The organism is Alistipes sp. Marseille-P2263 (assembly GCF_018101075.1).
Taxonomy (GTDB): Bacteria; Bacteroidota; Bacteroidia; order Bacteroidales; family Rikenellaceae; genus Alistipes; species Alistipes dispar.
In genome coordinates this window covers 114263-341763 of record NZ_JAGQEJ010000002.1, presented here as the reverse complement: position 1 = coordinate 341763, position 227501 = coordinate 114263, and the positions used below count along the sequence as shown (strand labels likewise).

Below are 227501 nucleotides of genomic sequence, written 5' to 3'. Positions count from 1 at the left end.
CTCCGGGGCGCCGGGCGGACGGCGGCTCCGGCGGGACATTCCCGGCGGGCGGGGGCGAGGGCGTTCCGGAAATAATTCGTAATTTTGCCGCCGAGAAAAACCGATTCCGATGGAAGAACTGACGCTTACCACTCCGGCACTGCTGTTTTCGGCCGTGTCGCTGATCCTTCTGGCCTACACCAACCGTTTCCTCTCCTATGCGCAACTGGTGCGCACCCTCAAGGAACAGCACCTGGAACACCCTTCGAACGTGACGCGGGCGCAGATCGACAACCTGCGCCGCCGGCTGCACCTCACGCGCACGATGCAGGCGCTGGGGGTGTCGAGCCTTTTCCTGTGCGTCGTGACGATGTTTCTGATCTATGTGGGTCTGCTCGTGCTTTCGGCCTATGTTTTCGGCGCTGCGCTGCTGTTGCTGATCGGGTCGCTCGGGGTGTCGATCCGGGAGATTCAGATTTCGGTCCGGGCCCTCGAAATCCACCTGAAGGACATGGAACGGTAGGCCGGCCGGAGCGCCGCAAAAAAACGAAGATGCGGCAACCTCGCGTCGCGGCATCTTCCCACCAACTTATGTAACCTAAAACCAACTCGGTGAATCCCCGTTTCCGGGTTTCACGCTGCAAATATACGGGACCGTCGTTTCATCCGGATGACGGTCCCGTTGCGTTTCCGTGTCGTGTGCCGTTTCCGGTGCGGGCTGCCCCCGCCCGCCCGTGCTTTCCTAAAGGAGCGCGGACGGAAAAGCCCTCCTTTCCGTCGCACGGAAAGGAGGGCTCGCGTTGTCGCGGCGGGAAGCCGCGGGATCATTTCTGTCCGGCGACGTCGAGGAAATAACGCTGCGATTTGAGCAGGTTGCGAGCCTGGAGCACCATCGTCTTCGTCTCGTTGAGGATCGTCAGGTAGAGTACGCTGGCACGCGTGCTGCCCGATGGGTCCTCGTGGATGCGGCGCAACTGGTTCTTGATCGCCCCGACGATGGTGTCGAAGAGCCTGTCGCGCATTTCGAGCACCAGATCCAGGTCGGCGAAGTTCTCGGAGGAGAGCATGTCGTTGATCTTGTCGAAGATGGCCTCCACCTCGTCGTTCACGCGCATCAGGTCCACGATCTGCTCCTTCGACAGTCCCTTGTGGTTGTTGTCGATGTGCTCGAAGGCCGGGCGCGTGATGTGGATGAGCGCCTTGGTCACCTCCGAAAGGTAGTCGGTCACCTGCACGTAGAAATGGCCCGTGTTGATGTCGCACTCCTGCAGGCGGCGCAGCGTCGTCACGATGCCGTACTTGCGGTCGCGGGCTTCGGTGAAGAGTTTGTCCGAGGTCTGCACCATCTCCTTGAGCACCTTGCGGTTCTCCTTGAAGACGGCGACCAGCGTGCGGTTGTAGATGCGCGTCACCTCCTGCATCGTCGTGCACACCTCGCCGATGCAGGCGTGCATCACTTCGTCGGGCGTTCCGGCGTCGTCGAGCGGCTGCCGGGCCGCTTCGGCTTCCTTCTCTTCCGGGGTCTTGCGGTGGCTGCGGACGAGCAGCCAGGCGCAGAGGACCGTGAGCGCGGCGACGGCGATCCATCCGCCCCAGAGCAGCAGGGCCGTCGTGGCCAGGGCGATGAGAAAGCCTCCGAGCGCGGTGATGAACCAGCCCGATATGACGGCCATGACGCCCGTGATGCGGTAAACGGCGCTGTCGCGTCCCCACGAACGGTCGGCCAGCGACGAACCCATCGCCACCATGAAGACCACGTAGGTCGTCGAGAGGGGCAGTTTGTAGGAGGTTCCGATCGCGATGAGGATCGATGCGGCGGTGAGGTTCACCACGGCGCGGATCATGTCGTACTGGGCCGTGGTGCGCTCTTCGGCGGGCAGCGGCTCGAAGCGGCGGTCGATGGCCTTCTGAACGCGTGCGGGAATCATGCCCGACCAGAGGTTGTTGAGCAGCAGCGTGGCGCGCACGAGGCTGCGCGACACGTAGGTCGAGCCGAAGCGCTCCGACTCCTCGTGCTGCGAGGCGAGCGAAAGCTCGGTTTCGGCGACGTGGCGCGACTTTTTCGAGAAGAAGAGCGTCAGCACCATGATCAGACCCGAGGCGAGCAGAATGAGGAAGTTCGCGCGGGCGGGATGGGCCAGTCCGTCCATCATGATCGACTCGCTGCCTGCGTCGCGGGCGATTTGCAGGGCGTCGTAGCTGGCCATCGGCACGCCGATGAAGTTCACCAGGTCGTTGCCGGCGAAGGCCAGCGCCAGGGCGAAGGTTCCCGAGAGGATCGTGATCCGCATGATGTTGAACCGCATCCGCTGGAGTATCCACAGGATGAGCGACGCCGCGGCCCAGAAGGCGAAGAGCGTCAGCAGGACGTGCTCGCCGACATACTGCGTGATGTCGGAGGGGATCAGTCCCGAACTCTTGAGACCCTTGAAAAGGGCGAAGTAGAGGATGCCCGAGAGCGATATGCCGCACCAGAACGCGCCCCAGCGGCGGAATGCGGGGTGGTAGCGGAACGAGAAGATGAGCCGCGAGATGTACATGAACAGCGTGCCGGCCGCGAAGGCGAAGACCACGGAGACCAGAATGGCGGCGATGATGACCATGGCCTTGCCCGTGTTGATGAACTGCGAGAGGTCGTGCAGCGAGAAGGAGGGGTCGGCCGCGATGCGGAACAGCGCGGTGGCCACGGCGGCGCCCAGCAGCCCGAATACCATCGACACGGTGGTCGAGGTCGGAAGTCCCAGCGTGTTGTAGAGGTCGAGCAGCAGCACGTTGCCCAGCATCATGCCCAGGAAGAGCATCATGATTTCGGAGAAGGAGAACTGCCCGGGATAGAAGACTCCGCTGCGGGCGACCTCCATCATGCCGCTCGAGGTGAGCGTGCCGATCAGGATGCCGGCGGCGGCGATCCAGAGGATCACGCGGCGCGGGGCGACCTTCGAGCCGATGGCCGAGTTGAGGAAGTTGATGGCGTCGTTGGCGACGCCCACGACGATGCCCAGAATGGCCAGAACGGCCATGATGACGACGATCGCGATGAAGAGAGGGGACATAGGGGAACCGTATTTTTACGTTTGTACGGTGCAAAGTTCCGAAACGGATGTTACAATTCCGTTACGGGGACGTTGCTCTCCTATGAAACTTTGCGCAGGGTGAAGCGGAATTCCAGTCCGCCTTCGTCGCGGTTGCGGACCGAGATCGTGCCGCCGTGGAACGCCACGGCGTTGCGGACGATCGCCAGCCCGAGCCCCGTGCCGCCGAGTTTGCGCGAGCGTCCCTTGTCCACGCGGTAGAAGCGCTCGAACAGGTGCGGGAGGTGCTCTTCGTCCACGCCGATTCCGTTGTCGGCGAAGAGCACCGTGCACTCCTCGGGCGTGTCCTCCGCGAGGCGGATGAAGATGTCGCGCCCGCCCGAGTAGGCGGCGGCGTTGTCCGCGAGGTTGCGGAAGACGGAGGCGAGCAGCGAGGGGTTGCCGAAGACCTCGACCCGCCGCGGGAAATCGACGTGGACGCGGAGCCGCTGGTCGGCCGGGCGCAGCTCCATGTCGGCGGCCGTTTCGGCTATCAGGTCGTTCAGCACGACCGGTTCCTTCCGGATCAGCTGGCTCGCCTCGTCCATGCGCGTCACGGTCGATACGTCGGAGAGCAGGCGGCGCAGCCGTTCGGTCTGCGCGAGGCTCTTCTCGAGGAAGGCCGTGCGGCGTTCGGGCGCGATCCGCGGGGAGGCGAGCAGGGTCTCCAGATACCCTTGGATCGCCGCCACGGGGGTTTTCAGTTCGTGGTTGATGTTGTTCGTGAGCTGTTTCTTGATGCGGATCTTCTCCTGCTCCTCGTGCAGCGCCAGCGCATGTTCCCGGTCGCGGTCGGCGGCCGTGCGCTGGAGGTCGGCGTAGAGTTGCACGATGTGGCGCGAGATGTCGCCCAGCTCGTCGTGCGGGAAACTGGCGGTCTGGTCGATCCGTTCGCCCCGTTCGGCGCGGCGGGCGAAGTCGCTCAGCCGCGTGATGTTCTGCCCCAGCCGCCGGGTGGCGAAGTAGCCCGCCACGCTCATCAGCAGCGTCATGCCCAGCATGAACCACAGATAGGCCGGATCGGCCGAGAGGATTTCGGCGAGCGGCACGGAATAGGGTACGGCCGTGCGGACGATCCAGCGGTCGTCGGCCATGGCGGAGTAGAAGTAGTTGCGGTGCGTGCTCTCCGAGTGGCGGCGGATGGTGTAACCCGTGCCGTCGCGCAGGGCGGCGGCCACTTCGGGGCGGCCGAGGTGGTTCTCGTCCGGCAGCGTGTCGAGCGAGTTGTCGAACAATACGCGTCCCGAGCGGTCGATGAGCGTGATGCGGAGGTCGTCGAACGGCCCCCCGCAGCGGGCCGCGATCCGTTCGGGGGCCTCTCCGGCGGCGTAGGCGTCGAGCACCCGCAGATTGACGAGTTGCAGGCGGTCGTCGAGCCGTTCGACCTTGAACCGTTTTTCGCGGCCGTACTGGAACAGCACGAAACTCCCCACGAGCGTCCAGAGGAAGAGGAGCAGCCCGAGGAAGAGGCGGCGGTGGTAGGAGAGCCTAACCCTTGAACCCGTAGCCATAGCCCTGACGGGTTACGATGTATTCGCCGTAAGGTCCTATCTTGCGGCGCAGGCGCGTGATATTGACGTCGATGGTGCGGTCCAGCACGACCACCTCGTCGCTCCAGATGCGGTGCAGGATCTCCTCGCGCGAGAAGATCGTGCCCCGGTGGGCGATGAGCAGCGCCAGGATCTCGAACTCCTTCTTGGTGAGCGGGATCTCCTCGCCGCCGAGCGTGCAGACCTTGCGCCGGAGGTCCATCTCCAGCTCTTCGAACCCGATGCGGTCTTCGGCCGGCTGCGCCGCGGTGGTGCGTCGCAGCACGCTGCGCACGCGGGCCAGCACCTCGCGCACGGAGAAGGGTTTGGCTATGTAGTCGTCGGCCCCGAGGTTGAGCCCCGCCACGGTGTCGTCTTCGTTGTCCCGGGCCGTGCAGAAGATCACCGGGATATTCGCCGTCTCGGGGTTCGTCTTGAGCATCTGCGCCATCCGGAATCCGCTGATTTCGCCCATCATCACGTCGAGCAGGATGAGCGAATAGCGTTCGGGGTGCATCCCGAGGGCCTGTTCGGCGCTGTACGCCACATCCACTTCGTAACCCTCGACCTCGAGATTGAATTGCAGGATTTCGCACAGCGACTCTTCGTCGTCCACCACCAGAATCTTGTGTTTTGCCATAGCTGTCGGAGTTTGCGGATCGGATTTCGCCCCAAAATTACGCAACATTCGCCGATGTTGCATGCCGTGCGCCGATTTTTAACGGAAATGTAACCCGCACCCGGCGTCATTTCCCGAGCACCTGCATTTGCTGCCGGACGGACTCCTCGTGGATGGCCTGCATCACCGTGCGCATGAATTCGCGGTCCATGCCCATCTCGACGGCCTGTGCGGCGCGGCGTGCGAGCAGCTCCTCGTAGCGCTGCGCCTGCAGGATGGGCATGTCGTGCTCTTTCTTGTACTGCCCGATTTCGTGCGAGACGCGCATCCGCCGCGCCAGCAGTTCGAGCAGCTCGTCGTCGAGCTTGTCGATCTGCGCCCGCAGTTCGTTGAGGTTCTCGGTCGTGGAGGTCTGTTCGCGGATCGTCAGGTTGCGGACGATGTAGGCCAGCGCTTCGGGCGTCACCTGCTGCGCCTTGTCGCTCCAGGCGCAGTCGGGCGAGCAGTGCGCCTCGACGATCAGGCCGCCGAAGCCGAGGTCCATGGCCTGCTGCGAAAGGGGGGCGATCAGTTCGCGCTTGCCGCCGATGTGGCTCGGGTCGCAGAAGATGGGCAGCGACGGCAGACGGCGGTGCAGCTCGATCGGAATGGCCCACATGGGGTGGTTGCGGTAGAGGCTCTTGTCGATCGAGGTGAAGCCGCGGTGGATGGCTCCGATGCGGCGGATGCCGGCGTTGCGGATGCGTTCGATGGCGCCGATCCACAGCTCGAGGTCGGGGCTGACGGGGTTTTTCACCAGTACGGGGATGTCCTGTCCCCGGAGCGCGTCGGCGATCTCCTGCATGGCGAAGGGGTTGGCGGCCGTGCGGGCGCCGATCCACAGCAGGTCGATGCCGCCCGCCAGCGCCGCGGCGACGTGCTCGCGCGTGGCGACCTCCGTTGAGACGTACATGCCCGTTTCGCGCCTGACGCGTTGCAGCCACGGGATGCCCGCCGCGCCGACGCCCTCGAATCCGCCCGGCTTGGTGCGGGGTTTCCACAGCCCCGCGCGGTAGATGCGGAAGCCTTCGGCGGCCAGCAGGCGGGCCGTTTCGATCACCTGTTCTTCGGTTTCGGCGCTGCAGGGGCCTGCGATGACCAGCGGCCGCCGGGGATCCACTCCGGGGAGTGCGATGGGTTGAATGTCGTTCATGGTCTGAAGTATGTTTTTCGTTTTGTCGTTTCGTGATTCAGAGGGCCGGATCCGTGCATTCGGCGTATTCGCCCAGGATGCGGAAGCCGCTCGTGAGCGGGCGGACCGCGCCGACGGCCTGGCGGAAGCGCCGGCGACGGCCGAAGGTGACGTCCGCGTAGAAGCGGTACTCCCATTCGCGGCCGACGATCGGCAGCGACTGGATTTTCGTCAGGTTGATGTCGTAGAACGAGAGTACGGTGAGTACCTTCGACAGACTGCCCTGCGTGTGGGGAAGGGTGAAGAGCAGCGATGCCTTGTCGATGCGTTCCGGTTCGGAAAAGGCTTCGGCGCGGCTTTCGTCGGCGAGCAGCAGGAAGCGGGTGAAGTTGTGTTTCGTGGTCTCGATCTCCCGTTCGAGTATCTCCAGTCCGTACAGTTCGGCTGCGTCGGCGCCGCAGATGGCCGCCGTGCCGCACAGGCGGCCTTCGGCGATTTCGCGGGCGCTGCCCGCCGTGTCGTCCCGCTCGACGACCTTCAGCGCCGGATGGGCTTTCAGGAAGTCGCCGCACTGCATCAGGGCGATCGGATGCGAGCGCACCTCACTCACGGCGTCGAGTCCCTGTCCGGGCAGCGCCGCAGCGACGTGCGAAATGCGGAGTTTCTGCTCGCCGACGATCCGCGCGCGGCTTTGCCGCAGCAGTTCGTGGTTGGGAAGCAGGCTGCCCGCGATGGTGTTCTCGATGGCGGCGATGCCCAGCAGCGCGGGGTCGCCGGCCATCCGGGCGAACAGTTCGCCGAAACTCCGGCAGGGGACGACCTCTATCGCCTCGTCCCGGAAATAACGGCGCGCCGCCGTTTCGTGGAAACATCCTGCGATGCCCTGTATCGCTACTCGTTTCATGTCGGGTGTGTAAAAATCGGAAAATCCCGCTCTTTCGGGAGCGGGATTTTCGTGTCTCATTCGTCTTATGCTTTTCGCCTCGTCGGATCAAACGCATACGGTCCCGCTTTTTCTCTTGCGATAAAAGAAAAAGTAATGGAAATAATATGCAAAGCCGTATGAACGCATCGTCCGGATCGTTTTATCGAAGGACAAATGTAGCGAATTATTCCGGGAATCCAAATTTTCGGCGTGTTTTTCCGTTCCGGCGGGCCGAGATCCGCTGCCGGAAGCGTTTGCGCAATGCGCGGCGACGGCCGAACACGAGCCGGAAGAAAGTGCCCCGCAGGAGGGTGTCGTCCCCGTTCCAGCCGCGCGCCTCGGCGTAACGGTCCAGGATGAAGAGGAACGCCGCGGCCGGGCAGGCCAGGCGTCGCAGGTTTATCATGCACCGGCGCGGACGCAATGCCCGCGCCGAGAAGCGCATCCGGTTGATGTCGATGAGCTGGAACCGGAACCGGTCCGTGGCGGGGTCGCGCTGCCAGAGGATGTTGCCGTGATTGAAATCCTCGTGTTCGATTCCTTTCGCGTGCAGCTCGGCTGCGAAGCGGGCGAAGGCCTCCAGCACGGGAAGCGTGTCGGGAGCCGGGAACCGGGTCGTGGCCTGCGAGAGCGGGGCGTAGTCGGAACGGCGGCAGACGTAGTAGCTGTCGCACAGCAGGCCGTGGCGGCGGTATTCGCTCCAGGCGACCGGTTCCGGGGAGTCGATGCCCAGGGCGCGCAGCCGCTCGGCGTGTTCGTAGGAGCGGCGCGCCTTGCTGCGGCGGAAGAAGGTGTAGATCACGGCCCGCAGCGGGTCGGGGCGCTGAAATCGCTTGACGGCCAGCTTGTTCCCGTCTGCTTCGAATGCCTTGATCGTGTTGCGTCCTTCATGGAGCGTCTCTCCGCTTCGGTCGAAGGATCCGGGAAGCCCTTCCGCGAATGCCCGCAGGGCCTCCGAAGCGGGATTGAGGTGAATGCGCATGGTTCGGGTTCGTTTCCGGCAAAGGTATCCCTTTCGCGCCGTTCGCGTAAGACTTTTTCGGGCGCAATGTTGGCGGATTGGACGGAAAACGACCTCCTCTCCCAATATATATATAAGGTCATCCCGGCTGCGGACGGCCGCGGCCGGGATGGCTCTGTCGGGAAGTGCCTCCGGACGCTTCCGGTCCGCGGAGCCGGGAGCCTCCTTCCGGCGAATGCTTTTCGGTGAAGCCGCCGGGACCGCCGGGAATCACTCCCCGTCCGGTTCCGTGTCCGGCTCCTCGCCGGTCGCGCCGGTGATCTCGTCGGGAATCGAGGCGCAGCGTTCGTAGATCGAGATGTCCGACGGATCGTCCTGTGCCGTCCAGGTCATTGTGTCGGCGTCGAGGTCCGACACGATGTACCGGTGCTCCCAGTCGCCCGTGCCGTAGTCGTATTGTCCTATGATGATCGCCCCCAGCTCGACGTCGGTCGCGATGTCGTAGCGTCCCGTCAGTTTGCGCGTGCCGAAACTGTCGAGATTCTGGTACATGGTGAAGAGTTTGTCCTTGCGCGTGAATTCGATGTAAACGAAACTGCCTTCGGCCAGCGGCGCGCCGTTCCATTCGGCGAGCTGCCACGTTCCCGCGATGTTGTGCGGGGTCACCTCCAGCCCGGGGTCTTCGTAACTTTTGTCGTCGTCGCAGGCGCAGAGGCAGAGGACGGCCAGCGAGAGAACGGTGGATTTCAGAAAGTTTTTCATGGTATTCTTTTTTGTTTTTCTGTCTGTTTCATGTATTCGGTCTCCGGCCGCGGCCTTTCGCCGAAGAGGATGCGCACCGTGCTTTGCACGGGCGGAAGCCCCAGTCCCCGCAGGATCACGGGAACCTGTTCGGGCAGGCGTTCCGGAGCCTTCGCGGGATCGAAGCGGAAGATCAGGTCGCAGGTCGCGCCTGGCTCCAGCGTCGCGGCTTCGCACTCGAAGCGCACATAGGGCGGCAGCAGCAGGCTGTCGGCCGAGATGCGCAGCGGTTGCCGCCCGGCGTTGAGACACGCGATCCGTTCGGTCCGGCGCTGCGTTCCGTCCATGCGAACCTCCCGCTGCTTGAGCCGCAGTCCGTTCATCGCGTAGGGGTAGTCCGCCGCGGGCAGGGCCGACGAGGGCGTGACATGTCCCGTGAGGTCCAGGATCGCCGTGGGCCGTTGTGCGGAGAGCTGCGTGAAGACGAAAATCCGGCGGTGGAAGTTCCCCGGGTGTCGCCTGGGGTGGTAGGTGACCGTCACCGATCCCTCGCCGCCCCGGAGTACGGGTTGCCGGTCGAAGGACGGAACCGCGCATCCGCAGGTGGTCTCCACGCGGGTGATGACGAGCGGGGCGTCGCCGTCGTTCGTCCAGCGGAACGTGTAGCTCGGCGGCAGGTCGTCCTCGCCGATCCGTCCGGTGTCGATGTGCGTTTCGAGGAAACGCATCGCACCGCTCCCCTGCGCTTTCGGGGGATTGGCCACGCTGTCCCGCAGCGCCTGCGGAACGGGCGGAACCTGCGCCCGGAGCGGTGCGGCGGCCGATGCCGCGCACAAGGCTCCGAGGCAAAGTGCCGTGGTTTTCCAGCCGGGTCTCATCCGTCGGAATCCGTCAGAGCCAGCCGTCGCCGCTCGCCGACTTGCGGACGGTGATGTTGAACGTCTGGGTCTCGTTGTTGCTGGCGGTGATCGACGCCTTCGTGACGCCCGATTTCAGTCCGCGGACCGTCAGACGGGAACCGTCCATCGAGGCCGAGGCGACCGACTCGTCGTCGATCTTCACGGTGTAGGAGAGCGTCTCTCCGCCGAGGAAGTAGTTGGCGGGGATGGCCGTCACCTCGCCTTCGAGCGGAATGTAGAGGTTCGGGAAGGTCATCTGCCGGCCGTTCTGTCCGATCGCGTCGAGCAGCCGGGCGGCGTTCACCTGTCCCGCGCCCATCCTGTTCCCGGCATAGTCGGAGAGCAGGAGGTGCGTGGGGTGGGTGAGCCCCATTTCATAGGCGTAGCGGTAGTACAGCTTGGAGCCCTTCATGCGGTCGTCGATCGGGGTCGTCGTTTCGTAGAGCAGCGCCTTGAATTCGTCGGCCGTGAAGTGGCGGCGCAGCTGTGCGGCGTAGGAGAGGCCCAGCGCCGCGACGCCCGAGACGTGCGGGCAGGCCATCGAGGTGCCCTCCATGTAGCCGTATCCCGTTTCGCTGACATTGAACGGCAGCGTCGAGAGCACACAGCCCGTTTCGCCGCGCGTGGCGTTGTCGCCTTCCGTCCAATAGTCCCAGTAGTAGTCCCGGTCTCCTCCCGGGGCCGCGATCTTCGTGCCCGGCCCGTAGTTGGTGTATGTGGCGGGCGTGAAGTCGGCCGCCGTGGCGGATACCGAAACGCACATTTCGGCCGCACCGGGGAAGCCTGCCGAGTTGGCGTACTCGTTGCCCGAGGCGAAGACGGCGATACCGCCATCGATCGGGCCGTTGGGCGATCCGGCGTTGTGGATGAAGTAGTCCAGCGCCTCCTTCTGGAGCGGATCCATCGTCTCCCATTCCTCCTCGGTCGCGTAGCCCGGCGTGCCCCATTCGTAGCTGTTGGCCGTGCCGGAGACATATCCCCAACTGCACTGGAGGACGACGGCGCCGTTGTCCGCCGCGTATTTGATCGCCTTCACCGAGGTCATCGAGTTGCCGCCCTTGTCGCCCGAGAAGATCTGGCACGACATGATCTTCACGCCCGGCTGCGAGGACGTGCCGCCGGCGATCGAGGAGATGCCTTCGCCGTTGTCGTTCTGGGCCGCTATCACGCCGGCCACGTGCGTGCCGTGGCCCGTGTCGGAGATGTCGTCCCAGGAGATGACGCCCGTGTCGGTCACGAAATTATAGCCGTGGACGTCGCCCGCATAGCCGTTGCCGTCGTTGTCTTCCCGCGAGCCGTCCACCTCGTCCTCGTTCGTCCAGATATTCGCCTGCAGGTCGGGGTGGGTCAGGCAGACGCCTTCGTCGAGCACCGCGACGATGATCGACGGGTCGCCCGTCGAGAGTTTCCACGCCTCCTCGCACTGCACGTCGGCGCCGACGACGGATTTCGTCTCCCCGCAGGCCTCCGTGCCGGTGAACATCGTCCCGCGATTGACCAGGTGCCACTGCTGGGGCAGCAGCGCGTCGTTGAAGCCGTATTCCGCGGCTGCGGCGCGGGTCTGCCGCGTGAGCGCGCTGAGTCGCTCCCTGGTGAGGGGTACGGCCTTCTTTTGGGGGTTGTAGGCGCGTTTGATCGTCCGGTTGGGGTTGGCGTACTGCACCTCGCCCAGTTGCGAGAGCCGCTCGACGACCTCCTCCACGGTATATTCCTTGTCGAACCGCACCACGTACCAGAGATTCAGCCCCGCTTCGCGGGTCCGGGCCTCCGTGCGGGGGTCCACCGGGAAGACGCGCTCGATCTCGTAGCCGCCCACCAGGTCGAGCACCTCGTCCACGGAGAGGATGCCCGAGCGGGTCGCGGGTCCGCCGCTGCGGGTCCGTGCCGCGGTCTGGTCGAGGATGTCGCTGACATAGCTCTTGAATTTCACGAGCACCTCGCCCGAGACGGGCTTCGTCTGCTCCGTCCCGTCGGGCTGCGTTTTGTCGGGCGCAGGGAGTTCGTCGGTCGTACAGGCACCGAGGGCGAGCAGCGCCGCGGTGCAAATGCCGTATATGGATCTTTTCATTTTCCTGTCGTGTTTGTTAGGTGTCGGGGTATTCCGTTACTCCTCCGTTTTGTTCGGATCGAGGTATTTCTTTCCTTCGTAGAACCGATAGTATTCGTCCAGATTGACCGGCTCGTTGGTGAAGCCTGCCAGCTTGCCGTCTTGGTCCTTGCCCTCCTGCGTGAAGACCAGCGTGAAGGGATCCATCCAGTCGAGCGCCGGGTGGTGGAGCAGCCATTCGGGCAACTCGCCCGTGAGCCGGTTCAGGTTGATCGAAAACCTCTTTATGTTCGGCAGCACCTTGGGCGTTCCGACGAGCGCCTGCGGCAGCGAGTCGGCGGCGCTGATGTCCGCCTGCGTGTATTTTTGGGCGTAGTCCTTCATGTCGGGAATGCGTCCCTGCAGGTAGTTCACCGAGAGCGTCAGCGTGTCGAGGTTGTCCCACTCCAGCAGACGGCGCGGGAACTCGCGCGTCTGGTCGGTCTCCTCGAACAGACCGCCGAAATGGGTCGTCGTGGTGTTGGACAGATCGTAGATGACCCCTCTCTGGCAGGTGTTCAGGTAGAGGGCATGCAACTTGGGGAAGTTCTCCTTGGTGAGCACTTCGGGGATTTTCTCGAAGTTATTGACGGAGATGTCCAGCGACTCGAGGTTCTTCAGGTTCTTGAAGTCCGGGTCGAGGTCCACCAGTCCGTAGCCGCTGATGGTCAGACGCCGCAACTGTCCGAGTTTGGTGATGTACTCGCCCGTGGAGAGGTCGAAGGTCGTCCAGTTGGTGTTCGAGAAGAAGACCAGTTCGTCGGCGGCGGTGAGGTACTGCACTTCGAAAGGCAGGCCCTCTTTGGTCCCGAACGTGGAGAATCTGGCGAACTTCACGCGTCCGGCCTTTTCGGGCGTGTATCCGTCCATGCCTTCCTCCCAGAGGACGACGTTGTCCCAGTTGTCCATCTTTTCGTTGGTCTCCCACGACTCCCACATGTTGAGCGAGCGGGCGATGGCCAGCAGGGCCACCGAGTCGCCGGCGCGGGTGTCCTCTTCGATCGGTTCCGCGGCGTTCTGGTTTACGGAGAGTTCGTCCTGACGGGCCAGCGTCACTTCGTCCTTCGGCCTGAACTTCACTACGGCGTTCCGTTCGATGTCGCGCGAATTGATGCCCCAATTGAAGCGGACGGTCACTTCGCGCGGACGGAGGCCCCGGTCGAGTTCCACTTTGTAGTCGCCGGCGGTGAGCCATGCCTGGGCCTCTTCGGGGATTTCGATGTCGAAGTCCACGTTGGTCTTCACCCGCACGTCGAACGAACGGTCGTCGTAGGCCGCGTAGTTCGAGACGTTGATCTCCTTGTCGTCGAGCGTGATGGCGTAATCGTATCCGTCCTGCGAGACGGTGATATCCCGGCGCTCCTCCCAGTCGTTCTGGTTCTGGATGCGCACGATGCCCTGCCGGGGTTCGTTGCGCAGCGCCGAGTCGATGATGATCCGGCACTGGGCCGATCCGCGGCCGTTGGCCGGAGAAATGGTGATCCAGGGATCGTTGGTCGTGGCGATCCAGGCGTCGTCGGCCGTCACCTTGATATTCCGCGTTCCTCCTTCGGCGCCGATTTCGATCGCGTCGCCATCGACCGTAACGCCGATCTTCCTGTCGTCGTCGGAGCAGCCGGCGAGTGCGAAGGCGCAGAGGGATACGGCTATGTAGCTTTTCAGTTTCATGATTCCTTCGTGTTCTTAATGGTTATTCAAGCATCGCGTCGCAATTGACGATATTCTGCGTCTTGTCGTAGATGAGCACGTAGGCTCCGCTCTGCCAGGCGCTGCATACGCCCGACGCATCGAACGTGATGTTGGGGTTGTCGCTGATGTCGAGCGTCCAGATCGCCGTCGAGATCGTGTCGTCGATCTTGCGCAGGTCGTTCGAGCCGATGTAGAAGCCGCGCAGTCCCACATGGTTGTAAAGCCCCGTGGGCCACTCCCGCAGGCAGCGTTCGCCGTCGGCGTCGCGCTGACCGCGGATGCCGAGGATGGTCAGGCCCTTGCAGGTCAGCGGACCGGTGGGGAATTTCGAGAAGGCGTTCTGCGAGATGTCCAGTCCGTAGAGGTTGGGCAACTGGAGGGCGTTGAACTCGTCGGGCAGTTTCGACAGCCGGTTGTAGGTCAGGTCCAGCGAGACGAACTGGTTCGAATACTTGCCCTTGAAGCTGCCTTCGGGGATTTCCGTGATACCGCAGCCCCGGAGGATGATGTAGGCCACCTGCGATTCGCTGTCGGCCAGCCATTTGGGGAACTTCGTGATGCCGGTGTTGCCGGTCAGCGTCAGCGTTTCGACGAAGACGCCGTGAAAAGCCGCGGTCTCCTCTTCGGTGAAGTTCGCTATCTGGTTGTACGATAAGTCGATGTTGGCGATGGCGCTTTTCGCTTCCTTGAAGATGTTGGGGAACTTTCGGAGCTTGTTGTAGCTCGCCGAGAGGTCGGTCATGTCGGCTATGTTGCAGAATATGCCGTTTTCGTCGGTCGGAATCTCTTCGAGCCGGTTGTTGTCGAGAAACAACTGCACGAGCGCCACCTCACTACCCAGCGGATGAAGTACGCGCAGCCGGTTCTGGGTGAGGTCGAGCATGCTCAGTCTCTTCATGTTCCTGAACTCCGCCGGCAGTTCCTCGAGGCTGTTGTTCACCAGGTAAAGCAACTGGATGTACTCCTTCGACGGTCCTTCGGCCAACGCCTTGAGTCCGTCGTGGAGGTCCTGTGCCTGCCACTGCCTGTTGTTCGAGAGATTCGCGGCCACGAGGCGCGGCATCTTGGTTATGGCTATCGGGAACTTCTCCATCTTCGGGCAGTTATAGACTTCGAAGTCCGTGCAGGATTCCAGCCCCTGCATGCCCTCCTTGCCTTCGCCCTCGTAGTCGGGCAGCGATTCGATCGCGCTGTTGGCGATGTAGAGGTATTCGAGTTTCTTCAGGTTGCCGATCTCCGCGGGCAGCGATTTGAGGCCGTTGCAGAGTTTGCCGTGCGAGGTGTCCAGCGGGCGGATGTCGCGCTGGCGGCCCGTCGCCGCTTCGAATATCTCATCCTCGGTGTAGCCCTGATCGTAAAGCTCCGTGGCGCGGATGTGGATGTTGTGTTCGCGCAGCGCGAAGGCGCACGGCCACGACATTTGCTGCGCCGGATGCAGCAGGTGCAGGTATTTCTTGTGATTCTCGAGCCGGTTGCGCGTGCGCTCCGCGATACTTTGGTTCGGGTCCAGCGTCGGGTCCTCGAAACCTTGCGTCACGTCGTTGTGCGTGCCGAGGTACAGCTCCACGAGCTCCGTGAGCTGGCCGATCTCCTTGGGCATGTCGCCGTAGAATCCGAAGCCGCTGAGGTCGATTTTGGCCACGCGTCCGTTGGTGTGGACTTCGACGCCGGGCTGGTAGCTCCACAGGTCCGGATCCTTGTTGAAGTCCCAGTTCGAACCGATGGGGTAGTTCTCTCCCTGATAGGACCATTCCTCGCCGTGCAGCGCTTTCCAGATGGCATAGAGGGCATAGTGATCCTTCATGTACTCGTCTGCTTCGTAGAGCGTTACGGCCACGTCGGCTTCGGTCGTGCGGTTGTCTTCGACGGTGAAGGGCGATTCGACCGGACTGTTGTTCGTCTCGAGCAGGATGCCGTCGCTGTCGTAGGTCAGGTATCTGAGCACGACGTAGTTGCCGGCGGGCAGCGAGAGGAGCGAGTCGCAGGCGCAGGTCGAGGTCTGGTATCCGGGAGGGGTTTCCGCGTTCTCTTCGTCGTCGAAGTGGATCGAGAAGGTGACGGGCAGTTGCTCGAACGTCACCAGGTTGTTGGTCTCGGTGTTCTTCACCGTGACGTCGAACTTCCCGATCTCTTCGAAGATGTACTGGCGCGGAATGTCGCTGCGGGTTCTGGCGGGCGGGTTGAATCCCGACATGTCCTTGGTCAGCGTGAAGCGCACCGAGCCGCGCGGGAGGACGTTCACCGTCAGGTCGTGCGTCGTGAGACCGCCCGACACGACCGTCAGGCGGGTGTCGGCGGCGTTGCCGTTGTAGAGCTCCTCGTCGTTGCTGTCGAAGAGCGTGAAACGGGCGATTTCGTATTCGCCGGTCAGCAGTTTGAGCTTGTCGCTGCGCATCCCGTATTCGGCGCTCTCCTTGTCGGCCGCCGAAAGGGTGAGGGTCTGGATGATGGTCTGCTCGCCGCAGGTGAGGGTCACCTGCACCTTGCTGGCTTCGGCGAGGTAGTCGAGCTGCGGTTTGACGGCCCGGGTCCCGGCCGTCCGGAACGCGTCCGCCTGCGGCTCGTCCGTTCGGGAAGAGTCGTAGGACGCCTCCTTGTATAATCTGAACTGTACGTACCCGTAATCCCGGTCCCGGTTGTCGATCCCGTCATCGTCGGAGCATCCGGCGAGAAATCCCATCGCCAGCCCGGCGGTCAGCATTACGGCGGATTTGAATAGTTTCATGTAAACGTTGTTTTCGGTAATTGGTTTGCCCGCGGCGGGCCCCGCATGCCGCGGGGCTGCCGGACGGGTTCGGTGGTTGTCTGTTAGAATGCGGGATTGCAGTAGATGATACATGCGGTTTCGCCCGAGGCGTCCATGAAATTGACCATGCCCGTTGCGGGGTCTTCGGCTCCGGGACGGCTCATCGTAATGTCGATTCCCGTGTCGCCCGTCGGCTCGGCGCTCAGCCAGGCGATGCCCCACGGCATGCACATCACGTTCGAGTAGGCCGATACGGTCAGTTCCGTGTTCTTCGGGGCGGCCGAGGTGTAGGTCAGGGCGTAGATCGTCTGTCCCATGCCGAGGGCCTCCGCGAAAGTGCTCGTCCAGGACTCCGCCGTTCCGTCTTTCTCGGCGAATTCGCCGGCGATCCGGTTCATGTTCTCCTCGGTGATCCGTTCCAGCGTGGCGCCCTCCGTCAGATCGGGATTCGTGAAGGCCGCTTCGAAACCGCCGCTCTGGCCGCCGTTGTCGGGATCGACTTCGCAGCAGATGGCCGCATAGGGCGTCTGGTTCGTGTCGTAGAAGACGAGGAAGCAGCTTTTGGCGCTCTCCGCCGAGCCCATCGAGATTCGGAAGGCGGGAGCCGTCATGGGTTCGCCGTCACCGCCGGAAACGGCCTCGATGGCCTCGACGGATGCCCACGGGTCGTCCATCGGATGTCCGATGCCCTCGCTGGTGAAGGCCCTGACGCACTTCGGAAGGTTCTCCTTCGTGAAGCACGACTCGTAAGACGGATCGTAGTTCAGTTCGACATTCGACCACTCGGTCGTGTAGGTCATGCGGTAGAGGTACCGGATCGTACCGTCCGGATCAATGGCGTCCATGGCCGTCTGATCCTCCGGGTTCGAATATTCCATTGTCCGGAACGCATCGCCGTTCTTGGCCGCCGATGCCAGGTCGCGTGCCGAGAAGACGCCGCTCGGGGCGTCCTGGTTCACCGTCGCCGTGATGTAATCCCGGTATTCGGCCTTCAGGTCCGCCGCGCCGAACGAACCCTCCTCGAACAGGTCGTCCACGGACGAGACGCCGTGCGCGATGTCGGCCGGGAGAATGAGAATTTCGGCCGTTCGCGCACCGGACCGCAGGCCGCTGTCCGGGTTGCTTCCGGCCTTCAGGGTGTACTCGGTCTCCACCAGCACGTTCTCGCCCGATATGACGTTACCGTCGAGCGTCAGCCAGTCGCAGGCGCCGTACATGTACATGCCGCTGCCCGGAGCGAGTTCGGACTTCTCCACGACGTAGACCTTGCTGCCGTTGCGGGTGCCGTCCTCGAACGGGATTTCGGGAGCCACGACGTCGAACTCGGGACCCATGTAGGTCCAGGTCGTCGTGCCGGAGGCCGGATTGCCGTACTCGCCGGCGGCGTTGAAGGTATAGACCGTGCCCTTGTCGATGCCGACCGAACCCTTGTCGCGGCAGCCCGGAATCGACATTTTGTAGGTGTATTTCTCTGCCGTGTTATTGTAGTCGCAGAATACGAGCTCCCCCTCTTCGTCGTCGAGCGGATAGGCCGTCGGATCGCCCGTGAGCAGGATATCCACCGTCTCGCCGGCCTTGCCTTCCGAGGGCGACAGCTCCGATACCCACGCGGGCTTCGAGTCGAGGCGCCACTGGAAATTGGCCGCGATCCTGACGGGATAGCGCAGGCCGCTCTGTCCCTCGGCCGGCCATTTGAGGTCGATGACGGCCGTCGCGGCGTCGGCCGCCGTCTCCTCGTAGGCGAACTTGCCGTCGCTGTCGGGCGTGAAGTCGCCGCTTTCGTTCTTCTTGCCCAGGTAGAGGTCGAACGTGCGCTCCACCTTGCCGCGGGTCACCGTGGCGATCACCTGGGTTTGGCCGCCCATCGTCATCGAGACGTCGATGCTGCGGTCCGTGTCGTTCTCCTCCTTGTCGGAGACGCGGATGACGACTTCGTGTTTGCCGGCCTTGCCGCGCACGGTGTAGGCGGTCATGCCGTCGTCGTCGATCCAGAACCATTCGCCGGCCTCGTTCTGGTCTATGCTTACCGACCAGTCCTGATTCGGCTCTATGGGAATCGAACAAGTCCCTCCGACTTCGATGCCGAGAGCGGTCTTTTCCGGAAAGTTCGGAGCCGGAACCTTTTCCCCCGTTTCCTCGTCGGAACACGAACTCGACGCAAGCCCCGCACCTGCTAAGGCCACCGTAAGGAGATTGAGTAAATACCGTTTCATAGTCGTTTGTTTTTTACTTGTTTGTCAGGTCGGTTATTCGTATTTTTTCATGCCCTCCTCCCTCTCGAGGCGGTCGGCTTCCTCGTCGCTGATCCACTCCATGATATTGTAGTAGGAACCCACCGTGCCGACCATCGTGCCCATGTTCTTGACATAGACCTGCGTCCAGAGCTTGACGTTCCCCGCGCACGCGTCGTAGAAGGAGTAGTAGTTGGCGTTGTCGGTGACCAGTATCTTGTTGTCGCCGTTGATCTTGCCGAACACGGACATCTCGTCGCTCATCACCTGGTCCTCGGGCATCGTCGTCAGCGGTTTGGCCGGATCGCTCGTGTCGAACCGTATTCGGACGTCGTATCCCGAGAAGAGCCAGTTGTGCATGATGACCGTGTTCGGGTCGTTCGGATCCCGCTCCGTGCGGATCAGGCGCTGGATGCTGGTGTTCTCCACGCCGGGATAGTCCTGCAGGAAGGTCGAGGTCACGACGCACCAGCCGGTGAAGTCTTCGACATGGAACGTGCATCCTTTCAGCATCCGGACGCGGGTCCGGTCCTTGTAGAGGTCCCATTCGAGCTGTTCGGGCATGACCAGCCGGAGCGAGAACTGCAACGTGTCCGAAGGTTCGATGCGGTCGTAATAGCCGTGCACCTGCACGTCGGCGGTCCGTTTGCCGGCCGGAATGGTCACCGTGTTGGAAGCCAGCCGGTAGTGCACGCCTTCGATGGCCGTGCTGCCCTGATCTACGATCTCGACGCCGAACGTGCGGTCGTAGTCGCATGCCGTGGTCGAGGCGACGGGAACCGTGAAATAGTCCTGGTTCTCCAGCACCATGTTGAGCGATACGGAGTCGGAGAACATGACGTATTCCGCATCGGAATAGGTCGTGTATTCCTCCTGGCAACCCGTCGCGAGGAAGGCGCAAAGTCCCGTCGCTAAAATGAACGTTATGATTCGTTTCATGGTTTGTCTGCTATGAGGTTACTATTTGTTGCTTTCGTTGGGGGTGATCTCCGAACCCGGAGCCTCCAGTTCGTGCTGGGGAATCGGCCATACGAAGAGCGGGTCGCCGGCTTCGATCTTCAGGTCGTTGCCCTCGTCCTGGGTGCAGGACTGCGGCGTGCGCTCGAAGCCCAGCCCCCAGCGCTTGAGATCCTGCAGGCGGAAGCCTTCCATGTAGAGTTCGCGGACGCGCTCCTCGGAGAAGGTCTTCACGTCGGTGGCCCAGTCGCCCGTGAGGGAAATCGTGCCGCCGGATGCGAAACGGGTCTTGCGCAGCGCCTCCAGATCCTTCTGGGCCCGCGCCGGGTCGGGCGAAGCCTTCCGGCAGTAGGCTTCGGCGCGGATTAAGTATTGCTCGGCCAGGCGCAGCGGCTTGGGCATGGAAACCTGGAAGATGCGCTGCGGGATGAAGATCGCGCGGTTGCCGTAGTACTTCACCAGCAGCGGCCAGTCCAGTCCGTTGGCATAGCCGATCGTGATGCCGGATTCCGAATCCGCGAAGTAGCTGGCCGAACGCAGGTCGCTCTCCTCGTAGGCGTCGAGCACCCACTGCGCCGGCACGTAGTCGGGATAGAAGTAGGTGTAGTCGCGGTTGAAGTTGAGAAACACGGTTCCCAGCGCGCCGCCGTAGGAGGTGCTGGTGAAGCCGATGCGCCAGATCACCTCCGGTCCTTCGTCGTAAGCCCACATGTAGTCGAACGTGCTGGCCCCGTCGGCCGCGGTCTCCTGGAACGAGGCGAGGTGGAACGTGTCTTTCTTGTCGTCGAGCAGGATGCTCGAGTACTCGATGGCGGCGTCCCAGTCCTGCATGTAGAGGGCCACGCGGGCACGGATGGCCTGCACGGCGGCTTCGGACATGTAGTAGTTGTTGGGCGTGTCCTCCGCGTCGTCGAGCAGCTCGTCGGCGCGCGTCAGGTCGTCGAGCACGAACTTGTAGGAATCGTAGAGGGAGGCGCGGCGTACGGGCTCCTTCTCGAAATACTTCGTGCGGAGCACGACGCCCTGCTGCTGTTCGGCCGTGGCGGGATCGTACGCCTCGCAGAAGCATTTGAGCAGCTCCGAATAGCAGAGCGCGCGGATGGCGTAAACCTCGCCCGTGTACTGGTCGAGCGTTTCGAGGTTGGCGTCGCTGGTCTCGCGGGCCATCACCGCATCGATCCGGTCGAGGTAGAAGTTGCAGGCGCCGATCACGGCGTAGAGCTGGGCGTAAACGTCCTGAATGAGCAGGTCCGTGGGACGGATCTTCCAGAGCCAGAAATCGCCGTAGGTGTTCGAGTTGCCTTCGACGGCATAGGCCAGGTCGCACTGGATGTCGGGCAGCAGCGTGAGGTAGCCGCTGTAGAGAGCGCTGTTCATCAGGTGTCCGTAGATGCCGATCAGGTGCTGTTCGGCGTCGGCGAACGTCTGCATGGCATCTTTTTCGGGAATGGCGCTGTCGGGGTATTTGTCCAGACACGAGGTCGCGCCGACGAGCGCCGTCAGGGCGACGAGGCCGAGTTTTATGTGTCGTAATAACATATTGCGTGGATTTTCTTTAGAAGGTTAAGTCGAGACCGAAGGTGAACTGGCGCGTCATCGGGTACTCCGCCGCGTAAGTGTTTCCGTTGCCCTCGGGGTCGAGCCCGGAGAAGTTGGTGAAGGTCAGCAGGTTCTGCGCCTGTGCATAGATTCTGACTCCGCTGATGAAACGCGTCTTGCGCAACAGCTCCCGGGGGAAGGTGTAGCTGAGCATGAGGTTTTTCAGACGCAGGAACGAGGCGTCTTCGAGCAGCCGCGTGTCGAATTCGGTGTAAACGCCGTGGCGCGGAATGTCGGTGACGTCGCCCGGCTGTTTCCAGCGGTGGAGCAGCCGTTTCGACTGGTTGTAGGAGGCGAAGCGGCCGTTCGACTCGTCGAAGTAGCGGTCGTTGTTCATCACCCAGCGGTCGGCGATCCAGGAGAACTGGGCCGAGAGCGCGATGCCCTTCCAGCTCAGGTTCGTGCCGAAGCCGCCCTGCCAGGGTGCGATGAAACTCTTGCCGATCATCACCTTGTCCTCGTCGCGGAGCTCGTTCGTCAGCTTGCCGTCCTTCGTGTACCAGAGGGCGTCGCCGTTGGCGGGGTTCACGCCGGCGTAGCGGTTCATGTAGAACTCGCCGATGCTGTGGCCGACGACGTACTTCAGGTCGGACGAGGCGATCTCGTATTCGCGGACGCCGTTGTAAAGTTCGGTGATTTCGTTGTGGTTGTAGGAGACGTTCGCATTGAGCGACCAGGCGAAGTCGCGGGTCGAAATGACCGTGCCCGTCAGGTTCAGCTCGACGCCGCGGTTCACCATCGCGCCGATGTTGTCCCAGCGGAATCCGAAGCCGCCGTTCGTGTACGACTGCGGGACGGACATGAGCATGTCGCTCGTCTTCTTGTGGTAGAACTCCAGATCGGCGGTGAGGCGGTTCCAGAATCCGAAGTGCAGGCCGAGGTTCGTGGTCCACGTGGTTTCCCAGCTCAGCTCCTCGTTGCCCTGCGTGTAGGGGGCTATGCCGGCGGTCCCCACGTATTCCAGACCGCCCTTGACCAGCGCGAGGTGCTCGTAGTTGGGGATCGAGGAGTTGCCCGACGTACCGGTCGAAATCGTGATCTGGGCGTTGGTCAGCCATTCGCGGGCGTTCTCCAGGAAACGCTCGTTGCGCATGTTCCACATGAAGCCCGCCGACCAGAATACGCCCCAGCGGTTCGAGGCTCCGAAGCGCGACGAGGCGTCGGCGCGGAGCGAGAAGTCGGCGTAGTAGCGGTCCGCGAAGTTGTATTCGCCGCGGCCGAAGAAGGAGAGGAAGCCGTAGTCGTCGTCCGGCTCGTCCTCCCACGTCGTGGCGCGGGTTCCGGTCGTGATGCTGGTCAGCTTGTCGTTGTTCTGTCCCTGCGTGGTCACGCCGAACGATTCGTAGTGGTAGTCGATGCCTTCCTGTCCGACGAGGAAGTTGAACGAATGGTCCTCATGGACGCGGAAGCGGTAGTTCACCGTATTGGTGACCGAGAGCGTCAGGCCGTCGGAGGTGTTCCGGGCGGCGGTTCCGATGCCCAGGTTGGGATAGTATTCGGGGTAGGAGATTCCGAAGCCCGTGGAGTGGGAGTAGTCCGCGCTGAACTGCGATTTGATCGTCAGTCCTTCGATTGGCGTGGCCTCGGCGAAGAGCGAGGAGATGACCTTGTACTTCTTGTAGTGCACGGGGTTGTTCTCGATCCACTCCAGCGGGTTCTGGCCTTCGCCTTTCCAACTGCCGTCCTCCATCGAGGCGATCGAACCGTCCGGACGGCGGGGATTCCAGTAGGGCATCATGAAGCGGGCGGCCGAAATCGGCGTCACGACCGTGTATTCGCCCGACTGCGCCAGTTCGATCTGCTGGTAGTTGAGCAGGGTGTTGGTCCCCACCTTGAGCCACTTGGCGGCGCGCTGTTCGATGTTGGCGCGGAGCGAATAGCGGCTGAAGTCCGAACCGGGGGCGATGCCTTCCTGGTCGTAGTAGCCTCCCGAAACGTAGTAGTTCGTCTTTTCGGTGGCTCCCGAGACCGAGAGTTCGTAGTTCTGGAGCAGGGCGTTGTCGCTGAAAACCTCGTCGAGCCAGTTCACGTCGGTCTGGCTCAGCAGGGAGTAGTTCTTGCCTTCGGTCAGCCCGATCTCCTTTTCGTACTGGATGCGCTCGGCGGTGTTCATCAGGTCCCAGTTGCCGTGGGCGAGCTGCGAGATGCCGAGCTGCATGCGGTAGTTGATGACCGGACGGTCGGCCATGCGCCCGCGTTTGGTCGTGATGACCACCACGCCGTTGGCGGCGCGTGCGCCGTAGATCGAGGTCGAGGAGGCGTCCTTGAGGACGGAGAGGCTTTCGATGTCGGCCGGATTGATCGCATTGAAATCCGACGCCGAGATCACGATGCCGTCGAGGACGAAGAGCGGGTCCGTGCCGGCGTTGATCGAGTTCGTGCCGCGGATGGTCAGCTCCGCCGACTTGCTCGGCTCGCCCGAGCTGGAGAGTACCGTGAGGCCCGGAACCTGCCCTTGCAGCGCCTGGTCGAAGGCGGCCGTGGGCGTGGTCTCGATCTTTTCCGCCTTTACGGTCGAGACCGATCCGGCGATGGTTCCCTTTTTACGCACGCCGTAGGCGATGACCACCACGTCCTCGAGCGCCTGCGTATCGCTCTGCATTTCGAGGTTGCAGGTCACCTGCGTCCGTCCGTCGGGGACCGTGTACTCCACGGCCTTGTAACCGATGTACTGGAAGGTCAGCGTGGTCCCGGGTGCGACCTGAATGGAATAGCTTCCGTCCGCGAGGGTCGAGACGCCGCTCGCCGAGCCGGAAATCACGTTTACCCCGATCAGGGGTTGCTTGTCTTCTGCGGAGGTTACGACACCGCTAACGGTGACCAGATTCCCCCCCCCTTAGACGGGGCCGCGACAGACAGCGCGCACATGGAGAGTGCGAGAAGAGTGAGTAGAATAGTTTTTTGCATAAGGAAACTGACTTTCTTACGCCGCAAACGTACGAAATTAATTTTTACGAACAAAATGTTTTTTAATATCGGATTGTAAGTAAAATCATTGAAAAACCGTCTTTTTGATAGTGCGGTGCGGGCAGACGCCGAGGGTATTCTTCTGAAAATAATCTGAAAATAAGGTGTGTTATATCCTGTTTCGGATCGACATGCAATTTTAATGAATTGTCTGCCGTGCGTTTTATCGGATTCTGCCGGAAGCAGTGTCTCGTTTTTATTTATTTGTAAAATAAATACGGTAATCGCGGTTTGTTTTTATGTAAATTTAAATTTTGTACAGGCGTATTTGTGAAATGGCGGGGCGGTATATTCGTAAAATTATTTAATAATCTGAATTTACTGTAAAAGTGCCCGAAACCCTGTTTTTTTGTCGCGCCGGAGGCGTTTTTCGGGCCGGATCGCTCGTGATTCGATAAATCGTAATTAAAAACGGCTTATCGGCTAATATTTTGTATTATATTGTATAGTAGTTATTTAGTGATATTATATGCTTCTTGATCCGGTCTGTATCGAGTTTTTTCGGGGCGTTTTCGGCCGTTTGTAGGTAAAATGGAGTCTGATCGTAAGCAAAATGCGCGTCTTTTATTTTATCATGTTATTTGCGGCTTTGCGACGTGCATTTCCGGACTTTTCCGTTGCCGGAAGCGATACTCCGGATGCCGGAAATCGTAACCTGCCGGCGGCCTCTCCTCATTCCGTTCCCGAGGACAGGCAAGACTGCATACAAAAAAGAGGGAGGGAAGAAATCCTCTTCCCTCCCTCTTGTCGCCGAGCTGTCTATGAGACTTGAACTCACGACCTCTTCCTTACCAAGGAAGTGCTCTACCACTGAGCTAAGACAGCCTTTTGCTCTTTCGAGTGGTGCAAAAGTACGCAAGAAAAATGAAAAGACCAAAAAAATGTGCGATTTTCCCGATTATTTTCTATCTTTACTGACGAATTACAACCAAAAACAGATGAAACGTATTCTGATAGTAGGCGCCGGAGGCCAGATCGGTTCCGAGCTGACAGTTTATCTGCGCAAAATCTACGGCGGGCACAATGTGGTGGCCACCGACATGCGCGAGTGCAAGTCCCTGGGCGAGGACGGTCCCTTCGAGGTGCTGAATGCCCTCGATGCCACGGCGATGGCGTCGGTGGTGGCCCGTCACCGGATCGACACGATCTTCAACCTCGTGGCGCTGCTTTCGGCCGTGGGAGAGCGGAATCCCCAAATGGCCTGGAACGTCAATATGGGTGCGCTGAACAACTCGCTCGAGGTGGCGCGGCAGCACCACTGCGCGCTCTTCACCCCCTCGTCGATCGGCGCTTTCGGCCCCTCGTCGCCCAAGGACAAGACCCCGCAGGATACGATCATGCAGCCGACGACGATCTACGGGGTCTGCAAGGTCACGGGCGAGCTGCTGGGCAACTATTACCACCACAAGTACGGGGTCGATACCCGTTCGGTCCGCTTCCCGGGCATCATTTCGAACGTCACGCTGCCCGGCGGCGGCACGACCGACTACGCCGTGGAGATCTACTACGAGGCGATCCGCAGCGGCCGTTTCACTTGTCCCGTTCCCGCGGACGTCTATATGGACATGATCTACATGCCCGACGCCCTGCGCGCCTGCGTCGAGCTGATGGAGGCCGATCCCTCGAAACTCGTGCACCGCAACAGCTTCAATATCGCCTCGATGAGCTTTACGCCCGAGATCATCTGCGCCGAGATCCGGAAGCGGATGCCCGCGTTCGAGATGACCTACGACATCGACCCCGTGAAGCGGGAGATCGCCGAGAGCTGGCCCAATTCGCTGGACGACACCTGCGCCCGCGAGGAGTGGGGGTGGAAACCCGAGTGGGACCTTTCGCGCATGACCGACGACATGCTGGCGCATATCCGCGCCAAGCTGGCGAAATAGCCGGGGCCGTGTCGGACGGAAAGGGACCGACGGCGGAGCGCATCGCCGCATCGTCGTCGAGCTGGAACGGGGAGCCGTTGCCCGCCTACCCGGCGGGACGGCCCCTCGTGTCGCTTCTGCGCATCCTGATTCCGCCGCATGCGCGGCTGGAGGAGCATTTCCATCCGGTCGTCAATGCGGGGGTGGTGCTGCGGGGCGAGCTGACCGTGGTCGCCGGGAACGGGACGGAGCGGACGTTCCGCCCCGGGGAGGGGATCGTCGAAATGGTAGGGACTTTGCATTACGGCGAGAACCGGGGCGACGACGAGGTCGAACTGGTGATGTTTTATGCCGGGGCGGAGGGCGTGCCGCTGTCGGTGAAATCCGAACCCTGACGTATGAAAAAGAGTCTGAAAAAGAGTATCGGGATCGTGCTCGCTGCGCTGGTCGCGGTCGGCGGCCTCCTTGCGGGAGGCAGTTTCTACATGCTCTCCTACGCCCTGCGTCCCGACGCGGTGATGGCCGAGAAGAATGCCTCCTCCTATGAATATATGTATGCCGAATATCCGTTTCTGGCGGAATGGGCCGACAGCCTCCGCAGTTCGGGGGCGCTGCGTGACACGGTGATCGTCGGCGACGGAGGCGAGCGGCTCCATGCCGTTTACGCCGCGGCGCCCGAACCGACCGACCGGACGGCGGTCATCGTCCACGGCTACACGGACAACGCCGTGCGGATGCTGATGATCGGCTACCTTTACAATCACGACCTGGGCTACAATATCCTGCTGCCCGATCTCCATTACCACGGCGAGAGCGAGGGGCGGGCCATCCGCATGGGGTGGAAGGACCGTCTCGACGTGCTGCGGTGGATGGATGTCGCCAACGGGCTTTTCGGAGGCTGTACACGGATGGTCGTGCACGGCATCTCGATGGGGGCCGCGACGACGATGATGGTCTCGGGCGAGCCGCAGCGGCCCTATGTGAAGTGTTTCGTGGAGGACTGCGGTTATACGAGCGTCTGGGACGAGTTCCGCAAGGAGCTCCGGGAGCAGTTCTCGCTGCCCGCCTTCCCGCTGCTCTACACGGCCAGTTGGTTGTGCGACCTGAAGTACGGCTGGTCGTTCCGCGAGGCTTCGGCGCTCCGGCAGGTGGCCAAATGCGAACTGCCGATGCTCTTCATCCACGGCGATGCGGACGACTTCGTGCCGACGCGGATGGTCTATCCGCTCTACGAGGCCAAGCCGGGCGAGAAGGAGCTGTGGGTGGTTCCCGGTGCGGCGCACGCCATGTCCTACCGGGACAACCGCGCGGAATATACGCGGCGTGTCGCGGAGTTCGTCGGACGGTATGTCGGGGACGGTTCCGCACAGCCCGTGCGAACGGATTGACCGTACCCGTCATGGAATCGAAAAAGAAAAACGGGCCGGATGCGGCCGAACTGCTGCGGGTGCGGGAGTTCTGCCGGACGCTGGAGGGGGCCGCGGCGAACCTTCCGGACGACGTGCGTGCGGCCCTCTACCGGCCGTGTGCCGAGGCGTGCGTGAAAGGATCCGTGCTGGAGGAGCAGCGACGGCAGTTCCTGGAGTGCGGCGGCGACCTCGACCGGCAGTACGCCCGGTACGGTCGTTCGGCGTATTTCTTCGCGGACGTCGTGGAGCCGGGCCGGGTTTACGAAATGGGCTACCCGCGCTGCCTGTGTCCGCAGGTCACGGCGGGATTCGTGGAGACGCCGGCGCATTGCGAATGCTCCCGCCAGAGCATTCTGTACGTCCTGCGGGAGTTGTTGCCCGGGAGGCGGATCCGGGTGGAGACGCTGCGGACCGTGCTTTCGGGCGGCGGTGAGTGCCGTTTCCGGGTGACTGTCGGATGATTCCGGAGGAATCCGTCGCCGGGACGGCCGCGCCGGCGACGGGCTGCGACGTTCCGGGCGAGAGCTCCCGGGAGGCTGGGTTCCGGGTTGCGACATTCCGGGTGAGAGCTCCCGGGAGGCGGGGGCCCGGCGGACAACGGCATCCCGGCCGGAGGCCGTTCGGGTCGGCGTCCGGAGCGGAGGAGATGAAAAAAACGGAGGCGTGAGCCTCCGTTTTTCTTTCGGTGTCCGGGGATCGCTCCCCGGATGCGGATGTCTTACTCGGCCTTGCCGTCCGAGCCGAGAACCTCCTTGATCTTGTGGATGTAGAGCTTCTTCATGTTGTCGCGGGCCGGACCCAGGTACTTGCGGGGGTCGAACTCCGCGGGCTTCGTGGCGAAGACCTCGCGGATGGCGGCCGTCATGGCCAGACGCGAGTCGGAGTCGATGTTGATCTTGCAGACTGCGCTCTTGGCGGCCTGGCGGAGCTCCTCTTCGGGAATGCCCACGGCAGCCTTCAGCGCACCGCCGTACTTGTTGATCGTATCGACCTCCTCCTGGGGAACCGACGACGATCCGTGGAGCACGATGGGGAAGCCCGGAAGCTCCTTCTCGATAGCTGCCAGCACGTCGAATGCCAGGGGGGGCGGAACCAGACGGCCCGTCTTGGGATCCACGGTGCACTGCTCGGGGGTGAACTTGTAGGCGCCGTGCGACGTGCCGATCGAGATGGCCAGCGAATCCACGCCCGTCTTGGTCACGAAGTCCACGACCTCCTCGGGCTTGGTGTAGTGGCTCTCCTCGGCTACGACCTCGTCCTCGACGCCGGCCAGCACGCCCAGCTCGCCCTCTACCGTCACGTCGAACTGGTGGGCGTACTCTACGACCTTCTTCGTCAGGGCGACGTTCTCATCGTAGGGAAGCGCCGAGCCGTCGATCATCACTGACGAGAAGCCCATGTCCACGCAGCTCTTGCAGAGCTCGAACGAGTCGCCGTGGTCGAGGTGCAGCACGATCTGGGGCTTTGCCCAGCCCAGCTCCTTGGCGTACTCCACGGCACCTTCGGCCATGTAGCGCAGCAGGGTCTGGTTGGCGTAGTTGCGCGCGCCCTTCGACACCTGCAGGATGACGGGCGACTTGGTCTCGGCGGCAGCCTGGATGATGGCCTGGAGCTGCTCCATGTTATTGAAGTTGAATGCCGGTACGGCGTAACCGCCCTTGATGGCCTTGGCGAACATTTCGCGGGTGTTCACGAGGCCCAGATCTTTGTACGATACCATACTATTAGAGTTTAAGTGAAATTACTGGCTGTTTTTGACCTTGCAAATTTACTAAAAAAACTAAATAAAGATTTCATTTTGTGAGAAAAATAACAGAGCGCGGAAAATAGTTGCGCAATCCGGATTGTTTTTTGTAAATTTGCAGGGGCTTTCCCGAAGGGAAACCGCAGGCGGGCCGGGGTTTCCCTCCGGAGTTTCAGCGGTTGGTCCTGCCGGCGGACCGGGAGGGCGGAACGTCCCGCCGGGCGCTTCGGGGCCGTCTCCGGCGCGGGCCGGCGGAGACTCCGGCCGGTGGCTTTCGGCTACCGGAAACAGAGACGGACAACACAAACATTACTATAAGGATTATGGCAGACTTCATCTATCAGGAGCCGTTCCCCGTCGGGGAGGACAAAACCGAGTACCGTCTTTTGACGAAGGATTACGTGAAGGTCGTCGAGTGCGACGGGCGTAAAATCTTGAAAGTGGACCCCGCGGGCCTCGAGCTGCTGTCGAAGGCGGCCTATTCGGACGTGTCGTTCTATCTGCGTGCGGCGCATCTGCAAAAGCTGCGCGACATCCTCGACGATGCGGAGGCCACCGACAACGACAAGTTCGTGGCCTACACGATGCTGCTCAACCAGTGCGTGGCCGCCGAGGGCGAGCTGCCGACCTGCCAGGACACCGGCACGGCCATCTGCATCGGGCACAAGGGCGAGGACGTCTGGACGGGAGCCGACGACGCCGAGTGCATCGCCAGGGGAGTTTACGAGACCTACAAGGAGCGCAACCTCCGCTATTCGCAGGTCGTGCCCTTCACGATGACCGACGAGAAGAACTCGGGCACGAACCTTCCGGCGCAGATCGACATCTACGGCGGCAAGCCCGGCATGGAGTACGAGTTCCTCTTCATCACCAAGGGCGGCGGCTCGGCCAACAAGACCTTCCTCTACCAGCAGACCAAGGCGCTGCTGAACGAGGAGTCGCTCACGAAATTCATCCGACAGCATATCTTCGACCTCGGCACGTCGGCCTGCCCGCCGTACCACCTGGCCCTCTGCATCGGCGGCACGTCGGCCGAGATGTGCCTCTCGACGGTGAAGAAGGCTTCGGCCGGCTACCTCGACGAGCTTCCCACTTCGGGCAACGAGGGCGGCCGCTGCTTCCGCGATCTGGAATGGGAGGAGAAGGTGCTGAAAATCTGCCGCGAGAGCGGCGTCGGCGCCCAGTTCGGCGGCAAGTATCTCGTGCACGACGTGCGCGTGATCCGCGCTCCGCGCCATGCGGCCTCGTGCCCCGTGGCCATCGGCGTAAGCTGCTCGGCGGACCGCAACATCAGGGCGAAGATCACCCCCGAGGGCATCTTCCTCGAGAAGCTGGAGAAGAACCCCGCGCGGTTCCTGCCTGCGGAGGCGCCGGCCATGTCGCCCGCCGTGGACATCGACCTCGACGAGGGCATGGACAAGGTGCGCGCCATCCTGACGAAATACCCGATCAAGACGCGCCTGAACCTCCGCGGTACGCTCATCGTGGCCCGCGACATCGCCCATGCCCGCATCAAGCAGATGCTCGACGAGGGCAAGCCCATGCCCGAATACTTCAGGAAGCATCCGGTGTATTACGCCGGTCCGGCCAAGACGCCGCAGGGCATGGCTTCGGGTTCGTTCGGCCCGACGACGGCCGGACGTATGGACCCCTACGTGGACCTGTTCCAGAAGCACGGCGGTTCGATGGTGATGGTGGCCAAGGGCAACCGCTCGCAGGCCGTGACGGACGCCTGCAAGGCCAACGGCGGTTTCTACCTCGGTTCGATCGGCGGCCCGGCGGCCATTCTGGCCAAGAACTCCATCAAGTCGGTCGAGGTCGTGGACTTCCCCGAGCTGGGCATGGAGGCCGTGCGCAAGATCTACGTCGAGAACTTCCCCGCCTTCATCATCGTCGATGACAAGGGGAACGACTTTTTCGCCGATTTCAAACATTAATTTCCATCCCGCCCGGATACTAACCGGGCGGGATGGCACGTTGTAGAACTGATGAAAGGTTTTATTGCGAGAATAACGGGAACGGCGCTTCTCCTGCTGTCGGCTTTCCGGGCGTTCGCCGCCGGGGAGGTCACCTTCGAGGCCAGTTCGCCGCTGACGGTGGCCGTCGGCGAGGCGTTCCGCGTGGAGTTCGCGCTCAACGCCGATCCCGACGAAGGGAGTTTTCAGGCTCCGTCGTTCGAGGGGTTCGACGTGATAGCCGGTCCGGCGGAGTCGCGCGGACATTCGGTGCAGATCGTGGGCAACTCGATGACCAAGAGCATCAACTACACGATCACCTATGTCCTGCTGCCGCAGAGCGCGGGCAACGTCACGATCGGCCCGGCACGGATCGACGTGGAGGGCAAGACCTACCGCACCGAGCCGCTGCCGATCGAGATCGTGAACGAGGGCGACGCTTCGCGGGCGCAGCAGCGTCCGCAGAGGGGCGGACCCGGCGGACCCGACGGCGGCGGACAGCGCGACGTGCAGCAGCAGATCGGCAAGGACGACATCCTGCTGCGGGCCGTCGTGTCGAAGTCGTCGGTCTATAAGAACGAGCCGCTGCACGTGGCCTTCAAGCTCTACACGCGCGTTCCCTATGTGAACATCGTCCCCGAATCGGCCCCCTCGTTCAACGGCTTCTGGTCGCAGGACCTTTCGGCCCCGGGATCGGCCCGCATCGGCCGGGAGAGCTACAACGGCAAGGTGTACGAGACGCGGGTGCTGTTCGACTACCTGCTCTATCCGCAGCAGGTGGGCACGCTCTCGATCGACCCGGTGGAGATGACCGTCGTGGCGCAGGTGATGGTGCAGAGCCGCCACGTGGACCCCTTCTTCGGAGGCGGTCACGAGGTTTTCAACGTTCCGCGCAAGGTGAAGAGCCAGCGGGCGGCGATCGAGGTCCGGCCGCTGCCCGAGGGTGCGCCCTCGAGCTTCAGCGGAGCCGTCGGGTCGTTCCGCATGGATACCGACCTGCCGTCGGACCGCTTCGCGGCCAACTCGGGCGCGACGTGCACGGTGAAGATTTCCGGTACGGGCAACCTGACCTTCGTGCAGGCGCCCAAACTGGCGCTGCCCGCGTCGTTCGAACAGTACAACGTCAAGACGACCGAGTCGATCAACACCTCGGCCTCGGGCATCTCGGGATACCGGCAGTTCGAGTACCCCTTCATCGCCCGCGCCGAGGGAACCTATGAGGTCGATCCGATCGAGTTCACCTATTTCGACCTCGAACGCAGACAGTACGTCACGTTGCAGTCGAAGCCCATGACGCTCGAGGTCACGCCCGACGTCCGCGGAGGCGGAGGCGACGCGGTGGTGATGCAGGGCCGCGGCATGTCGAAGGAGGAGGTGAAGATGCTCGGGCAGGACATCCGCTTCATCAAGCTGGGGGCTCCGCAGTTGCGTGCGACGGGCGCTCCGTTCCTTTTCGGGGCGGCCTACTGGGGCGTGCTGTGCGCCGTGCTGGCGCTGTTCGCTGCGGTCTATGTCGCGCTGCGCCGGCAGATCCGCGAGTCGCAGAACGCCGCGCTGGTCCGCGGCAAGCGGGCCAACAAGGTCGCCGTGCAGCGTTTCCGCGCCGCCCGCCGCTACATGGAGGAACAGAACCGCCACGCCTTCTACGAGGAGATGCTCCGCGCGTTGTGGGGCTACATGAGCGACAAGTTCAACATTCCGGTGGCCAACCTCACGAAGGAGAACGTCCGCGAGGAGCTGCACAAGCGGGGCGTGTCGGCCGAGGAGTCGCAGCGCTTTACGGCCATCATCACGCAGTGCGACGAGGCGCAGTATTCGCCCGCGGCGTCGGCGCAGATGAGCGACGTCTATTCGGAGGGCGTGGATCTGATCTCCCGCATCGAGGCGGTCATAAAACGATAGTGTCATGAAGCGATTGATAATCACTCTTGTCCTGCTGTTCGGCCTTTCGGCCCTGTCCGCGCAGGAGGGGGCCGCACCGGCCGGGGAGCCGCGGACGGATTCCGTCGCGGCGTCCGGCGATGCGGCGACGGCCGCCGGGGAACGGGCGGACGACTCCGGGGCCGAATCCTCCGCCGGGTCGCTCTGGGACCGGGCCAATACGGCCTATATCAACGGCGATTACCACGCCGCGCTGGAGATGTACGAGCGGATCCTCGCCGGCGGGATGGGGTCGGCGAAACTCTACTACAACCTGGCCAACGCCTGCTTCAAGGAGGGCCAGACCGGTCGTGCGATTCTCTTTTACCACCGCGCCCTGCGGCTGGCTCCCGGCAGCGACGACATCCGTTACAACCTCTCGGTGGCCGAGGCGCGGACGAAGGACCGCATCGAGGAGATTCCCGCGTTTTTCCTCACGGAGTGGGCGCGCGCCGTGCGCCGCACGATGAGCTGTACGGCCTGGAGCGTGCTGTCGCTCGCCGCGCTGGCCTTCGCGCTGGGGCTGTTTCTCCTCTACCTGCTCGCGCCGCGCCTGTCGCTGCGCAAGGCGGGGTTCTACGGCACGGCGGTCGCTGCGGCGCTGTTCGTCCTGACGACGTGGTTCGCCGCGGGCGAACGCCGCGAGATGCTCGACGACTCGCAGGCCGTGGTGATGGCCGCCTCGACGGCCGTGAAGAGTTCGCCCGACAAGTCGGCGACGGACCTCTTCGTGCTGCACGAAGGGACGCTCGTGAAGATTTCCGACCGGCTCGAGGGGTGGTGCGAAATCACCATCGCCGACGGCAAGAAGGGGTGGCTGGAGTGTAGGACGATCGAGAGGATCTGATGTCGAGGCTTTTGCAGGACGTTGTCGGGGAGTTGTCGAAACTTCCGGGCGTGGGACGCCGCACGGCGCTCCGGCTGGCCATCCACATCCTGCGCATGGAGCGGGAGTCGGTGGCCGACATGACGCGCAGCATCGACCGGTTCCGCAACGAGATCCGGTATTGCTCGCAGTGCAACAACCTCTCCGACGAGGAGGTATGCCCGATCTGCGCCGACCGGGAGCGGGACCACTCGACGATCTGCGTCGTGGAGCAGGTGGCCGACGTGCTTTCGATCGAGAACACGCACCAGTACAGGGGGCTGTATCATGTGCTGGGTGGCGTCATTTCGCCCATGCAGGGCATTTCGCCCTCGGACCTGAAGATCGACCTGCTGTGCGAGCGCATCGCGCGGGGCGGCGTCCGGGAGGTCATCATCGCCATTTCGACCTCGGTCGAGGGCGAAACGACGCTGTTCTACCTGATGAACCGTCTCAGGCAGTTCCCCGGATTGAAAATCACCTCCATCGCCCGGGGGATCGGATTCGGCGACGAGCTGGAGTACGTCGATGAGCTGACGATCACCCACGCGCTGCTGAACCGGCGGGAGATAGAATGAACAAGACCTTTTAAACGATAAAGTCATGGATTTCGTAACAACTGAAAAGCTTACCATTGTGGGTGCGGCCGGCATGATCGGCTCGAACATGGCCCAGACGGCGCTGATGATGCGCCTGACGCCCAACATCTGCCTTTACGACCCGTTCGGTCCGGCGCTCGAAGGCGTGGCCGAAGAGTTGTACCACTGCGGTTTCGAAGGGGTGAACATCACGTGGACCACCGACGTCGGGGAGGCGCTGAGGGGCGCTTCGTACGTCGTATCGTCGGGCGGCGCCGCCCGCAAGGCCGGCATGACGCGCGAGGACCTGCTCAAAGGCAACACCGAGATCGCCGCGGAGTTCGGCAAGAACCTCCGGACCTACTGTCCCGACGTGAAGCACGTGGTGGTGATCTTCAACCCGGCCGACATCACGGGGCTGGTGACGCTGATCTATTCGGGGCTGAAACCCTCGCAGGTCTCGACCCTCGCGGCCCTCGACTCCACGCGTCTGCGTTCGGAGCTGGCCAGATATTTCGGAATTTCGCCCGACGAGGTGAAGAACTGCCGCACCTACGGCGGCCACGGGGAGCAGATGGCCGTCTTCGCTTCGACGACGCTCGTGGACGGCAAGCCCCTCTCGGAGCTGATCGGTACGAAGATGCCCGTCGAGGACTGGCATGCGCTGCAACAGCGGGTCATCCAGGGCGGCAAGCACATCATCGACCTGCGCGGCCGTTCGTCGTTCCAGAGCCCGGCTTACGTGTCGATCTGCATGATCGCTGCGGCCATGGGCGGCAAGCCGTTCGAGTACCCCGCCGGCGTGTATGTGCATAACGGCGAGTTCGACCATATCCTGATGGCGATGGAGACCGAGATCACGAAGGACGGCGTGACCTGCAAGGACGTACAGGGAACCCCCGAGGAGCACAAGACGCTCCGGGAGAGCTATGAGCATCTCTGCAAGCTGCGCGACGAGGTGATCTCGATGGGCATTATCCCGCCCGTTTCGGAGTGGGGCGGGCTCAATCCGAACCTGAAGTAGCCTCCGGACAGCGGTCCGGAACGATTTCACCCCTGCTGCAACGGAGTTTGCGGCAGGGGTGATTCTTTTCGGGAACTCCGGACCGTCTTGCGTCGGATCCCCGGCCGGAGTTCGGACGGCGGGCTATCGTTCCGTCTCCGGTTTGGCCTGGAACACGGCCCGCAGTTCGCCGTTCGAGAGCAGCAGGAGCATCGGACCGTCCATGTCGTAGTGGGTCGTGGCTTCGAGCGCTTCGGTGAATTCGCGTTCGGTCTTCATGTCCGGGCAGGCCATCATCGTGGAGGCCAGCGGGCCGATCCGGAGGGCGCGCTTCTCGCCCTCTTCGAAGGGGCCGAACACCCGGTTGCAGGCTCCGACGCCCGTTATGCGGCCCTCTTCGCTCTGGAAGGTGATGTGGAACCGGTCCGCCTGTGGCTGTACGCTCCGTCCGCCGAGCTGGACGAGCTGCCACTCGGTTCCCACGAGGGGCCGGCGGGTCTTTTTCTGGTAGGACCGGCAGGGGCAGCAGGATGCGGCGAGTATCGCTGCGGCCGCGACGGCCGCGATCTTCGGGATCATTCTCATCGGTTTTCCGTTTTTGTCGTTTCGCAAATATACGAATAAATCGTATCTTTGTATCGCGCTCCGGGGCGGACTTTCGCCGCTTCCGGGACGGGACGCTTCACGTTCAGCCGTTTCGGCGGCGTCCGGCGCCGCGGGGCGGAGGAGGAAGGACCGGAGTGCGCATGTATGGCAAAAGTACCGAATGTCCGAAAAACAGAGATTATGAAAAAGATCATCGCATCGCCCGGGGCTCCGAAGGCCGTGGGACCTTATTCGCAGGCCGTGGAGGCCGGCGGAACGCTGTATGTTTCGGGGCAGTTGCCCATCGACGCCTCGACGGGCCGGATGGCCGAGGGCATCGAGGCCCAGACGCGTCAGTCGCTGGTGAATCTGGGGCATATCCTCCGCGAGGCGGGATACGGCTACGGCGATGTGGCGAAAACCACCGTGCTGTTGCAGTCGATCGGCGATTTCGCGGCCATGAACGCCGTCTATGCGGAGTTCTTCACCGCCGACATGCCGGCCCGCATGTGCTACGAGGTGGCTGCGCTGCCGATGGGGGCGCTGGTCGAAATCGACGCCGTCGCGGTGAAGTGACGCGCACGGACGGGACCCGGGGCGCGTTCCGATGCTGCGGGACGCGCCTTTCGGCGCTGTTGTAGATAATTTGTGGATAAGTTTGGTTCGCGGAATTGGTTTTTCCGGAGGAAAAGCACCAATTTTGTAGAACGGGCTTCGGTCTGTCCGAATACGTAAAAATCTGAAAAATAGATAGGATATGTCAAAAAACACCCAGGAAAAGGCACCGAGCAAGGTCGAGTACAACGATGCGGTCGCCGAATCGAAGAGGTATTTCGACGGGGACGAACTGGCCGCTACGGTGTGGGTCAGCAAGTACGCCCTGAAGGACTCTTTCGGCAATATCTACGAGAAGTCGCCCCGGGAGATGCACGAGCGCATCGCCGCCGAGATCGAGCGTATCGAGCGCAAGTATCCCTCCCCGATGTCGAAGGAGGAGGCGTTCGCCCTGCTCGACCATTTCCGCTACGTCATTCCGCAGGGCGGCCCGATGACGGGCATCGGCAACAATTTCCAGGTGGCCTCGCTCTCGAACTGCTTCGTCATCGGCCACAAGCATCCGGCAGACTCGTACGGCGGCATTTTCCGCATGGACGAGGAGCAGGTGCAGTTGATGAAACGGCGCGGCGGCGTGGGACACGACCTCTCGCACATCCGTCCCACGGGCAGTCCGGTGCTCAACTCGGCGCTCACCTCGACCGGCATCGTGCCCTTCATGGAGCGGTATTCGAACTCGACGCGCGAGGTGGCGCAGGACGGCCGCCGCGGCGCGCTGATGCTCTCGCTCTCGATCAAGCACCCCGATGCCGAGCGGTTCATCGACGCCAAGGTGGACACGGGCAAGGTGACGGGCGCCAACGTCTCGATCAAGATCGACGACGAATTCATGCGTGCGGCGCTGTCCGGCAAGAAATACCACCAGCAGTTCCCGATCGGCGCGGACCATCCGAAATACGCGCAGGACATCGACGCGAAGAAACTCTGGGAGAAGATCATCCACAACGCCTGGAAGTCGGCCGAGCCGGGCGTGCTGTTCTGGGATACGATCCTGCGCGAGAGCGTACCCGACTGCTATGCCGACGAGGGCTTCCGCACGGTTTCGACCAATCCCTGCGGCGAGATTCCGCTCTGTCCCTACGATTCGTGCCGCCTGCTGGCGCTCAATCTGTTCAGCTACGTGAACAACCCCTTCCGGGCCGATGCGAAGTTCGACTTCGACCTGTTCCGCGACCACGTGGGCAAGGCGATGCACATGATGGACGACATTATCGACCTGGAGCTGGAGAAGGTCGAGCAGATCATCGGCAAGATCGCCGCCGATCCCGAGGACGAGGACGTGCGCAGCGTGGAGCTGGAGCTGTGGAAGAAGATCCGCACGATGGCGCAGAAGGGCCGCCGCACGGGGCTCGGCATCACGGCCGAAGGCGACATGCTCGCCGCGCTGGGGCTGCGTTACGGTACGCAGGAGGCGATCGACTTCGCCGTCGAGGTGCAGAAGACGCTGGCCGTGGAGGCTTACCGGGCCTCGGTGAAGATGGCCGCCGAACGCGGGGCGTTCCCGATCTACGACGCGGCGAAGGAGGCCGCGAACCCGATGATCGCCCGCATCCGCGAGGCCGATCCGGCGCTCTACGAGGAGATGTGCCGGGTGGGACGCCGCAATATCGCCATGCTGACGATCGCTCCGACGGGTACGACGTCGCTCATGTCGCAGACCACGTCGGGCATCGAGCCGGTCTTCCGCACGGTCTATAAGCGCCGCCGCAAGATCAACCCCTCGGACCACGACACGCATGTGGACTTCGAGGACGAAACGGGCGAGAAGTTCCAGGAGTACAACGTTTACCACCACAATTTCGTCAAATGGCTGGAGGCGAACGGCTACGACACGTCGAAGCTGGCGACGATCTCCGACGCCGAGCTGGACGGATGGGTCAAGGCGTCGCCCTACTACAAGGCCACGGCCAACGACATCGACTGGGTGGCCAAGGTCAAGATGCAGGGGGCGATCCAGAAGTGGGTCGATCATTCGATTTCGGTGACGGTGAACCTGCCGAACAACGTCTCGGAGGCGCTCGTGGCCGACGTCTATCGTACGGCGTGGGAGTGCGGCTGCAAGGGCGTCACGGTCTATCGCGACGGCTGCCGCGACGGCGTGCTGCTGGAGAAGAGCTCCAAAAAGAGGAAGTGCGAGGAGCATCCCGGACAGGTTCCGAAGCGTCCGAAGTCGATTCCCGCCGACATCGTGCGTTTCAAGAACGGTTCGGAGGACTGGATCGCCTTCGTCGGCCTGCAGGAGGGACGGCCTTACGAGGTCTTCACCGGCAAGATCGAGGAGGACGCCATGTATATTCCGCGCAAGATCACCAAGGGATTCATCATCAAGGTCCGCGAGGAGGACGGCACGAAGCGCTACGACTTCCAGTACACGGACCGCTACGGCTATACGAACACCATCGGCGGCATCTCGCGCCTGTTCAACGAGGAGTTCTGGAACTACGCGAAGCTCATCTCGGGCGTGCTGCGCTACGGAATGCCGATCGAGAAGACCGTGTCGCTCATCGAGTCGCTGCATCTGGACAGCGAGTCGATCAACACGTGGAAGACGGGTGTCTGCCGGGCGCTGAAACAGTATATCGTCGATGGCACGCAGGCCAAGGGCAAGTGTCCGAGCTGCGGCCAGGAGAACATGGCCTACCAGAACGGCTGCCTTACGTGCATGTCGTGCGGCTATTCCAAGTGCGGATGATCCCCGCGCGCAGCGATGTTTTCGTAAAAAGGCCCGAAATGTTCGTTTCGGGCCTTTTTTGACGGCGATTCGCCGCTTTGCGCGTTTTCGGGCAAATGAGAACGGAATTTGCAGAGAGCAGGATAACGTATTTTATTATAAACCGATTATGAAAAAAATTTATTCTACGATCCTGCTCCTGGCGCTCGTATCCGCCGCCTGGGCGCAAGAAACCCCGAAGAGGCCGAGCTGGTCCGGCTTCGTTTCCAACGGATTCTGGGACAACTGGGAAATCTCGGTCGGAGCCGGAGCCGGCACGGCCCTTTCGAACGGCACGAACCACGGCAAGTTCGGCGACCGCATCGGATTCGAGGGCAACTTCTCGCTGTTGAAATGGGTGCATCCCGTGGCCGGTGTCCGCGCGCAGTTGCAGGGCGGCTGGTTCAACAACTACGATGCGCTCGACGCCAAGAAGACCTGGCCCTATATGTTCGCGCATATCGACTTCATGCTGAACGCCTCCAACTGGTTCGGCGGCTATCGTGACGACCGCGCCTGGTACGGCGTGCCGTTCGTGGGCTTCGGCTACGTGGCCTCGAACTTCACGGACAAGAGCCAGAAGGACAACGGCACGGGTTCGCGCCAGAACTTCGGATTCACCTACGGTCTGTTGAACAAGTTCCGCCTCTCCCCGTCGTTCGACTTCAATATCGAGCTGAAGGGCATGCTGGCCAAATCGACCCTCTCGCCGTCGCCGATGGACGGCAGCTACCTCTTCGGGTTCAGCGCCACGGCCGGATTCTCGTACCGCTTCAACAACCGCGGCTGGGTTCGCGGGCTGCCGGGTTATACCGCCGAGGACATCGAGGCGTTTCAGGAGATGGTGGCTGCGAGTGCCGCAGCCGTGGCAGCCGTCGAAGCCGACAACGACATGCTGGAGAACCAGTTGCAGACTGCCCGCGCCGAGGCGAAGGCCGCCAGGGCCGCCGCTGCGGACGCTGCCGCGAAGGCTGCCGCCGCACAGCGTGCCGAGGTGCGCGAGGAGGCCGCCATCGTCTCCAACTCGATCATCCTCTACAATTACAGCATGTCCACGCTGACGCCGCAGGAGAAGACCCGTCTCGACCTGATCGCCGAGCAGATCAAGGCCGGCCCGCGGGACCGCGTCTATACCATTCAGGGCCATGCCGACCAGCAGACGGGTTCGAAGGCCGGGAACAGACGCGTCGCCGAAAACCGCGCCAAGCGGGTTTACGACTACCTCGTGAAACAGGGTGTGCGTCCCGAGCAACTGACCTACAAGGGCCTGGGCGACGAGAAGGACATCTTCAACGTCCAGAAGGCCAACCGCGCCGCGATCATCAAGTGATCCGTGCGGACTCCGACGAAGAGCCGGGAGCGTTTCGGAACGCTCCCGGCTCTTTTCGTGTGCGGACGGCGTGTCACCGGATGATGACCGCATGGACCAGCCTGAGGCCCGAGCGGCGGTTGATCTCCTCGCAGAGCAGGTCGCGCTGGTAGAAGAGTTCGGAGCGCAGCACGCTCGATTGGATGCGCACGTGGAGAATATGCCGTTCGAGCCGCAACTCGGTGGTGGCGTCCGCGGCACGGTCGCCGACGATTTCGCGCCACGTGTCGGGCAGCTTTCCTTCGGCGACCTTGGCGGCGACGTAGGGGCGTTTGAAGAACTCCTCCAGCAGGTCGCCCATCAGCATCGTTTTCGTGCGTCTCATCGCCGGGCCTTTCCGTTTTCGACGGTGTAGAGCAGATACTCCCCGCCGGCCTTGTCGAGTATCGTTCTCAGACGGGTGGGGTTGCAGTCCGTGATGAGGATCTGCCCGAACGTCTCGTCCGAAACCAGCCGGATGAGCTGTTCGACGCGGCCGGCGTCGAGTTTGTCGAACAGATCGTCGAGCAGCAGCAGCGGCCGTTCGCCCTTGCTGCGGGCCACGATGGCGTACTGCGCCAGCTTGAGGGCGATCAGGAAGGATTTCTGCTGTCCCTGCGAGCCGTATTTGCGCAGGGGGTAGCCGCCGATGCGGAGCACCAGGTCGTCGCGGTGAATGCCCGCGGTGGTGAACTCGTTGGCCAGGTCCTTTTGCCGCGCGGCGAGCAGGATCTCGCCGAACGGCCGCTCGTTCAGCTCCGAGCGGTAGTGCAGCCCGACCTGCTCGCGGTCGCCCGAGAGCGTGCGGTAATAGGCTTCGACGACGGGCTGCAACAGTTCCGCCGCCTCGCGCCGCCGGGCGTGGATCGCCTCGCCGTGTTCGACGAGCTGGCGGTCGTAGATTTGCAGCATCACCTCGTCGGGCTGCATCTTCAGCAGCCGGTTCCGTTCGGCCAGGACGGCGTTGTAGCGCATGACCGAGCTGAGGTAGGCCCGGTCGAGCTGCGAGATGAAGGCGTTGAGGTAGCGGCGCCGCTCGTCGGCCGCGTCGGAGATCAGGGCCCCGTCGGCCGGCGACACGATCACGGCGGGGATCAGTCCCACGTGGTCCGAAAGCCGGTCGTACTCCTTGCCGTTGCGTTTGAGCACCTTGCCGCCCTTGCGCGAGAAGGAGCAGACGACGTTCTCGCTCTTGCCGCCGTCGGTCGCGTACTGCCCTTCGACGAGGAAGAAATCCGCCCCGTGGCGGATGCTCTGCCCGTCGGTCATCTGAAGCGACGACTTGCACATGGAGAGGTAGTGGACCGCATCCACGATGTTGGTTTTGCCCGCGCCGTTGTCGCCCACCAGACAGTTGATACCGGGGCAAAACGTCAGCTCCTCCTGTTCGATGTTTTTGAAATTCAGCAGTGCGATTTTCTTCAGATACATGGAACAAAGTTACTACAAAAAAGTGAAATGCGGAAAGTTATAGTGATAGAATTGAGTTACAAGGGTTTTAGTTGAAGTGGCGATAATTCGTGAAGCCATTACAATCCCTGCCGAAGCCAAATCCTGACGCCGCAACGTTACTTGTTCGTAACCATGCCCGAAAATGCGACAAACGGGTACGGATAGCGAAACAATACGTTAAGGAATAGTGAGTTACCGATAACTCACGCAAAAATTTCGGTTACGGAAAAAGATTGCTCCGTTCCTCCCCGTTTTGCGTACCGACACCGGACTCTTCACCAACTAATTTTGAAACCAAAAAATTAAGGACGATGAAGAGTACATTTTCAGTAATCTATTACCTCAAGCGTCAGGTAGTGAAAAAGGACGGGACAGTACCCGTCATGGGACGCATCACGGTGGACGGCAGCCAGACGCAGTTCAGCTGCAAGCTGACAGTCGATCCGAAACTGTGGGACACCAAAGGTGGACGTGTCACAGGCAGAAGCGCGGCGGCACTCGAAACGAACCGTATGCTTGACAAGATGCGGGTGCGCATCAATAGGCACTATCAGGAAATCATGGAACGTGACAACTTCGTCACGGCTGAGAAGGTGAAGAACGCTTTTCTCGGACTGGAACACCGCTACCACACGCTGATGCAGGTGTACCGTCGTCACAATGAGGACTATGAGAAACAGGTGGAAGCAGGCATGAAAGCAAAAGGTACACTGGAAAAGTACCGTATCGTTTACAAGCACCTGCAAGAGTTCCTCGACATCCGCTACCATGTGAAGGACATCGCACTGAAAGAGCTTACCCCCGCTTTCATCTCCGACTTCGAGATGTTCCTGCGCACGGACAAACACTGCTGCACCAATACCGTGTGGCTGTACGTCTGCCCGCTACGGACGATGGTGTTCATCGCCATCAACAACGAGTGGCTGACACGCGACCCGTTCCGCGAGTATGAAATCAAGAAGGAGGAAACAACACGCAGTTTTCTGACCAAAGAGGAAATACGCCTGCTGATGGACGGGAAACTGAAAAACGCCAAACAGGAACTGTACCGTGACCTCTACCTGTTCTGCGCTTTCACCGGGTTGTCGTTCTCGGATATGCGCAACCTCACGGAAGAGAATATCCGCACCTACTTCGACGAACACGAGTGGATAAACATCAACCGCCAGAAAACGGGCGTGGTGTCCAACATCCGCCTGCTTGACATCGCCAACCGCATAATCGGCAAATACCGTGGGCTGTGCGAGAACGGCAAGATATTCCCCGTCCCGCATTATAACACGTGCCTTGCCGGTATCCGTGCCGTCGCCAAGCGTTGCGGCATCACCAAGCATATCACGTGGCATCAGAGCCGCCACACGGCAGCCACGACGGTATTTCTCTCTAATGGCGTACCTATCGAAACCGTCAGCTCCATGCTCGGACACAAGAGCATAAAGACGACGCAGATTTACGCGAAGATAACCAAAGAAAAACTCAATCAGGACATGAAGAACCTTGCCGCAAGGTTGAACAGTGTTGAGGAATTTGCAGGTTGCACCATCTAAAAAAGAGAAGCCATGAAACGTGACATAATCATCATAGAGGACAAGGCGGTCAGCGTAACCGGTAACGACGTGTGGATGACCGCCACCGAAATCGCCGGACTGTTCCATACGACCGTCCCGGCAGTGAACGCCGCCATCAAAGCCATCCGCAAGTCGGACGTGCTTAACGACTACGAGGTGTGCCGCTACATGCAACTTGAAAACGGACTGTACGCAGATGTGTACGCGCTTGAAATCATCATCCCCGTCGCCTTCCGGCTGAACACCTACAACACCCACCTGTTCCGCACATGGCTGGTGGGAAAAGCTCTCGCCAAAGAGAAACGGCAGGCATACGTGATGTTCATACAGAACGGAAAAGCCGGGTACTGCTGATTGCGCATACCACATAAGACAAGGAAACGGGCAGCACCACAAAAAGTGTCGCCCGTTTCCTTTTTTCTTGCCAACCGCGCTCACTCCAGCGGCTTGCGGTAATTTGCTTCCAGCACTTCACGCAGCCCCGTTTCCGGGTAAAGCACCTTCCCTCCCAAAAGTATGAAGGGCAACACGCGGTTGTTGCGGTATTCCTGCAATGTGCGTCGGCTTACGCGGAGCAGTTCCGCCACCTCGCCGTCCGTCAGGTAACGTTCCCCGTCCAGCAGAGGACGGTAACTTTCCAGAAAGGCGGACAGCCATTTCGAGCCTTTGCGCATATCCTGCACCACAGAGGCTATCGGCTCGTCTTCCATCGTAAAAACATCGTTGTTCTCGTTCATCATAACTTCGGATTCAGTGGGTGAATAAATCAAATCATCTGCCGTGCGGATAGAGCGTGCCGATAAGCGGTATCAGCCGCTTCACCTCCTCCGGCTTGTAATAAAACCTGCGGTTTATCTGCGAGTAGCCGATAAGCCGCCTGTCGCGCAGCGTCTGCAACGTGCGCGAACTTATTCTCAACTGCCTACAGACTTCCTCGCCCGTGAGCCATCTTTCCATGCGCCTCGTGTCGCTTTTGCGCCTCAGGGCGGCGACCTTCTCCGAGAGTGCGCCGAATGCCGCCACCATCATCTCGAAAGTCTTTTTCTCGATAGATACTATTTCCATATTCATGCAATTATCGGTTTGCCCGCAAAGGTAACGGTACGGTCCTGAACACGTGCCGTTTTCCGCTGAAAGGCTGCCTGTTGCGCCGTTTGACCGGGTTACGGAGCCATCTTCCGTAAAAATCTTACGTGAGTCACGTAGTGAGTTGTTAAAGCCCCTTTTGTTTATTGCCGATTTTTGCTGCAGAAACAAAAAGAAAGGACTGAATATGAAAGTGATAACGATGGAAAGTTCCGCCTTCCGGTCATTGACGGAACAGATAGCGGAGATTGCGGCACACGTCCGTGCCGCCTCCGGCGACAAGAAAGCGGCATCGCCCGACAGGTTGCTCACCACACGCGAGGCGGCGCACCTGCTTAACGTGAGTACCCGCACCCTCCAGCGTATGCGCAGCGAGCAACGCATCGGTTATGTCGTGCTTCGCGGTAAATGCCGCTACCGGCAGTCGGAAATAGACCGCCTGCTTGAAGCGTGTGCCGTCAACGAGGACGCGGCGACACCGCAGGAATTGAAACGCAACCACACGCTGCGCACTGGCGGCAAACCAAAAGGAAGGAGGACATAGGTCATGGAACTGCTCACACGAAACAACTTCGAGGGCTGGATGCAGAAGCTGATGGAACGGCTCGACCGTCAGGACGAACTGCTGCTGGCGATGAAGGCTGAGGGGAAACAGCCTACTATCACGGAAAGCATCCGCCTTTTCGACAATCAGGATTTGTGCATGCTGCTCCAGATAAGCAAGCGCACACTGCAACGCTACCGCAGTGTCGGCGCATTGCCCTACAAGACACTGGGCAAGAAAACCTATTACAGCGAGGAGGATGTGCTGACATTCCTTTCCAACCATATCAAGGACTTCAAAAAAGAAGATATAGCCTTCTACAAGGCTCGTATCCATAATTTCTTTCATAAATAACCCATTAAAACATTTTTCAAATGGCAAAGAAAAAAGACGAAAAGGACGTGCTGGTAGTCCGTGATGAGAAGACGGGCGAGATCAGCGTGGTAGCCGGGCTGAATGCAGACGGCACACCCAAGCGTACCCCTGCGAAAGCTGAGAACGCGCAGAGTTTCCTGCAATTCGACCGACAAGGCGACGTGCTGGACAACTTCTTCAAGAACTTCTTCCGGCAGTGCAAGGAACCCAGCCGCTTCGGTTTCTACCGCATCGCGGCAGACCAAGTGGATTCCATGCTTGGCGTGATGAAAGACCTGCTTCAGCATCCGTACCAGAACAAACAAATCCTTGCACCGCACAAAATCGACACCTTCCCTTATCAACAGCAGGTGCAGGAAGAGATGGCGGCACAAAAGACAGAGAAACAAGAACCTCAAAAACAGGAAAACATGGAACAACAGAAAGAACAGCAGGAAAGCCCGCAACAGACGCAGGGCAGACAGGGCTACCAACCCATCAACGAGAGCAAAATCAACTGGCAGGAGCTGGAGGACAGATGGGGCGTGAAGCGTGACGACCTTGAAAAGTCCGGAGACCTTACGAAGATGCTCCACTACGGCAAGTCCGACTTGGTAAAGGTCAAGCCCACCTTCGGCGGCGAATCATTCGAGCTGGACGCCCGCCTCTCCTTCAAGAAGGACGGTGAGGGAAATGTCAGCCTCGTGCCGCACTTCATCCGCAAGGAGCAGAAGTTAGATGAGTACAAGGAACACAAATTCTCCGACGATGACCGGAAGAACCTGCGCGAAACGGGCAACCTCGGCAGGGTCGTGGACATTGAGGACAGGGAAACGGGCGAAATCATCCCCTCCTACATCAGCATCGACCGCAAGACGAATGAAATCACGGACATTCCGGCAAACAAGGTGCGCATCCCGGAGCGCATCGGCAAGACGGAAATCACCAAACAGGAGCAGGACATGCTCCGCGCCGGACTGCCCGTGCGCGACAAGCTCATCGAGCGCAACGACGGCAGGAAGTTCGTCACCACCCTTCAAGTGAACGTGGAGCAGCGCGGCGTGGAGTTCGTGCCGGGAACCGGAAGGTCGCCCCGTACCGCACAGACGCAGGAAGCCAAAGGTGACACCTCGAAAAGTCAGGCGCAAGGCGGGGAAAATGCCGCACAGACCAAGAAGGAGCAACGCCGCAACACGTGGATGAACGAGGACGGCAGCATCCGCCCCATCAGCAAATGGAGCGGCGTGAACTTCACCGACAAGCAGAAAGCCGACTACGTGGCGGGTAAAGCCGTGAAACTGGAGAACGTGACCGACAAGCAGGGCTTCCATGCCACGATGTATATCAAGTTCAACCCGGAGAAGGGCCGCCCGTACCGCTACGAAACGAACCCCGACAACGCCCAGCAGGTCGCCCCGTCCAACGAGAGCCGCACACAGGTGGCGGTGAACAACGAGGGCAAAACCAACGAGGCGACAAAGAACCTGAAAGAGCCTTTGCAGAAAGGTCAGACCGCCCCGAAGGACGACCGCCAGCAACAGCAGCAGGAGAAGCCGAAAAAGAAGAACAACAAAGGCATGAAAATGTAATCCCGTGTCCGCCACTGAATCCAAAATAAAATCCAAAGTATCAACAAAAAAGCAAGAAAACATGAAGACAATCATTGCAGAAAAGCCCTCCGTGGCACGTGAAATCGCCCGCATCGTGGGCGCGACAAAGAGAGAGGAAGGATATTTCGAGGGAGGCGGCTATGCCGTGACATGGGCATTCGGACACCTCGTTCAGCTTGCCATGCCCGACGGCTACGGCGTGCGCGGATTTGTCCGTGACAACCTCCCGATTATTCCCGACACATTCACGCTCGTCCCCCGTCAGGTCAGGACGGAGAAAGGTTACAAGCCCGACAGCGGCGTGGTGTCGCAGATAAAAGTCATCAAAAGACTGTTCGACACAAGCGAACATATCATCGTGGCGACCGATGCCGGACGCGAGGGAGAGCTTATCTTCCGCTACCTCTACCACTATACGGGTTGCACCACTCCTTTCGTGCGCCTGTGGATCAGCTCTCTCACCGACAAAGCTATCCGTGAGGGACTGCGGAAACTCGAAGACGGCAGCAAATACGACAACCTCTACCTCGCCGCCAAAGCGCGGAGCGAATCCGACTGGCTCGTGGGCATCAACGGCACACAGGCGTTATCCATCGCCGCCGGACACGGCACGTATTCCGTGGGGCGGGTGCAGACACCAACGTTGGCTATGGTATGTGAACGCTACTGGGAGAACCGCCGCTTTACGTCCGAAGCATTCTGGCTGCTCCATATCGCAACGGACGGTTGCGACGGCGAAGTCGTGAAATTCTCATCCTCCGAGAAATGGAAAGAGAAAGAACCGGCGATGGAACTATATAATAAGGTAAAGGCGGCAGGTTGCGCCACTGTCACGAAAGCCGAGCGCAAGGAGAAGACGGAGGAAACTCCCTTGCTCTACGACCTGACCACGCTCCAGAAAGAAGCCAACGCCAAGCACGGCTTCACGGCGGAACAGACGCTTGAAATCGCGCAGAAACTCTACGAAAAGAAGTTGATAACCTATCCGAGAACGGGAAGCCGCTACATCCCCGAAGACGTGTTTGCCGAAATTCCCAAACTGCTCGCTTTCATCGGCACACAGCCCGAATGGAAAGACAAGGTGCGGGCAAAAGCCGCCCCGACACGCCGCAGCGTGGACGACGGCAAGGTGACAGACCACCATGCCCTGCTCGTCACGGGTGAGAAACCGCTCTTCCTCTCCAAAGAGGACAATACCATCTATCAGATGATTGCCGGGCGCATGGTCGAGGCATTCTCTGAGAAATGCGTCAAGGATGTGACCACTGTCACGGCGGAATGTGCCGGAGTGGAGTTTACCGTAAAAGGCAGCGTCGTGAAGCAAACCGGATGGCGTGCCGTCTATGGCGAGGAAAAAGAGGAAATTACCATCCCCGGCTGGCAGGAAGGCGACACGCTGACACCGAAAGGCTCGTCCATTACCGAAGGAAAGACCAAACCCAAGCCGCTGCATACCGAAGCCACCCTGCTCTCGGCAATGGAAACGGCGGGCAAGGAAATTGAGGACGACGCACTGCGGCAGGCGATGAAGGACTGTGGCATCGGTACTCCCGCCACACGCGCCTCCATCATCGAAACGCTTTTCAAGCGCGGTTACATGGAACGCTGCAAGAAGTCGCTTGTTCCCACCGAAAAAGGACTTGCCCTCAATTCCGTCGTCAAGACGATGCGCATCGCCGATGTTGCCATGACGGGCGAATGGGAAAAGGAGCTGGCGCGTATCGAGCGCGGGGAACTGTCCGCCGACACCTTCCGCAAGGAGATAGAGGCGTACACACGTGAGATAACCTCCGAACTGCTCTCGTGCGACAAGCTCTTCGGCAGCCGTGACTCCGGCTGCGCGTGTCCCAAGTGTGGCACGGGCAGGATGCGGTTCTACGGCAAGGTGGTACGCTGCGACAACACGGAGTGCGGACTGCCCGTGTTCCGGCTGAAAGCGGGACGCACCCTGTCCGACGATGAAATCAAAGACCTGCTCACCGAAGGGCATACCAAGCTGCTCAAAGGGTTCAAGAGCAAACAGGGCAAGAGTTTCGATGCTGTTGTCGCCTTTGACGGGGAATATAACACGACTTTTGTGTTCCCGGAGGCTAAAAAGGGCAAGAAATTTTCAGGACGGAAGAAATAGTATTAACTTTGCCACTTGTTCAGAGTAATGAATTGTTCTTCGATACCGGATTACACTCATACTTTGGATTTAGTGGTGGCACTCGGAGGGATACCGAGTGCCTTTTTCTTCCTTTTTCCAACCGATTATCCCGTTAATTATCAATCCGCTAAATCCAAAGTAATGAACAACAAGAAGAAAAACGAGGGTCAGACCGACTTTTCCTATTACGGTCTGTACCTGCTGGACTATCTCCGCACGAACAAGTTTGAACAGGCTGACGACACCGCTTTCATACGGGAACGGGCCGACCGTGCCGCCGAAACGTATGAGAGGGCACGGCTTGAAGGCTATCCCGCCGATGGTGCGCAGGAACTGGCGATGGACACGCTGCTGCGCGGGCTGCATTATTCCCGTTACGCCATCCTCCGCGAAGTCGTGGAAAACGAGTTTGCCGATGAAGTGCCGGAAGAGAAGCGTGAAGCCTTTGTCCTGAAACTGCTGCCGCTTGTCGGCAACGTGTTCTCCGTCTATGACCTCTCGGATGACAATTTCGCCCTGTCTTCCGATTACGACCTGCTCTACACGGAGCTGACGGGAGCAACCGTCCTTTACTTAGACGAATATGGCGTTTAACCGCAAACAGAAACTGCGGGACAACATCGAGGCGATACGGACGGCATTCATCCTTGACAGGGAAAACAGGACAGCGACAACCGAAGAGCGTGCCATACTTCAAAGGTACTGCGGTTTCGGCGGTCTGAAATGTATCCTCAACCCTGCAAAGGAACTGACGGATGCCGTCCGGTGGGCGAAATCCGACCTCGAACTGTTCGCCCCGACGGTGGAGCTGCACAGGCTTATCCGTGAGAACAGCAAGGACGAAACAGAGTACAAGCGGTTTGTGGATTCGCTGAAAGCGTCCGTGCTGACCGCTTTCTACACCCCCAAAGAGATAACCGACACCATCGCGGACGTGCTGGCAGATTACAGCGTCCGCCCCGCCCGTATGCTCGAACCGTCGGCAGGTGTCGGCGTGTTCGTGGATTCCATGCTACGGCACAGCCCCAATGCGGATGTGATGGCTTTCGAGAAGGATCTGCTCACGGGTACAATCTTGAGGCATCTCTATCCCGACCAGAAAATGCGCACCTGCGGTTTTGAGAAAATCGAAAGACCGTTCAACAATTATTTCGACTTGGCGGTGTCCAACATTCCGTTCGGTGACATTGCCGTGTTCGACGCGGAGTTTCAGCGGAGCGACTCTTTCGGCAGACGCTCCGCCCAGAAAACCATCCACAACTATTTCTTTCTCAAAGGACTGGATGCCGTGCGTGACGGCGGTATCGTGGCGTTCATCACCTCGCAAGGGGTATTGAATAGCACCAAGACCTCCGTGCGTAACGAGCTGTTCAGTCAGGCCAATCTGGTATCCGCGATACGCCTGCCCAACAACCTGTTCACGGACAACGCGGGGACGGAGGTGGGCAGCGACCTGATTGTCCTGCAAAAGAACCTCAGCAAGAAGGAAATGTCGCAGGACGAGCGGCTGATGACCGTGATACAGACGGACACGAAAACCGACCTGACCGACAACGCCTATTTCATCCACCACCCGGAACGCATCGTGCATACGACGTCGAAACTTGACACTGACCCCTACGGGAAGCCCGCTATGGTTTATCTGCACGAGGGCAAGACCGCAGGTATCGCCGGGGACTTGCGCCGGATGCTCAACGAGGATTTCCATTACAGGCTCGCCATGCGTCTGTATTCGGGAACAATCTGGCAGTCGGGAACGGAAGAAAAGGTTACCGTTCAAAAGGAGGCGGAGCGTCCTGCTATAAAATTGGAAACGGTATCTTCGGCGCAGACGGTGGAAACTCCGACGGAAAAACCGCAACCCGTTGAGGAAAAACCGGAGATAGAGCCACGTCCGAAATATTCTGACGGGGTGCAGCTCTCCTTGCTCAACCTCTGGGGGATGACGGAAGAGGTCAGCCAACCGAAAACCTCCAAAAAGAAAAAGACGGTGAAAAAGGCAGTTACGGCAAAGTCCACTCCGCCCAAACCGAAAGTCACGGTTACACCGACAGCTCCAACTGCAAAACCCGCTATGGAGAATAAGGAGGTGAAAGCGGAGAACACCGCCAAGCCTGCCGACCCGGACGACATCTATGCAAAGCTGGACTGGGAAACCAATCCTCCCATCAACGGCTTCTACGAGATGATGATGGAACTCACGCCGGAGCGCAGGAAGGAACTTCGGGAGCTGGCAAGGCAGCATAATGAAAAACATGAAAACAGAACGGTTGCGACGATCACGCCGGAAGTACCACGTGAACAACCCCGGCAGGAGGAAACACAGCCGGAAGCAGTCGCCGCACCTGCTGTTACCGATGCTCCACCGGAAACGGTGGCTACTTCCCTTTTTCCCGACATCGAACCGGAAAAGCCGAAGGAGGAAGTCGCGGACCTTACGCCGCGTGCCTACCATCGCACGCCGGAGATGCACCTGCGCGAAGGCTCGCTGGTGGCTGACCGGGGGCGTCATAACATCGGCTATCTGAAGGACATCACGCCATACGGGGCTACATTCCAGCCGCTCGACCTGAAAGGATACCAGAAGGAAAAGGCGTTGTTGTATGTGTCGCTGCGTGACGCCTACGAGCGTCTGTACCGTTATGAATCGCTCCGGCGCGAGGCAAATGTTCCGTGGCGAGAGCATCTGAATACCTGTTACGATGAGTTTGTCATGCGCTACGGCAACCTCAACGCCAAGCAGAACGTGAAGTTAGTGATGATGGACGCGGGCGGGCGTGACATCCTTTCGCTGGAACGGGTGGAGAACGGAAAGTTCGTCAAGGCGGACATCTTCGAGCATCCCGTTTCCTTCTCCGTGGAGAGCCATGCCAACGTAGGCTCTCCCGAAGAAGCCCTGTCCGCGTCGCTCAACAAATATGGCACGGTCAATCTCGACTATATGCGGGAGATAACCGACAGCACGGCGGAGGAGTTGCTCACAGCCCTGCAAGGACGCATCTATTACAATCCGCTCGTGACCGGTTACGAAATCAAAGACCGCTTCATAGCCGGGAACGTGATAGAGAAGGCGGAACGCATAGAGGCTTGGATGGGCGAAAACCCCGAAAGTGAGCGTATGCCGGAAGTGAAACAGGCGTTGGAGGCTCTGAAAGATGCCGAACCGCCGCGTATCGCCTTCGAGGATCTGGACTTCAATTTCGGGGAACGCTGGATTCCGACGGGTGTCTATGCCGCCTACATGAGCCGGCTGTTCGACACGGAGGTGAAAATCGCCTATTCCGCAAGCATGGACGAGTTTTCGGTTGCGTGCGGCTACCGCACCATGAAAATCACGGACGAGTTTCTGGTAAAGGGGTATTACCGGAACTATGACGGTATGCACCTCTTGAAACACGCCCTGCACAACACCTGCCCCGACATGATGAAGTCCATCGGCAAGGACGAGCATGGCAACGACATCAAGGTGCGCGACAGCGAGGGCATACAGCTCGCCAACGCCAAGATTGATGAAATCCGCAACGGTTTCTCCGAATGGCTCGAAGAACAGTCGCCGCAGTTCAAGGAACGGCTGACGACAATGTATAACCGCAAGTTCAACTGTTTCGTGCGCCCGAAGTATGACGGCTCGCACCAGACCTTCCCCGACCTCAATCTGAAAGGCTTGGCAAGCCGGGGTATCAAGAGCGTCTATCCCTCGCAGATGGATTGCGTCTGGATGCTGAAACAGAACGGCGGCGGAATTTGCGACCACGAGGTGGGAACCGGCAAGACGCTGATAATGTGCATCGCCGCGCATGAGATGAAGCGTCTGAAATTGGCACATAAGCCGATGATTATCGGGCTGAAAGCCAACGTTGCGGAGATTGCCGCCACCTATCAGGCGGCATATCCCAACGCACGTATTCTGTACGCTTCGGAGAAGGACTTTTCGACCGCCAACCGTGTGCGCTTCTTCAATAATATAAAGAACAACGACTACGATTGTGTCATCATGTCGCACGACCAGTTCGGCAAGATACCGCAGTCGCCGGAGTTGCAGCAGCGCATCCTGCAAGCGGAGCTTGACACGGTGGAGGAAAACCTCGAAGTGCTGCGGCAGCAGGGAAAGAACGTGTCGCGGGCTATGCTGAAAGGTCTGGAGAAGCGCAAACACAACCTTGAAGCGAAGCTGGAGAAGGTGGAACATGCCATAAAGTCACGCACGGACGACGTGGTGGATTTCAAGCAGATGGGCATCGACCACATCTTCATAGATGAGAGCCACCAGTTCAAAAATCTGACGTTCAACACGCGCCATGACCGTGTGGCGGGACTGGGCAACAGCGAGGGAAGCCAGAAGGCACTGAACATGCTCTTTGCCATACGCACCATACAGGAGCGCACGGGCAGAGACTTGGGAGCGACCTTCCTTTCGGGTACTACCATCAGCAACTCGCTGACGGAGTTGTATCTGCTGTTCAAGTATTTGCGTCCGAAGGAGCTGGAACGGCAGGACATCCGATGTTTCGACGCTTGGGCGGCGATATTCGCCAAGAAGACGACGGATTTTGAATTTAACGTGACGAACAACGTGGTTCAAAAGGAGCGTTTCCGCTACTTCATCAAGGTGCCGGAACTTGCCGCCTTCTATAATGAAATCACGGACTACCGCACGGCAGAGGACGTGGGCGTAGATCGTCCCAACAAGAATGAGATACTGCACCACATACCGCCCACGCCGGAGCAGGAGGACTTCATACAGAAGCTGATGCAGTTCGCCAAGACTGGCGATGCCACACTTCTGGGCAGGCTGCCGCTTTCGGAAACGGAGGAAAAGGCGAAGATGCTTATCGCCACCGACTACGCCCGCAAGATGGCACTCGACATGCGCATGATAGACCCGCATTATGAAGACCACCCCGATAACAAGGCGAGCCACTGTGCCAAGATGATCGCGGAGTATTACCAAAAATACGACGCGCAGAAAGGCACGCAGTTCGTTTTCTCGGACTTGGGGACATATCAGCCGGGCGACGGGTGGAACGTCTATTCGGAAATCAAGCGCAAGCTGACGGAGGATTACGGCATACCGCCAAGCGAGGTGCGCTTCATTCAGGAGTGCAAGACCGACAAGGCTCGGAAGGCGGTGATAGACGCCATGAATGCCGGAACGGTGCGTGTTCTGTTCGGCTCCACCTCCATGCTCGGAACGGGTGTGAACGCACAGAAAAGGTGTGTGGCAATTCATCATCTCGATACGCCGTGGCGACCGTCCGACCTGCAACAGCGTGACGGACGCGGAGTTAGAGCCGGAAACGAAATTGCCAAGCATTTCGCCGGGAACAACGTGGACGTAATCATCTACGCGGTGGAGAAGTCACTGGACAGCTACAAGTTCAACCTCCTGCACTGCAAGCAGACTTTCATCAGCCAGCTCAAAAGCGGTGCTATGGGGGCGCGTACCATCGACGAGGGGGCAGTGGACGAGAAATCGGGCATGAACTTTTCGGAATATATGGCGTTGCTATCCGGCAACACCGACCTGCTGGACAAGGCGAAACTTGAAAAGCGCATCGCCTCGCTCGAAGGGGAACGCAAGTCGTTTAACAAGGGCAAGCGTGATTCGGAGTTCAAGTTAGAGTCGAAGACGGGCGAGTTGCGTAACAACACGGCTTTCATAGATGCCATGACGGAGGACTGGAACCGCTTCCTTTCGGTGGCGCAGACCGACAGGGAGGGCAACCGCCTTAATATAATAAAGGTGGACGGTGTGGATTCCGCCGATGAGAAGGTTATCGGAAAGCGTTTGCAGGAGATAGCGAAAAACGCCACTACGGGCGGGCTTTACACACAGGTCGGAGAACTGTACGGTTTTCCGATAAAGGTGGTGAGCGAGAGGATACTCAAAGAGGGATTGGAGTTTACCGACAACCGCTTCGTGGTAGAGGGGAACTACAAGTACACCTATAACAACGGACATCTGGCAATGGCTGATCCGATGGCTGCCGCCCGAAACTTCCTGAACGCGATGGAGAGGATACCCTCCATTATCGACCAGTACAAGGCGAAGAACGAGGTGCTGGAGAGGGAGATACCGCAGTTGCAGGAGATAGCGGGCAAGGTGTGGAAGAAGGAGGACGAGCTGAAGCAGCTGAAATCCGAACTTGCCGCCCTTGACCGAAAAATACAGCTGGAACTTGCGCCGCCCACGCCCGAAGTCGCCGAAAAGGAGAAAGAAGGGCAACAGGTCAAGCCGGAAGCGGAAGATGTGAGGAACAGGCAGGCGCAATATCCCGAAAATGCACCGCCGCAGATACGCAGTCCGGCGGATAGTATCGTTGCCAACCATGTCATAATCGGGCGTCCGGGACTGTATGCCAAGGAGGAAACCCGGTTCAAAGGATTGAAAATATAACCTTAGGAATTTTATCTGAAGTATTAATAAGGGCTATCCCAAAAGGTCTAAAAGTAAATTTTATCCTTTCTGCAAGTATCTGTAGGATGGCAACTGCATTTTTTTCTTTTTGGGCAGCCCTTATTAAAATTTATTCTTATTTTAGGTTATATACATTCATGTCCATTTATGTAAAAAATCCTGCTGACCTTGTTTATGTCTTGTCAGTCACCATTTGCAAAACCATATTTGACCCTCAAAGAGGCTGAATTTGATAAGCAACTTGCTACATACTCATAATAAGGAGCTAAATAGAACACGAATGGGAAATACTCAAATGCCAAACTAAAGAAGATATTGGCCAAAATAAACGCTATACCGAGAGAGAAACTTGATTTTTCAACTTCCTAAAACAGTGTTGTTCAAACATTTCTACTTATTTGTACTTGCCAGTTGAACCTACGTTTCCCTAATAAAATGTCTATGGTAAAAAGTTAAAAAATCCTCCTACTTTTGTTAGATATATTTTTTTGTGTAATTTTGTAATCGTTATGCGGCAGTAATAATATACATATTAATACGAGTTAGGAATCCTGTAGTTCTCATATGCTACGAGGAGGTATTAAAAGGTGCGTTTCGACAATGCATCTATTGTAGTATATTATTGCTTAATCCAAATGAATATTATAAATTTAGGAATTCTTGCTCACATTGATGCAGGAAAAACTTCCGTAACCGAGAATCTGCTGTTTGCCAGTGGAGCAACGGAAAAGTGCGGCTGTGTGGATAATGGTGACACCATAACGGACTCTATGGATATAGAGAAACGTAGAGGAATTACTGTTCGGGCTTCTACGACATCTATTATCTGGAATGGTGTGAAATGCAATATCATTGACACTCCGGGACACATGGATTTTATTGCGGAAGTGGAGCGGACATTCAAAATGCTTGATGGAGCAGTCCTCATCTTATCCGCAAAGGAAGGCATACAAGCGCAGACAAAGTTGCTGTTCAATACTTTACAGAAGCTGCAAATCCCGACAATTATATTTATCAATAAGATTGACCGAGCCGGTGTGAATTTGGAGCGTTTGTATCTGGATATAAAAGCAAATCTGTCTCAAGATGTCCTGTTTATGCAAAATGTTGTCGATGGATCGGTTTATCCGGTTTGCTCCCAAACATATATAAAGGAAGAATACAAAGAATTTGTATGCAACCATGACGACAATATATTGGAACGATATTTGGCGGATAGCGAAATTTCACCGGCTGATTATTGGAATACGATAATCGCTCTTGTGGCAAAAGCCAAAGTCTATCCGGTGCTACATGGATCAGCAATGTTCAATATCGGTATCAATGAGTTGTTGGACGCCATCACTTCTTTTATACTTCCTCCGGCATCGGTCTCAAACAGACTTTCATCTTATCTTTATAAGATAGAGCATGACCCCAAAGGACATAAAAGAAGTTTTCTAAAAATAATTGACGGAAGTCTGAGACTTCGAGACGTTGTAAGAATCAACGATTCGGAAAAATTCATCAAGATTAAAAATCTAAAAACTATCAATCAGGGCAGAGAGATAAATGTTGATGAAGTGGGCGCCAATGATATCGCGATTGTAGAGGATATGGATGATTTTCGAATCGGAAATTATTTAGGTGCTGAACCTTGTTTGATTCAAGGATTATCGCATCAGCATCCCGCTCTCAAATCCTCCGTCCGGCCAGACAGGCCCGAAGAGAGAAGCAAGGTGATATCCGCTCTGAATACATTGTGGATTGAAGACCCGTCTTTGTCCTTTTCCATAAACTCATATAGTGATGAATTGGAAATCTCGTTATATGGTTTAACCCAAAAGGAAATCATACAGACATTGCTGGAAGAACGATTTTCCGTAAAGGTCCATTTTGATGAGATCAAGACTATATACAAAGAACGACCTGTAAAAAAGGTCAATAAGATTATTCAGATCGAAGTGCCGCCCAACCCTTATTGGGCCACAATAGGGCTGACTCTTGAACCCTTACCGTTAGGGACAGGGTTGCAAATCGAAAGTGACATCTCCTATGGTTATCTGAACCATTCTTTTCAAAATGCCGTTTTTGAAGGGATTCGTATGTCTTGCCAATCCGGGTTACATGGATGGGAAGTGACTGATCTGAAAGTAACTTTTACTCAAGCCGAGTATTATAGCCCGGTAAGTACACCTGCTGATTTCAGACAGCTGACCCCTTATGTCTTCAGGCTGGCCTTGCAACAGTCAGGTGTGGACATTCTCGAACCGATGCTCTATTTTGAGTTGCAGATACCCCAAGCGGCAAGTTCCAAAGCTATTACAGATTTGCAAAAAATGATGTCTGAGATTGAAGACATCAGTTGCAATAATGAGTGGTGTCATATTAAAGGGAAAGTTCCATTAAATACAAGTAAAGACTATGCATCAGAAGTAAGTTCATACACTAAGGGCTTAGGCATTTTTATGGTTAAGCCATGCGGGTATCAAATAACAAAAGGCGGTTATTCTGATAATATCCGCATGAACGAAAAAGATAAACTTTTATTCATGTTCCAAAAATCAATGTCATCAAAATAATGGAGCGGTCAGGAAATTTCTATAAGGCAATACAGTTGGGATATATACTTATCTCCATTCTTATCGGATGTATGGCATATAATAGCCTCTATGAATGGCAGGAGATAGAAGCATTAGAACTTGGCAATAAAAAAATAGACGAGCTCCGAAAAGAAATAAACAATATCAATATTCAAATGATAAAATTTTCTCTATTGGGTGAAACAATACTGGAATGGAACGATAAAGATATCGAGCATTACCATGCACGGCGTATGGCAATGGACAGTATGCTTTGCCGTTTCAAGGCCACCTATCCAGCAGAGCGCATCGATAGTGTGCGCAGTCTTTTAGAGGATAAGGAACGACAGATGTTCCAGATAGTCCGGTTAATGGATGAACAACAATCTATTAACAAGAAGATAGCCAATCAAATTCCGGTTATTGTGCAGAAAAGTGTGCAGGAACAGTCCAAAAAGCCAAAACGAAAAGGTTTCTTGAGCATCTTCGGCAAAAAAGAGGGAACGAAGCCAACGACAACAACGACTACGCTCCGTTCATCCAATAGAAACATGGTCAACGAACAGAATGCGCAGAGCCGTCGATTGTCAGAACAAGCCGATAGTCTTGCTGCCCGTAATGCAGAACTTAACAGACAACTGCAAGGATTGATTTGCCAAATCGAAAAGAAGGTGCAATCTGATTTACAAAATAGAGAAAGCGAGATAACAGCCATGCGTAAAAAATCATTTATGCAGATAGGCGGCTTGATGGGATTTGTTCTTTTGCTGTTGGTCATTTCCTATATCATCATACACCGTGATGCAAAGAACATTAAACGATACAAACGCAAGACAACGGATTTGATCGAGCAATTGGAACAGTCCGTGCAACAAAATGAGATACTCATAACCTCCCGAAAGAAAGCGGTATATACTATTACCCATGAGTTGCGTACACCACTGACGGCAATAACCGGCTATACCGAACTTTTGCGGAAAGAATGCAATAGCGGTAATAATGGGCAATATATCCAAAATATACTGCAATCCTCCGACCGTATGCGGGATATGCTCAACACTTTGCTTGACTTCTTCCGCCTGGACAACGGCAAGGAACAGCCCCGTCTGTCACCCTGCCGGATTTCTGCAATCACGCACACACTTGAAACGGAGTTCATGCCTGTTGCCGTGAACAAAGGGTTGTCCTTGTCCGTGAAGACTGGACACGATGCCATTGTATTGACCGACAAAGAGCGAATAATACAAATCGGGAATAACCTGCTGTCAAACGCTGTCAAGTTCACAGAAGAAGGCGGTGTTTCTTTGATTACTGAATATGATAATGGAGTTCTGACACTGGTCATTGAAGATACAGGTACAGGCATGACAGAAGAGGAACAGAAACAAGCGTTCGGTGCGTTTGAACGTCTATCAAATGCCGCTGCAAAGGAGGGTTTCGGGCTTGGGCTTGCCATAATGCGTAATATTGTGTCGATGCTTGGCGGAACAATCCGTTTGGACAGCAAGAAAGGGAAAGGCAGTCGTTTCACAGTTGAAATTTCTATGCAGGAAGCTGAAGAACAGCTTGGATATACAAGCAATACACCTGTTTATCATAACAATAAATTCCATGATGTTGTCGCCATTGACAATGATGAGGTATTACTTCTAATGCTGAAAGAGATGTATTCCCAAGAAGGAATACACTGCGACACTTGCACCGATGCTGCGGCACTGATGGAAATGATACGCCAGAAAGAATACAGCCTGTTGCTGACAGACTTGAATATGCCTGGTATAAACGGTTTCGAATTGCTGGAACTGTTGCGTTCGTCCAACGTGGGCAATTCACCAACAATCCCGGTGGTTGTGGCAACCGCTTCGGGCAGTTGTAACAAAGGGGAACTATTGGCAAAAGGCTTTGCCGGATGCCTGTTCAAGCCGTTCTCCATATCGGAACTGATGGAGGTTTCCGACAGGTGTGCCATAAAAGCGACACCGGACGGGAAACCGGACTTTTCCGCCTTATTGTCCTATGGCAATGAAGCCGTCATGCTGGAAAAGTTGATAACTGAAACAGAAAAGGAAATGCAGGCGGTACGGGATGCAGCAAAAGAAAAAGACCTGCAAAAGCTGGATTCCCTGATCCACCACCTGCGCAGTTCGTGGGAGGTGCTCCGTGCCGACCAACCGCTGAATGTACTTTACGGATTGCTTCGTGGCGATGCTCTCCCGGATGGTGAAGCGTTAAGCCATGCCGTGACTGCTGTGCTGGATAAGGGAGTGGAAATAATACGGTTGGCAGAAGAGGAAAGGAGAAAATACGAAGATGGATAAGACAAAAATAATTGTGGTGGAAGACAACATCGTGTATTGCGAATATGTCTGCAATATGCTGTCACGGGAGGGCTACCGCAATATGAAGGCTTACCACCTCTCAACCGCGAAGAAACATCTGCAACAGGCAACAGATAATGATATCGTGGTTGCCGACCTGCGTCTGCCTGACGGCAGTGGCATAGACCTTTTGTGCTGGATGCGAAAGGAGGGAAAGATGCAGCCCTTCATCATTATGACCGACTACGCCGAAGTTAATACCGCCGTGGAAAGCATGAAACTCGGCTCGATAGACTATATTCCCAAACAGCTTGTGGAGGATAAACTTGTCCCCCTGATCCGTTCCATACTGAAAGAACGTCAGGCAGGACAACGCCGTATGCCTGTATTCGCCCGTGAAGGTTCCGCTTTTCAGAAAATCATGCACCGGATAAGGCTGGTAGCCGCCACCGACATGAGCGTGATGATATTTGGTGAGAACGGCACGGGTAAGGAGCATATTGCCCATCTGTTGCATGACAAGAGCAAACGTGCAGGCAAGCCATTTGTGGCGGTGGACTGCGGTTCACTCTCCAAAGAGCTTGCACCGTCGGCTTTCTTCGGACACGTCAAGGGAGCGTTTACAGGTGCGGACAATGCCAAGAAAGGATATTTCCATGAGGCGGAAGGCGGCACGCTTTTTCTGGACGAGGTAGGAAACCTCGCGTTGGAAACCCAACAGATGTTGCTCCGCGCCATACAGGAGAGGCGGTATCGCCCGGTCGGAGACAAGGCAGACCGGAATTTCAATGTCCGCATCATCGCTGCTACCAATGAAGATTTGGAAGTAGCGGTGAATGAAAAGCGTTTTCGGCAGGATCTTCTGTACCGCCTGCACGACTTCGGGATAACCGTTCCTCCGTTGCGTGACTGTCAGGAAGACATCATGCCGCTGGCAGAGTTCTTCCGTGATATGGCAAACAGAGAGCTGGAGTGTAGCGTGAGCGGGTTCAGTTCCGAAGCACGTAAAGCGTTGCTGACACACGCATGGCCGGGCAACGTGCGGGAACTTCGGCAGAAAGTTATGGGTGCTGTATTGCAGGCGCAGGAAGGTGTTGTCATGAAAGAGCATCTGGAACTTGCCGTGACGAAACCGACCTCTACTGTCAGCTTCGCCTTGCGCAATGACGCGGAGGATAAGGAGCGGATATTGCGTGCGTTGAAACAGGCAAACGGCAACCGGAGTGTCGCCGCAGAACTGCTCGGCATAGGCAGGACAACACTATACAGCAAACTTGAAGAGTATGGACTTAAATATAAATTCAAGCAATCATAGCCCGTAATTCACTGAATTTGGCTATCTTTGCATAACATTTGAGAAAAACGGCGATTGGCAGGAGCTTTTCGCCGCCAACATATAGGATAAGACCGCAAGGCGTTTCAAGCGAAAATCTGGTAAATTGGAACTACGGAGACGATTGCGTGATGCTTATGCTATGCTTACGCATAGCGTGCATTCACGTACTCTCCGTAAAGGCTTTACCAGAGCCATCGCTTGAAGGTAGTGTGAATTGCACGCTACTTTTTTACCCTTGCCTAACGAAAGGAAACGATTATGGGTAAAGTTCAGATTCTCGCCGTACTGACGATGGACGGATGTCTTTCTTCAGAGTTATATGATAAAGCACATCAGGATTTGTGCCTTGACCGTTGCGGTCTTGATGAAATCAGGAAGAAAGCCCTTTACCGTGTGACACCGGACTATTCCATTTCAATGCTGCACGAATGGAGAAAAGACGGCACAAACATCCGTTACCTCGCGGAAGCCACACTGGATACGGCAGATTATATAAACGGACTACTGCGTATGCACGCTGTGGATGAAATCATACTATACACCGTTCCTTTCATATCCGGAAGCGGACGACATTTTTTTAAGTCGGCTCTGCCAGAGCAACACTGGACGCTTTCCTCCTTGAAAAGCTATTCCAACGGTGTATGTCGCATTATCTATATCCTTGATAAAAAAGCAAGATAGCCAAAATGTGCGGCAAGCATACATTTCTATTTTCAGGAATAGAATAAATGTTCTGATTACAAACAATTTAAGTCGGAGATAATTTGTCCTTGTGAAAAAATATTGAATTTTATACCTCTGAAATCCAGTACTTTGTAAAATTGAGTGTTGGATTTTTTATTTTCTGCCGCGTTTTTTGCCAATTATATTCATGTGCGCACGCAGAAAACAAAGTGTAATTTTCAAAATTGACAGAACCATGAATTATTTCTTGCTGGCGGAAACCGACTTTTTCCGCCTGATAAACGAAGCCGGTGACTGCAATATGGAAACGGCATACACGGCTTTTGCCACCCAAGTGATCGAACTGTGTAACGGTAGCATGGACGCGAACCTTACCGTCATCGCGCTTGCCTACATCGAAATCGAGTTGCAGCACCATCCCGTGCGCAACCTGTCAGAAGAAAAGAGAGAGATTGCCGCCTATGTCAGCAAGGCCCTGTCTTTCGTGAGGAAGATGCAGAAATTCCTTGCCACGCCCCAAGTGCCGCCACTGATATCCGCCAACAACACAACAGAAACCGCCACCAGCCTCCTGCAATGGACGGGCAATGCCATCGACCTCGTGGAACTTATCTACGGCATCGACGAGATGGGCTGCATCAACAACGGCAACATGCCGCTCAAACAGCTTGCCCCGCTCCTTTACAAGATATTCGGGGTTGAGTCGAAGGACTGCTACCGTTTCTACACCGATATCAAACGCCGGAAGAACGAAAGCCGCACCTACTTCCTTGACAGAATGCAGGAGAAATTGAACGAGAGGATGCTGCGCGATGATGAGTTGGATCGTATGAGGAGATAAAAAACAAATTCATTAGAATAAATCACATCAATTCAATTCATTATTTTGTTATATTAGAAAAAGATATTAACTTTGCATTGAAATTGATATAGTCATAATTCAGATGAACTCAATACACGATATAACAGACTACATTATCTTACGAGTAAAATCGGAAGATAGATTTGCGTCTTTAATAAATTTAAAGTTGCAGAAGTTATTGTATTATGTTCAAGCATGGTCTTATGGTATCAATAAAAAACCTATGTTTGACGGCGAGTTTGAAGCATGGATTCATGGTCCGGTAAATCGAGAAATCTACAATCGATTTAATTCTACAAAATATCTCTATTCAGAAATCAATATTGATGATTGCATGAATCACAATGTGAGTTTATCATCAGAAGACGCTGAATTCATTGACTTTATATTGGAGAATTATCTTAAATATAGCGGTGCTGAATTAGAACGATTGTCCCACAATGAGATGCCTTGGATTGAAACACGTGGAGATTTAAATGTAAATGAGCGTTGTGACAAGGTTATTACTCCAGAACTAATGATTGAGTATTATGGGAAAAAATGGGAAACTATTAAATCTTAATTCAGATTCTCCTAAATACGGAAACAAATCATTAGTTACCAAAGAACAAGAAAATGAGTTAAAGAGAAGGAAGATAACTTTTTCCTTCTCTTACTTTAAGCAGATACCTAATTTTCAGATTGGAGAGTGTTCTAAGGGATGGCATATTGGGCTTCTTGAAAGATTAGGTGCTTTGGGTACTATGACACCGCAAGAAGTATTAGAAGAAAATAGAGGTAGTATTGCATTAAGATGTCATCCAATAGATTGGAGTGCTAAAAACATTCCTATTCAACGAAAAGATTTAGATTGGCTACCAAAAGAAATATTGGACAATGAGACAGATTTTCCAATAATGCAATTTTCGATAACAAAAAGTACGGGGCGTATTGTAGGTTATTTTGATCGGGATTCTTCTATATTTCACATAGTATTATTAGATCCTGAACATAATATACAACCGGCAAAGAAAACTAATTATCAAATACAACCAACTACAAAAGGGTTATCTCAATATGATGATTTATTAAATAAGTTGGAACGAATTAAAAGTATCGTATCAGATTGTTCTGATAAAAAGTGCAAATTGCATTCACATATTAGTGTTATAGAAGAATTACATGACAATATTGTTTATATAGGACTTGATAATGACTTCTATAGCACTTATCAAGAAATCTTAAAGAAAATTCCATTGCAAAAAATTTTGGAAAACGGAATCTTAGTAAGTATGGATAATGCTTAAGTTCTAAAAAAATGAAGAAAGGTTTATGGTAAGCCTTTCTTCATTTTTTTATTTACTTCTGCTGCAACAGATATTTCAGGTTATCATCGCCCGCGATGCGCTCCAGTTCCTCCTGCACAATCTGCTTCACCTCTTCCTTGATACGCCGGTAGTTCGCCTGCACCGTTTCTTTCATGCGGTCGTTGCCGTCCTCGTCCGTGAAATCGGTAATGACCGGAATTTTCTTGTAGGCACGTTCCTCCCGCTTCACCTTCTCGGCATCCACCACAATCTCGCAGTGAAAAATTTTCTGTTCGATACGTTCGTTGAAGTTGTCGGACACCGAACCGACAAACATTCCCTGCGTCAGACCGGAAATCTTGCTCGGCGGAATGAGCGCATCCATCTGCGTGTTGATGGAGGTGGAAACATCCTGCCGGTTGATGGAGATAGACTGCCGTTTCTGCAACACCTTACCGAACCGTTCCGATAGTGTCTTTGCCGTTTCACCTACCACCTGCCCGGAGAAAATGTTACCGACCGTATTCATCACCACTTTCGCCTCCTTATCACCGTAGTCGCGCACCAGCTGGCTGAAATCCTGAAATCCCAGACACACGGCAACCTTGTTGCTTCGGGCGGTGGCTATAAGGTTGTCCAACCCCTTGAAGTATATCGTGGGCAGCTCGTCGATGATGACCGATGACTTCAGCATTCCCTTCTTGTTGATGAGTTTCACGATACGGGAGTTATACAATCCGAGAGCCGCCCCGTAGATGTTCTGACGGTCGGGATTGTTGCCCACGCATAGGATTTTCGGCTCTTCGGGATTGTTGATGTCCAGCGTAAACTCGCTGTCCGACATCACCCAATAGAGCTGCGGGGAAATCATCCTCGAAAGCGGGATTTTCGCCGACGCTATCTGCCCCATGAGCTGCTCCGCAGCCCCTCCGAGCCAAGCATCCATGAACGGGGAAAGGTAGTTTTCCAGCTCCGGGTAAGAGGTCAGTATCGGGAAAATATCCTCGTAGCGGCGGTTCAAAAACTCGATGGCATGGGGAAACGTGCAATACTTCCCGTTCTGATAGATTTTGAGATACCAGATAATGCTGGCAAACAAAATGATAGGTGACTCCACGAAGAAGTCGCCCTGCTTTTGCACATCGGGTAAGTCAAGGGCATTGCTGCCCCCTTCTCCCCTAAGAACCGTACGTGAGAGTTTCCCCTCATACGGCTCAAGCAACTCAATATTTCTATTTGTTGTTAGAAATCGGCTCATACTTTCAACATTTTCGTTTATTTCGCTTGTAGCAGTTGTTGTGGACAAGTTGCCGTACAATCGAACCACCAACAGATATTTCGTTGACGTTCCATGCTTTTGTACAGTCTATTTCCTTGCCACATAACGGACAAATCCGGTTCTGCTTGTTCCATAAATATAAGAGAGACTTACGTCCTTTGAGAGATTCCAGCATTTGTTGCTCCTTACGCTGAGAGAAATAATCATCGTATTCCGGGTCAAAAGGATTTGCCTCTCCCTTGACTTGCTTGTACGGAGTATAATGTATATCCGACAATCTTTTAAGGGTCAGGTAGTTCACTTTCATACTTTTCGTTTCATATTTCCACGCAAACGTCCATTTGCGTCCCCGAATTTCATGCCAATACCTGTCTGCGACCCAAGACTTGCGTTTCTTAGGGTGACGACGTAAGGCCCATTTCTTCGTGAGATTATAAATGTGGTAGTCGCAACCATGAAAAGCATCGGTCGATGCACCATATCGGTAATAGTTACCCCATCCTGTGATTACAGGATTGAGCATTCGTATCAGCGATTCCTGCTTACACATCTTATGTCCTTTGACTATGTCACTGATTTTTGCCCTAAAGCGTTTCTGTGCGTCTTTGGACGGAGATGTGTATAGCTTTTTGCCGAACTTCCTTACATTGAAACCCAAGAAATCAAATCCGTCATATATGTTCGTAATAGTAGTTTTCTCTTCGGATAAGGTAAGACCTCTTTCTTTGAGAAATTCTATCACTATTGGTTTGACTTCGTTTTCCAATAGTTCCTTATCTCGGCCTGTGATTATAAAGTCGTCAGCATAGCGAATAAGATTTACCTTGTAATGGAATGTCTTGTTGTTACGCCATAGTCTTTTGAATCTTTTAGCCAAGAGCGGCTGAAGCCCGTCAAGTACCATGTTTGCAAGTGTCGGTGATATGATACCTCCTTGTGGCGTACCCTCTTCTGTCGGGAATAGTTTTCCGTTGAACACAGCTCCACATTTCAACCATTTTCTGAGTATTGTCTTATCCATAGGGATATTCTCAATGAGCCAGTCGTGGCTGATGTGGTCGAAACAGCCTTTTATATCTCCCTCCAAAATCCATTCGGGAGAATGTTGGCGGTTTAAAACCGTATCAATCTGACGGATTGCGTCCATTGTCCTGCGCTTCTTTCGGAAGCCGTAGGAGAAACGGTCGCCTGTCGTTTCGGCTATCGGTTCCAATGCCATGAGATATAAAGCCTGCATCGCCCTGTCTTTCATGGTCGGTATTCCCAACGGTCGGAGTTTACCGTTCGTTTTCTTGATGTGAACCCTACGGAGTGGCTGCGGATTGTAGCCACGGCGTTTCAGTTCACTGATTGCTTTGTACTTGCGCTTGGGAGAGTCCCAAAGCTGTTTATCTACTCCAGACGTTTTCTTCCCTTTGTTGGAAGTAACCCTCTTTACAGCCAATGCCTTGGCGTAAAAAGAGTGAGTGAGCATCCATTGCAAGGCTTTCACCTTGTTATGTCTGCCTTCTTTCTGAGCCTTTACAATACGCGCTTGAAGCTTTCGGACATAGGCTTCGCACTTGGACCAGTTCATACCGTCCCAAGTCAGATTCCTGTTGTCAGCAGGCGCACACGATGTCTTAGTTTCGTTCATTTGCTTTCCTCCTTTTGAAAGTTCTAAAAGTTATCTTGTAAAGAGTTACCATATACGGAAGTCTGCCCACTTTCGTGTCGGATGATGTTATCCACAATCAGCCCGTGATGTCGATTCAATCCGTATCCTCCCCATTACAGGGAGGCGTTCGCTTTCTCCGTTATCTCATACCTGCACCCCTTTCGGCTTGCCTTGCGGTTCGCTTACTCGCGTTGTTACGAGAGAGATACAGGCTTGCCCTGTTCCACGTAATTGACAAAAGGATAGTTTAGGTTCTGTCAAGTCCACCGGCAGTGCCATGTCCGTGTAACCCCAACATGGGCAGGGGTTATCCGACTGCTTACCTTTTGGTGAGAGCTAAAGTATCTTCCGCTCCTTCAAACCTCACGATGGCTAAAGACAGTTCACTTATGTTAACCATGCTATCCAGCCTCGCCACTCGGCAGTATGATACTAACCGCCCTTGACGTTCCCTCACGGTTCAGTCTTGTCCTTTCGGAGAGTGTACTTTGTCCTATAAGCTTGGCACAACCCATCACTGGAGATGCACCTTATAGTAGGCTACCGCTGACGGAACAGCGGGTTAAATCATGCAACTAATATCACTGTTTAACAATCAATTACGCGACTTTACAGGTCACACCCAAGTTTTATTGAGGTTAAGCATTATCGTGTAGGCACTCTCGTAAGCGTCCGTAATATCCTCCATGAAATCCGGGTGTATGGGATTGCAACGGTGTGAGCGTCGCGGGTCGTCGAAATTGATCACATAGAATTTCGGCTTCACCTTGTAGCCCTCCGGGTGGTTCAGCAAATGGTTGTAGGCTATGGTGGACAAGTCACTGAATTTGAAGTCATATACATACATCGAGAAGCCCTTTTCAATCTGTTGCTTGATAAAATTGTTTACCACGGCGTATGACTTGCCGCTGCCCGGCGTACCCAACACGATGGACGCACGGAAGGGATTCACCACATTGATCCAGCCATTGTTCCAACGCTTTTTGTAATAGAAGCGTGTGGGCAGATTGACCGAATACTCGCTTTCGATGAGCCTCGTTTCCTGCATGAAACTCTCATTCTCGTTGTTGAAAACATCCTCCATCAGATTGTGTTTCAACAGGCGGCTCATCCACAGCCCGCCCATCAAAAGACAGACATAGCCCGTGCCGATGGTAAGGATATACAAGCCCGTCACCGCTTCAACCGGCAGCGGCAGAGCCAGTATCCACCAGTTGAGGAAAAACAGCACGAATCCGGCGGCGAGTGCCGTCCATATTCTTCCCCAAGTGATTTTCTCGCCCTTGACCCCTTTCGTACCCAGACAGGACAGGGCAAGCAGCAGGACGGCAAACAGTTTCGTGTACAGAATGGAATGGAACAGCCCCGCCGTGCGGTCGAAGTTCAGAAGGATTTTGTCCACCACACCGATGTTCACGCCCCATAGCCGGATGGCTTCGTAGCAGAACCAGTACACGTTCATGACCACTAAAATGATACTCACGGCACGCAGAAAATCCATGATTTTCGCCAATGCCCTCAAATCGTCTTCTTGTTGTGACATACATTGATTTTTTAATTGTTGATACTCCGATTACAAACCCAAGCCCTTGCGCTTTTTCTTCTTTTTGCGCTTCATCGCCCGGATGAAAGCCTCTTCCTCGGCATCTACCGCCGGACCTTCGGGAGTGAGCAAGCCCATTCCGCCCGATACGTCTTCACGGTCGTATGCGGTCTGTCCGTGTGCCTTGTCCGCAGCATCCATAGGGATGGATAACGGTATCGGCGGTTGTCCGGCGTATGGCAGGGTGAAGTGTTCCTGCAAGGCATTCGCCGAAAGCTCCTTGCCCATGCGCGAACCGTTCAGCACACTCCCCGTGCGGTGGTCGATGAAGGTAGCCCCGTAGATGCGCCCTTCCTCCGTGTAGCGCAGTACGGTGTCGATGCCCTTCTCTTTAAGTTGGGAAACAAACCTATCCTTGTCATAAGTGCCTTGCAGCACGGAAAGAACGGTACGTTTCGTCATGTCTGCCAGTTTCCTGTCCTTAATCTCCGATCTGGAACGTACAAACTTCTTCTGCATGGCTTCATAGCCTGCGGACTTCCCGAAGAGCGAGGACTTGAACGGGTTGCCCACCTTGTTGCCCCTGCCGTCCGTGACGGAATAGACCAGCCCGTGATATTCCCGTCCGCGCACGTTACCCCTCGCTTCCTCCACCGTCAGGTTATAGATGGAAAGGAGCGCACGGTATTCGCCCATCGTCTGGAAACGGTACTGCCCGTTCAGAGCTTTCACGGTGTTGCCTACCTGTTTCTTCACATCGCCTGCCGATGCGTCCACCTTGCTTAGCGGCGTGTCAAGACGGCGGTTCCTGCGCTCCGCATCGTGCAGCCCGTATTTCTTCTCCAGCTCACGGGTGATTTGTTTGCTACGATAGTAGTTGTTCTTGTCGCTGATACATTTCCCGTTCTCGTCCACCCGAACCGTCACGATGTGCAGGTGGTGGCGGTCGATGTCCTCGTGCTTGAAAACAAGATAAGGCTGGTTGCCGAAACCGAGTTTTTCCAGATACTCGCGGGCTATATCCTGCAATTCCGCATCGGTCAACGCATCCTCCGGATGCGGGTTGAGCGAAATATGCACCACCGGCTTCTCCACCTTCATCTGTGGCGGCATGAAGGTGAGAAAACCCTCCATCGCCTTGTTGATGTCCACCTTTCCCGAACCGTCATTGTAGATGCGGTTGGTCGTAAGCAACCGCCCCTGCGCCTCGTTAATCTTCTCCCCGTTATAGGCAATCGCGCCGTACAACGAGTTTCCTACACTGATTTTTGCGACCATTTCGCCTCCATTTCCCTTGAAAGTTCCACAATCCGGCGGCTCAGTTTCACGAGTTCGACGGTGTGTTGCTCTAATTTGTAGAGCAACGCCATCGCCTTTTTCTCTGAAAAATGCAGCCTCAGTTCCTTCACGACTTGGTTGTAATTCGTACCCACGGCACGGAACTGTGCATGAAAATCCGACAGTTTGGTGTAATAGTCCACCAGCGTCTTGTCCACCTTAAGCACCTTGAACGGCTGTCCGAAGAAGTGCGCCTTGAGGAAAACCGACCGTGCATAGACACCCGATTTTCCGAACATGGCGAGGAAACGGTTGTGTTCCTCCTCATTGAAACGGACGGTGTAACGGTACACCGCCGGATCAAGTTTGGGATTTCTCCCTGATTTGCTTTTCCTTTTCTCTTTCATATTACTTTGGATTTAGCGGATTGACGGCATAAGCCGCCGCTTCGGATTACAGCACCGCAGTTTTGAAAGGCTTCCCGACTTCGGAGGGAAAGCCCGCCCCCTGCAAGGGCAAGGCGTTTTCCGGGATGCTCAAAATATTTTGAGCGGCTGAAAACATACCTTGCTATGTTCAGGTGAACATAAAAATCCGTCAGGGGACGGATGGGAAGATACCTTTCAGGACTCCGGCTGTGCCACCATCGGCGAACCCTGCTGTCCGGGGGCAAAGTTACGTCCTTAAAGCGGTATCGGACAGACGCTTGACCCGGTCAATGACTGCCAACCGGCGCAACGTGCTGCCAATTGCTTGGGAAGTGATACAAGTTCCAAAATATACTTGTTTATTTGCAGCATGATTCAAGGAACCAACGATTTGAAGATATGAGAAACGGAACATTCAAATACCCGGAAAACCGCTTCTTCGGACACTTGCCGAAGCGGATACCCGAACCGTCGGAACCCCGGTTATCCGACAATCCGGTGAAGTACGGATTCAATGACTTCATGACGCAGTGTCGTCATTCATCACTTGTTCGCCGCACCGCTTCACCACAGAACCGGATACGCGATGACCCGCCCGTGTGTCTGTTCACTGAAGCGGATAATGTAGCAACCAAATCCGCATATAAATAGAAAAAGAAATCTTCAACAATTAAAATAAATGGAACTATGAGTAAGGAAATCTTCGTTGCATTCGCAACACAGAAAGGTGGCATCGGCAAATCCACTGTCACGGCACTTGCCGCCAGCTACCTGCACAACGTGAAAGGCTACAATGTCGCCGTCGTGGACTGCGACGACCCGCAGCACAGCATCCACGGGCTGCGCGAACACGAAATGGGGCTTATCGACAGCAGCACCTACTTCAAGGCTCTCGCTTGCGACCATTTCCGCCGGATCAAAAAGAACGCCTACACCATCGTCAAGAGCAATGCGGTGAACGCCCTCGACGATGCCGAGAGGATGATTGCCACTGAGGACATGAAACCCGACGTGGTGTTCTTCGACATGCCCGGCACGCTCCGTAGTAACGGCGTGATAAAGACGCTCTCGCAGATGGACTACATCTTCACTCCGCTGAGTGCCGACCGCTTTGTCGTGGAGAGTACCCTGAAATTCGTCACGATGTTCCGCGACAGGCTGATGACTACCGGACAGGCGAAAACAAAGGGGCTGCATCTGTTCTGGACGATGGTGGACGGCAGGGAGAGGAACGACTTGTACGGCATCTACGAGGAAGTGATAGCCGAAATGGGCTTTCCGGTACTTTCCACCCGCTTGCCCGACAGCAAGAAGTTCCGCCGTGACCTTTCGGAAGAGCGCAAGAGCGTTTTCCGCTCCACCATCTTCCCGATGGACACGGCACTGCTGAAAGGGAGTGGCATCCGGGAGTTTTCCGAAGAGATAAGCGACATCATCAGACCGCAGTGAGCATGGGCAGCAGGAAAGTGAACACGGAAGGCATCGACGAGGAACTGCTGTTAGCCTCCATCGGGCGGCGCACACAGGACGGGACACTGCGCCCCGCACAGGAAGTACCCGCAGCTGCACCGACCGAAGAGGACACCGCCGCACCGGAACCATCTCCTGTGCAACCCGTAACACGGGAAAAAGCGCAGAGGGAAAGTGGACGCCGGAAAAGGCAGGACGAGGACTACAACGAGCTGTTCCTGCGCCGCAACGAGATAAAGACCCGCCAATGTGTCTATATCAGCCGTGACGTCCACGGCAAGATCCTCAGAATCGTGAACGACATCGCCGGAGGGGAAATCTCAGTAGGCGGATATGTGGATACCGTGCTGCGCCAGCATCTGGAACAGCACAAGGAGAGAATCAACGAACTGTACAAGAAACAACGTGAAGATCTGATTTGAAAATGGAAAAAGAAATGACACCGAATGAAAAAAGACCACAGCAAGACTGCGGAGGTATGTTTGCTCAAGTGCAGGCGAGTGTGGAAATACTGTCGCCTGTCCCGGTAACCGACAAATGCTGCGAGAAGGACTATGAACGTCTGTTCATCCGCGACCCGGAAGTAAAGGCACGTGAGGGGAAAATGGCGTATGTGCGCCCGGAGTACCACGAGCGTATCATGCGCATCACCCGTGTAATCGGGCATGACCGGCTTACGCTGTCCGCCTATATCGACCATGTGCTGACGTACCATTTCAACCAGTGCGAGGATGCGATAAAGAGCCTTTATGCCCGAAATTACAATTCAGTATTCTAACCAAAACGGAAGGATATGAATTACACAATCAGCATGACAGACATTCTGCTGGCGGTATCGGTCGGCTGCAACCTCTGGTTCCTGTTCCTGCTCCTTTACGAGCGCATCATGGACACGCGGATTGTCCGCTTCTTCAAGGGCATTGCCGGATTATGGCGGTCACTGGACGGGAATGAGGCTAAACGCATAGCGGCACACGAGGAAGTCCCTGCGGAAAAGGCGGACATCATCGGCGAGAGCCGTTTCAGGATGGCATCCACCCGGACAACCGCTGCCATACCGACGCAAGAAGCCGCCACTTCGGAAAAAGGCATTGAGCTGTCGGAGGAAGAGGCTACTTTTGACGACGGAAAAACGGGAAACGCATCCCGCCCGGCACAAGTCCCGGAGGAAAAACTCGATGAGACCTTCACGAGCATACCGCCGGAGGAACTGGGATACGGGGACGACGAACCGGAAGAGGACGCCTCGGACACGCCACGGGCTTCGGGCAGCAGCTTTGACGAGATTGACGACGCCTGCAAGACCGCCAAAAACCCGGACGCGACACAGGCGGAACGTGAAAAGGCGGCGAAGGTGTTCACCGACATGGAGGGCACGGAGTTGTACGAGAAAATGATGGAAGGCTCTTCGGAGATAGGCATCCGCATCAAGGGGCTTATCGAGATTCGGCTGAAGAAATCTGAAAAGGAGTTCGTCGTGCCGGACAACATCGAGGAGTTCGACATTCGCAACTATGTATGACAACAATAAAAGAAATGAACATGAAAGAATGACATCAACCCACGCGGCGAGGAAACGCAAGGCGCATCCCCATCCGCAACGGACACGCCCACGTCCGTGGAAACAAACGGGCATCCACTAAAACCAAAGTAAAGAAACAAAGTATCAACCGCCCGACAAAGGACCATCCACCCTTTTGACGGCAAAAAACAAGAACAGTTTATGAACAAGAACATCTTGAAAAACAGAAAAGCAATCCTCTCCGCGGCACTTGTCATCGCCGCAACCGCCTCCGCTTTCGCGCAGGGAAACGGCATCGCGGGCATCAACGAAGCCACCTCTATGGTGAGTTCTTATTTCGACCCCGGAACTAAACTGATATACGCCATCGGTGCAGTCGTCGGGCTTATCGGGGGCGTAAAAGTGTACGGCAAGTTTTCATCGGGCGACCCCGACACCAGCAAGACAGCCGCCTCGTGGTTCGGCGCGTGCATCTTCCTGATTGTTGCCGCCACCATCCTGCGCTCATTCTTCCTTTAATAAATAATGTATGGCTGAATACCCAATCAACAAGGGTATCGGCCGTCCGGTAGAGTTCAAGGGCTTGAAGGCACAGTACCTCTTCATCTTCTGCGGAGGTCTGCTGGCTCTCTTCGTCCTGTTCGTCATCCTCTACATGGTCGGTATCGACCAGTGGATATGTATCGGCTTCGGCGCGGCATCGTCCTCCCTCCTTGTATGGCAGACCTTCGCGCTGAACGCCCGGTACGGCGAACACGGGCTGATGAAATTAGGAGCGGCACGGAGCCATCCCCGATACCTTATCAACCGGCGGCGGATAACCCGTCTGTTCAAACGACAACGAAAGGAAGAAAGACAATGAGGAATACATCGAAAATGACAACACTGGAAAACAGGTTCCCACTTTTAGCGGTGGAGCATGGCTGCATCATCTCAAAGGACGCCGACATCACGGTGGCTTTCGAGGTGGAACTACCGGAACTTTACACCGTGACGGGTGCGGAGTACGAGGCGATACACAGTTGCTGGTGCAAGGCTATCAAGGTGCTGCCGGACTACTCCGTCGTACACAAACAGGACTGGTTCATCAAGGAACGCTACAAACCGGAGCTTCAGAAGGACGACATGAGCTTTTTAAGCCGCTCTTTCGAGCGTCACTTCAACGAGCGTCCGTACCTGAAACACACCTGCTACCTCTACCTGACCAAGACAACAAAGGAGCGTAACCGGATGCAGAGCAATTTCAGCACGCTGTGCCGGGGACATATCATCCCGATGGAGCTGGACAGGGAAACCACGACCAAGTTCTTGGAAACCTGCGAACAGTTCGAGCGTATCATGAACGACAGCGGGCTTGTCAGGCTGCGCCGCTTCTCCACCGACGAGATCGTGGGGACGGAGGGTAAGGCGGGACTTATTGAACGCTACTTCTCGCTCATGCCAGAAGGTGACACCACCTTGCAGGACATCGAGCTTTCGGCAAGGGAGATGCGCATCGGCGACAACCGCCTGTGTCTGCACACCCTCTCCGACGCGGAAGACCTGCCGGGCAAGGTGGCTACCGACACCCGTTACGAGAAGCTCTCCACCGACCGGAGTGACTGCCGACTGTCATTCGCCTCCCCGGTGGGGCTTCTGCTCTCCTGCAACCATATCTACAACCAGTATGTGCTGATAGACAACAGTGAGGAAACCTTGCAGAAGTTCGAGAAGTCCGCCCGTAACATGCAGTCGCTATCTCGCTATTCAAGGAGCAACAGCATCAACCGCGAGTGGATAGACCAATACCTGAACGAAGCCCATTCCTACGGACTGACCTCGGTACGGGCACACTTCAACGTCATGGCGTGGAGCGACGATGCGGAGGAACTGAAGCATATCAAGAACGACGTGGGCAGCCAGTTGGCAAGCATGGAATGCGTGCCGCGCCACAACACCATCGACTGCCCGACACTCTACTGGGCGGCGATACCCGGCAATGCGGCGGACTTCCCGGCGGAAGAGAGTTTCCACACCTTCATCGAACAGGCGGTGTGCCTGTTCACAGAGGAAACCAACTACCGCAGCTCGCTCTCGCCCTTCGGCATCAAGATGGTGGACAGGCTCACGGGGAAACCGCTGCACCTCGACATCAGCGACCTTCCGATGAAGCGGGGTATCACGACCAACCGCAACAAGTTCGTGCTGGGTCCTTCGGGCAGCGGCAAGTCTTTCTTCATGAACCACCTCGTGCGCCAATATTATGAGCAAGGCGCACATGTGGTATTGGTGGACACGGGAAACTCCTATCAGGGCTTGTGCGGCATGATCCGACGCAAGACAGGCGGAGCGGACGGTGTGTATTTCACCTACACGGAAGATAAGCCCATCAGCTTCAACCCGTTCTACACCGACGATTACATCTTCGACGTGGAGAAGAAGGACAGCATCAAGACCCTGCTGCTGACGCTCTGGAAGTCGGAGGACGACAAGGTGACAAAGACGGAGAGCGGCGAGCTGGGCAGTGCCGTGAGTGCCTATATTGAGCGCATCCAATCCGACCGTAGCATCGTGCCGTCGTTCAACACCTTCTACGAGTATATGCGTGACGACTACCGCAAGGAACTGGCACAGCGTGACATCAAGGTGGAGAAGTCCGACTTCAACATCGACAACATGCTCACCACCATGCGGCAGTATTACCGGGGCGGACGCTACGACTTCCTGCTCAACTCCACGGAGAACATCGACCTGCTCGGCAAGCGGTTCATTGTCTTCGAGATAGATTCGATTAAGGAAAACCGCGAACTGTTCCCCGTCGTGACCATCATCATCATGGAAGCCTTCATCAACAAGATGCGGCGACTGAAAGGGGTACGGAAACAGCTTATTGTGGAAGAGGCTTGGAAGGCTCTCTCTTCAGCGAACATGGCTGAATATCTGCGCTATATGTACAAGACAGTCAGAAAATATTACGGCGAGGCAATCGTGGTGACGCAGGAGGTGGACGACATCATCAGTTCTCCGGTGGTCAAAGAGAGCATCATCAACAACTCGGATTGTAAAATCCTGCTTGACCAAAGGAAATATATGAACAAGTTCGACCAGATACAGGCGTTGCTCGGACTGACGGAAAAGGAGAAGTCGCAGATACTCTCCATCAACATGGCGAACAACCCTTCACGGCTCTACAAAGAGGTGTGGATAGGCTTGGGTGGCACACAATCGGCGGTCTATGCCACCGAGGTCAGTGCAGAAGAGTATCTGGCGTACACCACCGAGGAAACGGAGAAAGTGGAGGTTTACCATCTGGCGGAGAAGTTGGGCGGCGACATCGAAGCCGCCATCCGGCAACTTGCCGAGAAGCGGAGAAACAAGGAAACAACCAACAATTAAAAATGAATTTATCAACGAAAAAAGAAAAATGCGTATGAATTTACAGACAGTGAAAATGCTGCAAGTCAGCAAGTGTCTGATCGGATTGGCGGTCATGATGCTGCAATCCTGCGACGTGGCCGACAACCTCCGTGATATGCTGTGCGGGAACTGGGAGAGCGTGGAGGGGAAGCCCGATGTGCTTATCTACAAGGAGGGCGAAGCCTACAAGGTGACGGTGTTCCGCCGGAGCGGTCTGCGCCGCAAGCTGAAACCGGAAACCTATCTCTTGCAGGAGGAAAACGGCAACCTGTTCATGAACACCGGCTTCCGCATCGACGTGTCCTACAACGAGGCCACGGACGTGCTGACCTTCTCGCCGGGCGGCGACTATGTGCGGGTGAAACCGCAGCCGGGACACCCGACAGAAGAATAACAACCACTAAAATCCAAAGTAACATGAGAACAAGAATAACAATGATTATCTGCCTGTGCCTGCTTTTCGCAGGCAGGGCAAGCGCACAGTGGGTCGTAAGCGATCCGGGCAATCTGGCGCAGGGTATCATCAATGCCTCCAAAAACATCATCCATACCTCCAAGACTGCCACGAACATGGTGAGCAACTTTCAGGAAACGGTGAAAATCTATCAGCAGGGCAAAAAGTATTACGATGCCCTCAAATCGGTGAACAATCTCGTCAAGGACGCCCGCAAGGTGCAGCAGACCATCCTGATGGTAGGCGACATCACCGACATTTATGTAAACAGTTTCCAAAGGATGCTCCGTGATGGAAATTTCAGACCAGAAGAGCTGTCGGCAATCGCTTTCGGTTACACGAAACTGCTGGAAGAGAGCAACGAAGTGTTGACGGAACTGAAGAATGTGGTGAACATCACCACGCTCTCCATGACCGACAAGGAGCGCATGGACGTGGTGGAACGCTGCTACTCCAAAATGAAGCGTTACCGCAACCTTGTGAGCTATTACACCAACAAGAACATCTCCGTGAGTTATCTGCGTGCAAAGAAAAAGAACGACCTCGACCGCATCATGGGGCTGTACGGGAACATGAACGAAAGATACTGGTAAGCCTATGGAGTTCGATAACCTTCATCAGATTTTACGCTCACTTTATGAGCAGATGATGCCGCTATGTGGGGACATGGCGGGTGTGGCGAAAGGCATCGCCGGGCTGGGTGCGCTGTTCTACGTCGCCTACCGGGTATGGCAGTCGCTGGCGAGAGCCGAACCGATAGACGTATTCCCGATGCTCCGTCCTTTTGCCATCGGTCTGTGCATCATGTTCTTCCCGACTGTGGTGCTGGGCACGATAAACAGCATCCTCTCACCCGTTGTACAGGGCACGGCAAAGATGCTGGAGGCGGAAACGCTGGACATGAACCGATACAGGGAGCAGAAGGACAAGCTGGAATACGAGGCGATGGTGCGCAACCCCGAAACCGCCTACCTCGTGTCCAACGAGGAATTTGACAAGCAACTGGAGGAACTCGGCTGGTCGCCCTCCGACATGGTGACGATGGCGGGAATGTATATCGACCGGGGAATGTACAATATGAAGAAGAGCATCCGCGACTTCTTCCGCGAGATACTGGAACTGCTGTTCCAAGCCGCCGCCCTCGTGATAGACACCGTCCGCACCTTCTTTCTCGTGGTGCTGGCGATACTCGGTCCGATAGCCTTCGCCCTGTCGGTATGGGACGGTTTCCAAAGCACGCTCACGCAGTGGATATGCCGCTACATACAGGTCTATCTGTGGCTTCCGGTGTCGGACATGTTCAGCACCATACTGGCGAAGATACAGGTGCTGATGCTGCAAAGCGACATCGAGCGGATGCAGGCAGACCCGAACTTCTCGCTGGATTCGAGCGACGGGGTGTATATCGTGTTCCTCTGCATCGGCATCATCGGCTACTTCACCATTCCCACCGTTGCCGGCTGGATTATCCAAGCCGGAGGCATGGGCGGTTACGGTCGCAACGTGAACCAGATGGCGGGACGAGCCGGAAGCATGGCGGGCAGCGTGGCGGGTGCAGCCGCAGGAAACGTGGTCGGACGTGCCGGGAAACTGCTGAAATAATCAACTGACAATTAAAAACGAATAAACAACAATGGAATTTAAGTCACTTAAAAACATCGAATCATCGTTCAGGCAGATACGCCTGTTCGGTATCGTCTTCCTCTCGCTGTGCGCCGTGGTGACGGTGTGGAGCGTGTGGAACTCCTACCGTTTCGCGGAGAAGCAACGGGAGAAAATCTATGTGTTGGACAACGGCAAATCGCTGATGCTTGCGCTGTCGCAGGATCTGTCGCAGAACCGTCCAGCGGAGGCACGGGAGCATGTGCGCCGCTTCCACGAGCTTTTCTTCACGCTGTCACCTGAAAAAAGCGCGATTGAACACAACGTAAAACGTGCCTTGCTGCTGGCAGACAAGAGCGTGTACCACTATTATTCGGACTTCGCCGAGAAGGGGTACTACAACCGCATCATCGCCGGGAACATCAACCAAGTGTTGAAGGTGGACAGCGTGGTGTGTGACTTCAACGCCTATCCCTACCGTGCCGTGACTTACGCCACGCAGAAAATCATCCGGCAGAGCAACGTCACCGAGCGCAGCCTCGTGACTACCTGCCGCCTGCTGAACGCATCGCGGTCGGACGACAACCCCAATGGCTTCACCATCGAGGGCTTCACCATCATCGAGAACAAGGATTTACAGACAATCAAACGGTAACGGATTATGAAACGGAAAGTAAAAAGTATCAGAAAAACAATGTGGGGCGCATACTGGAAGCTCCACGACAAACGGAAACGGCTGGTGGCAAGGCTCAAAGGGTATTTGGACGGTTTGCCGCCGGAAACACGCCGCCGCATCATGCTGGGGATGCTCGCCGCCTTCGCGGTGCTTGCCCTCTATACCTTCGGCAGAGCCGTCTATGACATCGGCAGAAACGACGGCTCACGCATGGAAACGGGACACGCCGGACGGGTGGAACTGCCGACCCCGGTGGAAACAGACAATCACTTAACACCTTATTCATATGGAACAGACGAAGAATGAACCGACGAAAGAGAACAAAGCCGCTCCCGACACGGGAAAGCCGAAAAAGGGGCGCGAACCGCTGACAGAGGCTCAGCGGCTGAAACGGCAGAAGATGATCGTGTTGCCCGCTATGGTGCTGGTCTTCATTGGGGCGATGTGGCTGATATTCGCCCCGTCCTCCGGCAAGGAACAACCGCCGGGAACGGACGGATACAACACCGAAATGCCCGACGCTGACAAGGCGAACAAGCAGATTATCGGCGACAAGTTGAAAGCCTACGAGCATGGGGAGATGGAAGAGCGTCAGGAGAGCCGCAACCGTACCATCGGGCAGTTGAGCGACATGTTCGACCGCGAGATAGCGGGAACGGAGGACGGAACGAACTTCGACCTCGCCAATCCGGGCGGCAAGGAGGAAAAGGCACAGCCTGCCGCACCGCAGACTATCCAATCCTCCGCTGCCGCCTACCGTGACCTGAACGCCACCCTCGGCAACTTCTACGAACAGCCGAAGAACGACAATGCCGAGATGGATGAGCTGTTGGAGCGCATCGCCTCGCTGGAATCGGAACTGGAAAGCGAAAAAGGCAGGACTTCATCTATGGACGAACAGGTGGCACTTATGGAGAAGTCCTATGAGCTGGCGGCAAAGTACATGGGCGGTCAGAACGGAGGAAAGCCGGAACAGGCGGCAGAGCCTTCCACCGTGCAGAAGGGAAAGAAGAACACGGCGACACCCGTAAGGCAAGTGACCCGCCAAATCGTTTCCTTCCTTGCACAGCCCATGAGCAACGCGGAGTTTGTCGCCACCTTCTCGCAGGAACGCAACCGGGGGTTCAACACGGCTGTCGGCACTACAGAGGTATCGGACCGGAACACCATACCGGCGTGTGTGCATGGGGCGCAGAGCGTGACGGATGGGCAGACAGTAAGGCTTCGCCTGCTGGAGCCTATGGCGGTGGCGGGCAGGACAATCCCCCGCAATGCGGTGGTGGTCGGCACGGGCAAGATACAGGGGGAACGGCTCGACATCGAGATTACCTCGCTGGAATATGACGGTACGATTATCCCCGTGGAGCTTGCGGTCTATGACACGGACGGACAGCCCGGCATCTTCATCCCGAACTCGATGGAGATGAACGCCGTCAGGGAGGTCGCCGCCAACATGGGAGGTTCGTTGGGTAGCAGCATCAACATCTCCACCAATGCCGGGGCGCAGCTCGCCTCCGACTTGGGCAAGGGGCTGATACAAGGCACAAGCCAGTACATAGCCAAGAAAATGCGAACCGTAAAGGTGCATCTGAAAGCCGGGTACAGGGTTATGCTCTATCAGGAAAAGGACTGAAAACAATAATCAATCAAAAAAACATTTACCACTAAAAATCCAAAAGTAATGAGAAAAGTAATCATCATGTTTGCCCTCGCTATGGGCATCGCATCTGCCCACGCGCAGGAGAATGTAACCGTTGAAACAACCAACGGAAGTAATGAACAGCCGACCTTGACAAAGGAGGTCTATCCGCAGAAGGAGGCGGACGGCGACCTGTATCACGGGCTGTCACGCAAGCTGACCTTCGACCGCATGATACCGCCGCACGGTCTGGAAGTGACCTACGACAAGACTGTCCACGTCATCTTTCCGGCGGAGGTGCGCTATGTCGATTTAGGCTCGCCCGACCTGATTGCCGGGAAAGCCGACGGAGCGGAGAACGTCATCCGCGTGAAGGCTACCGTGAGAAATTTTCCCAACGAAACGAATATGTCCGTCATCACGGAAGACGGCAGTTTCTACACCTTCAACGTGAAGTACGCCGCCGAACCGCTGTTGCTCAACGTGGAGATGTGCGACTTCATCCATGACGGCAGCACGGTGAACCGCCCGAACAACGCGCAGGAAATCTATCTGAAAGAGCTGGGCAGCGAAAGCCCGATGCTGGTGCGCCTTATCATGAAGTCCATCCACAAACAGAACAAACGGGAGGTGAAGCATATCGGCTGCAAGCGTTTCGGCATCCAGTATCTTCTCAAAGGCATCTACACGCATAACGGATTGCTCTATTTCCACACGGAGATAAAGAACCAGAGCAACGTGCCTTTCGATGTGGACTATATCACATGGAAAATCGTGGACAAGAAGGTGGCGAAGCGTACCGCCATGCAGGAGCAGATCATCCTGCCGCTCCGAGCGCAGAACTACGCCACCCTCGTGCCGGGCAAGAAAAGTGAACGCACGGTCTTCACGATGGCTAAGTTCACCATCCCCGACGACAAATGCCTTGTGGTGGAACTGAACGAGAAGAACGGCGGCCGTCACCAGTCCTTCGTGATTGAGAACGAGGATTTGGTACGCGCGGGTACCATCAACGAACTTCAAGTACGCTGACCATGAGAAAGTACATCGCAATAATCATCGCGTCGCTTGCCCTTTTCACGGGGCAGGCGCACGCCCAGCGATGCCTGCCGAAAATGCAGGGTATCGAGGTGAGGGCGGATATGGCGGATGGCTTTAATCCCGGCGGCAAGGATGGCGGGTACAGTTTCGGGGCGGCACTCTCCACTTACACGAAGAAGGGGAACAAGTGGGTGTTCGGTGGCGAATACCTCCTGAAGAACAACCCCTATAAGGACACCAAGATACCCGTGGCGCAGTTCACGGCGGATGGCGGATATTACTTCAAGATACTGTCGGACGCCCGAAAAATCGTGTTCGTCTATGCTGGGGCTTCGGCTCTCGCCGGATATGAGTCTGTGAATTGGGGGAAGAAAATGCTGCATGACGGCTCCACGCTGCACGACCGGGACGCCTTCATCTACGGCGGCGCGCTGACGCTCGATGTGGAATGCTACGTGGCAGACCGTATAGCCCTGCTTGCCAATCTGCGGGAGCGTTGCCTTTGGGGTGGCGACACGCGGAAGTTTCACACGCAGTTCGGGGTCGGTATCAAGTTCATCATCAACTGACACGGGCATGGAAAGGACGGAAATAGATGCTGTCAGAAGGATGCCGCTTGCGGATTTTCTCGCACGGCTGGGGCATGAGCCTGTTAGAAGGAGCGGTAACGAGCTGTGGTATCTTGCCCCGTACAGGGGCGAGCGCACACCCTCTTTCCGTGTGAACGTGGCGAAACAGCTCTGGTACGACTTCGGTTTGGGCAAGGGCGGCGACATCTTCACGCTTGCCGGGGAGTTTCTGCAAAGCGATGACTTTAGGACGCAGGCGAAGTTCATAGCGGAAGCCGCCAACATGACGGTGACCGGATGGGAAAAACCCGCCTATCTCCCGAAGCCGATTGAACCCGTCTTTGAGGATGTGGAGGCAGTTCCGTTGTTTCGTTCACCGCTGACGGAGTATCTGGCAGAACGGGGCATCCCTTACGCCATCGCATCCCGTCACTGTTGCCGTCTTAACTACGGCGTTCGTGGGAAACGGTATTTTGCCGTCGGCTTCCCGAACATGGCAGGTGGCTATGAAGTCAGAAGCCGATATTTCAAGGGTTGCATCCCGCCAAAAGATATGTCTTTGGTAATGGCTAAAGAAATTCCGGCTGACGAATGCCTCGTGTTCGAGGGCTTCATGGACTTCCTTTCTGCGGTGACGCTTGGCGTAACCGGTAACGCTGACTGCCTTGTGCTGAACTCCGTCGCCAACGTGGAGAAGGCGGCGGGATTGCTGGACGGCTACGGGCGCATCGACTGTTTCCTTGACCGTGACGAAGCCGGACGGCGGACGCTTGCCGCACTTGTGGGGCGATACGGGGAGCGTGTCACCGACCGTTCCTCCCTCTATGACGGTTGCAAGGACTTGAACAAGTACCTGCAACTGACAACGAAAAATTAAAAAACAACCATCTAAAAATCGAAGAACAATGAACATACTGAACAACAGAAACAAGAGAACATCCATCTTCAAGGCGGTGGCGTTATGCCTGATAGCCGCCGTGTCATTCACCCTCGTATCGTGCGACGACGACATGGACATTCAACAGTCCTATCCCTTCACGGTGGAGGTCATGCCCGTGCCGAACAAGGTGACAAAGGGGCAGACGGTGGAAATCCGCTGTGAGCTGAAAAAGAAGGGCGACTTCGCTAACACGCTTTACACTATCCGCTATTTTCAGTTTGAGGGAGAAGGAAAGTTGAAAATGGACAACGGCATCACCTTCCTGCCCAACGACCGCTACCTGCTGGAGAACGGGAAGTTCCGTCTGTACTACACGGCGGAGGGTGAAGAAGCACACAACTTCATCGTGGTGGTGGAGGACAACTTCGGCAACTCCTTCGAGTTGGAATTTGACTTCAACAACCGGAATGTAAAGGATGACGGTTTGACCATCGTTCCCATCGGCAACTTCAGCCCCTTGTTGAAATGATGCGTGTATTCATGATAATGCTCTGTTCGCTTCTGGCGGTCTGTTCCGTATCTGCACGGACCAGCCGCCAAGAGGAAACGGACGGGCAGGCGGCAATCTACCGTCTGCCACTTATGGAACGGGCTTTTTTATGCTGTCGCTATTTTGAGGGCTGGCACTCAGAAAAACACCATCCATACGTGGGTTGGGGTCACAAACTTTTGCCAAACGAGAAGTATTCAGCACGAACCATGACAAAATGGGACGCGGATGAACTTTTGCGGAAAGACCTGCGCAAATTTGTCGCCATGTTCCGTAAATTCGGAGTTGATTCGACTTTGCTTGGCACGTTAGCTTACAATGTGGGACCGGCGAAGCTGTTAGGCAGCAAGACACTCCCCAAAAGTACCTTAATCAAGAAATTGGAAGCTGGCGACAGGAACATTTACCGTGAGTATATCGCCTTCTGCAACTACAAGGGTAAACGCCACGCCATGCTGCTCAAACGGAGAAAAGCGGAGTTTGCGCTGTTGTATATCCCATAAATGTAAATAGACAAAAGAACCTCCGATGAAACCACAACTTCATCGGAGGTTTTCCGGTTTGTTAAAATTGAATTTTTACTTCTTTCTCTTTAATATGTATCACATCTCCCATAATCGTCATAGGGCACATTTTCCCATTCCAAGGTTCATCATAACATTCATCTTTATCATACTTTTCTTTTTCACAAAACGAATGCAATGGGCATACATAACCATATTTGTGCAATCTCGTTAAATATGAAAATAATGCATTATGCCCTATTAGTGCCAACATATCATCAGATAATTTTTCGGAATCTATTGAGGATGAAGGTGTGGATTAAAATCGCCACTGTCTGTATAGCTATAAGGCATTCCTAAAAAATCTATTAACGTTTTAATTCGTTCCTTAGATAAGGGTTGGTAATCAGTAATCAAAGTTAAGATAGGAACAAATCCTTTGGCAGGACGAATTCGTTCCAAAACTTCGCCAATATAATCGATTCCGACTCGGACACTTTTAAAAAAGACTTGTTTGAATGTGTCTATAAGAGTATCAAAAAAGTCACAAACTGACATTGCTTTTCCCTTGATGTATATTTTATCTTCATTGACGAACCGTTCAAACAATTCTATTGCAGATAAATCCGGATTTTCATTCGCGTATGCTAAGTTATCTATTAGAACTTCAGCAGGAGAAAGGCTAAACAAAGATATATAGCAAATAGTTATCAGTTTTATATTATCAGATGCTATTGCAGAAAAATGTTGTTCTGCAATAATCTTAATTAAATTATATGGGAGGTCAAATTCTTCATGAGTTGCAGTTTCATCTATGAGCATTTGATACAATGCTGCCATACTCTCCTTAATAATGTTAGCACCCAAAACAATGGTTTGTTTTGAACCATCCGTAAAACTGATATCTAATGTTATTATTGGTAAATTTCTATTATTTACCTTTTTATAGTTTCTATGGATGCAAATCCGTTCACTTACATCTATTTTAAAATTATTTCTCCGTGTATCTGAAAGTGGGCAATATCCTGTTCCACATTCTACAATATCCATTTTATTCTTCAATCCTTGAGAATAATCAATATTTAATGGGAGAGTGATAGTAGATGTAGCATTTTCTACAAAAGCATATGTTTCCGCCATTATATTATATCGAACCATACTATCATATAGTCCCCACGGAGTTGATACATTTTGAAGAAAGTGGATGTATTCATGAACAAGAGTTCCTAATGTTGGGACATCAAGTTCATCGATGTTTCCATCAAAAGAATTGTGAATACGAATCTGCATAAACGCCGGCTGATATTCACCTTTACTATTATTTCGTTCTGTTATGATGTGCTTTTGACTTATTGTTAATTCACACATAATATTACTATGATTATGAGTATCAATACTTTTACAAAGATACTCATAATATTTTATATATCGCTAACAAGCGATTGAAACAAAGGTTTCTTTGCTACTTTCTTTGTCCGCCATCATGCTCACTGAAAGAAAGTAGGGCGGCTCTCGCCGCCCCTCCACTCAAAAGCGTGTGTAAAGTCCCGTCACCATCGTGAACATTTCCTCCAACATATCAAAATAGATGCCCTCGTGTATGGCAATGTCCTTTGTTCTGCTCTCGAATGTCTTTTTGCTGAATGTCCTGCGGTAGAAACGCATATTGTAGAGGTCTGCCCCTGCATCATAGATGATGTCAAGGCGGTTGGCACTTGTCTTGTTCCTTGCAAGGCTCATCCGTAAGCCGTTGCCCATATCTATGAAGTCACGGCTTCCCGTCATGGCGGTGAAGCGTCTTCCGCCTATCTGCTGTAATATCGTCTGTGCTATCATATCCGTTGTTTTAGGGTTTTAAGTGTTGGCGGTGCGGACACCGCCAACTTGTTCAAAATTCTCGCATCTCGGCAATGGGTGTCTGTCGTTGCAGCCACTCTTTCACACACTCCATATTATACTCGCTCGTGATGACTGCCGTATGGCTGTCGGTGGCGGTGAAACGTGTGCTTTCGTAATCATCTATCCACCCTTTGAGGGTGTTCGTTCCCCACGCTTGGGCTTCGTCAAAGATACCGTCCAATGCCGTGATAGGTTCGCTGAATTTGACTATCAGCGTTTGATAGGTCGTGTTCATCGGTTGCCCTCCTTTCCCTGCTTTGCGTTCAGCCACTTGTTCCTTGCGGTTCGGCACTCGTCCAATGTGGGTTTGACACAAGCGAACAGTTCTCCGTCCGTATGGCGGTAGTCGTACTGCACAAGTGTCCGCTTGCGTCTGCCGATACCCGATTGGAAACGCTCATATTTCTCCGTACCTGCTTCCGTACAGGTGCTTACTCCGTTGATGGTCATTCGTGTTGCCATAATGTTGCTTTTTAGATGATTAAAAATGTACTGACAGAACTCTGTCCTTCATCACCATTTCGGGGTTGCTCGTGTAGCGTTGATGCAGGTAGAAATGGTGTGAGCCGAAGCCGTAAAGGAAAAACTTGTCAAGTTCGTGCTTCTCGGCAAACTCCTTCACACTCCTTCTCAATCCCTCCTCACTCGTTGTGAGAGTGAGGAGATTTACAAATTCAATGAACATCGTGGGAATTGCATCATCCCACACACAAATCATGCTTTCGATTCTTACTTCCATATCAATGTTGTTTTAGGGTTTATGCTATGCCGCTTTCATCCGCTCACGGATAAGGTTGGCGTTCTTGTTCACAAGGTCTATGATGCGTTCGTGGTATTCGGTGTCTTGGTTGTACTTGCCGTGGCACTGCACCACCTTGAGTGTCCGCAAATCCACCTCTACGGTTTCAATTATCTCACCGCCAATCCTTGCCGAGAGTATGAGGGTGTCGGCTTTCTTGTAGTATTCACTGCCGAACACGCAGATGTTCTGTGCCTTGCCCTCGCTGTAATACTCGTCTATGCTTTCAAGCACCTTGATGATTATTTCCTCGTCCGTGATTACCAATCCGAAGAATTTGGATTTGTTGGCGATGAAATCCTCCGCATCTTTTTCCCTTTGCAGTTGCCGCTGTTGCTCACGCTCACGCCTTTCAATCTCCCAGCGGCGGCGTTGCTCTGCTCATTCCTTCTCGTGTATGGTTTCAATCTTTCGGGTTGCGTTGTCGTGTGCCGCCATGAAATCTTCGGGGCAGATGTTCTTCGGGTTGCGGAGGTCTTGACCGAGTTTGTTGAGCATACGCAAATAGTCGCACCACATGGAGAAGTTGTCTATCAGATACTTGTGACGCTTGGCAATCAGATATGATGCCCAGCATTCATCGGCAGTACGGGCATTGAAAATAAAGTGTTTCATAACCTCAATCTCACCGCCTTTCATAAGGGTTTCAATTCTTGGGTCAGAAAGCAAGGCTTTGAAAAGACGCACGGGGGAAATGCCGTGGAAATCGCCCTTGAAGCCGTTACGTCTGAGTTGAGGTAATACCCTCATTTTGGGATATGCACAGCTTCTTGCCACAACATCATCGTATAGGCTGTTGTGCGGTCTTATCTCCATCGCGCTGCACAATGCCCATACATCGCAGTAATAGAATGTGAAGCCACGGAGCAACGCCATGTCTGTAACCTTACCGTCGGGTGAAATCCAACGCTGCACAACCTCGTGGCAGTAGAATTGCATCGGCTCGCCTTTCCTGCTTTCGCATCTGACCTGCGCCACACGGATTACCTGATAGCCTTTGCAGATGGTTATCACGCTGAAATATTGCGTTTCCTTGTAGATACGTTTGCGTGTGTCCTGCACTTTGAGTTTGGCATGGCATTGGGAACAGGTGCAACCTTCAAGGGTGTCGCATAGTCCACTGTCACTGTGCCACTCGTGACCGCAGTCGGAGCAGGTAATGTTCCCTTTCTTGGTGCGGTAGCCGATATGTTCAACGCAGTGGCGGTATGCCCATTCAATTTGTGTCGTTGATATGGGGCGGAGGTTGGCTGAAAGTCTTGCCACCTCTTTCTGTATCTTGGTCTTCGGTTTCATAAGCCTAAATCAAATAATGAGGGTTGGGGGTGGTTTTCTTTTCTCGCTGACGGTCTGTTGCGGTTCTGCAACTTGCGGAGTTCCTCCTCTTGGTATCTGCGGACTGCATTCTGACGTGCCTCCGCCTTTTCCTCTTCCGTGAGTTCCACAACATGGTTCACCACCACTTGGCAGTTCATAGGTTTGCCCACCTCTATCTCGTTTTCCTCATAGTAGTGGATGGCTTGCCCGAATATCTCTCCGTCCGTGAAGCCGTTGCAACCACTTTTCTGCACATGGTTCAGAATGTGGGTCACGCACTCGTCTATGTTCTTGGCAGGGTTGCGGTACTTCTTCGCAAAGAGCGTATCTTCCTCCGCCCGCTGTTCCAGATACATTTGTATCGTTCTTTTGAAATGGTCTGTTCCTTTCATATCGCTGTCGTTTTTAGATTGTCTGTTTAAGTATCTCTCTCCAATAGGTCGGCTCTACCTCGCTGAGAAGGAAGTCCATGAAGTCCCTCCGTGCGTCTTTGTTTAGTTCGTGGTACAATCTTCGGAACGTTTCAAAATTGCCGTTGATGTACGTTTCCACCATATACACGAAGATGTTGTCCACCTCGTAATATCTGCACTGCTGCGCTACCGTCTTGCTGTTTCTCTTTGTCATGTCGGTAAGGGTTAAAGAGTTAATGACCAAAGGATGAAGCCGAAGTAGGCAATGGTGGAAAGGATAGCCACGATTACACCTATCGCCACTCGGAACACTCCGTTTACAATCTCTCTGATGATGCCCCAAAGGATGCCGAACACCCCGAAGGCGGTGCGCATCATCAAGCCGCATATCGCCAACCCGATGTATTGCGCCACTTGTCTGAAATTTGCCGTTGCTGTCATATCTTCGCTGTTTTTAATTTTTTTGTTTTTTATGCGGATTCAAGAGCTGAGGGAGTTGAGTTTCAAACTATCTTATCTGCCTCTCGTTTATCCGACATTTTTTTTATGCGTCTTTCTGTCGCATCGGTCGTTTTCGTTTCGGGTGCTTGAAAAGGTAGGGATTAGGGAATGCAAGGTTTTTCGGGGAAATACTACCCGAAGGGCTGGAGATTTCCGCAGAAAACAGGAGGCTTGACCTTGCTTTCCCGTCCAATCCCGGAATTACCTTTGCGCCCAGAACGAAAATGACTGACTGATGCGGCTTACTGAAAGGCGCAAAATGGAGGTAAACGAAAACAGAGGCAGATTAGGTAGAAAAAACTTTAGGGGAAAATCCGTAAAAAGAGGAAACCGTCTGAAAGAAAAAGACATCACCGGAAGCGTGAAAAGGGCAAACCACGACAAAGGAAGTATGATTGTTTCCGTTCCGACGGAACTTGTCCAGCCGGGCGGCAACAATCATTCTTCCCGGTTTGTCCGGCTGTGTGTGACCGCCTGTTTCATTCATGAGGCAGGCTGACACACTCTGCATTCACTTTCCGCTTCCGGCAAAAGGGACAGCAAAAAAAGAAAAATCATCTGGTAGCCCGTAAAAGCACCTCTTGGCATAGACGCAAAAGAAAGGGGCATTGCGTCATCAGTCTAAACATCGTTTAGGCGTGAGGCAATGCCCTTTTCTCCGGCTATGCGGTAGTCGGCACACGATTGTTCAAAACTCGTTTTTGGCAATGGTGTTCCGACAAACAAAACCGCTTTTACGGAAAAATCTTATGAATGAGGGGATAAAAAACGGGAGTTTATATCAAAATCTCGAATTAAATAGCTACTTTTGCATAGGAAGAGTTCTTTGAAGGTTACGCAATGCGCAGAAAGATAATGCAGTAGATAACTAACTAAATCGTAACCTATTACTATCAAGAGCAATTAACCTACGCTCATTTCCAATAAATTACACTCTTTTCGTAACTTCTAGGTACAAAAGTACAAAAAATCCGGACACGACATTGCACATTGTGAATAGTTTTGTATCTTTGCTGCCTACCGTGCAAATTATAAACTAAAAAATACGTTTGGATCTATGACGAAGCAGAACGTCGCCGAGCCGGAAAGCCTCGGCGAGGCAATGAACAGAACGGAACTCTTTTTCGAAAAGAACGGGCGCAAGCTCACCTACGTTTTTCTGGGGCTGCTGGTTCTCGCCGCGTTGGTTTACGGCTACCGGGCGCTGATCGTGGCGCCGCGCGCCGAGAAGGCCGCGGAGATGATCGCCGAGGCGCAGTCGCGTTTCGAGGCGGAGAATCCCGACTTCGAGTTGGCGTTGCAGGGCGATGCCAACGGCGCCGGGTTCCTCGACGTGATCGAGCAGTACGGTTCGACCCCCTCGGGCAATCTGGCCAGGCACTACGCCGGCATCTGCTACCTGCGTACGGGCGATCTGGAGAATGCCGCCGCCTGTCTGGCGAAGTATTCGCCTGTCAAGGGACTGCCCGGTGCGCTCATCAATGCCCAGAACTACGGGTTGCAGGGCGATGTGGCCGTCGAGCGGCAGGACTACGCCAAGGCCGTGGATTTCTACCGCAAGGCCGTGAAGGCCGCCGACAACAACCTGACCGCCCCGATGTACCTGCGTAAGGCCGGACTGGCGGCGCAGGCTCAGGGCGACGCTGCGGCCGCCGCCGGATTCTACCAGCAGATTCTCGACACGTATCCCGCTTCGATGGAGGCCCGCGAGGCCGAGAAGCTGCTCGGAAGCGCTAAATAAGGAGTGCGGCGAGATGGCGACCAGAAACCATAACCTTTCCAAATTCGATTCGCCGCTGCCGTCGGCTGCGGACATGCGGTTCGGAATCGTCGTGGCCGAGTGGAACCGGGAGGTGACGGAGGCGTTGCTGGAAGGTGCCGTGCGCACGCTGCGCGCCGCCGGATGCCCCGACATGAACATTCAGATCAAGTATGTCCCCGGTACGTTCGAGCTGTCGCTCGGTGCGCAGTTCTTCGCGGAATATACCGACGTGGACGCCGTGATCGCGCTCGGATGCGTCATTCAGGGCGATACGCGGCACTTCGACTTCATCTGTCAGGGCGTGACGCAGGGCATCACGCAACTGCAGATCCAGTGGAACATGCCGATCGCGTTCGGCGTGCTGACCGTGAACGACATGCAGCAGGCACTGGACCGCTGCGGCGGCCGCCACGGCAACAAGGGCGACGAGGCGGCGGCGACGGCCATCAACATGGTCAAGTTGCAGATCGACATGGAGGCGGCTTCGCCCGACCACGAACCCGACCGGCGGAACATCAACTGACGCTGCGGGAGGAGAAGAAAAAGGTACGGCTTTTCGGGGCCGTACCTTTTTTTTGTGCCTTTCCGGGAGTGTTCTGTGTCCCCGCCGCGTCTGCCGCGGGGACTGTTCCCCGCTTTAGAAGACACCCAGGTTGTCGAGGAAGACGAGCAGCAGGATCACCGGGCAGAAGTAGCGCAGCAACACCAGAAAGAGCCGGTAGATGCGGAAGGGCAGGACACCGTCGTTGGTGAGCTGCGCGCGGAGCACCTGCCGGTCGAGCCGCCAGCCCACGAACAGGCAGGTGAGCAGTCCGCCCACGGGGAGCATGATGTTGGCCGTGAGGTAGTCGAGCGAGTCGAAGATATTCAGACCGCAGATCGTCCAGCCGCCCAGCACCCCCATCGAGAGCGAAGCCACGGCTCCTAACGCCCCGGTCGAGAGGGTGGTGGTCCACGCCGCCGCGCGGCGGCTCAGGTGCCACTCTTCGTGCAGGTAGGCCGTGACGACCTCGTGCAGCGAGATGGTCGAGGTGAGGGCCGCCACGATGAGCAGCAGGAAGAACACCGACGACCAGACCATGCTCAGCGGCATGCCGTTGAAGATGCCCGGCAGGGTGATGAAGACCAGCGAAGGTCCCGACGAGGGGGCGATTCCGACGCTGAAGACCGCCGGGAAGATCACCACGCCGGCCAGCACGGCGACCAGCGTGTCGAGGATCGTGACGTTCAGCGCCGTGTGGCGCAGGTCGGTGTCGGGTTTGAAGTAGGAGGCGTAGGTGACCATCGTGCCGATGCTGATCGAGAGCGAGAAGAAGGCCTGTCCCAGGGCCACGAGCACGGTCGAGGGGGTGACCTGCGAGAAGTCGGGCCGGAAGAAGAAACGCAGCCCTTCGCCGCCGCCCGGCAGCAGCAGCGAGTGGACGGAGAGGGCGATGAGGACGACGAACAGCAGCGGCATGAGCACCTTGGCCGAGCGTTCGATGCCCTTCCGGACGCCCAGCGCGATCACGGAGTGGGTGGCCAGCGCGATCAGTCCGGTGTAAACGAGCGGCCGCCACGGGTCGCGGATGAACTCCGCGAACAGCGCTTCGTACTCCGCGGCGGAGGAGAGGCGTGCGAGTTCGCCCGTGAGGGAGCGGACCATGTAGCCGGCCGTCCAGCCCGAGACCACGAGGTAAAAGCCGAGGATCAGGAACGCCGCCAGCACGCCGTTGTATCCCAGGAAGCTCCAGCGGGAATCGAGCGCCCGGAAGGCCCCCACGGCGTTGCGGTGCGAGGCGCGTCCCACGGTGAATTCGGCCAGCATGAGCGGCAGTCCCAGCAGCAGGACGCAGAGGATGTAGATCGCCAGAAAGGCCCCTCCGCCGTTGTCGCCGGCCACATAGGGAAACCGCCAGATGTTGCCCAGCCCCACCGAACTTCCGGCGGCGACCAGTACGGCGCTCAGTTTTCCGCCCAGCGTGACCCGGGCGTGCGAATGGTGTTTCATGTCCGTTGCTTTGAGTGTGAAACCGGCGGGCAGGCCGCAGCCTGTCCGCCGGTCGTATCCGTTACCTCTCCAGCGTGACGCTCACGCGGTCGAGTTTTCCGCCCAGCGGCGGCGCCAGCTTCGAGACGGTGCATTTCACGTGCCGCAGTTGCGGAAAGGCGGCGTACAGCGCCTCGATGATGTTCAGGGCCACGCGTTCGATGGTCCGCTGCGTCTGTCCCATCCGTTCCCGGACGATCTGATAGACGGTGAGGTAATTGACCGTCTTCTCCACGTCGTCCTCCGCGGCCGCTTCGCCCAGCAGGGCCGTAAGTTCCAGATCGACCGTGAAGCGGTTGCCCACCTTCCGTTCCAGCTCGTAGCAGCCGTGCAGCGCCCGGAACTCCATGCGATCGAGTGCGATGCGGTACTCCATGGCCTATTCGGCGATTACGAGGTAGTAGTTCTTCTTGCCGCGCTGCACGAGGAGGTATTTGCCGGCGATGAGGTCTGCGTCGGTCACCTCGCGCATCGGATCGGTCACCTTCTCCTTGTTGAGGGACACGCCGCCGCCCTGCACCAGCTTGCGGCACTCGCCCTTCGAGGGGAACACCTGCGTCTTTTCGGCCGCCAGCTCCACGAACGGCAGGCCCAGTCCGGCGCGGGCGATGCGGAACTGCGGCACGCCCTCGAAGACCTGCAGCAGCGTCTGCTCGTCTATCCGGCGCAGCGCCTCGGAGGTCGTGCCGCCGAAGAGGATGGCCGAGGCCTCGACGGCCTTCTCGTACTCTTCCCGGGAGTGGATCATCGTGGTGATCTCCTGCGCCAGGCGCTTCTGCAACACGCGCAGGTGCGGGGCGGCGTCGTGCTCGGCGATGAGCGCGCCGATCGTTTCCCGGTCGAGCAGCGTGAAGATCTTGATGTAGCGTTTGGCGTCCTCGTCGCTCACGTTGAGCCAGAACTGGTAGAACTTGTAGGGCGACGTGTAGCGCGGGTCGAGCCAGACGTTGCCGCTCTCGGTCTTGCCGAACTTCGTACCGTCGGCCTTGGTGATGAGCGGGCAGGTGATGGCGAAGGCTTCGGCTTCGGGGCCCAGCTTGCGGCGGATCAGCTCCGTGCCGGTGGTGATGTTGCCCCACTGGTCGGCGCCGCCGAGCTGGATCTTGCAGCCCATCGTCTGGTAGAGGTGCAGGAAGTCGTAGCCCTGCACGAGCTGGTAGGTGAATTCGGTGAACGACATGCCGTCGCCTTCGCCGTTGAAGCGCTTCTTGACCGAATCCTTGGCCATCATGTAATTGACGGTGATGCACTTGCCGATGTCGCGGATGAAATCGAGGAACGTGAAGTCCTTCATCCAGTCGTAGTTGTTCACCATGCGCGCGGCGTTCGGGGCGTCGGAGTCGAAGTCGAGCAGTTTGGCCAGTTGCCGCTTGATCGCCTCCTGGTTGTGCCGGAGGGTCCGCTCGTCGAGCAGGTTGCGCTCCTGCGACTTGCCCGAGGGGTCGCCGATCATGCCCGTCGCGCCGCCCACGAGGGCCAGCGGACGGTGGCCGCACATCTGGAAATGCTTGAGAATCATCACGCCTACCAGGTGGCCGATATGCAGCGAGTCGGCCGTGGGGTCGATGCCCAGGTAGGCCGTCGTCATCTCCTTTTCGAGTTGTTCCTTCGCGCCGGGCATGATCGTGTGGATCATGCCGCGCCATTCGAGTTCTTCGATGAAATTCTTGATTGCCATTTTATTTCTTTGGTGCTTTTCTTCGTTTTATTCCACCTCCAGGTCCAGGGCTTTCCGGAGTTCCGCCACCAGCGGGTTTTTCTCCGTGATGTACTTCACCCGGTCCTCGAGTCTGATCGGGCGCGCGGCCCGTATCTGTTCATTGACCGTGATCTCCAGCTCGATCCGTCCCGTCACTCCGGCCAGCTCGGCGATCCGCATGAGCATTCCGGTCTTGCTGCGCAGGATTTCGTCGCGCAGCTCCGTCGTCGGGACGCTCACCGCGATCGTGTCGCCGCGGAAGAGCATCTGCTCGAAGGCCGGGACGAAGCGCGGCCGCCGTTCGCGGATCAGCGCCAGGATGCGTTCCCGCGTCCGTTCCAGTTTCGCCGCGCACTCCGGATCGACCGTTGCGGCGGCCGGTTCGGGGTCCTGCGTCTTTTCGGACTGCGTCGCCGGATTGCCGGCCGAGGCCAGCAGGTCCGAGAGCGACGTTCCGGAGATCAGCGGCCGCCGGGCCGTCCCTGCGGGCCTTGCCTCGGGTTGCGGGACCGGTTGCGGAGCTGCCGCGGGACGGGTGTCCGCCGCCGGAACCTCCGTGCCGATCGGTGCGGCCGGGCCAGGGCGTGTCGCCGGGGCCGTTCCGGATGCCGTCGCGGGAGCTGCCGCGGGCGGAACGTTTCCGTCCGGACGCATTCCGGATGCCGCAGCCGGTTCCGGGGACGGCGCCGCACGGCCCGAAGGTTCGGGATGCGGGCCTTCCGCCGCCGGGGCGGGTTCCGGCCGGAGCCTTGCGGCGTTAGCCGCGCCTTCCGTGCCGGAGGCAGGGGGCGGGGGCGCGGGTTGCGTTTCCGCGCGGGCCGCCGGGGCTGCCGTGCGGGGCGTCAGTTCGGGGAGCGGATACTCCCCGGATGGGGTCAGGAGATCATTTTTTTTTTGGCCGAGACCGGCGATCTTCATCAGTCCCAGCTCCACGAGCAGCCGTTGGTTGGACGACTGCCGGATTTTCCCGTCGAGCTCCGTCAGCACGGAGATCGCACCGAACAGGAACTCGACACTGCAGGCGCCCGCCTGCGTCCGGTATCGTTCCAGCAGCGTGCCGGTCATTTCGATCAGCCGCAGCGTTTCGGGGCGTTCGGCCATCAGCAGGTCGCGCATGTGGCGGTTCAGGCCGGCCATGAAGGTCTGGCCCGAGAAGCCTTTCGAAAGCACCGCGTCGAAGGTGACGAGCGCCTCGGCGTAGTCGCCCCGCAGAAGCATCTCCGTCACGCCGAAATAGGTGTCGTAGTCGAGCACGTTCAGCGTTTGGGCCACGTTGCGGTAGTCGAGCGTCGTGCCGCAGAACGACACGGCCTTGTCGAACATGGAGAGGGCGTCGCGCATGCCGCCGTCGGCTTTCTGCGCGATGAGGTTGAGCGACTCCTCGTCGGCGGCGACGCCCTCCTCGGATGCGATGTAGCGGAGGTATTCCACCGAATCCTCGACACGGATGCGGTTGAAGTCGTAAATCTGGCAGCGCGAGAGGATCGTGGGGATGATCTTGTGTTTCTCGGTGGTGGCGAGGATGAAGATCGCGTGTGCGGGCGGCTCTTCGAGCGTCTTGAGGAAGGCGTTGAAGGCCGCGGCCGAGAGCATGTGGACCTCGTCGATGATGAACACCGAGTAGCGGCCCACCTGCGGGATGATGCGCACCTGCTCGATGAGCGTGCGGATATCCTCCACGGAGTTGTTCGACGCGGCGTCCAGCTCGTGGATGTTGAGCGACCTTCCCTCGTTGAACGAGCGGCACGATTCGCACTCGTTGCACGCCTCGGCGCCGTGGGGCGCGAGGCAGTTGATCGCCTTGGCGAAGATGCGGGCGCAGGTGGTCTTGCCTACGCCGCGGGGGCCGCAGAAGAGGTAGGCGTGGGCCAGCTGACCGCGCTCGATGGCGTTCTGGAGCGTCGAGGTGATATGCTTCTGCCCGACGACCGAACGGAACGTCGCCGGGCGGTATTTGCGTGCGCTGACGATGAAATCACTCATGATTTTGCAAAGGTAGGAAATAATTATAATATTCCGGAGCGGAGGAGGACTCCTTTTTTCGCCAATTTGGCGGTTCCGTGTCAGACGGCCGTGCCATTGGGTGACAAAACATGACACGATGGCCGACGGCGGAGGTTGGCAGGCGTTTTGCTGAACGAAGGAATGAAACACGAAACGAATAAACACAAACGGATATGAACATCAACACATTAACCATCAAGGCGCAGGAGGCGCTGCAAGCGGCGCTTGCCCTGGCCCGGGAGCGCGGACAGCAGGCTGTCGAGCCGCTCCATCTGCTGAGCGTCCTCGTCCGCGAGGACGATTCGCTCGGGGCGTTCCTTCTGGGACGCGTCGGCGTGAACGTGCGCGGCCTGCGCGAGGAGGCCGCCCGTGCCGTGGCGTCGCTGCCGCGGGTCGAAGGGGGCGGCGAGCAGTTCTTCTCGCAGGACGCTTCGCGCGTCGTGCAGCGCGCCGTGGATTTCACGAAGACCTTCGGCGACAAGTATGCCTCGGTCGAGCACCTGTTGCTGGGCCTGGTGGCCGAGCGCGGTGCGGCCGCCGACCTGCTCAAGCGGGCCGGAGCGACGGAGAAGGAGCTCGTCGAGGCGATCCGCACCTTCCGCAAGGGGGCCACGGTCGATTCGCAGACCTCGTCGCAGGAGTTCGACGCGCTGGGCAAGTATGCCATCAACCTGAACGAGCAGGCGCGCTCGGGAAAACTCGACCCGGTCATCGGGCGCGACGAGGAGATCCGCCGCGTGCTGCAAATCCTTTCGCGGCGCACGAAGAACAACCCGATCCTCGTGGGCGAGGCGGGCGTCGGCAAGACGGCCATCGCCGAAGGCATCGCCCGGCGGATCATCGACGGCGACGTGCCCGAGAACCTGAAATCGAAGGTCATCTACTCGCTCGACATGGGCGCGCTGATCGCAGGCGCCAAGTATCAGGGCGAGTTCGAGGAGCGGCTGAAGGCCGTGGTGCAGGAGGTTACGGCCAGCGACGGCGAGATCCTGCTCTTCATCGACGAGATACATACGCTGGTCGGCGCCGGCAAGTCGTCGGGGGCGATGGATGCCGCGAACATCCTCAAGCCGGCCCTCGCGCGCGGCGAGCTGCGGACCATCGGCGCCACGACGCTCGACGAGTTCCAGAAGTACTTCGAGCAGGACAAGGCCCTCGAACGCCGTTTCCAGAAGGTGATGGTCGATGAGCCGACGCAGGAGGACGCCATATCGATCCTCCGCGGCCTGAAGGAGCGCTACGAGAACCACCACCAGGTGCGGATCAAGGACGAGGCGATCGTAGCCGCCGTGGAGCTTTCGACGCGCTACATCACCTCGCGCTTCCTGCCCGACAAGGCCATCGACCTGGTGGACGAGGCCGCTTCGCGGCTGCGTCTGGAGATGAACTCCGTGCCCGAGGAGATCGACACGCTGGACCGCCGCGTGCGGCAGCTCGAGATCGAGCGCGAGGCGATCCGCCGCGAGAAGGACGAGGAGCGCATCGGACAACTGACCAGGGAGATCGAGGAGCTGAAGGCCAGGGACGCCGAAATGCGCGCCAAATGGCAGGGGCAGCGCGATCTGCTGAAGAAGATACAGACCAACAAGGACCGGATCGAACGGCTGAAGGTCGAGGCGCAGCAGGCCGAGCGGCAGGGCGACTACGGCAGGGTGGCCGAAATCCGCTACGGCAAGATTCAGGAGGCCGAGAAGGAGATCGCCGCCTTTCAGGAGGAGTACCGCCTCGCATCGGCCGGCGGGTCGATGATCAAGGAGGAGGTCGATGCGCAGGACGTGGCCGAGGTCGTATCGCGCTGGACGGGGATTCCCGTGCAGCGGATGCTCGCCTCGGAGCGCGAGAAGCTCCTGCACATGGAGGAGGAGCTGCACAAGCGCGTCGTCGGGCAGGAACAGGCCATAGCGGCCATTTCGGATGCCGTGCGCCGTTCGCGCGCCGGGCTGAACGATCCCCGCAAGCCGATCGGATCGTTCATCTTCCTCGGTACGACGGGCGTGGGCAAGACCGAACTGGCGAAGGCGCTCGCGGAATTCCTCTTCAACGACGACCAGATGATGACGCGTATCGACATGAGCGAGTATCAGGAGCGGCACAGCGTCTCGCGGCTGGTCGGCGCGCCTCCGGGATACGTCGGATACGACGAGGGCGGCCAGCTCACCGAGGCCGTGCGCCGCAAGCCCTACTCGGTCGTGCTGCTCGACGAGATCGAGAAGGCGCATCCCGACGTGTTCAACATCCTGTTGCAGGTGCTCGACGACGGGCGTCTGACGGACAACAAGGGCCGCACGGTGGATTTCCGCAATACGATCATCATCATGACCTCGAACATGGGGTCGCAGGTGATTCAGGAGAACTTCGCCGAGGCGTTCGACGGCAAAAAGCTGCCGTCGGAGGTGGTGGAGCGGACACGCCGCGAGGTGATCGACCTGCTGAAACAACAACTGAAACCCGAGTTCCTGAACCGTATCGACGAGATCGTGATGTTCGAGCCGCTGACCCGCAGGGAGATCGAACGCATCGTGGACATCCAGTTGGGAATCGTGCGACGGATGCTCGCCGAGAACGGCATCCGGCTGGAGTACAGCGACAAGGCGCGCGAGTGGATCGCCTCGGCGGGTTACGATCCGCTCTACGGCGCACGTCCCGTGAAGCGGACGATCCAGCGTTACGTGGTGAACGACCTGTCGAAGCGGATTCTGGCGGGCGACGTGGACCGGTCGAAACCGATCGCGATCGACGCCACGGACGAGGGACTGACTTTCGCCAACTGACGCGGACCCGTTGGGGAGCGGAGTGCCGTGTCCGGTGTCCGCCTTTCTCGGACGGCGCTGTACCCGAAAAGGGTACAGCGCCGTTTTTTTTGAGTGAGGCTATGATCCGGATTGCCGATGTCGTTCCCCGCACCGCCCTGGGAGGCAGGATTCTTTTTCGGGAGGCGGCTCCGCCGCATGCCCGCCGAAACGCTGCGGCCGGGCGGCCCGCGAATGGCTGCCGGAGGAGCCGGCGACAGGCTGTCCTCCGGACGGCTTCGCGCGAGGCGTTGCCGGAAGAGTGCCGGATCGATCCGGCACTCTTTTTCGCGGCTGTTTTATTTGAGGCGGTATTTTCCGTCCGAGAAGTCGATTTCGTCGAGCGTCAGTGTCCGGGGATCGTCGTAGATCCGCCGGACGGCCGTCTCGGACGGGAGGCTGTCGGTTTTCTGGCTGTTGATGAAATAGCCCCATACCATAAACCAGGACCAGTTGGGCTGACTGTGGTAGGAGTCCGGATCCGGCAACTGCCCGACTTCGCCCAGCGCAAGCAGCTTATCGCCCGCCAGGGCTTGCAGATCGTCATGATGCGACTGTTTGTAATCGCGGTGATAGACATCGGCGGCCAGCACATCGACATACTCCGGACCGGGATAGAAGTCGGCATAGGGCCCGGCTTCGTCCCCTTTCTTGTCGCGCGGGGCGTTGGTGTTCCAAACCCACAGCAGGTTGTTGAGCTTGTGGACTTTGGTGAAATAATTGTAGGTCATGATCCACAATTTCTTGAAGCCGTTCTCGCCCGGCTTGTTGCACCACCAGAACCAGACGCCGTTCATTTCGTGATACGGGCGCCAAAGGATCGGGATGCCTGCATCACGCAGTTGTTCGAGATAGGGTATAACGGTGTCCATCTGTTTTTTCCACTGCGTATTGAGTCGTGTCCCTTCGGTCGTGAGTTCTTTCCAAACCTCGTTCGACGGGCGGTTCTGCCAAGTCCAGATCGAAGCCCCGTCGCAGTCGTTGCATTCTGACGGGAAGCAGCAGTGCCACATCAGCGTGATGATGCGCCCTTCGGCATGGCGTTGCTTGATTTCATCGACCAGGTTCTGTCGCAAAGTTTCGGTCGAGAGGCCGTTGATCCGGCACTCGCCCCAGGGCGAGGTCAGGTTCATCGGTCCGCAGTGGTGATAATCCGCGATGTTCCCGCCGAGCGCGTTGAAGCTGAAATCGCTGCCCCAGACAACGGGCCGTTTGCCCGTGACGGAATAGACCACGGAATCGTAGCGGCAGGGATCGCTGATGAAATTGTGCTGTCCGGCGAGCGTGTATTTGCCGCGGATCGAGTAGAGGAATTCGAGAAGCTGGCGCGCTTCGGGCGAGGCTTCCGGATTGACCGGAGCGATGGTTCGGCGTCCCGATGTGCAGCCGTACAGCAGGGCGGCCGTCATCAGGGCGGTTATCAGACGTTTCATGGCCGGTTATTTTACGGTGACGTTCTTGGGCATGGAATACATGTCGGGCAGATCGCGCTCCAAAAGGGTCCACTCGTCGGCATCGAACAGTTTGAAGTCTTCGGCCGACGCATCCGACGGATAGGGGCCGTAGGCGTGCCGGGGATTGTCGTTGCGCCATGCCACGACCATCGCGCATGGTTCGCCGCGCAGCACGCGCAGCACATCCTGTGTCCAATAGTCGGCTTTGTGGTCGTTTTCGAGCCCCGTTTCGGTGATGCCGACGGGTTTGTGCCTGAGTCCGCGCACTTCGACCATTGCCTGCACGTTCGACTCGAAGGCCGCGGTGTTGCGGCCGTGATAGCAATCCATGCCGATGAAATCGACCCATTGGTCGCCCGGCCAGCGGAACAGGATGCGTCCGACGGGATCGTCATAGACGGCATCCATCTGCGGCGAGATGGCGTAGATGACGTTATGCACGTTCTTCGTATCTCGCAGGTAGCTGACGATGAAGCGCCAGAAGGCGATGAACTCCCTGTCCGTCGTAGCGGAACGTCCCCACCAGTTCCAGGTCTGGGTATGTTCGTGCAGCGGGCGGAAGATGACGGGAATGGGGCGGCCCTTTTCATCGACCATCTTGCGGAACGCTTCGGCTACATCGTCCAGCCGGGCCTTGTATTTGAGGTTCATGGGCGAACCCTCCCGGAGAATCCGATCGACGACCTTGGTGTTGTCCCAGGCCGTACCGACGGGATATTTCTTTCCCGGACCTTCCGTCAGCGGATTGCTTTGGTGCCAGACGAGCATGCAGACGCCGCCCCGCTTGTAGGCCTCCTGGATATGGCGGATCTTGGTGTCGTCGATTCCGGCCATGTCCAGGCTGTAAACGGCCGGATGCGATCCGACGATATCCTTGACATCGGAGCGGTCCTTGTCGCCCTTCCAGCCGATACCGTACGACGGGTAGTCGTGGTGGCCGAACATGATGCCGTCCAGTCCGATACACCACAGATTGGCGTAGAGCGCTTTGGTTTCGGGGGTCGCATCGGGATCGACCATCTTCAGAATTGTCTTTTCGGGAGCTTTGAGGCGTTTCCCTTTGCCGGAAGCGTATCCGGTCGGACAGAGCAGGAGGCAAAGCCCCAACAGCAGAAGTCTTTTCATAAGCAAGTAGTTTTATTGATGGTTGTTTCGGAACAGCCGTTGTGCGAAATCGTGGAGCTGGAGGCGCCAGAATTGCCACTCGTGTCCCCACGGGGCATCGTGGAACTCGCACCGCACACCCCGCCGGTGCAGCTCTTCTACCGTATCGAGGTGGCCGGCATGACGCGGATCTTTCGTTCCGCAGGCGATCCACAGCAGGGCCAGTTCGCGGTTGATTCGTTCCGGATCCTCCATTACCCCCGGGATATAGCGTTCGTAGTCGAAAGTCCCGTCGCTCAGGATCCCTGCGCTGAACTGGCCGATTGCCGAGAACAGATCCAGATTGCGCAAACCGATGACGAAAGCCTGACCGCCTCCCATCGAGAGCCCGGCGATCGCCCGGCAGCGCTTGTCTCTATGCACCGGATAACGGTTTTCGACAAGCGGGATGACATCCCCGATCAGTTCCCTTTCGAGCAGTCGTATGCCCTCGGGGGTGCTGCCTCCGGCCCATGAACCGTCCGTAAGACCGTTCGTCATGACGACGTACATCGGCACGGCGGCCTTCTCGGCGATCAGATTGTCCATGATTGCGGCCACGCGGCCTTCGCGCACCCAACTGCCTTCGAAGTCGCCGCCACCGTGGCGCAGATAGAGAACCGGAAGACGGCGTGCGGGGTGCTCGACAGCCTCACGCGGAACATAGATCCACGCCGTACGCAACTGCCCGAGCGATGAAGAGCGGTAGGGGAGCAGGTGCACCTCGCCGCCGACACGGCGACGTTCGTCGAAGCGGGGCTCCTCGCCGCCGCGAACCTCGACGACACTGCCGTAGATCGTGGTCCCGGCCTTTACGTCGGGATTGACCGGATCGACGGTCTCGAGTCCGTCGATCCGGAATTTGTACTGATAGATTCGCGGCTCGACCGGGCCGATCGTCAGGCTCCATATTCCACCCGTATCGCGCTGCATCGTCTGCGGAACGACATCCCATTCGTCGAAAAGCAGCTCGACCCGTTCCGCCTGCGGGGCCCGGAGGCGGAACGTAATCGTCCGGTCGTCGTGCACCTCCGGGGAGAATTTCGGCCCGGCGGGTTTCCACCATCCTTCGGTCGAAAAGGTATTCCGTGTCCGCTCCGGATGCCGCACGGTATCCTGGGCCTGTGTCCGGACGCTGCCCGCCGCCAGCGACAGACAGCAGACGATGCTCGCTATTCGTCCCATACGAAGGTCCCCGTGGCGCCGGGAGCGAGGTTCAACTCTGCATACCGGCCGTTGTACTGTACGGATATGGAGCGGCGCGACCACGAGTCATTGGCCACGATCAACACGATCTTTCCGTCGGGCGTGCGGAAGGCCGCATTGGGCGCCACGTCGGCGTGTTCGGTGATCTGTGCCCGATAGACCTTCGGCCGTTGTTCGTCCTCGCCGAGCGTTACCGTCCGGTCGCCCGGCGCTGTCGAGGCGATGCGTACCGAACCGGGACGAACGAACTGCGAGGCGTGCGCAATGACATAATAGGCCAGGTTGCGGGTCGCCGAATCGCCGTCGATGGTCAGCGCTCCCTGGCAGGAAGGACATCCGCCGTTGTCGGTGTGGGGATCGTTCAGGGGATCGGCCGCCAGGTTCCACAGCACGACGGTGCGGCTCCAGTTGCGCATGGGGCCGACAATGAGTCGTTTGGTCGATGCGGCGATGTCGATGCGGGAGGTCCCGGGGCGTTCGGTGGTCATCTGCTCGGTGAAGAGAATGTCCTTGTCGGGGCGGGCTTCGTGCACGTAGGTCATGGCGCTCATGTCGCCGGCATAGTGATGGAACGCCGCTCCGGACACGTATTGTGCCGCTTCGGGGTCGTCGTAGATGGCCAAGGCGTAGTCGGGGCGGTCGCAGTTGTGGTCGAAAACGATGATTTCCGTATCGAGCCCCGCCTTGCGGAATTTCGGTCCGAGGTGGTTTTTGACGAAGTCGGCCTGCTCCCAGGCGAACCAGAACATGCTGGGTGTATTGGTCGAACGCAGCGGCTCGTTCTGGACTGTCAGGGCATTGACCGTGATGCCGTGGACCTCCATCTCCTGCACATAGCGCACCAGGTAGTCGGCATAGACTCCATAACACTCTTTGCGCAGTTGTCCGCCGCGCACGTCATAGACGGTCTTCATCCACGACGGAGCCGACCAGGGAGATGCCAGCACGCAGATGTCGGGATTGATCTCCAGAATCTCGTTCATGACCGGAATTACGTCCCGGAGATCCTGCGAGAGCGAGAAGTGTTCCAGCCTGAAATCCTCCTGGCCTTCGGGCATGTCGTCGTAGAAGAAAACGAAACGGTTCAGGTCGGAGGCCCCGACCGTCAGACGCACGCAGCTCACACCGGCGCCTTTCACTGGATCGAATACGTCGCGGAGAGTCGCTGCACGGGCTTCGGGCGACATTCGCATGAGCATCTCGGCGCTGCCGCCCGTCAGGGCGAAGCCGAAACCATCGACCGGCTGGAAACTTTGCCGCGGGTCGATGACGATATAGGAACTGCGACCGCCGCGGTCGTCGCGCACGTCGGAAAACTCGTACTCTTCGGATTCGGAGTAAAGCGCGGAGCGGTCGGGAAGCGTAACGTAGGAACGGACGGTCTGTGCGGATGCCGTGACGGCCATGCCCGACAGAGCGCCGGCCAGAAGTAACAGTTTGCGGTTCATGATTCGGTTGGGTTTATAGTGTTCTGCTTTGTCGATCAATCCCCGAAGGCCCGACGGGCCTCCCGATCGGGATCTTCCGCCGTTCGACAGCGGTCGTCGAGGATCATCACCTCTCCTTTGCGGGGCGTGTAGCGGGGCCATGAGGGCAACGACGGACAATTGGGGTCGCCCGTGCGCATGAAGGCGAGCAATGCGTCGGCCATGCGGTACGAGAGGTCCCGCGGGGCCTTGCCGCCTCCCGTATGGGTCACCATGCGGTCGGTGTTCAGAAACCAGAAACAGATGTCGAGACAGTGGAAGGCGCGGTGGCGTCCGTCGAAGAGCGGGGATTCCCAGCCGAACCACGCCATATAGACGGGCGATTGCTGCTCCCGGCACTTTACGTCGGCCGTGTGGACGACGCCCCGGCGGTTCGAGACGATGACGCTCCACAGTTCGATGGGACGCAGTTCGGGAAAACTCTTCGCATAGGCTTCGACAATGGCGCCGGCCCGCTCTCCGAAGACGGGTGTCAGATGCCCGACCACGTCTTCCGTTGTGACCGATTCCAGTTCGGGGTCGTCGCGGTCGGGATTCCACTCGTGAAATGTCGAACAGAGCAGCATCGGCACATCTGTACCCCACGTGCTGTAGCGCCCCGTGTAGAACTCTCCGTCGGGCAGGTCGCGGCCGTCGCCGACGGGGGCGAAGCCGCCCCGCTGCCCGACACCCGGAATCCCGTTCAGATGCTGTGCGGCACGCTCGGCGAGAAGCATATACTCCTCCCAGGGCATGTGTTGCAGCGAATCGATCTGCGAGGCATCGAGACCCGCCTCGCGGAGAATGGCGGAGCCGAGCGCTTCGGCGTACTGTTTCGAATTGGCCCGGGTCGCATTCCCGCTCAGGGCCACGGCCTTGTGGAAAAGCCCTTTGGCCGCCGGCATGGCGCAGAGGTTGCACACTTTCGCACCGCCGCCCGACTGGCCCATGATCGTGACATTCTGCGGGTCGCCGCCGAAAGCTTCGATATTGTCGCGCACCCACTCGAGGGCTGCCACGATGTCGAGCATCCCTGCGTTGCCCGATGAGACGTACTTTTTTCCGCCGACCCCGGCGAAATCCGAGAAGCCCAGCGGACCGAGGCGATGATTGACCGAACAGAAGACGATGTCTCCGTAGCGGGCGATATTCTCGCCGTCGTAGCCGTCCTGTTCGATGCCGTTGCCCCGTGCGAAGCCGCCGCCGTGCAGCCAGACGAGGACCGGGCGGCGTTTGCCGTCGAGTCCCGGTGTCCAGACGTTCAGGCGCAGGCAGTCCTCGCTCATGCCGTCGTAGTTCCAATGATCGACGAACATCGAGTAGGACTCCGGACGGCGGTCGTAGAAACTCTGGGGAGCCGAATCGCCGAAGGCCACGGCAGGGCGGACGCCTTTCCACGGTCGGGGCGGCTGAGGCGGCATGAAGCGGTTTTCTCCCGAAGCAGGCGCGCCGTAGGGAATGCCCCGGAAATTGTAGATTCCGCGCAGGATGAAACCGCGCACCTTGCCGTAGCGGGTCGGAGCGACGGCGATCTGTTCGCCGATGAAGAGTTGCTGGTCGTCGGATTGGGGGGAGGGAGATGCGGCCGCAGCGGGATGCGTGCCCGCAAGTAGCAGAAAGAACCCTTGCAAAAGGAGCGAACGTCGTTTCATGGTTAAAAAAATATCAGTTTCAAGTCCGTTTAGTATCAATTCCGGAGAATCGTTTCGTTCGTAACAAAAATAATACGCCGGGTCGGTTTTCAATCATACTTTTTTGCCATAATCCAATCCTTTTACGACCGTCCGGTCCGAAAGCGTTCCCGTCGTGGGTCGGGAATACGGCGGATAGGCGCATGTGCCCCGGGACTTTCTTTCAGGGTGTTGAATACCGGCCATCGTATTGCGCCGGCCTTATTGCAGGCGAAATGAGGGGAAGCGTATTTCGGTATTATTTTGTTTCGTCGGATATTTTTTATAATTTTGTTCTGACGCCTCTGTCAGATGACGCAAAATACCTTATTATAATATGGCGATGAAGATCTTCTGCGAAAATACGCCGCTGACCGACAACGATTGCTTCGTGATCTTTTCCCGTGAAAAAAGTTGTTTCGACTTCCCGCTCCATACCCATAAGGAGCTGGAGCTGAACTTGGTGCTCAACGGGGCGGGGGCATCTCGCGTAATAGGCAACCACATGGGTACGATCGGCGACGCGGAACTGGTCTTCGTCAACGGAGAAACGCCTCACGCCTGGTTCACGGATGGTTGCCGCTCCCAGCGCATCCAGGAGGTGACGCTTCAGTTCGCCCCCGATCTGATCGACGACAAATTATTGAACCGCAACTCGCTGACGGCCCTTAAACGGCTTTTCGAGGAGTCGCGGCGCGGAGTGCTCTTTACGGAACAGACAGCTCTCGAAGTGGCTCCCGCTCTTCGGCGTATCTACGAGCGGGGATCGGCCGGAGGCATGCAGCCGTTGCTCGATGTGCTTGCCGTTTTCAATACCCTCTCGTTCGCCTCCGAACGGAAACTGCTCTCCGATCTGACCTTTGTCCAGGAGAAGGACATGTCCTATTCGCAGCGTCTCGAGACCGTTTTCGCCTACATGAACCGCAACTTCAGCCGGCAGATCTCCCTGCGTGACGTCGCCGAAACGGTCAACATGTCCGAAGTTTCGTTCAGCCGCTTCATCAAGAAGGCTACCGGGCAGAATTTCATCGACACGTTGGCCGAAATCCGCCTGGGGCATGTCTCGCGGATGCTCATTGATACGGACATGACCATTGCCGAGATCGCTTTCTGCTGCGGATTCAACAACATGGCCAACTTCAATCGCATTTTCAAACGCAAGAAGGGAATGCCTCCTCACCGGTTCCGTACATTGTACATCAACAAAAAAATATACGTCTGACCTGCGGCCGCTCCTGCAATCGGAGCAGGATTGTTTTGCATTGTATTTTGTTAAAAAAATATTAATCGCAATAGTCGGTTTTTGAGTAAGTTTGTACAACGGTAAGATGCAAGCTGTCCGATGGCCTGATCGCCGGGAGAACAGGTCGGTGCGGCTGTCTTGTCTGAAATTGTAAACTAACCCAAATCAACCAACTCTATGCAAAAAATCGTCTCTTATGTTTTGTCGTGCCTGCTGGGTTTGCTTTTGACCGGTTGTTACGAAAACGACTCGTCGGCACCGGACATGGTGGACCCCTGGCTGCGTGAACGGACCCCTGTCAGTTTCCGGCTGGAGTCCCAGATCGGAGCGGCGGTCATTACCGATGACTGGCGCCACGACGATTCCGGCGCCATTTCCGTGCAGCTCGTTCTTGGCAGTATCGCCGACATGAGCCGCGTGCAGGTCACCGAAATCGAATTTGCCTACAACGCGACCGCTTCGGTCCGGCCTGGCAGCACGCTCGATCTTTCGTCGGGCGGGGATTCGTTCGTCGTGACGGCCGAGAACGGCGAGCAGCGCACCTATACGGTTACCTATACCGTTTTCAAAGAGCCTTTCGAGGGGGTTTATGTCCACGATCCGATCGCCGGTATTCTCGACGGCACCGCCCCCAAGAGTTCGATGGTCGTTTTCGGCGGCTGGGACGGCGGTGAAATCATCTCGACGGCTATGGACAAGTCGTGGCACTGGGGCGACGGATACACGCCTGCCGATGAGGAGGACAACATTGTCAGTATCCGGCTTTCGCGCGTTGACGAGACTTCGGGCACGAGCTACGGCACCTGCCTCAATCTGGCGGGCGACGACGGCAAGTGGGCCAACTACCTCTTCCAGAACAACGCCGAGAAGGATGTCAATGGCTACTATCGCATCGTTCCCAAAGGCAAAAGCCGGTGGTCGAAAGATTCTTCGGGGACCGTCTCCTTCTATGAATGGGAGGACGCGGAGTACGCCGAGCCGCTCTATACGATGACGGTCTTGGAAGCCGGTACGCACGGTCTCGCGGGCGGTAAAACCTTTACCGTGAACGATACGGCTTTCGGCCGCGGTTTTCCCGGTCCCTACGACTGGGAGGTGAATACCAACTGGGATGATGATCGTTGGCTCGTTCACAATATCCGAAATACGTTCTGGACCATGCTCAAGAGTTCTGATTCGGCGCTTGAAAATCACACCGAACTGCTTGAAGCGGAGTATTGATCTTCCCTTTTTCACACACGAACACGGATATTGTCATGACAACTGCATGTATTGCTCGCATTCTGCGGGTGTCCTTCCTTTTTGCCGGGTGGACCGGATTTCTGCTGACGGCCGTCTCGTGCGGTGGCAGCGATATAGATATTCCCGACTCGTACGGACAGACGGCTCCCGACCGGAATCCGGGTTCCGGCTCCGATCCGGACCCGGACCCGGATCCGGAGCAGGTCACGCTGACGATGGTCGATCCTGCCGCGACGGCCGAAACGCAGGCGCTTTATTCGAATCTGTGGACCATTGCCTCCAGAGGCTTTATGTTCGGCCACCACGACGACCTTTGGTACGGCCGTTACTGGTACGACGAGCCGGGAGGCTCCGATACGAAGGCCGTTTGCGGCGACTATCCTGCCGTATTCAGCGTCGATTTCGGCCCGTTGATGGACGACCGGTTCGACCGTGAGGCGGACATGCGTGAAAACGAAATCCGTCGCCGGGTGATCCTCGAGGCCTACGAACGGGGTGAAGTCGTCACGGCCTGCTGCCACTTGAACAACCCGCTGACGGGCGGAGACTCGTGGGACAACAGCCATGCGGGGGTGGTGAAGGCCATTCTCGACGAATCGACCGCCGCACATGCGAAGTATATGGAGTGGCTCGATCGCGTGGCCGACTTCGCCGACAATCTTCGCGGGTCGGACGGCAGGCTGATTCCCGTCATCTTCCGTCCTTATCACGAACATACGCAGGAGTGGTCCTGGTGGGGGTCGAAGTGTACGACCGAAGAGGAGTTCGTCGGGTTCTGGCGTATGACCGTTCGTTACCTGCGCGATACGAAAGGCGTGCACAACTTCATTTACGCCATTTCGCCGCAGATGGATGCCGTCTATGGCAACACGCGGGACAGGCTGCTGTTCCGCTGGCCCGGAGACGAATGGGTCGATTTCATCGGGATGGACTGCTATCACGGTCTGAATACGGAAGCCTTCACTTCCAACCTCCGTACCTTGAGTGCTCTCTCGCAGGAAAAGCTCAAACCCTGCGGCGTCACTGAAACCGGCCAGGAGTCTTTCGAGAAGGCCGATTACTGGACCGGTTGCATCCTTGCTCCTCTGATGGGACAGCGGGTGTCGATGGTGGTCATGTGGCGCAACAAGTATGTGGCCGGCAACGAATCGGACAGACATTTCTATTCGGTCTATCCCGGGCATGTTTCGGCGGATGACTTCAACATCATGTATGGGCGTTCCCGCTCGCTTTTCAGCGGCGACCTGCCCGATATGTACACGATGGCCGAGCATGTCACGGTCCGGTGATCGAGAACTGAACGAAAACCTTTAAGAATACGAAACCTATGGTGAAAAGCTTTAAAACGTCATTGCTGTATGCGCTGGTAATGGTGTTGGGTTGCGTCGCTCCCCCCCCCTCGTGGCGAGCGCTCAGACTCACACGGTTACGGGCGTCGTGAAAGATGAGAAAGGGGCTGCTCTGCCGGGTGTGACCATCATGGTGAAGGGCACGACTACCGGTACGACCTCCATGGCCGACGGCCGATACTCCGTCGAAGTCTCACCGGGAAACGAGCTCGAGTTCTCATTCCTCGGTTATACCTCCCAAACGGTCCGGATCGCTTCGCAGACCGTGATTGACATTGTCCTGAAAGAGTCCTCGCTGCTGGCCGAGGAGGTGGTCGTCACAGCCTACGCGGTGCAGAAGAAGGTCAATGTCACGGGCGCCATCTCGCAGGTCAAGGGTACGGATCTGGTCGCCACGCCCGTGGCCAACATCTCGAATGCCCTGCTCGGCAATACGCCGGGTGTAAGCGGTCTTCAGACTTCGGGCGAGCCCGGACACAACGATGCATCAATACGTATCCGCGGTATTTCGACTTACGGCTCGGCCAACCCGCTGATTGTCATCGACGGCGTTGAGCAGCCCTCGGAACAGGCCATGGCCGAACTGAATGCCATGGATGCCAATGAAATCCAGGGTATCAGCGTCCTGAAGGACGCTTCATCGACCGCCGTCTATGGTATTCGCGGCGCCAACGGTGTAATCATCGTCACGACCCGCCGGGGCCAGACCGGGGCGCCGAAGGTCAATCTCTCGATGAATTACGGCTTTACGTCGGCGTCGAGCTTGCAGAAGGGTACTTCGGCTTACGAATACGCCCTGATGCGTAATGAGGCCATCCGCCACGACCAGCGGAGCTTCTCCGGTACGGAGAGCCTTTCGACCTACATCTACGACGACTACGATCTGTGGAAATTCAGGAACAACCGTGACTATACGCCCGTCGAGCTGGATGCCCGCGGCGACTTGACGGCCGCGCAGAAGGAGCTGTTGAAGAACCAGCCCGCTCTTTATTATGCCAGCCGCGATCTTTACAAGGAAATGTTCGATAGGGTGGCTCCGCAGATGCAGATCAACCTGAATGTCTCGGGAGGTACGGAGCGCGTGAAGTATTTTGTTTCTTTCGGCTATTTCTCACAGCAGGGCATCACGACGGACATCCGGTATTACGATGCCGATACGGGTTCGAACTTCAATCGCTACAACTTCCGTTCGAATTTCGACATTCAGGTGGCCAAGAATTTTAAGGTGTCGGTCAATGTGGCCGGCCAGTTCGGCAAATCGCAGGGTTTGGGCAGCGGCAGCGACCCCTACGATCTTTCGTCGCGATACAAGGGCATCATGCAGTATATCTACGATGCCAATCCGTTCATCTCGCCCGGTATGATTGACGGCCATTTGATCGAAGGTTTCGCCGGTGTCGCCGGAACCGAGCAGAACCCGCTGGCCAATAAGACCGCCAGTACGATCGGCAACCAGAATGCCATCGTCAGTTTGTTGAGGGCCGGTACGAACAGCATTTTCAACTCGCTGCTGGACAACACGATCAAACTCGAGCATACGATGGATTACCTGCTCGAGGGCCTGCGTGTTTACGGTACGGTCAATTACCAGGACAACTACAACCGGATTGTGAAGTACACGCCGTCGATTCCGACCTACACGGTACAGCGCAATCCGACCGACCCGACCCGCCTCGACTTCTTCGGCGGCGGCATGGGGGCCGGAACTTTCGAATCGTGGGGTTACAGCAACTGGAACAAGCTCTATCTGGACGCCGGTATCGACTGGCACGACAGCTTCAACGGTCACAACGTCTCGGCGCTCGTGCTGGGCAAGGCTTCGCGTTATACGATGCCGGGAGACTCGTACAACGTGCCTTCGGGCGTGATGGGCTTCGTCGGTCGCGTGACCTACAACTACGAGGACCGCTACATGGCCGAAGTGAACGTCGGTTACAACGGTACCGAGCAATTCGCCGAGGGCCGGCGTTTCGGCTGGTTCCCGGCCTATTCGATCGGGTGGGTGCCGACGGCCGAGGACTTCTTTCCCGAGAACGACATCCTGACATTCCTGAAAATCCGCGCCTCTTACGGTGAGGTGGGCAACGATCAGTTGGGCGGCAACCGCCGCTTCTATTACCTGCCCAACACCTATAACCTCGATCAGGGCGGATATTGGCTCGGCAACTCCGACGGCTCCTCGCCCAATCCCTATTGGACCGGCGCCACGGAGGGAACGCTCGGTAATCCGGACATCACGTGGGAGCGGGCCAAGAAGTATGACGTGGGTATTGAGGCCCGTATGTTCCGCGATAGGCTCTCGATTACGGCCGATTGGTTCCGTGAAGACCGCCGCAACATCCTTACCACGCTCGGTACGATTCCGGGTATTTACGGCGTGGCAACCAGCTCGGTGCCGCCGGTCAATGTGGGCGTGACCAAGAACCAGGGCTATGAGCTGCTGGTTTCGTGGGCCGATCAGGTCGGAGATTGGCGCTACTCGTTGAGCGGCGATATCAGCTATGCCCGCAACAAGGTCGTTTACAAGGCAGAGGCTCCGAATCCCTACTATTGGATGAATGAGACGGGCTTTTCCATCGGCCAGCGCCTCGGTCTGGTGAGCGACGGGCTCTACAATACGAACGAAGAGCTGGCCAACAGGCCGTACAACACCTATACGGCCAACCGGGCTTCGCTGGGTGATATCCGCTATGTGGATCTCAACGGCGACGGCTTGATTGACAACAAGGATGTGGCGCCCATCGGTTTCCCGAACTATCCCGAGTACCACTTCAATGTGAAAGCCTCGGTAGGCTGGAAAGGCCTCGATCTGCGCGTGCTGTTCATGGGTACGGCCAACGGGTCCTACTACCTGACGCCCGGTATGGTCATGCCGTTCTACAAGAAGGCGGGCAATGCCTGGAAGTGGATGTACGACAACCGCTGGACTGCCGAGCGTTATGCCGCCGGCGAGAAGATCACTTTTCCGCGCGCGACGTTCGATCCGACCTCTTCGGACAACAACTACCTGACGAGCGACTATTGGATGAAGTCGAGCAATTATTTTAAAATCAAGAATATCGAGCTCGGCTATACGTTCGATATGACCCGTGGGGCTCTGGCCCGCAGCCGGATCAGCGCCATCCGGATATACTTCAATGCGAACAATGTGTATACTTTCAAGAACGAACTTACCGATATCGGCATCGATCCCGAGACGGTGGACGGAAGCACCTATATCTATCCGCTGACCCGCGTATTCAGTTTCGGTGTGAACCTGACTTTCTAATGCTCAATACTGGAATCACAATGAAAAAAACACTCATAACATTGCTCGTGACCGTGTCGTTGGGGATGACCGGCTGTCAGGATACCTTCCTGCAGATGCCCGACACGACCGGAACCGTCGATCTGAACGAAGTTTACGGGTCGGCCAAGAATGCGAAAAGTGCCCTGATGACCTGTTACCGCGAGATTCTGCTCCACGGTCTGCCGGGCGGATGGGGCGTAAGCCACGGTACGCTCGGAGCCATCAGCGGCGAGGTCGCGCGCGGATACTCCTGGCACGGGACCTACATGATTGTCAATTCCGGTCTGAATGTCAACGGAACCGACGGTTCCGATGCCGGGGCGGACCACTTCGGCAACAACTGGGCCTACATCCGTCATTGCTGGACCGTGTACGAGAATATCGACAGGGTGCCCGACATGACTCCCGAGGAGAAGAACTACGTCAAGGCCGAGGCTTTGGCGCTGATAGCCTATCGCTACATGGGCATGTTCTACCGCTACGGCGGTTTGCCCATCGTCCGCAAGTCGTTCACCTCGCCGGCCGATCCCGAAGTCTCGATGGGCCGTTCGTCGCTCTCCGAGACGCTCGATTATATCCTCGAACTGTGCCAGAAAGCCTATGACGGGCTGCCCGAAGGCGACTGGAGCGCTGCCGACCAGGGCCGCATGACGCGCGGCGCCGTACTGGCCATCAAAGCCCGGACGCTGCTCTTCGCCGCCCGTCCGCTCTTCAATTCCGCGACGCCTTATATCGAGAGCGCCCATAACGACCTGGTATGCTTCGGCTCGTCCGATCCTGAACGTTGGAATACGGCCATCGAGGCCAACGAGGATGTGCTGGAGTGGGCCCTTGAGTACAATTACCGGCTGCTCAATACGGGCGGAGCCGGTGTCGGCCAGCCCAACCCCAACGCCTTCGCCGACTACGCCACGGCGACCTCCACGCCGGCCAACCGCGAGGTGCTGCTGGCTTACAAGTGCAACGAGACCGACCAGTGGACGTGGCCCGGCAGTGCGATCTTCTACTACAACAATTATTCGAATTACTGGACCAACAACCGGTACGATACGGATATGAGCGGTCTGTTGAGCAATTTCCTCGAACTCTACTACGACGAGAAGGGCGACGACATCGACTGGCCGAAAGTCGGGGATTCCGCTCCGCGCGATGCTTCGGACTGGCTGGAAAAGATCAACGGCATTGAGCCTCGTGCCAAAGCCGACAATATCTTCATCGGTTTCGACGCCTTCAACAATCCGGGCAACTCGAACTGGACGGCCAACAGTTGGGGCCGTCAGACAGGCAATGCCGCCAAGACGGGCGAATTCCCCGAAGTGCTCGGCACGGACAAGGGTTGCGCGGCTCCGACCAAGTTCTACTATAATGCGGGCTCGCGCGTCTGGTTCGAGTTCCCGCTGTTCCGCATGGCCGAAATCTACCTCAATCTGGCCGAAGCCTACAACGAGTATGGAAACCCCACCAAGGCACTCGAAAACCTCAATATGGTGCACAACCGTGCCGGTCTGCCGGCCGTCACGGAAACGGACCGGGATGCGTTGCGTGAGATTATCCACCGCGAACGCGCCGTCGAGTTCTATCGGGAGAATCTGCGTTACTACGACGTGAAGCACTGGAAGGATGAGAATATAGATAAGGGGATCATCGGCGGCGACATGCGCGAGCTCCAGTTCAAGGTCAAGGCCGACGCTTCGGGCAGTCTGAACCTGCCGGAAGGTCTCGAATCCTATTGGAATGCGGTCACCTATACGTCCTACTGGAACCCCCGCATGTATCTGGAGCCGCTGCCCCAGTCGGAGATCAATAAGGGTACGCTGGTACAGAATCCCGGATATTAATATTGGCAACCCCTGCCGTAAAACATTTCGATTATGAACAGACATATCATTATACCGCTGCTTTTCATTGCGGGGTTCTTCTCGACCGCTGTCGCGGCGGCCTCCGGGCGGGAACCTGCGGTCACGGCCGATTCGACACAGGCGAAGGGCCGGGTGACGCCCGGGCTCCTTTTCGAAACCTCGCAGCTTCGCTCCACGGCGGCCGTATCCACGGCCGACGGGCCGGCGCTGGCCAAAAACCGACAGACGAACCTGACCAACTCCTTCGCCGGACAGTTCACGGGCCTGACCCTTTTCCAGGGTTCCGGAGAGCCGGGCAACGATATGGCCAGTTGGCTCGTTCGCGGCATTGGATCCTACGGGAAACCCGGTTATAACACAGCCAAGATCTTCGTGGACGGTTTCGAGGTCAATGCCGACTATATCGCCTACCTTTCTCCCGCGGAGATCGACAAGGTCTCCGTTCTGAAAGACGGTGCCGCCCTCTCGATCTTCGGCGACCGCGGTGCCAACGGCGTCATTTGGATCGAGACCAAGCGCGGCGAGATCGGACCCGCCTCGGTCTCTGCCTCGGTACACTACGGTATCCAGCAGGCTACGACCTATGCCAAGCCGCTCGATTCATACGGTTATGCCTCCCTCTATAATCAGGCTGTCAGCAACGACAACGGCAGTTGGTCGCCCGCCTACGATGCCGCCGCACTCGAAGCCTACCAGAACGGTTCCGCGACGAATGTCGATTGGTATGACGAGGTGCTGCGCGATTCGGGCTATGTGATTGACGGCGACGTCACGTTCCGCGGCGGTACGCAGACGGCCCGTTACAACGTCGTGCTGAACTACCTCAACCAGCAGGGGCTGTTCGACGTCAGCAACAGCGATTCGCGCTCGAACCGCACCTACGAGCGCTATGGACTGCGCGCCAATCTCGACTTCACGATGTTCAAGTTCATCGAGGCCCGGGTCGATCTGGGCGGACGCATCGAACGGGGCAAACGCCCGAACATCACGATCGACGATCTCTTCTATAACATGGCTCGCTATCCGTCGAACATCTACGAGATATGGGACGACGAGGCCCATACCCATTATTCCGGTACGTCAACCTACAACAGCAATCCGGTCGCTTCGATCAATGCCCTTGGGTGGCGTCAGGCGCAGTCTCGGGTGTTGCAGGGTAATTTCCAGCTCGTCGAGCGACTCGACTTCATCACCGAAGGACTCTATTTGCGCGAGGCCTTCTCGTTCAATACATATACGACGAGCGGCTATTCGAAGACCCGTAACTATGCCCGTTACCACAACGGGGTGCGTACCACTACCGACGAAGATACGTCGCTACAGGCCAGCGGTTACGGTTCGGACGGCATGGAGGACTGGAAGCAGGGGCATATCTCGCTGGGCTATGACCGCCAGTTCGGCCGGCATGCCGTCGATGCCGCGGTCAATCTCCACATCTCGGCTTACAACGGCGACGGTATTTTCTCCTATCAGTACCACTACCTGAACTATAACGGCCGGGTCAATTACAGTTATGACGATCGTTATGTGGCCGAATTCGGATTCTCCTACTTCGGCAACGACGCTTTTGCTCCCGGCAACCGCTGGTCGTTCTATCCTTCGATCTCCGCAGCGTGGGTTCTCTCCAACGAGTCTTTCCTCAGGGATTCGAAAGTGATCGACCTGCTGAAGCTCCGCCTTTCCTACGGACGTAGCGGGTTCGCCGATTCGGACGCGACCAGCGTATTGTCCGGCTATTCGTCCAACGGACGCTTCCTCTTCAAGGACTACTATACCAACTCCTACATCGGGTCCTTCTACACGGGGGCTACCGAGGGGGTATGGCAGAGTTCGCTGGTCAATATGTTCGTGCCCAACAGCGCCATCCACTCCGAGCGCAGCAACAAATACAATATCGGTGTCGATGCTTCGCTCTGGGGCAAGCTCTTTGTGACGGCCGACGCTTTTCTGGACAAGCGGACCGGCATCCTGACGCTCGACAATTCGATCATGGGCTACTACGGCAAGAACAACTATTTCAACAACATCGGCAAAATGACCAACCGCGGTTTCGAGATTTCGGCCCTATGGTCCGACCAGCGCAGGGATTGGGGCTATTCGGTCAATGCCGCTGTTTCGTTCAACCGCAATACGATCGACTACATGGCCGAGGTGGCTCCTGCTTACGATTACAACGCCGAAACCGGTCGTCCCTACGGCACGCTGATCGGGCTGGTGGCTGACGGATTCTACGACGTGAGCGACTTCAACGACGACGGTTCGCTCAGGGACGGATTGCCGCAGCCGATGTTCGGCAGCGTACAGCCGGGAGACATCAGGTATCTCGATCTGGACAACAGCGGCTATGTCGATCAGAACGACGTGACCAAGATCGGCAAGTCTCCCTATCCGGAGTGGACCTACTCCGTTGGCGCGATGTTCCGCTACAAGGGGTTCGATTTCAGCTTCCTGCTTGACGGCATCGCCGGAGCTTCGTACAATCTGCTCGACAATTCGGTGCAGACGATGGCGTTCGTGGACAACGGCAATGTTTACCCGCTGGCGCGTGGTGCATGGGCCTATTATCCCGAACAAGGGATCGACACCCGCCGGACGGCGACCTATCCGCGTTTGACGACCCAAAGTAATGAAAACAATTACCGGCTGAGCTCTTTCTGGGTGAAGGACCGCGATTTTCTGCGTGTGCGGAATATCGAACTCGGTTACAGTTTCAAGGACCATCCCAAGTTCCGCGAGGCGGGCATCGGCGAGTTCAGGATCTATCTGAACGTGATCAACCCCTTCACGATCAGCAAGCTGATGTCGGACTACGATCTCGATCCCGAACTGCTGTCGTACCGTTATCCGGTTCTCAAGTCGTACAATATCGGAGTCAGCATCACTTTCTAATCAATCATGGAGCATATTATGAAAAACTTGATATTCAGAGCCATTCTCGCAATACTGTGCGTCGGCACGATGGAGGGGTGCGACGATTTCCTCGATACGAGTCTCGATCAGAATGAAACGGGAGAGTCTATCGAGACGACCCTCGGAACGCTGTGGAAGTTCGGCAATGCTTTCTATACGCCCATCACGGACGGATATACGGTGCTCGATTCGAACCTTTTTGCCGCGGCGTCGGACGAGGCGCAACAGACCAAGGCGCTGTGCGATGCCAGCTATTTCAACCAGGGGGTCATCAACGCCAACCTGAATCCGATCTCCAACCTCTATACCGACTGTTACGAGGGAATTCGCGCTGCCAATTTTTTCCTGGATTATACGGCCGACGGCAAAGGCGAGTATATGATCGGCATGAACCGCGATACGATCAATGATCGTCCCAACTATGAACGGGATCTGGCTTCGCTGCATTACTACCAGGCTGAAGCGCACGTCGCCCGGGCTTACTATTACAGCGAGTTGATCAAGCAGTACGGCGGGGTTCCCATCGTGGAGAGCCCGTATGCGGACGGTCAGTTCGTGAGTCGGTCGTCGTATGACGAGGTGGTCGATTACATCGTCTCGGAGATTGATAACTGCAAGGACCGGTTGGCGGTCGATTGGAACGACTACACCGAGCGTAACGGCCGCTTCACGCTGGGCGCCGCATTGGCCATCAAATCGCGGACGCTGCTGTATGCCGCCTCGTTGCGGAACAATCCGGATGGCGACCTGGCGAAGTGGGAGGCGGCTGCGGCGGCTGCCTACGATTTGATCAGCAACAGCGAGCTGAACTATTCGCTGGACAGCGATTACGGCTCCTATTTCGTCGGCAACCGCAGCCTGAGCAGTCCGGAAACGATCTACGTGGTCCGCCGCGGGATGTCGAACGACATGGAGAAGAACAACTATCCCATTGCGACGCAGGGCGGCGCTTCGGGAGTGACTCCGACGCATAATCTGGTCAAGGCTTACGAGTGGATTGGAGAGGTGGATCCCGCGAATCCCTATGCCAACCGCGATCCCCGTCTGGAGGCGAGCATCGTGACCAACAGCAGCACGTGGAACGGCCGGACGATCGATCAGTCGGCGGGGGCCATGGACGACATGGCGCAGCCCAATGCGAGCCGGACCGGCTACTATCTCAAGAAATTCCTGACCGACAACCTGAATCTGACGCAGGGCGCTACGGCCCAGCACAACTGGGTGGTGTTCCGCTACGCGGAGATTCTTCTCAACTATGCCGAGGCGATGAACGAGGCCTACGGCCCCGACGACAACAACGGATACACGCTGACCGCACGCGAGGCCCTGCAAATAGTCCGTGACCGTGCCAGCATGCTGCTGCCCGAAGTAACGGCGGAGAATAAGGATGACTTCCGCGAGGCCGTCAGGCACGAGCGCCGGATCGAACTGGCTTTCGAGGATCACCGCTATTGGGACCTGCTGCGCTGGAAAGATGCGATGGAGGTCCTCAATGAGCCGGTTTACGGCGTGAAGGTCGCCAAAACGGATGGGAACGGCTGGTCGTACGAAGAGGTGGAGGTGGCGAAGCGCACTTTCCTCGAACGGAACTATTACATGCCTTTCTCCCGTTCGGAGGTCGAGAATTCGAATCACACGCTGGAGCAGAACCCCGGTTATTAATATCATCAGTCGATGAGCAAATCTTAAATTAAAAGAGAAAACTATTATGAATATGGGAAAGAAATTTGTGCTGTTCCTGGCGTCCGTCTGCATGATGGGGTTTGCCGCCTGTGACGGAGACGGGGATGCCGATTACGGATTCGGCAAGATATACATGCCCCAGGCCATGCAGTCGGGAGGGTTGAACAACTCCTATGCGGTGCCCTCCGGCGACGGTGAATACACCTATAATTTCCGGGTGACCGCGGGCTATGTGAAGGCCGTTCTGGGCGTGACGCGATCGGGAAAACTGTCCGATGCAAGGGGATTTTCGGTGTCGGTTTACACGTCGGAAGAGGAGACGGCGGCCGCGGTGTCGCAGTTCGGCGGCGAACCGATGCCCTCCGACTTCTACGAGCCGCTTCCCCGGTCGGTCACGGTTCCGTCCGGCAAGTCGGGGGAAGTCTTCTACCTGGAGATTCCTCGGAGCGGGCTTTCCGATCCGGCCAATGCCGGCAAAAAGTATGTGCTGGCAGTGGGCATTTCCGATCCCACGGCCTATGAACTCGCCGAAACCGGTACGGTGACCGCGGTGATTGTCGATGTCGATGCCCTGAACGATGCGGTCGAGGCGCTTTAGTATCATCTTGAATAATTAACCCGATGGAAACGGTGTGTCCCCGGGTCGGGCATGCCGTTTCCCTGAATCAGACTTGCGCGTATGAGATTCCTGTCAATTTTTTTCAGCCTGTTGCTGTCGGGCGGTTGCAGCGGCCGCTTCCATTCGATCGAACCATCCACTCGCACTCCGAAATTGTATGAACGCACGGATTTTACGGTGCTGCTGACCGCCGATTACCGGAATGCCTACCTGCAGGAAGAGGTGGCGCTGGACATGCTGATCGAAACTCCTTCGGGCGAGGAGCGCCTGTTGCCGTGCTTCTGGGTCGAGGGCAAATCCGGAGCGGAGTCGCGCTGGGAGGCCCGTTTCACGCCCCAGGAGCCCGGCCGTTATTTTTGCCGGTTCCGATTGAGCGAGCAGGGCGAGGAGGTCGCACGCTCCAGGGCGGTCGAACTCAGCGTACAGCCTGCCGCAGAGGGCGAGCGGGGCATTCTCCATGTCCGTGACAACTGGACGCTGGTTTACGACGACGGAACGCCTTTCCGGGGTGTGGCCGAAAATATTTGCTGGGAATCGCGTGCGAATGACGATTCGAAGTTTTTCAAGGAGCTGCACGAGCAGCACGACCGTTACAACTACGACCGCATGCTGCCGCTTTTCGCCGAAAACGGAGGCAATTTCATCCGCGTATGGATGTGTTCGTTCAATTTCCCGATCGATCAGCACGACCATTTTAACAATTTGCGCTATACGCCCTCCGACGAATATTATAATCCGAGCGCCGTGGAGCGCTTGGACTGTTTTGTGGATTTGTGCGAGCGGTTGGGTATCCACGTTATGCTCTGCATGGGCCAGGGGGCCGTGCCTGCTGACCGGGAGTTCTTCAACGGAGAGCCGCAGGCGCGGCGCTACATGAACCGGTTGCGTTACATCGTAGCCCGTTGGGGATACAGTCCGGCAATTGGCATGTGGGAGTTCTTCAACGAGATCGACAACATACAACACCGAAATCCGGGCGGGCCGATCCCGGCCGAAGAGATTGTGGCGTGGCACGCCCGCATGGGCAAATACCTGAAGGAGATCGATCCGTTCGGACATCCCGTCACGACCTCGATTTCGCATCGTGATCTGGCCGGGTTGAACGAAGTGCCCTCGTTGGATATCAATCAGAAGCATATCTACCGCAATACGGCGATCATCCCTTCGACCATCCGCGACTATGAGGAGCGTTTCGGAAAGCCCTACGTCATCGGAGAGTTCGGCTACGAGTGGGATTGGTCGCTGAATTTCGACGATTTCGCCGATGACATGGATCGTGATTTTCGGCGCGGACTCTGGTACGGGCTCTTTTCGCCGACGCCTGTCACTCCGATGAGCTGGTGGTGGGAGTATTTCGAGAACCGTGGCATGATGACCTATTTCCGGGGTGTGCGTGAAATTTCGGACCGGATGCTGGCTGCCGGCAACGGAGCCTTTGAGACGGTGAAGGCCGACTGCACGCCGCTCGAAGCCATGAGCGTCAAATGCGACCGGACGCTTTTCGTCTATCTGTACAACAACTCGGACAGGCGGATCGAGGGTGCCGAGCTGACGGTCGGGGCGGACATCGGCGGCGTTTATGCGGTCGAATGCCTCGATCCGCAGAAATATGCGTGGATGGATCCCGTTGGGGGCCGTTCCGGCGAACTGCGGGTCGATGATATCGAGATAGAGCCTTACGGCGAACGGATTTATGTATTTACTCCTGAAAAACAATAAGTCATGCGTTTGAACATCGGACTTGCCATGCTTTCCCTGTCGTTGCTGTCCTTTGCCGAGGATGCGGAGGCGCAGAAGACGGCGCAGCCGTTGCCTCCTACCAATTTCGGACTGGTCGTTCCGCAACCCGAGTCGGAGCTTCCGAAATCCGAGACGCCGCCCCAACAGGCGGTTCCCAAAGCCAAGCGGCCTGTTGAAGTGCGTCTCGAAAAGTCGGATGACGCCACCTGGACATTGGCCGGCGGTTGGGAAATGACCGATGCCGATCGGGTCGTGGCCGAGGGAGGCTCGCTTTTCAGCCCTGCATACGATACTTCCGGGTGGTATAATGCGGTGGTGCCGGGAACGGTGCTGACCACACTGGTCGATGCCGGCGTCTATCCCGATCCTTACTACGGGCTGAACAACATGGCCATTCCCGAAAGCCTCTGTCGCACGGAGTGGTGGTACCGGATCCGTTTCGACAAGCCTGCCGATGTCGCCGGGCGTCGTGTGTGGCTGAATTTCGAAGGCATTAACTATCGGGCGGACGTATGGCTCAACGGCCGGAAACTCGGCGATATCCGCGGAGCCTTCGTCGAAGGACTGTTCGACGTGACGGAATGTTTCTCCGACCATAACGTGTTGGCCGTGAAGATCTATCCGCCCTATAATCCGGGTATTCCGCACGAGCAGTCGAAAGCCGCCGGGCGGGGCCCCAACGGCGGGCAGTTGTGTCTGGACGGTCCTACCTTTATCAGTTCTGAGGGGTGGGACTGGATTCCCGGCATCCGCGACCGCAACATCGGCATCTGGCAGGACGTGACCCTCGCATATACGGGCGACGTTACGTTGGCCTACCCGCAGGTGGTGACCGACCTGCCTCTGCCCGACACGTCGTCGGCCGACGTGACGGTCCGCATGGAGATGACCAACCATGCCGCCGTCGGGCGGCATGTCGTGCTGTGTGGCCGGATCGACGGCGTGACCGAATTCGAGTATCCGGTCGAACTGGCGGCCGGCGAGTCCCGCACGGTGAGCGTCTCGCCCGCTGAGATTCCGGGACTGCATCTGGAAAATCCGCGGTTGTGGTGGCCGAACGGTTATGGCGATCAGGCGATGTACGACCTCGATCTGCGGGTGAAGTGCGGCGGCGCGGAGTCCGACGTCCGGCGGGTTCGCTTCGGCGTCCGGGAGTTTTCCTACGAACTGACGGCCGATACGCCCCGGGGCGAAGAGATTCGTTTCGAGTTTCAGCCCACGAACGACGTACGCGATGGTGAACCGTTGTTCGATACGTTTCATCGGCGTGTCGTGCAGCAGGATGTCGTGGTTCCGGCCCTCCGCGAGGGGGTTGATGTCTCTCGTCTGCGACGTATCGGGAAGGATGCGACGTCGCCCTATCTGGTACTCCGCTGCAACGGAGTGCGGATCTTCTGCCGCGGCGGCAACTGGGGCATGGACGACGGCATGAAGCGGGTGTCGCGGGAACGGCTCGAACCGGCTTTCCGGCTGCACCGCGAAGAGGGTTTCAACATGGTGCGCAACTGGACCGGCGAATCGACGGAGGAGATCTTCTATACGCTGTGCGACGAGTACGGCATGCTGGTGTGGAACGACTTCTGGATCTCGACCGAGGGCAGCAATCTGAACGTCAATGACGAGGACCTTTTCATCGAGAATGCCCGGCAGACCGTTAAGCGCTTCCGTAACCACCCCTCGATTGCGGTCTGGTGCCCGCGCAATGAAGGTTACGCTACCCCGACGATGGCGCCGAGACTCGAGCGGTTGATTGCCGGGGAGGACGGGACTCGCTTTTACAGCCCCAATTCGCGTTATATGAATCTCCGCACAAGCGGTCCGTGGCATTATATCGACGAGAAGGAGTACTTCGCCGTCCAGGCCTGCGGATTCACGACCGAACTGGGATCGCCGTCGGTTCCTACGGCCGAGTCGATGCGCAAGTTTATTCCCGAATCGGAACGGTGGCCTATCAGCGATACGTGGTATTATCACGATTTGCATTTCGGATTGCCGGAGTACTGTCAGGCCGTGGACGATCTGTACGGTAAAGCCGAATCGCTCGACGATTTCTGCCGCAAGGCCCAGTTGATCAACTACGACAGTCACCGGGCGATGCTCGAGGCGTGGAACAGCCGCATGTGGAATTCCGCGTCGGGTGTCCTGCTGTGGATGAGCCATCCGGCCTGGCCGAGCCTCGAGTGGCAGACCTATTCGTGGGATTTCGAGACCCACGGTTCGTTCTATGGTTGCCGTAAGGCTTGCGAGAAGCTTCACGTGCAGGCCAATCCTCACGATGGACAGGTCTTGGTGGTCAATACCACGCGCAACGACTGTCGCCGGGCGCGGGTCGTGGTCTCGAGATATACGTTCGACGGGAAGCGGCTGGACGGACTGTCGGAAAACGTCGCCGTGATCGCTGCCAACGGTGTGACGCCGGTTACCGTTTTGCAGCCGCTTCCGGGCGATCCGTGCCATCTGCTGCGTCTGGAGCTCTTTGTCGAGGGGAAACGGGTATCGGTCAATGACTACTTGCGCAGCGCGGACCGGAATTTCACCGCGTTGAACGGAGTGGCGGCTCCGGAGCTGAAAGCCCGGCTGCTCGAATCGCATGACGAGGCCGGCAGCCGTTGCGTACGGGTCGAGGTGGCCAATACGGCTTCGACTACGGCCGTCGCCGTCAAGTTCAATATCCGGAAGGCGGAGAGCGGAGAGGCTGTGCTGCCGGCTTATATCTCGGAAGGATACATCCACCTGCTGCCCGGCGAAAGGCGGATCGTGGAGGCCGAATTCCCGGCTGCGGATGATACGGTCTTCTCGGCTGAAGGATACAATTTCGATAGGAAAACGCTGTTGTCCCTGTAAGGCCTTTGCGTCCCGGTGACCGCGGGATCGGCTCCTGCCGGGCCGGAACCGAACAAGCGCTGGATCAGACATGCCGGCGGGAAAACGCGAGCCGAGGGGAGATCATCCCCTCGGCTCGCGTATGACCGGTGTCCGTACGGTCCCTATCCTGCGGGCGTCCCTTTCGTGCGTTTCATCCGATCGGCGTCGCCCGGTGCGGCGGACGGCCGTCCTCCCTTTCGATGAGAGTTGTGACCTCCATGCACATACGTGCGTTGTGGTAGGGGCATTTCCAAAATCCGGCCTTGTCGTTGCGCCGATTGACCGTACCGTCCGGAAGAATGCTCCACCACCATTCGCCGCCTTCACGGTCGATCAGGTGCGTTCGGATGTATTTCCATGTTCGCATCGAGTCTTCGATCGCTTCGGCCCGCCCGAAGTAACGGTAGAGGTAATAGAGCCCGATGACCGTTTCGGCCTGCACCCACCAATGGCGCTCGCCGTCGATCGAGCCGTCGGCATGACGTTCGTAGATCATGCTGCCGTCGGGCCGGTAGCCTTCGAGTGCCGCTTCGGCGATCCGTGCGCAGCAACTCCGCGCGCGTCCGAGCAGTTCGTCGTCGCCCAGTGTTTGAGCCGTTCGGAAAAGGAGCCACGATGCTTCGATGTCGTGACCGAACGATATGTCGCCCGGACGGCGGTCGTGCCATGTTTCGTCGAAAAAGAGCCCGAGATGCCCGTCCGGAGTCACGATGCGCGTGAAGAAGAGTTCGAGCAGATGACGTGTCTGACTGCGCAGCCGCTCCTCCGAGGGGTAAAGCCGCAGCAGATTGGCATACCCTTCGAGGATATGCAGATGCGTGTTCATCGTTTTGTGCTCGTTGGCGTCCTTGTCGCTCAGGCGGACATCCTCCAGGGGGGACCAGTCGCGGGCCGCCGCCTCGAGGTAGCCGTCGTTCTGCAGATCGAACGAATGGGCCTCAATGGTTTCGAAGAGCCGCCATGCCTCCTTCGCCGCACGCGCGTCATCCGTCGCGCGTGCGTATTCGCTCAATCCGTAAATGGCGAATCCCAACGCATAGAATTGCTTGCGCGTATCGGCCGGCGTGCCGTCGGCACGTACCGACCAATAGACTCCGCCGAATTCCGGGTCGATGAAGTGGTCGAGGAGGTAGTTGCGCGCGCAGGTCGCTGGCAGGAGCAGCTCCCGGCGTCCTGTCATCCGATAGGCGGCCGAGAAGGTCCATATCAGGCGGCCGTAAAGTACGGCGCTCTGATCGGCGTCGGGATAGAGCGTGCCGTCGCCGGCTATGCGTCCGTAGAAACGGCGTTCGGCGGGAGCCATCACCCGTTCGGTCCAAAAGGGCAGGATATCGTGCTCTAACTCATCGAGCAGTTCCTGCCGGAAGGTTTTCAGTAAGTCATTCATGATCCTCGGTTTTTCTGCGTATCGACAGCTCGCCGGCAATATGCTTCATGCGGCGGTCGGTCAGTGGATAAAAGACCAGCAGCAGGGAGGCCAGTGCACACCCTGCGGCGGGCAGATAGCTCATGAGCAGTCGCAGTCCGAAGAGCGTCTGCCCGGACTGCACGGCATCGGCCTCCGTATTGTATCCGTAGGCCGCCAGCAGCCAAAGGATGAGGGCGCTGCCAAATGCACCGCCGAACTTTTGGGCCATTGACGATGAGGAAAAGATCAGTCCTGTTGAACTGTGCCCGTGCTTCAGTTCGGAGTAGTCGGCCACGTCGGCGAACATGCTCCACAGCAGCGGGAAGGTCATCCCCGCGAAGGCTGAAATGAGCACTTGCAGTACGACGATTGCCCAGCAGCCCGCCACCGAGAGGGGCATGTGGAAGAATACGACGCTCAGGACTCCTGAGCCGATGAGCGCCAGCATGTAGGTCTGCTTCTTCCCGATACGGCGGGCGACGGGCGACGCGAGAGTCACGCCCAGCATGTTGGCGACCTCGCCGATGGCCAGGAAAGCGCCGCATGAGAGCAGCAGGTTGCCGCCGAGCGAATTGTCCTCGCCCAGATAGTCCTTGAAATAGTAGGCCGCCACGCCGCCGCGTATCGAATTGAAAAGCAGTACGCAGATGGCCACGCCGAGCAGTATCCACCACGGGCCGTTGGTCATCAGCGAACGAATGTCGCCGGCTACGCTGTGATGCGTGCTTTTCGTCTCGGAGGAGGCCTTCACGCGCTCCCGCGTCATGCGGAAGCAAAGGAAGAAGAGCACGGCGCAGAGCACTCCGATGACGGCCGTGGCCGTTTGCCAGCCCCGGGCTTCGGCTGCGATCCTCGCCGCACCGTCGGTCCCGACGAACGGCGGGGTGAAGAGCGTGCAGAGGGGCTCGAAGAGGGCCAAAGCCAGAAAAGATCCGCCGTAGGCGAAGAACATGCGGTAGGAGGAGAAGACCGTACGCTCCTGGGAGTCGGCGGTCACTACGCCGAGCATGGCGCCATAGGGGACGTTGATGGCCGTGTAAACGATCATCATCAGCATGTAGGTCGCATAGGCCCATATCAGTTTGCCCGTATAACCTAAATCGGGCGTCGTGAAGGTCAGCACACCCGCGGCCGCGAACGGCATGGCGATCCAGAGCAGATAGGGGCGATAACGTCCCCAACGCGAGGTAGTGCGGTCGCAAACGATCCCCATGACCGGGTCGATGACCGCATCGGCCAGTTTCGTGATGAGCAGCATCATGGCGGCATGCTCGAGCGACAGGCCGAAAATGTTCGAATAGAAAAAGGGCAGGTAGTAGGAGAAAATCTTCCAGAACATGCTCGATGACATGTCACCGAGTCCGTAGCCGATCTTTTCGGAAAGCGGGGCAGCCATATCGTCAGCGTTTGAGGTTTTTGCCGATCAGCTTTTTGAGCGTTTCGACGCTGTGGCCCGTAGTCAGTCCGTCGGCCGGCGTGTGCAGGCAGTAGTCCACCAGCCGATCGACGGTCGAGGTGGCCACGTGCATACGGGTATCGCTCGAGGCGTAGTAGATGAACACGCGCCCGTCGGGATCGGCAATCCATCCGTTCGAAAAGAGCACGTTCGAAACGTCGCCCACCCGCTCTTCTCCTGCCGGACCCATCAGCAGACCGCCCGGCTCGGCGATCGGTATCCAGGGACGTTCCAGTTCGGTCATGTAAAGATAGAGTACGTAGCGCAGGCCTGCGGCACACCCCCGGACGCCGTGAGCCAGGTGCAGCCATCCCTGCGGTGTTCGGATCGGATGAGGGCCTTCGCCGTTCTTGACCTCCTTGATGGTGTGGTAGTAGCGGCAGTTGATGATACGCTCCTCGCGTACCTCGGCATGCGTAATGTCGTCGATGAGCGCCCAGCCGATTCCGCCGCCGTTGCCGGCCTCGATGAAACCCTCCTGCGGACGGGTATAGAACGCGTACTTGCCGTCGATGAATTCGGGGTGCAGCACCGCGTTGCGCTGTTGGTGGCGGCTTTTCAGGTCCGGCAGGCGTTCCCAGTTCACGAGGTCTTTCGTACGGGCTATGCCGGCCGAAGCCACGGCCGACGAGAGATCGCCCGGACGGGCTGCGGGGTCCTTGCGCTCGACGCAGAAAACACCGTAGATCCAGCCGTCTTCGTGAGCCGTCAGACGCATGTCGTAAACATTGGTCGCCGGTTCGCCGTACTCGGGCATCGTCACGGGGTAGTCCCAGAAACGGAAGTTGTCGATGCCGTTCGGCGATTCGGCCACGGCGAAAAACGATTTGCGGTCGGCGCCCTCCACTCGTGCCATGATCAGATAGCGGCCGTTGAACTTGATGGCGCCGGAGTTCATCACGGCATTGACGCCGATCCGTTCCATGCAGTAGGGATTGCTCCGCGGGTCGAGGTCATAGCGCCAGAAGAGCGGCGCGTGAGCGGCTGTCAGGATCGGATAACGGTAGCGGGTATAGATGCCGTTATAGGCCGGATCGGGTACATTGGGACGGGTAACGAGGGCTTCGTAGCCGGCTTCCAGCTCGGCTATGCGTTTCTGAAACGATTCCATGTCGATCTTGTTGCGTTTTCGGTTTCGTTATGAGTTGTCTTCTGAATCATCGTTGTCGGGAGTGCGCCGGCTTACCTGCTCTCCTCCGCAGGGAGTCCGTCCCGGAGAAAGAGAGTCCGGGCGTCGGCGTGAAAGCGCAGGAAATCCTCTTCGGAGGCTTGTCCGGGCCAGGGCGCATAGAAATGGCCGGGTTTTGCGTCGTCCGGAGCATTGCGCCATACCAAGACATAGGACGGGGTGTATGTTCCGATGCCGCGTAGCAGACTGCCGCTCCACCATTTTGCTTCAGGAATCCCCTCGCGTCCTGTTTCCGACACCGCGTAGGGCTTACCCGTATCCCGCGAAAGGGAGTCCATCACGGCCAGCGACCGGTTCAGGCCGGAGACGAAACGCTCCGAACCGTCTCCGTCGTAGGCATCCAGGCCGAGTACATCGACCCATGCGTCGCCGGGCCAGCGTTCGAGGTATTCTGAGGAGGACATACAGGGATTCGGCGAATAGACGGTCACGATTTGCGCTCCCCGCATACGGAGCCGATCCACGGTCATTCGCCACAACTCCTTGTACTCGTCGGAAGTGCATAGATCCTCTCCCCACCAGAACCAGCTTCCGGTGTGCTCGTGCCAGGGCCGGAAAAGGACCGGAATGGTTTCGCCTTCTGCCGTGCGGAGCGAGGTGATGAATGCCGCGACATCGTCGAGCCATCCCATAAAGCGGTCGTGACAGCTTCCGCCCGGCAGCACTTCGTGCACGACATTCCGTTGTGAGACATCCCACGCATCGCCTCCGGTCAGCGGATTCCGCGGATGCCAGCTCAGCGTGACCAGCCCTTCGTGCCGGTGGTGATCGACGATCATGCGCCGCATCGTTTCGAAGGGTACGCCGTCGAGATTGCGTCCCTTTGCCAGTTCCAGTTCGCCCAGGTCGCAACCCAGTACGGCCGGACGGTCGCCGCAGACATCGCTCACGTCGCTGCGTTCCGGCTCGTAAGACCAGGATACGCCGTAGAAGGGGTAGTCCTGCTGACCGAAAAAGAAGCGCCCCGAAGCGGCTGCGGCGCGCAGCGTGCGGAGTACTTCCGCAGGATTCCGGTTTCCGCTGCCGCATGCCGATGAAGCGGCGTGAAGCTGCAATGTGCGGTTTGCCTGCGCGATCTCGCGCAACGTTGTCGTATCGGATGCGAAAACCGAGTTGAGCCCCTGCTCCTCCTGTGCCGGGTCGCCGCAATAGTCGTCTCCCTGCTGCCAGCGCAGATGCGCCGGTTTGGCGTAGCCGCCCCAGCCCCAGAAGTTGCAACCGGCGATGATTCCTCCCCTCGCGGCGTCGCGCAGCAGGCGGGAGAAGATCGTGCGATAGAAACGGTCGCGGGAAAGGGTCGGAGAGCCGGGGGCGAAGCTGAATCCGTCGCGGGGATAGCCGAATTCCTCGATAACCAGCGGTTTGCCCATACGCTGTGCCACGGCGGCGTGGCGGTCGATGTAGTCGAGTGCATTGCGGCAGGCCGTATCGCATGCCCCGGCGACGCTTTCGCGCTGGATCCATCCCCAGTTATAGGGCCAGATATGGATGTTGGCATAATCTATTTCGGGAATGGCATGGATACGCTCCCAAAGTCCCAGATCGCCTTCGCAGCCGTTTGCGCCTTCGCTGCCTGTCGAGACCATGTGGTTGGGGTCCAACTCTTTCAACAGCCGTGCCGTGGCTTCGATCCATTCGAAGAAACGCTCTTTGTTGTCTTCCGTGAAGGCGCGGGGTTCGTTGGCGATCTGCCACGAGAAGATGGCCGGATCCTCGGCGTAGGGCCGGCCCGTATAGCGGTTCGTGCGGGTTACGATGCGGCGCACGTGATCGAAGAAAAGTTGCTTGCATCTGTCTGTCAGTTCTCTTTGATGGTATTGGGACACGTATTCGAGGAAGGTTTCCCAGCCGTCGCGTCCCGGAACGGGATAGGTGCCGCAGCCGCTCCATTCGAGGTATTGTGAATAGCCGCCGCTCCACTCCCATGAGTTGGTCAGGTAAAGTACGGCGTACATCCGCCGTTTCCCGAGTTCGGCCAGTAGGAAATCCAAACCGTCGAGCGCTTTTTCGTTGTAGATGCCCGGTGCGGTTTGCAGGATGGGCTCGACTTTCGAAACGACGCCTTCGCTGCCTTCGGATCCCACCAGGATCCGGAGGTTCGTGATACCGGACCGTTTCATCCGGTCGAGTTCCCGGCACAGGCGGTCGCGGTCCGCATTGGGGCCTTCGGCGGCCAGCAGGGCTCCGTACCAGAAATTTGCCCCCACGAAATAGGAGGAGGCGTAGGGGATGACGAATCGGGCGTTTTCGACGCGGGCGAATTCGGCCGTGTTCGCTCCGGAGGAGCAACCGCCGAGGCCGAACAGCGCCAAGGCGGCGAATGCGGGCAAACGGTTCATAATGCGGATTGATTTTCAGACAAAGGTAGCTGTTTGGACGAGATAAGAAATATGATATTCCGACAGAAGATAGTACTTTTTTATTCTCGTCGGTCCCTCTTCGGAACAGGGGGTCCGAAGAAGATCGGTTTTCGGCGGAATAATATTATTCGGGACTGAGGTTCATTTCCTAAATTCGAAGGCGCTCTGAAATTCCGATAGTATGGAAAATGCGATGAACCTTTGTCTTTGTCGGTTGTGGTGGCTGTCCGTTTTGCTGTCGCTGCCTGCGACATGTGCGAATTCCGGTGCTTCTCCGTCGCCGCGGCCTTCCGTTCCGGTCCGGCAAGGCACGCTGATACTTGGCAGCCGGATTCTCGACGACGCTTATATGGGGTGCGGGGTGCAATGGGATCCCTATGACGTCCACGGCGACGGCGGCCGTCTTTCGGCCGCGGACCGGATTCGGCTGGAAAAACGCCTCGATTACCTTTCGCCGCGGATCATCCGCGTTATGGTGAGTATTGGCCCGTATCTGACCGATGGCAGGTTTGATCCCGCGTCGGACATGGAGGACCTGCACATGATTTTGGGTTATTGTACGGGGCGCTCCATCCCGGTGGTCTTCGGTGATTGGGGCGGCGGCTTCGTGGATGTGGCGGCGAAGACGGTGGACGAGAACCGCATGGAGCAGAGTGCGAAGCTGGTCCGCTATTTGCTGGAGGATTGCGGTTATACCTGCATCCGCTATTTCAATATGGTAAATGAACCCAACGGGTCCTGGTCCTCCACGCAGGGCGACTGCGATCTGTGGGTCCGGGCGGCCCGGGCGATGCACGCTTCGCTCCGGCGATGCGGGTTGGGCGATCGGGTGACGTTGGTCGGCCCCGACGCGGCGGTCTGGACGACGGCCGAGACGCATTGGGTGAGCCGGACGGCTGATGAGCTGGGCGATGCCGTCGGCCTGTACGATATACATACCTATCCTTCCAAGGCGGAAATCAACGCCGGCGAATACGGTGAAATGATTGCGGCCTATCGGGCGGCGGCTCCGGCGGAGCGCCGGATGATCATGGGTGAGATCGGCATCAAGTTTATCGACGAACGCGATGCGGCTTACGCTGCCGAGAACGAGCGCCGTGCGGCGCGATGCCCGTATGCTTCGCCTGCCGATTCGCAGATGTCGGTCTTCGATCACATGTACGGAACGGATATGGCCGATGCGATCATGCAGACGGCGGCCAATGGCTATTCGGGCTGTATCGTCTGGATGCTCGACGATGCCATGCATGTCAATGAACCCGGCCGACTCAAGATATGGGGCTTTTGGAATATTCTCGGCGAGGAGCGTTACGGAGCATCCGCAGAGCGGATTCGTCCGTGGTATTATGCCGTTGCACTGTTGAGCCGTTATTTCCCGGCCGGATCGCAGATTCTGGAGAGCACGGTTCGCGGTGTGCCGGGGGTTCGGACCATGTGGGGACGTTCTGACGGCAAGCCTACGTTGGCGATCGTCAACACGAATCGGGACCGGGCCGTCGAGCTGACTCTGGAAGGGGCGGATTCGTCGCTGGCCGGCCTGGATCGTTATCTCTATGCCGAAGGAGGACTGAAGCTGGATGAAGAACGTCTGCTTCCTGTGGATGAGCGGATTGCGCTGCGTTCCGGCGACCGGATCCGCATAGATCCCGGGTCGATGGTCGTCTATACGGCGTTGGAGTAGTCCTGTCCGCCGGGCGGCGGGGCGCATCCTCGCGGCGGCGTGCCGGGACCGCTCAGAGACCCCGGCGGGCCAGCCGCCAGGCCAGCGCGTCGTAGAGTCCGAGTAAGGGGCTCCGCCATGCGACGGGCAGGGCGTTCAGCACCTGAACTTTGCGCAGCGTGCGGCGGTAGGTTTTCGTGTAGGAGAACGCGCGTGCGGCGCGCGCCGCGGCCTCCGTATCGCCCTTGGCCGAGAGGATCAGCGCCTTGCCCAGCGCGGCGCGGGCGATGAATTCGCGTTTCTCGGCGGGAGCCGAAGGGTCGTACAGCTCCTCGAACGAATGGCGGGTCCGTTCGGGGGTGTAGCCGGCCGCGGAGCGGTTCGACGCCACCTTCGAGTAGCATGCCAGCCGTTCGGGCGAGAAGCAGACCGGATAGCGCGAGGCGATCCGGATCCACATGTGGAGGTCCTCGGCGATCTTCATGCCCTCGGGAAAGCCGCCTACGGCGCCGAACACCGCTTTGGGGATGCACACGGCCGAGGGGATGGCGATGTAGCGGTGGGCCGAGTCGCGGAAGAAATTCTCCACGACGCCCCGCGTCCGGAGTGTCGGCGCCGGGAACAGGCCGTCGCGGCTTAGGATGTCGAAGGCCGTGCAGTACATTCCGCAGCCGGGAAATTCGCGGATCATGGCGGCGATCTCTTCGAGGAATCCCGGGCGCCACGCGTCGTCGGCGTCGAGCAGGGCGACGTATTCGCCCCGTGCCTCGGCGATGCCGCGGTTCCGGGCGGCGGAAACCCCCGCGTTGGACTGCCGGACGAGACGTATGAGCGGCGATCCGACCGCTTCGGCCCGCTCGGCGCCGCGGTCCGTCGAACCGTCGTCCACGACGATGATTTCGGCCGGAAGGCACGTCTGCGCGAGCACGGAACGCAAGGCCGCTTCGATTTCGCGCTCCTTGTCGTAGAGGGGGATGACCACCGAGATGAGGGGTTCCGGCATGTGTTGGGCGGTTTTATTGCGAAGATACCGATCTTTTGCTATTTTTGCAAATAAAACGCGCGCATGACCCTTTCCGAGAAGATAATCCGTCTGATCCGCAATACGTTCGACACGGTGCTGTATTTTGCCGTGATGGCCGTGAAGGAGGATTTCCGCAACTACGTCGGGCGGGCGGGACGGACACCCGGGGCGGACGCCGGGCAGGTCGGGCCGGGTCGGTCCGGGAGCGTGAAGGACGGCGGTCCGGCCGCGGAGGATTCCGGCGGCGTTCCGGGCGGCGTCCAGACCGGACGGCCGCGGGAGACGATGGCCGTTCTGGGCAACGGCCCGTCGCTCACCCGCGAATTGCCCGGCCTGCTGGAGCGGACCGGGGACCGCGACTTCATGGCGGTCAATTTTTTCGCGCTCGATGAGCGTTTCACCCTCCTGCGTCCGGCCTACTACGTGCTTTCGGACCCGATGTTCTTCCGCGAGAGTGCCTTCCGCGACCGTGTGGCCGGGCTTTACCGGGCGATGAACGAGCGGGTCTCCTGGCCGATGACGCTCTACGTGCAGTATTACAACCCCGAGCGGTTCGACTATCGGGCCGTGCTGCCCAATCCGCTCATCCGCATCGTGCCGTTCCATACCTACATGTACCGCGGATTCCGCAGCGTGGAGTTCTGGCTCTTCCGCCGCGGGCTGGGAAGCGCCAATTTCGGGACGGTGGTGCAGGTCGGGGAGTATGTCGCGCTGTTGCTGGGGTACAGGCGCGTGGAGCTGTACGGCGTGGACCATACGCTGCTCGAAGGGCTGTGCGTGGACGGACGGAACCGTCTTTGCCGTGCCGACCGGCACTATTACGATGCGGGAGCGCCCGCGGCGCCGCAGCCGGTTCTCCGGAAGGTTCCGCCCGTACCCTATACGATGGCGTCGTATCTGGCCGAGGTGGCCGAACTGTTCCGCGGCCACGAGGTGCTGCGCGACTACGCCGCCTCGCTCGGGGCGCGGATCGTGAACTGCACCCGGGGGTCGATGATCGACGCCTACGAACGGGCCGCGGAGTGATGCCGGCCGTTGCGGGACGGCGGGCGGATGCGGGGAAAAGCCGCCCGAGATGTTTCCGCGAACGAAAATCGCCCCCGTCGGAGATCGCTCCGACGGGGGCGATTCGTAAGGCTCCGATTCGTCGGAAGGCCTCTTTGGCCGCTACCGGGGCAGGGTCCGGCTGGCGGCGATGATCTCGGCCATCGTGAAATCCTCGGGATAATCGATGTCCATGCCCTCGATCCGGTCCACGACGGCCATGTAGGGTCGGTCGCCGATGCGGCGGTGGCGTTCGCGCCATAACGCGCGCGGGAAGATGAAGAAGGCGCTGGTCTCGATGTAGATCGGTTCGATCGTCTGCGTGCGGGGAATCGCGTCGGGCGAGTAGTTCAGCGGCCGGCCCCCGTACCAGGCGAAGGTCTGGATCCGTTCGGCGCTGAAGGCCGAGTCGTACGCTCCCGAGCGGACCTTGCCGAGCGCCGCGGCGACGGTCTCCGCGCGGATGAAGGGCGAGGTGGCGTGCGCGAGCACGTAAAGGTCGGCATCGACCTCGGAGGTGAAGCTGTCGTAGATCTCGCGGCCCAGCGTGGTGTCGCGGTCCAGCTCCTCGCTGCGCCGCCGGAAGCGGACGCCCTCGGGCAGCAGCGGACGGATGCTCTCGTCGCTGCAGTAAACCCACACTTCGTCGATGCCCTCCGTGCGGGTCAGCGTCCGGAGGATGTGGCACATGAGCGGCTCGCCGCCCAGCAGGCGCAGGTTCTTGCCCGCGACGCGCTGGCTGTTGAGCCGGATCGGTACGAAAGCTACGGTTTTCATGCGTTGGTTCGGTTGTTCGGTTATTCCTGCACCAGCAGGTTGCAGCCCCGGATGTCCGCGCGGTCGATGCGCCCCTCGACGACGAACGAGCCGTCGGCTCCGACATGTCCGACGTCCTCGGTCTGGATGAAGGCGCACGACCAGCGGTTCGCCAGGTCCGTGATGTTCAGTCCGCCGCGCGCGCCTGCCGGAAGCGTGCAGAACGGGTCATTGACGTCGCGCGCCGCCACGCGCATCCAGGCCGGGCAGCGGAAGCGGTTGCCGCCTGCGGAGTAGGCCTGCGAGGTCAGTTCCGCCATGCCGTATTCCGAGTGGATCGCCCCGACGCCGAATGCCCGGCAGAGGATCCGGTGGAACTCCTCTTTGGGAATCTCTTCGCGGTAGCCCTTCATGCCGCCCGTCTCCATTACGACCGTATTCTCCAGCTTCGGGGCGTAACGCTCCGCGAGGTCCCAAAGCGCATAGCTCACTCCCAGCAGGATCTTCGGCTTCGGGTCCGCGCGCATCGCCGCCAGCAGCGCGTCGTAGTCGTCGAGGTAGAAGCCGCCCGAACCGCAGTCGCCGATCAGGCGGTCGGCCATGTAGATCAGCGACGAGCCTTTGCGGCGCAGGTAGTTGGGCAGCAGGGCGTAGAGGCTCCACCGGGCCGGGTCGCCGTAGAAGGTGCGGAATGCGCGGCGGAACGTCTCCTCGTAGAGCGCCAGCGACCGCATCGGGTGGCGCGAGGAGGTCATGCCCGTCGTGGCGCTCGACGTGAAGACGGCTTCGGGCTCCGCGTCGCCGCAGTAGATCTCGTGCGTTTTGAAAAGCCCGATCGGCAGACAGGGAATCTCCGCGGCGCGCCGCACCCGGGCGGGGTCCGCACCGATGAGCGCGAGGTACTCGCGGTAGGGGGCGCACTCCGCGGCCTGCCGCCGGAACAGCGCCAGGGCTGCCCGTTCGAAAGCCGCGTCGTCCGCGATACGGAATATGTCGTCGGAGGGAATCATCGTCTGCAAAGATAGTGCAAACCGGGCGCACGACCAAGTCCTGCCGCCGGGTTTTGCATCCGCGGGGAAGGACATCGGCCACAGAGCCGCGGCGGGCGGGACGTTCCGCCGTTCCGGCAGAGGCCCTGCCGCAGGGGCGGGTTTCGGAAATTCGGTCCGGGCCTGCGTCTGCGGAAAGCGAAACGGCGGCTGCGGTCCGGATCGTTCCGTTCCGTAGCCGCCGTTTCCGTGCGTCGTACAGGCCCTTGTGCGGTGCGGCGCAGGTTCTGCCGCGTGCTGCACCCGCTGCCGGGAATCCTTACTTCTTGCTCTTGGGAGCCAGCATCATGTTCATCTTCTTGCCGTCGAGCTTGGGCATCATCTCCACCTTGGCCACCTCCTCGAGGTCGGTGGCGAAGCGCAGCAGCAGGATCTCGCCCTGCTCCTTGAAGACGATCGAGCGGCCGCGGAAGAAGACGTAGGCCTTCACCTTCGAACCCTCCTTGAGGAAGTTCATGGCGTGCTTGAGCTTGAAGTTGTAGTCGTGGTCGTCGGTCTGGGGTCCGAACCGGATCTCCTTGACGGTCACTTTCACCTGGTTGGCCTTCAGCTCCTTGGCCTTTTTCTTCTGCTGGTAGAGGAACTTCTGGTAGTCGGCGATGCGGCAGACGGGGGGATCGGCCTTGGGCGAAATTTCGATCAGGTCGAGCTCCATCTCGTCCGCCAGACGCAGGGCGTCGCGGATCGGCATGACCTGCGGCTGCTCCACGTTGTCGCCCACCACGCGCACCTCGGGTGCGGTGATCTGCTGGTTGATGCGGTGCGGATTCTCCTTTTCGGGCAATCTGCGTCCGAAGCGGTTGTCCGGTTTCGGTCTGTTATTCCCGGGGTTGAACGGCCTCGGCGGGAATGGTTTCGGTGCTGCGATAGTTGTAAAAGTATTAGTTGATGAATCGGTTTATTTCTTTTTCAGCCTGTTGGCCTCGACCTCCTCCCGGACGAGTCCCGTGAGGAAATCGCGGAAGGCTTCGGTGGTCATCTGACCCTTGTCTCCCTCGCCCTGCGCGCGGACGGAAACCAGCCCTTCGGCCTCCTCCTTCTCGCCGACGATCAGCAGGTAGGGGATGCGCTTGAGCTCGTTGTCGCGGATCTTGCGGCCGATTTTCTCGTTGCGGTCGTCCACCTCCGCGCGGACGTCGTTGGCGTTGAGGTACTCCGAGACCTTGCGGGCGTAGTCGTTGAACTTCTCCGAGATGGGAAGCACCACGACCTGTTCGGGCGAGAGCCACAGCGGGAACTTGCCGCCGGTGTGTTCGAGCAGCACGGCCACGAAGCGCTCCATCGAGCCGAACGGTGCGCGGTGGATCATGATCGGGCGGTGCAGCTTGTCGTCGGCGCCCTTGTACGTCAGGTCGAAGCGCTCCGGGAGGTTGTAGTCCACCTGGATCGTTCCCAGTTGCCATTTGCGGCCGATGGCGTCCTTTACCATGAAGTCGAGCTTCGGGCCGTAGAAGGCGGCTTCGCCGTACTCCACGACCGTCTGCAACCCCTTCTCCTCGGCCGCCCGGATGATGGCCGACTCGGCCTTCTCCCAGTTCTCGTCCGAACCGATGTACTTCTCGCGGTTGTTGGGGTCGCGCAGCGAAATCTGTGCCGTATAGTTGTCGAACTTCAGCGTCTTGAAGATATAGAGCACGATGTCGATCACCCGCTCGAACTCCTCGAGCAACTGGTCCGGCCGTACGAACAGGTGCGCGTCGTCCTGCGTGAAGCCGCGCACGCGCGTCAGTCCGTGCAGCTCGCCCGACTGCTCGTAACGGTAAACCGTGCCGAACTCCGCCAGACGCACGGGCAGCTCCTTGTACGAACGGGGCTTCGAGCGGTAGATTTCGCAGTGGTGCGGACAGTTCATCGGTTTGAGCAGGTACTCCTCGCCCTCGATCGGGGTGTGGATGGGCTGGAACGAGTCCTTGCCGTATTTGGCGTAATGGCCCGAGGTGACGTAGAGCTCCTTGTTGCCGATGTGCGGGGTGATGACCTGCTGGTAGCCGTACTCCTTCTGCACGTTGCGCAGGAACTGCTCCAGCCGGTCGCGCAGCGCGGCGCCCTTGGGCAGCCACAGCGGCAGGCCCTGTCCTACGCGCTGCGAGAAGCAGAACAGCTCGAGGTCCTTGCCCAGCTTGCGGTGGTCGCGCTTCTTGGCCTCCTCCATCATCTTGAGGTACTCGTCGAGCATCGACTTCTTGGGGAACGAGATGCCGTAGATGCGCGTCAGCATCTTGTTCTTCTCGTTGCCGCGCCAGTAGGCTCCCGCTACGGAGGTGAGCTTCAGCGCCTTGATGTAACCCGTATTGGGGATGTGCGGTCCGCGGCAGAGGTCCGTGAACGCGCCGTTGGTATAGAAGGAGATGGTGCCGTCCTCGAGGTCCGAGATCAGCTCGACCTTGTACTGGTCGCCTTTCTCGGTGAAGGTTCTGAGCGCTTCGGCCTTGGGGACCTCGCGGCGGACGAGCTGCTCTTTGTTGCGGGAGAGCTCCTGCATCTTCTGTTCGATTCGCGGAAGGTCGGCCTCGGTGATCGGCGTCGGGGAATCGACGTCGTAGTAGAAGCCGTTTTCGATGGCGGGGCCGATGCCGAACTTGATGCCCGGGTAGAGCGCCTCGAGGGCCTCGGCCAGCAGGTGCGACGAGGTGTGCCAGAAGGCGTGCTTGCCCTCGTCGTCGTCCCATTTGTAGAACTTGACCGAAGCGTCCGTTTCGATCGGGCGCGTCATGTCCACCGTCGCGCCGTTTACCGAGGCCGCCAGCGAGTCAGCAGCTAAACGAGGGCTGATGCTCTCCGCGATCCGGTACGCAGTCGTCCCTTTGGCGTACTCCTTTACCGAGCCATCGGGAAATGTAATTTTAATCATAAGATCGAATATTAAAGTTTCGGGGCCTTCGGCGCTTCCACAATTACGAGACGGAATACGCCTCCGGGTTGCCCGGTTTTTGTCCTTACGGTTTTTCGTATCTTCGCCGGCGGGCCTTTGCCCGTCCGCCGGGATGCTCCGCTTCGGGATCGTCCGCCGCGGCTTCGAGCGCCTTCTCCCGCATCATCGCCCGGCGCGCCCTGCGGGCGAGGACGAGCGACCAGACGATCCAGGCGGCGTCGAGAACGAGATCGGAGACGACCTCGCCGGTGTCGTTCCCGCCGCCGGCCGGCAGCCGGCAGAGGTTCCGGATTCCCACGGCCGTCCAGCCCGCCGCCAGCGACACGCCCGTCCGCCACAATGTCCGCGGCTTCATTCCCGTCGCGCGTCGGAGGGGTTACTCCTTGTCGGTCTGCGGCAGGTCCTTCACCGACACGTCGCGGTTCGACTTCTCGCGTTCGGCCCGTTGCAGCGGGTTGGCCGTCCACTCGGCCCGTGCGCGGCGGTGCCGCACGATGTCGATGGCCGCGTAGATCGCGTTGCGCATCGACTGCGGGTCGGCCTGGTCCTTTCCGGCGATGTCGAACGCCACGCCGTGATCGGGCGATGTCCTTACGGCCGCGAGTCCGGCCGTGAAGTTCACCCCGTCGGGCGAAAGGGTCTTGAACGGCGTCAGCCCCTGGTCGTGGTACATGGCCAGAATGCCGTCGTAGCGGGCGTATCCGCCTCCGGCGAAAAGCCCGTCGGCGGCGAAGGGACCGAAGGCCAGGATGCCCTGCCCGAACGCCTCGACGATGGCCGGACGGATCGTCTCCTCCTCCTCGCGGCCCACGAGTCCGCCGTCTCCGGCGTGGGGATTCAGGGCCATGACGGCGATGCGCGGCTCGACCACTCCGAAGTCCTCGACGAGCGAGCGGCGCAGCGTCGCCAGGTCGCGGACGATCTTCTCTTTGGAGATGCTGCGGGCGATCTCCGAGACGGGGATGTGTTTCGTCACGAGGCCCACGCGCAGCCGGTCGCTGCACATGATCATCATGGGTTCGCCCTCCAGTTCGGCCCCGAAGTATTCGGTGTGGCCCGTGTAGCCGAATTCGTCGCTCTGGACCGTCTCCTTGTCGAAAGGTCCCGTGACGACGGCGTCCAGCTCGCCCGCCTTGAGGTCGCGCACGGCGGCGCGCAGCGCTTCGACGGCGGCGCGGCCCGCTTCGGCCGTCGCACGGCCCGGTTCGGGCTGTTCCACCTCGCCGGCCGCGACGAGCGCGATCTTCCCGCGCCGCGCCTCGGCGGCCGAGGCCGCGGGTACGAACTGCACGGGTTCGGTCTCCCGGAGCGTATTTTGGTAATAGGCGGCGGCTTTCGGCGATCCGTAGATGACGGGGGTGAAAAGCTCCGTCATGCGCGGATCGGCGAGCGCCTTGAGGATGACCTCCCAGCCGATGCCGTTCGGGTCGCCCTGCGTGATGCCTATTTTGAGTTTCTGTTCTGACATAGACAGGTGTGTTTCAACCTACAAAGGTATAAAATATTCAGAATAACCAATACTCCGCGGGGGTATTTCCTTGAAAAATTCGGCTTTTCCGCGTTCCGCGTCCGCTCTCCGGCGTCGGGCCCGCGGCCTTTTCCCGGGCGGTGTCTTCCTTCGGCCGCGGGGCGCCCGTCTGCGACCGTTTCAGCCGTTGTCCGCGGCTCGTCGGCGGAACTCTGCGCAGACGATGCCCGTGGCCATCGCCACGTTGAGCGATTCGGAGCTGCGGCGGTCGGCGGGGTAGGGCGGGATGAAGAGTTTGTGCGTGACGGTGTGCGCCACGGCGCCGGTGACGCCGCGGCCCTCGTTCCCCATCACGACGATTCCCCTCCGTCCGTCGATGCGGGCCGTGTGGATGTTCTCCCCCTCGAGGAACGTGCCATAGACGGGCGTGCCCCGCCCGGCCGCCCGGGCCAGGAGCGGCGCGAGTTCGGCGTAGTGGACCCGGACGCGGAGGATGGCTCCCATCGTGGCCTGCACGACCTTGGGGTTGAAGCAGTCGGCCGATCCGGGCGAGCAGACGATCTCCCCGATGCCGAACCAGTCGGCCAGGCGGATGATCGTGCCCAGATTCCCGGGGTTCTGCACCTCGTCGAGCGCCAGCGCGAGCCGGTCGCCCAGCCGTTCGGCGTCGAGCCGGTAGCGGGGGATTTCGACCGTCGCCAGCGAGTTGGACGGCGTTTTGAGCAGCGACAGGCGCTCCATCTCGCGCGGCGAGACGGTCTCCACGCCGGGACCGTCGAAGACGCCCTCCAGCGCATAGATCCGGCGCACGCGGAGGTGCGAGGCGCGCAGTTCGCCGATGAGCTTCGCGCCCTCGGCGACGAACAGTCCGTGCTCCGCGCGGCCGCGTTTGTCGGCCAGCGCGCGGACGAGTTGTATTTCGGCTTTCGTCATGGTCGTTTTTCGATCGTAAAGGTAACTCCTTCCTGCGCCGCGTAACTCTCCGGGAAGAGCCGCCGGGCCTCCCCGGCCAGCGCCTCGGCGTCCTTGTAGCGCGACGAGTAGTGGCCGATCACGAGCCGCCGGGCCTCCGCCCTGAGGGCGGCCTTCGCGGCGTCCTCGGTGGTCGAGTGGCCGCGTTCGCGGGCGATTTTCCGCTCGGCGGCGGCGTAGGTCGCCTCGTGGTACATCAGGTCCGCGCCCCGGCACAGCTCCGCGGCCCTGGCCGAGAAGTTCGTGTCCGAGAGGTAGGCGTACGAACGCGGGGCGTAGGGCCGGTAGGTCAGTTCGCCGTTTCCGAGGAGCGTGCCGTCGTCGAGCCGCACCGCCTCGCCCCGTTTGGCTGCGGCGATCTGGGCGATCGACAGCCCGTATTTCGCGATCTTGGACTTGTTTACGTTCAGCGGCGGCTCCTTCTCGCGGAAGAGGAATCCGGCGCACGGCACGCGGTGGCGCAGCGGGATGCTCCACACCTCCAGCGTGCGGTTCTCGTACAGCAGTGCGTGTTCGGTCGTCCGCACCTCGTGCCACACGACCTCGTAGGGGAGCTCCGTGTCGAAATGGCGCAGGTGGCAGGCCAGCAGCTCCCCGAAGGGCGCCGGGGCGAAGACCTCCAGCGGGGTGCGGCGGCCGTAAAGCCCCAGCGTCGAGAGCAGCGGGAAAAGTCCGAAGACGTGGTCGCCGTGCAGGTGCGAGATGAACGCGGCCCGCAGTTTCAGCGGGTTGATGCCGTAGCGGACGAGCTGCTGCTGCACGCCCTCGCCCGCGTCCACGAGGTAATACTGTTCGTGGACGTTCACCGCCTGCGCCGACGGATGCCTGTCGGGCGTGGGTTTGGCCGAGGAGCAGCCGAGGATGGTGACCGCGAAACTCATGGGATTATCGCCGGAATTTGATGAAGGTCGCTTCGAGCCGGTTCGTAACCATGACGTTGCGCTGGGTCGTGGCGGTGCGGGTGCTGCTGCCGTCGTCGCTCTTTTCGATATGCTCGGTCGTCGTGAAGGTCGGCTCGGAAACCGTGTGGCTGATTCCTTCGAAGACCACGGCGTCGGCGCCCTTTTCGCGGGCGCACTTTTCGATGGCCTTTTGTGCCTCCTCGAGGTCGCTGAAGGGTTGGGGCGTGGCTATGATGCGCCCCATCGTTTCGTAGCTTCCGGGCACGTCGTTCCAACTGAAAAAGAGTTCGGGATTGTCGGTGACCGGATAGGTCTTGCCGATGTAGGTGGTCTCTACGGCGCAGGAACTCATCGCGCAGGCGGCACACAAGGTGCATGCGAGGATCGGAATACGTTTCATCGAATCGGATATCGAGGGGATTATCGCAGCAGGAATCGTTCGCAGTCGAGCGCCGCGATGCAGCCCGATCCGGCGGCGGTGATAGCCTGCCGGTAGTGCGGATCCTGCACGTCGCCCGCGGCGAAGACCCCTTCGACGCTGGTTTTCGAGGTTCCGGGTTCGGTGCGGATATACCCTTCGGCGTCGAGCTCCAGCTGGTCGGCGAAAAGCTCCGTGTTGGGGTGGTGTCCGATGGCGAGGAAGAAGCCCGAGATTTCGATCCGCCGCTCCGATCCGTCGGTCTTGCGCAGCAGGGCGCCCGTCACGCCCGTCTCGTCGCCCAGCACCTCGGCCGTGTTGTGTTCGAACAGCACTTCGATGTTGGGGGTCTGCATGACGCGCTGCTGCATCGCCTTCGAGGCGCGCAGGAAGGGCTTGCGGACGATCATGTAAACCTTGCGGCAGAGCGAGGCGAGGTAGGTGGCCTCCTCGCAGGCCGTGTCGCCGCCGCCCACTACGGCCACATCCTTCTTCCGGTAGAAGAAGCCGTCGCAGGTGGCGCAGGCGCTCACGCCCTGGCCGCGGAATTTCGTCTCGGAAGGCAACCCGAGGTATTTGGCCGAGGCGCCCGTGGCGATGATGACCGCCTCTGCCGCCAGCTCCGCCGTTCCATCCACGATGACGTGGAAGGGCCGCGACGACAGGTCGATCTTCGTGACGGTTCCCGTGCGGAGATCGGCTCCGAACCGCTCGGCCTGACGTCTGAGGTCGGCCATCATCCGGTTGCCGTCCACGCCGTCGGGGTAGCCGGGGAAATTTTCGATTTCGGTGGTCGTCGTGAGCTGTCCGCCCGGCTCGATGCCTTCGTAGAGGATCGGTTGCAGGTTGGCGCGCGACGCGTAGATGGCGGCGGTGTACCCGGCCGGGCCGCTGCCGATGATGAGGACTTTCGTTGTTTCCATGGTGGTTTCGTGTTATTTTTTTCGTGTCGTGTTTCAGTCGGTTTCCTCCCGGTCGTCCGCCGCGCCGAACTCCGTGAGGCGTCGCCCGAGGTAGTCGAACAGGGCCCAGCGCCCGTGCTGCCGCACGCGGGCGACGCTTTGCGCCGGATCGTAATCGACGATCTCGTATTCGGGCCGGATGACATAGCGTCCCTCGCGGTCGATGAGCCCCATGCCGGTCTCGGTCTCGACCTCGGCGCGTCCCTCGCGGAAATCGCCCGCCCAGCGGAACCGTGCCGGGATGACGGGGCGGTTGTCCGTATCGACGAATCCGTACCCGCCTTCGTCCTCGACGCAGACCAGCCCTTCGAAGGCATGGCTCGTCCAGCGGTGGCCCGTGAGGCGGCGCCGGGGCGAATAGGAGGCCGTCGTGTCGGAGAGGATCGGCGGTCCGGAGTGCTGCAAAATCCGTTCCCGCAGCGCCTCGAACGCTTCGTCGTCGCTGCCCGTCGGACCGAACCGCGCGTCGTGGTAGCGCAGCGGGATGAAGCGTCCGCCCGCCCAGCGCAGGTTTTCGGGGCGGAGGTTGTTGTGCGAGAACCCGATTTCGCGGAGCGCCTGCCGCAGTTCGTCGAGCGCATCGAGCAGCCGCTGTCCCGGTTCCGAGCACAGCGCCTCGTCGAAGCTCCTCCCTGCGGGCAGGTGCTGGAGCACCAGCGTCGTGCGCTGCGGCGATCCCGCGGCGTCCTGCCAGAGAAGCTCCCCGGGCAGCATCCGGTACTCCGCGAGGCGGTCCGTGTCGATCCGCCGCAGTTGCGAGGCCGTGCGCTCCACCGTGTGCAGCGCCGCGGGAGAGAGGGGCAGGAACAGCAGCCACCGTTCGCCGCGCCAGGCGATTTCGGCCTCGGCGAAACGGGTCGTGCGCATCAGGCGGGGCAGTCCGTCGGGACCGGCCGCGGCGCGGGCGTCGGCGAGCGTCCGGAACGAGAGGTCGGGCGTCAGCAGCGCCCGGGCGAAGGTTTGCAGGGTAGGTGTCATGGCTATTCGGTTTTGACGCTGATGGACCCGATGTTGAGCATGGCTACCAGTTCGTCGGCCGAGGCGTTGTAGCTCACGCCCCGGAAGGGCGGGACGGCGCCCGGCCCTTTCGCCGCGCGAATCGCCTCGTCGAAGACGGCGGGCATGACGCTCGAACAGTCGTAGAGCAGCGCCGCGTAGCGGTTCGGGTAGCGCGGCTCCTCCTCCGAGGGGAAGAACGATGCTGCGGAGGTGTCCGCCGCGGCGATGTGGATGTTCACCACCAGCACGTTGCCGTCGGCCGTGCGGAGCGCCTTGATCTCCTCGGCCACGGCGCGCAGCTCCTCCTCGTCGCAGTCGGTGGCCTCGCCGTCGGTGATGTTGAACACGGTCGGCGGGAAGCTCTCCGCGTGGGAGGGGTCGGCGCACCACGCCGCCGCGAGGTCGCGGATGCGCCGCAGCGCCTCGCACATGGGCGTCTGTCCCGCGGCGCGGGGTTCGATCCAGACCGGTACGGGCAGTTCGCGCAGGGCGATGCCTCCGTCGGGCAGGCGGCATTCGACCGTCTCGCGCCGGACGTCGGGCCGCACGGCCGCCAGCTCCGTGACGGACAGCGTATCGCGGTCGCCGGGGAGCAGCGACGAAACCTCGTCGTCGCCCGAGTAGCCCAATACGGCGATGTCGTAATAGTTCCGTACGCCGTCGCTGCGGCGCGCCCGTTCGATCAGTTCGAACAACAGTCCGTTGGCGACCGACGCCACGGCCTCGGCCTTGGTCGTCGGCCGTCCGCGGAAGCGGATCGGTTCGGCCATGGAACCCGAACAGTCGATGGCCAGGAAGAAGGCCGTGCGTCGGCTGCGAGTGATGCTTTGCGTGTACATATTCCGGTGAAAGTTGCGTCTTGTGCGTTATCGGAGACCCCGCACCGCGCGGTAGTCCTCCATGCGTGTCGTCCCGTCGCCGTCGAGGCCGTAGCCGACGGCCATCTCGGGCGAGCAGTCGCGCTCGCGGTCGGCGTCGGTCGTGCGGCGCATCGCCTCGTGCGCGTTGCGGCCCGCGGCGATCACGTCGTTGAGTTCTTCGGCCGTCGGTGCGTGTCCCAGCATCGCGGCGCAGACCTGCTCGGCCCAACTGTGGGCGTAGTCGTCGTAGTGGACGAAGAAGACGCGGAACCGGTTGTCCACGGCGTCGGTCGTCGGGAGCTCCCCGCGGTCGATCGCGTCCAGAATCGCCTCGGTCTCGCGCAGGGTGATGTACTGTCCCGCCGCGTCGATCCAGCGTCCGCCGCCGTCGTAGCGTTCCGACGAGGCGCCCCGGCCGAGCATCGCGCCCAGCGCCGCGACGATCGCCTTGTTGTAGAGCTTCAGACCCCGCCGCAGGGCCGCGGCCCGGATCATCGTCTTGTTGTAGCCGTACTCCGCGGCGTCGGGATCGCCCTCTTCGAGCGAGTGGAGCGTGTCCACGGCCCGGAGCATCGCCCCCGTGACGTAGGGGTTGTATTCCTCGAAGTTGATCGTGTCGCGCCGCACCTCGCGGCGGTCGCGGGCCGGCCATTTCTCGATGTCGCGCACGGCGCCGTAACTCGTGAGGTTCGCCCCGGGCATCAGCACCGAGCGGTCCTCCTTCTCGATGAGGTAGGAGTAGGGGAAGATCGCGGTGTCGTGGTGGTAGGAGTGGTGTCCCATGACCATCGTGAAGGCCCCTTCGAGTGCCGGGGACATGACGTAGGCCCCGCTGGCGAACTTGCATCCGCGCAGATGGACGGCCTGGTGCACGGGGCCGCTCTTGAAGAGGTGGTTGCTCTGGTTCGAACCGCTCCCGGCGTTGAAGAACGAGAACATACCGGCGATGAGCAGCGACGACTTGTGGTGCGAGACGGTGTAGGGTCCGGCGAAGATCGAGGCCGCCTCGCCGTTCTCGCAGTGCGAATTGGCGAAGAAGAGCGAATCGACGGCCGTGAAACCCTTGTCCAGCCGGCAGCTCTCGCCCACGAAACACCGCTCGACGGTCGCGCCGTTGTCGAGGCGCGCCTGCTCGGCGGCGATGAAGTCGTAGGCCTTGACGTCCACGCCGACGCGGCAGCCGTTGCAGAGCGTGCCGTTGCAGAGCATCGAGGCGCCGTCGATCCGGCAGTCGTCGCCGATGCGGACCTCGCGGATGAAGCGCGCCCCGACGATCCGGCAGCCGCGTCCCACCTCGCCCAGCTCCGAGGAGCGCTCCTCGGCGTAGGTGCGGATCATCGCCTCCAGCGCCGCGATGGTCTGCGGGCGGTGGCGGTAGATGGCCAGCACGTAGGCGACCTGTGCCGACAGACGGTCGAAGACGGGGACCGTGCGGCCGCCGCATTCGTTCATCGCGGCCACCGCCGTGCCGTTGCCGAAGGCCGAGCGCGAGCGGCATTCGAGCGCCGTGACGCCCTCGACGGACGAACCCTCGCCGATGCGGTAGTTCCTGACGCGCGAACGGACGATGCGGGCTCCCGGGTCGAGGACGACGCGTCCCTCCAGCCGGCTTTGCAGAATCCCGGACGGCGAGAACGTCTCCGGAACCTCCACCGCGTCCCAGTTCTCGGCCGAGTTGCCGAGGCGTTCGAGTGCGGAGATTTCGTCGGGGGTCAGTTTGCGGTGCGTCGTCATCGTTCGGGAAAGGTTATGCAGATGCAAATATAACGATTTGCGGTTAAATCGCAAACTCGCGGCCTGTGCGGTCGATCTCCAGCCGGCGGCCGTCGCGCACGATCCGCGCCCGCCCGCCGCGGAAGGGTTTCGCGGCCTCGCATCCGGGGCAACTGAGGCGTATGCGGCCTTCGGGGTCGATGTAGTGCCACGTGCGGCCGAGGCAGACGGCGGCCAGCCCCTCGGAGAAGTCGAAGCCGTTGTCGTAGAGCGGCGGGACGACGACCCGTTCCGCCGTGCGGTAGCCCCACAGTCCGTTTGCGGCGAAAAGCTCCGGCGCGGGGCGCGTCTCCGGCGCGGGGAATCCGCGGTCCGCTCCGTCCGTTTCGGCGGTCTCCGGCGGTTCGTGCCGGACGGCGGCGAGCAGCTCGCCCAGACCGAAGAGCCGCAGCGAAGGGGAGGCGAGCAGGCGGGCGATCCGGTATTCGGCCGCCATGCCGTGCCGTTCGAACAGCGCCAGCGCCTCGCGGTAGGGTGCTTCGTCCGGAATCCGCCGCGGGGTGAAGAGCAGCCCGTCCGCCGGGCCGTAACGGTCGTGTAGCGCCGGATCGACGCGGAGCGCGTGCAGCGCCGTGGAGATCAGCGCGGCCGGATAGTCGTCCAGCGAAGCGTCGAAATCGGCCGCCGTGCGGGCCGGATGCTGGTAGGCCGCCGTGCCCAGTTCGGGACTCTGCTCCCCGGCGAAGGCGGGGAGGAAGGCGGCGTCGAAGTCGATCGGGTGCAGCGCTCCTGCGGGATCGACGATGAGGTTCTCGGGCTTCAGGTCGCCGTGGGCCGTCCGGTCGGAGACCATCGCGGCGGCCAGCGTGTCGAATGCCGCGGAGAGCCCGGCCAGGCGCATCCGGTCGCCGGCTCCGGCGGCCCGGCGGACCGCTTCGCGGAGCGTCTCGCCCTCGATCCATTCGTCCAGCACGACATCGACCCATTCTCCCGAAGCCGCCGGGCCGACCGAGTCGTAGAGGAAGAGCTCCCGTTCGAGCAGCCGTTCGCCGTAGATCTCCCGCAGGTGGCGCATCGGGCGCAGGAAGCACCGCAGCGACCGGATGCGGCCGGCGTGGCGGATGCGGAAGACGGCGGCGGAGTTCCCTACCGCGTATTCGGGGCGTCCCGCAGCGTCGCGGCACACCTCCGCCTCGCCCAGCGTGCGGGCCAGCCCGCGCAGGTCGGAGAGGGTGAAAAGATATTGTCGCAGCGTGTGCATGGGGCGGCTTCCGACGCAGACGCGGGACCTTCCGGAAAGGAAAGGCCCCGCGCCTGCCTGTTCCGGACCCGGCGGTCCGGTCTGCGTTCCGTTCGGATCAGTGGCAGTCGCAGTGGTTGTGGTCGTGGCCTTCGCAGCATCCGTCGCCGCATCCGCCGTCGCCGCACGAACCGCACGAGCAGCGGCCCTGCAGGTCTTCGGGCGTGACGTCGCGCACCGAGACCACCTCCACGTCGAAGTTGAGCGTCTTGCCTGCCATCGGGTGGTTGAAGTCCATCTTCACGTGCTCGTCGCCGACCTCCTTGACGATGCCCGTCATGCGGTTGCCCTGCGAGTCGCTCATCGGGACCTGCGACCCGACGAAGAGGATGTCCTCGGCGAGTTTGCCGTCCACCATGAAGAGATTCTTCGGCAGATCGACCACCGCCTCGGCGATCAGCTCGCCGTAGCCGTCCTTCGGAGAGAGCGTGAACGAGACCTTCTCGCCGGGCTCCCTGCCCTCGATGGCCTCTTCGAATTTGGGCAGCAGCATGCCCGTCCCGAAGATGAATTCGAGGGGCTGTCCCGGACGCGACTGGTCCGCGATCTGTCCATCTACGGTGAGTTTGTAATCCACACCGACCATTTTGTTCTTTTCTGCTTTCATGTCGTCTTGTACTGTTTCGGTTGTTTCCCTTTTCGGGGCCTGCTTCCGCCGGGCCGTCGCCGCGCGTGCGCCCGGACCCGGCCGGAATCGGACAAAGGTAAGCACTTCGGGGCGAGTTGCCAAATAATGGGCGGATTTTATCGCTCTCCGTCGGAAAAACGGGCGGCGGCGGGGAGCGCAATGGCTCCCCGCCGCCGCGGCAGGGTCGTCGCGGGTCCGGACCCGCGGAGGATCAGTCGCAGTTGCGGCAGCAGAGGTTGCGGTCGCCGTAGCCGTTGTCGATCTTCGTCACGTAGGGGAAGAACTTCGCGCGGCGGACCCATTCGAGCGGGAAGGCGGCCTCCATGCGCGAGTAGGGGTGCGGCCACTCCCCGGCCAGCTCGACGGCCGTGTGGGGGGCGTTCGCCACGACGTTGTCCGCCGTGCCGGCGGCCGCCGCGGCCTCGCATTCGCGCTTGATGGCCACGAGCGCCTCGATGAAGCAGTCCATCTCCTCCTTCGGTTCCGACTCCGTGGGTTCGACCATGAGCGTCTCGTGCACGGGGAACGAGAGCGTCGGGGCGTGGAATCCGTAGTCCATCAGGCGGTGGGCGATGTCGCCGCAGTCGATGCCGTACTCCTTCTTGAAATGCGTCAGGTCGAGTATCATCTCGTGGCCCACACGGCCCGTCTCGCCCGAATAATAGGTGCGGTACTCCGACTTGAGTGCCGAGGACATGTAGTTGGCGTTCACGATGGCCATTTCGGTGGCGCGGCGCAGCCCCTCCTCGCCCAGCATCTTGATGTAGCCGTAGGTGATCGGCAGCAGCAGGGCCGAGCCCCACGGTGCGGAGGCAACGGCCGTGATGCCCTCGTCGCCGCCCGTCGCCACGACGGGATGCGACGGCAGGAACGCCCGGAGGTGTTCGGCCACGCAGATCGGGCCCACGCCCGGACCGCCGCCGCCGTGCGGCATGGCGAAGGTCTTGTGGAGGTTCAGGTGGCAGACGTCGGCGCCGATGTAGCCCGGGTTCGTCAGCCCCACCTGCGCGTTCATGTTCGCGCCGTCCATATAGACCTGTCCCCCCGCGTCGTGGACGGCGTCCACGATCTCGCGGATGCGGCTCTCGAAGACGCCGTGCGTCGAGGGGTAGGTGACCATCAGCCCGCACAGCTCCGAGGCGTGCTCGTGGGCCTTGGCCTCGAGGTCCTCCACGTCGATATTGCCGCGTTCGTCGCACGCCACCGTCACGATCTTCATGCCCGCCATGGCGGCCGACGCGGGGTTCGTGCCGTGTGCCGAGGCGGGGATGAGCACCACGTTGCGGTAGCCCTGTCCGCGGCTCTGATGATAGGCGCGGATCACCATCAGGCCCGTGTACTCGCCCGCGGCGCCCGAGTTGGGCTGCAACGAGCAGGCCGCCAGTCCGGTGATCGTGGCCAGGTCCTTTTCCAGTCCGGCGATCAGCTCCAGGTAGCCTTCGGCCTGGTCGGCCGGGGCGAAGGGGTGCATGGCCTGGAACCCGGCCAGCGAGAGCGGCTGCATGAGCGCCGCGGCGTTGAGCTTCATGGTGCACGAGCCGAGCGGGATCATCGAGTTGGCCAGCGAAATGTCGCGCAGCTCCAGCGTCTTGATGTAGCGCATCAGGGCACTCTCGGAGCGGTAGCGGTTGAAGACCGGTTCGGTGAGGAAGGCCGATTCGCGGCGCAGCGCGGCGGGGATGGCGTCCTCGGTGGCGTGTTTCACGGCCTTCGCCTTGCGGCCCTTCGCGGCGCGGAAGATGCCGATGACGGTCTCGACCTCGGCGGGGGTGGTCACCTCGTCGAACGACAGGCGGACCGTACCCTCCGAGGGATAGTAGAAGTTGATGCCTTCGTCGAGGGCCAGCGACTGCACGACGGCGGCCTCGGCCTCCACCTCGAGCGTGTCGAAGAATGCCTCCGACGCGAGGCGGTAATCCATCGCCTCCAGCGCGCGGGCTGTCGTCACGGCGGCGCGGTGCGCCGTGCGTGCGGCGCGCCGCAATCCTTCGGGACCGTTGTAAACGCAGTAGAAACCCGTCATCGAGGCCATCAGCGCCGAAGCGGTGCAGATGTTCGACGTGGCGCGTTCGCGCTTGATGTGCTGCTCGCGCATCTGGAGCGCCATGCGCAGTGCGCGGTTGCCCAGCCGGTCCACCGAGACGCCGATGATGCGTCCCGGCATGTTGCGCTTGTAGGCTTCGCGCGTGGTCATGTAGCCCGCCGCCGGGCCGCCGAAGCCCATCGGCGTTCCGAGCCGCTGCGCCGTGCCGACGGCGATGTCGGCCCCCCACTCGCCCGGCGCCTTCAGCAGCGCCAGCGCCAGCAGGTCGCAGACGGCCGTGACGAGCGCGCCGCGGGCGTGCGCCGCGGCGGTGAAGTCGGCGTAGTCGCGCACGGCGCCGTCGGCGGCCGGATACTGCACGACGGCGCCGAACTCCCGGCCCGTGAATTCGTATGCGTCGTAGTCGTCCACGATCAGCTCGATGCCGAACGGCTCGCTGCGCGTGAGCAGCACGTCGAGCGTCTGCGGGAAGAGGTTGCGGTCCACGAAGAGCTGGTTGCGGCCCTCCCTGACGGCCTCGCGCGAACGCAGCGAGAACATCATCAGCATCGCCTCGGCCGCGGCCGTGCCTTCGTCCAGCAGCGAACAGTTGCCGATCTCCATGCCCGTGAGCGAGATGACCGCGGTCTGGAAGTTCAGCAGCGCCTCGAGGCGGCCCTGCGATATTTCGGCCTGGTAGGGGGTGTAGGAGGTGTACCACGCGGGATTCTCGAAGACGTTGCGCGAGACGGCGGCCGGCACGGCGCACGGATAGTAGCCCATGCCTATGAACGAGCGCAGGCAGCGGTTGCGTGCGGCCAGCCCGCGGATGTGGGCGGCGAATTCGTATTCGCTCATCCCCTTTTCGGGCAGAGCCAGCGGTTTCTTGAGGCGGATCGACTGCGGAATGACCTGCGAGAGGAGTTCGTCGATCGACCTGACGCCGATCACGTCGAGCATCTTTTGCAGCTCGGCGGGGTTGCTGACGCCGATGTGGCGTTCGGAAAATTGATCGAACATAGCGTTGTGTACGGGTGGTTTGTAATTATTTTGGGTCGTATGCGTGTCCGGTATTCAGTATTTGAAGCTGCTGCCGCCGATGAACTCCCGGAGGATCGACGTCGGAGGGATTTCGTCGGGCGGAATCGGAATGAAGTTGTCGAGGAACTTGAGGATGCGGCGCGCCTCGTCGTATTCGGGAACCGTGTCGGGAACCTCGCGCAGAATCTTTTCGGCGTAGGGCCGCAGCACGGAGATTTCGTAGAAGAGCGACGAGTTGAGCATCACGTCGGCGTTCTCCTGATAGGGGAAGATGTGCCGCTCCTCGCCGCGGCGCACGGAGGCCCAGCGCGAGAGCGTGGCCAGCGCGTCGGCGCCCCGCTGCGTGTAGTCGCGGGTCAGACGGCGCAGAAGGCGGTTGTCGGTGGTGGCGATGCGCGAGAGGTTGTCCATCGCCACGGACGTGAAGCACGAGATGTAGATGCGGAACTTCTGCTCTTCGGGAATCGAGGGCGTCAGCCGCGGATTCAGTCCGTGGATGCCTTCGATGACCAGAATCGAACGCTCGTCGAGCGTGAGCGGGGCGTTGTGCCACGTGCGGCGGCCCGTGATGAAGTCGTAGCGCGGAATATCGACGCTCTCGCCGCGCATGAGCCGGCCCAGATGGTCGTTGAACAGGTCGAGGTCGATGGCCTCCAGCGCCTCGTAGTCGTACTCCCCGTCGGCGTCCTTCGGGGTCTTCTCGCGGTCCACGAAGTAGTCGTCGAGCGAGATGAGCACGGGGTTCAGCCCCAGCACGCCGAGCTGGATGCCCAGCCGCTTGGCCGAGGTGGTCTTGCCGCTCGACGAGGGGCCGGAGATCAGCACGACGCGCGTGCCGCGCAGCAGGTTGGCCTGGAGAATGGCGTCGGCCACCTCGGCGAACTTGCGTTCGTGGAACGCCTCGGCGAGTTTTATCATGCCTCCGGCGTCGCCCGCGAGGACCTTGGCATTGACGTCGCCCACGGTGGGGACCCCCATGATGCGGACCCACGACTGGTATTCGCGGAAGATGCCGAACATTTTGTCCTGATGGACCGTCCGGACGATCCGGTCGGGATCGGTGCGCAGCGGCAGGGCGAGGTAGAAACCGTTGTAGTAGGGTTCGATGTCGAAATGGCGGACGTATCCCGTCGAGGGGGCCAGCGAGCCGTAGAAATAGCCGGCCGTGTCGTCGAGCGTGTAGAGGTCGCTGTAAAGCCGGGGCCGCGAGTCGAGCAGGGCGATCTTGTCGGTGAAACCCTCCTCGGCGTAGCGGGCGCGCACCTCGCTGGTGAGGGCCTTCGTGCGGCGGATCGGCAGGTCGCGCTCCACCAGCTCCCGGATGCGGGCCTTCAGCGCCCCGGTCTGGCGGTCGGAGAAGGAGTCGATGCCGTCGATCTCGCAGTAGAAGCCGTTCTGGCCCATCGAATGGCGGATGTGCAGCGTCCGCCCGGGGTAGAGGTCGCGCACGGCCTTTTGCAGCAGGAACCACGCCGTGCGCTGATAGACGCGGATGCCCTCGAACGAGGTGATGTCCACGAAGCGGACCGTGACGGGGGTGTATATGCGGTAACTGAGCTCTTTGATGCGGTTGTTCACGAGCGCGGCCAGGAAGGGGCGCGGCCCGGGAGTCAGGCGTTCCGCGACCTCGAGCAGCGTGGTTCCCATCGGGACCTCCAGCTCGCCGCCGAGGTTTTCGCAGATGACTTTGATCGGATCGGACATGAATGATTTTTGCGTTTAATGCAGGGTAAAGGTAGAAATAATTTGTAACTTTGGCAACTCAAATTCGGATTCGCACCATGAAAAGATGGACCCGTCTGGCCCTGTTCGCCGCCGTCGCGGCCGCTGCGGCCTGCGCTCCCCGCGAGCGCACGATCGTCGTGCTGTCCACGAACGACATGCACGCCAAGATCCAGCATTTCCCCCGCCTGGCCGCCGCCGTCGAGGCGTGCCGCGATACGGTCCCCGATGCGTTGCTGGTCGATGCCGGCGACCGCTGGACGGGCAACGCCTATGTCGATAAGACCGCCGTGCCGGGCAAGCCGGTCATCGAGCTGATGAACCGGCTCCGCTACGACGTGGCCACGCTCGGCAACCACGAGTTCGACCACGGGCAGGCGTTTCTGGGGCGGATGATCGACAGCATGGATTTCGAGGTCGTCTGCGCCAACGTACTGAGCGACACCTGCACCTTCCCTCAACTGCCGGCTGCGACGATCGTCGAACGCGGCGGCGTGAAGATCGGATTCGTCGGTGCGGTGACGAACTACGAGGGGCCGGGCCATCCGGCGGGCAATGCCGCGAGCTTCGCCGGGCTGGAGTTTCCCGATCCGCAGGCCGAGGCGATCCGCCGGGCCGAAGAGCTGCGGGGCCGGGTGGACGTGCTGGTGCTCGTCTCCCACATGGGCGACGATCGCGACGAGGAACTGCTCGGCAGGACGCGGCTGTTCGACCTGGTGATCGGCGGCCATACGCACGTCTTGCGCGATACGGTGGTGAACGGCACGCTGCTGACGCAGACGGGCAAGGATCTCCGGTATGTGGGCGTGACGGAGATCCGCCTGCGCGGCGGGAAGGTGCAGTCGGCGGATTTCCGCCTCGTGCCGCTGGACGGTTACGGGCCGGACGCCGGGTTCGCGGCCGAGGTGGAGCGCTATTATGCCTCGCCGGAGCTGAACCGCCCCGTGGGCGCGTTCGCCGCGACGATGGACAAGCAGGGACTGGCCAACTGGATGGCGGCGGCCGTGGCCGACGAGGCCGACGCCGAGGTGGGATTCTACCATATCGGCGGCGTGCGGCTCGATTCGATCGCCGCAGGCGGCGTGGGCGTGGCGCGGGTGTACGACCTGGAGCCGTTCGGAACGCAGGTCGCCCGGATGGAGATGACTCCGGCCGAAATGCGCCGGATGATCGTGACGAAGTACAACGAACCGACGCGCGAGGGACACCGCATCGACCTGGTTTCGACGACGCCCTATGCGATTTTGGTCGATGACGAGGACAGGGCCTTCGACGTCCGTTTCCCGGAGTTGCGCGAGGATCGCCGCTACAAGGTGGCCGTGAGCGATTACGTTTACAGGAATTACCACGACCTGCATTGTACCGAAGGGGAGATCACCGACGAAAAGGTCGCCGACATCCTTATCGGAGAGTTGCGCGAGGACAGTCCGCTGGAGGCCGACAATGCGCCGCGGCAGAAAGTGGTCCGCACGGAGGCGAAAAAGTTCTGATATTTTGATTTTCAGCGGAAAAAGCGTATCTTTGCACCTCCCGCGTGTGTGCGAAAGACATGCACTTCGGGGAGTAAAATATTAATTATTAACCATTTAACGAGCGATTGTATCGCAAAAAAATTCCACAATGGAAGAAGTAAAGAATGTAGTCGCAAACGCGGATTTCGACTGGAACGCCTTCGAGAACGATCTGGGCGTGTACGACCAGCCGAAGGAGCAGATCGCCGAGGAGTATGACAAGACGCTGTCGAATGTCGCCGTCGGCGAGGTGGTCGAGGGCACGGTGACGGCCATCACCAAACGCGAGGTGATGGTGAACATCGGCTATAAGAGCGAGGGCGTGATCCCCGTATCGGAGTTCCGTTACAACCCCGACCTGAAGGTGGGCGACAGGATCGAAGTGTACGTCGAGTCGGCCGAGGACAAGAACGGCCAGTTGTCGCTGTCGCACAAGAAGGCCCGCCAGCTCAAGTCGTGGGACCGCGTGAACGAGGCGCTGGAGAAGGACGAGATCATCAAGGGTTACATCAAGTGCCGCACGAAGGGCGGCATGATCGTGGACGTCTTCGGCATCGAAGCCTTCCTGCCCGGTTCGCAGATCGACGTGAAGCCGATCCGCGACTACGACGTATATGTGGACAAGACCATGGAGTTCAAGGTGGTGAAGATCAACCAGGAGTTCCGCAACGTGGTCGTGTCGCACAAGGCGCTGATCGAGGCCGAACTCGAGGCGCAGAAGCAGATCATCATGTCGAAGCTCGAGAAGGGGCAGATCCTCGAGGGAACCGTCAAGAACATCACCTCCTACGGCGTGTTCGTCGATCTGGGCGGCGTGGACGGTCTGATTCACATCACGGACCTCTCGTGGGGCCGCGTGAACCATCCCGAGGAGATCGTCAAGCTCGACGAGAAGATCCGTGTCGTGATCCTCGACTTCGACGATCAGAAGAAGCGCATCGCGCTGGGTCTGAAGCAGCTCACCCCGCATCCGTGGGAGGCTCTGGATCCCGATCTGAAGGTCGGCGACAAAGTTCGCGGCCGCGTGGTCGTGATGGCCGACTACGGTGCTTTCGTGGAGATCGCTCCCGGCGTGGAGGGTCTGATTCACGTTTCGGAAATGTCGTGGAGCCAGCACCTGCGTTCGGCTCAGGAGTTCATGAAGGTCGGCGACGAGGTCGAGGCCGTCATCCTGACGCTCGACCGTTCGGAGCGCAAAATGTCGCTGGGCATCAAGCAACTGACGCCCGATCCGTGGGAGAATATCGAGGTTAAGTATCCCGTCGGCACGAAGTGCAATGCCAAGGTGCGCAACTTCACGAACTTCGGCGTGTTCGTCGAGATCGAGGAGGGCATCGACGGTCTGATCCACATTTCGGACCTGAGCTGGACGAAGAAGGTGAAGCACCCGGGCGAGTTCACGCAGGTGGGCGCCGACATCGAGGTCGTTGTGCTCGAGATCGACAAGGAGAACCGCCGTCTGTCGCTGGGTCACAAGCAGTTGGAGGAGAACCCCTGGAACGAGTTCGAGACCCGCTTCCCCGTGGACAGCATCCACGAGGGCACGATCACCGAGATGACCGACAAGGGCGCCGTCGTATCGCTGGGCGAGAACGTCGAGGGCTTCTGCCCCGCACGTCAGCTCGTGAAGGCGGACGGCACGACCCCGAAGGCGGGCGACAAGCTCGACTTCAAGGTGCTCGAGTTCTCGAAGGCCACCAAGCGCATCACCCTTTCGCACCTGCGTACGTACGATGACGCACGTAAGGAGGCTGTCGCCGCCGAGAAGGCCGAGAAGCGTGCCGCCGCCGACGCTACGAAATCGACGGTGAAGAAGATCAACGCTTCGGTCGAGAAGACGACGCTGGGCGACATCGCCGGTCTGGCCGCTCTGAAGAGCGCCATGGAGGCCGCCGCCAAGAAGGAGGAGGAAGGGAAGTAATCCCGACTGACTCGGCGGAATCGCTTCCGCCGTACGGTAAGCCGCGGACGCGCAAGCGTCCGCGGCTTTTTCGTGCGTATGTCGTCTGCGCATGTCCCGTTTTGTTCTGTGTTCCGTTGCCGCTGTGTCCGCTTCGTGCCCGTTCCCCGCGTATGGCTGTCCGCTTATCCGCCTTGCCCTATTTGTCCGCTATCCTCTGTCCGCATGGTCGGTTCCGGAATTCCCGCTTTCTGTCCTGTGTATCCCTCCGCGCCCTGTTCCCCGCTTTTCGCTCGCCGTGCCGCCGGGGCGGGGCGGTGTCTTGCCGGAACGGAATGACGTCCTGCCGGGGTGAAGCGGTGTCCTGCCGGGCGGTTTCGGGAACTGCCCTTCGGGACGGGGCCTTTGCGGGCGACGGGATGCCCGCCCTTTCGGCGTCCCCGGGGGCGGACGGAGACATCCGCGGGCATCGTTTTTGCTTTCCGCAGGGGAAACTCGGAACGCATGAACCGCTTGAAACCGCATCTGGCCCTTTTGACGTGCAACGTGGTCTGGGCCCTGGATTATCCCTTTTACAATATCGTGCTGCCGTATTACGTGCATCCGATGGCTATGATCTCGGCTTCGCTGATCGCTACGGCGCTGTTGTCGCTGATCCCGCTGCTTTGGGAGCGGGCGGAGCGGGTCGAACGGGCGGATATCCGCAGGCTGATCGGCGCCGCGCTGCTGATCGGCGTGCTGCGCAAGGTATTTCTCATGTACGGACTGTCGAAAACCTCGCCGATCGACGGCTCGATCATCGACACCGTCGTTCCGCTGCTGGTGCTGCTGCTCTCGGTGGCATTGGGGATCGACCGGTTTACACGGCCGAAGGTCGCGGGTCTCGTGCTCGGCATGGCGGGAGCCGTGGCCGTGGTGCTCACGGGGGCCGCCCCGGTTCATGCGCATTCGCAGCTTTGGGGGAACCTGCTGGTCTTTGCGAGCGCGTGCGCCACGGCTTTCTATATGGTCTGGTTCAAACGGCTGGTCGGCAAATACCGCATCACCACCGTGCTGCGCTGGCTCTATTGCATCGCGGCGGTCATGGCGCTGCCGTTCGGATTCGGGGAGATCGTGCATACCGATTTCGGCCGGATCGCGCGCCATGCGTTGCTGCCGACTCTTTTCGTGCTCTTCGTGCCGACCTATGTGCCCAATCTGCTGCTCAACTACGCCCTCAAGTCGGTCGAACCGACCGTGACGAGCATATATACCTACTTGCAGCCCGTGCTGGCGATCGCCGTCTCCGTGGCCATGGGGCTGGACCGCCTCCATTTCGACACGCTGGTCTTCGCCGCGGTAATCTTCACGGGCGTCGGACTGGTGCTCCGCTCCTATGCCGGGAAGTATCGTGTGGCGGAGGGACCGGATGCCGGGCCGCACTGATCTCCGGACGGAGGCGGGGCCCGGCATCCGGAGCGGTCGTGCCGGAGGTGTTCCGGTGTCTCCGGACTCGACGAAAAAAAGGGAGGGCGAAACATCGCCCTCCCTTTTTCGTTTGCGGATTCCGGAACCTTATTCGGCTGCGGTAACCGAGAATTTGATCGTAGCCTTGACCTCCTTGTGCAGACGGGCCGTAGCCTCGTACTCGCCGACGGTCTTGATGGCGTCCACCGTGATCTGCTTGCGGTCCACGGTGATGCCTTTGGCTGCGAGAGCCTCTGCCAGGTCGGTGGCGGTGACCGTACCGAAGAGCTTGCCCTCCTCGGCCTTGACGGCCAGCGACAGCGGCAGGTTGGCGATCGTCTCGGCCAGCGCCTGGGCGTCGGCCAGAATCTTGGCGTCCTTGTGGGCGCGCTGGCGGAGGTTCTCTGCGAGGACCTTCTTCGCGGAAGCCGTGGCGGCCTTCGCGTAGCCCTGCGGGATCAGGTAGTTGTTCGCATAACCGGGCTTCACGTTCACGATGTCGTTGGCGTAGCCCAGCTTCTCCATATCTTTGATCAGAATTACTTCCATGGTCGTCTCCTCCCTTTAATTATTTCATGCAATCGGTTACGAAGGGCAGAATGGCCAGATGACGGGCGCGCTTCACGGCCTGTGCCACCTTCTTCTGGAACTTCTGCGAGGTTCCCGTCAGGCGGCGGGGCAGAATCTTGCCCTGCTCGTTGAGGAACTTCTTGAGAAATTCGCCGTCCTTGTAATCGACGTATTTGATGCCGAGCTTCTTGAAGCGGCAGTACTTCTTCTTCTTGACGTCTACCGAAACGGGGTTGAGGTAACGGATTTCGGATTGCGGTTTGTTCTCCTGTGCCATGGTTTACTCCTCCTGCTTGTTAGAAAGTTTCGCACGACGTTTCTCCGAGTACTCTACGGCATACTTGTCCTGCTTGAAAGTTAAGAAACGGATCACGCGCTCGTCGCGGCGGTACTGCGTTTCGAGGGCGTTCACGATGGAACCCTCGCCCGTGAACTCCACGAGGAAGTAGAAACCGGTGGTCTTCTTCTGAATGGGGTAGGCGAGCTTCTTGAGGCCCCACGACTCCTTGTTCACGATCTGACCGCCGTTCTCGGTGATGACACCCTGGAATTTGTCAGCGACCTCCTGCACCTGCTGATCGGAGAGGACCGGCGTGACAATGAAAACGGTTTCGTAATTGTTCATGACGTTTTTAATTAATTGTTTTCGTTCCCTTTTCGGGACCGCAAAGATAGGTATAAATCGGGAAATATCAAACTTTTCGCGCTTTTTTCGCACTTCGGCTTCCGATCTCCCGGTCCGTCCGCCCCGTGCGGAGTCCGTCCGGGACGGGCGTCTTGCCGGAAACGGCGCGCGGAGGGGCTATTTCTCCGGGAATCCCTGCGCCTTCAGTGCGATCTCCTGCCCGTCGGGCGTGACGAGGAAGCAGCCCGTCGGGTCGGGCGTGATGTGGCCGATCACGTCCACCAGTCCGAGGCGCATCACCTGCTCCTGCATCGAAAGGGGCACGGTGAAGAGCAGCTCGTAGTCCTCGCCGCCGTTGAGCGCCGCAACGACCGGATCGGCGTGCATCTCCTCGCAGAGCGCCGAAGTCTGCTGCGCGATGGGGATGCGTTCGAGATAGATGCGGGCGCCGCAGGAGGAGGCCTTGCAGAGCTGCATCAGATCGCCGGCCAGACCGTCCGTGAGGTCGATCATCGCCGTGGGGACGATCCCCTCCTCGGCCAGCGCGTCGAGGATGTCGGTGCGGGGGCGGGGCTTGAGGTATTTTTCGAGCAGGTATTCGTATCCCTTGAACTGCGGCTCGGGATTCGCCACGTCGGAGAGCACGCGCTTCTCGCGTTCGAGCAGGCGCAGCCCCATGAAGGCGGCCCCGAGATTGCCCGTGATGCAGATGAGGTCGTGCAGTCGGGCCCCGCTGCGGTAAACGATCCGCTCCTTCGGGGCGTGTCCCAGCGTCGTGACGGTGACCGCAAGGCCGGTTATCGAGGCGCGCGTGTCGCCGCCCGCGAGGTCCACGCCCAGCTCGTCGCAGGCGAAGCGGACGCCTTCGTAGAGGTCGTCGAGCGCCTCGACGGGCAGTTTCGCGGAGACGCCGAGCGACAGGACGATCTGCGACGGGCGGGCGTTCATGGCCAGAATGTCGCTCACTCCGGCCGTCACGACCTTGTAGCCCAGGTGTTTGAGCGGGAAGTAGGTGAGGTCGAAATCCACGCCTTCGAAGAAGGAGTCGGTCGAGCAGAGCAGCTCCTCGCCCGCGGGGGGCGCGATGACGGCGGCGTCGTCGCCGACGCCCCGCAGGGTCGAAGGGTTCTTCGGCGAAAAGCCGTGCGTCAGGCGGTCGATCAGTCCGAACTGTCCGAGCGCGGCGATCTCGGTGCGTTTCTTGGTCTCCATGTGCGAGTCGAATTTTCGACAAAACTAACGATTCTTTGCCGTTTCTCAAAAATTAGCGTAATTTTGTCCGTTCAATCACAAAAACGGATTCGGATATGATAAACATTGTCTTATTCGGCGCTCCGGGCTGCGGCAAGGGTACGCAGGCGCAGCGGCTGAAGGAGCACTACGGCATCGACCATGTTTCGACGGGCGAGGTGATCCGCGACGAGATCCGCCGCGGCACGGAACTGGGCCGCAGCATGGAGCAGTACATCAAGGAGGGCCGGCTGGCTCCCGACGAGATCGTGATCGGCATGATAGCCAACTACGTCGCCGGCCACAAGGAGGCCAAAGGGTGCATTTTCGACGGTTTCCCGCGCACCACGGTGCAGGCCGAGGAGTTCGACAGGATTCTGGCCGGGCACGGACTGAAGGTGGATATCATGGTGGACATCCACGTTCCCGAGGAGGAGCTGGTGAAGCGTATCCTGCTGCGCGGCAAGGATTCGGGCCGTGCCGACGACGCTTCGGAGGAGGTGATCCGCGGACGGCTGGACGTCTATCGCAAGCAGACGGCCGTGGTGGCGGATTACTACGCCTCGCAGAACAAGTATGCGTCGGTGGACGGCGTCGGCACGATGGACGAGGTGTTCGGCCGCATTGCCGCGGTGATCGACGGGCTGAAGTGATCCGGCGCTCTTCCGCCACGAAAAAAGCTGTCCCGAAAGGACAGCTTTTTCTTTTCTTGGTTGCGGGAGCGATTCGGACCGGCATTCGGCCGTCCTCCCCTTCCCGGCCCGTCAGAGGGCGTTCACGTGAAGCTGGATGGCGCTCTTGAGGTTGGCGGCCTTGTTCTTGTGCATGATGTTGTGCTTGGCCAGCTTGTCGAGCATAGCCGTTACCTTCGGAAGCAGGGCCTCTGCGGCGCTCTTCTCGGTCGTCGCGCGCAGAGCCTTCACGGCGTTGCGGGCCGTCTTGTGATACAAGCGGTTGTGCGCACGCTTGGTCACCGTCTGACGGATTCTTTTCTTCGATGACTTATGGTTTGCCATAATTCGTTGTGTGTTTATTTTTTACTTCAATCTTTATCCCTGCGACAGCCGTGGCTGCTTGCGGATGGACCCGGGGTCCGCTCCTGTAATGAATAATACCCGTCGGACGCCCTTCCTTCCGTCGCGTTCCGTTCGCGGGTCCGCCTCTTTCGCGCGCCGGCTTCGCAGCCTGCCCCCCCCTGATACGGATGCGCCGGTCGTTCCGGCATCCCTCGTGTAGCCCATAGCAGAATCGAACTGCTCTTTCAAGAATGAAAATCTTGCGTCCTAACCGATAGACGAATGGGCCTTTACCACTATCGCCGACCCCGCAAGGGGAGGCTTTAGCGGTGCAAAGGTAAGCAAAAAAGCGTACGGTGCAAAAAATATGTCGAAAAAATCCGTTTTTTTGCCTGAAGACCCGCTCCGGGATGCGCCGGAACGCATTTCCGCGGGATCAGCGGAGCTTCACGGTGCGGGTCTCGGGGTCGAAACGGGCGCTTTCGCCCGCGAAGAGGCGTTCGATGAGGCCGCTGCGAGCCATCGCCCCGGCCGGGAGCAGGTGCAGGGACGGGGTGTCGATGAGCGCGACGGCGTCGCAGAGCGACAGCGCTATGTCGAGGTCGTGCGTCGAGAAGAGGATGCACTTGCCCTCGTCGCGGGCCAGCCGCCGCAGGAGCGAGGCAAGCTCGTAGCGGTTCGGGAGGTCGAGGAACGCCGTGGGTTCGTCGAGCAGGATGACGGGCGTGTCCTGCGCCAGCGCCCGGGCGATCATCACGCGCTGGCATTCGCCGTCGGACATCCGGTCCATCGTCTTGCGGGCGAAGGCGCTCATGCCGACCAGTTCCAGCGCGCGGTCCACGGCGGCGCGGTCGGCCGCCTGCATCCGGCCGATCCAGTCGGTGTAGGGCGCGCGCCCCAGCGCCACGACGTCGCGGCAGGGGAGGTTGGCGATCCGGACCTTGTCGGTGGTGACGAAGCCGACGGTCCCGGCCCGCTGCCGGGGCGGGAGCTCCGCGAGCGGGCGGCCGCACAGCTCCACGCTGCCCCCGGCGACGGGTCCCAGTCCCGCGATGGCCCGCAGCAGGGTGCTCTTGCCCGTGCCGTTGCGGCCGATCAGGGCGGTGAGGGTCTGCGGGGCGAAGTCGGCGGAGACGTTCTCCAGCAGGCGGCGGTCGCCGTAGGCGAGCGAGATATGTCGTAGTGCTATGCTCATTCAGAACAGGTTGCGGTTACGGGTTACGACGAAGATCACGACCGGAATGCCCATCAGGGCCGTGATGGTGTTGATCGGCAGGGCGAAGTGTTTGGCCGCGAGGTCGCAGACGAGCAGCAGTGCGGCGCCGGCGAGCATCGAGGCGGGCATCAGGATCCGGTGGTCGGCCGAGGCGAACGCCATGCGCGCGAGGTGCGGAACGGCCAGCCCGATGAATCCCACGGGACCGCAGAACGCCGTGACGGTTCCGGCGAGCAGCACGGTGGAGAGGAAGATCAGCAGGCGCGTGCGCCGGATGTTCAGTCCCATCGTCCGGGCGTAATTTTCGCCCAGCAGCAGCAGGTTGAGCGGTTTGATGACGGCGACGGCGAGTACGAGGCCCGCCGAGACGACGGGAAGCAGCAGGGCGAGCTGGCTGCCCGTGACGTCGCCCAGCGATCCCATCGTCCAGACGACGAACGACTTGAGGGCGGCTTCGTCGGAGAGGTATTGCAGGATCTCGACGACCGAGGCGACGCCCGAACCGAACATCATGCCGAGGATCAGGATGACCATGATATCCTTGATCCGGCGGCTGACGGCCAGAATTGCCGCCAGCACGAGCGCCGCGCCCAGCCAGGCCGCGCCGGCGATTCCGAGCGACTGGACGAAGGTGTGTCCCGAGACTCCCAGCAGCGGGGCGCCCAGCAGGAAGAGTGCGACGCCCAGCGAAGCCCCCGAACTGACGCCCAACACGTAGGGGCCGGCCAGCGGGTTGCGAAAAAGCGTCTGCATCTCCAGGCCGCTGGCGGCGAGGGCGGCCCCGGCGGCGAAGGCCGTGACGGCTTTCAGCAGCCGGATTTTGAGAACGATGTCCTGAAGGGCGGGGTCGCCCGCCTTGCCGGTCAGCGCCCCCCATATCTCGCCCGGGGAGACGTACACCGATCCCACGGCGAGGTCGGCCACGAACAGCGCGGCGGTGAGCAGCGCGAGCAGCGTGAAGAGCAGGGCGGTTCGGGTCATCGGTTATTCGAAAGAGTTATGGAGGTCTTCTTTTCCGTTTTCATTTTTCGTCTCCGGCTTCGTTCCAGTAGATGCGCGAGCTGCGGATTCGTGTATTATCCGTCTGTTTGTCAGCTGATTGACTGGCCGGCGGGCTGCTGCGGCAGAGATTTCGGAATATCGGATACGGCGATTCATCAGCACAAAAGTAGAAAAAAATGGGACAGAAATATGTTTTTTTGAAAATTGTCCTTATATTTGCAGTCCCAAACCGGAGCTAACGGCTTCGGTGGCGGAATCGGGGCGTAGCTCAGTCCGGTTAGAGTACACGTCTGGGGGGCGTGTGGTCGCTGGTTCGAATCCAGTCACCCCGACTGATGAAAAGGCTTGACGGTCGAAGACCGTCGGGCCTTTTTCTTTTGCTGTCGGCCGGTTCGTTGGATTCCGATTCCGGTTTGCGCGGGTGGGCATATTCGGGATGATTCGGGAACACGGGACATGGAGACTGCGGTTTCGGCCGAAAAAACGGGGCCGCCGGCACGAACCGGACGGCCCCTCCTGCGTGTGTGTTGCGTCACTGTACGACGAATTCTTCTCCGTCGCGGATCCGCAGGGTGTGTGTATGAGGCTGCTGCGCCGCAGTCTCGAGGGTCGAAATGGATAAGCGGGGAGCGTACGGTCCCGCAGAGCGACGGATGTCCGGACGGCTCCGGAAAAATTCCGGGGCGAATCATGGATGCCGGGCATTGCGCTTTGAGGGGACAATCCGTCCGAAAACGACGAAACTTTATCCGGAATCTGTCCGGTGACCGGTCAGGGGCTTGGAGAGCGTTTTCCCGCCTGCATTCGAATCGTTTCCATTCGGCATATCCTCATTCGGTTTCAAATGGTTCCAAGGACATGCACGGATTCCTGACTTTCAAACGAGTACTACCAATACTCCCACAAATAGCCAAGAACCGTGCATAATACGTCCCTGGCTGTTCTTTGTGGGTGAGTTGCTTTGGTAGTTTCGTTTGATTGAACAGCCAAACATACTTTCGGGTATGTTCGTATTTCAAATATAGCGAATATTGTAGATATTATCCAAATTTTAGAATAAAAAATTGATGCAGGACGCATTTATTGTTCTTCAGGACCGATCCATGTCGGATGGATATCGGAATCGCGCCGGACGATGACGGGGCTGGTTTGCGGGGAAAGACGATGCGGCGTTCGGTGCCCGGTCTGCGGAATGTCCGTGTGGGACCGGAGGAAAAATCGAATGGCAGGCTGCGGAAATCCGGCGGATCGGAGCGACGGCGGACCGGGTCGGGACGGTACTGCGGCCCGGGCGGGGCGCGAGGCGGGGGGGGGTGAATTGCGCCGCGTGTTCGAATCGGGAAAATTCGGGCCGGTTTCGGTTGTACGATTGTGCGGCTGCGCCGGACGGAACCGGCCGTTCGTTCCGGAACGATTCCCGGATCGGTCGGGGCGTCATGATGAGGAGAACGCCCGAAAAACGGCCGAAGGGACCGTGCCCGGGTATTTCCCGGCCGGTCCCTTCGGTCGTGTGTGGGGTGGGGATTATTCCACGGTCTCCGAGACGAGGAAGTCCTCGCCCGAGGCAGGGTCCGTCACGACGATGCTCCGGTCCTCGTTGGTGAAGTGGAAGTAGGTGGCTTCGATCTCGGCGTCGGCCGGCAGGCCGAAGAAGTGCCGCGGGTAGATGTATTTTTGGTAGGCCGTTTCGCTGATCTTCTCCATGAGGGTCTTGTCGCTGATTTCATCGACGATCACCTCCTTGCCGCCGTCGTACACGGCCTTGCCCCAGAGATAGACCTTCTCCTGGCCGTTCAGGGCGGTCTTCGTCGAGCCGGATACGGCGGAGAACTTCACCGAGAAGATGTCGCCGTAGCCGAATACCGACGGGACGGTCGATACTAGGCTCTCCACCGTGTAGTCGAGCATCGGCAGGTCGCCGCCCGTCACGGTCAGCACCTTCGACTTCTCGTTCTCCTTGTAGCGCCGGTTGCTGCCCTTGCCGTCGTCGCCGCCCACGTCGAAGCCCTTGTTCAGGCTGCACCAGCCGTAGCCCATGAAGCATTTGATGGCCTGCGGGCCGGTCTTGAGGCGGATTTTCACCGTGCCGACGATCGGTTCCTTGCCGTTTTCGCGCTGGTCGTTCACGTCGAACGACGTCTTCGACTGGAAGATCACCCATTCCATCGGGCCGGTGTTGCCCATCAGGCCGATCTGGCTCTGGTAGGCGTCCGGCCAGGGCAGGCCCGTGCCGGGCTCGATGGCGCCCTCGGGGATCGGCGTCATCTGTTCGTCCACGACCTCGGCGAATCCCTGATTGACGTACCCTTCGGTGGTCAGCGTCAACGAGGCGTTCTCCCGAATGTTCCAAGCCTTCGGCGCGAGAATCGCGAAGGCGATCTCCGAGCGGTGGTCGGTCTCGGCCGTGAACTTGATCTTCACCGAAATGTCTATGTCGCTGTTCACCTTCGCATCCTCGGGATGGATGATCTCCACGATCTCCATGCAACCGATGCCGATGAGCGGCAGCGCGACGGCGGTCATTATCCAATATTTGAATCTGTTCAGAGGTTTCATAACGCGTTCCGGGTTAAATTATTCGACAATCTCCTTGAAAGTGTACTTGTAGTTGAGCTCCTCGCAGTCGAGCTGGAACGGGACCGAGAACTCGCCGTTCTGGAAGTAGGCGACGACGTTGTCCGTCCCCTTGATCCGCAGCTCGTTGGGCAGCGCCTCGGTGTCCAGGTAGCATTCGACCTCGCCCGAGGGGATCTCGAAGGCGTAGGGCGAGAAGGGCACGTCGCCGTTCGAAAACTCGAGGCTGGCCATCCGGTTGTCCTTGACGTGGATCGTGAAGCGCAGCGTGCCGAAGAAGTCGAACTTCTCCGCCACGTCGATTCCGTTGATGTTCATGGGGTCGTACTGGAGGACCTGGCGTATGCCGTATTTTATGTCGTAGGTGCTCGGGTAGTCGGACGACATGCGGTCCGAGACATCCTCGCAGCCCGTGAGCGCCGCGCAGGCCGCCGCGCACGTGAGTATCAATGCGTATTTTTTCATGGTTTCTGTTTTTTGTGGTTATCGCTTGCTGTTCAATATCCGGTCGATTCCGATCCAGAAGAAACGGGGCCGGTAGGTGCTGACGTCGCTGAACTGTTGTGAGAACTCCTCGGTATTGACGTTGTAGCTGACGAGGATCATGCCGTCCTTTTCGAACTGGGGGTGCGCCATGGCGTTGTAGGTGAACAGTTTCCTGTTCTCCATGGCGGGAATCCTGTAGATCAGCTGCTTGTTGCGCCACGGTCCCGCGGGGCTGTCCGACGTGAAGGTGTAGATCTCGCCGCTGTTGTAACGCTTGTTCTGCGTCAGCAGCACGTACTTGTCGCGCAGGCGGAAGACGTTGAACTGCGAGGAGACCGGCACGCTCGCCAGCCCTTCGAGCCGCTCGGCGGCCGATGGGTCCGTGCTCCAGCCCGAACCGGTGTAGTACTCCCAGTCGGTGCAGAGTTTCGCGGGGGTGGTGCGGGCGACCAGCACCTCGGAGATCGGATCGGCGTCGTTGGTGACGTCCACCTGGGCATAGACGTAAACGTAGTCGCCGTCGTTGAGCGCGGCCATGCCGTAGTGGATGTCCTCCGAACCGCGGAAGGGAATGCGGGTCGTGCGCCGCAGCGTCAGCGAGGGCAGCTCGTACTCCAGAATGTCGGTCGTCTCGTAGCGGAATCCCCACATGCCCTCGGCTCCCTGGTACATGACCGTCTGGAAGACGTAGAGCGTGTTGCCCTCGACGAATCCGTGGCCGGGCCAGTACCATTTCCTGCTCTCGTCCGATACGCCCGGCGGTACGGCCGCCGAGGCGTTCCCGTCGCCTCCGGCGCCGTAGATCGCGCTCACCCGCCCCTCGTCGTAGAGAATGTAGGTGTTGCGGAACATGTGGTCGGAGGTCGGGCGCTGGCCGTTGGTCACCGGCCCGATGTAGGAGTCTCCCATGAGGAAGATGCTCCGGCCGTCGGGCAGGGGGATCGAGTAGGTCCCGTCGCCGCCCGTGACGCTGCCCCGGTCGGGGATCAGCGTCGCGGCGGTCGTCTTGTCGAGGCCGTCGATCACGACGTCCGTCTTGGCCGTCTTCACCACCTCGCCGCCGGCGACGAGCGACAGGTAGACTGCTACGGGTTCGTTGTACGGCACGTGCGTCAGCAGGCACGAGGTCTCGTCGCGGCCGACCGTCAGTACCTGCTGCGACTTGTTGTCCGTGATCCGGTAGCTGTCGAACTGGATGCGGTCGTCGGTCAGCTCCCACGAGAGGAAGAGCGAGTCGGCGTTCGACGAGAAAGTCACGGCCGCGAACGACTCCTCGTCGTCGAAGATGTTGGGTCTGCGGTGTGTGGCCTCGGTGCTGCATGCCGCCGCGAAGGCCGGCAGCAGGCACGGGAGGACCGCATATCTGAATCGGAATTTCATCTCACGTTTTTTTTGACGTTCCCGGCCGGTTATTTCCGTACCAGGTTGGGGTTCAGACGTTTCTCGCGGAGCGGGTAGGGCAGCAGCAGGTCGGCCTCCTCGAAGCGTGCGCCCTCGGTGTGGCCGGGGGTCTGGCAGCCGATGAGGTCCACGATCTGACCTGTCGTGGGATTCAGTGCCTTGCGCGTGCGCAGCATGTCGTACCATGTCTGGGTCTCGAAGCAGATCTCCCAGAAACGCTCCTTGAGCACCTGGTTCACGTCGATCTTCGAGGGCTTCTCCTCGTCGGGCAGGGCGCGGTGGCGGACCATGTAGTAGGCTTCCACGGCGTCCGTGTCGGTGGTGGAGCCGCCGTCGGCCTGCGCCTTCGCCTCGGCCATCATCAGCAGGACGTCGGCATAGCGCAGCAGGGCGTAGTTCATGCCCGACTTGCCCGTTTCGGCGGCGCTGGCGTCCCAGTACTTGTAGATGAAGGGGGCGCCCAGCTCCACGACGCCCGAGCCGTCCTGCGCCTCGTGCTCGGTGTAATAGTAGCCCTTCTCGGCCGTGCGCAGGTCGCCGGCGGGGTAGGACTCGTAGAAGGCCTGTGCGGGAGCCAGCGCTCCGCCGTAGGCGCCGTTCTGCGAGATCGCCTTCGAGGGTTCGGGATAGGGCAGCATGTCGTTGTGCACGGGGGAGCCGGCCCGGTCCGCTTCGCGCTGGATCATCCAGATGAACTCGCCCGAATTGGCGTTCGCCGGGTCGCGCATCTCGGCGTAGGTGTCGAACAGGCGGAACTGCCCGCTCTCGTACACCTCGTGCGCCTTCTCGTAGGCCATACGGTAGTATTCGCCGCCCTTCTGCAGGGGATAGCCGGCCATCGTGAGATAGACCTTGGCCAGCATCGACTTCACGGCTCCCTTCGTTACGCGGCCGTCGGTGCTCGTCCAGGGGGCGTTCTCCATCAGTTTCTCGGCCTGCGTGAGGTCTGTGACGATCACTTCGTAGATCGCCTCCTCGGACGACAGGGGCAGTTGCGCCTGCGACAGGTCGGAGGTGGTCTTCGTCTTCAGGGGCACGGGGCCGTAGAGCCGCACGAGGTTGAAGTAGTTGTACGCGCGGAGGAAGTAGGCTTCGCCCAGCAGCTTGTTGCGGGTGTCCTCGGCGATCTCCACGTTCTTGGCCGCCTCGATGCCGGCGATCACGCCGTTGCAGTTCTCGATGGCGAAATAGGAGGACTTCCAGAGGTTCTCGACGTGGGTGCTCTCCTCGGTGACGGAGAGGTTGAGCGCCTGCGAGAGGTAGAGGCTGCTCGCGGCGCGCGGGCGGATGCCGTAGCCGGGCAGGTAGTCCAGGAAGATGAAGTTCTGCGTGCCCACCTCGATGTCGCCGTCGAAGATGTCGTCCACGAAGGTGTAGAGGCCGTTCACGCCGGCGGTGATCTGGTTTTCCGTCTGGAAGTAGTATTTCGGCGAAAGGAAGGTCTTGGGCGACTCCTCGAGGAACGAGTCGCACGACGACAGCGCCGCCGTCGCGGCGAGCGCCCAGCCGATGTTCAATATCTCTCTTTTCATAGGGATTCGGTTGTTAGAAGGTGATCTTGATGTTGGCCGAGACGGTCGTCGGGTGCGGGTAGGAGTAGAAGTCGATGCTCTGGCCGCGGTCCGTGTTGAAGGCGCCCACCTCGGGGTCGTAGCCCGGATATTCGGTGAATACGTGCAGGTTCTCGACATTGACGCCGATGCTCAGGCCCTTGATGACGCGCAGCTTGCGGAGCAGCTCCGGCTTGAAGTCGTACGAGAGCGAGATGTTGCGGATGCGCAGGAAGTCGCCGTCGTAGAGCATCCGCGAGTCCTTCTCGTTCTCGCCGAAGTTCACGTCCGACGGGAGGCGCAGTGCGGCGATCATCGAGTTCTGGTTCTCCGGCGTCCAGGCGTTGAGCACCGACTTCATGGAGTTGCCGTAGAGCTGGCGGTTCTCCATCATCGTCGTGGTGATGCCCATGATCTTGAAGCCGTAGGCGGCGTTCAGGTCCACCATGAGCGAGAAGCCCTTGTAGCGGAAGGTGTTCACCAGCGTGATGTCGCCCTTGGGGGTTCCGTTGCCCATGATCCGGCGGTCGTTGTCGTCGATCACGTAGTCGTGGTTGCGGTCCTCGAACTTCAGGTCGCCGGGTTTCTTGCCGTATTTGCGGGCTTCGTCCACCTCGTCGAGACCCCAGGTTCCCAGACGGTTCAGCACGAAGAACGAGCCCCACGGCTTGCCGGCCTCGGCGATGGCGTTGTTGCCCAGGTCGATGCGCTCGCCGCCGACGTCGATCACCATGAGCCGGTTGGTCGAGAAGACGAGGTCGGTCGTCCACTGGAAATTCTTGTGGTTGATATTGCGCGACGAGATCGTGAGCTCGAAACCCTTGTTGCGGATCTTGCCCAGGTTGGTCCACGTCGTGGCGTACCCCGTCGTGTAGGGAACCTGTTTCTGGAAAAGCAGGTCGGTGGTGGTCTTGTTGTAGTAGTCCATGATCAGCTCCAGCCGGTTGTCGAACAGCGAGACGTCGAGACCGACGTTGAACTGCTTCGAGGTCTCCCACTTCAGGTCGGCGTTGCCGAGGTTAGAGAGCACGACGTAGGGGTTCAGCGCGCCGTTGAGGATCATCTGGTCGTTGCTGTACTGCGAGATCGTGCTGTAGTTGGGGATCGAGGCGTTGCCCACCGTACCGTAGCTGGCGCGCAGCTTCAGGTTGCTCACCCATTTGCGGGCCGCGTCGAAGAAGGGCTCCTCGGAGATGATCCACGCCGCCGAGGCCGAAGGGAACCAGCCGTACTTGTTGTTGGCGCCGAAGTTCGAGGCGCCGTCGGCGCGCAGCGTGAAGCCCAGCAGGTACTTGTCGCGGAAGGTGTGGTTCATGCGGAAGTAGTAGGAGTTCATCGTCTGCTGGCTCATGCCCGACGAGGGCTTGTGATAGACCGTGCCGGCGCCGAGGTTGTGGTAGCCGAAGAAGTCGTCGAAGAACTGCTCCGAACCCGCCGACGAGTTCTCCGAGTGGTTGTAGTACCAACTGGCGCCCAGCACGAAGTTCGACTTGAGCTGGTCGTCGAACCACGAGTCGGCATAGGTGAAGTAGTCCTCGTTCGACCAGCGGCGCGACTTGGTGTTGCCGATGTCGGCGTAGCCGCCGTTGGTGTCGGTCTCGCCGTGCAGGCCGGCCTTGGCGTAGCTCAGCGTCCGGCGGTTGGTCATCTGATAGTCGCCCTTGGCCGTGAAGGTCAGCTTCTTGGTCAGGTGGATGTCGGCGATGACGTTGAAGATCGCGTAGTCGGTCTCGGTGACGCTCTTCTTCTCCTGGAGCAGGCGCAGCGGGTTTTCGGCCAGCTCGCCCAGCGGGTAGTCGTCCTTGCGGCCCCACGTGCCGTCCTCGTAGCGCACCGGAACGATGGGCGGCATCTCGAGCATGTTGCGCACCGGACCCTGTCCGAATCCGCTCTCGCCGTCGGCGGCGTTGGTCTTGTCCGTGCCGGCCGTCACGACGGTCTGCACGTTGAGCCAGTCGGTGATGTCGCTCTTCACGTTCACCGTTCCCGTCATGCGCTCCGAGTTGGTGTATTTGACCAGACCTTCGAAGTTCTGATAGGCGATGCTCGAATAGACCGACGTCTTGTCGTTGCCCGAAGCGAACGAAACGGTGTGGTCGTTGGTGATGGCCGTCTGCGTCAGCGCCTCCTGCCAGTCGGTGTCGTATTTGGGCGAGGCGATCAGGTAGCCGTTCTCGTCGCGCTGGAAGTTGCCGGCGGGGTCCTTGGCGTAGTAGAAGAGGTTCTCGTAGGGGGTCTCGAGGTGGGGCATCACCTTGCCGCTGTAAGCGTAGGCGCGGCGCTGCACCTCCATGTATTCGTCGGCGTCGAGCAGGTCGAGCTTGCGGTTGAGGAAGCCGAAGCCCACCTTGCCGTTGTAGGTCACGGTTCCCTGTCCCTTCTTGCCCGACTTGGTGGTGATGATGACCACGCCGTTGGCGCCCTGCGCACCGTACATGGAGGTTGCGGCGGCGTCTTTCAGCACGTCGATCGACTCCACGTTTTCGGGATTGATGAGCGAGGGATCGACGCCCACCACGCCGTCCATGACGTAGATCGGGTCGCTGCCGGCGTTGATCGAACCCATACCGCGGATACGCAGCGCCGAGGAGCCGCCCGGACGTCCGGAGAACGAGACGTTTTTCACGCCGGCGACCTTGCCCGCGATGCCCTGCATGATGTTGAAGGCCGTGGTGCGTTCGGTGAGGTCTTCGTTCTTCACGGAAGCCACCGACGAGGAGAGGTCGCGTTTGGCCAGCGTACCGTAGCCGACCACCACCACCTCGTCGATGCCGAGCGAGCCGGGGGCCATCGTGACGTTGATCTCCGTCCGCGAGCCGATGGCGACCTCCTGGGTCTCCATGCCGATGAACGAGAACTGGAGCACCTCCGCTCCGGCCGGAACGCTGAGTGTGTAGGAGCCGTCGCTCGAGGTCACTTCGCCTGCGGTCGTGCCTTTCGCCACGACGGTCACGCCGGCGATGGGGGCGCCGCCCTTGTCCGTGACGACGCCTTTGATGACGGTGTTTTGCGCCTGCAGCGCGGTCGCCGATGCCAGGACGGCCAGCATCGTGACAAGCAGATACCGTGTGGTTCTGCGCAGGATACCCACGCCCTTGAGGCGTGTTTCTATGCTTCGTTTTTGGTCCATGTGGGAACGTTTGATTTAATTGATGGATTTTTCGTTTGCTGCGTGCCGGAACCCGGCGTGGAGAGCGGCGTCCGGAGGGGAGCCGGAAAAACGGAGTCGGTTGTGTTTCATAGGCTTTTTCTGTTGGGTTATGGATTTGAAATCGGATTTGCCGGGCATGGCGGGGCGTCCGTTCCCGGCGGAGGAACGGATGCGCAGGGCGCACGACGGGCCGGCGCCGGAGTACGCTCCGCCGTCGGGATCGGCTATGATTATATTATCAGGTGTGGATCGTGCGTCGGATGTTTGGAAGACGCGCGTCGGTTTACCGGTTTTGCGGACTATTTCCCGTGGTGGAAATTCCCCCCCCCTCGCAAGGCGGGGAAACTCTTCGCACATGCCGGACAGGTATGCTCCGTGCGCGGCGGAAGAGGCCGCAGCCGGTCGGCCGGGAACGAAGTCGTCAGCGAGCAGAGGTTTCTCATAAGGTCGGTCAGGTTGTCACACAAATTTCACCATAATATTTCTTTTCACGATGGATATTAAACCGGAAAGTAGGTTTTTTCAATCGGATTGTTATCGTAATGCGTTGCTCGATAACTGATTGTAAATTATGCCGTGCGCCGGCGAAGTAAATCCTTGGGAGGTCCGGAAAGCGGCCGAAAGGCTCTTCCGGAGACGCGCGGAAGGCGGAACGCAGACCCCGGGATACGAAAACGGACGGCCCCGAAGGGTCGTCCGTTGCAGAAGCGGAGAAGATGCCGCCGTGCCGGGGCGGCGGTCTCGGGCGCCTCCGAAGCGGTCTCCGCCGGCGCCGGGCGTGCGGCGTTTATTCGGCCGGGCCGCCCGTTTCGCGTACGAAGCCGAGGATCGCCTGCGCCGTGGCCTCCGGCTCTTCGAGGAAGCCCATGTGTCCGCTGTGTTCGAGCCAGGCGACCCGTGCCTGCGGATGGGCGGCCGCCATCCTTTCGGCGGTCTCGACGGGAATGTAGCCGTCCCGGCGTCCGAGGATGAAGAGCTGCGGGACCTTCGAGGCGCGCAGCATGTCGTTCTGGTCCTTGCGGGCGATCATGCCGTTGAGCAGGGCGACGATGCCTTCGTCTTCGGTGACGAACACCTGCTCGGCGAGATCCTCGATGGCGTCTTTCATCCGCGGGCGGTTCTCCTCGGCGAATCCGGCTTCCGGGGCCACCCGGGCCAGCGCGTCCTTCCTGCCGGCCCGGACGAGGGCGATTTCGCGGCGGCGGTTTTCGGCCTTCTCCGGCGTGTCGGGGTTGGGCGTGGAGCTGAGCAGCACCACGCCGTCGAGCAGTTCGGGATGGCGTTCGCAGAGGGCCAGGGCGACGTAGCCGCCCATCGAATGCCCGACCGCCGTGCAGCGGGCGATGCCCAGCGCCCGGAGTCCGTCGGCCACCGTGTCGGCCAGATACTCCATCGTGTGAACCTCTCCCGCGACGACCGAGATGCCGTGGCCCGGCAGGTCGAGCGTCACCACGCGGACGTGCTTGTAAAGATAAGGTACGAACTCCTCCCAGACCAGCAGCGATTCGAGGTAGCCGTGCAGCAGCACGACGCACCGGTCGCCCCGTTCCGAGTCGCAGACGTGCAGGGCCGTCCGCCCCGCCATGATGAATTTTTCGGTCATATGCGTTCTTTTTCCGCGCCCTTCTCCTTCGGAAGGGCGCGAGGTTCTTGCGACGGGGCCGGAGGAGCCTCCGCCGGGTATGTCGTGCCGCCGGGATGCGTCTGCCGCGCGGCCTTTATCGCTGGTCGTCGTCGAGGTAGTCGAGGGCCGACTCCCGCCGGGGATAGGGCGTAAGCTCCTCGTCGTCTTCGTCGCCGAGGCTGTTGTAGAGCGTGTGGCGCTCCTTGCCGCTCTTGCGGAGCGGTTCGAGGCGCCGGGCCTTCCGAAGTTCGTCCGAATGCTGCTCGCGGACTCCCTTTTGTGTTTTCATGGGTGAAAAACGGTTGAATGGTGTTTCAGAAATCTTCGGTCCCGAACTCCCCGGCGAAGACCCGCCGCGCGGGCCCCGTGAGGCGGATGTCCGAGTAGTGTTCCGTAGCGGCCTCCCGCGAAAACCGTACCGAAAGCGTCCCGCCGGGAACCGCGACGTCGTAGCGGAGGACGGCGGGCTGGCAGGCGAAGTTCGTGACGATGGCCGCCGCCGTCGCGCCCGTGCCGCAGGCCAGCGTCTCGGCCTCGACGCCCCGTTCGTAGGTGCGGACGGCGATCGCGCCGTCGTGCAGGATGCGGACGAAATTGACGTTCGTGCCCTGCGGGAACCGCGCCGTGTCGCGGCGGATCGCCCGGCCCCGGCCGCAGACATCCGCCGTGTCGAGGTCCCCGACGAATTCGACGTAGTGGGGAACGCCCGTGTTGAGGAACCACCACCCGTCGCCGCGGCGGATCTCCGCGACCTCCGTCATGCCCAGTTCGACCAGGCCGCCCGTCCCCTCCGTGCGGAGGATGCGGGCCGTGTGCAGCCCGTCCGCGGCGGTGAAGCGTTTGCCTTCGCCGCCGATGCCCAGGTGCTCGGCGAAAAGGGCGAAGCAGCGGGCTCCGTTGCCGCACATTTCGCCTTCCGAACCGTCGGCGTTGAAGTAACGCATCGCGCAGTCGGTCCCGGCGCTGCGGGAGAGCGTCATCACTCCGTCGGCGCCGATGCCGAAGTGGCGGTCGCAGAGGCGGGCGATCAGCCGCGGATCGGGCGTGAATCCTTCGCCGCGGTTGTCTATGAGGATGAAGTCGTTGCCTGCGCCTTCGTATTTGGCAAATTCCGTTCGCACGTGCGTGAGAAAGTTATGTTACGGCAAAAATAATAAAACTTCTAAAAGTTTTGCTAATTTTGCGGAAAATATCCGCCGGGCCCTCTCATGCCGCGGCGGAGCATTGGTCCAACGCGAAATTCTAAAAGATACCGGTCCATGAAAAGTGTGCTTTTCAAGCATCGTTCGATCCGTAAGTTCCGTCCGGAGCCGATTCCCGAGGAGGTGCTCCGCGAATGTCTCGAAGCGGCATCGCGCGCCTCGACGTGCGGCAACATGCAGCTCTATTCGCTGGTGGTGACCCGCGATGCCGCGCTGCGCGAGCGGCTTTCGCCCTGCCATTTCGACCAGCCGATGGTCCGCGAGGCGCCGTGCGTGGTGACCGTCTGCGCCGACGTGCACCGCTTCACGATGTGGTGCGAGCAGCGCGACGCCGATCCGGCCTACGACAACTTCGCCTGGTTTCTGAACGCCTCGACCGATGCGCTGCTGGCCGCGCAGAACTTCTGCGTCGCGGCCGAGTCGCACGGGCTGGGCATCTGCTACCTCGGCACGACGATCTACACGGCCGCCGAGATCTCCCGGGTGCTCTCCCTGCCCAAAGGGGTGATTCCGGTGACGACCGTCGTGACGGGATACCCCGACGAGTCGCCGGAGCTGACCGACCGCCTGCCGCTGGAGGCCGTGGTCCACTACGAGAAGTACACCGACTACACGGCCGCCGAGATCGACGAGCTGTGGGCCGAACGCGAGGAGTCGGAGCTGACCCGGCGCCTGCTCGAGGAGAACGGACTGCCGAATCTGGCGCAGGTGTTCACCGAGCGGCGGTATGTGCGGCGGGACAACCTGGCCATTTCGCGGTCCTATTTCGCCCTGCTCAAGGAGAAGGGGTTCTTCAACAACTGACGTCCCGTGCGGAGGGCGTGTCGCTGTTTGGTCGCCGTCGCGCTGAGCCTTGCCGGTTCGGCGTGCAGCGTCACGCGGCATATCCCCGAGGGCGGGTATTTCTTGCAGCGGGTCCGCATCGAGGACGACAAGGCGACGCCGCGCCGCGAACGCATCGCGGCCTCGGAACTCGAGAAGTACGTGCGGCAGACGCCCAACAAGCGGCTGCTGGGGACCAACTTCTACGTCTGGCTCTACGAGCAGGCCGATTCCGCACGGGATAACGGCTGGAACAACTGGAAACGCCGCGTCGGCGAGGCCCCCGTGCTGTTCGATCTGTCGCTCACGGAGCGGAGCGTGCAGAACCTGAAGGTCTATATGGATTCGAAGGGCTTCTTCTCCTCGCGCGCGACGTGCGAGGTGGACACCGTGTCGCGGCGACGGCGGGCGAAGGTGACCTTCCGGACCTTTCAGGGGGCGCCCTACCGCATAGACACGGTCTTTTACGAGTTCCAGGACCGTTCCCTCTCTCCGCTCATCCTGTCCGACACGGCCGGGACGCTGCTGCATGCGGGCGACGTGTTCGACGTTTCGGTGCTCGACGCCGAACGCGAACGCATCACGGCCCGTCTGCGCGAGCAGGGGTACTACAACTTTTCGGTCAGTAACATCCTCTTCCGCGCCGATACGCTGACGGGCGACAACCGCGTGAAGCTGAGGATGGTCGTGCGGCAGAATCTGACGGGGTACGACGACCGCGGACGGCCCCGGACGGAGGACAACCGGGTGTATAGGATCGACCGGATCAACGTCTTCCCGGATTACGATCCTGCGGCGTTCAGGACCGATACGGCGCTCCTCTCGCGGCTCGACACGATCCATTACCGGGGACTGAACGTCGTCAGCGAGAAGCGGCCCGCCCTGCGCCCGGCCGTGCTGCGGCAGGCCATTCCGCTCTATCCGGGCTACCTCTACGACGCGTCGCAGGTGAACAGGACCTATTCCGATCTGATGGCGCTCGGGTATTTCAGGAGCGCGAAGATCTCCTTCGAGGAGCGGCCGCAGGGAGCCGATTCGGCGGACTTCGTTCCCTTCCCTGCGGCTTCGCCGGCCGATACGGCGGCCCGGAGCTCCGTGCGGGAGGGGTATCTGACGTGCAACATCCTCTGCACGCCGACGCTGCGGCAGAGTTTCAAGGTCGATCTGGAAGGGAGCACGACGTCGAGCTTCTACGGACTGAAGGCGACGCTCGGCTACCAGAACCGCAACATCTTCCGCGGCGCCGAGTCGTTCGACGTCTCCTTCACGGCGGGATACGAGTTCATGAAGGCGCCCGATGCGAAGAAGAAGCGCGCCACGGAATTCGGCATCACCACCGGACTGACCTTCCCGCGCTTCCTGCTTCCGTGGCGCACGGGGCGGCAGCGTTCGGTGGTCCAGCCCCGGACCAAGGTGGAGCTGTCGGTCAATTTCCAGGACCGCCCCTACTACCGCCGCACGCTGTCGAGCGCCGGCATCGCCTACATGTGGAGCAACAACCGCTATTCGTCGTTCTCGCTGCGGCCGGTCGATATCAACGTGGTGAATGTACGGGACCTGGACGTGTCGTTCCTGATGGTGGACAATCCCGATTCGGAAGGGGAGGAGCTGACGCCGAACCGTTACCTGCTCGAGAGTTTCAACACGCAGTTCATCGGCGGACTGTCGTTCGGATACAGCTATAACAACCAGCGCCGGAACCTGAACGGAAACGCCACGAACATCCGGTTCAATCTGGAGACGGCGGGCAACCTGATCGACGGGGTGGAGCACCTCTTCTTCTCGCCGTCGAAGTCGGACAAACCCTATTATACGATTTTCGGCATTCCCTACGCGCAGTATTTCCGCACCGACCTGAGCGTGAGCCGGAAGATCATGCTGGGCGGGGTGACGGCGCTCGTGGGGCATATCTACGGCGGCGTGGCGATGGCCTACGGCAACTCCTCCTCCGTGCCGTTCGACCGCCAGTTCTACTGCGGCGGCAGCAACGGCATGCGCGGCTGGACGCCCCGGACGCTCGGACAGGGCTCCGTGCCCGACCCGCACGGCTCGTTCCCCGTGCAGACGGGCGACGTGAAGCTGGAGGCCAACCTCGAGCTGCGCTTCCCCGTCTGGGGCATCGTGCACGGCGCCACGTTCTTCGATCTGGGCAATGTCTGGTACATCCGGCAGAACCCTTCGGAGTACTCCGACGACGCCGTGTTCCATTTCGACCGGTTCTACAAACAACTGGGATTCAACACGGGGCTCGGTCTGCGTTTCGACATCAAGTTCGCCGTGCTGCGTCTGGACTGGGGCATCCAGCTCCACAATCCCAACAATCCCGCGGGCGAGCGGTGGATTCACGACTTCAAGTGGAAGAATACGGCGCTGAACTTCGGTGTGGGCTATCCCTTCTGACGCATGGAATGACGGGCGCGGGGAGGGGCGCTGCGGACCGGCGGCCGGAAGGGGCCGCAGCCCGATAATTAAAAGGGGACGAGCGGATTTTCTCTGCTCGTCCCCTTTTTAATTGTCCGGAGAGGCCTACTCCTCCTCGGGCTCCTTCATCGTGTGGTAAACGTTCACCACGTCGTCGTCCTCCTCGAGCTTCTCGACGAGTTTCTCGACCGATTCGCGGCCTTCGGCGTCGAGCTCCTTCGTGTCGGTCGGGATGCGGACCGATTCGCCCGATACGATTTCGAATCCCTTGTCGTCGAGCCACTTCTGGATGGCGCCGAACGACTCGTAGGGGGCGTAAACCGTGATGCCGTCCTCTTCGGGGTAGAACTCGTCCACACCCAGGTCGATCATCTCCAGCTCCAGCTCCTCGGGATCGGCGCCGGCGGCGGGACGGAACTTGAAGACGCACTTGTGCTCGAAGAGGAAGCCCACCGAACCGCTGTTGCCCAGCGTGCCGCCGCACTTGTTGAAGTGCATGCGCACGTTGGCCACCGTGCGGTTCGTGTTGTCGGTGGCCGTCTCCACCAGGAACGCGATGCCGTGGGGGCCGTATCCCTCGTAGATGACCTCCTTGTAGTCGGCGGCGTCCTTTTCGGTGGCGCGCTTGATGGCGCGTTCGATATTCTCTTTGGGCATGTTCTCGGCCTTGGCGTTCTGGATCAGAATACGCAGGCGGGTGTTGCCCGAAGGGTCGGAGCCGCCGGCCTTGACGGCGATTTCGATCTCCTTGCCCAGTTTCGTGAAAGTGCGGGCCATGTGTCCCCAGCGCTTCAGCTTTCTCGCTTTGCGATACTCAAAGGCTCTTCCCATACGATTCTCGTTTGTCTGTTTTTTTCTTTTGTGACGCAAAGGTAAATATTTCCGGCAGATTTTCACAATCTTTGTCTAAATTTGTGCACGACAAACTCTCGAAGATTATGGAAATAAAGAGCAGATTCGACCATTTCAACGTCAATGTGACCGATCTCGACCGCAGCCTGAAATTTTACGCCGAGGCATTGGGACTCAGGGAGATCGGCCGGAAGCAGGCCGCCGACGGCTCGTTCGTGCTGGTCTATCTGGGCGACGGGGAGTCGCCCTTCCGGCTGGAGCTGACGTGGCTCCGCGACCACGCCGCCGCGCCCTACGAACTGGGCGAGAACGAGAGCCATCTCTGCATGCGCGTGGCGGGCGATTACGACGCCGTGCGCGAATACCACCGTTCCCGCGGGTGGGTGTGTTTCGAAAACTACGACATGGGGCTCTATTTCATCAACGATCCGGACGACTACTGGATCGAAATACTTCCGTTGAAATGACCGCCGTGCGAAACGCCGCTGCGGCCGAAATGCAGCGCGAGGCCGACGAGGCCGTCCGTGTCCTGCGCGAGGGGGGACTGATCCTCTATCCGACCGATACGATCTGGGGTATCGGGTGCGACGCCACGAACGCCGCGGCCGTGGAGCGGATCTACCGGCTCAAGCGGAGCGAGAACAAGAAGTCGATGCTCGTGCTGTGCGCCTCGGCCGAAATGACCGTGCGCTATGTGAACAAGGCGCCGGGGATCGCCTTCGACGTGATGGAGATGGCCACCAAGCCGCTGACGCTCATCCTGCCGGGAGCCGTCGGGGTGGCCGGGAACCTGATTCCCGAGGAGGGGACGCTCGGCGTGCGGGTCCCCGACCACGAATTCTGCCGCCTGCTGCTGCGCGGACTGCGCCGCCCCCTGGTCTCGACGTCGGCCAACCTTTCGGGCGAGGCGACGCCCGCGGGGCTGGAGGAGGTCGCGCGCGAGATCGTGGACGGCGTGGATTTCGTCGTCAATCCCCGTTTCGAGGGCAAACCCACCCGCAAGGCTTCTTCGATCATCGCGTTCGGCGAAGGCGGCGAGGTGAAAATCATCCGGGAGTAGCATGGGCAGGGTGTTGGAAACGCCGGTGCAGAAGCGGTTCTCGGATCTGGACCCGTTCCGGCATGTGAACAATGTGGCGCAGCAGTCCTATTTCGACGTGGGCAAGACCGATTTCTATGCGCGGGTGCTGGGCGAGGAGGTGCTGCTGGGCGACCTGCGCGTGGTGACCGTCTCGACCTCGACCTCCTACATGGGACAGGTGCGCATGCACGACGACGTGCGGGTGACGACGACCTGCGAAAAGGTGGGCAACAAGTCGATGACGCTCTTCCAGCGGCTCGTCGTGGACGGGGAGGTGCGCAGCGAAAGCAGGTCGGTGCTGGTCGTCTTCGACTTCGTCCGGCAGGAGAGCCGTCCCGTGCCCGATGCGTGGCGGGCGCGGCTTACGGCGGAGTGAGCCGTCCGGTTTCCCGGCAGGGCGGCCGTTCGGCAGGACGGTCGTCCGGAGGAAGAGGGCGGGCGTTCCGTTCCGGACTGTCCCGGGGCGTCCTTTGCCGGTTGCGGCCCTTGTCCGCCCGCTCCGGCTTCCTCTCTTGTCTTTTGTGAAAAAAACTGTACGGTCGTATAAATTTTTCGGCTTTTCATGAGGTCCGTCGCCGGGTTTTTGCTATCTTTGCTTCAAACCCCGACGAACGACGCCCGCCATGTTGCTGCACCGCATTTTCCTCCGGCTCAGGTATGCCGCTTCCGGCCTGCCCCTCGCCGGCGTCGCGCTGCTGCTCGCCGGGGAGTGGCGCTGGGGAGCGGGTGCGCTGGCGGGCGGTGCGGTGCTCTACCCGCTGTTCGACGTGCTGGAGAGGCGTTGCCGCCCCCGCGCCCGTTACGAGACCGACGAGCGGGGCCATGCCAGACCGAAATACAAATGACCGGAGATAAGTCTTACCTCGAATAATACGATATCGCTTATGATTGCCAACCTGGTTCCCGTCGTCGTCCTTGCGGCCGTTCTGATCGGCTATTTCGTCTATATGAAATACTTTTATCCCCGGTTCAGACAGCGGTGCGAAGCCGCCGCCGACCGGGCGGAGGCGGTGTGGCGGGAACGCGGGGAGGCGATCGTCGGCGAGTATCTGCGCGATCCGGACCGGTTCGGCAAGATCGCGGAGGTGCTCGGGGAGACTCCGGTCCGGGGGCTGATTTCGACGTCCGCCCCGAAACAGGGGTTGGGCGAGCGGATCGGGAAGGGGATCGTCGGCGCCGTCACCTTCACCCGCGAAACGGACCTCGGCCACTATTATTTCGTCGCGGCCGACGACGGACTTCACCTGTTGGGATTCGACGGCGAGAGGTGCTTCCTCAATGAGGTGTACGCCGCCGGGGAGATCCGCCGTGCCCGGCTCGAACCGCGGACCTTCTCGTTCGACTACAAGGGCGGGACGGTCCGGATGGAGGTTCCGAACGGCGGTCTGGCCGAAGGCTATCCCCGGTTCCGCATTCACGAATACGACAAGGTCCCGACGAGCAGCGACCGGGCGACCAACTATTTCGTCCGCGAATACTTCGCCTGCGAGCCGACCGGCAACCTCGCTTACAGGCAGGCGCAGGGCGCCGTGCCCCGGTTCACGGGACTGAACGTCTCGGAGGAGCAGTTGATCGACCGGAAGGTCCGCACGGCGCTGCTCGAGGGATTCAGGCGGCAACTGGGCATCGTCTGACCCGTTCCCGCCGCATGCGGGGGCCGCGGGCCGGAGGCTAACGGGCCTTCAGCCCTTTTTCCGCGGCCAGCCGCTCCATCAGGGCGCGGGCCGCCTCGTAGTCGTTGGGAATCTCGCCGTCGAGGATGGCGTTCTTGATGACCTCCTTGATCTCGCCGATCAGGCGGCAGGGGCGGATGCCGTAGGTCTGCATGATGAGCTCGCCCGTCACCGGGGGCTGGAAGTTGCGGATGCGGTCGCGCTCCTCGAGGTCCTTCATTTTGCGGCGCACCAGTTCGAAGTTGGCCATGTAGCGCTTCACCTTGGCGTCGATGCCCGAGGTGATGTCCGCCTCGCAGAGGGTCATCAGCGCCTCGATGTCGTCGCCCGCCTCGAACAGCAGCCGCCGGACGGCCGAGTCGGTCACCATCTCCTCCGAGAGGATGATCGGCCGCAGGTGGAGGAAGACCAGCTTCTGCACGAACTTCATGTGCTCGTTGAGCGGCAGCTTCAGCTGGCGGAAGATCGCCGGAACCATTTTCGATCCCAGGACCTCGTGGCCGTGGAAGGTCCAGCCCGTGCGCGGGTCGTAGGCCTTCGTGAGCGGTTTGGCGATGTCGTGCAGCACGGCGGCCCAGCGGAGCCAGAGGTCGCCGGAGCGGCGCGCCACGTTGTCGAGCACCTTGAGCGTATGGATGAAGTTGTCCTTGTGGGCGTGTTTGCCGCGCCGCTCGATCCCTTTGAGGCGGTGCATCTCGGGGAAGATCAGCTCCAGCAGTCCGGTGAGCTCCAGCAGTTCGAAGCCGATCGACGGCACGGGCGAGAGGACGATCTTGTTGAGTTCCGTAGCGATGCGTTCGCGCGAGACGATGCGGATGCGGGCGGCGTTGCGGCGGATCGCCTCGAAGGTCTCCCCCTCGATCGTGAAGCCCAACTGCGCGGCGAACCGCACGGCGCGCATCATGCGCAGCGGATCGTCCGAGAAGGTGACGTCGGGATCGCACGGCGTGCGGATCGTGCACTCCTCCAGGTCGGACATGCCGTCGAACGGATCGACCAGCTCGCCGAACGTGTCGCCGTTGAGCGACCACGCCATGGCGTTGATCGTGAAGTCGCGCCGCCGCTGGTCGTCCTCGAGCGTGCCGGCTTCGACCTGCGGTTTGCGCGAATCGTGCGTGTAGGACTCCTTGCGGGCGCCGACGAACTCCACCTCGATGCCTCCGGCGCGCACCATCGCCGTCCCGAAGGTCCTGAAGACCGAGACCTTCGCGCCGAGCTCGCGCCCCAGCGCCTCGGCCAGCGCGATGCCGCTGCCCACGACCACGACGTCGATGTCGGTCGAGGGGCGCCGCAGGTAGTGGTCGCGGACGTAGCCGCCGACGACGAAGGCGCGGACGCCCTGGGCGTCGGCCAGGCGCGAAATGCGGCGGAATATCGGATTCGAGAGCGGCACGGGTTACTTGACGTAGGGTTTCAGCACGTCGCGCCACACCAGGTAGCCCTCGCCCACGAGGTGCACGCCGTCGTTCGTATAGCGTTTGTCGAGCAACCCTTCGCCGTCGGCTAGGGCGCTCCAGACGTCGATGTACGTCACGCCCTTCTCTTCGCACAGGGCCTTCAGGAGTTCGTTCGTCGGCACGATGCGGTCGGCGTGCGCGTAATGGTTCCTGTAGGCGTCGAAATCCCGCCCGTTCACCGGGAGGATGCTCTGCACGAAGATCCGCGTCCAGCGCGAATCGGTCTGGAACCGGTCGATGACCCGGGCGATGTCGGCGACGACCTCCCCGGGGGCGGCTCCGCCCGCCAGGTCGTTGATGCCGATCATCAGGAACAGCCGCTTGGGATGCCCTTCGACGATCGGATCGAGCCGTTCGGCCAGTTCGCACGCCCGGTCGGAGCTGATGCCGCGGTTGCGGATGTGGCGGTTGTCGAAGAGTTCGCTCCACTCGCAGCCGTCGGTGAGGCTGTTGCCCAGAAAGACGATGTCGCTCGAGCGGATCGGCAGCAGCTCGAACAGGCTGCGCCGCTGCTCCCTGTACGCCTCTTGGGCGCAGGCCGTGCCGGCGGCGAGAAGCGCGGCGGCGAGAATCAGAATCCGTTTCATGGTCTTCGCGTTATTTGAGTTCCCGTTTGTAGAGCTGCACGGTGTTCTCCAGTCCGTAATAGAGCGCGTCGCAGATCAGCGCGTGGCCGATCGACACCTCGTCGGTGCCGGGAATCCGGCCGACGAAGTAGCGCAGGTTCTCCAGCGAGAGGTCGTGCCCGGCGTTGAGCCCGAGTCCCTGCCGGCGGGCCTCCTCGGCGGCGGCCAGGTAGGGGGCGATCGCCGCCGCGGGATCCGCGGCGTACTCCCGGGCGTAGGCCTCGGTGTAGAGCTCCACGCGGTCGGCGCCGCAGGCCTTCGCTCCGGCGACCATTTCGGGCACGGGATCGACGAAGATCGAGACGCGGATGCCCCGTTCGCGGAAGCGGGCGGCGATGCCGGTGAGAAATTCGCGGTGCGCCACGGTGTTCCACCCGGCGTTGGAGGTGATGGCGTCGGGTGCGTCGGGCACGAGCGTGACCTGCGCGGGCCGCACCTCCAGCACCAGCGCGACGAAGTCCGGAATCGGGTTGCCCTCGATGTTGAATTCGGTGGTCAGCACCCGTGCGAGGTTCCGCACGTCGTCGTAGCGGATATGGCGCGCGTCGGGCCGCGGGTGGACCGTGATGCCGTCCGCGCCGAAGCGTTCGATGTCCGTGGCCGCGCGGACCACGTCGGGGAGATCGCCGCCGCGCGAGTTGCGCACCACGGCGATCTTATTGATGTTTACGCTCAACTTTGTCATAAAAAACGCTATATTTGCGGGGAAATCCGCGCAGCCGTCCGCCGTCCGGGCCCGGAATCCCGTTCCGCAGGCGTTTCGGCGTGGTAAAGTTACTTATTTTTTCGAAATTTCCGCCGATGAAAATCATACTTTTTTCCCGCCCGCAGGTTCCCCGCACCGCCGGGGAGCTGCGCCGGCTGTTCGACGCGCTCGGCGCCTTCGGCTTCGACTATGCGGTCAATGAGGAGTTCGTCCCGACGATGCGGGAGCTGGCGGGCATCGACCCCGGGCCGGAGCGGATCTACGGCGGCTGCGTCGGGGAGCAGCCCGAGGGGACCGTCATGGTCTGCTACGGAGGCGACGGCACGCTGCTCGAAGGCGTGCACCGGCTGTGCGGCGCGCCGATGCCGGTGCTGGGCATCAACGCCGGGCATCTGGGATTTCTCACGGGCGCGCCGAGCGACGGGCTGGACCGGCTCTTCGGGCAGATCGCCGGAGGGCGGCTCTCCGTCGAGCCGCGGGCGATGCTCTCGGTCGGGGGCGACTTCGCCCGGCAGCCCGACTCGCTGCTGGCTCTCAACGAGTTCACCGTGCAGCGCCACGGCGCGGGGATGATCGCCGTCGAGACGTATGTGGACGGGCAGATGGTGGCCACGTACCACGGCGACGGGCTGATCGTCTCGACCCCTACGGGTTCGACGGCCTATTCGCTCAGCGCCGGAGGACCGGTGATCGCCCCGGCGTGCCGCTGTCTGGTGCTGTCGCCGCTCGCGCCGCACAACCTCACGATGCGCCCCGTGGTGATTCCCGACGGGAGCGTGATCTCGCTGCGCGTCCGCGTCCGCCATTCGGAGGCGTTCGTCACGCTCGACAACCGCACCTACCCGATTCCTCCGGAGGCCTCCTTTACGGTCCGGCGGGCCGAAGAGCGGATTTTTTTGGCCGTTCCGCACAATATCTCATTTTACGACACGTTACGCAATAAGATGATGTGGGGAGTGGATATCCGCAGTTGATTCGTTCCGGAGAGCCTCTCCCCGCCCCTGCGTTCCGCCGGGTCCTCCGCAGCGCCGCGGAGGCGGAGCGCGAGGGAAATTGGCGGGAATTTACGGATTTTTCAATTTATATTTTTATATTTGTGCCCTAATATGAGCGAGCCGAAACGCATACCGCAGCACGTCGCCATCATCATGGACGGGAACGGCCGGTGGGCCGGGTTGCACGGCAAGGAGCGTTACGAAGGCCATGCCGCGGGTGTGGAACCCGTGCGGGCTTCGTTGCGCGCTGCCGTACGCTGGGGGGTGAAGTACCTCACGCTGTATGCCTTTTCGACCGAAAACTGGGGGCGTCCCGCCGGGGAGGTCTCCGCGCTCATGGAGCTTTTCTGCCGCAGCGTCGTGAACGAGACTCCCGAGCTGAAACGGCAGGGGGTGCGGATCGCGATGATCGGCGACCGCAGCCGCTTCCCGGAGAAGGTGCAGAGCTACCTGGCCCGGGCCGAGCGGGAAACGGCCGGAGGGGAAAGGCTGACGCTGATTCTGGCGCTCAACTACTCCTCGCGCAGCGAGATCGTGCGGGCCGTGCGTCGGATCGCCGCCCGTGCGGCGGCGGGGGAGATCGCACCCGGGGAGATCGGGGAGGAGACCCTCTCCGCGGCGCTCGACACGGCCCCGTGGCCCGATCCCGATCTGGTGGTCCGCACCAGCGGCGAGCAGCGGCTGAGCAATTTCCTCCTGTGGCAGTCCTCCTACGCCGAACTGTGGTTCCCCGAGGTGCTGTGGCCCGATTTCACGGAGGCGGATTTCGACCGGGCGATGGAGGAGTATGCGCGGCGCGACAGGCGTTTCGGGCTGGTTAAATAAATGAAGTAAGTTTAGAGACATACACAGAGAATGAACTATTCCGGTAAGATATTCGCCGCAGTCGCGGCCCTCGTGCTGGGCTGCCCGAATCTATCGGCTCAGGAGCCGAATCCGCAGGATACGACGGCGGCCGCGACGACCGCATTTCCCGAAGACGCTCCCATGCTGCGCAACGACGGCGCGCCCCGCCGCTATTATATCCGCGACATCAACATCCGCGGCGTGAAATATCTGAACGAGGAGATTCTCAAGTCGTCGGCGGGTCTGGTCGCGGGCGATTCGATCTACCTGCCGAGCAACTTCATCGGAAACGCCATTTCCCGCCTGTGGAGCCAGCGCTTCTTCTCGGACGTGAAGATCGGGGCCGAGATCGACGGGGACAGCATCGACCTGGAGGTGTTCCTCAAGGAGCGGCCGCGCGTCTATCACTGGAATTTCGAGGGTATTTCGAAGGGCAAGAAGAAGGACCTGACCGAGAAGCTCAAACTCAAGCCCAACAGCGAGCTTTCGGACTACGTCATCGACAAGAACCAGAAACTCATCAAGAAATACTGGGCCGAGAAGGGTTTCCGCAACGCCACGGTGGACGTGCGCATCGACAACGACACGCTCCGTCCGGCGGGACAGGCCGTGTCGGTGACCTTCCTGATCGACCGCAAGGAGCGGGTGAAGATCGGCCGGATCAACTTCCTCGGCAACGAGCAGTTCAAGGACAAGCGCCTGCGCCGCACCTTCAAGAAGACGCACCAGAAGTCGATCAACTTCTTCAAGAGCGCCAAGTTCAAGGAGGAGGACTACGGCGAGGACAAGGGGCTGCTGATCGACTTCTACAACTCGAAGGGATACCGCAACGCGACCATCGTGCGCGACTCGATCTATCCGATCAACGAGAAGCGCATGGGCATCGACGTCGAGGTGTCGGAGGGCAACAAATACTACATCCGCAACGTCTCGTGGGTCGGCAACTCGGTCTATCCGACCGAGCAGTTACAGGAACTGTTCGGCGTCCGGAAGGGTGACATCTACGACAAGAAGACGATGCACAAGCGGCTGGGCATCGGCAAGGAGGAGAACCCCGAGGACATGAACCAGATCAAGTCGCTCTACCAGAACAACGGATACCTCATGTCGCAGATCGAACCCGCCGAGACGATCATCGGCGCGGACTCGATCGACGTCGAGGTCAAGGTGTTCGAGGGCAAGCAGTTCACCATCAACGAGGTGGGGATCACGGGCAACCAGCGGGTCGATGACGAGGTGATCCGCCGCGAGCTGTACGTCCGCCCGGGCGAGCTGTACGACCGTTCGCTGCTGATGCAGACCATCCGCACGCTCGGTTCGATGGGACACTTCAACCCCGAGGCCATCATGCCCGACATCAAGCCCGTGTCGAACGAGCTGGTGAACGTGAACTGGCCCCTCGAGGAGCAGGCTTCCGACCAGTTCAACATCGCCGGCGGCTGGGGCTCCGGAACGTTCGTGGGCTCGGTGGGCATCACGCTGAACAACCTCTCGGTGCGCAACTTCTTCAAGAAGGGGGCCTGGAGGCCCTACCCGATGGGACAGAACCAGCGGCTTTCGATCTCGGCCCAGACCAACGGAACCTATTACAAGGCGCTCGCGCTGAGTTTCACCGACCCCTGGATGGGCGGCCGGAAACCCAACTCGTTCACCATCTCGGGGCACATCTCCGAACAGAATGACGCCTACTATATCTGGCAGAGCGCCACGCGCTATTTCCGGACGTACGGCGTCGCCGCCGGTCTGGGCAAGCGTCTGACGTGGCCCGACCCCTACTTCACCTTCTATGCCGAAGCGAGCTACGAGCGCTATTCGCTGAAGAACTGGACCGGGTTCGTCGTCGAGAACGGCAATTCGAACCTGCTGTCGCTCAAGCTGGTCCTCTCGCGCAACTCGGTCGATCAGCCGATCTACCCGCGCCGCGGTTCGGAATTCACCGCCTCGGTGCAGGCCACGCTGCCCTATTCGCTCTGGGACGGCAAGGATTACAGCGACGACTCGATGAGCGATCAGGAGCGTTACCGCTGGATCGAGTTCCACAAGTGGCAGTTCAAGGCGCAGTGGTTCCAGGCGCTCTCGGGCAACTCGAATCTCGTGCTGATGCTCAAGGCCGAAATGGGTTACCTCGGCAGCTACAACAAACACAAGGTGTCGCCGTTCAACCGTTACGAGGTCGGCGGCGACGGCATGTCGGGCTACAATATCTACGGTATCGACATCATCTCGATGCGCGGTTACGAGGACGGCGCGCTCGATCCGTCGAGCTACTACTCGCGCGGATACAACAAATATACGGCCGAACTGCGCTACCCGGTCATCCTGAAGCCTTCGTCGCAGATCTACGTGCTGGGCTTCCTCGAGGGCGGTAACGCGTTCGACTCGTGGAAGAGTTTCTCGCCGTTCAAGATCAAGCGTGCGGCCGGTTTCGGCGTGCGGCTCTACCTGCCGGTGGTGGGTATGCTCGGCATCGACTGGGGTTACGGATTCGATCCCCCCGCCAATTCGACCAAGAAGAGCGGCAGTCAGTTCCACTTTGTCATGGGCCAGCAGTTCTAAAATCTGCGGCGTGGCAATAAATTTGGAAGAAAAGAGTTATATTTATGGTACGGTTCCGGAGAATCCGGTCCCGGGAAACGACTAAAAAGACCAAAGACTATGAAACGGCTGATTTTGATTGCGGCGTTCCTGCTGACCGCCGGCGCGCTTTCGGCGCAGAACTACATAATCGTGAACAGCGAGAAGGTCTTCAAATCCGTCGAGGCCTACAATACGGCGATTTCCGATCTGGATTCGCTCGCCAAGCAGTACCAGGAGCAGGTCGATGCCAAGTTCGACGAGGTGGAGACGCTCTACAACAACTACATGGCGCAGAAAGCTTCGCTTTCGGCTTCGGCCCGTCAGGCCCGCGAGGCGCTGATCCTGGCCCGCGAGAAGGAGGCGCAGCAGTTCCAGGAGAGCCTTTTCGGGCAGGAGGGCGTCCTGATGCAGAAACGGCTCGAGCTGATCCAGCCGATTCAGAAACGGGTGTTCGCGGCCATCGAGGCGTATGCCGGGCAGGCGGGCGCCGATCTGGTGCTCGATTCGTCGAACAACCCCACGCTGCTCTACAACAACCCTTCGGTGGAGCGTACGCAGCAGGTGATCGAGGCACTGAAATGAAAATCCGACATCAAAACAATTAACCGATAAAATTTTATGAAAAAGGCACTTAAACTGACCCTTGCCGTTGCGCTGATGATGGGCGCGACATCGCTTTACGCACAGAAATTCGGACGGATCAATTCCCAGGAAATCGTCATGGCGATGCCTGAGACCAAGGAGATGCAGACCAATCTGGAGACCTTCGGGAAGGAGTTGAATGAGAATATCGAGACGATCAACGTCGAGTTCAACAACAAGTTGCAGGAGTACCAGAAGACAGCCAATACGCTGACCGATGCCGTCCGCGAGATGAAGGCCAAGGAGCTGGAGGATTTGCAGCGCCGCAGCCAGGAGTTCCAGCAGATGGCCCAGCGCGACTATGCGAAGAAGCAGGAGGAACTGCTCCAGCCGATTATCGAGAAAGCCAAGGCTGCCATCGACAAGATCGCCGCTGCGGGCGGCTATCTCTTCGTGTTCGACACCTCGGCCGGTTCGCTGGCCTATTTCGACGAGGCCGCGCTGACGGACCTCGCTCCCGAGGTGCGCAAGGAGCTGGGCATTACCGACGCCCCGGCAGCCGCTCCGGCAGCCCCGGCCGACGCTTCGAAATAATTCCGCACGCAGGGCGGAGGATTTTTCCGCCCGGCGGCGGACCGCATGGCCGGACCCTTTCGGGGGTCCGGTTTTTCATTGGTTCGAAAGTGGTCCGTAATTCTTCGAATTGTCCTAAAACAGTTCTTTTCGGCCCTATTTATGCGGATTATTGCTATATTTGTCGAAATGTCAGCGAACAGTGAGATGAACAAGATAAACGAAGAGACTCCGATCACGAGTTTCACCCTGAACGATTTGCTTTCGATGTCCGGCAGCCGGAGCCGGCTCGGGCTGATGAGCTCCTGCCTCGCGGCGAACAGCGCTTCGGTGATGCAGACTTTCCGCTATCCGTGCCGGATCGATGCCTTCATTATCGGCGTGGGAACCGAAGGCGAGGCGACCGTGTCGTTCAACCTGCGCGAATACAAGCTCCAGAAAGACACCCTGTTCGTATCGACTCCGAAAAACATAGTCCAGGTCCATTCTTCGGGGCATTTCCGGTGTCATATCGTCCATGTCTCTCCCGGTCTGCTGGAACAGATCAGCGTCGATACCAAGCGTATGATGCCGCTTTTCCTGAAGATCGCGATGCATCCCTGCCTGGGGCTGACGCCTGAAGAGGCCCGGACCGTGCGGGAGTTCATTTCGTTGATCGAACGGGTGACCGACGGGCCGGAGACTCCGTTCGGAATGGAGGTCGTCGGCGGGCTGATCGGCGCCACGATCTACAAGGTCGGGGATATTCTGGCGCATTATCTGGCCGAGCATCCCGAGGTCGAGAACCCCGTGCACAGCCGGGCCGAGGAGTATTTCCGGCAGTTCATGCAGTTGCTCGGCGAACACTACAAGGAGGAGCGCAGCGTCGGATTCTATGCCCGGAAGCTCTGCATCACGCCCAAGTACCTCACGACGCTCATCAAGCAGATCAGCGGCAAATCCGTCTCGGAATGGATCGACAGCTACGTGATCCTCGAGGCCAAGACGCTGCTCAAATACTCGAACATGAGCGTACAGGAGATCTCCTACTACCTGAATTTTCCGAACCAGTCCTTCTTCGGCAGCTATTTCAAACGCAATACCGGCATGTCGCCTTCGCAGTACAAGACGATGATATGATGACGGAACACCCCCGCAGCCATGACGGCTGCGGGGGTGTTTCATGTCGGGCGGGATAGTTGTCCGGGCCGGGATCTGCCGTCCGTGCGTGTGCACGGCGGCATGCCGTTTGGCGCGATGTACGGATTCCGCGTCAGGCCTCGTCGGGCGTCTTGTCCCGCGAGAACTTGATGCCCAGCTCGTAGAGCAGGTACAGCGGCAGGAAGACGATCATCAGCGTGAACGGATCGCCCGAAGGGGTGATGATGGCCGAGAGCACCAGCAGGACGACGACGGCGTGCCGCCGGTATTTCTTGAAGAACGACTTGGTGACGAGTCCCATCTTGGAGAGAAGCCACGCCAGCAGCGGCAGTTCGAAGACGATTCCCATGATGAATATGAGCATCAGGAAGTTGCCCATATAGGAAGTCAGCGAAATCTGATTGACGATCGTCGTGCTGAGCTGGTATTCCGTGAGGAAGCGGAACGTGAAGGGGAAAACCAGACAGTAGCCCACGGCGCATCCCAGGAAGAACATGCCCGTGCCGAAGACGAAGGCCCAGCCGACGTTCTTTTTCTCGTCGTCGAACAGCGCGGGCTGCACGAACCGCCAGATTTCGAAAACCAGGTAGGGGAACATGAGCACCAGCGCGAACCAGAACGACGTGCTGATATGGGTCAGGAATTGCGAGGCGACGTTGATGTTGATGATCTCCACATGGTAGTTGTCGTCGCTGAAGTCGGGGAAGAAGGGGCCCAGACTGCCCAGTTTCGAGAGCCAGCGGTACAACGGGAAATCGGCGGTCGTCGGTGCCAGCACGATGTGATCGAACAGGTAGGGCATGGCGCAGAAGCAGACGACCATGAACAGGAACAGGACGGCCACCACGCGGATCAGCACCCAGCGCAGCGCTTCGAGGTGTCCCCAGAACGTCATATCCTTGTCTTCCATTCTTTTCTTGCGGGTTTCGGTTGGCTCCGCCGGCCGGTTCCGGGCGGCGGAAATTGCGTTTTTTGCGGTGTCGGCACGCCCGTTTGCGGGCCGCTGCGGACGCTCCGGGCAGAAAAACAACATCTCCGGCTATCCGACCGATAGCCGGAGATGCTCTGCCGGAACCGGATTTACTTGCTGTAGGATGCCTTGACGAAGGGTGCCTCCATCAGGTAGTCCAGACTCATCCTGACGCTCTTCTCGACGTCGTAGCTGTACTGCTCGACTTCGACGACGATCTGCTCCACGCCGGCGACGTCGGCATTGCGGAAGATGGCGTCGAAACCGACCATGCCGCTCTGTCCGATCTCACGGAGGTCCTTGATGTGGAGCATCTTGAACCGTCCGGGGTATTTGTGGAACAGGTCCACCGGGCTGTTCTGGCCGATAACCACCCAATATACGTCCATCTCGAAGAGGACGTTCTCCGGATCGGTGTGCCGGATCATGTACTCCAGCATCACCTGGTCCTCGATCTTCTGGAATTCGAAGGCGTGGTTGTGGTAGCCGTACTTGATGCCGTTCTCGCGGCAGCGCTTGCCGATCTCGTTGAAGTAGTCGCAGTAAACCTGCAGCTCCTTGAGCGATTTGAGGAAGGGCATCGAGGGGGTTACGAGGTACTTCATGCCTGCGGCCTTGTGGGCGGCGATGCACTCGTCCCACCACTTGAGGGACTCCGAGAAGTCGCCGCTCGCCAGCTCCTCGTCCGAGAGGTTGCGCGTGCAGTGCGACGAGAGTACCTTCATGCCGACGGCCTCGACGTCGGCCTTGAACTGTTCGGGCGTCTGTCCGTAGAATTTGCCGTCGTTGTAGCTGGCGGCCTCCACGGAGGAGTAGCCCATGTCGGCGAGGTCTTTCAGCACCTTCTTGTAGTCGTGCTGGTTCTGTCCGAAACTGCCGATCAGGTCGCGGACGGAGTAGAGCTGGATGGCTATGTCTTTCTTGGGGGCCTTTTTGGCCGATGCGGCGTCGGGCGCGAAGGCTGCGACGCACGCGAGCAGGCCGAGTGCCATGAATTGCGTTTTCATCGTTCGGGTCGGTTTTCGGGAAGCGGTCGCCGGGCCGTCTCCCGTCCGGAATGTTCCGCGGACGGGAGACGGCTGGCGGCTGCCGTTCGCGGTTTTAGTCGAGAATCTTTACGCGGATGTTGCGGAACCAGACGTCGTCGCCGTGATCCTGGAATCCGATGTAACCCTCGTGGTTGTCGCCTCCGCAGTTGTTCAGCAGCTCGAATGCCAGCGGCCACTTCTCGGGGCTGAACTTGCTGTTCTCGAGCATCTCGGTCCACTGGGGAGTCCAGAGGTGGTACTCCACGACGTTCTTGTCGTTCTGTCCGTGTACGACGGTGCCTTTATAGACCATGATCTTGGCCTTGTTCCACTCGCCGTAGGGCTTCGCGTTCTGCGGAACGGCCGGGATCATGTCGTAGAGCGACGCCGACTTGCGGTTGCCGTCCACGCCCAGCTTGGCGTCGGGATGGTTCTCGTTGTCGAGCACCTGGTACTCGGGGCTGGAGATGTAGATCGGCTCGATCTGCTGCTTGCCGTCCTTCGTCGTGGCGACCTCCTGGGCGAGGTAGAGAATGCCCGAGTTACCGCCCTTCGACACCTTCCACTCGAGCTCGAGCTCGAAATTCTTGAACTTGTGCGCGAAGATCAGGTCGCCGCCGTCGCCCGTCTGGGCTTCGCCGCCGCCCGAGCCGTTGAACTTGATGGCTCCGTCGTCGATCGTCCAGCGCGAAGGCACCTTGTCCTTGCCGTAGCCGCGCCAGCCGTTGAAGGTCTTGCCGTCGAAGATCACGTAGTAGCCGTCCTTGTCCTTGGGATAGGTCGAGAGATCTACCGTCGGGTTGTTGAGCACGGTGTATTCGGGAACCGCGGGAGCGGCCTTGGTCTCGGCGGCCGAGTCGTTACCGGCGGTCTTCGCCTTGCCGGCGTTGCCACCGCAGGATGCCAGCGTCAGGGCGAGCGCTGCGCATGTCGAAGATAAGATGATCTTTTTCATATTCGGTTGATTTTTAGTGTTGTCGTTCGTTTTCGTGCCGTTAGCGGGGCATGTCGGGCAGTTTGTAGCCGTTGTGGTAGGTGTGCTTGATGAGCTCCTCGGCGAACTGGTTGGCGTCCACCGGATCGGTCCACGTCTTGTCGAAGGTCGGGTGTCCGTCCTTGATGTGGAAGCCGTCCTTGATGACCGACCGCACCTTGGCGTCGGACGGGATGTTCGTGAAGCGCATGTTCTCGCCGTCCCAGTCGAGCACCTGGTTGAGGCCTTGCAGACGGATGGCCAGTACGCCCATGGCGACCATTTCGTTGAACGGTCCGGCCTCGCTGAAGTCCGAAGCGCACGGGATGCGGTCCTCGGGATCCTCCTTGCAGGCGCGCACCCAGTCCATCTGGTGCGACTCCTTGACTTCGCGGCAAACCTTCGGGGCGTTGGGCACGCGGCCCGAAACCAGATAGGGGTTCACGCCGTAGCAGCCGCAGATGAGCGTATCCTTCGTACCGTAGAAGATCACGGCGCCGCCGGCGTCGTTGAGGTTCTTGCCTGCGGGCAGCCCTGCGGGACGCGTCGGCATCAGGCCGCCGTCGTACCAGTGCACCTCCACCTCGGGCATGCCGACCTTCGGCATGTTGTCGCGGGCCGGGAAGGTGAGTTTCACGCGCTGAGCCGAGGGGGCCGAATCCGAGAGAAGCAGCGTCGAGCTGCCCTCGACCTTCGTCGGGTAGCCCAGCTTGAGCGCCTTGAACACCGGGTGCAGGATGTGGCAGGCCATGTCGCCCAGAGCGCCCGTGCCGAAGTCCCACCATCCGCGGAAGTTCCACGGCGTGTAGGCGGCGTTGTAGGGGCGGAAGGCGGCCGGACCGATGAATGCCTCCCAGTTCATCGTCTTCGGAACGCGCATGTCGCCCTCGGGACGGGCCAGACCCTGCGGCCAGATCGGACGGTCGGTGAAGGTTTCGACACGCGTCACCTCGCCGATCTCGCCGTTCCAGATCCACTCGCAGACCTTGCGGACGCCCTCGCCCGACGCACCCTGGTTACCCATCTGCGTGGCGATCTTGTGCTTGGCGGCCAGCTTGGTCAGCAGGCGCGACTCGTACACCGAGTGCGTCAGCGGCTTCTCGACATAGACGTGCTTGCCTGCGGTCATGGCCTCGGCGGCGATGATCGCGTGCGTGTGGTCGGCCGTGGCCACCATCACCGCATCGGCCGACTTGAGCAGCTCGTCGTACATGCGGCGGTAGTCGTTGTATTTCTTGGCTGCGGGATAGCGCTTGAAGACGTGGTCGGCGTACTTCCAGTCCACGTCGCAGAGTCCTATGATGTTCTGGCTCTCCATTTCCTGCAGGTCGGCCGCGCCGCGGCCGCCGATGCCGACGCCCAGGATGTTGAGCTTGTCGCTGGGAGCGGTGTAGCCGAATTTCTTACCTAATACCGTGCTGGGCACGACGGCCAGCCCGAGAGCGGCGGCAGCTCCCGTTTTGAGGAAGTTGCGTCTTGAGATTTCCTTTGCCATGGTTTTTGAGTTTAAGTTAGTTATTTGGGGATGACTCCTATTTCTTGTCCTGGTCGGCCGTCGTGTTCTCAATATCCTTCTCGATATTGTTCACTCCTTCCTTGAAGCTGCGGACGCCCTTGCCCAGGCCCTTCATCAGTTCCGGAATCTTCTTGCCGCCGAAGAGCAGCAGTACGATCAGAGCGATGACGATGATCTCACCCGCGCCCAGGTTGCCGAGAAACAGTAGATTGTTCATAATTGTAATTTTAGGGGTTTATACTCGTTTTGTGTCAATCGTGCCGGGATTCCCGGGGCCTCCCCGCCTTCGCCTTTCAGGCACGTTTGCGGAGCAGTCCGTAGCCGTTTTTCATCGTCCTCCGCCGGTCGCGGATCTCCTCCAGTTCGCCGAGGTCGCCGATGGCCGGCATGTCGTGCGTCCGTGCGTCCTGCAGGAAACGCCAGGCGTATTCCGAGGCGATCGCGGCGTCGCGGAAGGAGGGCAGCGACTCGTTGCGCACGCCCGTTTCGAGCGACTGGGCGAACAGGTCGCACAGCACGTCGATGTTCTTGCCTCCGAACGGACGTTCGATCCGGTGGGTCTGCGTCACGCCGTGCAGCTCGACCACGGCCGTCTTGAAGTCGTGCGTCATGCGGGCGATGCCCTTCGTGCCGATGATGTCGATGTAGGAGTTGTGGGTCTGGTCCTTGGCCAGTTGTCCGTAGACGTGGCCCTGCGTGATGTCGAACACTACGCCGTTTTCGAACGTGCCGTGGCACTGGAGCCACCACGGGTCCTTGTAGTTCCACATGCGGACCGCCTGCGCGTTCCATGTCTTGTATTCCGAGCGGGCGTACCAGCGGGCGATGTCCACGTAGTGCATGCCGCAGTCGTGGAAGGCCGGACCTTCGTATTCGTGTCCCTCGCCGGGTGCGAGTCCCGGGGTCATGTGGCAGACGCGGATGATCGCCAGCTCGCCGATCTCGCCCTGCGCGATGAAGTTGCGGATGGTCTTGTGATACCAGGAATTGCGCAGATAGAGGTTCACCGTCGAGAGCAGGGGCGATTTTTCGGCCAGCTCCACGGCCTGCCACTCCTTTTCGGGGCTTTCGGCGATCGGTTTTTCCGAAATGATGTGTTTCCCGGCGGCGACGGCCTTTTCGATCTGTTCCTTGCGGGAGTCGGCCAGGGCGAAAAGCCCCACGACCTCGACCTCGGGATCGTCGAAAATCACCTGTTCATCGGAGACGATTTTCGCTCCGGGAGCCAGTTTATGCGCCAACTCCCGGGATTCGGGCGAAAGGTCGCAGATATATACGACATCCCATTTTCCGCTTTTCTGCATTTCGTCGAGGTAGAAACCTCCCATTCTTCCGAAACCGATCAGGCCGATCTTAACAGGATTCATTTTGTAGGTTTAAGGTTTATTTAAATATAAGTAGTCGTCGGAGCGATGCTTTCGGAGAGGGGCGGGGCTCCTCCCGGGCTTCGCGCGTTTACAAAATTAATCCGAATCCGTATAGGTTTTGAGAATTGGAGCGTAAAATGTAGATTGTTATTTTTGTTAAATTTTTGACTATCAGTTTTCTATATAAAAATCATGTCGTGAAAATGTAGATCATTTGTGATTCATTGCGGCTCTTTGACAGGCGCGTTTCCGATCTCCGAGACCATTTTTTCGAATTTTTCCCGCGACAGGGCGGCCTTGTTGCGCATCTTGGTCCGGTAGTTATAGACGGTGCTCAGCGAGCAGCGCAGGAACGAGGCGATCTTGGCGCTGTCGGTGATTCCCATGCGCAGCAGGGCGTAGATGCGCAGCTCCTTGTTGAGCAGGTCGCCCGGGCGGAGCGCGATCCGCTCCTCGGGGATGAGCAGCGAGTTGAAATCCGCCACGAAGGTCGGGTAGAGGTTCAGGAAGATGGCGTCGAAGTTCTTGTAGAGCTCGTCCAGCTCGTTCTCCATCATCGAGGTCGATTTCAGCCGTTTGAACAGCTCGTCGAACTGCCGGTTCTGGGCCAGCCGGTTCAGCGTCTTCCGGTAGCTGTCCATCTTGTCGATATAGAGCGAGCAGAGATCGAAGAAACGGGCGATGTACTGCTCCTTGAGGTCGTTCGAGTCCGAGAGCTGTGCGTTCTTGTCGTTCAGCTCGTCGTTGAGCTGCGTCAGCCGGAGGTTCGCCTGCGAAAGCTCCTCCTTGGTCCGCGACAGTTTGCGGAGCTGCTTGTAGAGGTAGGCGAACAGCAGGGCCAGGACGACCGAGAGAAGGCTGATGAGCAGCATGTAGTGTTGCAGCGTGGATTTCGAACGCGCCTCCTTGGCCTGGTAGGAGGCGTTGATGATCGAGTAGAACTCGGCCATCTGCGCCGTGCGGAACTGTACGTTGCTGAACAGTGCGTCGTCGATGGCGGCCTGCGCGTACTTGAAGGCGTCGGAGAGGTCGCCGGCGGCATAGCTCATCCGGGCGAGCGCTTGCAGGGAGGCGTTCTCCTTGGTGGCGTTGCGGATGTCGGCGATCGCCGAGAGACGGTAGTATTTCAGGGCGAGGCGGTCGTCGTGCCGTTTCTGGAAGAGGCTGCCGAACGCATAGGTGATCTCGGCGTAATGGGGCGTGTTCGTCTCGATCTCTCCCAGCAACTCGGTAAGCAGCGACTGCGCCTCGTCGAGCCTGCCCTGGCCGATGAGCCGTCCGGCCCGGTTGGAGCGGTAGGCGTAGGAGGCGGGATCGAGCACCATCATCAGCGAATCGCCGTACAGGGCCGCCTGCCGGTCGTATTTCTTCTGGTAGCTGATGGCGGCGTAGTGGCCGAAAAGACGGTTGTAGGTCTCGTAATAGAGCGGCAGAAGAGGCGTCGGCAGCGTTTTCCGCCGGGTAGTGTCCAAAATGCGTTTCGCCTCGACGCTCTTTCCGGAAAAGGAGTAGAGCTGTGCCAGCCGCAGCCCCGAGGTGTAGGTCTCCGGCGTGTCGTGCAGTTGCCGGGCGATGGCGAGGTTCCGTTCGGCGTAGCGGATGGCCGAGTCGAGTTTGTATTTCCAGAACTCGTCGCACAGCCGGGCGTTGATTTCATACTCCTGCCGGGGGGAGAGTCCGGTGACGTGCAGCGTCCGGCGGAGCTCGTCGATCCGCTCCTCGCGTTTCCGGTCGAAGACGCCCTTGTTTTCGAGCACGTAGTCGAGCTCTCCCGCGAGAGTGCGGGTTTCGGGCTGTTCGCAGGCCGGCAGCGCCGACAGCGAGAACAGCACCGCGAGGCATTCGCCCATCCGGTATGCGTGTCTGCGTAGGTTCATTGCTCCTTGGGGCCGAGAGCTCTTCCGCCCGGAGGCGTACCGCGGTCCGGGGCTTTCCGGCGGATCGCCCTCCGTCCGGCTGGCGGTCCGGCCGCCGGGGCGGTCGCCGCGGTCGTCCGGAGGGCCGGTACGGCGCGGGGGTTCTCTCGTCGCAAAGGTATAATTATTTCCGGAAAACACGGTCCGCGGCCGCGTATTATCCGCGGTTTTTTCGCTTCCGGAGGGGGCGGTCCGGCGCGAAGGATAAACGGCGCGGGGCCCGGCTTGTGGGCCGGACCCCGCGGTCTCCTGCGGGCGGGACGGTCTGTACCCGCCTTCGGCTTTTCGTTTTGTCGTTTTGTCGTCGGACGGCTCTCTGCCGTTCCGGACGGATTCAGAGGCGGGCCTTGATGGCTTTCGAAGCCTCCTCGTAGCCGGGTTTGTCCAGCAGGGCGAACATGTTCTTCTTGTAGGCCTCCACGCCCGGCTGGTTGAACGGGTTCACGCCGAGGAGGTAACCGCTGATGCCGCACGCCTTCTCGAAGAAGTAGAGCAGGCCGCCGATCACGCGGGCCGAGATTTCGGGAATGGCGATGCGGATGTTCGGCACGCCGCCGTCCATGTGGGCCAGCTGCACGCCCAGTTCGGCCATGCGGTTCACCTCCGAGACGCGTTTGCCGGCCAGGAAGTTCAGTCCGTCGAGGTTTTCCGCATCGGCTTCGATCCGGACCTCGCGGGCGGGCTTTTCGACCGAAATGATCGTCTCGAAGAGCGTGCGCTCGCCCTCCTGGATGTATTGGCCCATCGAGTGCAGATCGGCCGTCAGCGTGACGCTCGCCGGGAAGATGCCCTTGCCCTGCTTGCCCTCGCTCTCGCCGTAGAGCTGCTTCCACCACTCGTTGATATACTGGAGTTTCGGTTCGTAGGAGCCGAGAATCTCGATCTTCTTGCCGCCGGCGTAGAGCAGGTTGCGCACGGCCGCGTAAACGGCCGCGGGGTTCTCCTCAAACGGCACGCTGCGGTCGGTGGCGCGCTCCATCTCCTGGGCTCCGGCCACGAGCGCGCGGATGTCCGCGCCGGCCACGGCCAGCGGCAGCAGCCCTACGGGGGTGAGCACCGAGAAGCGTCCGCCGACGTCGTCGGGAATGACGAACGTGGGGTAGCCCTCCTGCGTTGCGAGCGTCTTCAGCGCGCCGCGGGCCTTGTCCGTCACGGCGACGATGCGCTGCGCGGCCTCCTGCTTGCCGTAGCGCCGTTCGAGTTCGGCCTTGATGAGGCGGAAGGCGATGGCCGGCTCGGTCGTCGTGCCCGACTTGGAGATCACGATGGCGGCGAACGAGTGCTCCTTCAGTGCGTCGAGCAGTTCATGGATATAGTCTTCCGAAATGTTCTGTCCGGCGAAGAGGACCGTCGGCTGCGTCTGCTCCTTGTGCAGCAGCTTGAAGGGGTCGCTCAGGGCCTCCAGCACGGCTTTGGCGCCGAGATACGAGCCGCCGATGCCGATGCAGACGACCACGTCGGCCCGGGCGCGCAGCTTCGCCGCCTCGGCCTCGATGGCCCCGAGGTCGGCCTCCGAAATCGACGAGGGCAGATGCACCCACCCCAGGAAGTCGTTGCCCTCGCCTTCGCCCGAATGGAGCAGGGCGTTGGCCTGCTGCGCTTTGGCCTTCATGTCGGCCGGAATCCCGATGCCCGTTTTGGCAATGTCCAGTGTTACGGTTTTCATATCCTTTCAGATTAATTTGGTTGTCAGTTCCTTCATCCTGAGCCGGGCCGACGCGCCCCGGTAGAGGACGTCATAGACCATCTCCGCGATGGGCATTTCGACCCGGTGGCGGAAGTTGATGTGGCGGATGCAGTCGGCGGCGAAGTACCCTTCGGCCACCATCGTCATCTCGTTCAGCGCGCTGCGCACCGTGCAGCCGTGGCCGATGAGCAGCCCCAGCCGGCGGTTGCGGCTGTAGGTCGAGTAGCAGGTCACCAGCAGGTCGCCCAGATAGGCCGACACCTGCGTGTTGCGCTGCGCGGGGTAGCTTCCGTCGAGGAAACGCGTCATTTCCGCGGCGCAGTTGGCGATCAGCACCGCCAGGAAGTTGTCGCCGTAGCCCAGCCCGACGGCCATGCCGACCGAGATGGCGTAGATGTTTTTCAGAATCGCGGCGTATTCGATGCCGTAGAGGTCCGTCGAACAGCTTATGCGCACGGAGTCCGTGGCGAAACGGCTGCCGATCAGGCGGGCGTTCTCCGGGTCGGTGCAGGCGACGGTCAGGTAGGAGAGCTTGCCGCGCGAGACCTCCTCGGCGTGCGACGGGCCGGAGATGAGCCCGATCTGCTTGTACGACAGTTCGTAGCGGTCGTGGATGTACTCCACGACGGTCTGGTAGTCGCCCGGGACGATGCCCTTGATGGCCGAGACCACGAATTTGTCGCGGAGCGGCGTGCGGAGCGGTTCGAGGAAGGTTTTCAGGTAGGCCGACGGGGCGGCCAGGATGACCACCTCGGCCTCGCGCACCACGGCGTCGAGGTCGTCCGACGGGGCGATGCGGTCGCGGTCGAATTCCGTGTCGTCGAGGTAGCGGGAGTTGCGGCCTTCGGCGCGGAGGCTTTCGAGCACCTCGCCGTTGCGGACGTACCAGCCCACGCGCCGTCCTCCCGCGGTGAGCAGTTTGACGAGCGCCGTCGCCCAACTGCCGTGGCCGATGACGGCGCAGCGGGCGTCTGTTCCGATTTTGTATTCCATGCGGAGCGATTCAGTTTCGGGATACAAATGTAAATAAAAAAATGAAAAAAATATAGGAATTTATCCGGGGCTTTTTCTTATCTTTGTGCGCATGTTCGGCTGCCGGTTCCCGCCGGAGGGAACGGGATGCGCGGCGGACGTGCCATTCGCTTGGATAATTGAGATATAGAATTGCAGGGGAGCTGATTATGGGGATCTTTTCATTGACACAGGAGCTGGCCATCGACCTCGGGACGGCCAACACGCTGATAATTTACAACGGCAAGGTCGTCGTGGACGAACCGTCGATCGTGGCGCTCGACGTGCATACGGGCAAACTCGTGGCCATCGGCCATCAGGCGCGCCAGATGCACGAGAAGACCAATCCGAACATCAAGACGATCCGGCCGCTCAAGGACGGCGTGATCGCCGACTTCAATGCCACCGAATTGATGCTGCGCGGGATGATCAAGAAGGTCAAGACCTCGGGCAGCCTGTTCGCCCCCTCGCTCCGGATGGTGATCTGCATTCCGTCGGGTTCGACCAACGTGGAGATCCGCGCCGTGCGCGACTCGGCCGAACACGCCGGCGGCCGCGAGGTTTACATGATCTACGAACCGATGGCCGCGGCGCTCGGCGCCGGGCTGGACGTCGAGGCCCCCGAAGGCAACATGGTCATCGACATCGGCGGCGGCACGTCGGAGATCGCCTGCATCTCGCTGGGCGGCATCGTCTGCTCGGAGTCGATCAACATCGCGGGCGACGTCTTCACGAGCGACATCCAGAGCTATGTCCGTCAGCAGCACAACATCCGCATCGGCGAGCGAACGGCCGAAGCGATCAAATGTTCGATCGGCGCGGCGGGCTCCAGTCTGGAGGAGGAGCCCGAGGACTTCGTCGTGACGGGTCCCAACATGCTCACGGCGCTGCCGCAGACCGTTTCGCTGTCGTACAGCGAGATCGCCTATGCGCTCGAGAAGTCGCTGGCCAAGATCGACGCGGCGCTGATGAAGGTCCTCGAGTCGATGCCTCCCGAGCTGTATGCCGACATCGTGAAGAACGGCATCTACCTGGCCGGCGGCGGCGCACTGATAAAGGGGCTGGACCGGCGGCTGAACGAGAAGACCGGCATTCCGTTCCATATCGCCGAAGACCCCCTGCGGGCCATCGCGCGCGGAACCGGAATCGCGCTGAAGAACATCAACCGCTTCTCGTTCCTCATGAAATAGCTGCCGGAGCGGCGGTGTGTTCCTTCGCCTTTTCGGGCGGGGCGGCGCGGCCGGAACGGACGCGCCGGGTTCGAAGCACAAACAAAACGGAATTGCGGGCCTCGGTCCGCAATCTGAATTAAAGGGAAGAGACTTTGCGCAAACTGATCGAGTTCATTCGCAGCGTGTATGTGGCGGTGCTGTTCGTGGTGCTGGAGGCGTTGGCCGTCAGTTACTATGCGCACTCGACCCATTATACGCAGGCGCGGCTGCTGGCTCGCTCGAACCAACTGGCCGGCGGCGTGCACGGCCTGATGGCCGGCGTACACCGCTATTTCACGCTGGGTAGCGAGAACCGCGTGCTGCTCGACCGCGTCGCGCAGCTCGAGGAGCGGCTGGCCCGGTACGAGGAGGTCGTGGCGGCGAGCCGTCTGGACAGTTGCCTGCAGGGGATCGGCGAGTCGAAATACCGCTTCGCCGTCGCCTCGGTGGTGGCCAACTCGATCAACCGGCAGCAGAACCTCATCACGCTCAACCGCGGCCTGCGGGACGGCGTACAGCCCGAGATGGCCCTCCTTTCGCCCGCCGGCGCGATGGTGGGCTATGTGGTCGATTGCTCGGACCGGTATGCGGTGGCCATGTCGGTGCTCAACACCTCGTTCCGCGCCAGCGGCAGGCTCGCCGGGTCCGATTACTTCGGTTCGATCTACTGGGACGGCGTGGATCCGCACGTCGTCGTGCTGGGCGAACTGTCGAAATACGCCGATCCGCAGCCGGGCGACGAGGTCGTGACGACCGGATTCTCGCAGTATTTCCCCGAGGACGTGCTCATCGGGGAGGTCGAGAGCGCCGAGCTGAACGAAACGCGCACGGCCTATACGGTGCGGGTCCGTCTGGCGGCCGAAATGTCGCGCCTGACGGACGTGGTGCTGGTGGGCAACCGCGACCTGTACGAAATCCGGGAATTGCAGCAGAGCGAACAGATCGAACAACATACGCGGTTGAAATAGCATGTATCGCACCTTACCATACCTCGCCCTCTTCGCAGCCACGGTGCTGCTGCAGGTGTTCCTGTTCGACAACCTGTCGATCAGCGTTTACCTCAATCCGCTCGTCTATATCGCCTTCATCGTGCTGCTGCCGCTCGACACGCCGCCCGTCGTGCTGCTCGGGGCGGGGCTGGCGCTGGGCGTGACGATGGACGGTGCGATGGGGGCCGCCGGGATCAACACCATCGCCACGCTGCTCGTCGCCTTCCTGCGTCCGGCGCTGCTCTCCCTGTTCTGCGACCGCGAGAATCTGCGCGAGGGGGGAGTCCCGTCGCCCGAACGCCTCGGCCGCCGCGTGTTCACCGACTACCTGCTGCTCCTGACGCTGCTCCACCACGCCGTCTTCTTCGTGCTGGAGACCCTTTCGTGGAGCCATGCGCTGCATACGCTGGCGCGCATCGCCGTCAGCTCGGCCGTCACGGCGCTTTTCGTCTGGATCATCGCCCGTATCTTCACCGTCAAATTTCCCGTGCGCGTATGAACGGCTCCGAAGGTTTCGTCCGGATGCGGACCTTGCAGGCCGTCGTGCTGCTGGTCTTCGCGCTCATCCTGGGACGGCTGGCCTATATCCAGCTCGTCGATTCGCGCTACGACGAGCTGGCGCGCGGCAACGTCCTGCGCCCCGAGGTGCAGTACCCGCCCCGCGGCGAGGTCTATGACCGCAACGGCGAGTATCTGGTGCAGAGCCGCGAGTGCTACGACCTGATGGTGATTTACCACGACCTCGACCGCGGCGGATTCGACACGGCGCGGCTCTGCGACGTGGCCGGCATTTCGCGGCAGAAGCTCGACCGGGAGCTGGCCAACGCCCGGGCCTATCCCCGTGCGCCGCGGCTGGTGGCCAACTACCTTTCCAAGGAAGAGAAGCTCCGGTTCGACGAGTGCAATTTCCGCGGTTTCTATACGGTCTACCGCACCGTGCGCCACTACCCCCGCCAGATCGGAGGCAACCTGCTGGGCTATGTGGGGGAGGTGACGCAGGAGATGCTCAAGCGCTACACCTCCTACAAGGCGGGCGACTATGTGGGAATCAGCGGCGTGGAGTCGGCCTACGAATCCGAGCTGAAGGGCCGGAAGGGCGTGAAGGTGCTCGAGCGCGACACCCACGGGGCGATCAAGGGCTCCTACATGAACGGACTCTACGATTCGCTGCCCGAGCCGGGGCGTTACCTCGTCAGCACGATCGACGCACGCCTGCAGTTGCTCGGCGAGGAGCTGATGCGCGGCAAGGTCGGCGCGGCGGTGGCCATCGAGCCCGCGACGGGCGAAATCCTGATGATGGTCTCCTCGCCCTCCTACGATCCCGACGAGCTGGTGGGCCGCGAGCGCGGCAATCATTATATGGAGATGCTCCGCAACAAGCGGCAGCCGCTCTACAACCGTGCCGTGAAGTCCCGCTATCCGCCGGGTTCGACCTTCAAGCTGGTGCAGGGGCTGATCGGGCTTCAGGAGGGCGTGCTGCGCCCTTCGGACCGGCACGTGTGCCGCGGCGGCTACCAGGCCGGGCGGCTCAAGATGAAGTGCCACGAGCACGCCTCGCCGCTCGACCTGCGCTATGCCGTCTCGACCTCGTGCAACGCCTATTTCTGCTACGTCTTCCGCGACATCCTCGAGAATCCGGAATACGGAAGCGTCAAGGAGGGGTACGAAGTGTGGGAGCGGTACGTCGAGAGCTTCGGGTTCGGCCGCAAGCTGGGTTCGGACTTCCTCGACGAGGGCAACGGGTACGTGCCCGACCGGGCCTACTACGACAAGCGCTACCGCAAGTCGTGGAACGCGCTGACGGTGCTTTCGCTCTCGATCGGGCAGGATGCGCTGGGCTGCACGCCGCTGCAACTGGCCAACCTGGCGGCCATCATCGCCAACCGGGGCTACTACTATATTCCGCATATCGTCAAGCGGATCGAGGGGCGCGATTCGCTCGACGCGCGCTTCTACGAACGGCACTACACGATGGTCGAGCCCAAGCACTTCGAACCGATCGTCGAGGGCATGTGGCGGAGCGTGAACGTGGACGGAACCTCCCGCATGGCACGGCTCGACGGTTGGGACGTCTGCGGCAAGACGGGCACGGCGCAGAATCCGCGCGGCCGCGACCATTCGACCTTCCTCTCGTTCGCCCCGAAGGACAACCCGAAGATCGCGATCTCGGTCTATGTCGAGAACGGCGGATTCGGCGCTTCGGCCGCGCTGCCGATCGCCAGCCTGCTCGAGGAGTACTACCTGACGGATACCATCCGCCGTCCGGAACTGCTCGAACGGGTCCGGAACATGCAAATCCACTATCCCGCCTATGACAAGTAACCGCCATAACGGTATTTTCGAAGGCGTCGATTTCGTCACGGTGCTGCTTTACGTGCTGATCGTGGCCGCGGGGTGGCTGTCGATCACCTCGGCCTCCTACGACGAGGGGGCGGCCGACTTCTTCTCCTTCTCGCATTTCTACATGAAGCAGTTGGTGTGGATCGGCGCGGCGTGGATCGTCGCCGTGGTGGTCCTGCTGCTCGACGCGCGCGTCTATCACATGTTCGCCTATCCGGCCTATTTCGCCGGACTGGCGATGCTCGCCGCCGCGCTGCTCTTCGGCCGCGAGGTGAACGGCGCGAAGGCGTGGTTCGAGTTCGGCTCGTTCCGCGTGCAGCCCGTCGAGTTCGCCAAGATCGCCACGGCGCTGGCGCTGGCCCGCGTGATGAGCAACTACTCGTTCTCGATCGGCCGGCCCGGGGATCTGTTCAAGGTCGGCATGGTCGTCTGCGCGCCGTTGCTCATCATCGTCCTGCAGAACGACACCGGCTCGGGCATCGTCCTCGGCTCGTTCCTCTTCGTACTCTACCGCGAGGGGCTCAACAAGTGGCTCTGCATTCCGGTGCTGCTCATCGCCGCGCTGTTCATCTTTTCGTTCCTGCTCTCGCCGATGACGCTCCTCGTGTCGCTCATCCTGGTCTGCACGCTGTCGGAGGCGATGATGAACGGTCTGTGGCGTTCGCGGATCGTCTATCTGGCCTCGCTGGCGCTGGCGGGCATTCTGCTGTGCCTCGTCTCGCAGCTCGTCGCGCCGGGCGTGCTGGACCTCTACCATGCGCTGCTGATCGTCACGGTGCTGTCGCTCGCGGCGGTGGCCGTCTACGCCTTCCGGGCGAACCTGTCCAATGTCTTCATCACGCTGGGGCTGTTCGTCGGGTCGCTCGTCTTCCTTCCGACGACGGACTACATCTTCAATTCGATCCTCAAGGAGCACCAGCAGAACCGCATCCTGAGTTTTCTGGGCATCATCAACGACCCGCAGGGGGTCGATTACAACGTGAACCAGTCGAAAATAGCCATCGGCTCGGGCGGCCTCTGGGGCAAGGGATTCCTCGAGGGAACCCAGATCAAGTACGGCTTCGTGCCCGAGCGGCACACCGACTTCATCTTCTGCACGGTGGGCGAGGAGTGGGGCTTCGCGGGGGCGGCGGTCATCCTGTCGCTGCTCTGCCTGCTCATCCTGCGCCTGATGCGGATGGGCGAGCGGCAGGAGGAGCCTTTCGGCCGCATCTACTGTTACAGCGTGGCGGCCATCCTGCTCTTTCACGTGCTGGTCAATGTGGGCATGACCGTCGGGCTGATGCCCGTCATGGGCATTCCGCTGCCCTTCATGAGCTACGGAGGTTCGTCGCTCATCGCCTTTACGATCCTGTTGTTTATCGCCGTGCGGCTCGACGCCTCGACGCGGCAGTTTTCCATGAATAAAATCTGACCCGAAAAATGATCCGTTACAATCCCGAAGGACTGACTTCCCGAGAGGTCGCCGAGAGCCGCGAACGGCACGGCGACAACGTCATCACGCCGCCGAAGGACGATTCGGCCTGGCGGCTGCTCGCCGAGAAATTCCGCGATCCGATCATTCGCATCCTGCTGCTGGCGGCCGTGCTGTCGCTCGCCATCGGATTCGTGCACAAGGACTTCACCGAGTCGATCGGCATTATCTGCGCCATCATTCTGGCCACCTGCGTCGGATTCTGGTTCGAGTGGGACGCCCAGCGGCGTTTCCGGCGGCTCAACCGGGTCAATGACGACGTGGCGGTGAAGGTGATGCGCGACGGTGCGATCCGCGAGATTCCGCGCCGCGAGGTGGTCGTGGGCGACGTGGTTTACGTCGAGAGCGGCGAGACGGTCCCCGCCGACGGCGAGCTGGTGGAGGCCGTGTCGCTGAAGATCAACGAATCGACCCTGACGGGCGAACCCGAGGTGGACAAGACCGTGGACGAGGCGCATTTCGATCCGGAGGCCACCTATCCGTCGAATGTCGTGATGCGCGGCACGACCGTCGCGGACGGTTACGGCGTGATGGTCGTCACGGCCGTGGGCGACGCCTCGGAGGCGGGGCGCGTCACGGAGCAGTCCACCGTGCAGAACGACGAGCAGACGCCGCTCGACCGGCAGTTGACGCGTCTCTCGCAGCTCATCGGCCGGGTGGGCATCGCGCTTTCGGTTCTGATCTTCTGCGTCATGCTGGGCAAGGCGCTCTTTCTGGGCGACCTGCTCGAACAGGACTGGCTGACCGTTTCGCAGCAGGTGCTCCATATCTTCATGGTTTCGGTGGCCATCATCGTGATGGCCGTTCCCGAGGGACTGCCCATGTCGATCACGCTGTCGCTGGCCATGTCCATGCGGCGGATGCTCAGGACCAACAACCTCGTGCGCAAGATGCACGCCTGCGAGACGATGGGGGCGGTGACGGTGATCTGCACCGACAAGACCGGAACCCTCACGCAGAACCGGATGCACGTGCAGGAGCTGGTGCGTTACGACGACCTGCCGGAACGGGATTTCGCCGAGATCGTGGCGCTCAACTCCACGGCGTTCCTCGATGCCGGAGGGCATATCATCGGCAATCCGACCGAGGGTGCGCTGCTCGAATGGCTGCGCGGCCGGGGCGAAGATTACGAACCGCTGCGGGCCGGGGCGAAGATCGTGGACCGGCTGACCTTCTCGACCGAGCGCAAGTATATGGCGACGATCATCGAGAGCGGCGTTTCGGGCCGCCGTATCCTCTGCGTGAAGGGTGCTCCGGAGATCGTGCGGGCCATGTGCGCCGCGGACGGCTGCGACGAGCGGATCGCCGCGCAACTGCTCGGGTTCCAGAACCACGCCATGCGGACGCTGGCCGTGGCGTGGGCCGAGACGCAGGCTTCGGAGTGCCTCGGGGCGGTGGCTGCCGGCGGGTTGCGCTTCTCGGCCGTGGCCGCCATTCTGGACCCCGTGCGCGAGGACGTGCCCGCGGCTGTGCGGCAGTGCCTGAACGCCGGGATCGGTGTCAAGATCGTGACGGGCGACACGCCCGCCACGGCGCGCGAGATCGCCCGGCAGATCGGCCTGTGGGACGACGCGCACGACACGGACCGCAACCACATCACCGGCGCGGAGTTCGCGGCGGCGGGCGACGAGGAGCTGCTCGACCGCGTGCAGGAGCTCAAGATCATGTCCCGCGCGCGGCCGCTCGACAAGCAGCGGCTGGTGCGGCTGCTTCAGCAGAAGGGCGAGGTGGTGGCCGTCACGGGCGACGGCACGAACGACGCCCCGGCGCTCAACTTCGCCAACGTGGGGCTCTCGATGGGTTCGGGCACGTCGGTGGCGAAGGACGCCTCGGACATCACGCTGCTCGACGATTCGTTCGCCTCGATCGCCACGGCCGTCATGTGGGGGCGTTCGCTTTACCGCAACATCCAGCGTTTCGTGCTTTTCCAGTTGACGATCAACTTCGCGGCGATCCTCATCTGCTTCGTGGGGGCGGTGTTCGGGACGGACATGCCGCTGACCGTCGTGCAGATTCTCTGGGTCAATATCATCATGGACACCTTCGCGGCGATGGCGATGGCCTCGCTGCCTCCCAGCGCCGAGGTGATGGGCGACAGGCCCCGTCCGCGCGACGAGTTCATCATCACGCCCGCCATGGCGCGCACGATCTTCACGTGCGGCGGCGTGATGGTTCTGGCGCTGCTGGGGATGCTCTTCGGCTGGACCTTCTCCGAGGAGGGGATGACCGTGCGGCGTCTGACGCTCTTCTTCTCGACCTTCGTATTCTTCCAGTTCTGGAACATGTTCAACGCCAAAGGATTCGAGACGCGGCATTCGGTGTTCACCTGCCTGAAGGGCTGCCGCGAATTTTTCCTCATTCTGCTGGCCATCGCCGTGGGGCAGGTGTTGATCGTGGAGCTGGGCGGCGAAGTGTTCCGCACCGTGCCGCTTACGTGGCGCGAATGGGCGGAGGTGATTTGTCTCACGTCGCTGCTGGCCGCAGGCGGTGAAGCGGTGCGCGCGCTGCGCCGCCGGAAAAACGCATAGGGAGATGCGGCGGTTTCTGTTGATCTGTCTGCTGGCGCTTCCGGCGACCCCCCCCCTTGCATCTGCCGCGCCGCCGGCCGACAGCCTCGCGAAGGTGCGGCGCGTGCCGGCGGGCGAGAGCGTCCTGGCGCGGCGGATCGACCTGCACACTTCGTCGAAGGCCTACCGGATGCTGTATGTCGGCGTGCCGCTGGTGGTGGGTGGCGTCGTCATGCAGTCCTATGACGCCGATTTCAGGCGGTTGCGCAACGGGTATGCGCCGTCGTTCCACCACGATTTCGACGACTACCTGCAATACGCCCCGGCGGCGGTGATGGTCGGCATGAAGGCCGCCGGAGTCCGGAGCCGCAGCTCGTGGGGACGGATGCTCACGTCGGACGCCTTTTCGGTGGGGCTGATGGCCATTGCGGTCAATTCGCTCAAGTATTCCTGCCGGGTGATGCGTCCCGACGGATCGTCCCGCAACTCGTTCCCCTCGGGGCATACGGCCACGGCCTTCATGACCGCGACGATGCTGCACAAGGAGTACGGCCACCGCAGTCCGTGGTACAGTATCGGCGGCTATACGCTGGCCACCGTGACGGGCGTGGCGCGGCAGTTGAACAACCGGCACTGGATGAGCGACGTCATGGTGGGCGCCGGCATCGGCATTCTCGCCACGGAGCTGGGCTATTTCCTCGCCGACCTGATTTTCAAGGAGCGGGGGCTGAACGTCTCGCAGACGATGGTGATTTACGACCGTTACCGCCGGCCGTCGTTTCTCGGCTTCAACCTCGGCATGACCGTCGTGCCGGGACGTTATACGACGGCGCCGGGGATGCGGACGGAGTTCTTCTCGGGTCCCTCGGTCGGGGTCGAGGGGGCGTGGTTCGCTTCGCCCTATTGGGGTGTCGGAGGCCGGCTGGCGGTCGCGAACCTGCGCGTGGCGGTCAATGGCGTCTCGCAGCGCAACGATCTGGAGGCGTCGTCGATCTATGTCGGACCTTATGTCTCCTATCCGTTCTCGACACGGTGGCTCGTCGGGGCGCGCCTGCAAGGCGGCTGCGAGATCTACAAGGCGTGCGGGACGGATATGCGCACGCTGGGCGACCGGAGCGGCTTTTCGCTGGGTACGGGAATTTCGACCACCTATTTCGCCACGCAGAATCTCGGCGTGCGCTTTTCGACCGACTACGACATGGCGCCGCCCGTCGTGGACGGTTCGCGCTCCCGGCTGCACAAGCTGACGCTGGGTTTGAGCGTGTGCGCCATGTTCTGACGGCGGGGCGGCCGTGCATCCGGGTGTCCGAGCATGCGTGCGGCGGCGTTTCCGCATGCCGTCCGGAAAGATGTCAGAGTTTTTCCCGCAGGAGTCGCTCCAGCTCGTCGGCCATGGGGTTGATTGCGAGAATCGTGCCGTCCCGGTCGATCAGGTAGGTCTGCCCGGCGGCGCTGTTGAGGCCGTATTGTTCCCAGAGCTTCGTGCTGTCGTCCATCTCCAGCAGGTTGAGCCACGGATAGGCGTCGTGTTCGAGGGCCGTGCGCCAGGCCCTGTCGTTTTTGAATTCGCGGGCGACGCCTACTACGACGAAGCCCCGGCTGCGGTATTTTTCGTAGATGGGAATCGTGTTTCTGCTCCGGAGCCGGCAGGGTCTGCACCACGAGGCCCAAAGGTCGAGCAATGCGATTTTTCCGTCGATGACGGCGGAGAGCGTCGTGGGCCTGCCTTCGGTATCGGGCAGTGTGAAGTCTATGTAACGGCCTCCGATTCCGGTCTTCAGACTTTTGCGTGCATGTTCCACCTGTTCGTGGTAGGGATGTGCGGGGTAGCGGTCGGCGAATGCCCGGTCGTAGATCGCCAGCCAGCGCGAAAAATCCCTGCCGGCCATTTGCTCTTGGTCGATCTGTTCCATGAGCCGGCAGAAAGAGGCCAGGCTCGGGCGGCGGGCGATCTGTTCCTGCAACCAGACGGCCTGCTCCTCGTAGAGCGTCTGCAACGTTTGGTGGAGTCGCTGTCCTTCGTCGGTGTAGCCGGAGCCCGTGAGGCGCATGTGATTGAGTTGTTTGTAGAGATAGGGGAGCGCGTGCTGGTCTGCAGGTTCGTTCAGCCGGCGGATCACCTCGTTGTAAGTGTCGTTGTAGAGTCGGTTCTCGCGGTAGAGTCGATCCTCGATGTCGATGATCGAGTCGAAACGCGCGCCGAACCGCTGCTCCTTTTCACGGAGAGTCTTCGTCCACTCGCGGTTGATCGGTCCCTGTGCGAGCAGGCGGAGCTGCCGGTTGTCCGGATCGCTTCCCGTGCATTCGATCCGGACCCCTTCCGGTTCGGGGATGAACCGGGTGCAGAGAAAACCTCCCGTACCGGAGGGAACCAACAATTCGTAGATGCGGAGCGTGTCGGTTCGGAGCAGGTATTCGAAACGGCCCTCCCGAACCGGGATTTTCGTGCTGTATTCGAATCGCGTGCCGGGTAGTGAGAGGAGTACCTCTTCGGGCGCATCGCCCGGAATCGTTCCGGTGATGAGGCATTCGGTGTGGCGCAGCCATGTATCGGAGGGGGTGCAAGCCGTAAGGAACAGGGTGATTAGCGGGCACAGGAAATTTTTCATGGGGATTGAAGTTTTTCGGTGTGAGGCCGGGGCCGGGGCGTGGGCACGTCTGCCGGGCCGTTATTTCAGGTGGATGCCGTGGGCGGCGCACTCGGCGACCATCCGCTCGGGCCAGATGCTGACCTGCACTTCGCCGATATGGGCGCAGCGCAGGTAGAACATGCAGAGCCGCGACTGTCCGATGCCGCCGCCGATCGAGAGCGGCAGCCGTCCTTCGAGCAGCAGGCGGTGGAACTCCATTTCGCGCCGCTGTTCGCATCCGCGGAGGGCGAGCTGGCGTTCGAGGGCCTCCGGATCGACGCGGATGCCCATGCTGGAGAGCTCGAAGGCGCTTTCGAGCACCGGATTCCATACGATGATATCGCCGTTGAGGCCCTTGCAGCCCTCTTCGGTCGGGGTGCTCCAGTCGTCGTAGTCCGGGGCGCGGCCGTCGTGCGGCTCGCCGTTCGACAGCGCGCCGCCGATGCCGATGAGGAACAGCGCGCCGTATTTCCGGGCGGCCGCCTGCTCCCGCTCCTTCGGCGTGAGCCCGGGGAACTCCCGCAGCAGCTCCTCGGCCTGGATGAACGCGATGCGCTCGGGCAGGATCGGGGTGATGTGCGGGAAGAGCTCGTAAACCTCCTCCTCGACGGCCTTCATCGCGTCGTAGATCTTTTCGACGATCTGCTTGAGGAAGCCGAGGTTGCGCTCCTCGGGACGGATCGTGCGCTCCCAGTCCCACTGGTCCACGTAGAGCGAATGGGTGTTGTCCAGCTCCTCGTCGGCGCGGATGGCGTTCATGTCGGTGTACAGCCCGTATCCGGGGGCGATTTTGTAGGCGCCGAGCTTCATGCGCTTCCACTTGGCGAGCGAGTGCACCACTTCGGCCCGCCGGTCGCCCAGGTCGCGGACGGAAAACGACACGGCGCGCTCCACGCCGTTCAGGTCGTCGTTGATGCCCGTGCCCGAGAGCACGAAGAGCGGGGCGGTGACGCGCCGCAGCCGGAGCGAGCGGGCGAGCTTGTCGGGGAAGATTTCCTTGAGGTGCGAGATGGCCTGCTCCATCGTCTCGGGGGCGAGTTTGGCCGTATAGTCGTCAGGAATGAAAAGCGGCATGTGGATCTCTTGTCTGTTCGGGGTTCGTGAAACGGATTGTCCTGCAAATATAGCGAAAATATCCCGTTCCCGCGAACCGCAGGGCGAGTTTCGGCCGCTGCCGGGACGGATTTTCCGGGGGAGCGCACGGGTTTCCGGAAAAGGAGGACGCCCGACGGGTCCGGACCTTACGATTTCACCCCTGCCAGAAACCTCTGGCAGGGGTGATTTTCGTCCGTGGAGACTTGTCGGGCAAGTCCCCCTTCTTTGGTCCTTCCGGCCGGATTACAGGATACCCTGCTCGACCATCGACTTGGCGACCTTCATGAAGCCGGCGATGTTGGCGCCCTTCATGTAGTTGATATAGCCGTCCTTCTCCGTGCCGTACTCGAGGCAGGCGTGGTGGATCGACGACATGATCTGATGCAGCTTGGCATCGACCTCCTCGGCCGTCCAGTTGAGTTTCTGGGCGTTCTGCGTCATTTCGAGTCCCGAGGTGGCCACGCCGCCGGCATTCACGGCCTTGCCCGGCCCGTAGGGAATCTTCGCCGCGATGAAGGCGTCGATGGCCTCCGGGCGGCAGCCCATGTTCGAAACCTCGGCCACGATCTTCACGCCGTTGGCCAGCAGCTTCTTGGCATCCTCGCCGTCCAGCTCGTTCTGCGTGGCGCACGGCATGGCGATATCGACCTTCACCTCCCACGGTTTGCGGCCCGGGAAGAATTGCGCGCCGGGGAACTTGTCGGCGTAGGGAGCCACGACGTCGTTGTTCGACGCGCGCAGCTCGAGCATGTAGGCGATCTTCTCCTTGTCGAGACCCGCCGGGTCGTAAACGTATCCGTCGGGACCCGAAATCGTCACGACCTTGGCGCCCAGTTCCGTGGCCTTCGTCGCGGCGCCCCAGGCCACGTTGCCGAAGCCCGAGATGGCGATCGTCTGTCCCTTGATGTCCATGCCGGCCTTTTCGAGCATCTGGCGCAGGAAGTAAACGGCGCCGAAGCCCGTGGCCTCGGGGCGGATCAGCGAACCGCCGTAGGTCATGCCCTTGCCCGTCAGCACGCCCGTGTTTTCGCGCGCCAGCTTGCGGTACATGCCGTAGAGGTAGCCGATTTCACGGCCGCCCACGCCGATGTCGCCCGCCGGAACGTCCGTCTCCGGGCCGATATGACGCCACAGTTCGGTCATGAAGGCCTGGCAGAAGCGCATCACCTCGCGGTCCGACTTGCCTTTGGGGTTGAAGTCCGAGCCGCCCTTCGCACCGCCCATCGGGAGGGTCGTCAGGGCGTTCTTGAAGATCTGCTCGAAGCCCAGGAACTTCAGGATCGAGGGGTTCACCGAGGGGTGGAAGCGCAGACCGCCCTTGTAGGGGCCGATGGCGTTGTTGAACTGGACGCGGTAGCCGGTATTGACCTGCACCTCGCCCCGGTCGTCCACCCAGACCACCTTGAAGGTGAACGAGCGGTCGGGCTCCACGATGCGTTCCGCGATGCGGTTGGCCTCGAATTCGGGGTGCTGGTTGTAGGTTTCCTCCACGGTCATGAGCACCTCGCGCACGGCCTGCAGATACTCGCTTTCGCCGGGATGGCGGCGTTCGAGTTCCGCCATGAGTTTGTTTACGTTCATATCGTTGAAGTTTTGAAAGGTTGTTCTATCCGTTTACAAATATAAAAATATTTCTTATAGATTGTAACTTTCCGGACGGAAATAATTTTAATCCGGCATGAAAACCGGCCGCAGGGCCCCGCAGGCTCCCTGCCGCCCGGTTGTCCGGCGCCTGCTTCGTCCGCCGGTTCCGGGCAGGCTGTCCGCCGGGGCGGGGCGGCGTCCGTGCGGGGAGGGGACGGGAGACCGCCCGCCGGGTTACGCCCCGTCTCCGTCCGCCTCGCGGATCATTCCCCGGTTCGAACGGCCGTCCACGCAGACCCAGAGCGGACGGTCGAACCGCACCTGCCGCAGGAACGTTCCTTCGTAAACGGCCGTGCGGGCGTCGAGCAGCTCCTCTCGGAAGATGCCTTCGCCGCGGAAGGGGTTGATCGTCAGATACCCCACGCCGAGCGAGGTGACGTTCTGGAAGAAGTGCGTGCCCTGCGAAGGCTCGACCTCGAAGCGTTCGAGGCCGCATTCGACGATCACCTTCGCCTCCGAAATATGCGTCCACTTGACCGGAACCCCGAGGAACGGGTCCGAGGAGCCCCAGCGGCCCGGCCCCACGAGCACGTAGGAGCGACCTTCGTCGCGCATCCGGGTGTTGAGCGCGAGCAGCTCGTCGGCGATCCGTTCGGTCGAGAGCGAGTCGAAGGCCCCGGACTTCACATAGACGATGTCGGCGATGTCGGTCATGCGGCCGATGCCGAGGGCCTGCTCGCCATAGACGAGCGCCCGCGCGGGGTCCTCCGCGCTCCAGTCGATCGGGCGGTTGTCCTGGTTGTCGATGATCGGGCGGATTTGCAGCAGGTTGAATATCCGCTGCTGACCCGGCGCGACGTCCATGTTCACGGCGAACTCCACCTCCACGGGGCATCGCATCTCCTCGGCGCCCATGCGCAGGATGTCCGAGACGATTTCGGCCAGAGGGAAGGTGTTGTACTTCAGTATGTTGTTGAACGTGATGACTTTGCGGCCCCGGTCGAAGGGGCTGTCCGAGATGCGTTCGTTCTCGCGGTCCCAGACCGAGCAGACGAAGCGCGCGTTGCGCAGCGGCGCGATCTGCTGGAGGCTCAGGCGGCGCAGGTTCACGGCGTCGTCGATCGACGTGCGGAACTCCTCGGGGCGGAGGCTCAGGGCCAGCACCTCGTTCTGCGTGTCGCGCAGCGCCAGCTCGGGGGTCGAGGTCTGGAGCACCTTCTGCGGGTAGCGGGGCGAGAAGCGCAGCGTGCGTCCTCCGTCCACGACGAGTTTGCCCAGCCCCATCGCCACGTTGCAGACGCCGTCTTCGGGCCGTTCGTCGCCGATGGGGTAGTAGTTGATCGAACGGGCCACGCCCGAGCAGGTGGGGAAGAAGAGCCCGTCCTGCTCCGTGCCGCACACTTCCTGGATGATGACGGCCATCTTCTCCTCCGAGATGAGATTCTGCGAGGACTGGATGTAGGCCCGCGAGGCGGCGAAGTAGACCGAGGCGTAGACGCTCTTGACGGCGCGCAGCAGCAGGCGCAGCATCTGGTCCTCGTTGTCCGTGTAGGGGATCATGTAGGTCGAGTAGATGCCGGCGAAGGGCTGGTAGTGCGAGTCTTCGAGTTTCGACGACGAGCGCACGGCCAGCGGCGTGCGGACCGTGCGGATGTAGGCCTTGAGCTCCTGTTGCAGCCGCGGCGGGACGTACGAGGAGACGAACTCCGAGAGGATCTCCTCGTCCGAGAACTCCTGCGAGATGATGTATTTCAGCCCGTTGAGGCGGATGAACTCGTCGAAGTACTCCGTGGCGATCACCACCGAGCGGGGAATCATGATGCGCACCCCCTCGTGCATGTCGTACTGTCGGTGCTTGATGAGCATGGAGTTCATGAAGGCCAGCCCGCGGGCCTTGCCGCCGAGCGAGCCCTCGCCGATGCGTGCGAAGGCCACGGCGTCGCTGTATGTCGCAGGGTCGAAGCGCGCCACGACGCCTTGGCCCAGCAGACGGCGGTAGTCGCTGATGAGGTTCACCAGCACGCGGCGGTGTTCGGCGACCGTGGCGAAATGGCTCTTGTTGTACCGGCGGATGGAGGCCGCCAGGGGAAAGAGGCCCCGCGAGTAGAGCCACTTCGAAAGGTGGTTCTGCGAGGTGTGGTATTCGAACGCCCCGTCGGGGATCGTGGCGATCATCTCCTGCATCTGCGTGAGGTCCCGGGCGCGGCCGATCTCGGCGCCCGTCTCGGGGTCCTCGAATACGAAGTCGCCGAAGGCGAACTCGCGGTCGATGAAGTCGTGCAACTGCGAGAGGAGCGTCTTGGAGTTCTTGGCGACGAACCCCGCCCCGAGTGCCGCGGCCTGCTCGCCGAAGGCCGTCTGGGAGGATTGCAGCAGCACGGGCATCAGCGGGTTGTCCTCGCGGATGCGGCGGCAGAGGTCGATGCCGGCGTCGAGCTTCTCGCTCTCGGGCGGATCGTCGCGGTGCAGGACGAACCCCACGTCGGAGATGACGCCCAGCAGGTTCTTCTTGTAGCGTTCGTACAGCTCCGCGGCCTCCTCGTAGCAGCGGGCCAGCAGGATCTTGGGCCGGGCGCGCTTGCGGAGGATCTGCTGCTGCTCGTTGAAGGCGTCCTTGAGGAACTCGGTGTTTTGCAGCAGGATGAGTTTGTAGAGCTCGGGCAGGTAGGTCGAGTAGAAGCGGATCGAGTCCTCGACGAGCAGGATGGCCTGCACGCCTCCTTCGCCGATGTCCTCGGCGGCGTTCATCTTGTCCTCGACGAGCTTGATGATGGCGATGATGAGCTCCGTGTTGCCGTGCCAGCAGAAGATGTAGTCCAGTCCCGAGCGGTCCTGCTCCTCTATCCGGCGGTAGATGTCCTTCGAAAAGGAGGTCAGCAGCGCCACGGGGATATTCCGATGGCGCTCTTTGACGATGCGGGCGAAGGCGAAGACGTCGGGCTCGCCCACGTTGTACATGGTGAGGATGAAGTCGAACGAATCGTCGCCGGCGAGCGCCTCGAGCGCTTCGGCCGTCGAGCTGACGCGTGTGAACGAGGGGGGATTCGAGAGGTTCAGGTCGATATACTCCTGGTTGATCTGCGATTCGATGTGCCCGTCCTCCTCGAGGATGTAGCCGTCGTAGCTGCAGCACACGAGCAGGATTTTGTGAATCCGGTATTTCATGAACCGGTAGGGGAGCCGGCCGCCGTCGGGCATGTACCCTTCGATCGTTTCGTTCATCGTTTCGACAATAGTTTGATCCGTGAACAAAAATAAGGAAAAAATTCTTACCTTTGAAATCGGAAAAGACAAAAACGCAGTCGATGAATAAGGAGAAATACGTCTTGCAGGAGGTCACGACGCCGGCGCTGGTGCGCGAGTGGCTCGACCTGCCCAAACGGATATACAAAGGTAACCGCAACTGGGTCTGCCCGCTGGATCAGGACATCGAGGAGGTCTTCGACCCGGCGCGCAACGAGCTGTTCGCCGACGGCGAGGCGATCCGCTGGGTGGCGCGCGACGGCCGCGGCGAGGTCGTGGGCCGCATCGCGGCTTTCTACAACCGCGAGAAGGCGGCCCTCGAAGAGCAGCCCACGGGCGGCTGCGGCTTCTTCGAGTCGATCGACGACCGGCAGGCGGCCGATCTGCTCTTCGACGCCGCGCGCATGTGGCTCGCCAGCCGCGGCATGGAGGCGATGGACGGCCCGATCAACTTCGGGCAGCGGCGCGACTGGTGGGGCCTGCTGGTCGAGGGGTACGAATTCCAGCCCCTCTACAAGAACCCCTACAACCCGCCCTACTACAAGGAGCTGTTCGAAGGCTACGGGTTCCGGAACTACTTCAACCAGAACAGCTATATCTGGCGGGTGAACGCCTCGGAGGCCAACAAGTCGATCTTCGCCCGCGCCGGGCGGCTCGATGCGAGCTACCACGTCGAGAACATCGACATGAACAACCTCGAGGAGGCCGCCGAGAACTTCCGCGTCATCTACAACAAGGCGTGGGCGCTCTTCTCGGGCGTGAAACCCATGACGCGCGAGGAGGCGCTGGAGATGGTGCGCGAGATGAAGCCGATCATCGACCCGCGGATCATCTTCTTCGCCTATTTCAACGAGGAGCCGATCGGGTTCTTCATCACCGTGCCGGACCTGAACCGCCTGATCGGCAAGTTCAACGGCAAATTCGGCCTTTGGCAGAAGCTGCGCCTGATGTGGGACCTGAAGGTGCGCCGCTCGTGCGACCGCATCTTCGGCATCATCTTCGGCATCGCGCCCGAGTTCCACGGCAAGGGCGTCGAGTCGGCCATCATGGTCAAGTACTACGAGTTCCTCGAGATGACCAAAAACCAGTACAAGTCGATGGAGCTGGCGTGGATCGGCGACTTCAATCCGGTGATGAACCGCATGATCGAGACCTACGTCTGCGCCACGAAGCACAAGATGCACACCACGTACCGCTATCTGTTCGACCGCGAGAAGGAGTTCCGTCGCTGTCCCCGGCTGGGCGTGAAGCGCCGCGAGTAGCGCGTGGCGAAAAAGGGAAACCGAAACCGAAAACCGCATAACTGCTATGAAAACCACCGTATTCACCAAGTACCATATCGCCGCGGGGGCCAGGATGGCCGAATTCGCGGGATACAATATGCCGATCGAATTCACGGGCATCAACGACGAACACATGGCCGTCCGCGGGAAGGCCGGCGTCTTCGACGTGAGCCACATGGGCGAAATCTGGGTCAAGGGACCCCGGGCGCTCGACCTGTTGCAGCGGATCACCACCAACGACGTGGCGAAGCTCTACGACGGGAAGGTGCAGTATTCGTGCATGCCCAACGGCCGCGGCGGCATCGTGGACGATATTCTGGTTTACCGCATCGACGAGCGGACCTACATGCTCTGCGTGAACGCCGCCAATATCGGGAAGGACTGGGCGCATATCTGCGCCGAAGGGGCGAAGATGGGCATGGAGGCCGGCCCGGGCAAGGAGCTTTACAACGCGTCGGACGAGATCTGCCAGCTCGCCGTGCAGGGACCGCTGGCGATGAAGATCGTGCAGCGGATGTGCGACGAGCCGGTGGAGGAGATGGAGTATTACACCTTCCGGAAGATGCGGGTGGCCGGGTGCGACGCCATCCTTTCGATCACGGGCTACACGGGCGCGGGCGGCTGCGAGATCTATGCGGCCAACGAAGACGGCGACAGGCTGTGGGAGGCGCTGTGGAAGGCCGGCGGGGAGTACGGCCTGCAAAATATCGGCCTCGGAGCGCGCGACACGCTGCGGCTGGAGAAGGGCTTCTGCCTCTACGGCAACGACATCGACGACACGACGTCGCCGATCGAGGCCGGGCTGGGGTGGATCACCAAGTTCGCCGAGGGCAAGGAGTTCATCGACCGTGCGCTGATGGAGCGCCAGAAGGCCGAAGGCCCCGTGCGCCGGCTCGTGGGACTGAAGATGGTCGAGCGCGGCATTCCGCGTCACGGCTACCCGATCGCCGCGCCGGACGGTACGGAGATCGGCCGCGTGACCTCGGGCACGATGTCCCCCTGCCTGAAACAGGGCGTGGCGCTGGGCTACGTGCAGACGGCCTATGCCAAACCCGGCACGCAGATCGCCGTGGTGATCCGCGAGAAGTGCGTGAAGGCCGAGGTGGTGAAGCTCCCGTTCGTGTGACGGAGCTGGCGCCGGAGAGAAAAAAAATGGATAACCTATACCGGAATAGTTTCATGAAAGCGAAATACCTCGGACTCGAACTTGCGAGTCCCGTCATCGTCAGCAGCTCGCCCTATACGGCCAGCGTACAGAACATCGAGCGGTGCGTCCGTGAGGGCGCGGGCGCCGTGGTGCTGAAGTCGATCTTCGAAGAGCAGATTCTCCGCGAGGCGGCCTCGCTGGACAGGATGGAGGGCTACGGCGATGCCGGCGAGTACCTCGAACGTTACCTCGGCGACGCCTACAAGGGCGAGTTCCTGCAACTCGTGCAGGGCGCGGCCGCGACGGGCGTCCCGGCGATCGCCAGCATCAACTGCATCGGCGCGGGCGACGCGTGGATCGAATACGCCGAGGCCATGCAGGCTGCGGGCGCCGCGGCGCTGGAACTGAATGTCTTCCTGCTGCCTACCGACCGCCATGCGGGGGCGCAGGAGCTCGAACAGGCCTATGCCGACATCGTGCGGAAGGTCGCTGCGGCGGTGACGGTCCCCGTGTCGGTCAAGCTGCCGATGCGTCTGACGAACGTACTGTCGGTGGGCGATGCGCTGCTGGCCCGCGGAGCGCGCGGCGTGGTGCTCTACAACCGCTTCTTCGAACCGGATATCGACGTGGAGAAGATGTGTTTCGTCGCGGGCGATCCGTTCAGCGAACCGTCGGAGCTGCGCAACGTGCTGCGCAGCACGGCGTTGTGCTCCCATGCGCTGCCGCAGCTCGACGTGGCCGTTTCGACGGGCGTGCACGACGGCGAGGCTGCCGTGAAGGCGCTGCTGTGCGGTGCTTCGGCGGTGCAGGTCTGCACGGCGATCCACCGTTACGGCTACGAGGCGATTTCGCGGATCGGCCGTTTCATCGACGAGTGGGCCGGTCGTCAGGGCTTCGCCTCGCTCGACGAGTTCCGCGGGCGGATGGACTACGGGTCGGCCGAGGGCGACCATTACCAGCGCGTGCAGTACATGAAGTATTTCCCCCACGGGGTGGAGTGACGGTTTCGGAACCGGCGCGGCGTCCTCGTGATTCGGGGGTGTCCGGTCGGTCCGGCTTTCCGGCGAAGGACGGCGGGCGGCGGTGCCGCGAAGCGATCCTTCGCCGGATTTTTCGTATCCGGGCCGTCGGTTGCGGAGGCTACCGTGCCTCCGCCGCCTCTCCGGCTTCGGTCCGGTCGGGGGTTCCGCCTGCGGGGCCGGATGTCTCGGCGTCGAAGATTGCGTCGAAGAGGCGGCGCAGCCGCTCCCCGTCGCGGATTGCCTCCCGCAGCTCCGCGAGCCGCCGGGCATTGTCCGATTCGGGCAGCCAGAGGCGGAGATAGCCTCCTTCGGCGTATTTGCGCTGGAGGTGTTCCCGGCAGCGGGCGAAGTGCTCCTCGCGCGTCAGCGCCGGGCAGTGCGCCAGCCCGTACTGCACCGTGCGGCGGAGAATCGTTTGCGTGTCGATGCAGCGGTCGGCTTCGGCGACGATGCGGCCGTAGATCGAACGGGGCGCGTGCCCGGACGAGGCGCGGTGGTCCTCGACGGCCTCGCGCATCGTCGCGATCCGCTCGCTGTCGAAGTGGCGGCGCAGTTCGGCGTCTTCGGCCAGGATGCGTCCGGCATCGATGTGGTGGCGTTCGCGGCCGAAGGCGAGCCCCGTGTCGTGGTAGGCGGCTATGACATAGACCATGTCGGGGTCCACGTCGTAGCGACGGGCCAGCGCGAGGCTCCGGTCGATGACCGAGCGGACGTGGTCCGTGGAGTGCGCGCGGTCGAAATGCGCGTAGCGGGGGATGATTTCGGCCTCGACGTAGGCCTCGAGGCTGGGGTCGATTTCTTTCATGGAACGAAGATATGCAAATTTTTCGTACTTTTGCCGAAAATCGGGCACGGAGAAGATGAAGACGCAAGCCGAACTGAAGGCGATCGCACGGTTCGTCGCGGAGTACGCCACCCGTCTCATGGGGTCGGGCGTGCATACCTCGCGCGTGGTGCGCAACACCAAGCGGCTGGGCGAGGCGCTCGGAGTGCGGGTGATCGTCTCTGCATTCCAGAAGGTCGTGAATTTTTCGGTGGTGGACGACGAGAGCGGCGAGGTGTGCACCGAGGCCGCGGACATTCCGCCGCTGCCGATCAGTTTCGAGCTCAACGCCGAGCTGAGCGCCCTGAGCTGGGAGGCCTACGACGAGCGCCTGCCGCTCGGGGAGATCGAACGCCGCTACCGGGAGATCGTCGCCCGGCCGCGTCTCGATCCGATCTTTACGCTCGTACTCGTCGGGCTGGCCAACGCATCGTTCTGCCGGCTGTTCGGCGGCGACTGGTTCGCCGTGAGCATCGTCTTCACGGCGACGCTCATCGGCTTTTTCCTCAAGCAGGGAATGCAGGCGCGCGGCTTCAACCACTACGTGATCTTCATCGCCTCGGCGTTCGTCG

At 59.9% G+C, this 227501-nt stretch carries 187 protein-coding genes, 3 tRNA genes and 3 pseudogenes (1 of these 193 cut by a window edge); 91 read left to right on the top strand and 102 right to left on the bottom strand.

What is annotated here, in order from left to right:
* Window positions 1-109: 109 nt before the first annotated feature.
* Window positions 110-502 (top strand): DUF2721 domain-containing protein, encoded by a 393-nt coding sequence (locus tag KB554_RS04640; RefSeq protein WP_141428166.1) that lies wholly within the window; start codon window positions 110-112, stop codon window positions 500-502.
* 301 nt (window positions 503-803) lie between these two features.
* Here the strand turns inward: KB554_RS04640 and KB554_RS04635 are convergent, their stop codons facing one another.
* The 16 genes from KB554_RS04635 to KB554_RS04560 form a co-directional block, all read right to left on the bottom strand.
* The gene (locus KB554_RS04635; protein ID WP_141428165.1) at window positions 804-3032 is read right to left on the bottom strand and encodes an inorganic phosphate transporter; all 2229 of its coding nucleotides are present in this window, start codon (window positions 3030-3032) and stop codon (window positions 804-806) included.
* Window positions 3033-3112: 80 nt separating this feature from the next.
* Window positions 3113-4561 carry an ATP-binding protein gene (locus KB554_RS04630; protein WP_141428164.1) on the bottom strand — a complete coding sequence of 483 codons (1449 nt, stop codon included), beginning with the start codon at window positions 4559-4561 and terminating at the stop codon, window positions 3113-3115.
* A complete protein-coding gene (locus KB554_RS04625; protein WP_211035105.1) occupies window positions 4539-5219 on the bottom strand; it encodes a response regulator transcription factor in 681 nt (226 codons plus the stop codon). Before KB554_RS04625 ends, KB554_RS04630 begins: the two co-directional genes overlap by 23 nt.
* A gap of 106 nt (window positions 5220-5325) precedes the next feature.
* Window positions 5326-6390, bottom strand: a complete 1065-nt coding sequence (locus KB554_RS04620) for a bifunctional 3-deoxy-7-phosphoheptulonate synthase/chorismate mutase type II (RefSeq protein ID WP_211035104.1) — start codon at window positions 6388-6390, stop codon at window positions 5326-5328.
* A 37-nt stretch (window positions 6391-6427) separates the two neighbouring features.
* The gene (locus KB554_RS04615; RefSeq protein ID WP_211035103.1) at window positions 6428-7273 is read right to left on the bottom strand and encodes a prephenate dehydratase; all 846 of its coding nucleotides are present in this window, start codon (window positions 7271-7273) and stop codon (window positions 6428-6430) included.
* A 205-nt stretch (window positions 7274-7478) separates the two neighbouring features.
* Window positions 7479-8276 (bottom strand): lipopolysaccharide kinase InaA family protein, encoded by a 798-nt coding sequence (locus tag KB554_RS04610; RefSeq protein WP_141428160.1) that lies wholly within the window; start codon window positions 8274-8276, stop codon window positions 7479-7481.
* Window positions 8277-8525: 249 nt separating this feature from the next.
* Window positions 8526-9017, bottom strand: coding sequence for a lipocalin family protein (locus KB554_RS04605; RefSeq protein ID WP_211035102.1), 492 nt, complete (start codon window positions 9015-9017; stop codon window positions 8526-8528).
* Window positions 9014-9874 carry a DUF1573 domain-containing protein gene (locus KB554_RS04600; protein ID WP_211035101.1) on the bottom strand — a complete coding sequence of 287 codons (861 nt, stop codon included), beginning with the start codon at window positions 9872-9874 and terminating at the stop codon, window positions 9014-9016. Before KB554_RS04600 ends, KB554_RS04605 begins: the two co-directional genes overlap by 4 nt.
* 13 nt (window positions 9875-9887) lie before the next feature.
* Window positions 9888-11963, bottom strand: a complete 2076-nt coding sequence (locus tag KB554_RS04595) for a subtilase family N-terminal domain-containing protein (protein ID WP_211035100.1) — start codon at window positions 11961-11963, stop codon at window positions 9888-9890.
* A gap of 36 nt (window positions 11964-11999) precedes the next feature.
* On the bottom strand, window positions 12000-13649 hold the full coding sequence (locus KB554_RS04590; RefSeq protein ID WP_211035099.1) for a BACON domain-containing carbohydrate-binding protein: 1650 nt from the start codon (window positions 13647-13649) through the stop codon (window positions 12000-12002).
* A 22-nt stretch (window positions 13650-13671) separates the two neighbouring features.
* Window positions 13672-16395 carry a DUF4458 domain-containing protein gene (locus KB554_RS04585; RefSeq protein ID WP_141428155.1) on the bottom strand — a complete coding sequence of 908 codons (2724 nt, stop codon included), beginning with the start codon at window positions 16393-16395 and terminating at the stop codon, window positions 13672-13674.
* 83 nt (window positions 16396-16478) lie between these two features.
* Window positions 16479-18629 (bottom strand): hypothetical protein, encoded by a 2151-nt coding sequence (locus KB554_RS04580; RefSeq protein WP_211035098.1) that lies wholly within the window; start codon window positions 18627-18629, stop codon window positions 16479-16481.
* A 33-nt stretch (window positions 18630-18662) separates the two neighbouring features.
* Complete coding sequence (locus KB554_RS04575; RefSeq protein ID WP_211035097.1) at window positions 18663-19586, bottom strand: DUF4984 domain-containing protein; 924 nt, start codon at window positions 19584-19586, stop codon at window positions 18663-18665.
* A gap of 21 nt (window positions 19587-19607) precedes the next feature.
* Window positions 19608-21143, bottom strand: coding sequence for a RagB/SusD family nutrient uptake outer membrane protein (locus KB554_RS04570; protein WP_211035096.1), 1536 nt, complete (start codon window positions 21141-21143; stop codon window positions 19608-19610).
* A gap of 16 nt (window positions 21144-21159) precedes the next feature.
* Window positions 21160-23964: a TonB-dependent receptor gene (locus KB554_RS04565; RefSeq protein WP_242116290.1), complete on the bottom strand. Its 2805-nt coding sequence runs from the start codon at window positions 23962-23964 to the stop codon at window positions 21160-21162.
* 959 nt (window positions 23965-24923) lie between these two features.
* A tRNA-Thr gene (locus KB554_RS04560) sits at window positions 24924-24995 on the bottom strand.
* 113 nt (window positions 24996-25108) lie between these two features.
* Between KB554_RS04560 and KB554_RS04555 the strand changes: the two genes are divergently transcribed.
* Genes KB554_RS04555 through KB554_RS04540 form a run of 4 tightly spaced genes read left to right on the top strand, consistent with a single transcriptional unit; the run spans window position 25109 to window position 27905 of the window.
* A complete protein-coding gene (locus KB554_RS04555) occupies window positions 25109-26056 on the top strand; it encodes an NAD-dependent epimerase/dehydratase family protein (RefSeq protein WP_141428151.1) in 948 nt (315 codons plus the stop codon).
* An 8-nt stretch (window positions 26057-26064) separates the two neighbouring features.
* The gene (locus KB554_RS04550) at window positions 26065-26430 is read left to right on the top strand and encodes a cupin domain-containing protein (protein ID WP_232522934.1); all 366 of its coding nucleotides are present in this window, start codon (window positions 26065-26067) and stop codon (window positions 26428-26430) included.
* A gap of 3 nt (window positions 26431-26433) precedes the next feature.
* The gene (locus KB554_RS04545) at window positions 26434-27423 is read left to right on the top strand and encodes an alpha/beta hydrolase (protein WP_211035095.1); all 990 of its coding nucleotides are present in this window, start codon (window positions 26434-26436) and stop codon (window positions 27421-27423) included.
* A gap of 11 nt (window positions 27424-27434) precedes the next feature.
* Complete coding sequence (locus KB554_RS04540; protein ID WP_211035094.1) at window positions 27435-27905, top strand: hypothetical protein; 471 nt, start codon at window positions 27435-27437, stop codon at window positions 27903-27905.
* A 257-nt stretch (window positions 27906-28162) separates the two neighbouring features.
* Here KB554_RS04540 and KB554_RS04535 read toward each other — a convergent pair whose 3' ends face one another.
* Window positions 28163-29164: a class II fructose-bisphosphate aldolase gene (locus KB554_RS04535; RefSeq protein ID WP_211035093.1), complete on the bottom strand. Its 1002-nt coding sequence runs from the start codon at window positions 29162-29164 to the stop codon at window positions 28163-28165.
* Window positions 29165-29511: 347 nt separating this feature from the next.
* On the opposite strand from KB554_RS04535, the gene KB554_RS04530 reads away from it, so the two are divergent.
* The 5 genes from KB554_RS04530 to KB554_RS04510 are packed head-to-tail and all read left to right on the top strand — an operon-like array spanning window position 29512 to window position 35530.
* Complete coding sequence (locus tag KB554_RS04530) at window positions 29512-31125, top strand: fumarate hydratase (protein ID WP_211035092.1); 1614 nt, start codon at window positions 29512-29514, stop codon at window positions 31123-31125.
* Between the two features lie 51 nt (window positions 31126-31176).
* A complete protein-coding gene (locus KB554_RS04525; protein ID WP_211035091.1) occupies window positions 31177-33045 on the top strand; it encodes a BatD family protein in 1869 nt (622 codons plus the stop codon).
* A 4-nt stretch (window positions 33046-33049) separates the two neighbouring features.
* On the top strand, window positions 33050-33910 hold the full coding sequence (locus tag KB554_RS04520; RefSeq protein ID WP_141428142.1) for a tetratricopeptide repeat protein: 861 nt from the start codon (window positions 33050-33052) through the stop codon (window positions 33908-33910).
* Window positions 33910-34506 (top strand): recombination mediator RecR, encoded by a 597-nt coding sequence (recR, locus tag KB554_RS04515; protein ID WP_211035090.1) that lies wholly within the window; start codon window positions 33910-33912, stop codon window positions 34504-34506. Before KB554_RS04520 ends, recR begins: the two co-directional genes overlap by 1 nt.
* A 25-nt stretch (window positions 34507-34531) precedes the next feature.
* Complete coding sequence (locus KB554_RS04510; protein WP_211035089.1) at window positions 34532-35530, top strand: malate dehydrogenase; 999 nt, start codon at window positions 34532-34534, stop codon at window positions 35528-35530.
* A 123-nt stretch (window positions 35531-35653) separates the two neighbouring features.
* Here the strand turns inward: KB554_RS04510 and KB554_RS04505 are convergent, their stop codons facing one another.
* Window positions 35654-36094, bottom strand: a complete 441-nt coding sequence (locus KB554_RS04505) for an META domain-containing protein (RefSeq protein WP_211035088.1) — start codon at window positions 36092-36094, stop codon at window positions 35654-35656.
* A gap of 201 nt (window positions 36095-36295) precedes the next feature.
* Here KB554_RS04505 and KB554_RS04500 point away from each other — a divergent pair, with 201 nt between their 5' ends.
* From KB554_RS04500 to KB554_RS04490, 3 genes are all read left to right on the top strand, one after another.
* Window positions 36296-36670 (top strand): RidA family protein, encoded by a 375-nt coding sequence (locus KB554_RS04500; RefSeq protein WP_141428138.1) that lies wholly within the window; start codon window positions 36296-36298, stop codon window positions 36668-36670.
* 181 nt (window positions 36671-36851) lie between these two features.
* Window positions 36852-39401 (top strand): adenosylcobalamin-dependent ribonucleoside-diphosphate reductase, encoded by a 2550-nt coding sequence (locus KB554_RS04495; protein WP_141428137.1) that lies wholly within the window; start codon window positions 36852-36854, stop codon window positions 39399-39401.
* 148 nt (window positions 39402-39549) lie between these two features.
* Window positions 39550-40749 (top strand): OmpA family protein, encoded by a 1200-nt coding sequence (locus tag KB554_RS04490; RefSeq protein WP_141428136.1) that lies wholly within the window; start codon window positions 39550-39552, stop codon window positions 40747-40749.
* Between the two features lie 73 nt (window positions 40750-40822).
* Here the strand turns inward: KB554_RS04490 and KB554_RS04485 are convergent, their stop codons facing one another.
* Both KB554_RS04485 and recF read right to left on the bottom strand, forming a co-directional pair.
* Window positions 40823-41095, bottom strand: coding sequence for a DUF721 domain-containing protein (locus KB554_RS04485; protein ID WP_141429947.1), 273 nt, complete (start codon window positions 41093-41095; stop codon window positions 40823-40825).
* A 14-nt stretch (window positions 41096-41109) separates the two neighbouring features.
* The gene (gene recF, locus KB554_RS04480) at window positions 41110-42198 is read right to left on the bottom strand and encodes a DNA replication and repair protein RecF (RefSeq protein WP_141428135.1); all 1089 of its coding nucleotides are present in this window, start codon (window positions 42196-42198) and stop codon (window positions 41110-41112) included.
* 332 nt (window positions 42199-42530) lie between these two features.
* On the opposite strand from recF, the gene KB554_RS04475 reads away from it, so the two are divergent.
* Window positions 42531-43766: a site-specific integrase gene (locus KB554_RS04475; RefSeq protein WP_004348478.1), complete on the top strand. Its 1236-nt coding sequence runs from the start codon at window positions 42531-42533 to the stop codon at window positions 43764-43766.
* Window positions 43767-43778: 12 nt separating this feature from the next.
* Window positions 43779-44141, top strand: coding sequence for a hypothetical protein (locus KB554_RS04470; RefSeq protein WP_004348477.1), 363 nt, complete (start codon window positions 43779-43781; stop codon window positions 44139-44141).
* Window positions 44142-44221: 80 nt separating this feature from the next.
* Here the strand turns inward: KB554_RS04470 and KB554_RS04465 are convergent, their stop codons facing one another.
* On the bottom strand, window positions 44222-44527 hold the full coding sequence (locus KB554_RS04465) for a helix-turn-helix domain-containing protein (protein WP_004348476.1): 306 nt from the start codon (window positions 44525-44527) through the stop codon (window positions 44222-44224).
* Window positions 44528-44558: 31 nt separating this feature from the next.
* Window positions 44559-44858, bottom strand: coding sequence for a helix-turn-helix domain-containing protein (locus KB554_RS04460; protein WP_004348475.1), 300 nt, complete (start codon window positions 44856-44858; stop codon window positions 44559-44561).
* Window positions 44859-45060: 202 nt separating this feature from the next.
* Between KB554_RS04460 and KB554_RS04455 the strand changes: the two genes are divergently transcribed.
* The 13 genes from KB554_RS04455 (at window position 45061) to KB554_RS04395 (ending at window position 64995) form a co-directional block, all read left to right on the top strand.
* Window positions 45061-45417 (top strand): helix-turn-helix domain-containing protein, encoded by a 357-nt coding sequence (locus tag KB554_RS04455; protein WP_002561004.1) that lies wholly within the window; start codon window positions 45061-45063, stop codon window positions 45415-45417.
* Window positions 45418-45420: 3 nt separating this feature from the next.
* Window positions 45421-45771 carry a helix-turn-helix domain-containing protein gene (locus tag KB554_RS04450; protein WP_004291454.1) on the top strand — a complete coding sequence of 117 codons (351 nt, stop codon included), beginning with the start codon at window positions 45421-45423 and terminating at the stop codon, window positions 45769-45771.
* Between the two features lie 20 nt (window positions 45772-45791).
* Window positions 45792-47360, top strand: a complete 1569-nt coding sequence (locus KB554_RS04445) for a DUF3945 domain-containing protein (protein ID WP_004348473.1) — start codon at window positions 45792-45794, stop codon at window positions 47358-47360.
* Between the two features lie 61 nt (window positions 47361-47421).
* Complete coding sequence (locus KB554_RS04440) at window positions 47422-49509, top strand: type IA DNA topoisomerase (protein ID WP_005790822.1); 2088 nt, start codon at window positions 47422-47424, stop codon at window positions 49507-49509.
* Between the two features lie 162 nt (window positions 49510-49671).
* Entirely contained in the window at window positions 49672-50124 is a 453-nt protein-coding gene (locus KB554_RS04435; protein ID WP_004304266.1) for a DUF1896 domain-containing protein, read from the top strand.
* The gene (locus KB554_RS04430) at window positions 50114-55927 is read left to right on the top strand and encodes an N-6 DNA methylase (protein WP_005790817.1); all 5814 of its coding nucleotides are present in this window, start codon (window positions 50114-50116) and stop codon (window positions 55925-55927) included. The genes KB554_RS04435 and KB554_RS04430 overlap by 11 nt, the downstream gene beginning before the upstream one ends.
* Window positions 55928-56583: 656 nt before the next feature.
* Window positions 56584-58509, top strand: a complete 1926-nt coding sequence (tet(Q), locus tag KB554_RS04425; RefSeq protein ID WP_004293868.1) for a tetracycline resistance ribosomal protection protein Tet(Q) — start codon at window positions 56584-56586, stop codon at window positions 58507-58509.
* Window positions 58509-60827: an ATP-binding protein gene (locus KB554_RS04420; RefSeq protein ID WP_004348456.1), complete on the top strand. Its 2319-nt coding sequence runs from the start codon at window positions 58509-58511 to the stop codon at window positions 60825-60827. Before tet(Q) ends, KB554_RS04420 begins: the two co-directional genes overlap by 1 nt.
* On the top strand, window positions 60820-62142 hold the full coding sequence (locus tag KB554_RS04415; protein WP_004293870.1) for a sigma-54 dependent transcriptional regulator: 1323 nt from the start codon (window positions 60820-60822) through the stop codon (window positions 62140-62142). Before KB554_RS04420 ends, KB554_RS04415 begins: the two co-directional genes overlap by 8 nt.
* A 279-nt stretch (window positions 62143-62421) precedes the next feature.
* Window positions 62422-62844: a dihydrofolate reductase family protein gene (locus tag KB554_RS04410; RefSeq protein ID WP_004293871.1), complete on the top strand. Its 423-nt coding sequence runs from the start codon at window positions 62422-62424 to the stop codon at window positions 62842-62844.
* A 238-nt stretch (window positions 62845-63082) separates the two neighbouring features.
* The gene (locus tag KB554_RS04405) at window positions 63083-63688 is read left to right on the top strand and encodes an RteC domain-containing protein (protein ID WP_004293872.1); all 606 of its coding nucleotides are present in this window, start codon (window positions 63083-63085) and stop codon (window positions 63686-63688) included.
* A gap of 103 nt (window positions 63689-63791) precedes the next feature.
* Window positions 63792-64271 (top strand): type II toxin-antitoxin system antitoxin SocA domain-containing protein, encoded by a 480-nt coding sequence (locus KB554_RS04400; RefSeq protein ID WP_004293873.1) that lies wholly within the window; start codon window positions 63792-63794, stop codon window positions 64269-64271.
* On the top strand, window positions 64240-64995 hold the full coding sequence (locus KB554_RS04395) for a hypothetical protein (protein WP_004293874.1): 756 nt from the start codon (window positions 64240-64242) through the stop codon (window positions 64993-64995). Before KB554_RS04400 ends, KB554_RS04395 begins: the two co-directional genes overlap by 32 nt.
* 52 nt (window positions 64996-65047) lie before the next feature.
* Here KB554_RS04395 and KB554_RS04390 read toward each other — a convergent pair whose 3' ends face one another.
* The 5 genes and pseudogenes from KB554_RS04390 to mobA form a co-directional block, all read right to left on the bottom strand.
* Window positions 65048-66253, bottom strand: coding sequence for a TraM recognition domain-containing protein (locus tag KB554_RS04390; RefSeq protein WP_081589820.1), 1206 nt, complete (start codon window positions 66251-66253; stop codon window positions 65048-65050).
* Between the two features lie 4 nt (window positions 66254-66257).
* Window positions 66258-67910: a group II intron reverse transcriptase/maturase gene (ltrA, locus tag KB554_RS04385; RefSeq protein ID WP_032557826.1), complete on the bottom strand. Its 1653-nt coding sequence runs from the start codon at window positions 67908-67910 to the stop codon at window positions 66258-66260.
* Window positions 67911-68550: 640 nt separating this feature from the next.
* A pseudogene (locus tag KB554_RS04380) lies at window positions 68551-69474 on the bottom strand (YWFCY domain-containing protein); the annotation flags it as partial.
* Window positions 69475-69504: 30 nt separating this feature from the next.
* Window positions 69505-70752 (bottom strand): conjugal transfer protein MobB, encoded by a 1248-nt coding sequence (gene mobB / locus KB554_RS04375; RefSeq protein WP_004348454.1) that lies wholly within the window; start codon window positions 70750-70752, stop codon window positions 69505-69507.
* Window positions 70731-71159, bottom strand: a complete 429-nt coding sequence (mobA, locus tag KB554_RS04370) for a conjugal transfer protein MobA (RefSeq protein ID WP_004291488.1) — start codon at window positions 71157-71159, stop codon at window positions 70731-70733. The genes mobB and mobA overlap by 22 nt, the downstream gene beginning before the upstream one ends.
* Window positions 71160-71867: 708 nt before the next feature.
* Here mobA and KB554_RS04365 point away from each other — a divergent pair.
* From KB554_RS04365 to KB554_RS04280, 18 genes and pseudogenes are all read left to right on the top strand, one after another.
* On the top strand, window positions 71868-72629 hold the full coding sequence (locus tag KB554_RS04365) for a ParA family protein (protein WP_004348452.1): 762 nt from the start codon (window positions 71868-71870) through the stop codon (window positions 72627-72629).
* Window positions 72630-72631: 2 nt separating this feature from the next.
* Window positions 72632-73072: a DUF3408 domain-containing protein gene (locus KB554_RS04360; protein WP_004291503.1), complete on the top strand. Its 441-nt coding sequence runs from the start codon at window positions 72632-72634 to the stop codon at window positions 73070-73072.
* A gap of 2 nt (window positions 73073-73074) precedes the next feature.
* On the top strand, window positions 73075-73428 hold the full coding sequence (locus KB554_RS04355; protein WP_004348451.1) for a DUF3408 domain-containing protein: 354 nt from the start codon (window positions 73075-73077) through the stop codon (window positions 73426-73428).
* A gap of 15 nt (window positions 73429-73443) precedes the next feature.
* Complete coding sequence (locus KB554_RS04350) at window positions 73444-74172, top strand: hypothetical protein (RefSeq protein ID WP_007487622.1); 729 nt, start codon at window positions 73444-73446, stop codon at window positions 74170-74172.
* Window positions 74173-74373: 201 nt separating this feature from the next.
* Window positions 74374-74691, top strand: coding sequence for a DUF4134 domain-containing protein (locus tag KB554_RS04345; protein WP_002560983.1), 318 nt, complete (start codon window positions 74374-74376; stop codon window positions 74689-74691).
* A gap of 10 nt (window positions 74692-74701) precedes the next feature.
* Complete coding sequence (locus KB554_RS04340) at window positions 74702-75034, top strand: DUF4133 domain-containing protein (RefSeq protein ID WP_004291514.1); 333 nt, start codon at window positions 74702-74704, stop codon at window positions 75032-75034.
* Window positions 75031-77547, top strand: coding sequence for a TraG family conjugative transposon ATPase (locus tag KB554_RS04335; RefSeq protein WP_007487620.1), 2517 nt, complete (start codon window positions 75031-75033; stop codon window positions 77545-77547). Before KB554_RS04340 ends, KB554_RS04335 begins: the two co-directional genes overlap by 4 nt.
* A gap of 34 nt (window positions 77548-77581) precedes the next feature.
* Entirely contained in the window at window positions 77582-77962 is a 381-nt protein-coding gene (locus KB554_RS04330; RefSeq protein ID WP_004348448.1) for a DUF3876 domain-containing protein, read from the top strand.
* Window positions 77963-77985: 23 nt separating this feature from the next.
* Complete coding sequence (locus tag KB554_RS04325; protein ID WP_002560978.1) at window positions 77986-78615, top strand: DUF4141 domain-containing protein; 630 nt, start codon at window positions 77986-77988, stop codon at window positions 78613-78615.
* Between the two features lie 4 nt (window positions 78616-78619).
* The gene (gene traJ / locus KB554_RS04320) at window positions 78620-79624 is read left to right on the top strand and encodes a conjugative transposon protein TraJ (protein ID WP_002560977.1); all 1005 of its coding nucleotides are present in this window, start codon (window positions 78620-78622) and stop codon (window positions 79622-79624) included.
* A gap of 31 nt (window positions 79625-79655) precedes the next feature.
* Window positions 79656-80279: a conjugative transposon protein TraK gene (traK, locus tag KB554_RS04315; RefSeq protein WP_004348447.1), complete on the top strand. Its 624-nt coding sequence runs from the start codon at window positions 79656-79658 to the stop codon at window positions 80277-80279.
* A 39-nt stretch (window positions 80280-80318) separates the two neighbouring features.
* Entirely contained in the window at window positions 80319-80606 is a 288-nt protein-coding gene (locus tag KB554_RS04310) for a TraL conjugative transposon family protein (protein ID WP_004348446.1), read from the top strand.
* A complete protein-coding gene (traM, locus tag KB554_RS04305; RefSeq protein ID WP_004348445.1) occupies window positions 80587-81933 on the top strand; it encodes a conjugative transposon protein TraM in 1347 nt (448 codons plus the stop codon). Before KB554_RS04310 ends, traM begins: the two co-directional genes overlap by 20 nt.
* Before the next feature lie 48 nt (window positions 81934-81981).
* Window positions 81982-82971 carry a conjugative transposon protein TraN gene (gene traN / locus KB554_RS04300; protein WP_004348444.1) on the top strand — a complete coding sequence of 330 codons (990 nt, stop codon included), beginning with the start codon at window positions 81982-81984 and terminating at the stop codon, window positions 82969-82971.
* Between the two features lie 2 nt (window positions 82972-82973).
* Window positions 82974-83549, top strand: a complete 576-nt coding sequence (locus KB554_RS04295) for a conjugal transfer protein TraO (RefSeq protein WP_004348443.1) — start codon at window positions 82974-82976, stop codon at window positions 83547-83549.
* Window positions 83550-83556: 7 nt separating this feature from the next.
* Window positions 83557-84458: pseudogene (locus tag KB554_RS04290) on the top strand (toprim domain-containing protein).
* Window positions 84455-84958 carry a DUF3872 domain-containing protein gene (locus tag KB554_RS04285; protein ID WP_004348441.1) on the top strand — a complete coding sequence of 168 codons (504 nt, stop codon included), beginning with the start codon at window positions 84455-84457 and terminating at the stop codon, window positions 84956-84958. The pseudogene KB554_RS04290 and the gene KB554_RS04285 overlap by 4 nt, the downstream one beginning before the upstream one ends.
* A complete protein-coding gene (locus KB554_RS04280) occupies window positions 84955-85482 on the top strand; it encodes a lysozyme (protein WP_004348440.1) in 528 nt (175 codons plus the stop codon). Before KB554_RS04285 ends, KB554_RS04280 begins: the two co-directional genes overlap by 4 nt.
* Window positions 85483-85543: 61 nt before the next feature.
* Here the strand turns inward: KB554_RS04280 and KB554_RS04275 are convergent, their stop codons facing one another.
* The 10 genes and pseudogenes from KB554_RS04275 to KB554_RS04230 all read right to left on the bottom strand — a co-directional run bounded on the left by KB554_RS04275 (window position 85544) and on the right by KB554_RS04230 (window position 90351).
* Window positions 85544-85756: a hypothetical protein gene (locus tag KB554_RS04275; RefSeq protein WP_007487609.1), complete on the bottom strand. Its 213-nt coding sequence runs from the start codon at window positions 85754-85756 to the stop codon at window positions 85544-85546.
* 23 nt (window positions 85757-85779) lie between these two features.
* The gene (locus KB554_RS04270) at window positions 85780-86850 is read right to left on the bottom strand and encodes a hypothetical protein (RefSeq protein ID WP_004348439.1); all 1071 of its coding nucleotides are present in this window, start codon (window positions 86848-86850) and stop codon (window positions 85780-85782) included.
* 159 nt (window positions 86851-87009) lie between these two features.
* The gene (locus KB554_RS04265; RefSeq protein WP_004348438.1) at window positions 87010-87318 is read right to left on the bottom strand and encodes a hypothetical protein; all 309 of its coding nucleotides are present in this window, start codon (window positions 87316-87318) and stop codon (window positions 87010-87012) included.
* A 52-nt stretch (window positions 87319-87370) separates the two neighbouring features.
* Window positions 87371-87616 (bottom strand): hypothetical protein, encoded by a 246-nt coding sequence (locus KB554_RS04260; protein ID WP_004348437.1) that lies wholly within the window; start codon window positions 87614-87616, stop codon window positions 87371-87373.
* A complete protein-coding gene (locus KB554_RS04255; RefSeq protein ID WP_007487606.1) occupies window positions 87613-87843 on the bottom strand; it encodes a DUF3873 domain-containing protein in 231 nt (76 codons plus the stop codon). Before KB554_RS04255 ends, KB554_RS04260 begins: the two co-directional genes overlap by 4 nt.
* Before the next feature lie 19 nt (window positions 87844-87862).
* Window positions 87863-88120: a hypothetical protein gene (locus tag KB554_RS04250; RefSeq protein WP_007487603.1), complete on the bottom strand. Its 258-nt coding sequence runs from the start codon at window positions 88118-88120 to the stop codon at window positions 87863-87865.
* Window positions 88121-88144: 24 nt separating this feature from the next.
* A pseudogene (locus KB554_RS04245) lies at window positions 88145-89476 on the bottom strand (PcfJ domain-containing protein).
* On the bottom strand, window positions 89473-89889 hold the full coding sequence (locus tag KB554_RS04240; RefSeq protein WP_007487599.1) for a PcfK-like family protein: 417 nt from the start codon (window positions 89887-89889) through the stop codon (window positions 89473-89475). The pseudogene KB554_RS04245 and the gene KB554_RS04240 overlap by 4 nt, the downstream one beginning before the upstream one ends.
* A 13-nt stretch (window positions 89890-89902) precedes the next feature.
* On the bottom strand, window positions 89903-90124 hold the full coding sequence (locus tag KB554_RS04235; protein ID WP_004348431.1) for a hypothetical protein: 222 nt from the start codon (window positions 90122-90124) through the stop codon (window positions 89903-89905).
* A gap of 11 nt (window positions 90125-90135) precedes the next feature.
* Entirely contained in the window at window positions 90136-90351 is a 216-nt protein-coding gene (locus KB554_RS04230; RefSeq protein ID WP_004348429.1) for a hypothetical protein, read from the bottom strand.
* A 295-nt stretch (window positions 90352-90646) separates the two neighbouring features.
* Here KB554_RS04230 and KB554_RS04225 point away from each other — a divergent pair, with 295 nt between their 5' ends.
* The 3 genes from KB554_RS04225 (at window position 90647) to ribH (ending at window position 92696) form a co-directional block, all read left to right on the top strand.
* Window positions 90647-90910, top strand: a complete 264-nt coding sequence (locus KB554_RS04225) for a hypothetical protein (RefSeq protein ID WP_025813562.1) — start codon at window positions 90647-90649, stop codon at window positions 90908-90910.
* A gap of 558 nt (window positions 90911-91468) precedes the next feature.
* Complete coding sequence (locus KB554_RS04220) at window positions 91469-92152, top strand: tetratricopeptide repeat protein (RefSeq protein ID WP_211035087.1); 684 nt, start codon at window positions 91469-91471, stop codon at window positions 92150-92152.
* Between the two features lie 13 nt (window positions 92153-92165).
* Window positions 92166-92696, top strand: coding sequence for a 6,7-dimethyl-8-ribityllumazine synthase (gene ribH, locus KB554_RS04215; RefSeq protein WP_141428133.1), 531 nt, complete (start codon window positions 92166-92168; stop codon window positions 92694-92696).
* 114 nt (window positions 92697-92810) lie between these two features.
* On the opposite strand, the gene KB554_RS04210 is transcribed toward ribH, so the two are convergent.
* The 4 genes from KB554_RS04210 to dnaX form a co-directional block, all read right to left on the bottom strand.
* Window positions 92811-94163: a sodium-dependent transporter gene (locus KB554_RS04210; protein WP_211035086.1), complete on the bottom strand. Its 1353-nt coding sequence runs from the start codon at window positions 94161-94163 to the stop codon at window positions 92811-92813.
* Window positions 94164-94224: 61 nt separating this feature from the next.
* Window positions 94225-94578 (bottom strand): dihydroneopterin aldolase, encoded by a 354-nt coding sequence (folB, locus tag KB554_RS04205; RefSeq protein ID WP_211035085.1) that lies wholly within the window; start codon window positions 94576-94578, stop codon window positions 94225-94227.
* A gap of 3 nt (window positions 94579-94581) precedes the next feature.
* Complete coding sequence (gene tyrS / locus KB554_RS04200) at window positions 94582-95880, bottom strand: tyrosine--tRNA ligase (protein WP_211035084.1); 1299 nt, start codon at window positions 95878-95880, stop codon at window positions 94582-94584.
* Window positions 95881-95907: 27 nt separating this feature from the next.
* Window positions 95908-97884, bottom strand: coding sequence for a DNA polymerase III subunit gamma/tau (gene dnaX, locus KB554_RS04195; protein ID WP_211035083.1), 1977 nt, complete (start codon window positions 97882-97884; stop codon window positions 95908-95910).
* Window positions 97885-98078: 194 nt separating this feature from the next.
* Here dnaX and clpB point away from each other — a divergent pair, with 194 nt between their 5' ends.
* Window positions 98079-100676 carry an ATP-dependent chaperone ClpB gene (gene clpB / locus KB554_RS04190; RefSeq protein WP_141428128.1) on the top strand — a complete coding sequence of 866 codons (2598 nt, stop codon included), beginning with the start codon at window positions 98079-98081 and terminating at the stop codon, window positions 100674-100676.
* A gap of 317 nt (window positions 100677-100993) precedes the next feature.
* Here the strand turns inward: clpB and KB554_RS04185 are convergent, their stop codons facing one another.
* From KB554_RS04185 to KB554_RS04165, 5 genes are read right to left on the bottom strand one after another with little or no spacing between them, the layout of a single operon-like run.
* On the bottom strand, window positions 100994-102127 hold the full coding sequence (locus tag KB554_RS04185; RefSeq protein WP_211035082.1) for a glycosyl hydrolase: 1134 nt from the start codon (window positions 102125-102127) through the stop codon (window positions 100994-100996).
* 6 nt (window positions 102128-102133) lie between these two features.
* Window positions 102134-103273 (bottom strand): glycosyl hydrolase, encoded by a 1140-nt coding sequence (locus tag KB554_RS04180; RefSeq protein ID WP_211035081.1) that lies wholly within the window; start codon window positions 103271-103273, stop codon window positions 102134-102136.
* A 12-nt stretch (window positions 103274-103285) separates the two neighbouring features.
* Window positions 103286-104476 (bottom strand): esterase, encoded by a 1191-nt coding sequence (locus KB554_RS04175; RefSeq protein ID WP_211035080.1) that lies wholly within the window; start codon window positions 104474-104476, stop codon window positions 103286-103288.
* Window positions 104464-105945, bottom strand: coding sequence for a glycoside hydrolase family 30 beta sandwich domain-containing protein (locus KB554_RS04170; protein ID WP_211035079.1), 1482 nt, complete (start codon window positions 105943-105945; stop codon window positions 104464-104466). Before KB554_RS04170 ends, KB554_RS04175 begins: the two co-directional genes overlap by 13 nt.
* A gap of 35 nt (window positions 105946-105980) precedes the next feature.
* Window positions 105981-107615 carry a carboxylesterase family protein gene (locus KB554_RS04165; protein WP_211035078.1) on the bottom strand — a complete coding sequence of 545 codons (1635 nt, stop codon included), beginning with the start codon at window positions 107613-107615 and terminating at the stop codon, window positions 105981-105983.
* A gap of 355 nt (window positions 107616-107970) precedes the next feature.
* On the opposite strand from KB554_RS04165, the gene KB554_RS04160 reads away from it, so the two are divergent.
* The 10 genes from KB554_RS04160 (at window position 107971) to KB554_RS04115 (ending at window position 126411) form a co-directional block, all read left to right on the top strand.
* The gene (locus tag KB554_RS04160; RefSeq protein ID WP_198418193.1) at window positions 107971-108855 is read left to right on the top strand and encodes an AraC family transcriptional regulator; all 885 of its coding nucleotides are present in this window, start codon (window positions 107971-107973) and stop codon (window positions 108853-108855) included.
* Window positions 108856-109053: 198 nt separating this feature from the next.
* Window positions 109054-110097 carry a hypothetical protein gene (locus tag KB554_RS04155; RefSeq protein WP_141428122.1) on the top strand — a complete coding sequence of 348 codons (1044 nt, stop codon included), beginning with the start codon at window positions 109054-109056 and terminating at the stop codon, window positions 110095-110097.
* Window positions 110098-110333: 236 nt separating this feature from the next.
* The gene (locus tag KB554_RS04150) at window positions 110334-111407 is read left to right on the top strand and encodes a glycosyl hydrolase (RefSeq protein ID WP_242116292.1); all 1074 of its coding nucleotides are present in this window, start codon (window positions 110334-110336) and stop codon (window positions 111405-111407) included.
* A 112-nt stretch (window positions 111408-111519) separates the two neighbouring features.
* Window positions 111520-114735, top strand: coding sequence for a TonB-dependent receptor (locus KB554_RS04145; protein WP_288171020.1), 3216 nt, complete (start codon window positions 111520-111522; stop codon window positions 114733-114735).
* Window positions 114736-114755: 20 nt separating this feature from the next.
* Window positions 114756-116594: a RagB/SusD family nutrient uptake outer membrane protein gene (locus KB554_RS04140; RefSeq protein WP_211035075.1), complete on the top strand. Its 1839-nt coding sequence runs from the start codon at window positions 114756-114758 to the stop codon at window positions 116592-116594.
* A 33-nt stretch (window positions 116595-116627) separates the two neighbouring features.
* A complete protein-coding gene (locus KB554_RS04135; protein ID WP_211035074.1) occupies window positions 116628-119504 on the top strand; it encodes a SusC/RagA family TonB-linked outer membrane protein in 2877 nt (958 codons plus the stop codon).
* Window positions 119505-119522: 18 nt separating this feature from the next.
* Window positions 119523-121187 (top strand): RagB/SusD family nutrient uptake outer membrane protein, encoded by a 1665-nt coding sequence (locus tag KB554_RS04130; RefSeq protein ID WP_211035073.1) that lies wholly within the window; start codon window positions 119523-119525, stop codon window positions 121185-121187.
* A gap of 52 nt (window positions 121188-121239) precedes the next feature.
* The gene (locus KB554_RS04125) at window positions 121240-121806 is read left to right on the top strand and encodes a DUF1735 domain-containing protein (RefSeq protein WP_162502051.1); all 567 of its coding nucleotides are present in this window, start codon (window positions 121240-121242) and stop codon (window positions 121804-121806) included.
* An 81-nt stretch (window positions 121807-121887) separates the two neighbouring features.
* Window positions 121888-123546, top strand: coding sequence for a cellulase family glycosylhydrolase (locus KB554_RS04120; protein WP_141428115.1), 1659 nt, complete (start codon window positions 121888-121890; stop codon window positions 123544-123546).
* A gap of 3 nt (window positions 123547-123549) precedes the next feature.
* Window positions 123550-126411: a glycoside hydrolase family 2 TIM barrel-domain containing protein gene (locus tag KB554_RS04115; RefSeq protein ID WP_141428114.1), complete on the top strand. Its 2862-nt coding sequence runs from the start codon at window positions 123550-123552 to the stop codon at window positions 126409-126411.
* Between the two features lie 172 nt (window positions 126412-126583).
* Here the strand turns inward: KB554_RS04115 and KB554_RS04110 are convergent, their stop codons facing one another.
* The 4 genes from KB554_RS04110 to KB554_RS13240 form a co-directional block, all read right to left on the bottom strand.
* On the bottom strand, window positions 126584-127819 hold the full coding sequence (locus KB554_RS04110) for an AGE family epimerase/isomerase (protein ID WP_211035072.1): 1236 nt from the start codon (window positions 127817-127819) through the stop codon (window positions 126584-126586).
* On the bottom strand, window positions 127812-129236 hold the full coding sequence (locus KB554_RS04105) for an MFS transporter (RefSeq protein ID WP_211035071.1): 1425 nt from the start codon (window positions 129234-129236) through the stop codon (window positions 127812-127814). Before KB554_RS04105 ends, KB554_RS04110 begins: the two co-directional genes overlap by 8 nt.
* A 4-nt stretch (window positions 129237-129240) precedes the next feature.
* A complete protein-coding gene (locus tag KB554_RS04100; protein WP_141428111.1) occupies window positions 129241-130407 on the bottom strand; it encodes a glycosidase in 1167 nt (388 codons plus the stop codon).
* A gap of 71 nt (window positions 130408-130478) precedes the next feature.
* Window positions 130479-132824, bottom strand: a complete 2346-nt coding sequence (locus KB554_RS13240; protein ID WP_242116288.1) for a glycosyl hydrolase — start codon at window positions 132822-132824, stop codon at window positions 130479-130481.
* A 370-nt stretch (window positions 132825-133194) separates the two neighbouring features.
* On the opposite strand from KB554_RS13240, the gene KB554_RS04090 reads away from it, so the two are divergent.
* A complete protein-coding gene (locus KB554_RS04090; RefSeq protein ID WP_211035070.1) occupies window positions 133195-134526 on the top strand; it encodes a hypothetical protein in 1332 nt (443 codons plus the stop codon).
* A gap of 52 nt (window positions 134527-134578) precedes the next feature.
* Here the strand turns inward: KB554_RS04090 and KB554_RS04085 are convergent, their stop codons facing one another.
* Window positions 134579-135508 carry a glycosyltransferase family A protein gene (locus tag KB554_RS04085; RefSeq protein WP_211035069.1) on the bottom strand — a complete coding sequence of 310 codons (930 nt, stop codon included), beginning with the start codon at window positions 135506-135508 and terminating at the stop codon, window positions 134579-134581.
* A gap of 63 nt (window positions 135509-135571) precedes the next feature.
* Here KB554_RS04085 and KB554_RS04080 point away from each other — a divergent pair, with 63 nt between their 5' ends.
* Entirely contained in the window at window positions 135572-136555 is a 984-nt protein-coding gene (locus KB554_RS04080) for a hypothetical protein (protein ID WP_211035068.1), read from the top strand.
* A gap of 141 nt (window positions 136556-136696) precedes the next feature.
* On the opposite strand, the gene KB554_RS04075 is transcribed toward KB554_RS04080, so the two are convergent.
* The 17 genes from KB554_RS04075 to KB554_RS03995 all read right to left on the bottom strand — a co-directional run bounded on the left by KB554_RS04075 (window position 136697) and on the right by KB554_RS03995 (window position 156240).
* Entirely contained in the window at window positions 136697-137350 is a 654-nt protein-coding gene (locus tag KB554_RS04075) for an acylneuraminate cytidylyltransferase family protein (RefSeq protein WP_141428107.1), read from the bottom strand.
* A 20-nt stretch (window positions 137351-137370) separates the two neighbouring features.
* Window positions 137371-138339 (bottom strand): acyltransferase, encoded by a 969-nt coding sequence (locus KB554_RS04070; RefSeq protein ID WP_141428106.1) that lies wholly within the window; start codon window positions 138337-138339, stop codon window positions 137371-137373.
* Window positions 138340-138637: 298 nt separating this feature from the next.
* Window positions 138638-139162, bottom strand: a complete 525-nt coding sequence (gene infC / locus KB554_RS04065; protein ID WP_211035067.1) for a translation initiation factor IF-3 — start codon at window positions 139160-139162, stop codon at window positions 138638-138640.
* A 114-nt stretch (window positions 139163-139276) separates the two neighbouring features.
* Window positions 139277-141229 carry a threonine--tRNA ligase gene (gene thrS, locus KB554_RS04060; protein ID WP_141428104.1) on the bottom strand — a complete coding sequence of 651 codons (1953 nt, stop codon included), beginning with the start codon at window positions 141227-141229 and terminating at the stop codon, window positions 139277-139279.
* Between the two features lie 85 nt (window positions 141230-141314).
* On the bottom strand, window positions 141315-141605 hold the full coding sequence (locus KB554_RS04055; RefSeq protein WP_211035066.1) for a hypothetical protein: 291 nt from the start codon (window positions 141603-141605) through the stop codon (window positions 141315-141317).
* Window positions 141606-141626: 21 nt separating this feature from the next.
* Entirely contained in the window at window positions 141627-142718 is a 1092-nt protein-coding gene (gene pdxA / locus KB554_RS04050) for a 4-hydroxythreonine-4-phosphate dehydrogenase PdxA (RefSeq protein ID WP_211035065.1), read from the bottom strand.
* A 180-nt stretch (window positions 142719-142898) separates the two neighbouring features.
* Complete coding sequence (locus KB554_RS04045; protein WP_211035064.1) at window positions 142899-143651, bottom strand: RNA methyltransferase; 753 nt, start codon at window positions 143649-143651, stop codon at window positions 142899-142901.
* Window positions 143648-144571, bottom strand: coding sequence for a ribonuclease Z (locus tag KB554_RS04040; protein WP_211035063.1), 924 nt, complete (start codon window positions 144569-144571; stop codon window positions 143648-143650). Before KB554_RS04040 ends, KB554_RS04045 begins: the two co-directional genes overlap by 4 nt.
* Window positions 144572-144575: 4 nt before the next feature.
* Window positions 144576-144992: a hypothetical protein gene (locus KB554_RS04035; protein WP_211035062.1), complete on the bottom strand. Its 417-nt coding sequence runs from the start codon at window positions 144990-144992 to the stop codon at window positions 144576-144578.
* Window positions 144993-145012: 20 nt separating this feature from the next.
* Window positions 145013-145933 carry a thioredoxin-disulfide reductase gene (gene trxB / locus KB554_RS04030; RefSeq protein WP_211035061.1) on the bottom strand — a complete coding sequence of 307 codons (921 nt, stop codon included), beginning with the start codon at window positions 145931-145933 and terminating at the stop codon, window positions 145013-145015.
* A gap of 33 nt (window positions 145934-145966) precedes the next feature.
* Window positions 145967-146950, bottom strand: coding sequence for a WG repeat-containing protein (locus tag KB554_RS04025; protein WP_211035060.1), 984 nt, complete (start codon window positions 146948-146950; stop codon window positions 145967-145969).
* A gap of 2 nt (window positions 146951-146952) precedes the next feature.
* On the bottom strand, window positions 146953-147810 hold the full coding sequence (locus KB554_RS04020; RefSeq protein WP_141428096.1) for a VWA domain-containing protein: 858 nt from the start codon (window positions 147808-147810) through the stop codon (window positions 146953-146955).
* 27 nt (window positions 147811-147837) lie between these two features.
* Window positions 147838-149565, bottom strand: a complete 1728-nt coding sequence (locus tag KB554_RS04015; protein ID WP_211035059.1) for a DUF4954 family protein — start codon at window positions 149563-149565, stop codon at window positions 147838-147840.
* A gap of 43 nt (window positions 149566-149608) precedes the next feature.
* A complete protein-coding gene (locus tag KB554_RS04010; protein WP_211035058.1) occupies window positions 149609-150805 on the bottom strand; it encodes a WG repeat-containing protein in 1197 nt (398 codons plus the stop codon).
* Between the two features lie 97 nt (window positions 150806-150902).
* Entirely contained in the window at window positions 150903-151451 is a 549-nt protein-coding gene (locus tag KB554_RS04005; RefSeq protein WP_141428093.1) for a peptidylprolyl isomerase, read from the bottom strand.
* Between the two features lie 232 nt (window positions 151452-151683).
* Complete coding sequence (gcvP, locus tag KB554_RS04000; RefSeq protein WP_211035057.1) at window positions 151684-154515, bottom strand: aminomethyl-transferring glycine dehydrogenase; 2832 nt, start codon at window positions 154513-154515, stop codon at window positions 151684-151686.
* A 54-nt stretch (window positions 154516-154569) separates the two neighbouring features.
* Window positions 154570-156240 carry a nucleoside kinase gene (locus KB554_RS03995; protein WP_211035056.1) on the bottom strand — a complete coding sequence of 557 codons (1671 nt, stop codon included), beginning with the start codon at window positions 156238-156240 and terminating at the stop codon, window positions 154570-154572.
* Window positions 156241-156317: 77 nt separating this feature from the next.
* On the opposite strand from KB554_RS03995, the gene KB554_RS03990 reads away from it, so the two are divergent.
* The 3 genes from KB554_RS03990 to KB554_RS03980 all read left to right on the top strand — a co-directional run bounded on the left by KB554_RS03990 (window position 156318) and on the right by KB554_RS03980 (window position 161094).
* On the top strand, window positions 156318-157748 hold the full coding sequence (locus KB554_RS03990; protein WP_211035055.1) for a bifunctional UDP-sugar hydrolase/5'-nucleotidase: 1431 nt from the start codon (window positions 156318-156320) through the stop codon (window positions 157746-157748).
* A 130-nt stretch (window positions 157749-157878) separates the two neighbouring features.
* Complete coding sequence (gene rpsA / locus KB554_RS03985; RefSeq protein ID WP_141428089.1) at window positions 157879-159690, top strand: 30S ribosomal protein S1; 1812 nt, start codon at window positions 157879-157881, stop codon at window positions 159688-159690.
* Between the two features lie 483 nt (window positions 159691-160173).
* Complete coding sequence (locus KB554_RS03980; protein ID WP_211035054.1) at window positions 160174-161094, top strand: DMT family transporter; 921 nt, start codon at window positions 160174-160176, stop codon at window positions 161092-161094.
* A 129-nt stretch (window positions 161095-161223) separates the two neighbouring features.
* Here the strand turns inward: KB554_RS03980 and rplI are convergent, their stop codons facing one another.
* The 4 genes from rplI to thiL all read right to left on the bottom strand — a co-directional run bounded on the left by rplI (window position 161224) and on the right by thiL (window position 163522).
* Window positions 161224-161664 carry a 50S ribosomal protein L9 gene (gene rplI, locus KB554_RS03975; protein ID WP_141428087.1) on the bottom strand — a complete coding sequence of 147 codons (441 nt, stop codon included), beginning with the start codon at window positions 161662-161664 and terminating at the stop codon, window positions 161224-161226.
* A 19-nt stretch (window positions 161665-161683) separates the two neighbouring features.
* A complete protein-coding gene (gene rpsR, locus KB554_RS03970; protein ID WP_141428086.1) occupies window positions 161684-161962 on the bottom strand; it encodes a 30S ribosomal protein S18 in 279 nt (92 codons plus the stop codon).
* 3 nt (window positions 161963-161965) lie between these two features.
* Window positions 161966-162310, bottom strand: coding sequence for a 30S ribosomal protein S6 (rpsF, locus tag KB554_RS03965; RefSeq protein WP_141428085.1), 345 nt, complete (start codon window positions 162308-162310; stop codon window positions 161966-161968).
* A 177-nt stretch (window positions 162311-162487) separates the two neighbouring features.
* The gene (gene thiL, locus KB554_RS03960) at window positions 162488-163522 is read right to left on the bottom strand and encodes a thiamine-phosphate kinase (protein WP_211035053.1); all 1035 of its coding nucleotides are present in this window, start codon (window positions 163520-163522) and stop codon (window positions 162488-162490) included.
* Window positions 163523-163617: 95 nt separating this feature from the next.
* On the opposite strand from thiL, the gene KB554_RS03955 reads away from it, so the two are divergent.
* Window positions 163618-164193 carry an adenylate kinase gene (locus tag KB554_RS03955; protein ID WP_211035052.1) on the top strand — a complete coding sequence of 192 codons (576 nt, stop codon included), beginning with the start codon at window positions 163618-163620 and terminating at the stop codon, window positions 164191-164193.
* Window positions 164194-164304: 111 nt separating this feature from the next.
* Here KB554_RS03955 and rpsT read toward each other — a convergent pair whose 3' ends face one another.
* The 4 genes from rpsT to KB554_RS03935 form a co-directional block, all read right to left on the bottom strand.
* Window positions 164305-164556: a 30S ribosomal protein S20 gene (gene rpsT / locus KB554_RS03950; RefSeq protein WP_141428082.1), complete on the bottom strand. Its 252-nt coding sequence runs from the start codon at window positions 164554-164556 to the stop codon at window positions 164305-164307.
* A 217-nt stretch (window positions 164557-164773) separates the two neighbouring features.
* Window positions 164774-164845: transfer RNA gene (locus KB554_RS03945), tRNA-Glu, on the bottom strand.
* Window positions 164846-164992: 147 nt separating this feature from the next.
* Window positions 164993-165751: an ABC transporter ATP-binding protein gene (locus KB554_RS03940; RefSeq protein WP_211035051.1), complete on the bottom strand. Its 759-nt coding sequence runs from the start codon at window positions 165749-165751 to the stop codon at window positions 164993-164995.
* Entirely contained in the window at window positions 165752-166753 is a 1002-nt protein-coding gene (locus KB554_RS03935) for an iron ABC transporter permease (RefSeq protein ID WP_211035050.1), read from the bottom strand.
* A gap of 278 nt (window positions 166754-167031) precedes the next feature.
* Here KB554_RS03935 and KB554_RS03930 point away from each other — a divergent pair.
* Window positions 167032-167106, top strand: a tRNA-Pro gene (locus KB554_RS03930).
* A gap of 1192 nt (window positions 167107-168298) precedes the next feature.
* On the opposite strand, the gene KB554_RS03925 is transcribed toward KB554_RS03930, so the two are convergent.
* From KB554_RS03925 to dapF, 8 genes are all read right to left on the bottom strand, one after another.
* Window positions 168299-169330 carry a DUF4961 domain-containing protein gene (locus tag KB554_RS03925; protein WP_211035049.1) on the bottom strand — a complete coding sequence of 344 codons (1032 nt, stop codon included), beginning with the start codon at window positions 169328-169330 and terminating at the stop codon, window positions 168299-168301.
* A gap of 18 nt (window positions 169331-169348) precedes the next feature.
* Complete coding sequence (locus tag KB554_RS03920; protein ID WP_141428078.1) at window positions 169349-169813, bottom strand: hypothetical protein; 465 nt, start codon at window positions 169811-169813, stop codon at window positions 169349-169351.
* 18 nt (window positions 169814-169831) lie between these two features.
* Window positions 169832-171214 carry a DUF5005 domain-containing protein gene (locus KB554_RS03915; protein ID WP_141428077.1) on the bottom strand — a complete coding sequence of 461 codons (1383 nt, stop codon included), beginning with the start codon at window positions 171212-171214 and terminating at the stop codon, window positions 169832-169834.
* A gap of 29 nt (window positions 171215-171243) precedes the next feature.
* Window positions 171244-172767: a RagB/SusD family nutrient uptake outer membrane protein gene (locus KB554_RS03910; RefSeq protein WP_211035048.1), complete on the bottom strand. Its 1524-nt coding sequence runs from the start codon at window positions 172765-172767 to the stop codon at window positions 171244-171246.
* A gap of 13 nt (window positions 172768-172780) precedes the next feature.
* Window positions 172781-175915, bottom strand: coding sequence for a TonB-dependent receptor (locus KB554_RS03905; protein ID WP_211035047.1), 3135 nt, complete (start codon window positions 175913-175915; stop codon window positions 172781-172783).
* An 808-nt stretch (window positions 175916-176723) separates the two neighbouring features.
* The gene (locus KB554_RS03900) at window positions 176724-177539 is read right to left on the bottom strand and encodes an alpha/beta hydrolase (RefSeq protein WP_211035046.1); all 816 of its coding nucleotides are present in this window, start codon (window positions 177537-177539) and stop codon (window positions 176724-176726) included.
* Between the two features lie 115 nt (window positions 177540-177654).
* Window positions 177655-177849, bottom strand: coding sequence for a hypothetical protein (locus KB554_RS03895; protein ID WP_141428073.1), 195 nt, complete (start codon window positions 177847-177849; stop codon window positions 177655-177657).
* Window positions 177850-177874: 25 nt separating this feature from the next.
* Entirely contained in the window at window positions 177875-178681 is an 807-nt protein-coding gene (gene dapF / locus KB554_RS03890) for a diaminopimelate epimerase (protein ID WP_211035045.1), read from the bottom strand.
* 138 nt (window positions 178682-178819) lie between these two features.
* On the opposite strand from dapF, the gene KB554_RS03885 reads away from it, so the two are divergent.
* Together KB554_RS03885 and KB554_RS03880 are read left to right on the top strand one after the other, a co-directional pair.
* Complete coding sequence (locus KB554_RS03885; RefSeq protein WP_141428071.1) at window positions 178820-179566, top strand: nitroreductase family protein; 747 nt, start codon at window positions 178820-178822, stop codon at window positions 179564-179566.
* Window positions 179567-179572: 6 nt separating this feature from the next.
* On the top strand, window positions 179573-181984 hold the full coding sequence (locus KB554_RS03880) for a BamA/TamA family outer membrane protein (protein WP_211035044.1): 2412 nt from the start codon (window positions 179573-179575) through the stop codon (window positions 181982-181984).
* A gap of 126 nt (window positions 181985-182110) precedes the next feature.
* On the opposite strand, the gene KB554_RS03875 is transcribed toward KB554_RS03880, so the two are convergent.
* Complete coding sequence (locus KB554_RS03875; protein WP_141428069.1) at window positions 182111-182836, bottom strand: YebC/PmpR family DNA-binding transcriptional regulator; 726 nt, start codon at window positions 182834-182836, stop codon at window positions 182111-182113.
* A 107-nt stretch (window positions 182837-182943) separates the two neighbouring features.
* Between KB554_RS03875 and KB554_RS03870 the strand changes: the two genes are divergently transcribed.
* The 5 genes from KB554_RS03870 (at window position 182944) to KB554_RS03850 (ending at window position 185572) form a co-directional block, all read left to right on the top strand.
* Complete coding sequence (locus KB554_RS03870; RefSeq protein ID WP_211035043.1) at window positions 182944-183324, top strand: VOC family protein; 381 nt, start codon at window positions 182944-182946, stop codon at window positions 183322-183324.
* Window positions 183321-183917: an L-threonylcarbamoyladenylate synthase gene (locus KB554_RS03865; RefSeq protein WP_211035042.1), complete on the top strand. Its 597-nt coding sequence runs from the start codon at window positions 183321-183323 to the stop codon at window positions 183915-183917. Before KB554_RS03870 ends, KB554_RS03865 begins: the two co-directional genes overlap by 4 nt.
* A 1-nt stretch (window position 183918) precedes the next feature.
* Window positions 183919-184314: a thioesterase family protein gene (locus KB554_RS03860; protein ID WP_141428066.1), complete on the top strand. Its 396-nt coding sequence runs from the start codon at window positions 183919-183921 to the stop codon at window positions 184312-184314.
* 247 nt (window positions 184315-184561) lie between these two features.
* Window positions 184562-184783 carry a hypothetical protein gene (locus KB554_RS03855; protein ID WP_141428065.1) on the top strand — a complete coding sequence of 74 codons (222 nt, stop codon included), beginning with the start codon at window positions 184562-184564 and terminating at the stop codon, window positions 184781-184783.
* Window positions 184784-184822: 39 nt separating this feature from the next.
* Window positions 184823-185572, top strand: coding sequence for a hypothetical protein (locus KB554_RS03850; protein ID WP_211035041.1), 750 nt, complete (start codon window positions 184823-184825; stop codon window positions 185570-185572).
* 37 nt (window positions 185573-185609) lie between these two features.
* Here KB554_RS03850 and KB554_RS03845 read toward each other — a convergent pair whose 3' ends face one another.
* Genes KB554_RS03845 through KB554_RS03835 form a run of 3 tightly spaced genes read right to left on the bottom strand, consistent with a single transcriptional unit; the run spans window position 185610 to window position 188379 of the window.
* Window positions 185610-187004: an HD domain-containing protein gene (locus KB554_RS03845; RefSeq protein ID WP_211035040.1), complete on the bottom strand. Its 1395-nt coding sequence runs from the start codon at window positions 187002-187004 to the stop codon at window positions 185610-185612.
* A gap of 3 nt (window positions 187005-187007) precedes the next feature.
* Window positions 187008-187655: a GDSL-type esterase/lipase family protein gene (locus KB554_RS03840; protein ID WP_141428062.1), complete on the bottom strand. Its 648-nt coding sequence runs from the start codon at window positions 187653-187655 to the stop codon at window positions 187008-187010.
* 10 nt (window positions 187656-187665) lie between these two features.
* Window positions 187666-188379 carry a pyridoxine 5'-phosphate synthase gene (locus KB554_RS03835; RefSeq protein WP_211035039.1) on the bottom strand — a complete coding sequence of 238 codons (714 nt, stop codon included), beginning with the start codon at window positions 188377-188379 and terminating at the stop codon, window positions 187666-187668.
* A gap of 116 nt (window positions 188380-188495) precedes the next feature.
* On the opposite strand from KB554_RS03835, the gene KB554_RS03830 reads away from it, so the two are divergent.
* The 6 genes from KB554_RS03830 (at window position 188496) to KB554_RS03805 (ending at window position 195092) form a co-directional block, all read left to right on the top strand.
* Entirely contained in the window at window positions 188496-189374 is an 879-nt protein-coding gene (locus KB554_RS03830; RefSeq protein ID WP_141428060.1) for an NAD(+)/NADH kinase, read from the top strand.
* A gap of 132 nt (window positions 189375-189506) precedes the next feature.
* Window positions 189507-190220: a polyprenyl diphosphate synthase gene (gene uppS, locus KB554_RS03825; protein ID WP_211035038.1), complete on the top strand. Its 714-nt coding sequence runs from the start codon at window positions 189507-189509 to the stop codon at window positions 190218-190220.
* A gap of 30 nt (window positions 190221-190250) precedes the next feature.
* Entirely contained in the window at window positions 190251-192797 is a 2547-nt protein-coding gene (gene bamA, locus KB554_RS03820; RefSeq protein ID WP_211035037.1) for an outer membrane protein assembly factor BamA, read from the top strand.
* A 99-nt stretch (window positions 192798-192896) separates the two neighbouring features.
* Window positions 192897-193400, top strand: a complete 504-nt coding sequence (locus tag KB554_RS03815) for an OmpH family outer membrane protein (RefSeq protein ID WP_141428057.1) — start codon at window positions 192897-192899, stop codon at window positions 193398-193400.
* Between the two features lie 36 nt (window positions 193401-193436).
* Window positions 193437-193994 carry an OmpH family outer membrane protein gene (locus KB554_RS03810; protein WP_211035036.1) on the top strand — a complete coding sequence of 186 codons (558 nt, stop codon included), beginning with the start codon at window positions 193437-193439 and terminating at the stop codon, window positions 193992-193994.
* Window positions 193995-194180: 186 nt separating this feature from the next.
* Entirely contained in the window at window positions 194181-195092 is a 912-nt protein-coding gene (locus KB554_RS03805) for an AraC family transcriptional regulator (RefSeq protein WP_141428055.1), read from the top strand.
* Between the two features lie 133 nt (window positions 195093-195225).
* Here the strand turns inward: KB554_RS03805 and tatC are convergent, their stop codons facing one another.
* The 9 genes from tatC to KB554_RS03760 all read right to left on the bottom strand — a co-directional run bounded on the left by tatC (window position 195226) and on the right by KB554_RS03760 (window position 205563).
* Window positions 195226-196023, bottom strand: a complete 798-nt coding sequence (gene tatC / locus KB554_RS03800; protein WP_211035035.1) for a twin-arginine translocase subunit TatC — start codon at window positions 196021-196023, stop codon at window positions 195226-195228.
* 170 nt (window positions 196024-196193) lie between these two features.
* The gene (locus KB554_RS03795; RefSeq protein WP_141428053.1) at window positions 196194-197090 is read right to left on the bottom strand and encodes a sugar phosphate isomerase/epimerase; all 897 of its coding nucleotides are present in this window, start codon (window positions 197088-197090) and stop codon (window positions 196194-196196) included.
* A gap of 94 nt (window positions 197091-197184) precedes the next feature.
* Entirely contained in the window at window positions 197185-198066 is an 882-nt protein-coding gene (locus KB554_RS03790; RefSeq protein WP_162502049.1) for a DUF1080 domain-containing protein, read from the bottom strand.
* Between the two features lie 40 nt (window positions 198067-198106).
* Entirely contained in the window at window positions 198107-199579 is a 1473-nt protein-coding gene (locus tag KB554_RS03785) for a Gfo/Idh/MocA family oxidoreductase (protein WP_211035034.1), read from the bottom strand.
* Between the two features lie 37 nt (window positions 199580-199616).
* Window positions 199617-199817, bottom strand: coding sequence for a twin-arginine translocase TatA/TatE family subunit (locus KB554_RS03780; RefSeq protein ID WP_141428052.1), 201 nt, complete (start codon window positions 199815-199817; stop codon window positions 199617-199619).
* A 76-nt stretch (window positions 199818-199893) separates the two neighbouring features.
* Window positions 199894-200967 carry a Gfo/Idh/MocA family oxidoreductase gene (locus KB554_RS03775; protein WP_141428051.1) on the bottom strand — a complete coding sequence of 358 codons (1074 nt, stop codon included), beginning with the start codon at window positions 200965-200967 and terminating at the stop codon, window positions 199894-199896.
* Between the two features lie 221 nt (window positions 200968-201188).
* Window positions 201189-202817, bottom strand: a complete 1629-nt coding sequence (locus KB554_RS03770) for a DUF6377 domain-containing protein (RefSeq protein WP_242116284.1) — start codon at window positions 202815-202817, stop codon at window positions 201189-201191.
* 400 nt (window positions 202818-203217) lie between these two features.
* Window positions 203218-204549, bottom strand: coding sequence for a glucose-6-phosphate isomerase (locus tag KB554_RS03765; protein ID WP_211035032.1), 1332 nt, complete (start codon window positions 204547-204549; stop codon window positions 203218-203220).
* 6 nt (window positions 204550-204555) lie between these two features.
* Window positions 204556-205563 carry an NAD(P)H-dependent glycerol-3-phosphate dehydrogenase gene (locus tag KB554_RS03760; RefSeq protein WP_141428048.1) on the bottom strand — a complete coding sequence of 336 codons (1008 nt, stop codon included), beginning with the start codon at window positions 205561-205563 and terminating at the stop codon, window positions 204556-204558.
* Between the two features lie 188 nt (window positions 205564-205751).
* On the opposite strand from KB554_RS03760, the gene KB554_RS03755 reads away from it, so the two are divergent.
* The 7 genes from KB554_RS03755 to KB554_RS03725 all read left to right on the top strand — a co-directional run bounded on the left by KB554_RS03755 (window position 205752) and on the right by KB554_RS03725 (window position 215381).
* A complete protein-coding gene (locus KB554_RS03755) occupies window positions 205752-206771 on the top strand; it encodes a rod shape-determining protein (protein WP_141428047.1) in 1020 nt (339 codons plus the stop codon).
* A 134-nt stretch (window positions 206772-206905) separates the two neighbouring features.
* Window positions 206906-207760, top strand: a complete 855-nt coding sequence (gene mreC, locus KB554_RS03750; protein WP_211035031.1) for a rod shape-determining protein MreC — start codon at window positions 206906-206908, stop codon at window positions 207758-207760.
* A 1-nt stretch (window position 207761) separates the two neighbouring features.
* The gene (locus KB554_RS03745; protein ID WP_141428045.1) at window positions 207762-208280 is read left to right on the top strand and encodes a rod shape-determining protein MreD; all 519 of its coding nucleotides are present in this window, start codon (window positions 207762-207764) and stop codon (window positions 208278-208280) included.
* On the top strand, window positions 208277-210103 hold the full coding sequence (locus KB554_RS03740; RefSeq protein ID WP_141428044.1) for a penicillin-binding transpeptidase domain-containing protein: 1827 nt from the start codon (window positions 208277-208279) through the stop codon (window positions 210101-210103). The genes KB554_RS03745 and KB554_RS03740 overlap by 4 nt, the downstream gene beginning before the upstream one ends.
* Window positions 210093-211535: a rod shape-determining protein RodA gene (gene rodA, locus KB554_RS03735; protein WP_141428043.1), complete on the top strand. Its 1443-nt coding sequence runs from the start codon at window positions 210093-210095 to the stop codon at window positions 211533-211535. Before KB554_RS03740 ends, rodA begins: the two co-directional genes overlap by 11 nt.
* Window positions 211536-211543: 8 nt before the next feature.
* Window positions 211544-214123: a calcium-translocating P-type ATPase, PMCA-type gene (locus tag KB554_RS03730; protein WP_211035030.1), complete on the top strand. Its 2580-nt coding sequence runs from the start codon at window positions 211544-211546 to the stop codon at window positions 214121-214123.
* A 4-nt stretch (window positions 214124-214127) separates the two neighbouring features.
* The gene (locus KB554_RS03725) at window positions 214128-215381 is read left to right on the top strand and encodes a phosphatase PAP2 family protein (RefSeq protein WP_211035029.1); all 1254 of its coding nucleotides are present in this window, start codon (window positions 214128-214130) and stop codon (window positions 215379-215381) included.
* 73 nt (window positions 215382-215454) lie between these two features.
* Here KB554_RS03725 and KB554_RS03720 read toward each other — a convergent pair whose 3' ends face one another.
* The 4 genes from KB554_RS03720 to KB554_RS03705 form a co-directional block, all read right to left on the bottom strand.
* Window positions 215455-216711: a TlpA disulfide reductase family protein gene (locus KB554_RS03720; RefSeq protein WP_211035028.1), complete on the bottom strand. Its 1257-nt coding sequence runs from the start codon at window positions 216709-216711 to the stop codon at window positions 215455-215457.
* A gap of 60 nt (window positions 216712-216771) precedes the next feature.
* Window positions 216772-217806, bottom strand: coding sequence for an aspartate--ammonia ligase (asnA, locus tag KB554_RS03715; protein ID WP_211035027.1), 1035 nt, complete (start codon window positions 217804-217806; stop codon window positions 216772-216774).
* A gap of 264 nt (window positions 217807-218070) precedes the next feature.
* Entirely contained in the window at window positions 218071-219408 is a 1338-nt protein-coding gene (gdhA, locus tag KB554_RS03710; protein WP_141428039.1) for an NADP-specific glutamate dehydrogenase, read from the bottom strand.
* Between the two features lie 237 nt (window positions 219409-219645).
* On the bottom strand, window positions 219646-222633 hold the full coding sequence (locus KB554_RS03705) for a PEP/pyruvate-binding domain-containing protein (protein ID WP_211035026.1): 2988 nt from the start codon (window positions 222631-222633) through the stop codon (window positions 219646-219648).
* Window positions 222634-222716: 83 nt separating this feature from the next.
* On the opposite strand from KB554_RS03705, the gene KB554_RS03700 reads away from it, so the two are divergent.
* From KB554_RS03700 to KB554_RS03690, 3 genes are read left to right on the top strand one after another with little or no spacing between them, the layout of a single operon-like run.
* Window positions 222717-223916, top strand: coding sequence for a hypothetical protein (locus tag KB554_RS03700; RefSeq protein WP_211035025.1), 1200 nt, complete (start codon window positions 222717-222719; stop codon window positions 223914-223916).
* Window positions 223917-223962: 46 nt separating this feature from the next.
* A complete protein-coding gene (gcvT, locus tag KB554_RS03695; RefSeq protein ID WP_211035024.1) occupies window positions 223963-225063 on the top strand; it encodes a glycine cleavage system aminomethyltransferase GcvT in 1101 nt (366 codons plus the stop codon).
* Between the two features lie 53 nt (window positions 225064-225116).
* Window positions 225117-226085, top strand: coding sequence for a dihydroorotate dehydrogenase-like protein (locus KB554_RS03690; RefSeq protein WP_141428035.1), 969 nt, complete (start codon window positions 225117-225119; stop codon window positions 226083-226085).
* 139 nt (window positions 226086-226224) lie between these two features.
* Here KB554_RS03690 and KB554_RS03685 read toward each other — a convergent pair whose 3' ends face one another.
* On the bottom strand, window positions 226225-226911 hold the full coding sequence (locus tag KB554_RS03685) for an HD domain-containing protein (protein ID WP_211035023.1): 687 nt from the start codon (window positions 226909-226911) through the stop codon (window positions 226225-226227).
* A 55-nt stretch (window positions 226912-226966) separates the two neighbouring features.
* Between KB554_RS03685 and KB554_RS03680 the strand changes: the two genes are divergently transcribed.
* Window positions 226967-227501 carry the 5' portion of a threonine/serine exporter family protein gene (locus KB554_RS03680; protein WP_211035022.1) on the top strand. It continues 233 nt past the right edge of the window, so only the first 535 of its 768 coding nucleotides appear in the window; its start codon is at window positions 226967-226969; its stop codon lies beyond the right edge, outside the window.

Bases quoted from the DNA above. Each gene is read 5' to 3' on its own strand.
- KB554_RS04640 (WP_141428166.1), top strand. From the start codon at position 110: ATGGAAGAACTGACGCTTACCACTCCGGCACTGCTGTTTTCGGCCGTG.
- KB554_RS04635 (WP_141428165.1), bottom strand. From the start codon at position 3,032: ATGTCCCCTCTCTTCATCGCGATCGTCGTCATCATGGCCGTTCTGGCC.
- KB554_RS04630 (WP_141428164.1), bottom strand. From the start codon at position 4,561: ATGGCTACGGGTTCAAGGGTTAGGCTCTCCTACCACCGCCGCCTCTTC.
- KB554_RS04625 (WP_211035105.1), bottom strand. From the start codon at position 5,219: ATGGCAAAACACAAGATTCTGGTGGTGGACGACGAAGAGTCGCTGTGC.
- KB554_RS04620 (WP_211035104.1), bottom strand. From the start codon at position 6,390: ATGAACGACATTCAACCCATCGCACTCCCCGGAGTGGATCCCCGGCGG.
- KB554_RS04615 (WP_211035103.1), bottom strand. From the start codon at position 7,273: ATGAAACGAGTAGCGATACAGGGCATCGCAGGATGTTTCCACGAAACG.
- KB554_RS04610 (WP_141428160.1), bottom strand. From the start codon at position 8,276: ATGCGCATTCACCTCAATCCCGCTTCGGAGGCCCTGCGGGCATTCGCG.
- KB554_RS04605 (WP_211035102.1), bottom strand. From the start codon at position 9,017: ATGAAAAACTTTCTGAAATCCACCGTTCTCTCGCTGGCCGTCCTCTGC.
- KB554_RS04600 (WP_211035101.1), bottom strand. From the start codon at position 9,874: ATGAGACCCGGCTGGAAAACCACGGCACTTTGCCTCGGAGCCTTGTGC.
- KB554_RS04595 (WP_211035100.1), bottom strand. From the start codon at position 11,963: ATGAAAAGATCCATATACGGCATTTGCACCGCGGCGCTGCTCGCCCTC.
- KB554_RS04590 (WP_211035099.1), bottom strand. From the start codon at position 13,649: ATGAAACTGAAAAGCTACATAGCCGTATCCCTCTGCGCCTTCGCACTC.
- KB554_RS04585 (WP_141428155.1), bottom strand. From the start codon at position 16,395: ATGAAACTATTCAAATCCGCCGTAATGCTGACCGCCGGGCTGGCGATG.
- KB554_RS04580 (WP_211035098.1), bottom strand. From the start codon at position 18,629: ATGAAACGGTATTTACTCAATCTCCTTACGGTGGCCTTAGCAGGTGCG.
- KB554_RS04575 (WP_211035097.1), bottom strand. From the start codon at position 19,586: ATGAAACGAATCATAACGTTCATTTTAGCGACGGGACTTTGCGCCTTC.
- KB554_RS04570 (WP_211035096.1), bottom strand. From the start codon at position 21,143: ATGTTATTACGACACATAAAACTCGGCCTCGTCGCCCTGACGGCGCTC.
- KB554_RS04555 (WP_141428151.1), top strand. From the start codon at position 25,109: ATGAAACGTATTCTGATAGTAGGCGCCGGAGGCCAGATCGGTTCCGAG.
- KB554_RS04545 (WP_211035095.1), top strand. From the start codon at position 26,434: ATGAAAAAGAGTCTGAAAAAGAGTATCGGGATCGTGCTCGCTGCGCTG.
- KB554_RS04540 (WP_211035094.1), top strand. From the start codon at position 27,435: ATGGAATCGAAAAAGAAAAACGGGCCGGATGCGGCCGAACTGCTGCGG.
- KB554_RS04535 (WP_211035093.1), bottom strand. From the start codon at position 29,164: ATGGTATCGTACAAAGATCTGGGCCTCGTGAACACCCGCGAAATGTTC.
- KB554_RS04530 (WP_211035092.1), top strand. From the start codon at position 29,512: ATGGCAGACTTCATCTATCAGGAGCCGTTCCCCGTCGGGGAGGACAAA.
- KB554_RS04525 (WP_211035091.1), top strand. From the start codon at position 31,177: ATGAAAGGTTTTATTGCGAGAATAACGGGAACGGCGCTTCTCCTGCTG.
- KB554_RS04520 (WP_141428142.1), top strand. From the start codon at position 33,050: ATGAAGCGATTGATAATCACTCTTGTCCTGCTGTTCGGCCTTTCGGCC.
- recR (WP_211035090.1), top strand. From the start codon at position 33,910: ATGTCGAGGCTTTTGCAGGACGTTGTCGGGGAGTTGTCGAAACTTCCG.
- KB554_RS04510 (WP_211035089.1), top strand. From the start codon at position 34,532: ATGGATTTCGTAACAACTGAAAAGCTTACCATTGTGGGTGCGGCCGGC.
- KB554_RS04505 (WP_211035088.1), bottom strand. From the start codon at position 36,094: ATGAGAATGATCCCGAAGATCGCGGCCGTCGCGGCCGCAGCGATACTC.
- KB554_RS04500 (WP_141428138.1), top strand. From the start codon at position 36,296: ATGAAAAAGATCATCGCATCGCCCGGGGCTCCGAAGGCCGTGGGACCT.
- KB554_RS04495 (WP_141428137.1), top strand. From the start codon at position 36,852: ATGTCAAAAAACACCCAGGAAAAGGCACCGAGCAAGGTCGAGTACAAC.
- KB554_RS04490 (WP_141428136.1), top strand. From the start codon at position 39,550: ATGAAAAAAATTTATTCTACGATCCTGCTCCTGGCGCTCGTATCCGCC.
- KB554_RS04485 (WP_141429947.1), bottom strand. From the start codon at position 41,095: ATGCTGATGGGCGACCTGCTGGAGGAGTTCTTCAAACGCCCCTACGTC.
- recF (WP_141428135.1), bottom strand. From the start codon at position 42,198: ATGTATCTGAAGAAAATCGCACTGCTGAATTTCAAAAACATCGAACAG.
- KB554_RS04475 (WP_004348478.1), top strand. From the start codon at position 42,531: ATGAAGAGTACATTTTCAGTAATCTATTACCTCAAGCGTCAGGTAGTG.
- KB554_RS04470 (WP_004348477.1), top strand. From the start codon at position 43,779: ATGAAACGTGACATAATCATCATAGAGGACAAGGCGGTCAGCGTAACC.
- KB554_RS04465 (WP_004348476.1), bottom strand. From the start codon at position 44,527: ATGATGAACGAGAACAACGATGTTTTTACGATGGAAGACGAGCCGATA.
- KB554_RS04460 (WP_004348475.1), bottom strand. From the start codon at position 44,858: ATGAATATGGAAATAGTATCTATCGAGAAAAAGACTTTCGAGATGATG.
- KB554_RS04455 (WP_002561004.1), top strand. From the start codon at position 45,061: ATGAAAGTGATAACGATGGAAAGTTCCGCCTTCCGGTCATTGACGGAA.
- KB554_RS04450 (WP_004291454.1), top strand. From the start codon at position 45,421: ATGGAACTGCTCACACGAAACAACTTCGAGGGCTGGATGCAGAAGCTG.
- KB554_RS04445 (WP_004348473.1), top strand. From the start codon at position 45,792: ATGGCAAAGAAAAAAGACGAAAAGGACGTGCTGGTAGTCCGTGATGAG.
- KB554_RS04440 (WP_005790822.1), top strand. From the start codon at position 47,422: ATGAAGACAATCATTGCAGAAAAGCCCTCCGTGGCACGTGAAATCGCC.
- KB554_RS04435 (WP_004304266.1), top strand. From the start codon at position 49,672: ATGAACAACAAGAAGAAAAACGAGGGTCAGACCGACTTTTCCTATTAC.
- KB554_RS04430 (WP_005790817.1), top strand. From the start codon at position 50,114: ATGGCGTTTAACCGCAAACAGAAACTGCGGGACAACATCGAGGCGATA.
- KB554_RS04420 (WP_004348456.1), top strand. From the start codon at position 58,509: ATGGAGCGGTCAGGAAATTTCTATAAGGCAATACAGTTGGGATATATA.
- KB554_RS04415 (WP_004293870.1), top strand. From the start codon at position 60,820: ATGGATAAGACAAAAATAATTGTGGTGGAAGACAACATCGTGTATTGC.
- KB554_RS04410 (WP_004293871.1), top strand. From the start codon at position 62,422: ATGGGTAAAGTTCAGATTCTCGCCGTACTGACGATGGACGGATGTCTT.
- KB554_RS04405 (WP_004293872.1), top strand. From the start codon at position 63,083: ATGAATTATTTCTTGCTGGCGGAAACCGACTTTTTCCGCCTGATAAAC.
- KB554_RS04400 (WP_004293873.1), top strand. From the start codon at position 63,792: ATGAACTCAATACACGATATAACAGACTACATTATCTTACGAGTAAAA.
- KB554_RS04395 (WP_004293874.1), top strand. From the start codon at position 64,240: ATGGGAAAAAATGGGAAACTATTAAATCTTAATTCAGATTCTCCTAAA.
- KB554_RS04390 (WP_081589820.1), bottom strand. From the start codon at position 66,253: ATGAGCCGATTTCTAACAACAAATAGAAATATTGAGTTGCTTGAGCCG.
- ltrA (WP_032557826.1), bottom strand. From the start codon at position 67,910: ATGAACGAAACTAAGACATCGTGTGCGCCTGCTGACAACAGGAATCTG.
- mobB (WP_004348454.1), bottom strand. From the start codon at position 70,752: ATGGTCGCAAAAATCAGTGTAGGAAACTCGTTGTACGGCGCGATTGCC.
- mobA (WP_004291488.1), bottom strand. From the start codon at position 71,159: ATGAAAGAGAAAAGGAAAAGCAAATCAGGGAGAAATCCCAAACTTGAT.
- KB554_RS04365 (WP_004348452.1), top strand. From the start codon at position 71,868: ATGAGTAAGGAAATCTTCGTTGCATTCGCAACACAGAAAGGTGGCATC.
- KB554_RS04360 (WP_004291503.1), top strand. From the start codon at position 72,632: ATGGGCAGCAGGAAAGTGAACACGGAAGGCATCGACGAGGAACTGCTG.
- KB554_RS04355 (WP_004348451.1), top strand. From the start codon at position 73,075: ATGGAAAAAGAAATGACACCGAATGAAAAAAGACCACAGCAAGACTGC.
- KB554_RS04350 (WP_007487622.1), top strand. From the start codon at position 73,444: ATGAATTACACAATCAGCATGACAGACATTCTGCTGGCGGTATCGGTC.
- KB554_RS04345 (WP_002560983.1), top strand. From the start codon at position 74,374: ATGAACAAGAACATCTTGAAAAACAGAAAAGCAATCCTCTCCGCGGCA.
- KB554_RS04340 (WP_004291514.1), top strand. From the start codon at position 74,702: ATGGCTGAATACCCAATCAACAAGGGTATCGGCCGTCCGGTAGAGTTC.
- KB554_RS04335 (WP_007487620.1), top strand. From the start codon at position 75,031: ATGAGGAATACATCGAAAATGACAACACTGGAAAACAGGTTCCCACTT.
- KB554_RS04330 (WP_004348448.1), top strand. From the start codon at position 77,582: ATGAATTTACAGACAGTGAAAATGCTGCAAGTCAGCAAGTGTCTGATC.
- KB554_RS04325 (WP_002560978.1), top strand. From the start codon at position 77,986: ATGAGAACAAGAATAACAATGATTATCTGCCTGTGCCTGCTTTTCGCA.
- traJ (WP_002560977.1), top strand. From the start codon at position 78,620: ATGGAGTTCGATAACCTTCATCAGATTTTACGCTCACTTTATGAGCAG.
- traK (WP_004348447.1), top strand. From the start codon at position 79,656: ATGGAATTTAAGTCACTTAAAAACATCGAATCATCGTTCAGGCAGATA.
- KB554_RS04310 (WP_004348446.1), top strand. From the start codon at position 80,319: ATGTGGGGCGCATACTGGAAGCTCCACGACAAACGGAAACGGCTGGTG.
- traM (WP_004348445.1), top strand. From the start codon at position 80,587: ATGGAACAGACGAAGAATGAACCGACGAAAGAGAACAAAGCCGCTCCC.
- traN (WP_004348444.1), top strand. From the start codon at position 81,982: ATGAGAAAAGTAATCATCATGTTTGCCCTCGCTATGGGCATCGCATCT.
- KB554_RS04295 (WP_004348443.1), top strand. From the start codon at position 82,974: ATGAGAAAGTACATCGCAATAATCATCGCGTCGCTTGCCCTTTTCACG.
- KB554_RS04285 (WP_004348441.1), top strand. From the start codon at position 84,455: ATGAACATACTGAACAACAGAAACAAGAGAACATCCATCTTCAAGGCG.
- KB554_RS04280 (WP_004348440.1), top strand. From the start codon at position 84,955: ATGATGCGTGTATTCATGATAATGCTCTGTTCGCTTCTGGCGGTCTGT.
- KB554_RS04275 (WP_007487609.1), bottom strand. From the start codon at position 85,756: ATGTTGGCACTAATAGGGCATAATGCATTATTTTCATATTTAACGAGA.
- KB554_RS04270 (WP_004348439.1), bottom strand. From the start codon at position 86,850: ATGTGTGAATTAACAATAAGTCAAAAGCACATCATAACAGAACGAAAT.
- KB554_RS04265 (WP_004348438.1), bottom strand. From the start codon at position 87,318: ATGATAGCACAGACGATATTACAGCAGATAGGCGGAAGACGCTTCACC.
- KB554_RS04260 (WP_004348437.1), bottom strand. From the start codon at position 87,616: ATGAACACGACCTATCAAACGCTGATAGTCAAATTCAGCGAACCTATC.
- KB554_RS04255 (WP_007487606.1), bottom strand. From the start codon at position 87,843: ATGGCAACACGAATGACCATCAACGGAGTAAGCACCTGTACGGAAGCA.
- KB554_RS04250 (WP_007487603.1), bottom strand. From the start codon at position 88,120: ATGGAAGTAAGAATCGAAAGCATGATTTGTGTGTGGGATGATGCAATT.
- KB554_RS04240 (WP_007487599.1), bottom strand. From the start codon at position 89,889: ATGAAAGGAACAGACCATTTCAAAAGAACGATACAAATGTATCTGGAA.
- KB554_RS04235 (WP_004348431.1), bottom strand. From the start codon at position 90,124: ATGACAAAGAGAAACAGCAAGACGGTAGCGCAGCAGTGCAGATATTAC.
- KB554_RS04230 (WP_004348429.1), bottom strand. From the start codon at position 90,351: ATGACAGCAACGGCAAATTTCAGACAAGTGGCGCAATACATCGGGTTG.
- KB554_RS04225 (WP_025813562.1), top strand. From the start codon at position 90,647: ATGCGGCTTACTGAAAGGCGCAAAATGGAGGTAAACGAAAACAGAGGC.
- KB554_RS04220 (WP_211035087.1), top strand. From the start codon at position 91,469: ATGACGAAGCAGAACGTCGCCGAGCCGGAAAGCCTCGGCGAGGCAATG.
- ribH (WP_141428133.1), top strand. From the start codon at position 92,166: ATGGCGACCAGAAACCATAACCTTTCCAAATTCGATTCGCCGCTGCCG.
- KB554_RS04210 (WP_211035086.1), bottom strand. From the start codon at position 94,163: ATGAAACACCATTCGCACGCCCGGGTCACGCTGGGCGGAAAACTGAGC.
- folB (WP_211035085.1), bottom strand. From the start codon at position 94,578: ATGGAGTACCGCATCGCACTCGATCGCATGGAGTTCCGGGCGCTGCAC.
- tyrS (WP_211035084.1), bottom strand. From the start codon at position 95,880: ATGGCAATCAAGAATTTCATCGAAGAACTCGAATGGCGCGGCATGATC.
- dnaX (WP_211035083.1), bottom strand. From the start codon at position 97,884: ATGAGTGATTTCATCGTCAGCGCACGCAAATACCGCCCGGCGACGTTC.
- clpB (WP_141428128.1), top strand. From the start codon at position 98,079: ATGAACATCAACACATTAACCATCAAGGCGCAGGAGGCGCTGCAAGCG.
- KB554_RS04185 (WP_211035082.1), bottom strand. From the start codon at position 102,127: ATGAAACGTCTGATAACCGCCCTGATGACGGCCGCCCTGCTGTACGGC.
- KB554_RS04180 (WP_211035081.1), bottom strand. From the start codon at position 103,273: ATGAAAAGACTTCTGCTGTTGGGGCTTTGCCTCCTGCTCTGTCCGACC.
- KB554_RS04175 (WP_211035080.1), bottom strand. From the start codon at position 104,476: ATGGGACGAATAGCGAGCATCGTCTGCTGTCTGTCGCTGGCGGCGGGC.
- KB554_RS04170 (WP_211035079.1), bottom strand. From the start codon at position 105,945: ATGAACCGCAAACTGTTACTTCTGGCCGGCGCTCTGTCGGGCATGGCC.
- KB554_RS04165 (WP_211035078.1), bottom strand. From the start codon at position 107,615: ATGAAACGACGTTCGCTCCTTTTGCAAGGGTTCTTTCTGCTACTTGCG.
- KB554_RS04160 (WP_198418193.1), top strand. From the start codon at position 107,971: ATGGCGATGAAGATCTTCTGCGAAAATACGCCGCTGACCGACAACGAT.
- KB554_RS04155 (WP_141428122.1), top strand. From the start codon at position 109,054: ATGCAAAAAATCGTCTCTTATGTTTTGTCGTGCCTGCTGGGTTTGCTT.
- KB554_RS04150 (WP_242116292.1), top strand. From the start codon at position 110,334: ATGGTCGATCCTGCCGCGACGGCCGAAACGCAGGCGCTTTATTCGAAT.
- KB554_RS04140 (WP_211035075.1), top strand. From the start codon at position 114,756: ATGAAAAAAACACTCATAACATTGCTCGTGACCGTGTCGTTGGGGATG.
- KB554_RS04135 (WP_211035074.1), top strand. From the start codon at position 116,628: ATGAACAGACATATCATTATACCGCTGCTTTTCATTGCGGGGTTCTTC.
- KB554_RS04130 (WP_211035073.1), top strand. From the start codon at position 119,523: ATGAAAAACTTGATATTCAGAGCCATTCTCGCAATACTGTGCGTCGGC.
- KB554_RS04125 (WP_162502051.1), top strand. From the start codon at position 121,240: ATGGGAAAGAAATTTGTGCTGTTCCTGGCGTCCGTCTGCATGATGGGG.
- KB554_RS04120 (WP_141428115.1), top strand. From the start codon at position 121,888: ATGAGATTCCTGTCAATTTTTTTCAGCCTGTTGCTGTCGGGCGGTTGC.
- KB554_RS04115 (WP_141428114.1), top strand. From the start codon at position 123,550: ATGCGTTTGAACATCGGACTTGCCATGCTTTCCCTGTCGTTGCTGTCC.
- KB554_RS04110 (WP_211035072.1), bottom strand. From the start codon at position 127,819: ATGAATGACTTACTGAAAACCTTCCGGCAGGAACTGCTCGATGAGTTA.
- KB554_RS04105 (WP_211035071.1), bottom strand. From the start codon at position 129,236: ATGGCTGCCCCGCTTTCCGAAAAGATCGGCTACGGACTCGGTGACATG.
- KB554_RS04100 (WP_141428111.1), bottom strand. From the start codon at position 130,407: ATGGAATCGTTTCAGAAACGCATAGCCGAGCTGGAAGCCGGCTACGAA.
- KB554_RS13240 (WP_242116288.1), bottom strand. From the start codon at position 132,824: ATGAACCGTTTGCCCGCATTCGCCGCCTTGGCGCTGTTCGGCCTCGGC.
- KB554_RS04090 (WP_211035070.1), top strand. From the start codon at position 133,195: ATGGGGTGCGGGGTGCAATGGGATCCCTATGACGTCCACGGCGACGGC.
- KB554_RS04085 (WP_211035069.1), bottom strand. From the start codon at position 135,508: ATGCCGGAACCCCTCATCTCGGTGGTCATCCCCCTCTACGACAAGGAG.
- KB554_RS04080 (WP_211035068.1), top strand. From the start codon at position 135,572: ATGACCCTTTCCGAGAAGATAATCCGTCTGATCCGCAATACGTTCGAC.
- KB554_RS04075 (WP_141428107.1), bottom strand. From the start codon at position 137,350: ATGAAAACCGTAGCTTTCGTACCGATCCGGCTCAACAGCCAGCGCGTC.
- KB554_RS04070 (WP_141428106.1), bottom strand. From the start codon at position 138,339: ATGATTCCCTCCGACGACATATTCCGTATCGCGGACGACGCGGCTTTC.
- thrS (WP_141428104.1), bottom strand. From the start codon at position 141,229: ATGATTAAAATTACATTTCCCGATGGCTCGGTAAAGGAGTACGCCAAA.
- KB554_RS04055 (WP_211035066.1), bottom strand. From the start codon at position 141,605: ATGAAGCCGCGGACATTGTGGCGGACGGGCGTGTCGCTGGCGGCGGGC.
- pdxA (WP_211035065.1), bottom strand. From the start codon at position 142,718: ATGTCAGAACAGAAACTCAAAATAGGCATCACGCAGGGCGACCCGAAC.
- KB554_RS04045 (WP_211035064.1), bottom strand. From the start codon at position 143,651: ATGACGAAAGCCGAAATACAACTCGTCCGCGCGCTGGCCGACAAACGC.
- KB554_RS04040 (WP_211035063.1), bottom strand. From the start codon at position 144,571: ATGAGTTTCGCGGTCACCATCCTCGGCTGCTCCTCGGCCAAACCCACG.
- KB554_RS04035 (WP_211035062.1), bottom strand. From the start codon at position 144,992: ATGAAACGTATTCCGATCCTCGCATGCACCTTGTGTGCCGCCTGCGCG.
- trxB (WP_211035061.1), bottom strand. From the start codon at position 145,933: ATGGAAACAACGAAAGTCCTCATCATCGGCAGCGGCCCGGCCGGGTAC.
- KB554_RS04025 (WP_211035060.1), bottom strand. From the start codon at position 146,950: ATGACACCTACCCTGCAAACCTTCGCCCGGGCGCTGCTGACGCCCGAC.
- KB554_RS04020 (WP_141428096.1), bottom strand. From the start codon at position 147,810: ATGTACACGCAAAGCATCACTCGCAGCCGACGCACGGCCTTCTTCCTG.
- KB554_RS04015 (WP_211035059.1), bottom strand. From the start codon at position 149,565: ATGACGACGCACCGCAAACTGACCCCCGACGAAATCTCCGCACTCGAA.
- KB554_RS04010 (WP_211035058.1), bottom strand. From the start codon at position 150,805: ATGCACACGCTGCGACAATATCTTTTCACCCTCTCCGACCTGCGCGGG.
- KB554_RS04005 (WP_141428093.1), bottom strand. From the start codon at position 151,451: ATGAAAGCAGAAAAGAACAAAATGGTCGGTGTGGATTACAAACTCACC.
- gcvP (WP_211035057.1), bottom strand. From the start codon at position 154,515: ATGTTCGATCAATTTTCCGAACGCCACATCGGCGTCAGCAACCCCGCC.
- KB554_RS03995 (WP_211035056.1), bottom strand. From the start codon at position 156,240: ATGTCCGATCCGATCAAAGTCATCTGCGAAAACCTCGGCGGCGAGCTG.
- KB554_RS03990 (WP_211035055.1), top strand. From the start codon at position 156,318: ATGAAAAGATGGACCCGTCTGGCCCTGTTCGCCGCCGTCGCGGCCGCT.
- rpsA (WP_141428089.1), top strand. From the start codon at position 157,879: ATGGAAGAAGTAAAGAATGTAGTCGCAAACGCGGATTTCGACTGGAAC.
- KB554_RS03980 (WP_211035054.1), top strand. From the start codon at position 160,174: ATGAACCGCTTGAAACCGCATCTGGCCCTTTTGACGTGCAACGTGGTC.
- rplI (WP_141428087.1), bottom strand. From the start codon at position 161,664: ATGGAAGTAATTCTGATCAAAGATATGGAGAAGCTGGGCTACGCCAAC.
- rpsR (WP_141428086.1), bottom strand. From the start codon at position 161,962: ATGGCACAGGAGAACAAACCGCAATCCGAAATCCGTTACCTCAACCCC.
- rpsF (WP_141428085.1), bottom strand. From the start codon at position 162,310: ATGAACAATTACGAAACCGTTTTCATTGTCACGCCGGTCCTCTCCGAT.
- thiL (WP_211035053.1), bottom strand. From the start codon at position 163,522: ATGGAGACCAAGAAACGCACCGAGATCGCCGCGCTCGGACAGTTCGGA.
- KB554_RS03955 (WP_211035052.1), top strand. From the start codon at position 163,618: ATGATAAACATTGTCTTATTCGGCGCTCCGGGCTGCGGCAAGGGTACG.
- rpsT (WP_141428082.1), bottom strand. From the start codon at position 164,556: ATGGCAAACCATAAGTCATCGAAGAAAAGAATCCGTCAGACGGTGACC.
- KB554_RS03940 (WP_211035051.1), bottom strand. From the start codon at position 165,751: ATGAGCATAGCACTACGACATATCTCGCTCGCCTACGGCGACCGCCGC.
- KB554_RS03935 (WP_211035050.1), bottom strand. From the start codon at position 166,753: ATGACCCGAACCGCCCTGCTCTTCACGCTGCTCGCGCTGCTCACCGCC.
- KB554_RS03925 (WP_211035049.1), bottom strand. From the start codon at position 169,330: ATGAAACCTCTGAACAGATTCAAATATTGGATAATGACCGCCGTCGCG.
- KB554_RS03920 (WP_141428078.1), bottom strand. From the start codon at position 169,813: ATGAAAAAATACGCATTGATACTCACGTGCGCGGCGGCCTGCGCGGCG.
- KB554_RS03915 (WP_141428077.1), bottom strand. From the start codon at position 171,214: ATGAAATTCCGATTCAGATATGCGGTCCTCCCGTGCCTGCTGCCGGCC.
- KB554_RS03910 (WP_211035048.1), bottom strand. From the start codon at position 172,767: ATGAAAAGAGAGATATTGAACATCGGCTGGGCGCTCGCCGCGACGGCG.
- KB554_RS03905 (WP_211035047.1), bottom strand. From the start codon at position 175,915: ATGGACCAAAAACGAAGCATAGAAACACGCCTCAAGGGCGTGGGTATC.
- KB554_RS03900 (WP_211035046.1), bottom strand. From the start codon at position 177,539: ATGACCGAAAAATTCATCATGGCGGGGCGGACGGCCCTGCACGTCTGC.
- KB554_RS03895 (WP_141428073.1), bottom strand. From the start codon at position 177,849: ATGAAAACACAAAAGGGAGTCCGCGAGCAGCATTCGGACGAACTTCGG.
- KB554_RS03885 (WP_141428071.1), top strand. From the start codon at position 178,820: ATGAAAAGTGTGCTTTTCAAGCATCGTTCGATCCGTAAGTTCCGTCCG.
- KB554_RS03875 (WP_141428069.1), bottom strand. From the start codon at position 182,836: ATGGGAAGAGCCTTTGAGTATCGCAAAGCGAGAAAGCTGAAGCGCTGG.
- KB554_RS03870 (WP_211035043.1), top strand. From the start codon at position 182,944: ATGGAAATAAAGAGCAGATTCGACCATTTCAACGTCAATGTGACCGAT.
- KB554_RS03865 (WP_211035042.1), top strand. From the start codon at position 183,321: ATGACCGCCGTGCGAAACGCCGCTGCGGCCGAAATGCAGCGCGAGGCC.
- KB554_RS03860 (WP_141428066.1), top strand. From the start codon at position 183,919: ATGGGCAGGGTGTTGGAAACGCCGGTGCAGAAGCGGTTCTCGGATCTG.
- KB554_RS03855 (WP_141428065.1), top strand. From the start codon at position 184,562: ATGTTGCTGCACCGCATTTTCCTCCGGCTCAGGTATGCCGCTTCCGGC.
- KB554_RS03850 (WP_211035041.1), top strand. From the start codon at position 184,823: ATGATTGCCAACCTGGTTCCCGTCGTCGTCCTTGCGGCCGTTCTGATC.
- KB554_RS03840 (WP_141428062.1), bottom strand. From the start codon at position 187,655: ATGAAACGGATTCTGATTCTCGCCGCCGCGCTTCTCGCCGCCGGCACG.
- KB554_RS03835 (WP_211035039.1), bottom strand. From the start codon at position 188,379: ATGACAAAGTTGAGCGTAAACATCAATAAGATCGCCGTGGTGCGCAAC.
- KB554_RS03830 (WP_141428060.1), top strand. From the start codon at position 188,496: ATGAAAATCATACTTTTTTCCCGCCCGCAGGTTCCCCGCACCGCCGGG.
- uppS (WP_211035038.1), top strand. From the start codon at position 189,507: ATGAGCGAGCCGAAACGCATACCGCAGCACGTCGCCATCATCATGGAC.
- bamA (WP_211035037.1), top strand. From the start codon at position 190,251: ATGAACTATTCCGGTAAGATATTCGCCGCAGTCGCGGCCCTCGTGCTG.
- KB554_RS03815 (WP_141428057.1), top strand. From the start codon at position 192,897: ATGAAACGGCTGATTTTGATTGCGGCGTTCCTGCTGACCGCCGGCGCG.
- KB554_RS03810 (WP_211035036.1), top strand. From the start codon at position 193,437: ATGAAAAAGGCACTTAAACTGACCCTTGCCGTTGCGCTGATGATGGGC.
- KB554_RS03805 (WP_141428055.1), top strand. From the start codon at position 194,181: ATGAACAAGATAAACGAAGAGACTCCGATCACGAGTTTCACCCTGAAC.
- tatC (WP_211035035.1), bottom strand. From the start codon at position 196,023: ATGGAAGACAAGGATATGACGTTCTGGGGACACCTCGAAGCGCTGCGC.
- KB554_RS03795 (WP_141428053.1), bottom strand. From the start codon at position 197,090: ATGAAAACGCAATTCATGGCACTCGGCCTGCTCGCGTGCGTCGCAGCC.
- KB554_RS03790 (WP_162502049.1), bottom strand. From the start codon at position 198,066: ATGAAAAAGATCATCTTATCTTCGACATGCGCAGCGCTCGCCCTGACG.
- KB554_RS03785 (WP_211035034.1), bottom strand. From the start codon at position 199,579: ATGGCAAAGGAAATCTCAAGACGCAACTTCCTCAAAACGGGAGCTGCC.
- KB554_RS03780 (WP_141428052.1), bottom strand. From the start codon at position 199,817: ATGAACAATCTACTGTTTCTCGGCAACCTGGGCGCGGGTGAGATCATC.
- KB554_RS03775 (WP_141428051.1), bottom strand. From the start codon at position 200,967: ATGAATCCTGTTAAGATCGGCCTGATCGGTTTCGGAAGAATGGGAGGT.
- KB554_RS03770 (WP_242116284.1), bottom strand. From the start codon at position 202,817: ATGGGCGAATGCCTCGCGGTGCTGTTCTCGCTGTCGGCGCTGCCGGCC.
- KB554_RS03765 (WP_211035032.1), bottom strand. From the start codon at position 204,549: ATGAAAACCGTAACACTGGACATTGCCAAAACGGGCATCGGGATTCCG.
- KB554_RS03760 (WP_141428048.1), bottom strand. From the start codon at position 205,563: ATGGAATACAAAATCGGAACAGACGCCCGCTGCGCCGTCATCGGCCAC.
- KB554_RS03755 (WP_141428047.1), top strand. From the start codon at position 205,752: ATGGGGATCTTTTCATTGACACAGGAGCTGGCCATCGACCTCGGGACG.
- KB554_RS03745 (WP_141428045.1), top strand. From the start codon at position 207,762: ATGTATCGCACCTTACCATACCTCGCCCTCTTCGCAGCCACGGTGCTG.
- KB554_RS03740 (WP_141428044.1), top strand. From the start codon at position 208,277: ATGAACGGCTCCGAAGGTTTCGTCCGGATGCGGACCTTGCAGGCCGTC.
- rodA (WP_141428043.1), top strand. From the start codon at position 210,093: ATGACAAGTAACCGCCATAACGGTATTTTCGAAGGCGTCGATTTCGTC.
- KB554_RS03730 (WP_211035030.1), top strand. From the start codon at position 211,544: ATGATCCGTTACAATCCCGAAGGACTGACTTCCCGAGAGGTCGCCGAG.
- KB554_RS03725 (WP_211035029.1), top strand. From the start codon at position 214,128: ATGCGGCGGTTTCTGTTGATCTGTCTGCTGGCGCTTCCGGCGACCCCC.
- KB554_RS03720 (WP_211035028.1), bottom strand. From the start codon at position 216,711: ATGAAAAATTTCCTGTGCCCGCTAATCACCCTGTTCCTTACGGCTTGC.
- asnA (WP_211035027.1), bottom strand. From the start codon at position 217,806: ATGCCGCTTTTCATTCCTGACGACTATACGGCCAAACTCGCCCCCGAG.
- gdhA (WP_141428039.1), bottom strand. From the start codon at position 219,408: ATGAACGTAAACAAACTCATGGCGGAACTCGAACGCCGCCATCCCGGC.
- KB554_RS03705 (WP_211035026.1), bottom strand. From the start codon at position 222,633: ATGAACGAAACGATCGAAGGGTACATGCCCGACGGCGGCCGGCTCCCC.
- KB554_RS03700 (WP_211035025.1), top strand. From the start codon at position 222,717: ATGAATAAGGAGAAATACGTCTTGCAGGAGGTCACGACGCCGGCGCTG.
- gcvT (WP_211035024.1), top strand. From the start codon at position 223,963: ATGAAAACCACCGTATTCACCAAGTACCATATCGCCGCGGGGGCCAGG.
- KB554_RS03690 (WP_141428035.1), top strand. From the start codon at position 225,117: ATGAAAGCGAAATACCTCGGACTCGAACTTGCGAGTCCCGTCATCGTC.
- KB554_RS03685 (WP_211035023.1), bottom strand. From the start codon at position 226,911: ATGAAAGAAATCGACCCCAGCCTCGAGGCCTACGTCGAGGCCGAAATC.